Annotated in this window: 214 protein-coding genes, 1 tRNA gene, 1 other RNA gene and 1 pseudogene (2 of these 217 cut by a window edge); 70 read left to right on the top strand and 147 right to left on the bottom strand. The window is 60.8% G+C overall.

Annotation, left to right across the window (positions count from 1 at the left end):
• Positions 1 to 197, top strand: partial view of an L-aspartate oxidase gene (gene nadB, locus KZO25_RS02865; RefSeq protein ID WP_223135776.1) — the 3' portion only. 1,393 nt of this gene lie to the left of the window's left edge; only the last 197 of its 1,590 coding nucleotides appear in the window; its start codon lies off the left edge, out of view; it ends in the stop codon at positions 195 to 197.
• 30 nt (positions 198 to 227) lie between these two features.
• Here nadB and KZO25_RS02860 read toward each other — a convergent pair whose 3' ends face one another.
• Positions 228 to 626 carry a hypothetical protein gene (locus KZO25_RS02860; protein ID WP_223135775.1) on the bottom strand — a complete coding sequence of 133 codons (399 nt, stop codon included), beginning with the start codon at positions 624 to 626 and terminating at the stop codon, positions 228 to 230.
• On the bottom strand, positions 586 to 906 hold the full coding sequence (locus KZO25_RS02855; protein ID WP_223135774.1) for a succinate dehydrogenase assembly factor 2: 321 nt from the start codon (positions 904 to 906) through the stop codon (positions 586 to 588). The genes KZO25_RS02860 and KZO25_RS02855 overlap by 41 nt, the downstream gene beginning before the upstream one ends.
• Positions 907 to 1,104: 198 nt before the next feature.
• Between KZO25_RS02855 and KZO25_RS02850 the strand changes: the two genes are divergently transcribed.
• From KZO25_RS02850 to lapB, 3 genes are read left to right on the top strand one after another with little or no spacing between them, the layout of a single operon-like run.
• Positions 1,105 to 1,401, top strand: coding sequence for an integration host factor subunit beta (locus KZO25_RS02850; RefSeq protein ID WP_043514416.1), 297 nt, complete (start codon positions 1,105 to 1,107; stop codon positions 1,399 to 1,401).
• Positions 1,402 to 1,427: 26 nt separating this feature from the next.
• Positions 1,428 to 1,733 carry a lipopolysaccharide assembly protein LapA domain-containing protein gene (locus KZO25_RS02845; protein ID WP_066445646.1) on the top strand — a complete coding sequence of 102 codons (306 nt, stop codon included), beginning with the start codon at positions 1,428 to 1,430 and terminating at the stop codon, positions 1,731 to 1,733.
• Positions 1,734 to 2,921 (top strand): lipopolysaccharide assembly protein LapB, encoded by a 1,188-nt coding sequence (lapB, locus tag KZO25_RS02840; RefSeq protein ID WP_223135773.1) that lies wholly within the window; start codon positions 1,734 to 1,736, stop codon positions 2,919 to 2,921.
• An 18-nt stretch (positions 2,922 to 2,939) separates the two neighbouring features.
• Here lapB and pyrF read toward each other — a convergent pair whose 3' ends face one another.
• Positions 2,940 to 3,638 (bottom strand): orotidine-5'-phosphate decarboxylase, encoded by a 699-nt coding sequence (gene pyrF / locus KZO25_RS02835; RefSeq protein ID WP_066445636.1) that lies wholly within the window; start codon positions 3,636 to 3,638, stop codon positions 2,940 to 2,942.
• Positions 3,639 to 3,791: 153 nt separating this feature from the next.
• On the opposite strand from pyrF, the pseudogene cfa reads away from it, so the two are divergent.
• Both cfa and KZO25_RS02825 read left to right on the top strand, forming a co-directional pair.
• Positions 3,792 to 4,942 (top strand): annotated as a pseudogene (gene cfa, locus KZO25_RS02830) (cyclopropane fatty acyl phospholipid synthase).
• Between the two features lie 212 nt (positions 4,943 to 5,154).
• Positions 5,155 to 6,063, top strand: coding sequence for a GGDEF domain-containing protein (locus KZO25_RS02825; protein WP_223135772.1), 909 nt, complete (start codon positions 5,155 to 5,157; stop codon positions 6,061 to 6,063).
• Positions 6,064 to 6,071: 8 nt separating this feature from the next.
• Here KZO25_RS02825 and KZO25_RS02820 read toward each other — a convergent pair whose 3' ends face one another.
• Positions 6,072 to 6,686, bottom strand: coding sequence for a hypothetical protein (locus KZO25_RS02820; RefSeq protein WP_223135771.1), 615 nt, complete (start codon positions 6,684 to 6,686; stop codon positions 6,072 to 6,074).
• A 137-nt stretch (positions 6,687 to 6,823) separates the two neighbouring features.
• On the opposite strand from KZO25_RS02820, the gene KZO25_RS02815 reads away from it, so the two are divergent.
• Together KZO25_RS02815 and KZO25_RS02810 are read left to right on the top strand one after the other, a co-directional pair.
• A complete protein-coding gene (locus KZO25_RS02815) occupies positions 6,824 to 7,162 on the top strand; it encodes a 4a-hydroxytetrahydrobiopterin dehydratase (RefSeq protein ID WP_223135770.1) in 339 nt (112 codons plus the stop codon).
• Positions 7,163 to 8,350, top strand: coding sequence for an aromatic amino acid transaminase (locus KZO25_RS02810; RefSeq protein ID WP_223135769.1), 1,188 nt, complete (start codon positions 7,163 to 7,165; stop codon positions 8,348 to 8,350).
• Positions 8,351 to 8,460: 110 nt separating this feature from the next.
• On the opposite strand, the gene KZO25_RS02805 is transcribed toward KZO25_RS02810, so the two are convergent.
• Entirely contained in the window at positions 8,461 to 9,207 is a 747-nt protein-coding gene (locus KZO25_RS02805) for a Crp/Fnr family transcriptional regulator (protein ID WP_223135768.1), read from the bottom strand.
• Positions 9,208 to 9,527: 320 nt separating this feature from the next.
• Between KZO25_RS02805 and KZO25_RS02800 the strand changes: the two genes are divergently transcribed.
• Positions 9,528 to 11,048: an NCS2 family permease gene (locus tag KZO25_RS02800; RefSeq protein WP_223135767.1), complete on the top strand. Its 1,521-nt coding sequence runs from the start codon at positions 9,528 to 9,530 to the stop codon at positions 11,046 to 11,048.
• Between the two features lie 324 nt (positions 11,049 to 11,372).
• Here KZO25_RS02800 and KZO25_RS02795 read toward each other — a convergent pair whose 3' ends face one another.
• The 23 genes from KZO25_RS02795 to leuC form a co-directional block, all read right to left on the bottom strand.
• Positions 11,373 to 11,840 (bottom strand): Spy/CpxP family protein refolding chaperone, encoded by a 468-nt coding sequence (locus KZO25_RS02795; protein WP_083517459.1) that lies wholly within the window; start codon positions 11,838 to 11,840, stop codon positions 11,373 to 11,375.
• Positions 11,841 to 11,915: 75 nt separating this feature from the next.
• A complete protein-coding gene (locus tag KZO25_RS02790) occupies positions 11,916 to 13,334 on the bottom strand; it encodes an MATE family efflux transporter (RefSeq protein ID WP_223135766.1) in 1,419 nt (472 codons plus the stop codon).
• Positions 13,335 to 13,476: 142 nt separating this feature from the next.
• A complete protein-coding gene (locus tag KZO25_RS02785) occupies positions 13,477 to 14,073 on the bottom strand; it encodes a YceI family protein (protein WP_223135765.1) in 597 nt (198 codons plus the stop codon).
• Positions 14,074 to 14,115: 42 nt separating this feature from the next.
• Positions 14,116 to 14,670: a cytochrome b gene (locus KZO25_RS02780; protein WP_066446574.1), complete on the bottom strand. Its 555-nt coding sequence runs from the start codon at positions 14,668 to 14,670 to the stop codon at positions 14,116 to 14,118.
• 187 nt (positions 14,671 to 14,857) lie between these two features.
• Positions 14,858 to 16,054 (bottom strand): O-succinylhomoserine sulfhydrylase, encoded by a 1,197-nt coding sequence (locus KZO25_RS02775; protein WP_223135764.1) that lies wholly within the window; start codon positions 16,052 to 16,054, stop codon positions 14,858 to 14,860.
• Between the two features lie 72 nt (positions 16,055 to 16,126).
• Complete coding sequence (purF, locus tag KZO25_RS02770) at positions 16,127 to 17,650, bottom strand: amidophosphoribosyltransferase (RefSeq protein WP_223135763.1); 1,524 nt, start codon at positions 17,648 to 17,650, stop codon at positions 16,127 to 16,129.
• Between the two features lie 160 nt (positions 17,651 to 17,810).
• Positions 17,811 to 18,383 carry a CvpA family protein gene (locus KZO25_RS02765; RefSeq protein WP_066446561.1) on the bottom strand — a complete coding sequence of 191 codons (573 nt, stop codon included), beginning with the start codon at positions 18,381 to 18,383 and terminating at the stop codon, positions 17,811 to 17,813.
• 16 nt (positions 18,384 to 18,399) lie between these two features.
• Positions 18,400 to 19,092 (bottom strand): SPOR domain-containing protein, encoded by a 693-nt coding sequence (locus KZO25_RS02760; RefSeq protein WP_066446559.1) that lies wholly within the window; start codon positions 19,090 to 19,092, stop codon positions 18,400 to 18,402.
• Positions 19,093 to 19,121: 29 nt separating this feature from the next.
• A complete protein-coding gene (gene folC, locus KZO25_RS02755; protein WP_410505370.1) occupies positions 19,122 to 20,336 on the bottom strand; it encodes a bifunctional tetrahydrofolate synthase/dihydrofolate synthase in 1,215 nt (404 codons plus the stop codon).
• A 73-nt stretch (positions 20,337 to 20,409) separates the two neighbouring features.
• A complete protein-coding gene (gene accD / locus KZO25_RS02750) occupies positions 20,410 to 21,441 on the bottom strand; it encodes an acetyl-CoA carboxylase, carboxyltransferase subunit beta (protein WP_223135761.1) in 1,032 nt (343 codons plus the stop codon).
• A 72-nt stretch (positions 21,442 to 21,513) separates the two neighbouring features.
• The gene (gene trpA, locus KZO25_RS02745; protein ID WP_223135760.1) at positions 21,514 to 22,323 is read right to left on the bottom strand and encodes a tryptophan synthase subunit alpha; all 810 of its coding nucleotides are present in this window, start codon (positions 22,321 to 22,323) and stop codon (positions 21,514 to 21,516) included.
• Positions 22,324 to 22,332: 9 nt separating this feature from the next.
• Positions 22,333 to 23,547: a tryptophan synthase subunit beta gene (gene trpB / locus KZO25_RS02740; protein ID WP_144439624.1), complete on the bottom strand. Its 1,215-nt coding sequence runs from the start codon at positions 23,545 to 23,547 to the stop codon at positions 22,333 to 22,335.
• A 63-nt stretch (positions 23,548 to 23,610) separates the two neighbouring features.
• The gene (locus KZO25_RS02735; RefSeq protein ID WP_223135759.1) at positions 23,611 to 24,276 is read right to left on the bottom strand and encodes a phosphoribosylanthranilate isomerase; all 666 of its coding nucleotides are present in this window, start codon (positions 24,274 to 24,276) and stop codon (positions 23,611 to 23,613) included.
• Positions 24,277 to 24,279: 3 nt separating this feature from the next.
• The gene (locus KZO25_RS02730; RefSeq protein WP_223135758.1) at positions 24,280 to 25,281 is read right to left on the bottom strand and encodes a hypothetical protein; all 1,002 of its coding nucleotides are present in this window, start codon (positions 25,279 to 25,281) and stop codon (positions 24,280 to 24,282) included.
• A gap of 133 nt (positions 25,282 to 25,414) precedes the next feature.
• A complete protein-coding gene (locus tag KZO25_RS02725; RefSeq protein WP_223135757.1) occupies positions 25,415 to 26,638 on the bottom strand; it encodes a PqqD family protein in 1,224 nt (407 codons plus the stop codon).
• A 26-nt stretch (positions 26,639 to 26,664) separates the two neighbouring features.
• On the bottom strand, positions 26,665 to 26,844 hold the full coding sequence (locus tag KZO25_RS20205) for a lasso RiPP family leader peptide-containing protein (protein WP_223135756.1): 180 nt from the start codon (positions 26,842 to 26,844) through the stop codon (positions 26,665 to 26,667).
• Between the two features lie 208 nt (positions 26,845 to 27,052).
• Positions 27,053 to 28,777, bottom strand: a complete 1,725-nt coding sequence (locus KZO25_RS02715) for an asparagine synthetase B family protein (RefSeq protein WP_223135755.1) — start codon at positions 28,775 to 28,777, stop codon at positions 27,053 to 27,055.
• Between the two features lie 399 nt (positions 28,778 to 29,176).
• Complete coding sequence (truA, locus tag KZO25_RS02710) at positions 29,177 to 30,142, bottom strand: tRNA pseudouridine(38-40) synthase TruA (RefSeq protein WP_223135754.1); 966 nt, start codon at positions 30,140 to 30,142, stop codon at positions 29,177 to 29,179.
• Positions 30,143 to 30,149: 7 nt separating this feature from the next.
• Positions 30,150 to 32,828: a FimV family protein gene (locus KZO25_RS02705; RefSeq protein ID WP_223135753.1), complete on the bottom strand. Its 2,679-nt coding sequence runs from the start codon at positions 32,826 to 32,828 to the stop codon at positions 30,150 to 30,152.
• A 224-nt stretch (positions 32,829 to 33,052) separates the two neighbouring features.
• Positions 33,053 to 34,165, bottom strand: a complete 1,113-nt coding sequence (asd, locus tag KZO25_RS02700; protein WP_223135752.1) for an aspartate-semialdehyde dehydrogenase — start codon at positions 34,163 to 34,165, stop codon at positions 33,053 to 33,055.
• 144 nt (positions 34,166 to 34,309) lie between these two features.
• Positions 34,310 to 35,389 (bottom strand): 3-isopropylmalate dehydrogenase, encoded by a 1,080-nt coding sequence (gene leuB / locus KZO25_RS02695; RefSeq protein WP_223135751.1) that lies wholly within the window; start codon positions 35,387 to 35,389, stop codon positions 34,310 to 34,312.
• A 290-nt stretch (positions 35,390 to 35,679) separates the two neighbouring features.
• A complete protein-coding gene (leuD, locus tag KZO25_RS02690) occupies positions 35,680 to 36,333 on the bottom strand; it encodes a 3-isopropylmalate dehydratase small subunit (protein ID WP_223135750.1) in 654 nt (217 codons plus the stop codon).
• Between the two features lie 3 nt (positions 36,334 to 36,336).
• Complete coding sequence (leuC, locus tag KZO25_RS02685) at positions 36,337 to 37,782, bottom strand: 3-isopropylmalate dehydratase large subunit (protein WP_223135749.1); 1,446 nt, start codon at positions 37,780 to 37,782, stop codon at positions 36,337 to 36,339.
• A 327-nt stretch (positions 37,783 to 38,109) separates the two neighbouring features.
• Here leuC and KZO25_RS02680 point away from each other — a divergent pair, with 327 nt between their 5' ends.
• Both KZO25_RS02680 and KZO25_RS02675 read left to right on the top strand, forming a co-directional pair.
• Positions 38,110 to 38,997 carry a LysR family transcriptional regulator gene (locus KZO25_RS02680; RefSeq protein ID WP_223135748.1) on the top strand — a complete coding sequence of 296 codons (888 nt, stop codon included), beginning with the start codon at positions 38,110 to 38,112 and terminating at the stop codon, positions 38,995 to 38,997.
• A 68-nt stretch (positions 38,998 to 39,065) separates the two neighbouring features.
• Positions 39,066 to 40,436: a hypothetical protein gene (locus KZO25_RS02675; protein WP_223135829.1), complete on the top strand. Its 1,371-nt coding sequence runs from the start codon at positions 39,066 to 39,068 to the stop codon at positions 40,434 to 40,436.
• On the opposite strand, the gene KZO25_RS02670 is transcribed toward KZO25_RS02675, so the two are convergent.
• The 4 genes from KZO25_RS02670 to KZO25_RS02655 are packed head-to-tail and all read right to left on the bottom strand — an operon-like array spanning position 40,418 to position 45,364.
• On the bottom strand, positions 40,418 to 40,933 hold the full coding sequence (locus KZO25_RS02670) for a zinc ribbon-containing protein (protein WP_223135747.1): 516 nt from the start codon (positions 40,931 to 40,933) through the stop codon (positions 40,418 to 40,420). The two genes, KZO25_RS02675 and KZO25_RS02670, sit on opposite strands and share 19 nt — an antisense overlap.
• Entirely contained in the window at positions 40,930 to 42,285 is a 1,356-nt protein-coding gene (locus tag KZO25_RS02665; protein ID WP_223135746.1) for an O-antigen ligase family protein, read from the bottom strand. Before KZO25_RS02665 ends, KZO25_RS02670 begins: the two co-directional genes overlap by 4 nt.
• Positions 42,286 to 42,309: 24 nt before the next feature.
• The gene (locus tag KZO25_RS02660; protein WP_223135745.1) at positions 42,310 to 44,139 is read right to left on the bottom strand and encodes an ABC transporter ATP-binding protein; all 1,830 of its coding nucleotides are present in this window, start codon (positions 44,137 to 44,139) and stop codon (positions 42,310 to 42,312) included.
• A gap of 22 nt (positions 44,140 to 44,161) precedes the next feature.
• Positions 44,162 to 45,364, bottom strand: a complete 1,203-nt coding sequence (locus KZO25_RS02655) for a nucleotidyltransferase family protein (RefSeq protein ID WP_223135744.1) — start codon at positions 45,362 to 45,364, stop codon at positions 44,162 to 44,164.
• A gap of 675 nt (positions 45,365 to 46,039) precedes the next feature.
• On the opposite strand from KZO25_RS02655, the gene KZO25_RS02650 reads away from it, so the two are divergent.
• The 5 genes from KZO25_RS02650 (at position 46,040) to KZO25_RS02630 (ending at position 51,654) form a co-directional block, all read left to right on the top strand.
• Positions 46,040 to 46,843: an AAA family ATPase gene (locus KZO25_RS02650; RefSeq protein WP_262488794.1), complete on the top strand. Its 804-nt coding sequence runs from the start codon at positions 46,040 to 46,042 to the stop codon at positions 46,841 to 46,843.
• Between the two features lie 301 nt (positions 46,844 to 47,144).
• On the top strand, positions 47,145 to 48,509 hold the full coding sequence (locus tag KZO25_RS02645) for a cobaltochelatase CobT-related protein (RefSeq protein WP_223135742.1): 1,365 nt from the start codon (positions 47,145 to 47,147) through the stop codon (positions 48,507 to 48,509).
• Positions 48,506 to 50,443: an asparagine synthetase B family protein gene (locus tag KZO25_RS02640; protein ID WP_223135741.1), complete on the top strand. Its 1,938-nt coding sequence runs from the start codon at positions 48,506 to 48,508 to the stop codon at positions 50,441 to 50,443. Before KZO25_RS02645 ends, KZO25_RS02640 begins: the two co-directional genes overlap by 4 nt.
• Positions 50,444 to 50,888: 445 nt before the next feature.
• On the top strand, positions 50,889 to 51,128 hold the full coding sequence (locus tag KZO25_RS02635; RefSeq protein ID WP_223135740.1) for a PqqD family peptide modification chaperone: 240 nt from the start codon (positions 50,889 to 50,891) through the stop codon (positions 51,126 to 51,128).
• 82 nt (positions 51,129 to 51,210) lie between these two features.
• Positions 51,211 to 51,654 carry a lasso peptide biosynthesis B2 protein gene (locus KZO25_RS02630; protein WP_316935413.1) on the top strand — a complete coding sequence of 148 codons (444 nt, stop codon included), beginning with the start codon at positions 51,211 to 51,213 and terminating at the stop codon, positions 51,652 to 51,654.
• 809 nt (positions 51,655 to 52,463) lie between these two features.
• Here KZO25_RS02630 and KZO25_RS02625 read toward each other — a convergent pair.
• From KZO25_RS02625 to KZO25_RS02480, 30 genes are all read right to left on the bottom strand, one after another.
• Entirely contained in the window at positions 52,464 to 53,519 is a 1,056-nt protein-coding gene (locus KZO25_RS02625) for a sugar-transfer associated ATP-grasp domain-containing protein (RefSeq protein WP_223135738.1), read from the bottom strand.
• 61 nt (positions 53,520 to 53,580) lie between these two features.
• Positions 53,581 to 54,552: a hypothetical protein gene (locus tag KZO25_RS02620; RefSeq protein WP_223135737.1), complete on the bottom strand. Its 972-nt coding sequence runs from the start codon at positions 54,550 to 54,552 to the stop codon at positions 53,581 to 53,583.
• 412 nt (positions 54,553 to 54,964) lie between these two features.
• Positions 54,965 to 55,996, bottom strand: a complete 1,032-nt coding sequence (locus tag KZO25_RS02615; protein ID WP_223135736.1) for a hypothetical protein — start codon at positions 55,994 to 55,996, stop codon at positions 54,965 to 54,967.
• Between the two features lie 35 nt (positions 55,997 to 56,031).
• A complete protein-coding gene (gene tviB / locus KZO25_RS02610; RefSeq protein ID WP_223135735.1) occupies positions 56,032 to 57,309 on the bottom strand; it encodes a Vi polysaccharide biosynthesis UDP-N-acetylglucosamine C-6 dehydrogenase TviB in 1,278 nt (425 codons plus the stop codon).
• Entirely contained in the window at positions 57,303 to 58,376 is a 1,074-nt protein-coding gene (galE, locus tag KZO25_RS02605) for a UDP-glucose 4-epimerase GalE (protein ID WP_223135734.1), read from the bottom strand. The genes tviB and galE overlap by 7 nt, the downstream gene beginning before the upstream one ends.
• Positions 58,363 to 59,346 (bottom strand): D-2-hydroxyacid dehydrogenase, encoded by a 984-nt coding sequence (locus KZO25_RS02600; RefSeq protein WP_223135733.1) that lies wholly within the window; start codon positions 59,344 to 59,346, stop codon positions 58,363 to 58,365. Before KZO25_RS02600 ends, galE begins: the two co-directional genes overlap by 14 nt.
• The gene (locus KZO25_RS02595; RefSeq protein ID WP_223135732.1) at positions 59,346 to 60,179 is read right to left on the bottom strand and encodes an aldolase/citrate lyase family protein; all 834 of its coding nucleotides are present in this window, start codon (positions 60,177 to 60,179) and stop codon (positions 59,346 to 59,348) included. The genes KZO25_RS02600 and KZO25_RS02595 overlap by 1 nt, the downstream gene beginning before the upstream one ends.
• Positions 60,176 to 60,844, bottom strand: a complete 669-nt coding sequence (locus tag KZO25_RS02590; RefSeq protein ID WP_262488793.1) for a sugar transferase — start codon at positions 60,842 to 60,844, stop codon at positions 60,176 to 60,178. The genes KZO25_RS02595 and KZO25_RS02590 overlap by 4 nt, the downstream gene beginning before the upstream one ends.
• A complete protein-coding gene (locus KZO25_RS02585; protein ID WP_223135731.1) occupies positions 60,841 to 61,953 on the bottom strand; it encodes a glycosyltransferase family 4 protein in 1,113 nt (370 codons plus the stop codon). Before KZO25_RS02585 ends, KZO25_RS02590 begins: the two co-directional genes overlap by 4 nt.
• A gap of 3 nt (positions 61,954 to 61,956) precedes the next feature.
• On the bottom strand, positions 61,957 to 63,198 hold the full coding sequence (locus tag KZO25_RS02580) for an ArnT family glycosyltransferase (RefSeq protein WP_223135730.1): 1,242 nt from the start codon (positions 63,196 to 63,198) through the stop codon (positions 61,957 to 61,959).
• Between the two features lie 26 nt (positions 63,199 to 63,224).
• Positions 63,225 to 64,304 (bottom strand): glycosyltransferase family 4 protein, encoded by a 1,080-nt coding sequence (locus KZO25_RS02575; protein WP_223135729.1) that lies wholly within the window; start codon positions 64,302 to 64,304, stop codon positions 63,225 to 63,227.
• Positions 64,305 to 64,307: 3 nt separating this feature from the next.
• On the bottom strand, positions 64,308 to 64,952 hold the full coding sequence (locus KZO25_RS02570; RefSeq protein WP_223135728.1) for a sulfotransferase family 2 domain-containing protein: 645 nt from the start codon (positions 64,950 to 64,952) through the stop codon (positions 64,308 to 64,310).
• Positions 64,942 to 66,087 (bottom strand): glycosyltransferase, encoded by a 1,146-nt coding sequence (locus tag KZO25_RS02565; protein ID WP_223135727.1) that lies wholly within the window; start codon positions 66,085 to 66,087, stop codon positions 64,942 to 64,944. Before KZO25_RS02565 ends, KZO25_RS02570 begins: the two co-directional genes overlap by 11 nt.
• Positions 66,084 to 67,004, bottom strand: coding sequence for a glycosyltransferase family A protein (locus tag KZO25_RS02560; RefSeq protein ID WP_223135726.1), 921 nt, complete (start codon positions 67,002 to 67,004; stop codon positions 66,084 to 66,086). The genes KZO25_RS02565 and KZO25_RS02560 overlap by 4 nt, the downstream gene beginning before the upstream one ends.
• Before the next feature lie 241 nt (positions 67,005 to 67,245).
• Entirely contained in the window at positions 67,246 to 69,177 is a 1,932-nt protein-coding gene (gene cysN, locus KZO25_RS02555) for a sulfate adenylyltransferase subunit CysN (protein ID WP_223135725.1), read from the bottom strand.
• On the bottom strand, positions 69,177 to 70,085 hold the full coding sequence (cysD, locus tag KZO25_RS02550; RefSeq protein WP_223135827.1) for a sulfate adenylyltransferase subunit CysD: 909 nt from the start codon (positions 70,083 to 70,085) through the stop codon (positions 69,177 to 69,179). Before cysD ends, cysN begins: the two co-directional genes overlap by 1 nt.
• 106 nt (positions 70,086 to 70,191) lie before the next feature.
• Positions 70,192 to 71,214 carry a glycosyltransferase gene (locus KZO25_RS02545; RefSeq protein WP_223135724.1) on the bottom strand — a complete coding sequence of 341 codons (1,023 nt, stop codon included), beginning with the start codon at positions 71,212 to 71,214 and terminating at the stop codon, positions 70,192 to 70,194.
• The gene (locus tag KZO25_RS02540; RefSeq protein ID WP_223135723.1) at positions 71,207 to 72,667 is read right to left on the bottom strand and encodes a lipopolysaccharide biosynthesis protein; all 1,461 of its coding nucleotides are present in this window, start codon (positions 72,665 to 72,667) and stop codon (positions 71,207 to 71,209) included. Before KZO25_RS02540 ends, KZO25_RS02545 begins: the two co-directional genes overlap by 8 nt.
• 34 nt (positions 72,668 to 72,701) lie before the next feature.
• Positions 72,702 to 73,205 carry a GNAT family N-acetyltransferase gene (locus KZO25_RS02535; RefSeq protein WP_223135722.1) on the bottom strand — a complete coding sequence of 168 codons (504 nt, stop codon included), beginning with the start codon at positions 73,203 to 73,205 and terminating at the stop codon, positions 72,702 to 72,704.
• 25 nt (positions 73,206 to 73,230) lie between these two features.
• The gene (locus tag KZO25_RS02530) at positions 73,231 to 74,403 is read right to left on the bottom strand and encodes an acetyl-CoA carboxylase biotin carboxylase subunit family protein (protein WP_223135721.1); all 1,173 of its coding nucleotides are present in this window, start codon (positions 74,401 to 74,403) and stop codon (positions 73,231 to 73,233) included.
• A complete protein-coding gene (locus KZO25_RS02525) occupies positions 74,396 to 75,595 on the bottom strand; it encodes an acetyl-CoA carboxylase biotin carboxylase subunit family protein (RefSeq protein WP_223135720.1) in 1,200 nt (399 codons plus the stop codon). Before KZO25_RS02525 ends, KZO25_RS02530 begins: the two co-directional genes overlap by 8 nt.
• Positions 75,588 to 76,667 carry a DegT/DnrJ/EryC1/StrS family aminotransferase gene (locus KZO25_RS02520; protein ID WP_223135719.1) on the bottom strand — a complete coding sequence of 360 codons (1,080 nt, stop codon included), beginning with the start codon at positions 76,665 to 76,667 and terminating at the stop codon, positions 75,588 to 75,590. The genes KZO25_RS02525 and KZO25_RS02520 overlap by 8 nt, the downstream gene beginning before the upstream one ends.
• The gene (rfbA, locus tag KZO25_RS02515; RefSeq protein ID WP_223135718.1) at positions 76,664 to 77,530 is read right to left on the bottom strand and encodes a glucose-1-phosphate thymidylyltransferase RfbA; all 867 of its coding nucleotides are present in this window, start codon (positions 77,528 to 77,530) and stop codon (positions 76,664 to 76,666) included. The genes KZO25_RS02520 and rfbA overlap by 4 nt, the downstream gene beginning before the upstream one ends.
• An 8-nt stretch (positions 77,531 to 77,538) precedes the next feature.
• Positions 77,539 to 78,357 carry a hypothetical protein gene (locus tag KZO25_RS02510; RefSeq protein ID WP_223135717.1) on the bottom strand — a complete coding sequence of 273 codons (819 nt, stop codon included), beginning with the start codon at positions 78,355 to 78,357 and terminating at the stop codon, positions 77,539 to 77,541.
• 15 nt (positions 78,358 to 78,372) lie between these two features.
• Entirely contained in the window at positions 78,373 to 79,446 is a 1,074-nt protein-coding gene (rfbB, locus tag KZO25_RS02505) for a dTDP-glucose 4,6-dehydratase (RefSeq protein WP_223135716.1), read from the bottom strand.
• Positions 79,447 to 79,664: 218 nt separating this feature from the next.
• Entirely contained in the window at positions 79,665 to 80,687 is a 1,023-nt protein-coding gene (locus KZO25_RS02500; RefSeq protein ID WP_223135715.1) for an NAD-dependent epimerase, read from the bottom strand.
• Positions 80,688 to 80,710: 23 nt separating this feature from the next.
• Positions 80,711 to 82,909, bottom strand: coding sequence for a polysaccharide biosynthesis tyrosine autokinase (locus tag KZO25_RS02495; RefSeq protein WP_223135714.1), 2,199 nt, complete (start codon positions 82,907 to 82,909; stop codon positions 80,711 to 80,713).
• Between the two features lie 45 nt (positions 82,910 to 82,954).
• Positions 82,955 to 83,392, bottom strand: a complete 438-nt coding sequence (locus tag KZO25_RS02490; RefSeq protein ID WP_223135713.1) for a low molecular weight protein-tyrosine-phosphatase — start codon at positions 83,390 to 83,392, stop codon at positions 82,955 to 82,957.
• A gap of 2 nt (positions 83,393 to 83,394) precedes the next feature.
• On the bottom strand, positions 83,395 to 84,513 hold the full coding sequence (locus tag KZO25_RS02485) for a polysaccharide export protein (RefSeq protein ID WP_223135712.1): 1,119 nt from the start codon (positions 84,511 to 84,513) through the stop codon (positions 83,395 to 83,397).
• A gap of 361 nt (positions 84,514 to 84,874) precedes the next feature.
• Positions 84,875 to 87,013 (bottom strand): polysaccharide biosynthesis protein, encoded by a 2,139-nt coding sequence (locus tag KZO25_RS02480; protein WP_223135711.1) that lies wholly within the window; start codon positions 87,011 to 87,013, stop codon positions 84,875 to 84,877.
• A 779-nt stretch (positions 87,014 to 87,792) separates the two neighbouring features.
• Here KZO25_RS02480 and leuS point away from each other — a divergent pair.
• The 8 genes from leuS (at position 87,793) to KZO25_RS02440 (ending at position 95,685) form a co-directional block, all read left to right on the top strand.
• Positions 87,793 to 90,402, top strand: coding sequence for a leucine--tRNA ligase (leuS, locus tag KZO25_RS02475; protein ID WP_223135710.1), 2,610 nt, complete (start codon positions 87,793 to 87,795; stop codon positions 90,400 to 90,402).
• Positions 90,403 to 90,421: 19 nt separating this feature from the next.
• The gene (gene lptE / locus KZO25_RS02470) at positions 90,422 to 90,907 is read left to right on the top strand and encodes an LPS assembly lipoprotein LptE (protein ID WP_223135709.1); all 486 of its coding nucleotides are present in this window, start codon (positions 90,422 to 90,424) and stop codon (positions 90,905 to 90,907) included.
• A gap of 10 nt (positions 90,908 to 90,917) precedes the next feature.
• Entirely contained in the window at positions 90,918 to 91,976 is a 1,059-nt protein-coding gene (gene holA / locus KZO25_RS02465) for a DNA polymerase III subunit delta (protein ID WP_223135708.1), read from the top strand.
• Positions 91,977 to 92,067: 91 nt separating this feature from the next.
• Entirely contained in the window at positions 92,068 to 92,595 is a 528-nt protein-coding gene (locus KZO25_RS02460; protein WP_223135707.1) for a hypothetical protein, read from the top strand.
• Entirely contained in the window at positions 92,592 to 93,713 is a 1,122-nt protein-coding gene (locus KZO25_RS02455; protein WP_066445711.1) for a sensor domain-containing diguanylate cyclase, read from the top strand. Before KZO25_RS02460 ends, KZO25_RS02455 begins: the two co-directional genes overlap by 4 nt.
• Before the next feature lie 158 nt (positions 93,714 to 93,871).
• On the top strand, positions 93,872 to 94,267 hold the full coding sequence (locus tag KZO25_RS02450; RefSeq protein WP_223135706.1) for a PA2779 family protein: 396 nt from the start codon (positions 93,872 to 93,874) through the stop codon (positions 94,265 to 94,267).
• 11 nt (positions 94,268 to 94,278) lie between these two features.
• A complete protein-coding gene (locus KZO25_RS02445) occupies positions 94,279 to 95,226 on the top strand; it encodes a PA2778 family cysteine peptidase (RefSeq protein ID WP_066445705.1) in 948 nt (315 codons plus the stop codon).
• Between the two features lie 30 nt (positions 95,227 to 95,256).
• Positions 95,257 to 95,685, top strand: coding sequence for a DUF488 domain-containing protein (locus KZO25_RS02440; RefSeq protein WP_223135705.1), 429 nt, complete (start codon positions 95,257 to 95,259; stop codon positions 95,683 to 95,685).
• A 49-nt stretch (positions 95,686 to 95,734) separates the two neighbouring features.
• Here the strand turns inward: KZO25_RS02440 and sthA are convergent, their stop codons facing one another.
• The 10 genes from sthA to KZO25_RS02390 form a co-directional block, all read right to left on the bottom strand.
• Positions 95,735 to 97,126 (bottom strand): Si-specific NAD(P)(+) transhydrogenase, encoded by a 1,392-nt coding sequence (gene sthA, locus KZO25_RS02435; protein WP_223135704.1) that lies wholly within the window; start codon positions 97,124 to 97,126, stop codon positions 95,735 to 95,737.
• Between the two features lie 47 nt (positions 97,127 to 97,173).
• Positions 97,174 to 97,431 (bottom strand): (Na+)-NQR maturation NqrM, encoded by a 258-nt coding sequence (gene nqrM, locus KZO25_RS02430; RefSeq protein WP_066445697.1) that lies wholly within the window; start codon positions 97,429 to 97,431, stop codon positions 97,174 to 97,176.
• Positions 97,432 to 97,462: 31 nt separating this feature from the next.
• Positions 97,463 to 98,254, bottom strand: a complete 792-nt coding sequence (locus tag KZO25_RS02425) for an FAD:protein FMN transferase (RefSeq protein WP_223135703.1) — start codon at positions 98,252 to 98,254, stop codon at positions 97,463 to 97,465.
• Positions 98,251 to 99,483: an NADH:ubiquinone reductase (Na(+)-transporting) subunit F gene (gene nqrF, locus KZO25_RS02420; protein ID WP_223135702.1), complete on the bottom strand. Its 1,233-nt coding sequence runs from the start codon at positions 99,481 to 99,483 to the stop codon at positions 98,251 to 98,253. The genes KZO25_RS02425 and nqrF overlap by 4 nt, the downstream gene beginning before the upstream one ends.
• A 71-nt stretch (positions 99,484 to 99,554) precedes the next feature.
• Positions 99,555 to 100,172 (bottom strand): NADH:ubiquinone reductase (Na(+)-transporting) subunit E, encoded by a 618-nt coding sequence (nqrE, locus tag KZO25_RS02415; RefSeq protein WP_066445691.1) that lies wholly within the window; start codon positions 100,170 to 100,172, stop codon positions 99,555 to 99,557.
• A 1-nt stretch (position 100,173) separates the two neighbouring features.
• Positions 100,174 to 100,842: an NADH:ubiquinone reductase (Na(+)-transporting) subunit D gene (locus KZO25_RS02410; protein WP_066445683.1), complete on the bottom strand. Its 669-nt coding sequence runs from the start codon at positions 100,840 to 100,842 to the stop codon at positions 100,174 to 100,176.
• A gap of 2 nt (positions 100,843 to 100,844) precedes the next feature.
• Positions 100,845 to 101,660 (bottom strand): Na(+)-translocating NADH-quinone reductase subunit C, encoded by an 816-nt coding sequence (locus tag KZO25_RS02405; protein WP_066445674.1) that lies wholly within the window; start codon positions 101,658 to 101,660, stop codon positions 100,845 to 100,847.
• A complete protein-coding gene (locus KZO25_RS02400) occupies positions 101,660 to 102,886 on the bottom strand; it encodes an NADH:ubiquinone reductase (Na(+)-transporting) subunit B (RefSeq protein ID WP_066445669.1) in 1,227 nt (408 codons plus the stop codon). Before KZO25_RS02400 ends, KZO25_RS02405 begins: the two co-directional genes overlap by 1 nt.
• A complete protein-coding gene (locus tag KZO25_RS02395) occupies positions 102,886 to 104,235 on the bottom strand; it encodes a Na(+)-translocating NADH-quinone reductase subunit A (protein ID WP_066445666.1) in 1,350 nt (449 codons plus the stop codon). The genes KZO25_RS02400 and KZO25_RS02395 overlap by 1 nt, the downstream gene beginning before the upstream one ends.
• A 375-nt stretch (positions 104,236 to 104,610) precedes the next feature.
• Positions 104,611 to 106,074 (bottom strand): glyceraldehyde-3-phosphate dehydrogenase, encoded by a 1,464-nt coding sequence (locus tag KZO25_RS02390; RefSeq protein WP_223135701.1) that lies wholly within the window; start codon positions 106,072 to 106,074, stop codon positions 104,611 to 104,613.
• Between the two features lie 242 nt (positions 106,075 to 106,316).
• On the opposite strand from KZO25_RS02390, the gene mfd reads away from it, so the two are divergent.
• The gene (mfd, locus tag KZO25_RS02385; RefSeq protein ID WP_223135700.1) at positions 106,317 to 109,766 is read left to right on the top strand and encodes a transcription-repair coupling factor; all 3,450 of its coding nucleotides are present in this window, start codon (positions 106,317 to 106,319) and stop codon (positions 109,764 to 109,766) included.
• Between the two features lie 209 nt (positions 109,767 to 109,975).
• A complete protein-coding gene (locus KZO25_RS02380) occupies positions 109,976 to 111,052 on the top strand; it encodes a L,D-transpeptidase family protein (RefSeq protein ID WP_223135826.1) in 1,077 nt (358 codons plus the stop codon).
• A gap of 109 nt (positions 111,053 to 111,161) precedes the next feature.
• On the opposite strand, the gene KZO25_RS02375 is transcribed toward KZO25_RS02380, so the two are convergent.
• The 11 genes from KZO25_RS02375 to KZO25_RS02325 all read right to left on the bottom strand — a co-directional run bounded on the left by KZO25_RS02375 (position 111,162) and on the right by KZO25_RS02325 (position 124,256).
• A complete protein-coding gene (locus tag KZO25_RS02375; protein WP_043518089.1) occupies positions 111,162 to 111,425 on the bottom strand; it encodes an Lpp/OprI family alanine-zipper lipoprotein in 264 nt (87 codons plus the stop codon).
• 191 nt (positions 111,426 to 111,616) lie between these two features.
• Positions 111,617 to 112,231, bottom strand: coding sequence for a murein L,D-transpeptidase family protein (locus KZO25_RS02370; protein ID WP_066446467.1), 615 nt, complete (start codon positions 112,229 to 112,231; stop codon positions 111,617 to 111,619).
• Between the two features lie 229 nt (positions 112,232 to 112,460).
• The gene (locus KZO25_RS02365; protein ID WP_223135699.1) at positions 112,461 to 113,702 is read right to left on the bottom strand and encodes a GspE/PulE family protein; all 1,242 of its coding nucleotides are present in this window, start codon (positions 113,700 to 113,702) and stop codon (positions 112,461 to 112,463) included.
• Positions 113,703 to 113,840: 138 nt separating this feature from the next.
• Positions 113,841 to 115,433 (bottom strand): ABC-F family ATPase, encoded by a 1,593-nt coding sequence (locus tag KZO25_RS02360; protein ID WP_223135698.1) that lies wholly within the window; start codon positions 115,431 to 115,433, stop codon positions 113,841 to 113,843.
• A gap of 313 nt (positions 115,434 to 115,746) precedes the next feature.
• Positions 115,747 to 116,178 (bottom strand): hypothetical protein, encoded by a 432-nt coding sequence (locus KZO25_RS02355; RefSeq protein WP_223135697.1) that lies wholly within the window; start codon positions 116,176 to 116,178, stop codon positions 115,747 to 115,749.
• Positions 116,179 to 116,198: 20 nt separating this feature from the next.
• Positions 116,199 to 116,699, bottom strand: a complete 501-nt coding sequence (locus tag KZO25_RS02350; RefSeq protein WP_262488791.1) for a 2-hydroxyacyl-CoA dehydratase — start codon at positions 116,697 to 116,699, stop codon at positions 116,199 to 116,201.
• Between the two features lie 75 nt (positions 116,700 to 116,774).
• Positions 116,775 to 117,260, bottom strand: a complete 486-nt coding sequence (locus KZO25_RS02345) for an NYN domain-containing protein (RefSeq protein WP_316935380.1) — start codon at positions 117,258 to 117,260, stop codon at positions 116,775 to 116,777.
• The gene (locus tag KZO25_RS02340) at positions 117,254 to 117,721 is read right to left on the bottom strand and encodes a DUF6586 family protein (protein WP_223135696.1); all 468 of its coding nucleotides are present in this window, start codon (positions 117,719 to 117,721) and stop codon (positions 117,254 to 117,256) included. Before KZO25_RS02340 ends, KZO25_RS02345 begins: the two co-directional genes overlap by 7 nt.
• Positions 117,718 to 120,345, bottom strand: a complete 2,628-nt coding sequence (gene topA, locus KZO25_RS02335; RefSeq protein ID WP_223135695.1) for a type I DNA topoisomerase — start codon at positions 120,343 to 120,345, stop codon at positions 117,718 to 117,720. The genes KZO25_RS02340 and topA overlap by 4 nt, the downstream gene beginning before the upstream one ends.
• 287 nt (positions 120,346 to 120,632) lie before the next feature.
• A complete protein-coding gene (locus KZO25_RS02330) occupies positions 120,633 to 123,158 on the bottom strand; it encodes a DUF3141 domain-containing protein (protein WP_223135694.1) in 2,526 nt (841 codons plus the stop codon).
• A gap of 171 nt (positions 123,159 to 123,329) precedes the next feature.
• Positions 123,330 to 124,256, bottom strand: a complete 927-nt coding sequence (locus tag KZO25_RS02325) for a hypothetical protein (RefSeq protein ID WP_223135693.1) — start codon at positions 124,254 to 124,256, stop codon at positions 123,330 to 123,332.
• 116 nt (positions 124,257 to 124,372) lie between these two features.
• On the opposite strand from KZO25_RS02325, the gene KZO25_RS02320 reads away from it, so the two are divergent.
• Both KZO25_RS02320 and lipA read left to right on the top strand, forming a co-directional pair.
• Complete coding sequence (locus KZO25_RS02320) at positions 124,373 to 125,362, top strand: LysR family transcriptional regulator (protein WP_223135692.1); 990 nt, start codon at positions 124,373 to 124,375, stop codon at positions 125,360 to 125,362.
• 183 nt (positions 125,363 to 125,545) lie between these two features.
• Entirely contained in the window at positions 125,546 to 126,601 is a 1,056-nt protein-coding gene (gene lipA, locus KZO25_RS02315; RefSeq protein ID WP_066446440.1) for a lipoyl synthase, read from the top strand.
• On the opposite strand, the gene lipB is transcribed toward lipA, so the two are convergent.
• From lipB to KZO25_RS02260, 11 genes are all read right to left on the bottom strand, one after another.
• Positions 126,588 to 127,220, bottom strand: a complete 633-nt coding sequence (gene lipB / locus KZO25_RS02310) for a lipoyl(octanoyl) transferase LipB (RefSeq protein ID WP_223135691.1) — start codon at positions 127,218 to 127,220, stop codon at positions 126,588 to 126,590. The two genes, lipA and lipB, sit on opposite strands and share 14 nt — an antisense overlap.
• Positions 127,220 to 127,540 (bottom strand): YbeD family protein, encoded by a 321-nt coding sequence (locus tag KZO25_RS02305; RefSeq protein WP_066446436.1) that lies wholly within the window; start codon positions 127,538 to 127,540, stop codon positions 127,220 to 127,222. The genes lipB and KZO25_RS02305 overlap by 1 nt, the downstream gene beginning before the upstream one ends.
• An 84-nt stretch (positions 127,541 to 127,624) precedes the next feature.
• Positions 127,625 to 128,782 carry a D-alanyl-D-alanine carboxypeptidase family protein gene (locus tag KZO25_RS02300; protein WP_262488818.1) on the bottom strand — a complete coding sequence of 386 codons (1,158 nt, stop codon included), beginning with the start codon at positions 128,780 to 128,782 and terminating at the stop codon, positions 127,625 to 127,627.
• 94 nt (positions 128,783 to 128,876) lie between these two features.
• On the bottom strand, positions 128,877 to 129,881 hold the full coding sequence (locus KZO25_RS02295) for a septal ring lytic transglycosylase RlpA family protein (RefSeq protein WP_223135689.1): 1,005 nt from the start codon (positions 129,879 to 129,881) through the stop codon (positions 128,877 to 128,879).
• Positions 129,878 to 130,939, bottom strand: a complete 1,062-nt coding sequence (gene mltB, locus KZO25_RS02290) for a lytic murein transglycosylase B (RefSeq protein ID WP_223135688.1) — start codon at positions 130,937 to 130,939, stop codon at positions 129,878 to 129,880. The genes KZO25_RS02295 and mltB overlap by 4 nt, the downstream gene beginning before the upstream one ends.
• 56 nt (positions 130,940 to 130,995) lie before the next feature.
• Positions 130,996 to 132,156: a rod shape-determining protein RodA gene (gene rodA, locus KZO25_RS02285; RefSeq protein WP_066446427.1), complete on the bottom strand. Its 1,161-nt coding sequence runs from the start codon at positions 132,154 to 132,156 to the stop codon at positions 130,996 to 130,998.
• 3 nt (positions 132,157 to 132,159) lie between these two features.
• Positions 132,160 to 134,067 (bottom strand): penicillin-binding protein 2, encoded by a 1,908-nt coding sequence (mrdA, locus tag KZO25_RS02280; RefSeq protein ID WP_066446425.1) that lies wholly within the window; start codon positions 134,065 to 134,067, stop codon positions 132,160 to 132,162.
• 41 nt (positions 134,068 to 134,108) lie between these two features.
• Positions 134,109 to 134,576, bottom strand: coding sequence for a 23S rRNA (pseudouridine(1915)-N(3))-methyltransferase RlmH (rlmH, locus tag KZO25_RS02275; protein WP_066446423.1), 468 nt, complete (start codon positions 134,574 to 134,576; stop codon positions 134,109 to 134,111).
• Positions 134,573 to 134,935, bottom strand: coding sequence for a ribosome silencing factor (gene rsfS, locus KZO25_RS02270; protein ID WP_066446420.1), 363 nt, complete (start codon positions 134,933 to 134,935; stop codon positions 134,573 to 134,575). Before rsfS ends, rlmH begins: the two co-directional genes overlap by 4 nt.
• Before the next feature lie 73 nt (positions 134,936 to 135,008).
• Entirely contained in the window at positions 135,009 to 135,650 is a 642-nt protein-coding gene (gene nadD / locus KZO25_RS02265) for a nicotinate-nucleotide adenylyltransferase (protein ID WP_223135687.1), read from the bottom strand.
• Positions 135,651 to 135,694: 44 nt separating this feature from the next.
• Positions 135,695 to 136,999, bottom strand: coding sequence for a glutamate-5-semialdehyde dehydrogenase (locus KZO25_RS02260; RefSeq protein ID WP_223135686.1), 1,305 nt, complete (start codon positions 136,997 to 136,999; stop codon positions 135,695 to 135,697).
• Between the two features lie 95 nt (positions 137,000 to 137,094).
• Between KZO25_RS02260 and KZO25_RS02255 the strand changes: the two genes are divergently transcribed.
• From KZO25_RS02255 to KZO25_RS02245, 3 genes are read left to right on the top strand one after another with little or no spacing between them, the layout of a single operon-like run.
• Positions 137,095 to 137,967 (top strand): hypothetical protein, encoded by an 873-nt coding sequence (locus KZO25_RS02255; RefSeq protein WP_223135685.1) that lies wholly within the window; start codon positions 137,095 to 137,097, stop codon positions 137,965 to 137,967.
• Complete coding sequence (locus tag KZO25_RS02250) at positions 137,957 to 138,892, top strand: diguanylate cyclase domain-containing protein (RefSeq protein ID WP_223135684.1); 936 nt, start codon at positions 137,957 to 137,959, stop codon at positions 138,890 to 138,892. The genes KZO25_RS02255 and KZO25_RS02250 overlap by 11 nt, the downstream gene beginning before the upstream one ends.
• Before the next feature lie 31 nt (positions 138,893 to 138,923).
• Complete coding sequence (locus KZO25_RS02245) at positions 138,924 to 140,327, top strand: bifunctional DedA family/phosphatase PAP2 family protein (protein WP_223135683.1); 1,404 nt, start codon at positions 138,924 to 138,926, stop codon at positions 140,325 to 140,327.
• Positions 140,328 to 140,345: 18 nt separating this feature from the next.
• Here KZO25_RS02245 and KZO25_RS02240 read toward each other — a convergent pair whose 3' ends face one another.
• Genes KZO25_RS02240 through mpl form a run of 3 tightly spaced genes read right to left on the bottom strand, consistent with a single transcriptional unit; the run spans position 140,346 to position 143,000 of the window.
• A complete protein-coding gene (locus KZO25_RS02240; protein ID WP_066446402.1) occupies positions 140,346 to 140,969 on the bottom strand; it encodes a LysE family translocator in 624 nt (207 codons plus the stop codon).
• Positions 140,966 to 141,628, bottom strand: coding sequence for a flavin prenyltransferase UbiX (locus tag KZO25_RS02235; RefSeq protein WP_223135682.1), 663 nt, complete (start codon positions 141,626 to 141,628; stop codon positions 140,966 to 140,968). Before KZO25_RS02235 ends, KZO25_RS02240 begins: the two co-directional genes overlap by 4 nt.
• Entirely contained in the window at positions 141,621 to 143,000 is a 1,380-nt protein-coding gene (mpl, locus tag KZO25_RS02230) for a UDP-N-acetylmuramate:L-alanyl-gamma-D-glutamyl-meso-diaminopimelate ligase (RefSeq protein WP_223135681.1), read from the bottom strand. The genes KZO25_RS02235 and mpl overlap by 8 nt, the downstream gene beginning before the upstream one ends.
• A 190-nt stretch (positions 143,001 to 143,190) precedes the next feature.
• Here mpl and KZO25_RS02225 point away from each other — a divergent pair, with 190 nt between their 5' ends.
• Complete coding sequence (locus KZO25_RS02225; RefSeq protein ID WP_223135680.1) at positions 143,191 to 144,450, top strand: 6-phosphofructokinase; 1,260 nt, start codon at positions 143,191 to 143,193, stop codon at positions 144,448 to 144,450.
• A gap of 90 nt (positions 144,451 to 144,540) precedes the next feature.
• On the opposite strand, the gene KZO25_RS02220 is transcribed toward KZO25_RS02225, so the two are convergent.
• Positions 144,541 to 146,193, bottom strand: a complete 1,653-nt coding sequence (locus KZO25_RS02220) for a protein kinase domain-containing protein (protein WP_410505369.1) — start codon at positions 146,191 to 146,193, stop codon at positions 144,541 to 144,543.
• Positions 146,194 to 146,522: 329 nt separating this feature from the next.
• Between KZO25_RS02220 and ppa the strand changes: the two genes are divergently transcribed.
• From ppa to purH, 8 genes are all read left to right on the top strand, one after another.
• Complete coding sequence (ppa, locus tag KZO25_RS02215) at positions 146,523 to 147,053, top strand: inorganic diphosphatase (protein ID WP_066446386.1); 531 nt, start codon at positions 146,523 to 146,525, stop codon at positions 147,051 to 147,053.
• A 324-nt stretch (positions 147,054 to 147,377) separates the two neighbouring features.
• Positions 147,378 to 149,249, top strand: a complete 1,872-nt coding sequence (gene dsbD, locus KZO25_RS02210; protein WP_223135678.1) for a protein-disulfide reductase DsbD — start codon at positions 147,378 to 147,380, stop codon at positions 149,247 to 149,249.
• 237 nt (positions 149,250 to 149,486) lie between these two features.
• Positions 149,487 to 149,951: an acetyl-CoA carboxylase biotin carboxyl carrier protein gene (accB, locus tag KZO25_RS02205; protein ID WP_066446383.1), complete on the top strand. Its 465-nt coding sequence runs from the start codon at positions 149,487 to 149,489 to the stop codon at positions 149,949 to 149,951.
• A 29-nt stretch (positions 149,952 to 149,980) separates the two neighbouring features.
• Positions 149,981 to 151,321, top strand: coding sequence for an acetyl-CoA carboxylase biotin carboxylase subunit (gene accC, locus KZO25_RS02200; protein WP_223135677.1), 1,341 nt, complete (start codon positions 149,981 to 149,983; stop codon positions 151,319 to 151,321).
• 66 nt (positions 151,322 to 151,387) lie between these two features.
• Complete coding sequence (gene prmA / locus KZO25_RS02195; protein ID WP_223135676.1) at positions 151,388 to 152,311, top strand: 50S ribosomal protein L11 methyltransferase; 924 nt, start codon at positions 151,388 to 151,390, stop codon at positions 152,309 to 152,311.
• 100 nt (positions 152,312 to 152,411) lie between these two features.
• Positions 152,412 to 153,455, top strand: a complete 1,044-nt coding sequence (dusB, locus tag KZO25_RS02190) for a tRNA dihydrouridine synthase DusB (protein WP_223135675.1) — start codon at positions 152,412 to 152,414, stop codon at positions 153,453 to 153,455.
• Complete coding sequence (gene fis / locus KZO25_RS02185; RefSeq protein WP_144439617.1) at positions 153,452 to 153,787, top strand: DNA-binding transcriptional regulator Fis; 336 nt, start codon at positions 153,452 to 153,454, stop codon at positions 153,785 to 153,787. Before dusB ends, fis begins: the two co-directional genes overlap by 4 nt.
• A 67-nt stretch (positions 153,788 to 153,854) precedes the next feature.
• A complete protein-coding gene (gene purH / locus KZO25_RS02180; protein ID WP_223135674.1) occupies positions 153,855 to 155,438 on the top strand; it encodes a bifunctional phosphoribosylaminoimidazolecarboxamide formyltransferase/IMP cyclohydrolase in 1,584 nt (527 codons plus the stop codon).
• Between the two features lie 323 nt (positions 155,439 to 155,761).
• Here purH and KZO25_RS02175 read toward each other — a convergent pair whose 3' ends face one another.
• From KZO25_RS02175 to folE, 4 genes are all read right to left on the bottom strand, one after another.
• Positions 155,762 to 157,219 (bottom strand): NAD-dependent succinate-semialdehyde dehydrogenase, encoded by a 1,458-nt coding sequence (locus tag KZO25_RS02175; RefSeq protein WP_223135673.1) that lies wholly within the window; start codon positions 157,217 to 157,219, stop codon positions 155,762 to 155,764.
• A gap of 64 nt (positions 157,220 to 157,283) precedes the next feature.
• On the bottom strand, positions 157,284 to 157,589 hold the full coding sequence (locus tag KZO25_RS02170) for a DUF4190 domain-containing protein (RefSeq protein ID WP_066446340.1): 306 nt from the start codon (positions 157,587 to 157,589) through the stop codon (positions 157,284 to 157,286).
• A 132-nt stretch (positions 157,590 to 157,721) separates the two neighbouring features.
• Positions 157,722 to 158,132 carry a dihydroneopterin triphosphate 2'-epimerase gene (gene folX, locus KZO25_RS02165; RefSeq protein WP_066446338.1) on the bottom strand — a complete coding sequence of 137 codons (411 nt, stop codon included), beginning with the start codon at positions 158,130 to 158,132 and terminating at the stop codon, positions 157,722 to 157,724.
• A 65-nt stretch (positions 158,133 to 158,197) separates the two neighbouring features.
• Positions 158,198 to 158,755, bottom strand: a complete 558-nt coding sequence (folE, locus tag KZO25_RS02160) for a GTP cyclohydrolase I FolE (protein WP_066446337.1) — start codon at positions 158,753 to 158,755, stop codon at positions 158,198 to 158,200.
• A gap of 262 nt (positions 158,756 to 159,017) precedes the next feature.
• Between folE and KZO25_RS02155 the strand changes: the two genes are divergently transcribed.
• Positions 159,018 to 159,572 (top strand): hypothetical protein, encoded by a 555-nt coding sequence (locus KZO25_RS02155; RefSeq protein WP_223135672.1) that lies wholly within the window; start codon positions 159,018 to 159,020, stop codon positions 159,570 to 159,572.
• Positions 159,573 to 159,643: 71 nt separating this feature from the next.
• Here the strand turns inward: KZO25_RS02155 and KZO25_RS02150 are convergent, their stop codons facing one another.
• Positions 159,644 to 160,627, bottom strand: a complete 984-nt coding sequence (locus KZO25_RS02150) for a serine/threonine protein kinase (protein WP_223135671.1) — start codon at positions 160,625 to 160,627, stop codon at positions 159,644 to 159,646.
• 45 nt (positions 160,628 to 160,672) lie between these two features.
• Complete coding sequence (locus tag KZO25_RS02145) at positions 160,673 to 161,458, bottom strand: ComF family protein (protein WP_262488790.1); 786 nt, start codon at positions 161,456 to 161,458, stop codon at positions 160,673 to 160,675.
• 126 nt (positions 161,459 to 161,584) lie between these two features.
• Here KZO25_RS02145 and bioB point away from each other — a divergent pair, with 126 nt between their 5' ends.
• The 7 genes from bioB to bioA all read left to right on the top strand — a co-directional run bounded on the left by bioB (position 161,585) and on the right by bioA (position 167,652).
• Entirely contained in the window at positions 161,585 to 162,694 is a 1,110-nt protein-coding gene (bioB, locus tag KZO25_RS02140) for a biotin synthase BioB (protein ID WP_066446329.1), read from the top strand.
• Between the two features lie 113 nt (positions 162,695 to 162,807).
• Positions 162,808 to 163,863, top strand: a complete 1,056-nt coding sequence (gene bioF, locus KZO25_RS02135; RefSeq protein ID WP_223135670.1) for an 8-amino-7-oxononanoate synthase — start codon at positions 162,808 to 162,810, stop codon at positions 163,861 to 163,863.
• Complete coding sequence (locus tag KZO25_RS02130) at positions 163,860 to 164,612, top strand: alpha/beta fold hydrolase (protein ID WP_223135669.1); 753 nt, start codon at positions 163,860 to 163,862, stop codon at positions 164,610 to 164,612. Before bioF ends, KZO25_RS02130 begins: the two co-directional genes overlap by 4 nt.
• Positions 164,609 to 165,403: a methyltransferase domain-containing protein gene (locus tag KZO25_RS02125; RefSeq protein ID WP_066444691.1), complete on the top strand. Its 795-nt coding sequence runs from the start codon at positions 164,609 to 164,611 to the stop codon at positions 165,401 to 165,403. Before KZO25_RS02130 ends, KZO25_RS02125 begins: the two co-directional genes overlap by 4 nt.
• A gap of 5 nt (positions 165,404 to 165,408) precedes the next feature.
• Positions 165,409 to 166,110: a dethiobiotin synthase gene (gene bioD / locus KZO25_RS02120; RefSeq protein WP_223135668.1), complete on the top strand. Its 702-nt coding sequence runs from the start codon at positions 165,409 to 165,411 to the stop codon at positions 166,108 to 166,110.
• A gap of 44 nt (positions 166,111 to 166,154) precedes the next feature.
• Positions 166,155 to 166,239, top strand: a tRNA-Leu gene (locus tag KZO25_RS02115).
• Positions 166,240 to 166,386: 147 nt separating this feature from the next.
• Complete coding sequence (bioA, locus tag KZO25_RS02110) at positions 166,387 to 167,652, top strand: adenosylmethionine--8-amino-7-oxononanoate transaminase (protein ID WP_223135667.1); 1,266 nt, start codon at positions 166,387 to 166,389, stop codon at positions 167,650 to 167,652.
• A 70-nt stretch (positions 167,653 to 167,722) separates the two neighbouring features.
• On the opposite strand, the gene lpxC is transcribed toward bioA, so the two are convergent.
• The 17 genes from lpxC to rsmI form a co-directional block, all read right to left on the bottom strand.
• A complete protein-coding gene (gene lpxC, locus KZO25_RS02105; RefSeq protein ID WP_066444683.1) occupies positions 167,723 to 168,634 on the bottom strand; it encodes a UDP-3-O-acyl-N-acetylglucosamine deacetylase in 912 nt (303 codons plus the stop codon).
• A 112-nt stretch (positions 168,635 to 168,746) separates the two neighbouring features.
• Positions 168,747 to 169,916 carry a cell division protein FtsZ gene (gene ftsZ / locus KZO25_RS02100; RefSeq protein WP_066444681.1) on the bottom strand — a complete coding sequence of 390 codons (1,170 nt, stop codon included), beginning with the start codon at positions 169,914 to 169,916 and terminating at the stop codon, positions 168,747 to 168,749.
• Between the two features lie 34 nt (positions 169,917 to 169,950).
• Complete coding sequence (ftsA, locus tag KZO25_RS02095) at positions 169,951 to 171,234, bottom strand: cell division protein FtsA (RefSeq protein ID WP_066444670.1); 1,284 nt, start codon at positions 171,232 to 171,234, stop codon at positions 169,951 to 169,953.
• A gap of 198 nt (positions 171,235 to 171,432) precedes the next feature.
• A complete protein-coding gene (locus KZO25_RS02090) occupies positions 171,433 to 172,158 on the bottom strand; it encodes a cell division protein FtsQ/DivIB (RefSeq protein WP_066444666.1) in 726 nt (241 codons plus the stop codon).
• Entirely contained in the window at positions 172,155 to 173,084 is a 930-nt protein-coding gene (locus KZO25_RS02085; RefSeq protein WP_223135666.1) for a D-alanine--D-alanine ligase, read from the bottom strand. The genes KZO25_RS02090 and KZO25_RS02085 overlap by 4 nt, the downstream gene beginning before the upstream one ends.
• Entirely contained in the window at positions 173,081 to 174,493 is a 1,413-nt protein-coding gene (gene murC, locus KZO25_RS02080; protein ID WP_223135822.1) for a UDP-N-acetylmuramate--L-alanine ligase, read from the bottom strand. Before murC ends, KZO25_RS02085 begins: the two co-directional genes overlap by 4 nt.
• Before the next feature lie 58 nt (positions 174,494 to 174,551).
• Positions 174,552 to 175,607, bottom strand: a complete 1,056-nt coding sequence (gene murG, locus KZO25_RS02075; protein WP_262488789.1) for an undecaprenyldiphospho-muramoylpentapeptide beta-N-acetylglucosaminyltransferase — start codon at positions 175,605 to 175,607, stop codon at positions 174,552 to 174,554.
• A gap of 29 nt (positions 175,608 to 175,636) precedes the next feature.
• Positions 175,637 to 176,857, bottom strand: coding sequence for a putative lipid II flippase FtsW (gene ftsW / locus KZO25_RS02070; RefSeq protein ID WP_223135664.1), 1,221 nt, complete (start codon positions 176,855 to 176,857; stop codon positions 175,637 to 175,639).
• A complete protein-coding gene (gene murD, locus KZO25_RS02065; protein WP_223135663.1) occupies positions 176,854 to 178,233 on the bottom strand; it encodes a UDP-N-acetylmuramoyl-L-alanine--D-glutamate ligase in 1,380 nt (459 codons plus the stop codon). Before murD ends, ftsW begins: the two co-directional genes overlap by 4 nt.
• A gap of 52 nt (positions 178,234 to 178,285) precedes the next feature.
• A complete protein-coding gene (mraY, locus tag KZO25_RS02060) occupies positions 178,286 to 179,368 on the bottom strand; it encodes a phospho-N-acetylmuramoyl-pentapeptide-transferase (RefSeq protein ID WP_066444653.1) in 1,083 nt (360 codons plus the stop codon).
• 9 nt (positions 179,369 to 179,377) lie between these two features.
• Entirely contained in the window at positions 179,378 to 180,745 is a 1,368-nt protein-coding gene (locus KZO25_RS02055; protein WP_223135662.1) for a UDP-N-acetylmuramoyl-tripeptide--D-alanyl-D-alanine ligase, read from the bottom strand.
• A complete protein-coding gene (locus KZO25_RS02050; protein WP_223135821.1) occupies positions 180,738 to 182,252 on the bottom strand; it encodes a UDP-N-acetylmuramoyl-L-alanyl-D-glutamate--2,6-diaminopimelate ligase in 1,515 nt (504 codons plus the stop codon). Before KZO25_RS02050 ends, KZO25_RS02055 begins: the two co-directional genes overlap by 8 nt.
• 31 nt (positions 182,253 to 182,283) lie before the next feature.
• Complete coding sequence (locus KZO25_RS02045) at positions 182,284 to 183,993, bottom strand: peptidoglycan D,D-transpeptidase FtsI family protein (RefSeq protein ID WP_066444646.1); 1,710 nt, start codon at positions 183,991 to 183,993, stop codon at positions 182,284 to 182,286.
• The gene (gene ftsL, locus KZO25_RS02040; RefSeq protein WP_083517389.1) at positions 183,990 to 184,319 is read right to left on the bottom strand and encodes a cell division protein FtsL; all 330 of its coding nucleotides are present in this window, start codon (positions 184,317 to 184,319) and stop codon (positions 183,990 to 183,992) included. Before ftsL ends, KZO25_RS02045 begins: the two co-directional genes overlap by 4 nt.
• Positions 184,320 to 184,327: 8 nt before the next feature.
• On the bottom strand, positions 184,328 to 185,284 hold the full coding sequence (gene rsmH, locus KZO25_RS02035; protein WP_223135661.1) for a 16S rRNA (cytosine(1402)-N(4))-methyltransferase RsmH: 957 nt from the start codon (positions 185,282 to 185,284) through the stop codon (positions 184,328 to 184,330).
• A gap of 102 nt (positions 185,285 to 185,386) precedes the next feature.
• Positions 185,387 to 185,751: RNase P RNA component class A (gene rnpB, locus KZO25_RS02030), an RNA gene on the bottom strand.
• Between the two features lie 72 nt (positions 185,752 to 185,823).
• Positions 185,824 to 186,681: a 16S rRNA (cytidine(1402)-2'-O)-methyltransferase gene (gene rsmI / locus KZO25_RS02025; RefSeq protein WP_223135660.1), complete on the bottom strand. Its 858-nt coding sequence runs from the start codon at positions 186,679 to 186,681 to the stop codon at positions 185,824 to 185,826.
• Between the two features lie 37 nt (positions 186,682 to 186,718).
• On the opposite strand from rsmI, the gene KZO25_RS02020 reads away from it, so the two are divergent.
• From KZO25_RS02020 to KZO25_RS02005, 4 genes are read left to right on the top strand one after another with little or no spacing between them, the layout of a single operon-like run.
• A complete protein-coding gene (locus KZO25_RS02020) occupies positions 186,719 to 188,518 on the top strand; it encodes a penicillin-binding protein activator (RefSeq protein WP_066444639.1) in 1,800 nt (599 codons plus the stop codon).
• Positions 188,502 to 188,870 carry a YraN family protein gene (locus tag KZO25_RS02015; protein WP_066444636.1) on the top strand — a complete coding sequence of 123 codons (369 nt, stop codon included), beginning with the start codon at positions 188,502 to 188,504 and terminating at the stop codon, positions 188,868 to 188,870. The genes KZO25_RS02020 and KZO25_RS02015 overlap by 17 nt, the downstream gene beginning before the upstream one ends.
• 38 nt (positions 188,871 to 188,908) lie before the next feature.
• The gene (locus tag KZO25_RS02010) at positions 188,909 to 189,502 is read left to right on the top strand and encodes a phosphoheptose isomerase (RefSeq protein WP_043517869.1); all 594 of its coding nucleotides are present in this window, start codon (positions 188,909 to 188,911) and stop codon (positions 189,500 to 189,502) included.
• 5 nt (positions 189,503 to 189,507) lie between these two features.
• Complete coding sequence (locus tag KZO25_RS02005; protein WP_066444633.1) at positions 189,508 to 190,086, top strand: BON domain-containing protein; 579 nt, start codon at positions 189,508 to 189,510, stop codon at positions 190,084 to 190,086.
• A 139-nt stretch (positions 190,087 to 190,225) separates the two neighbouring features.
• Here the strand turns inward: KZO25_RS02005 and KZO25_RS02000 are convergent, their stop codons facing one another.
• The 8 genes from KZO25_RS02000 to zapE all read right to left on the bottom strand — a co-directional run bounded on the left by KZO25_RS02000 (position 190,226) and on the right by zapE (position 196,522).
• Positions 190,226 to 190,687, bottom strand: coding sequence for a ClpXP protease specificity-enhancing factor (locus KZO25_RS02000; protein WP_223135659.1), 462 nt, complete (start codon positions 190,685 to 190,687; stop codon positions 190,226 to 190,228).
• Between the two features lie 50 nt (positions 190,688 to 190,737).
• Positions 190,738 to 191,364 carry a stringent starvation protein SspA gene (gene sspA, locus KZO25_RS01995; protein WP_066444624.1) on the bottom strand — a complete coding sequence of 209 codons (627 nt, stop codon included), beginning with the start codon at positions 191,362 to 191,364 and terminating at the stop codon, positions 190,738 to 190,740.
• A gap of 139 nt (positions 191,365 to 191,503) precedes the next feature.
• Entirely contained in the window at positions 191,504 to 192,271 is a 768-nt protein-coding gene (locus KZO25_RS01990) for a cytochrome c1 (protein ID WP_066444622.1), read from the bottom strand.
• The gene (locus tag KZO25_RS01985) at positions 192,271 to 193,536 is read right to left on the bottom strand and encodes a cytochrome b (protein WP_066444620.1); all 1,266 of its coding nucleotides are present in this window, start codon (positions 193,534 to 193,536) and stop codon (positions 192,271 to 192,273) included. Before KZO25_RS01985 ends, KZO25_RS01990 begins: the two co-directional genes overlap by 1 nt.
• A complete protein-coding gene (gene petA, locus KZO25_RS01980) occupies positions 193,536 to 194,129 on the bottom strand; it encodes a ubiquinol-cytochrome c reductase iron-sulfur subunit (RefSeq protein WP_066444618.1) in 594 nt (197 codons plus the stop codon). Before petA ends, KZO25_RS01985 begins: the two co-directional genes overlap by 1 nt.
• Before the next feature lie 216 nt (positions 194,130 to 194,345).
• Positions 194,346 to 194,735 (bottom strand): 30S ribosomal protein S9, encoded by a 390-nt coding sequence (rpsI, locus tag KZO25_RS01975; protein WP_043516861.1) that lies wholly within the window; start codon positions 194,733 to 194,735, stop codon positions 194,346 to 194,348.
• A 13-nt stretch (positions 194,736 to 194,748) separates the two neighbouring features.
• The gene (gene rplM / locus KZO25_RS01970; protein ID WP_223135658.1) at positions 194,749 to 195,177 is read right to left on the bottom strand and encodes a 50S ribosomal protein L13; all 429 of its coding nucleotides are present in this window, start codon (positions 195,175 to 195,177) and stop codon (positions 194,749 to 194,751) included.
• Positions 195,178 to 195,337: 160 nt separating this feature from the next.
• Positions 195,338 to 196,522, bottom strand: coding sequence for a cell division protein ZapE (gene zapE / locus KZO25_RS01965; protein ID WP_223135657.1), 1,185 nt, complete (start codon positions 196,520 to 196,522; stop codon positions 195,338 to 195,340).
• 203 nt (positions 196,523 to 196,725) lie between these two features.
• Here zapE and KZO25_RS01960 point away from each other — a divergent pair, with 203 nt between their 5' ends.
• A complete protein-coding gene (locus tag KZO25_RS01960) occupies positions 196,726 to 197,175 on the top strand; it encodes a ZapG family protein (RefSeq protein WP_223135656.1) in 450 nt (149 codons plus the stop codon).
• A 32-nt stretch (positions 197,176 to 197,207) separates the two neighbouring features.
• Here the strand turns inward: KZO25_RS01960 and KZO25_RS01955 are convergent, their stop codons facing one another.
• On the bottom strand, positions 197,208 to 197,969 hold the full coding sequence (locus tag KZO25_RS01955; protein WP_223135655.1) for a Nif3-like dinuclear metal center hexameric protein: 762 nt from the start codon (positions 197,967 to 197,969) through the stop codon (positions 197,208 to 197,210).
• A 102-nt stretch (positions 197,970 to 198,071) separates the two neighbouring features.
• Here KZO25_RS01955 and KZO25_RS01950 point away from each other — a divergent pair, with 102 nt between their 5' ends.
• On the top strand, positions 198,072 to 199,289 hold the full coding sequence (locus KZO25_RS01950) for a Do family serine endopeptidase (protein WP_066446232.1): 1,218 nt from the start codon (positions 198,072 to 198,074) through the stop codon (positions 199,287 to 199,289).
• Between the two features lie 102 nt (positions 199,290 to 199,391).
• On the opposite strand, the gene hisD is transcribed toward KZO25_RS01950, so the two are convergent.
• The 9 genes from hisD to KZO25_RS01905 form a co-directional block, all read right to left on the bottom strand.
• Positions 199,392 to 200,714: a histidinol dehydrogenase gene (hisD, locus tag KZO25_RS01945; protein ID WP_223135654.1), complete on the bottom strand. Its 1,323-nt coding sequence runs from the start codon at positions 200,712 to 200,714 to the stop codon at positions 199,392 to 199,394.
• Between the two features lie 66 nt (positions 200,715 to 200,780).
• On the bottom strand, positions 200,781 to 201,443 hold the full coding sequence (gene hisG, locus KZO25_RS01940) for an ATP phosphoribosyltransferase (protein WP_066446271.1): 663 nt from the start codon (positions 201,441 to 201,443) through the stop codon (positions 200,781 to 200,783).
• Positions 201,444 to 201,485: 42 nt separating this feature from the next.
• Positions 201,486 to 202,748, bottom strand: a complete 1,263-nt coding sequence (gene murA / locus KZO25_RS01935) for a UDP-N-acetylglucosamine 1-carboxyvinyltransferase (protein WP_066446268.1) — start codon at positions 202,746 to 202,748, stop codon at positions 201,486 to 201,488.
• Between the two features lie 13 nt (positions 202,749 to 202,761).
• Entirely contained in the window at positions 202,762 to 203,031 is a 270-nt protein-coding gene (locus KZO25_RS01930; RefSeq protein WP_066446267.1) for a BolA family protein, read from the bottom strand.
• A gap of 125 nt (positions 203,032 to 203,156) precedes the next feature.
• Positions 203,157 to 203,495, bottom strand: coding sequence for a lipid asymmetry maintenance protein MlaB (locus KZO25_RS01925; RefSeq protein ID WP_066446265.1), 339 nt, complete (start codon positions 203,493 to 203,495; stop codon positions 203,157 to 203,159).
• The gene (locus KZO25_RS01920) at positions 203,492 to 204,169 is read right to left on the bottom strand and encodes a phospholipid-binding protein MlaC (RefSeq protein WP_262488788.1); all 678 of its coding nucleotides are present in this window, start codon (positions 204,167 to 204,169) and stop codon (positions 203,492 to 203,494) included. Before KZO25_RS01920 ends, KZO25_RS01925 begins: the two co-directional genes overlap by 4 nt.
• A gap of 50 nt (positions 204,170 to 204,219) precedes the next feature.
• Complete coding sequence (gene mlaD / locus KZO25_RS01915; protein WP_223135653.1) at positions 204,220 to 204,684, bottom strand: outer membrane lipid asymmetry maintenance protein MlaD; 465 nt, start codon at positions 204,682 to 204,684, stop codon at positions 204,220 to 204,222.
• Between the two features lie 37 nt (positions 204,685 to 204,721).
• The gene (gene mlaE, locus KZO25_RS01910; protein WP_066446223.1) at positions 204,722 to 205,504 is read right to left on the bottom strand and encodes a lipid asymmetry maintenance ABC transporter permease subunit MlaE; all 783 of its coding nucleotides are present in this window, start codon (positions 205,502 to 205,504) and stop codon (positions 204,722 to 204,724) included.
• Positions 205,501 to 206,313 carry an ABC transporter ATP-binding protein gene (locus tag KZO25_RS01905; protein ID WP_223135652.1) on the bottom strand — a complete coding sequence of 271 codons (813 nt, stop codon included), beginning with the start codon at positions 206,311 to 206,313 and terminating at the stop codon, positions 205,501 to 205,503. Before KZO25_RS01905 ends, mlaE begins: the two co-directional genes overlap by 4 nt.
• 143 nt (positions 206,314 to 206,456) lie before the next feature.
• On the opposite strand from KZO25_RS01905, the gene KZO25_RS01900 reads away from it, so the two are divergent.
• The 11 genes from KZO25_RS01900 (at position 206,457) to KZO25_RS01850 (ending at position 214,691) form a co-directional block, all read left to right on the top strand.
• On the top strand, positions 206,457 to 207,404 hold the full coding sequence (locus KZO25_RS01900) for a calcium/sodium antiporter (RefSeq protein WP_223135651.1): 948 nt from the start codon (positions 206,457 to 206,459) through the stop codon (positions 207,402 to 207,404).
• Positions 207,405 to 207,436: 32 nt separating this feature from the next.
• Positions 207,437 to 208,447 (top strand): KpsF/GutQ family sugar-phosphate isomerase, encoded by a 1,011-nt coding sequence (locus tag KZO25_RS01895; RefSeq protein ID WP_066446215.1) that lies wholly within the window; start codon positions 207,437 to 207,439, stop codon positions 208,445 to 208,447.
• 91 nt (positions 208,448 to 208,538) lie between these two features.
• Positions 208,539 to 209,096 carry a KdsC family phosphatase gene (locus tag KZO25_RS01890; RefSeq protein ID WP_066446211.1) on the top strand — a complete coding sequence of 186 codons (558 nt, stop codon included), beginning with the start codon at positions 208,539 to 208,541 and terminating at the stop codon, positions 209,094 to 209,096.
• Positions 209,097 to 209,100: 4 nt separating this feature from the next.
• Positions 209,101 to 209,724, top strand: coding sequence for an LPS export ABC transporter periplasmic protein LptC (gene lptC / locus KZO25_RS01885; RefSeq protein WP_262488787.1), 624 nt, complete (start codon positions 209,101 to 209,103; stop codon positions 209,722 to 209,724).
• Positions 209,721 to 210,248 carry a lipopolysaccharide transport periplasmic protein LptA gene (lptA, locus tag KZO25_RS01880; protein WP_223135650.1) on the top strand — a complete coding sequence of 176 codons (528 nt, stop codon included), beginning with the start codon at positions 209,721 to 209,723 and terminating at the stop codon, positions 210,246 to 210,248. The genes lptC and lptA overlap by 4 nt, the downstream gene beginning before the upstream one ends.
• Positions 210,249 to 210,255: 7 nt before the next feature.
• The gene (lptB, locus tag KZO25_RS01875; protein ID WP_066446194.1) at positions 210,256 to 210,981 is read left to right on the top strand and encodes an LPS export ABC transporter ATP-binding protein; all 726 of its coding nucleotides are present in this window, start codon (positions 210,256 to 210,258) and stop codon (positions 210,979 to 210,981) included.
• A 159-nt stretch (positions 210,982 to 211,140) separates the two neighbouring features.
• Complete coding sequence (locus KZO25_RS01870) at positions 211,141 to 212,559, top strand: RNA polymerase factor sigma-54 (RefSeq protein ID WP_223135649.1); 1,419 nt, start codon at positions 211,141 to 211,143, stop codon at positions 212,557 to 212,559.
• Between the two features lie 109 nt (positions 212,560 to 212,668).
• Positions 212,669 to 212,977 carry a ribosome hibernation-promoting factor, HPF/YfiA family gene (hpf, locus tag KZO25_RS01865; RefSeq protein WP_043514205.1) on the top strand — a complete coding sequence of 103 codons (309 nt, stop codon included), beginning with the start codon at positions 212,669 to 212,671 and terminating at the stop codon, positions 212,975 to 212,977.
• A gap of 5 nt (positions 212,978 to 212,982) precedes the next feature.
• On the top strand, positions 212,983 to 213,459 hold the full coding sequence (gene ptsN / locus KZO25_RS01860; protein ID WP_066446187.1) for a PTS IIA-like nitrogen regulatory protein PtsN: 477 nt from the start codon (positions 212,983 to 212,985) through the stop codon (positions 213,457 to 213,459).
• A gap of 39 nt (positions 213,460 to 213,498) precedes the next feature.
• Positions 213,499 to 214,419, top strand: coding sequence for an RNase adapter RapZ (gene rapZ / locus KZO25_RS01855; RefSeq protein ID WP_066446184.1), 921 nt, complete (start codon positions 213,499 to 213,501; stop codon positions 214,417 to 214,419).
• Between the two features lie 2 nt (positions 214,420 to 214,421).
• Positions 214,422 to 214,691 (top strand): HPr family phosphocarrier protein, encoded by a 270-nt coding sequence (locus tag KZO25_RS01850; RefSeq protein WP_223135648.1) that lies wholly within the window; start codon positions 214,422 to 214,424, stop codon positions 214,689 to 214,691.
• Positions 214,692 to 214,736: 45 nt separating this feature from the next.
• On the opposite strand, the gene pmbA is transcribed toward KZO25_RS01850, so the two are convergent.
• Positions 214,737 to 216,077 (bottom strand): metalloprotease PmbA, encoded by a 1,341-nt coding sequence (pmbA, locus tag KZO25_RS01845; RefSeq protein WP_223135647.1) that lies wholly within the window; start codon positions 216,075 to 216,077, stop codon positions 214,737 to 214,739.
• Between the two features lie 150 nt (positions 216,078 to 216,227).
• On the opposite strand from pmbA, the gene yjgA reads away from it, so the two are divergent.
• Positions 216,228 to 216,734 (top strand): ribosome biogenesis factor YjgA, encoded by a 507-nt coding sequence (gene yjgA, locus KZO25_RS01840; protein WP_223135646.1) that lies wholly within the window; start codon positions 216,228 to 216,230, stop codon positions 216,732 to 216,734.
• Between the two features lie 162 nt (positions 216,735 to 216,896).
• Here the strand turns inward: yjgA and tldD are convergent, their stop codons facing one another.
• From tldD to KZO25_RS01805, 7 genes are all read right to left on the bottom strand, one after another.
• Positions 216,897 to 218,351 (bottom strand): metalloprotease TldD, encoded by a 1,455-nt coding sequence (gene tldD, locus KZO25_RS01835; RefSeq protein WP_066449774.1) that lies wholly within the window; start codon positions 218,349 to 218,351, stop codon positions 216,897 to 216,899.
• Positions 218,348 to 222,175 (bottom strand): YhdP family protein, encoded by a 3,828-nt coding sequence (locus KZO25_RS01830; protein ID WP_223135645.1) that lies wholly within the window; start codon positions 222,173 to 222,175, stop codon positions 218,348 to 218,350. The genes tldD and KZO25_RS01830 overlap by 4 nt, the downstream gene beginning before the upstream one ends.
• 7 nt (positions 222,176 to 222,182) lie before the next feature.
• Positions 222,183 to 223,646, bottom strand: a complete 1,464-nt coding sequence (rng, locus tag KZO25_RS01825) for a ribonuclease G (protein ID WP_066449777.1) — start codon at positions 223,644 to 223,646, stop codon at positions 222,183 to 222,185.
• Positions 223,647 to 223,710: 64 nt separating this feature from the next.
• A complete protein-coding gene (locus KZO25_RS01820) occupies positions 223,711 to 224,310 on the bottom strand; it encodes a Maf family protein (RefSeq protein ID WP_066449779.1) in 600 nt (199 codons plus the stop codon).
• 17 nt (positions 224,311 to 224,327) lie between these two features.
• Positions 224,328 to 224,819, bottom strand: a complete 492-nt coding sequence (gene mreD / locus KZO25_RS01815) for a rod shape-determining protein MreD (RefSeq protein WP_066449781.1) — start codon at positions 224,817 to 224,819, stop codon at positions 224,328 to 224,330.
• Entirely contained in the window at positions 224,819 to 225,727 is a 909-nt protein-coding gene (gene mreC / locus KZO25_RS01810; protein WP_223135644.1) for a rod shape-determining protein MreC, read from the bottom strand. The genes mreD and mreC overlap by 1 nt, the downstream gene beginning before the upstream one ends.
• 234 nt (positions 225,728 to 225,961) lie before the next feature.
• Positions 225,962 to 226,999 carry a rod shape-determining protein gene (locus KZO25_RS01805; RefSeq protein ID WP_043514225.1) on the bottom strand — a complete coding sequence of 346 codons (1,038 nt, stop codon included), beginning with the start codon at positions 226,997 to 226,999 and terminating at the stop codon, positions 225,962 to 225,964.
• A gap of 181 nt (positions 227,000 to 227,180) precedes the next feature.
• Here KZO25_RS01805 and gatC point away from each other — a divergent pair, with 181 nt between their 5' ends.
• From gatC to KZO25_RS01785, 4 genes are all read left to right on the top strand, one after another.
• Entirely contained in the window at positions 227,181 to 227,468 is a 288-nt protein-coding gene (gene gatC, locus KZO25_RS01800) for an Asp-tRNA(Asn)/Glu-tRNA(Gln) amidotransferase subunit GatC (RefSeq protein WP_223135643.1), read from the top strand.
• A gap of 54 nt (positions 227,469 to 227,522) precedes the next feature.
• Positions 227,523 to 228,983 carry an Asp-tRNA(Asn)/Glu-tRNA(Gln) amidotransferase subunit GatA gene (gene gatA, locus KZO25_RS01795; RefSeq protein ID WP_223135642.1) on the top strand — a complete coding sequence of 487 codons (1,461 nt, stop codon included), beginning with the start codon at positions 227,523 to 227,525 and terminating at the stop codon, positions 228,981 to 228,983.
• Positions 228,983 to 230,437 (top strand): Asp-tRNA(Asn)/Glu-tRNA(Gln) amidotransferase subunit GatB, encoded by a 1,455-nt coding sequence (gene gatB, locus KZO25_RS01790; protein ID WP_066449790.1) that lies wholly within the window; start codon positions 228,983 to 228,985, stop codon positions 230,435 to 230,437. The genes gatA and gatB overlap by 1 nt, the downstream gene beginning before the upstream one ends.
• Before the next feature lie 69 nt (positions 230,438 to 230,506).
• Positions 230,507 to 230,686, top strand: the beginning of a protein-coding gene (locus KZO25_RS01785; protein WP_223135641.1) for a cupin domain-containing protein. Its footprint extends 372 nt past the window's final position; 180 of the gene's 552 nt are visible here — the first part of the coding sequence; the start codon lies at positions 230,507 to 230,509; the stop codon falls past the right edge of the window.

Here is a 230,686-nt window from a genome sequence, read left to right as displayed (position 1 = left end):
CCGAGTCAGTACCGAGCGCGCCTCTTGCCAGCCTGTGGCATGCGCTGAGGCTGGCCAGAATGAGCGTGAACGCTGCCAGAAACCGCCGCGAGTCTCGCGGCCTGCACTTCAATCCCGACTGTCCACAACCAGCCCGGCACCCACGGCCTTCCCGCCTGCATCTCAGCGATCTGGAGCAGGCAGAAAGAGACGGCTAAGCAGCTGTAAGCAATCAAGGCTGGAAGCGGTCAAGCAGAGAGAACCAGCCAGCGGCGCAGTTGGCGAAGCGCTTCCGGGGAACTGCTGTCCGGCCATAACCAGAGGCTGCGCCCATCGATTTCGAGCGCTATCAGCCAGGGACCCAGATAGCGGCAGCGCAGTGCGACATCATGACGCTCGACGCCCGCCTCGGGCCACCAGTTCCAACGACAGCCGCTTTTTCCCTCAGGCACGATCCGCAGCTCTCCGCAGGCATGACCCTGCTCGAGCCGCCAAGCCACCAGCAACATCCAGGCAAGGCCCAGCCCTGCCAACCAGGCATTACCAAACCCCACCAGCATAGCCATCAGCATCAGTGCCAATAGCGCATGAACCCAGCGCGCCAGCCTAGACGGGACGACGCGGATCGTTATCGGCGTTCTCGGCATGTTCCTGAATCAGCCGCACGATTCGATGAAAGGCGGGATCTTCCGGCTGCTCGCGCCGCATCAGCCAGGCGAACAGATCCTGATCCTCGCCTTCGATCAGCAGCCGGTAGGCCTTCTGGTCCTCGGCGTCCAGGTGATCGAAACAGTGCTCGAGAAAGGGAATCAACAGCAGGTCCAGCTCCCACATGCCGCGACGGGAGTGCCAGTAGAGCTGCTTGCGCAGGGCCGCCGCTTCAGGGGTTGTCACTTGATCATCCGTATTCGTCGTGTCGCTCAACATCGGCCTCGACTGTGCAGGTAAGTGGATTGCCAGTATACCGGAGCCATCAAAACGGGACAGCCTAGCGAGACGGTTTCGACACACTCCTTGACCATGGTCGTAGTGCGTTGTTTTATCTCGGTTTGCACAGTATGCTGATCAAAGAAGAATAAAGCCACCCAGGTCCAACCGGATCCGGGAACTGCTTGGAGATCACCGATGACTAAATCCGAATTGATCGAGCAGATTGCAATGCATCAACCGGAGCTTTCGATCAAGGAAGTCGAATCTGCGGTTCGCCTGATCCTCGATGACATCACCGACACCCTGGCAGAGGGCGGGCGCGTGGAAATTCGCGGGTTCGGCAGCTTTTCGCTGCACTACCGCGAGCCACGAGTCGGCCGCAACCCCAAGACTGGCGAGCCAGTCGCGCTCGAGGGCAAGTTCGTGCCACACTTTAAACCGGGCAAGGAGCTTCGCGAGCAGGTCAATGCCAGCCGCGCCCTCGGCTACTAACCGAATTCATCACAAGGGATACCCACATGCGTTGGCTAAAAGGCCTTATCCTGGCCCTCATTCTGCTGGCGGTGCTACTGGTTGGCATTCTGTTCGCCGTGAACAACCAGCAGACCGTGCCGCTCAATCTTATCTGGATGGAACTGCCAGCCGTGTCGCTATCGGTCTGGCTGCTGGCTGCCCTGGTCTGTGGCGTAATACTAGGCATGCTGGCCATGACCGGCGTATGGCTGAGACTGCGTACGGCGCTATCCCGTGCCCAGCGACAGAATCGGCAACAGCGCAAGGAGCTCGACCGGCTGCGTGTGCAGGAGCTCAAGGAACTGCCCTAAATGCCCGATGTCCTGCTGCTGGCCCTGTTGGTGGCAGCCGTTGCCATAGGCTGGTGGCTTGGCCGGCGTGAAAGGCGCGGCTACCGCGACGATGACACGCCGGCGTCACTGTCTCGGGATTACTTCGTTGGCCTGAACTATCTGCTCAACGAGGAGCCGGATCGCGCCATCGAGACTTTTGTCGGCGCACTCGAAGTCAACAGCGATACGATCGATACCCATATCACCCTGGGCAACCTCTTCCGCACCCGGGGTGAAGCCGATCGCGCCGTCAAGATTCACCAGAACCTGCTGGCCAGGCCGACCCTCACGTCCGCGCAGAGCGACCAGGTCCAGCTCGAGCTCTCGCGTGACTTTTTCAACCTGGGCCTCCTCGACCGAGCCGAGCGCTTGCTTCAGCAGTTGGTTAGAGAATCCAGCCACGACGAGATTCGTCATGCCGCCAAGCGCCTACTGGCCGACCTTTTCGATCGCGAAGGCGAGTGGCAGGCCGCCTTCGACGTGGCCCACCCTACACTGACCCGCCAGCATAACGAACTCCGCCGTGCCGCTGCCCACTGGGTCTGCGAACTGGCTGAACAGGAGCGCCAATCCGCAAGCCCCGGGCTGGCCCGCAAGCATTTGCGACAGGCCTTGTCCGTCGACGCGAAGTGCGTTCGTGCCAACTTGCTGCTGGCGGCCATGGCACATGATACCGGCCATTACCGGGATGCCATCCGCCTGTTGATGCGCATACCCGACCAGGACCTGGATTTCATTCCCACGATGCTGGAACCCTTGCGCAACGCCTATCAACTGCTGGGTGATGAGGATGGGCTAGTAGCCCGCCTGGAAGGCCTGCTGGACCGCGCCCACTTTACCAGTTTGATCATCATGCTTGCCGAGACGCAGCGAAGGCGACTCGGCAACCAGGCCGCCATCGACCTGGTCAGCGAACTGCTCAATCGCTCGCCAAGCCTGGGGGCGCTCGACTACCTGCTCGATCTCTACCAGCACCAGCAACAGGAGCGGGATACGCCCGATAGCCGTATCCAGCTGCTCAAGCAACACACCCACACCCTGCTCCAGGCACGTCCGCGACACCGCTGCGGACGCTGTGGTTTCGACGGCGAGCCACTACATTGGCAATGTCCCCGCTGTCGCAGTTGGGGCACTACTCGCCCCATTACAGGCATCGAGGGAGAGTAACTCGCCACCCTGCACGGATCACGCAACCAGCTCTTGCTCAATGGCCTCCAGGGCCGCCATGGGATCCTTGGCCCGGGTTACTGGCCGACCAATGACAAGATGCGTACTGCCTGCGGCCATGGCCTCGCGTGGTGTCATGATTCGCCGCTGATCATCCGCTGCAGCGAAGCTCGGGCGAATACCGGGAGTCACCTTGAGAAAGCGGTCTCCACACAATTCGCGCAGACGAGCCGACTCCTGAGCCGAGCAGACGACCCCATCCATCCCGCTATCCATGGCCAGCCGCGCCAGCCTTTCGACCTGTTCGCCAGGCGCCTGAGTGACGCCTACCTCCTGAAGGTCCGTTGTTTCCATGCTGGTCAAGACCGTCACCGCAATCAGATGTGTGGTCAAACCATGGCGCTCGAGCCGCTCTCGGGCGGCCTCCATCATACGTCGCCCGCCCCCGGCATGGACATTGACCATCCAGACTCCCTGCTCGGCAGCCGCCTGCACGGCGCCAGCCACGGTATTGGGAATGTCGTGGAACTTGAGATCCAGAAAGACCTGAAAGCCTCGTCCATGCAGCGCCTCGACCACATCCGGGCCACTACGGGTAAACAACTCCTTGCCCACCTTGACCCGACAACGTGTTGGATCGAGTCGGTCGGCCAGGCACAAGGCTGCATCAAGCGAGGGTTGATCCAGGGCGATGATCAGCGGCGAGTCACTAGACACAATAGGGGCTCCAGTCGGCGTCTTGGTTGAATGCAGGGAGTATATCAGCCCTATGACTAACCGTTCCCCAACGCCTGGACTATGCTCAAATCCAAGGAGGAAAAGAGACAGGATAAAGGCCTGCGGTCTTGCCTGAAGGCCCTGGAGGAGAATATGACCAGCGACCCTCGAATCGGCCCCATCACCCTGCCCCATAGCCGGTCCCGGCGAGTGCTCGAATCACTGCTGGAAGACACCGGCATCACGTTGAATGGCGATGCTCCCTGGGACCCAAGGATATACCACCCTGACTTTTGCTCCCGAATACTCCGCCAAGGCTCACTGGGTCTTGGCGAGTCCTACATGGATGGCTGGTGGGAGTGTGAACGCCTCGACGAACTGGCCCAGCGACTGTTGCTTCATGGCCTCGGGGAACGTGCCCGCCCCCCTCCGACCGGCTGATGTATCGCCTTCAGGCCGGCCTGCTGAACCTTCAGAGCAAGGCGCGCGCCCATATGGTCGGAGAAGCCCACTATGATCTGGGCAATGATCTCTTCGAGCGCATGCTCGATCCCACCATGTGTTACTCCTGCGGCTACTGGAAGGAAGCCGACTCCCTGCACGAAGCGCAGTTGGCCAAGCTGGAGCTGGCCTGTCACAAGCTCGAACTGCAGCCCGGCATGCGGGTGCTTGATATCGGCTGCGGATGGGGGAGCTTCGCGAGGCATGCAGCCATGAACTATGGCGTTTCCGTCACCGGGATCACCATATCCCGGGAACAAGCCGACCTGGCCCAGCTACGCTGCGCAGGCCTGCCCGTGGAGGTTCATCTCGCGGATTATCGCGATCTCCAGGGCAGGTACGACCGCATCGTTTCAATCGGCATGTTCGAGCACGTGGGGCATCGTAACTATCGTGCCTATTTCGAGACCGTCGGGAGGGTGCTGGCGGATGAAGGACTCTTCCTGCTCCATACCATCGGCTCGAACAGCTCGCATATCACCATCGACCCCTGGATCGATCGCTATATCTTTCCCAATGGCGTCCTGCCCTCTGCCTGCCAGGTGGCAGATGCCAGCGAAGAACTCTTGCTGATGGAGGATTGGCAAAACTTCGGGCCAGACTATGACTCGACCCTGATGGCCTGGCTGAAGAACCTCGAGCATTACTGGCCAGAGCTTGCCAAGCGCTACAGCGAGCGCACGCACCGAATGTTCCGTTACTATCTCTCTGTATGCGCAGGCGCCTTCCGTGCCAGGGACCTGCAGCTATGGCAGATCGTATTCTCACGCGACCGTACCTGTCGTTATGACGCCCCGCGGTGAGGCAGACGGCGAATGGCCCTCTTACAACCCCTGTCGTCAATTTCCTACAGCAACAGCCAGATGATTTACTCATCGTTACAACGTATATTAGGCATTCAAAAACGGCTCAGCCTTTGATACCAGCGCTTTCCAGCGCCTCGGTTTTCCTTGTGTATTGAGCCCACACAAAATAATGACAGACCTGCACGCAGCAGGGACTACAGGACGCCCGCATGACCGAAGAGAACGCCATGTCGGGTGGGGGGCTGGAGCTGCCTGGCAACGTTCGCGACTTTACCGAACGACTGCCCGGCGTCATCTTCCAGTTTCATCGTGGCCTAGATGGCCACATGCACTTCCCCTACCTCGCCGGGAACGGTACCAGCCTGCCCGGTATCGACCGTGATGCTCTGGGCCAGGACGCACGGCACATGCTCGACCGTCTCTATGACGACGACTATCCCAAGCTGATGGCTGCTATCGAACGCTCGGCGCGTTGGCGCGTTCCCATCGCAACCAAGTTTCGCATTCGTCTGGCCCATGGTCGAACCCGTTGGGTAGCACTTCGCGCTCAGCCAGAGGATGCCCAGGCGGGAGTACTCTGGCATGGCCTGATGATCGATATCACCGAGCAGATGGTGGAAGAAGCACGCCTGCGCCGACTGTCGGATACCGACGATCTGACCGGGCTGGCCAACCGCCGCAAGCTGATGGCCCGACTCGCCGAAGAGATCTCGAGATGCAACCGGCATGGCTCACCCCTGTCTCTTATGCTCATCGATCTCGACCACTTCAAACGCGTCAATGATACCTGGGGGCACCTCCAGGGTGATCAGGTACTGATCGAGCTCGCCAGGCTTTGCCGTAAGCTGCTGCGCGAAGAAGACACCATCGCTCGGCTCGGCGGCGAGGAGTTCGCCGTGGTCCTGCCGGCCACCCCCCTTGTCCGTAGCCTCCCGCTTGCCGAGCGGCTACGACATCGCATCGGCGAACACCCCTTTGGCATCGAGCCCGGTCAGATCACCGTCAGCATTGGCCTGGCCGAATACCGTCCAGGCGAGCCTCGCGACGTTCTCATTGAACGCGCCGATCGCTGCCTGTATGCGGCCAAACACCAGGGGCGCAATCGGGTAGAGAGCTGACCTGGATCTCAACGGCGCTTTTCACGTTGCTGGAAAAAACGCATCAGGCCATGCACCGGCAAATACAGCACCAGTGGCCAAACCAGCATCAACAACGCCAAATAGACGGGTAAAGGCAGGATATCCTGTTGCATGCCGAAAGGACCCTGTACCCAATTGATGTTTCGTTCGGCCTCGGTGAACAGAAAGGTGAGAGGAATCACCACCCAGGTAAGCAGCGTCTGCCAGATCAAGGCGCGGCTTTCATAGCCGAGCCGCAGGATGGCAAAGCCCGCCACGAAAGGCAGCACCAGATGATAGAGCGACAGCACGCGCGCCAGTGGCGGGTGTTCCGGGTCGAACATATACTCGGTACCGCCGATCGGATGGAAACCGGCCAGCCATGCCACTCCCACGTCCAGAGCCCAGAACAGCCCGACCAGCAGCACGGCGAGCCACTGCATGGAGAGCAGCAGTCTGTTCTCCATCCAGAGGCCGATAAGGATGAGAAAGCTGGCGAGATTGCATAGCCAGAAGTAGTTCTGCGCCCCAAGCATGACAGCATAGGCCGGGGCCCAGAACAGAATCCAGACGGTAAAGAGCAGCTTCAGCCATAGCGGCAACTGCCGAGCGTGCCCAGGCATAGCGCCCTCCCTTCAAACTTGCCCTGGAAGCATTTTTTCAAGAATCGCCCTACAAACATAGTCCCTTGATTTATTGACAGGTAGACCGCTCCATCCGAAGGTAGTCGTGGCCCTATCACTCGCTCGAGGAGGACGCCATGGCCCGACTCTCTCGGCAGCCTTGCGAAGCCTGCCGCCGCAACGCCCCCACCGTCAGTGAGGCTGAGATCCTGTTGTTCAAGCCAGAGGTTCCCGAGTGGCGGATCCTCGAGCGCAATGGCATCATGCAGCTTGAGCGGGTCTTTACCTTCACCGACTTCCAACAGGCGCTGGCTTTCACCAACCGCGTCGGTAACATTGCCGAGGCGGCCGGTCATCACCCGGCTCTGCTGACCGAATGGGGAAGGGTTACCGTGACCTGGTGGTCGCACAAGATTCAAGGCCTGCACCGCAACGATTTCATACTTGCCGCCAGAACCGACGAGGTAGCGAATTAAATGTTCGAACATATTGAGCGGGTCCCCGGGGATGCCATCCTCGGCTTGATCGAAGCCTTCAAGAAGGACACCAACCCCCAGAAGGTTGATCTCGGCGTCGGTGTCTACAAGGACGCCCAGGGCAACACCCCGGTCATGCGCGCCGTCAAGGAAGCCGAGGCCCTGCTGCTCAAGAACGAGACCACCAAGACCTATATTGGCTCCCATGGCGCCCCCAGCTATGGCGAAGTGGTACTGCCCATGGTGCTGGGAGAAGGCTCCCCGGTACTGGAGGCGAAGCGTGCCAGCGCGACTCAGTCGCCGGGTGGCACCGGTGCCCTGCGCCTGGCGGCGGACTTCATTGCCCACCAGTTGCCCGGCAAGGATATCTGGGTCAGCGATCCGACCTGGCCGAATCACCTGGGCATCTTCCCCGCTGCGGGCCTGACGCTGCACAAGTATCCCTACGTGGATGCCGACAACCGCCTGGACTTCGACGGCATGCTCGGAGCCCTGAAGACGATTCCCGAAGGCGATGTGGTGCTGCTGCATGCCTGCTGCCACAATCCCACCGGCTTTGATCTCTCCCGCGAACAGTGGCAGCAGGTCCTGGAGGTCGTCCGCGAGCGCAGCCTGCTGCCGTTGATCGACTTCGCCTACCAGGGCTTCGGTGAGGGTCTCGACGAGGATGCCTATGGCGTTCGCCTGATGGCCGAGAATCTCGATGAGGTGATCATCACCAGCTCCTGCTCAAAGAACTTCGGTATCTACTGCGAGCGCACCGGCTGCCTGATCATGGTGGCGAAGAACGCCGAGCAGATGGAGAACGTGCGCTCCCAGGTAGCCATCGTGGCCCGGGAGAACTACTCCAACCCTCCGGCCCATGGCGGCGCCATCGTCAGCGAGATCCTCCACTCCGCTGAGCTGACCGCCGTGTGGCGCGAAGAGCTGACCGAAATGCGCGATCGCATCAATACGCTGCGTCGCGACTTCGTCGAAGCCCTCAAGCCCTACGGTCTCGATCAGAAGTATGCCTGTGTGGCGGAACAACGAGGCATGTTCTCCTATACCGGCCTGACCCCGGAACAGGTGGACCGCCTACGGGACGAGTTCGGCATCTACATGGTGCGTTCGGGCCGCGCCAACGTGGCAGGTTTCTCTCACGAGAATCTCCCCTACCTGGCCAAGGCAATCGCCGCGGTCAACTGATTCCGCAGCATGTCCGTCGCGCAGCCGGGTTGGAAGCCCGGTGCGCGACTCATGCGAGGCTGACCTCGAACGCAGGGCCAGCCGCCTCGAAGTCAGAGGGCGTCGCGGCTCTAGCTGTTGTGGCTGTTGAAAAGCGGCCGCATGTTGTCGATGAGATAGCGATCGTCGAAGTCGGCCATTTCCTTCAATGCCTTCAGGTCCGGAATCGTCACGACGTGTCGTTCACGAAAGACAAGCCCTTCATCGCTGAGGGCTGTCAGGGTGCGGCTTACGTGAACCGGACTGAGGCCAAGCAGGTCCGCCAGCAGTTCCTGGGATAGTGGCAGACGAAAGCTATCGTGCCCATTGGCCTGCGTCTGCTTCAGGCGCTGGTATGTCTCGAGCAGGAAATGTGCCAGCTTCTGCTTGGCATTGCGCCGCGCCAGGTTGACCAGTCGCTCCGTGATCAATACCTGCTGGCGACTGGAAATCGCAAACATGATAGTGGTCAGCGTCATCGATTGGCGAAAAAGGTCAAGGACATGCTGGTGAGGGAAATAGCAGACCACGCCATCCTCGGCCATCTTTACGCTGGCGAGACGCTGAGAGAAAGCGAATTCCCGAAGACCGATGATATCACCTGGCATGTACAGCTCGAGGATCTGACGGGAGCCGTTTTCCATGAGGCGATAGGAATAGGCCCAGCCACGACTCAAGGTACAGAATTCGTTCGCGCTATCCCGCTCCCCCCAAAGCCGAGTTCCCGCCTTGACTTTTGTCGGGCTTCTTTCGAGCTCGAGCAAAAGCTCCTCGTCTTTACGGGACAGGTCATAGTAGTAGCTGAAGTGACGAACGATACAGCTGTCCAAGTGCTCCACCTTCACACCCCCCTCATTTCAAAATAATGGGCAGACGGCAACTGCAAGCCCAAGGAGCCTGGATTCATGGGACCGAAACGTCTAACCCCTTCGGCAGCCAGAGCACGCAGAGAGTTCAGCACACCATGAATGCACTTTCTCTTTAGTAAACCGTAGCTTTTGTAACATCTATCATACCCCGAGTCCCGCCAAGTCGCGCTTATTTCAACACGCACTGCCTGCGCATCATGGTTGCGCCTAAAGCAGACTTGACCAAACAGTCAAAAAAGAGCCAGACTGGCCTGGCCTTGTATACAACCCCATAACACAAGAGGCTCACCATGGCGGCAACCCCTGTGCACTATCCGTGGTACAAGAAGGAGGATACCGACGCCTTCTTTGCCCTGTTCCAGAACAATATTGCCAACTTTGTCATCATCGCCATCACCATGCTGGGCATGGGCTTTCCCTCATCTATCGTCTTCGGCCAGGTGCTTCCAGGCGCCGCCGTTGCGGTCATGGTGGGCAACTTCTACTACGCATGGACGGCAGCCCGCTTGGCACGCAAGGAGAATCGCGCCGATGTGACAGCGCTCTCCTATGGCATTTCGACCCCGGTGATGTTCGTCTTCCTCTTCGGTGTACTGCTTCCAGCCAAGCAGTTGACCGGGGACGCCGAGCTGGCCTGGAAGGTAGCAGTAGCGGCCTGTTTCATTAGCGGCGCCATCGAAGCGATGGTCAGCCTGGTAGGTCGCTGGGTGCAGTACCATCTGCCTCGCGCCGCCATGCTCGGTGCCGTGGCCGGGGTCGCACTGACCTTCATCGCCGGCGAGATGCTATTCAAGACGCTGGAGATGCCGATCATCGGCCTCTTGGTCCTGGCCATCATCATCATCGGCCTGGTTGCCAGGGTATCGATGCCGTTTCGGATTCCGACGTCACTCTTTGCCATCGTGATAGGCACTGCCATGGCCTATCTTATCGGCGATGCCGGTGGCGAGCGCTTTAGCGATGCCTTCACTCACCTGGGATTCTATCCGCTGCTGCCCAACCTGGCCTGGCTCGAAGGCCTGGGTCTCTTGTTCACCGGCATGCTGGCAGTACTCACGGTGGTCTTGCCGATCACGCTCTACAACGCCATTGAAACCATGAACAACGTCGAGGCCATGGAAGCCGCCGGCGACAAGTACGACGTTCGTGAATGCCAGGCCGTGGACGGCGCCGGTACCATGATCGGCGCGATGTTCGGCGGCGTCTTTCCTACCACGGTATACATCGCCACAGTCGGCGCCAAGTGGATGGGAGCTGGTCGTGGCTACAGCATCCTCAACGGTGCCGTCTATGCCATTGCCACCATGTTCGGCCTGATCGCGGCCTTGGCCGCCATCATCCCCGTGTCGGTGGTGGCGCCGATCCTGGTATTCGTCGGCATGTCGATGATCGCCACCGCCTTTCAGAGCAACGATACGCGCTACTACCCTGCCGTCGCGCTGGCCATGCTGCCCTACTTCGCCAACTACGTCATGACGCGCTTCAATCGTGGTGCCGGCGAGGTGGTTGCCGATATTTCTGGAGGCATCGTCGCCATGGGCCAGGGCGCCATGTTCATGGCCATCTTCATCGGTGCAATGACCGTATCGGTGATCGACCACCAGTTCCGACGTGCGGCCGTGTTTGCCGCCATCGCGGCGGGGTTCTCCTTCGTGGGCCTGATGCACGCACCGGAGCTGGCCTTCAACGCCGCCTCCGACTTCACCCTGGGCTATCTGGGGATGGGCGTCCTCTTTCTCTACTTTGCCTGGCAGCAGGAGCGCCTTGCTGCTCCACGACCGGCACCCACTCCGCCTCCTGCTACCGACTAGGCTGTCACCCACCCAACCAACGAAATGGCCCTGCCGGGTAAATCCGGCAGGGCCATTGTTTTGTGGCCAATCAGCAACATCACCCACCTGGTGTGAGCAGTTCAGATCGTGACCGCCTTGGGGTCGTTCAGGACGCGTAGACATGATTAAAGACCGCGGTCATTTGGCGCCAATAGCCTGTCATGGAGACAACGGGGTAGGAAGGGCAAAGTAGGGGGAAGAAAGAGGGAGGACATGTGCCTATGGCAGGACGCCACCAGGCTCTCGGCCCGGCGGCGCCCATAGATGACCTTTCAGCGGCATACCGCCGACGGTCAGGAGATATTATTGCGCGGGGGGAGCCTGCTGCTGCTGCATCTGCTCCTGCATCTGGTTCATCTGCTGCTGCTGCTGTGCCATCACCTCTTCAAGCTGGTTACGCTGCTCTTCGGTAAAGACAGCCTCCACTCTGGCCTGCAGAAGGGTCGTTTCTGCAGCAAGCTCGCCGGTCAGCTCACCCAACCTGGTTGCATCCTGACGAATCGCGGTTTCATCAAAATTGGGATCGATATGGTCGCCCAGTGCAGTCTGCAGAGCCTGTGCCTCCTGCTCCTTGGGCTGCAAACGCTGCTGAGCGTCGTCGAGAAGCCCCCGAATCTCCTGCTGCTGGCCTTCGTCCAGGTCCAGCAGTTCGTTGAGCTGATCAACCTGGTCACCTTGCTGCGGCGGAGCCTGCATGGACTGCTGTGCCATGGCCGGTGATGCCATGCCCAGTGTCACAAGGGCCGTTGCTACAAGCTTGACTACTTTCATTTATCACTCCGATTCGTCATGGACAGGTCTGTGGCTGAATGGCCACCCACCCTACCCTGACACGGAAAAACTCAACTAGTTCGGCCCGTTGCAGCTGGTGCCCGAGATTGGCCGATGTGGACCGTGACCTTCCTGGCAACGTGCGCGCCGCTGGGGACGGTCCAGGATCCGCCGAAGCATGCGCCACGCAGCCAATCCAGCCAGCAGGTTGCCGGTCGCTGCGCCCAGCGCAAGCCCGGTCAGGCTCCCCAGTTGCGCCCCCAGCCATAGGCAAGGCAGGTAGAAGATAAAGAGCCGCGCACAGGAGAGCAGCATGGCTCGTAGCGGCCAGCCCAGGGCGTTGCCCGCGGAAACCACCAGCATGCAGATGCCGAGCAGGGCGTAGCTTGGCAGCAGAAAGCGAATCAAGGTTGCCAGATCATCGCGCACCTCCGGATTGCCGGAGAGCACCAGCGCTACCCAGGGTGCTGCCCCCGCCATCACCACGCCGAGCCCAAGTTGCCAGAGCATGACGACCTTGAGCGCCAGCTTCATGAGCCGATGTATCTGGTCCCAGTCACCGGCGCCGTAGCAGCGCCCCAGCCAGGGAGGCAGGGACATGGTCATGGCCAGCACGACCATCAGTGACACTGTCTCGAGACGGCTGGCCAACCCCCAGGCCGCTACCGTGGTTTCGCCGAGTCCCGCCACCACCGAGATTGCCAGCATGGCTGCCAGAGGGGGCATCAACTGGCTGATCATGGCGGGGCCAGCAATACCGGCAAAGGGGCGTGCCGAGCGAGCAAGCTCCCCTCCCAGTCCACGACGCGACAGCCAATCGGTCCGCAACAGGCGACGCCCCAGCACCAGCAGGCCACAGGCGAATGCCAGCGTTGTTGCCCAGGCGGCGCCGGGAAGTCCCAGTCCTTCCCAGGGGCCGATACCAAAGATCAACAATGGGTCGAGTACCAGATTGACAAGGCTGGTGATGACCATCAGCTTGCCGGGCAATCGCGTATCGCCATGGGCGCGAAACAGGCTGTAGCCAAAGTAGAGCGCGGCACCCAACCAGGCAGCCAGCAGCTGTGGTGCCCAGTAGGCACGTATCAACCCACGTGTTGCGGTGTCGGCTCCCAGAAGAGCGAACACCGGCTCCTGCACCCACCAGAGCAGCAGCGCCAGCAACGCGATAAGGACGGTACCTGCCACCAGCACCAGCGAACCCAGTCGCCGGGCACGTTCCTGCTCACCCGCCCCAAGCGTACGGGAGATCATGGCAGCAATCGCGATGCCCAGCCCTACCTGCACACCGATGACCAAAAACGATAGCGGAAAGGTGAAGGATTGGGCAGCCAGAGGGGCAGTACCCAGCCGAGCGATAAAGGCACTGTCCACCAGTTGGAAGCCGAGCAGCGCCAGCACGCCGATGGCCATGGGCCAGGTCTGGCGCCACAGGGTCAAGCCGAGGGAGGGGGACGTGGCAGACTGGGGCGTTGCCGACAGCCGATTATCCATTAGATATCACTACAAGTATAAACTCTTCATGTCACTGTGCGCTCCAATGGAACGTCTACTCGGAACGTGGCGTGGTCCCCTTACGGACGCACCCCCGGCTTGAGCCGAGGGTGCATCAATCAGGCGGGTAATCTACATGGGCTTACTGACGCACGCCCTCGAAGGTGACGTAGAGTTCAAGCTCTTCCATCACTTCCGGGAAATCGCTCATGTCGATACCGTAGTCGGCCAACGTCAACATGGTGCTTCCCTCGAAGCCGGCGCGGTAGCTGCCCCAGGGGTCCTCACCTTCGCCGACCAGCGTGACCGGCATCTCGATCTCGCGGGTTTCCCCCTTGAGGGTAAAGTCGCCGGTGATCACTCCCTCGTTATCGCCTGTCGGCTCGAAGCCGGTGGAGACGAACGTGGCCGTCGGGTAGTCGCCGGCACTCAGGAAGTCATCGCTCAGGAAGTGACGGTCGCGCTCGGCATGGTTGCTGTTCAGGCTGTTGACCTGGACTTCCATTTCGACACTCGTGGCATCGGGGTTCTCGGGGTCATAGTGGAACTGCCCTTCGAACGCCTCGAAGTTGCCCAGAATGTAGGAGTAGCCGAGGTGGTTGATCTTGAACTGGATGAAGGCGTGCTGGCCTTCGGTGTCGATCACGTAGTCGTCGGCCTGAGCCTGGCTGAAGCCGACGAAGGAAGCGGCGCCCAGGGCGGTGACAAGCGCGGTTTTCTTGAACGTGTTGGTCAGCATACAGGTGGTTCTCCTTGTGATGGTACGCCAGTGGCGCATCGGTCACCGGCGCCGCGAACGCGCCGGATTCAACATACGGGTCAGGGTATCGTGGCGATCGAGGTAGTGGTGCTTGAATGCCGCCAGGGCATGGCCAGCGGCCAGCAACATCAAGGCCAACGCACTGTACCAGTGGACCTCACCCGCGATACTGGCCTGGTTAGGCAGGTGGCTGATCAATGCCGGCACTTCGAACCAGTCAAAGACACTGATCCCACGCCCTCTCGCAGTGGAGATCAGGTAGCCACTGACCATGACCAGCAGCATCAGTACATAGAGGGCAGTATGGCCCAGATGTGCGGCGATTCGCTCAAGCCGGCTGCCTTGAGCGGCAGGCGTCGGCTGAATGAAGCGCCAGCACAGTCTCAGCAGCGTGGCGAACAGCAGCAGCATGCCAATGGAGCGGTGCCACCAGGGCGCGAGGTTATACCAGGCATCGAAATAGCCCAGGCCCGTCATCCACCAGCCAAGAACGAAGAGCCCGACGATGACCAGGGCACTGAGCCAGTGTAGGAATATGCTGACCAGGCCCCAGCCTGAGCGGGTATTACGCCACATATCGCCCTCGCGGAATGAAGACTATAACGAGACGAAGCTTACCGCAGCGCAGTATGAGCATCTGCTGAAAAAAGCCGAATGCAACGTTCAAAAAAATGACGCTATTGGTAAAACAGCCGGCTACAGCAGATGCCCAAGCCCTTGGGGATGCCCGCAAGACCACGCCAAACGCCGACCGTTCGACAGCTCAAGCCAGGGCGTCGAGCCCCCGCGCCAGGTCGATGCGGATATCGTCCAGGGATTCCAGCCCCACTGCCACTCGAATCAAACCCTCTGTGATGCCTGCAGCGGCTTTCTGGTCATCCGAGAGGCGACCATGGGTCGTGGTGGCCGGATGGGTGATGGTGGTCTTGACGTCACCCAGGTTGCCCGTAATAGAGAGCATTCGCGTGGCATCGATGACCGTCCAGGCACCTTCACGCCCGCCCTTCACCTCGAAGCCGAGCACCGCGCCGAAGCCCTGCTGTTGACGCGATGCCAGCGCATGCTGGGGATGGTGCTCAAGGCCGCTATAGTGGACCCGCTCAACCGCCGGATGGCTCTCCAGCCACTGCGCCAGCGCCAGCGCACTATCGCAATGGGCACGCATGCGCAGGCTCAAGGTTTCAAGCCCCTTGGTAAAGATCCAGGCGTTGAAGGGGCTCAGGCAGGGGCCGCAGGTGCGTACCACACCGAAGACCTCCTCCAGCTCCTGGTTGCGCCCGACCACCGCACCCCCTACCGCCCTGCCCTGGCCATCCAGGTACTTGGTGGCCGAGTGGATGACCAGGTCGGCCCCCAGCGCCAGCGGACGCTGTAGAGCGGGCGTCAGGAAGCAGTTGTCGATGGCCAGCAGCGCATCATGCCGATGGGCGATCTCCCCCAGCGCCGCAATGTCGACCACCTCCGACAGCGGATTGGAGGGCGTCTCGGCGAACAGCAGCCGGGTATTCGGCGTGATGGCCGCTTCCCAGGCCGCGAGGTCCGACAACTCCACATAGCGTGTGGTGATGCCCAGCTTGCCGAAATACTTGTCGAACAGGCTGACTGTCGAACCGAACAGCGAGCGTGAGGCGACGATCTCGTCCCCCGCCGACAGCAGCGCCATGACCGTGGCCAGAATGGCCGACATGCCGGAACTGGTGGCCACGCAGCGCTCGCCCCCTTCCATGACCGCAAGACGCCGCTCGAAGGTATGCACCGTGGGATTGGTGAAGCGCGAGTAGACGTTGCCGGCCTCTTCACCACCGAATTTCCGCGCGGCCTCCGCGGCACTGCCATAAACGAAGCTCGAAGTGGGGAAGATCGGCTCGCTGTGCTCCTGCTCGAAAGTGCGCTGGTGCCCAGTGCGAATCGCCTGTGTCTCCAGCGCCCAGGCCGCTTCCGGTGTCGGGTCGTCGTGCATGTTCAGTCCCTTTCTTCGTGGCTACGGTGGTGGAGAGCTCTTGGCCAGATTGATGGATAGCGGTAACCGCAATCAATCGTCGATGTCGTCGTCCTGGTTGTGCATTCCCACCAGCGCATGACCGCCCGTGCTCTGCTGCTGCTTGGCCGCGTCGTTGCGCGATGCCTCGAGCGCCGACAGGTAGCCGGCATCGATATCGCCGGTGATGTAGCGCCCGTCGAAGACCGAGCAATCGAAGGTGGCCAGCTCCGGGTTCACTTCACGGCAGGCCGCCTTGAGGTCGTCCAGGTCCTGATAGAAGATCCTGTCGGCTCCGATCAGCTCACCCACCTCCGCTTCACTGCGACCATGGGCAATCAGCTCCGTGGCGGCCGGCATGTCGATCCCGTAGACGTTAGGATAGCGCACCGGCGGTGCCGCCGAGGCGAAGTACACCTTGTTGGCACCGGCCTCCCGGGCCATCTGGATGATCTGCTTGCAGGTGGTGCCACGCACGATGGAGTCATCCACCAGCAGGACGTTCTTGCCCTCGAACTCGATATCGATGGCGTTGAGCTTCTGGCGCACCGATTTCTTGCGCTGGGTCTGCCCGGGCATGATGAAGGTCCGGCCGATATAGCGGTTCTTCATGAAGCCTTCGCGGTAGGTCACGCCCAGATGCTGGGCCAGCTCGAGCGCCGAGGTGCGCGACGTATCGGGAATCGGGATGACCACATCGATGTCGTGCTCCGGCCATTCGCTGCGAATGCGGTCGCCGAGCTTGCGGCCCATCTGCATGCGGGTGCCGTAGACATAGGCCCCGTCGAGTATGGAGTCCGGGCGGGCCAGGTAGACGTGTTCGAAGATGCAGGGCGAGAGACTGGGCCGGTCGGCGCAGGATTGCGTGTGGATATTGCCTTCCATGTCGACGAAGATCGCCTCGCCGGGCGCCAGGTCGCGATGCAGTTCGAAGCCACCCACGTCGAGCGCCACCGACTCCGAGGCGATCATCACTTCCTGGCCGTTGCCCTCGTCGCGGGTACCGAACACCACCGGACGAATGCCGTTGGGGTCACGGAAAGCCACCAGGCCAAAGCCGTTGATGATCGCCACGGCCGCATAGCCACCCCGGCAGCGCCGATAGACACGACGCACGGCATCGAAGATGTCGCCTGGCTCAAGGTGCGGTCCCTGCTTGCCCAGCTCATGGGCGAAGACATTGAGCAGCACCTCGGAGTCGGAGCTGGTATTGATGTGGCGCAGATCGGAGGAGAACAGCTCCTGCTTGAGCTGATCCGAGTTGGTCAGGTTGCCGTTGTGCGCCAGGGAAATACCGTAGGGCGAGTTGACGTAGAAGGGCTGGGACTCCGCCTCGCTGGACGAACCTGCCGTGGGGTAACGCACATGGCCGATGCCCACGTTGCCCTTCAGTCGCGCCATGTGGCGAGTGTGGAAGACATCGCGTACCAGACCATTGCTCTTGCGGAGCAGGAAGCGACCTTCGCTCCAAGTCATCATGCCGGCGGCATCCTGTCCGCGATGCTGTAGCACTGTCAGGGCGTCATAGATCGCCTGGTTGACGGTCTGCTTGGCCAGAAGGCCCACGATACCGCACATTCCACCTTACCTCGCTGCCATGGGGGCCGGACTCGGCCGGCTTGTCGTTCGCTTTTCGTATGCTGCGTCGGGGTCAATCATCGCGAATCGGCGGGTCAAAGCCGACGTAAAACACATGCTTCGAACAGGTGCTTCAGAACTTGTATTCCATAACGCGCCGTCAGAGCGTGCGCTCTTCGGGCACCTCGGGTTCCGTGGCTTCGCGGCCTTCCGGAAACGACAGGTTTCGCCAGGATTCAGGCGTCTCGGGCACGCGATCCTCCCAGGCCTCGAGCTGGCTGACCGCCCAATCACGCAGTTGCTCGAAGGCGGGCCTGAGTTCAGCCTCTTGCCAGGCCTGAAGCTGCGCCAACGGTGTCAGCGTAATCAGAATAGTGGCGATGATCAGTATCGCCGCTCCCCGCGCCACGCCGAAGCAGGCGCCGGCCACGCGATTGAAGAATCCCATGCCCACCCACTCCACTGCCGCATGCACCATGCGGATGACGATGCCACAGAGCAGGATCACCCCGAGAATCACCAGTACGAAGGCCAGCACCAGACGACCATCGGCGTTGTCGATGAAACCCGCCAGCAGGTCGGCCACCGGCTCGGCCAGCAGCCGTGCCGCAAGCAGGGCGATGATCCAGGCGGCGAGTCCGAGGCCTTCGCGAATCAGGCCGCGCATGAAGCCGGCCAGGGTCGACACCGCCAGTACACCGAGGAATATCCAGTCGATCCAGGTCAGTAGCATGGGCTCACTCTTTACGTCACTCCCTTACCCGCACCAGCAGTCCCTGAAGGTTGGCCTGCTCCTTCAGCTCCGCCATGGCGCTTTCGCCGGACTCGGATGAATCAAAGGGACCCACATACACCGTCGTCATGTTGTTATCCCGCCGACGGTTGTAGACCGTGAAGCCCTGCTCCTCCAGTTGGGCCTGTAGCCGCTCGGCATTGCCCGGCTCACCGAAGCTGCCAACCTGCACCGCCCACTCACCGGCAGGAGTGGCAGGAGTAGTAGTCGGTGCAGGATCGGCCTGTTGGCTCTCCATTCGTTCGGATGCCGCCCGAGCCAGGTCGGCAATGGGGTCTTCGGCCGGCGCTTCCCGAACCGGGGGCTCGTCGGCCTGTTGCGCAGTGTCCGGCTGAATCACATCTGCAGGCGGCACCTCGACAACGGCCGTTTCCTCCACCGGTTCTACGGCAGGTTCAATATCCACAGGCTCAGGCGGCGAGCCGACCTCGCCCGCCGCCTGGGGCCCACGTATCTCCCCCAGGCTGCTCGGCGGCTGCGGGTCGGGCACATCGCGACGCTCGACCGGTACCGGCTGTTCGATGCTCATGACCGGCTGCGGGCGCTCGTCGCGAGGCGCCGGATCGTCAAACAGCATCGGTACGAAGATCACCGCCAGGGCGATCAAAATGATCGCCCCGCTCACTCGTTCACGCATTCCGTACTTCATCTCGACCTCCTGCCCAGGCTAAGCCTCACCTACGCCTGCATCCATGCCAGAATGGCGCCTACGGTAAAGAAAGAGCCGCAGACCAGTACTCGGTCCTCAGGGGAGAGCCGACTGCTCAGCCACTCGGCACCCGCCTCCGGCGATGTCGCCTGGAAGGCCACCGCTGCGCCACTGCCGCTCACGTGTCTGGCCAACTCCTCAGCCGTGCGGGCGCGGGCGCCCTCCAGGGTCACCGTCACCCACGCATCCGCCACTGTCGACAGGGCGCCGATCACGCCTTCGGCGTCCTTGTCGCCCAGCATGCCCAGCAGTATCCAGGTTCGGCCAGTGCAGGGCATGGCCTGCAGCCGCCCTGCCAGATAGGCGGCCGCGTGGGGATTATGCCCGACGTCCAGACACCACTGTCCCAGCCACTGCATCCGCCCCGGTAGCCTGACCTCGGCAAACGCCAGGCGACAGGCGGCAGCATCCAGAATCACATCGGCCAGTGCTAGCGCCTGAAGAGCCGTTGCTGCATTGTCCAGCGGCAGGCCAGGATCAGGCAAGTCATCGAGCGAGACGTTATCGGCGGGGAGTCCACAGCCATGCCAGCACCACTGGGATGGCCCGGTCTCATGCCACTGGAAGTCTTCGCCGATAGCCAAGACTGGGGTTCCACGCGCTGTAGCCGTCTCGCGCACGCTGCCAGGCAGATCCCGACTGCCCAGGACCGCTGGGCTGCCGGCGCGAAAGATACCCGCCTTCTCACGGCCAATGCCATCGAGATCGTCGCCCAGATAGGCCGAGTGATCCCGGGCAATGGTGGTAACCACTGCCACGTCGGCATCGATGATGTTCACCGCATCCAGGCGACCGCCCAGGCCAACCTCGAGGATCGCCAGGTCCGGCTGGATGCCGGCGATGGCCCACAGTGCTCCCAGGGTGCCTACCTCGAAGTAGCTCAGGCTGACAGGATCGCCGTCAAGGCGTGCCGCCTCCACCGCCTCGAAACCGGCAATCAGCATGGCGTCGCTGGCCTCCACCCCATTCAGGCGCAGACGCTCGTTGTAGCGCAGCAAATGTGGTGACGTGTAGCTGGCGGTGGAGAGGCCATGCGCTCGGGCAAGCGACTCGAGCATGGCCACCGTGGAGCCCTTGCCGTTGGTACCCGCCACGGTAATGACGCGTCGAGCCGGGGGTGTATCGAGCAGGCCCATACGACGACCGACCTCGGCCACCCTGTCGAGACCGAGGTCAATGCCCATGGGATGCGCAGCCTCGAGCCGAGCCAGCCAGGCATCGAGGCGCCGGGATGTAAAGGGCTGCGTCACGACCGGATCAACGCGGAGGCTCGGAACGATCGGCTTCGCTGTCGGGCTCAACCGGCTGGGAAGAGATATCCTGGTCGTCGACCGGCTCGGAAGCGTCCAGCGGCTCGAATTCCGCTTCATCAATCTGTTCAGCCATATCGACGAGATCCGGTTCGGCCAGCATCTCCTCGTCAATGCCGCTGGCGGGCTGATGGGTCAGCTTGCGCAGCACCCCGCCCAGCCTGTTTCGCATGTCGCCGCGCGATACGATCATGTCCACGGTGCCGTGCTCGAGCAGGAATTCGCTGCGCTGGAAACCCTCGGGCAGTTTCTCGCGGACAGTCTGCTCGATGACGCGCGGCCCAGCGAAACCGATCAGGGCGTTGGGCTCGGCCACGTTGAGATCGCCAAGCATGGCCAGCGATGCCGAGACACCGCCGAACACCGGGTCCGTCAGCACGGAGATATAGGGGACGCCTGCCTCACGTAGCCGCTCCAGCGCAGCCGAGGTCTTGGCCATCTGCATGAGCGAAAACAGCGCCTCCTGCATGCGCGCACCGCCCGAGGCGGAGAAGCAGATCAGCGGAATGCGCTCCTCCAGGGCCAGTGTCGCAGCACGCACAAATTTCTCCCCCACAACGGCGCCCATCGAGCCCCCCATGAAGGTGAACTCGAAGGCCACCACGACCACAGGAAGACCATCGAGACTGCCGCGCATGGCAATCAGCGCATCCTTCTCGCCGGTCTCCTTCTGGGCGGCGCTAAGGCGATCCTTGTACTTCTTCGAGTCGCGGAACTTGAGCCGATCCACCGGCTCCAGATCCGTCGATATCTCCTCTCGCCCCTCCTTGTCGAGAAACCAGTCGATGCGCTTGCGCGCAGTCAGCCGCATGTGATGATTACATTTGGGGCAGACGTTGTGGTGCTTCTCCAGCTCGGGCAGGTAAAGCACCGCTTCGCATTTAGGGCATTTGCGCCACAAGCCATCGGGCACGCTGGCCCGGCGATCCTTGCGCTGTATACGGCCCATGGAAGGTACAATCTTGTCAAGCCAGCTCATGAAAGGCTTCCGTATGCTGTCGCGCCCGGCGTGGCCGGGCGTCGTGTATCGAATCGATTGGCGGTGTCAGCGTCAGCTAAGGGCATCCAGCGCCGAACGCATGTCACTCAATACCGCCTTTAGCTCACCGGCAATAACGCCGGGGTTTTCGGCATTGGCGGCAATACGGCTGACCAGAGCACTGCCAACGATCACGCCATCGGCCACCTTGCCGACCTCGGCGGCCGAGGCCCCGTCGCGAATGCCGAAGCCTACGCAGAGCGGAAGGTCGGTCAGTTCACGCAGCGGGGCCAGATGGGCGGCCACGTCCTCTGCATTGAGCGATGCGGCACCGGTCACACCCTTGAGGGCCACATAGTAGAGGTAGCCTTCGCCATGGCCGCATATTGTAGCGGCCCGCTCATGGGAAGTGGTAGGGGCAACGAGAAAGATCGAGGCGAGCCCGCGCGCCTTGAGGATAGGACCCAGCACATCGGCTTCCTCGGGGGGCATGTCGACGGTGAGTACCCCGTCGACACCCGCCGCGGCTGCCTGGTCGGCAAAGGCGTCCAGGCCGATCCGTTCAACCGGATTCAGGTAGCCCATAAGCACAACCGGTGTACCCGTGTCGGTCTGGCGGAACTCGCGTACCATCTCGAACAGATGGGTCAGGCGCACGCCGTGCTTGAGCGCGCGCTCACAGGCCTTCTGGATCACCGGGCCATCGGCCATGGGGTCGGAAAACGGCACCCCCAGCTCGATGATGTCGGCGCCCGCCTCCACCAGCGCATGCATGAACCCGACGGTATACTCCGGGGCCGGGTCGCCGGCGGTGATGAAGGGAATCAGCGCCCGGCGGCCATCGGCCTTGAGCGCGGCGAAGCGTTGGTCGATACGGTTCATTTGAGCCCCTTAGAATTCGATGCCGTCGAGTTTGGCAACCGTCATGATGTCCTTGTCGCCGCGGCCGGAAAGGTTGACGACGATATTCTGGTCGGGACGCATGGTCGGCGCCAGCACCTTGGCATAGGCCAGGGCGTGGGCGGACTCCAGGGCCGGCATGATGCCCTCGACCCGGGTCAACTCGCGAAACGCCTCGAGCACGTCTTTATCGTTGGCCGCCACGTAGTTGACCCGCCCGACGTCCTTCCACAGCGCATGCTCGGGGCCGACGCCGGGATAGTCCAGGCCCGCCGAGATCGAGTGGGTGTCGGAAACCTGGCCACCCTCGTCGGACATCAGGTAGGTACGGTTGCCGTGCAGCACGCCACGGGGGGCGTTGGAGGCGAGCGGCGCCGCATGGCGGCCGGTCTCGACGCCATCGCCGCCGGCCTCGACGCCATACATCACCACGTCATCGTCTTCCACGAAGGGATAGAACAGGCCCATGGCGTTGGAGCCGCCGCCGACGCAGGCAACCAGCGCATCGGGCAGCCTGCCGAACTCCTCGAGCGACTGACGACGCGCCTCACGACCGACCACGGCGTTGAAGTCGCGCACCAGCATGGGATAGGGGTGCGGGCCGGCCACGGTGCCGATGATGTAGAAGGTGTCGTCGACGTTGGTGACCCAGTCGCGCAGCGCCTCGTTCATGGCATCCTTGAGCGTGCGGGTCCCGGACTCCACCGGAATCACGTTGGCCCCCAGCAGGTGCATGCGATAGACGTTGAGCTTCTGGCGCTGCACGTCCTCGGCGCCCATGTAGACGTCACATTTCAGCCCGAGGCGAGCGGCTACGGTGGCTGTGGCCACGCCGTGCTGCCCGGCGCCGGTCTCGGCGATCACCCGCGGCTTGCCACTCTTCTTGGCCAAGAGAGCCTGGCCAATGGTGTTGTTCACCTTGTGGGCGCCGGTGTGGTTGAGGTCTTCCCGCTTGAGCCAGATCTGCGCCCCGCCAAGCTGCTTCGACCATCGCTCGGCATGATAGAGCGGTGACGGACGACCCACGTAATGGGCCAGGTCATAGTCGAATTCGGCCTGGAATTCGGGATCGTCGCGAAGGCTCAGGTAGGCCTTCTCAAGATCGTCCAGGGCGAAGCTCAGGGTCTCCGAAACGAACCGGCCACCATAGGCGCCGAAATGGCCACGGGCATCCGGCAGTCGGGTCAGGTCACTGAACTTGCTCACGAAAGACACCTCACAGGGTCGCCAGTAGGAACAGGGGAAGTACAACGAAGATACGGTCGACGCTCAACGGCACCCGCCATCGGCACCATGCACCGCCGCCGCAAAGGCCTTCAGCAGTTCGGGGGCCTTGCAGCCGCGAGCCGCCTCGACGCCACCGGAAACATCCACCGCAAAGGGGCGCACGCTGTCAATGGCTTGGGCCACATTGGCAGGCGTCAGACCTCCCGCGAGAATAACAGGTTTTGCCAGGCTTGCGGGGATTCGCGACCAGTCGAAGGTCTCCCCGGTGCCGCCCGGCACGCCCGGTCGATAGGCGTCCAGTAACAGCGCCTGGGCACCGGAATAGGCCGCTGCGGCCGCATGCAGGTCGAGACCGTCACGCATGCGCAGCGCCTTGACCCAGGGGCGTTCGAAGCCGGCGCAATAGGCAGGGGTTTCATTGCCGTGGAACTGCAGCAGGTCCAGATACCGGCTGACGCGCATGATCAGCTCAGGTGATTGGTCAACGAATAGCCCGACGCGAGTGACAAAGGCGGGCACCCGGTCGACGAGAGCCGCCAGGCGGGCATCGTCGACGCAGCGGCTGCTGCCAGGCCAGAATACGAAGCCCAGGGCATCGGCACCGGCGGCCACGGCATCGTCCACGTCCTGCTCACGGGTCAGCCCGCAGAATTTGATCCGGGTACGAGCCTTAACCCTGGAATTAACGTGATGATCAGACGGAGACATCAACTACCTCAAAGCGCTCTCCCAGCGGCTGGCGCTTGCGAGAACGACATCCTCATTTTTATGCCGATTGACAGAGGCATCGGCCGCTGGCTTGGCCAGATCGGCCTCTATGGCCCGATGCACGGCAGGCAGGTATTCATATCCGCTAGGGTAACATAAGCGTTTGACCGGTACAGACTGGGTGATGCGTGCCAAAAGGTGGAACCGGCTGGCCTTCAGGCCTTGTTTGGCACTCGAATGCGCCTGGCCGAGCAGGCGGCAATGGGCATGGGCGTCGAGAAGTTGTACCAGGAAGGCGTGCCTGACCAGCTGTATCATGGCCTCGCCGGCAGCCACCGGTTCTATTCGCACCCGCTCCGCTCCCCCTGCCGGCTTGCCGGGCAGACCGCGCTCCAACAGATAAATACAGGCTACCGGCAGGGTCGTCGACTGGACCTCCCCGACTCGACTGGCCGGCACGCTAAGCTTGGCAAAGGACGGATGCACCAGCGGAAAGTCATCAAAGTCGCCAACGAAGCGTTCGACCTGCTCCGGTGTGAGCTTCATCTGAGGGAAGCCGTGACGACAATACACGGTGCCTTCATGCGCCGTCAGGGCGGAAATATCGTCGGCCAGCAGCGGAAACCCTTCCTTCACCAGTGAAGCCACCATGGTGCTCTTGCCACCGGTTCGATCCGCGGCAAAAAGCACCGCTTTTTCACCATGCACCACCGCCCCGGCATGCAGCGCCGCCAAGCCCGAGAGCTCAAGGTAATAGGCCATCACATGTCCCAGCAGACAGATCTCTACCATGAACTCGAGCGAGGGATCGTGAAGTTCGCAGTGGATCTTGCCGGGACACAGCCAAAAATCAGCGATCCGAGGGAAGCGCATTACTATACCGGTCGGCAAGGCATAGCCCTGCACACTGCTCTCCCCGAAGCGGTTCTTCTCGGCGCTCTGGAATAAGCAGGTAACGGGCTCAAACGTCTGGGGCTCTGCTACCTGCACAAGCTGAAACTGCAAATCGTGCGCTCTACCCGGCGGAGCCGGGGTCATGGGCGTACGAAAGCGGTAGTCAGTCTCCAGACAGAAACCGAATAAAACATGTCGACAAGGAGGCATGGCACCACGCTCCTTCGTGAGTAATCCCGATGGGTTAACGAAGTTCCAGCAATCCATTTCGTTCGAGTTCCGCCACAAAAGCGGACAGGTCCTGACGCAGGGAAGACGGATCGATGTCGTACCGCTCCAACATCCCCGCCTCGGCCCCTTCCAAGGTGCCGTGTTCTAACACACAGCGCCACATATCGGCTGCCGAACCTTCCAAACGAAAACAGGGGGCAGTGTCGTCCGGATCGTGAGGAAACCTTGCCACTGCGATGGCGTCTTCGACATCAAACCACAGTACACGCGGAGCCTCCTGGATAGCCTGGCCACGCGGAGCATTCAGAATTGCCCGCTCCGGTGCCAGGGCCCGCAAACGTAGTTGCTTGGCTTCTTGTTGTCGGCTCAAGGAGAGAGACGGTGGCAGGAGGCTCCAACTGGCACGATAGCAGCCTGCCTCTTTGTCCCAATACTTGGACTGCGGCTCGCACCAGGCAAAGGCGACATTCTCGGCGATGCCCAGCCAGTAAGCGCCCTTTCCGGCTTTCTCCCTGCGCTCCTCGAGCCACTGCGAATAAGCCTTGCCATATCGCTCGGGCGCAACATCGCGAAGATCCACAGCATTGAGGCACGCCTCCACGCCAGGTTCTGCGCGCTGGATGGCCTCGCACAGCCCTGCAGGCGCAAAGAATGGGCAGAAGATGGTCGAGCCAAGACCACGACTGGTCACAAACTGGTTGAATCGCAGCCCTGACAGGGCACAGTCGTCGACCACCACCCAAGTTTGCGATTTACCATCATCCAGAGGATCACCAGGTACGCCGATCTGATCATGACGCAGACCGAGGAAATAGGAGAGCATACCAAGAACGATCCAGCCGCCGCGTGGAATGGCCGTGAAGCGAAAACCGTCCAGCCCCGCTTGCCCGAAGCGGCCACGCAGCGTCGCGGCGAGAGCCCCGGCTGCCGCTTCAGCCTCGGCATAGCCGACATAGCGGTGGCAATGGATCACATCGTTTAGCTCTGCGGAGAGATTTTCCAACAACATCTTCTGGTGGGGGGTGAAGCGACCGAATGCGGCCAGCAATGGCACGGGCCTGGCACGAGCCACCAGGCGCACGTCACCAAACTCGCTCCAGAGCTCGTTGGCTTCCAGACTCGTGAAAAGTGCCTCGAGGGCCGACTGCAAATCAGGGCATTGCGTGAATGACAATAAAGGCTCGACGCCTTGGTGGGCGTCGAGTAACAGGAATGCATCTACCTGATGCATAGTCATGTTAGCGATGATTTATAAATAAACCGTTACGCGCGCCCGGGGGGATTGATACTGCCACCATCTCGACCTTGAGCTTGGCCGGGCAGCGTATCGTTACCGGCATTTGTTTGACCGACTTGGGTAATATCGGCCACGGTTCCCCACTGGTTAAGCTTTGGAGCGCTGTAGTCGCGACGCTCAACTGTCCTGGCTTCTGTATTCGCCATATTCCTATCCTCTACCTGTGCACGATTTGTTCGTAGCCACATAACTGGTAGCGCTCATGTCCAAGCCCGCAGGTTTTGGATGCCACTACCATTGTCTGTAAGGCTATGTGTGTCAGGCAAGGAGCTCAATATGAGAAAGGCATGGTTTATTGCGCCGCCAGGCATGGAAAAATTCCAACCTCTAACGCCGCCATTTACATCAGGAAACTCATCCCCAGTAGCGACGCAGCCACAGTTCCAGCGACAGCGTGGACCAGAGTTCAAAAACCGACTCCTCACCCCGCACGAAGCGCTCAAAGCGTCTCCGGAGTGCCGGCTCATCAATATAGCCGAGCTCGGCACAGCGGCTATTGGTCATCAGGTCCAGTACCTTGTCATGTGCCTTGTCCCGCAGGGCGTCAATGTAGAGAGCCGCGGGTACAACCTTGCCAATCGCACGAATGGCGTCATCGGGCATGATGCCGGCCATGGCGCGGCGCGCGATTCGCTTCGGTTCCCGGACGGTTGCGACCAAGTGCTGCGGGCAGGCCAGAATGAAATCGGCCAGTCGCCTGTCGCTCCAGGGGTCGGCCAGGCCCAAGCCATGCCTTGCCGACACGCGTTCTGCGAAGCCAATCCCTCGTACAACCAGTGGTGACGCGATATGAATATAGCGGTCTCGAGCCGCTTGATGAGGCCAGTCTAGCGAGGTCACATAGTGCGGTTCTGCCGCCGGCAATCCCATTCTGTCAAGGAAGCCACGAGAAACGTGCTCTTCTGCATGCCGTGACGGCGCCGCCTGAAGTCTCTGCACAATCGCCTCGCCGTCTTTCTTGCCGCGAAGCGAGTCCAGCCACGTGGCAGGATGGTGACCTTTCAGCATGTCAAGCATCATGGGACGAAGTAGAAACTGGGTCACTGTTTCGCGGCGGCCGAGGGCGTTAATTTTTGCCAACCGAGCAAGATTACGACGCGCCTCGCCAAAGCGACCACTCATCAGGATCCCGGGCACATCGTCGACGCTACCGCCGCAGATCACATCACCGCGGAATCCGTAGAGCATGATGCTCGCGCCATCCGCGGCCGCTGCCGAGAGTGAATTTTCGAAGAACGGCTGATACATCGAAAAGAACGGGTCGTCTTCATGGGGCCGATTGAGTTCATCGTCCACCAGGGGGTAGGTCTGCTCGGCAGGGACCTCTGTAACCGGGATCCGGAAGTGGTCAGCAATGCGGTAGATGGTTTCGCTTTCGTCGCACTCGGCGAGGCTTTCAGGAAACACCCAGCTGTAGGCACGCATTGACGGAAGATTCTCGCCTTGCTGGCGAAGCCAACCCGCTACGGCAGCCACGCTGGTAGAGTCGACGCCCCCGCTCAGGCTGATGCCCACAGGGTCTCGCGCGCGAAGACGGGCGCGAACCGATGTTGTCAGCAGCTCTTGCAGGTGTGCCGCATAATCACGCTCATCTCGATAGCGGATTCGCGCCTCTGGGTCGGGCTTCCAAAAGGTCCGGCTGCGCTTGACCGCCGATATATCGATGACCACTTCCTCGGCGGGGCGGACTTCATCGATGCCCGCATAGAACACCTCGCCCGGTGGCGTCTGCATTCCGCAGAGGTGCCAGGCGACGGCCCGCTCGTTGAGACAGCGAGGCACCCCGGGCACGGAGAGAATCTGCTGAACCTCGCTGGCAAAGAGGATGCGGTTCTCTTCAACCCGATAGTAGAGCGGTCTCAGACCCATGGCATCTCTGGCCAGGTGGAGTCGTCGATGCCTGCCATCCCAGAGCGCGTAGGCAAAGTCTCCCAGTAGGCGAGAGGGCCCCTCCTCCCCTGACTGCACCAGCGTGCTTAACATCAGCTCGACGTCCGTTGCACTCTTGCCGCCGAAGTGGTTGGAGCCAGCAGCACACTCATCACGGTTGTCCAGCCGAGCATCTGCCAGAAGCAGCAACCCTTGACGGTCTTCACGTGCAAGGTGACAAGCTCCCGTGCCATCAGGAGTGACGTCGAGGGAAAGGCAGGCCAACCCCACAGGACCATCGCAATGATACTCGATGCCATTGGGGCCTCGATATGCTGCCCGCTTTGCCATCTGCTCAAGCTGATCTCGCTCGACCGGCCTTCCATTAAGATGGATGATTCCACATATGCCACTCATGATGACCAGCACCCTCACAGTAAGCCTGCTTCCTGAAATCCCTTTAAACCTGCCAGCTCACTCCTGCTCGATGACAAACAGGCACCAGCCACTTCCAAGCTTTCCAGGGACGCACTCGTCAACCTAACGCCATTGACGAAATGTAGCAGAAACAAACATGGGCTTATGTCGACTTGCTGCGAAGATCACCACTTACTGCCGAAAGCTACCTTCTTCCAACGTAGCCTTTTCCAAAGCAGCCTCTTCCAACGTCGCCTCCGTCACCGGCCTTCCACGCCGGAACTGTACCATTGGGCAGTCGGGCAGTTCACGCTCACCGGTCCACTCGCCCAGAAACGCCAACAGGTTGGGCCCCAGTGGCTCCCGGGGTAGCTCCCAGACGTCGTCATAGAGCGAATCGACGAAGTGCAGGCCACAGGCCGGGGCCGTAACGTCGGAGAGCGAACGGTCCTTGAGTACCATCAGCTCCGCCAAGTAGTCGTCATTGCGGTCTCCGCGCCCCACCGTGACCAGGGCGCCAACAATATTACGAACCATATGGTGGAGAAAGGCGTTGCCCTGGACGTCGACGACCACCAGGGGGCCATGCCGATGCACCTCGATGAAATGCAACTTGCGCCACGGCGTCTTGGATTGGCAGCCCGCCGCCCTGAAACTGGAGAAGTCATGCTCACCCACCAGCGGCTGGGCCGCGCGATGCATCGCCTCGGCGTCCAGCGGGTCGCGACACCAGGTGACGTTGGCCCTTTCGAGTACCGGCCGACTAGGCTGATTGAGGATGATGTAGCGGTAACGCCGTGCCAGCGCCTTGAAGCGCGCATGAAAGTCATCGGGCACTTCACGCACCCAGCGCACCGCAATGTCCCGCGACAGGTTGGCATTCACGCCAAACACCCACGCTTTCTGGGAGCGCGGTACCGGCGGGTCGAAGTGAACGATCTGGCGGGTGGCATGTACGCCGGAGTCCGTGCGGCCACTGGAGTGTACCGTTACCGGCTGGCTGGCCACCTTCGCCAGCGCCCGCTCCAGTTCGGCCTGCACCGAGGGAGCATTCTTGAGGCGCTGCCAACCGCAGTAGGCGCTACCGTCATATTCCACCCCCAGGGCCAGGCGGCCGCTGAGGGGGGTTCGTTCGTCGAGACGTCGAAAGAGGGTCATTCGGCCATCAGAGTCGATAGTGTGTGATCAGTTCCTTGGCCTGGGTCTGTATCCTGGGGTCGGCAGCGCTATCTCGCAGGCGCTGAAGCAGGGCGTATGCCCTATCGGTTTCCCCGACGCCGAGCAGACGTCGTGCCTCTTCCAGCTCATCGAACCCGGCCACGGAGTCGCTTGCTCCCTCATTATCCCGCTCCAGCGGCGGAAAGGCCACCTCCTCCACTTCCCATTCGTCCTCTTCAGGCCGTGGCCGCTCGCCAAGCGACGCCTCACCGAGGAATTGAGCATTCTCCGGTGCATCCCTGCTGCCGTCGCCGTCGACCACGTCGGCCACCTCTCCCTTTCCAGCCCCGGTGGTGGGAAAATCGATGCTGGGCTGCATCGGCGTTTCCTCGCGCCTTCCTGGCTCCGGATCCAGTGCAGGTGGTTGATAGTCGATCATGTCCCAATCCATCGTCGAGCTTTCACCGGCATGAGCACTATCAGCAGCAGGCGTTAAGATCGCCCGCTTGTCCGTGTCGTCCAATGGCGGAGGTTCAGGCTCACCACTCTGCGCCTCGGCATCATCGCTATCCGAAGGCTTTACCGCTTCGAAGCGTGGCAGCTGCGTCTCGGCCTCGCCGCCCTTCTCGACCTCGTCGACCTCATCGTCCTTCTCGACCTCGTCGCGCTTCTCGACCTCACCGCCGTGCGGCTCGAGCAGGGAGTCGAATTCCTGTGGCGGCAATTCTCTGGCGGCGACAAACTCGGCTGGCACCCTGCCCCGTTCATCGTCGCCACCGGACGCTGCCGCACGATGAGCGGCCATGAGTCGACTGGCTTCCGCCACCATGGAAGGATCGCCCCCTTCGGCAAGACGCTCCGCCTCGCGCTCGGCCGATGGCCAGTCCCCCTGCTCCACATGGACGGTGAGTAGCTTCAAGCGCAGGTCATCCCGCTCTGGCTCACGCGCAAGCCCTGCCAGTAGGCTCTCTCTGGCCTGGTCGTAGCGGCCATAGGCCATGAAAATGTCCGCCTCGCTGATCGCTTCGGCTTGCGGCATCGGCGCAGGCCGCTCCACAGCCTCGTCGGCGCTGGCAACGGACATGCCCGTCACGACAGGAGGAGTCGTGGAAGAGGCCGGCGGCATACTCACGGACTCAGTCGGTGCGCCATAAGTCACGTTGGGCATGTTGGCGAAACTCTTTGTCGACGCTGTTTCGCGGCTGCGGCGACGGCGTATCAGCAGCCACAGGCCCAGCAGGGCTGCCAGCCCCGCTCCGCCCAGCATCAGTTGGCGATCCAGACCATCCTGGTAGACCGCTCCCCACCAGGGGGTCTCAGCCTCGAAAGACTGCCCGCCTGGCGGCACCATGCCGCCTCCACCAGGGGCATCGACACCCTGACCCCCGGCGACCAGTGCGGCCAACTGGTCGCGCATGGCATTGACCTCGCTGCGCAGGTCACCCAGCTCTTCCTGCAGTGCATCACGCTCTGCCTGCACCGCCTCAAGCTCGCTTCGACTCTCCAGCCAGCGACGTTCCAGGCTTTCCAGCCGCTGCGATTCGCTTTGGGGGGCGAGCGCCTCTGCATCGAGGGATGCCAGTACATCCGGGTCGAGCCGCGACTCAGGCGACTGCCCTGCCTCGCTCAGGCCGCTCGCATCCGTTTCCCCGCCGCCTGCCCCATCCTCGGCTGGTTGGTTCGGGGATCCGGCGGCCTCGGCAGCCAACTCGGCATCGCTGAGCAGGGTCAGGCGGGGCTCCGCAGTCTCCTCAACGCCAGCCACCAACCCATTGGCAGACTCGCCGCTTCCGGATGCCGGCTCCGGCTCGCCAGCCGTGTCAGCAAGTTCTGCAGCCTGAGCAGCCGCTGGGGCGGCAATGGCAACCTCGGCCGTTCCGAGGGGTACCCGTGCGGGGGAGCCGCTGCCACGGCTTGCCCAGGCCTGGTTCATGGCCTGCACCACATCGCCGGCCTGCTGGGAAGAGCGGGCCACGATGGCGTCGCGTGATGGCACGACCAGGGTATGCCCCGCCCGCATGGCGTTGATGTTGCCGGAGGGGAAGACATCCGGATTGGCCTCGACCAGCGCGACCATCATCTGGTCCATGCTGATACCGCTGTCGGGCCGCAGCCGACCGGCGACGGCCCAGAGCGTGTCGCCGCTGCTCACCCAGGCCGGATCCCCCGACTGCGTGTCTCGCGACTGAGTCACGGGCTGCGCCGGCGCTTCCTGCACAGGTTCGGTGGTGGAACGCTCAGCCGTTGAGGAAGGTTGCCGGGGCGGCAGCCCAACCAGGACCGGCAATTGGTCGTAATCGGGCGGATCCAGTAAAAGCGTGACCTCCCGAAGCTGGCGGCCCCCAGGCCACTCGAAGCTCAGCATCAAGTCCAGCCAGGGTTCACGTACGGCACGCTCGGTGATGAGATCCACCATCAGTTGCCCATCTCGAACGCGCACGGAAGTGCGCACGCTGGCGGCCAACGGCGAGCGGATCAGACCTGCGGATTCGAACTCACGCGGTTCTGCCACCGACACTCTCAACAATTCCGGCTCCAGCCCGGAGGTATCGGTCAATGGGATCGTGGCACGCAATGGCGCATTGAGCGAAGAGCTTACCGCGGCCTCTCCGACCCCAAGTGCCAGCGCCTGGAGGCTCGAGGCCGAAAGCGATAGCAGCATGGCAATTGTCAGCTTGCGTCTCATAGGTTCCCTTGCGCCGCTGTCGTCACCGACGTGCAGCAGTTCGTTTGATTTTTCTCAGGCAATGACTAAGCCAATACGAAATTTGTATCACATTCTCCCTGGTCTGTGCTTGCCCAGACCCATGGGGACTCGTCTTTACGTGTTTTTCCCCAATCGGCATTCTGAGATGAAAACGGGGCGCTTCCCGAAAGAAGCGCCCCGCCATCGCTAGTTAAAGCGTTGGATCACTTTTCGCGCAGAATCTTAAGCATGCGCTTGAGTGGCTCGGCAGCTCCCCAAAGAAGCTGATCGCCGGCAGTGAAGGCGGAGAGGTACTCTCCCCCCATCTGCATCTTGCGCAGACGGCCAACCGGAACGGTCAAGGTACCGGTGACAGCCGAGGGCGTCAGCCCGGCGATAGTGGCTTCCTTATCGTTGGGGATTACCTTGACCCATTCATTGTGCTTGGCCAGGCGATCCTCAATCTCATCTATCGGCACATCTTTCTTCAACTTGATGGTGAAGGCCTGACTGTGCGAGCGCATGGCACCGATACGCACGCAAAGCCCATCGATGGGGATCGGATTGTCCTGCAGGCCGAGGATCTTGTTGGTCTCCACGGTGCCCTTCCACTCCTCCTTGCTCTGGCCGTTATCGCGCTTGACGTCGATCCAGGGCAACAAACTGCCGGCAAGAGGAGCGGTGAAGTTATCGGTGGGGAAATCACCGCTGCGCATGGCTGCTGTGACCTTGCGATCGATGTCGAGAATCGCACTGGCCGGGTCGTCCAGTTCAGTGGCCACGCTGTCGCGCAGTGCCCCCATCTGGTTGAGCAGCTCGCGCATGTGCTTGGCGCCGGAGCCGGAAGCGGCCTGATAAGTCATGGAGGTCATCCACTCGATCAGGTCGGCCTCGAACAACCCGCCCAGGCTCATCAGCATCAGGCTGACGGTACAGTTGCCGCCAACGAAGGTCCTGGCGCCACGGGAGAGCTGATCATCGATCACCTTGCGATTGACCGGATCGAGGATGATCGTGGCCTCGTCCTCCATGCGCAGGGTGCTGGCAGCATCGATCCAATAGCCTTTCCAGCCGCCGCCACGCAGATCCCCGTAGACCTGCTGGGTGTAATCACCGCCCTGGCAGGTAATCACGACATCCAGCGCCTTGAGCTCCTCGATGTCGGTGGCATCCTTTAGCGGAGGAACGTCCACGCCGATGTCCGGGCCGGGCTTGCCGACCTGGGAGGTGGTGAAGAAGATCGGCTCGATGCCATCGAAGTCCCCATCCTCCTGCATGCGCTGCATGAGCACTGAACCCACCATGCCACGCCAACCGACGAAACCGACTTTCAACATGTGAAGTCCTCCTGAAAAGTATGAACCAGCCATTATACAGAATTGCGCCGGGTCTTTTTAGCCGCGCCTGTCGCGAGACAGGCTTGCCGGGGCGTCCGCCCCAGGCAACTACGAGGATAGCGGGCATAGCCACCGGCCTGCGTATCAAATTGCGTCGAAGGCCCTCAGCACGGCGTCACCCATTTCACTGGTGGAGACGGTACGCGTACCCTCGGAGGCAATATCAGCGGTTCTCAGGCCGTCGTCCAGCACCTTGCCCACGGCCGCTTCGATACGCTCGGCCAGCGCAGGCTCCCCTAGGGAATAGCGCAGCAGCATCGCCACCGAGAGAATGGTGGCGAGCGGATTGGCTACGTTCTGGCCGGCGATGTCCGGCGCACTGCCGTGGCAAGGTTCATACATGCCCTGGCCGCTTTCGTTGAGCGAAGCCGAGGGCAGCATGCCGATGGAGCCGGTCAGCATGGCCGCGGCATCCGACAGGATATCGCCGAACATGTTGCCGGTTACCATCACGTCGAACTGCTTGGGCGCGCGCACCAGCTGCATGGCCGCGTTGTCCACGTACATGTGCGAGAGCTCGACATCGGGATACTCCGGCGCCAGGCGCTCCATGACCTCGCGCCACAGGATAGTGACCTCGAGTACATTGGCCTTGTCGACGCTGCACAGGCGCTTGCCGCGTTTCTGTGCCATTTCGAAGGCGACCCGACCGATGCGCTCGATCTCGCTCTCGGAATAGATATAGGTATTGAAGCCGACCCGCTCGCCGTTGCGCACCTCGATGCCGCGGGGCTGGCCGAAGTAGATCCCCCCGGTGAGCTCGCGGACGATCATGATGTCGAGGCCGGCCACCAGCTCGGGCTTGAGGCTGGAGGCGGAGGCGAGCTGCGGATAGGTGATGGCCGGGCGCAGGTTACCGAACAGGCCGAGGTTCTTGCGCAGGCCGAGCAGGCCCTTCTCGGGGCGCTTGGTGAGATCCTCGAGCTTGTCCCACTTGGGGCCACCCACGGCGCCGAGCAGGATGGCATCGGCGGCCTTGGCCTTGTCCAGCGTAACGGCGGGCAGGGGCTCGCCGTGTTGGTCGTAGGCGCTGCCACCGACCAGACCTTCTTCCACCTCGACGTCGAGGCCGCGGGCCTGGCAGGCGGCCAGGATGCGGCTCGCTTGAGCGGTAATCTCGGGGCCGATGCCGTCACCCGGCAGTACCAGAATCTTGCGTGTCATTCTTTCGCTTCCTTAAGTAGCTACTAGCAGTCGCCAAGCGGTGCGCCGGGGGCAGGCCGAAGAGGAGGTCTTTTGCCATGGATGGCAAAAGTAGCGCCCAGGGATGGGTTCACAGCGCCTCCTCGAGGTCTGCCGCCGGATCAGCCCCGCGGGGCGCCGGGGGCAAGCCGGAGAGGAGGTCTTTTGCCATGGATGGCAAAAGTAGCGCCCTGGGATGGGTTCACAGCGCCTCCTCGCAGGCCTGCCGCCGGATCAGCCCCGCGCCTCCAGCGGATTCAGCATGTAAAGAGTCAGGCCTGAACAGTATCGCGGAACAGCCAGGGCCGCTCGGCGCGATGGCGCTGTTCGAAAGCGCGGATGGCATCCTCGTCCTTGAGAGTCAGTCCGATATCATCGAGCCCCTCGAGCAGGCAGTGCTTGCGGAAGTCATCGACCTCGAATTCGAGGATCTCGCCGGAGGGCGTGATCACCCGCTGGTTCTCCAGATCGACGTCGAGGCGATAGCCTTCGTTAGCTTCCACCTCGGCGAAGAGGCGATCGATCGTCTCCTCTGCCAGCGTGACCAGCAGCAGGCCGTTCTTGAAGGCGTTGTTGTAGAAGATGTCGGCGAAGCTCGGCGCGATCACCACACGAAAGCCAAAGTCCTCCAGCGCCCAGGGAGCGTGCTCACGGGAGCTGCCGCAGCCGAAGTTGCGCCGCGTCAGCAGGACGCTAGCGCCCTGGTAGCGCGCCTGGTTGAGCACGAAATCGGGATTCAACGGACGCTGCGAGCAGTCCTGGCCGGGCTGCCCCTCGTCGAGGTAGCGCAGCTCGTCGAAGAGGTTGACGCCGAAGCCAGTACGCTTGATCGACTTGAGGAACTGCTTCGGGATGATCAGGTCGGTGTCGACATTGGCCCGGTCCAGCGGCGCGACGAGGCCTTCGGTGCGTTCAAACTTGTTCATGGCTCAGGCCTCCTCTGCTACGGGCTGGTCGTCCAAACGACGCACATCGACAAAATGACCGGCAATGGCAGCGGCGGCGGCCATGGCCGGGCTGACCAGGTGGGTACGCCCACCGTAGCCCTGGCGACCCTCGAAGTTGCGGTTCGAGGTAGAGGCGCAGTGCTCCCCGGCGCCGAGCTTGTCGGCGTTCATCGCCAGGCACATGGAGCAGCCCGGCTCGCGCCATTCGAAACCGGCCTCGATGAAGATCTTGTCCAGTCCCTCGGCTTCGGCCTGGCGCTTCACCAGGCCCGAGCCCGGCACCACCATGGCCAGTTGAATGGAGTCGGCCACCTTCTTGCCGCGGGCCACCTTGGCGGCCTCGCGGAGGTCCTCGATACGCGAGTTGGTGCAGGAACCGATGAAGACCTTGTCGAGCCTGATATCGCTGATCTTCTGCTTGGGCTTGAGGCCCATGTACTCCAGCGCACGGGTATAGCCACGCTTGACCGTCTCATCGTTCTGCTCGGCCGGGTCGGGCACCTCGCCGGAGATGCCGGTGACCATTTCGGGGCTGGTGCCCCAGCTGACCTGGGGTTCGATCTCGGCGGCATCGAGTTCCACCACCTTGTCGAACTCGGCGTCGCTGTCTGAAACCAGGTTGCGCCAGTCGGCCACGGCAGCGTCCCACTGCTCACCGGACGGGGCAAAGGGCCGGTTGCCGAGGTAGTCGATGGTGGTCTCGTCCACCGCGATCAATCCGACCCGGGCACCGGCCTCGATGGCCATGTTGCACACGGTCATGCGGCCTTCCATGGAAAGGTCGCGAATGGCGCTGCCGGCGAATTCGATGGCGTAACCAGTGCCTCCGGCGGTGCCGATCTTGCCGATGATGGCCAGCACCACATCCTTGGCAGTGACACCCGCGCCGAGCTCGCCCTCGACCCGAACCTGCATGTTCTTCATCTTCTGCGCCAGCAGGCACTGGGTGGCAAGCACGTGCTCCACCTCGGAGGTGCCGATGCCATGCGCAAGGGCCGCAAAGGCGCCGTGGGTGGCAGTGTGAGAGTCGCCACAGACCACGGTCATGCCCGGCAGTGTGGCGCCCTGCTCCGGCCCCACTACATGGACGATGCCCTGGCGCGGGTCGTTGATCTTGAACTCCTCGATGCCGAACTCGACGCAGTTGTCGTCCAGCGTCTGCACCTGGATCAGCGACACCGGATCCTTGATGCCGGCGTTGCCCTCGGCACGCTCCTTGAGCGTCGTCGGCACGTTGTGATCAGGCGTTGCCAGGTTGGCATCGAGCCGCCACGGCTTGCGCCCGGCCAGGCGCAGCCCCTCGAAGGCCTGAGGCGAAGTCACTTCGTGGAGCAACTGGCGGTCGATATAGATCAGTGCGGTGCCGTCGTCGCGCTCCTTCACCAGGTGCTGCGACCACAGCTTGTCGTAGAGTGTCTGGCCTGCCATATCGTTCTCCCGGGCTCTGGGCCCTTTGCCTGTCCGGTCTTGTCTTGACGGTCTGCTTCAGGTGGCCATTGCAGCAGGGCTTGCCGAGGGGCGCCGGGGACAGGTCGGAGAGGGGGTCATTTGCCATGGATGGCAAATGTAGCGTCCAGGGATGGATTCACAGCGCCCCCTCGAAGATCTTGTCGCCGGCAAAGCCCCTGCCACATAGGTTGGCCGATTGACAGCCAGTCTTGCGCGACTCGCCCATAAAAGCAATTCATGTTATTTATTCATTGGATTCCATATTGGAATTCCAATTGGAAGACATCACTTCGACAAGGGAAGCCCGTGGATACCCAGAGCCTTCAGGCCTTTCTCGCCGTGGCCGACAGCAGCAGTTTCTCCCGGGCAGGCGAGCAGTTGCACCTGACCCAGCCCGCGGTTTCCAAGCGCATCGCCACGCTGGAAGACCAGATCGGCGCCCGCCTGTTCGATCGTATCGGCCGTCGCGTCACGCTGACCGAAGCCGGTCGAATCCTGCTGCCGCGCGCCCGGCAGATCCTGGTCATGGTGGACGACAGCCGACGGGCGCTGGTCAATCTTGGTGGCAGCGTAGCTGGCAGCCTGACCATCGCCACCAGTCACCATATCGGCCTTCATCGCCTGCCGCCGCTGCTCAAGGCCTATACACAAATCCACCCGGAAGTACGCATGGACCTGCGCTTTCTCGATTCGGAGCAGGCCTACCAGGGCGTGCTCGACGGTGAACTGGAGCTTGCCGTGGTGACACTGGCGCCGCACCCCGATCCGCAGTTGCTTGTGGTGCCGGTATGGGACGACCGCATGTGCTTCGTCTGCGCCCACGACCATCCTCTGGCCGGGCGCGGCCGGCTCTCGCTCCACGAGCTATGTGCCTTCGACGCCGTGTTGCCCGGCCCCCTGACCTTCACCCGCACGCTGATCGAGTCACGTTTTGCCGCCACGGGCCTTGAACTGCCGGTAGCACTTTCCACCAACTATCTGGAAACGCTGAAGATGATGACTGCCATCGGCCTGGGCTGGAGCCTGCTGCCGGAGCGGCTGGTAGCTGGCGAACTGCATGAGCTCAAGGTGGATCACCCCGCCATTCATCGTTCCCTCGGCTATGTGGTGCATCGTAGCCGCACGCTTTCCAACGCCGCCAGGGCCATGCTGGCACTGCTGGACGAGGCGCAAGACGTGTCGAGTCGCCGATAGCAAGCCAATATTGTTAGACTGCTCACAATAGTCCTCGACTCCGCCTGGAGCCCAACGCCACCGTGTCCCTGCCCGACTCAACACCGACGTCCCTGCGTCATGCCCTGGCGGGTGTGCTGATTCTGCTTGGATTGGTGCAGCAGATCCTCGCCTTTGTCGGAATCGTCATACTGCCACATGGCGTCGGCTATGCGCTGTGGCTGGCTACCCTGTTGCTGTGGCCAGACATCCCCAGGCGCACTCGTTGGCAGGCCGGGGCATTGACCATCATAGGCCTTGGGCTGTTGATCACATCCCGCTGGCGCTACGAGGCCGCAATAGCATGGCCCACCATCACCAGCGGCAATACCCATGTGGTCGCGATGCTGGTGGGGGTAAGCTTCATCGGAATACTCGGAAATCGGAGCGGCTCGAAGCGCCCGCTCGGCCATCCGGTAACGGGGCAACGCGGCACACTCGGCACCTGGCTCGGTGTCCATCTGCTCGGCACGATCCTGAACCTATCAACGGTCTTCATGATCGGAGACCGCCTGGAACGGCGCGCCCCGCTGACCACGCCCCAGCTGCTGGCCCTCAACCGTGGACTGTCCAGCGCCGCGCTGTGGTCACCTTTCTTCGCCTCCATGGGCGTCGTGATGACCCTTGCGCCCGACATGGAGTACTCGCGGGTACTCATCATCGGACTACCCTTGGCCCTGCTGAGCGGTGTTCTCACCACACTCGAACTGTCACGACGCTTCGATCTTGCGGAGGTGGCAGGATTCTCGCTATCGCCCCGTAGCCTGCTGATGCCGGTTACCATGGCAAGCCTGGTAATGCTATGGCACTTCAAGCTGACTCCAGAGCTCGGCATCGTCAGCATCATCACCTTCTTGCTGCCGGCGGTGGCATTAGCCAGTAACCTGCCGGCCGGCCCGCGCTGGACACTTTACCGCGTTCGTCAACACACTTTGATGCGGCTGCCAGCTATGCGAGGGGAGATTGCGCTGTTCCTGTCAGCTGGGCTGCTGACCCTTGGCCTATCAACCGCTATCGCCGCGGCGACAGGCAGTGAATGGACCCTGTTCGTCCACTTCGGCGCGTGGGAGGCGATTCTCAGCTTTCTAGCCATTGTCGCCAGCGCCATTGCCGGACTGCATCCCATCATCGGTGTCTCGGTCCTGGCCTCGATGCTCGACCTGGGTGCAGACCGCCAGACCCTGTTCGCCTTCACGGCCCTGGCATCCTGGGCGGTCGGCACATCGGTAGGACCGCTCTCGGGAATCAACCTCTCCCTGCAGGGACGTTACGGCGTCAGCGGCTACCGCATGATGAAACACAACCTGGTTTACGCGCTGGTAATGAGCGGCCTGGTGATTGGGGCCATACTGCTGCTGGACCAAGTTTCACAGACCGCTCTGGCGTTTTATTCCGGACACACTTACTCGGAAACGCGATAGAAGTAGCGATGCCCACACTGGTGGCAGGGCTCGATGCGGGTCACACCTTCGAGTTCGACCACCGCATCGCAGTGAACGCAAGCCATGCGCCCCGGGGCGGCCACCTCGCCTTCGCAGTAATCGGCCCGGGCGGCTTCCAGGTCCTCCTTCAATCGTTCATTGTCGACGATGCTGCGGTCTGCAATGGAGAGCAGCGACTCCACCACCCGACGGGACAGCTGATCGAGATCGATCCCGAGCCAGGTGGCGACACTGCGGCCACCGGCGTTCAGGTAGCGGCGCATGTCAACAAGGTCACGCTCGACCCAGGCGCGCAGCAGGGCCAACTCATCCTTGGTGAACTCTTCGAGTTCCGCCTCGAACTCCACCGCCTCGTCGAGTTCATGCTGCAGGTTCTCCCAGGTCAGGTCACGGGCACCCTCCTGCATACGAGCCAGCAATCGCTCATAGCCTTCACGCAGGCGATGTTCGCGATGGGGGTCGGTACGTTCGCTCATGATCTGCTCCTTGAACGCTGGACGATTAATTCGCCCTTATCATCTGCAATATAAGGGGTTCTATGCAATGGAGGCGAACTGATTGGCAACGCTCGCAGTGTCTCTTCATACGCACGCAGCGCCACCCAACACAAGACACACAGCCCCAAATAGCCACTCAACCCCCGCAGATCACGCAGCATCGACTGGGTGAGTCCGAAGTCAAAAAATGCCACCGGCACCATCATGCCTGCTGCCGCAAGCACCTGGAGGCCGGGTTCATGACCAGCCCGGCGCAGCTTCTTCCAGAATATCCAGAGTGGAATGCCATAAAGCAACAGCAGGCTGGTAGCACCTAACAGCCCGCGTCGGGCAGCCGTATCGATGACCTCGTTGTGCAGCTGCATGTGGATAACCACCCGATCATAGACTCGCCCCTCTTCTGCCAGATCGCCCAGCGCCTTCTCCATGCGGTGCTCGCCGAAACCCAGTAGCGGTTTCTCGCTGATCAGCATTACGCCAGCGCGCCAGAGTTCCAGGCGCATCCCCAGAGAGCTACCGGCATCCCCACGCTGCCAGTAGCGCTGAGCATCATCAGCGACCTGGCCCACACGTTCGCTCACACCGCTCTGCGGCAACAAGATGGGTACCAGCATCAGCAATACCAGTCCGCCAGCGCCTAACCGCAGATGACGCAAAGGCAGGAGGTCCCGCGCAGCACGGTAGACAATCAAAAGGACAAAGGGTAACGCTACCCATCCACCTCGAGTTCCCGATAGCAACGACCCCAACAGACCGAGGAGAGCAGCCAGCATCGCCAATATCAACAAGCCCACATGCCGGGGCCTTTGACGACGCAAGCACCACAGCACCGTTAGCAGGGATAGCGAACCAAGCAGCAATGAAAGGTTGCCGAAAGGGATGGCGTTCATGCCGTTACTGGCACGCTCCACGCCCAACACGACCCGCTCGTAAAGGGCTATGGTTCCCGCTCCCAGGGCACCGCAGCAAGCTCCCCACCACAGCATACGGGGATTGGGGGGATAGCAGCGCATTCCAACCAGTATCAGCGCGGCCACAAGCGGCCATATCGGCAGAAGCTGATAACCGGCGCCATCTACCCTCGGCCAGTAGCCTGAACGCCAAACATCCAGTAGCCAAATACCGCCATAGAACACAAGTGCCAGGCATAGCCAGGCATCATCCCGGTCCAACCGCCATGGCGTTACGCCACGCCGTATTGCGAAACCCACTGCAAATACCACGAGGCTCAGAAGAGCAACGAACCAGTAAGCCTCGGGCAGCACGATCAACAAGGCGACGAAGGCAAACAGCAGCACATCGTTGGCTCGGCACACCATTCGCTCAATCATCACGCACATTCCGCCCCAGCTTGCTCAGGGAGTTTCGGCATCGACTTCCCGATAGTGATGTGCCTGTCGCTTGAACAGGCCGCAATAGATCCCTTGCTGCCTGATCAGCTCATCATGGGTGCCGGATTCGCAGATCTGCCCTTTATCCATGACATAAATATAGTCCGCCATTCTCACCGTGGAGAGACGATGGCTGATGACAAGCGCTGCACGATGATCGATTCGTTCACGGAAGTTTTCGAAGAGTTCGAACTCTGCGCCCGGATCCAGCGCACTGGTCGGTTCGTCGAGGATAATGATATTGGAACGGTGCATGAAGGCTCGTGCCAGCGCGATCTTCTGCCACTGACCGATACTCAGCTCCTGCCCTCCATCGAACATCCTGGTCAAGGGAGTATCATACTGCATCTTGAGGGTATCGATAAACGGTGCCGCACCAGCATTGATGGCAGCCTCCCTCACTGCCGGGGTGTCCTCGGGCTCTCGAATATCACCGAAGCGAATATTGTCACGTACTGTGGTCGCATAGTGCGTATAGTCCTGGAAGATAACGCTGAAAACGCGGCGATACTCCTCGATGCCAAACTCTCGTGCATCGATGCCGTCAAGTGTGATTCTACCCGATGTTGGATCATATAGCCGGCATAACAGCTTGATCAACGACGTCTTTCCCGATCCGTTCGCACCCACCAAGGCGACTATCTGACCGGGCCTGATCGTCAAATTTATATCCCTCAACACCGGGATATCAGTACCAGGATAAGAGAACCCGACGTTCTCGAAAGAGACTCCCTTGCTTGGCTTACTGGGCACTTGCACAGGTTGCTCGGGCTCGGCGATCGAGGGGCGGATATCCAGAAACTCGAACAGCAGACCAATATAGAGGTGATCCTCGTAGAGCTTGGAAAGCTGCTGGACCAGCTCCTGCCCCATTGACTGGGCACGCTGGAAAATCAACAGGAACAGCACCAGGTCGCCGACACTGTTGCGACCTTCCGCGGTCTGCCAGGCGAGAAACCCCAGTGAGCCGAAGAAAGCAACCGAGGCAATGGTGGCCACTACCAGTTCAACCATGGTTCGCCGCTTGGTGATGGCGAGCTTCTCCCTGCGAATCGTTCCCCGCAACTTGGAGTACTGGTTACGCAGATAGTCTCCCAACTGATTGAGACGCAACTCCTTGGCATTGATATCAGAGGTCATCAGCCAGTCCAGGTAGCCCGCTCGGCGTTCCATCTGAGTGCGGCGTCGCTGCCACTGATATAAGTATCGAGTGAAATAGATTCTCACCAAAAGCGCAGGTACGATGGCTATCAACAAAACTGGCAACAACAGCCAGTTGATGGTGACAATCAATACCACCACAGCTGCCAGCATCAGGCTGTTCTTGCTCAACATCATTAAGTTACTGACCACCTGAGCAGGCCGCTGATTACCTGATTGCCGCGCCCGCTCAAGAGTATCGTGGTACTTTGGACTTTCATAAAAGGCCAGGTCTGCCCTTACTGCCCGCGAATGTACTTCGCGATCAACGAAGTCGGCGACCAACATCCCCTGTGCCTCACGAGCGAGGTTTGACAGTCCCCGTGCTGTGATGAATGCAACCGTAGAGGCCCCGGTTAGCGCCACATACAGCAAGACCTGAGACAGCCCACCTTCTGAATCTGCACTCCCCAGCATTTGAGTGACGACGTCTACCAATTGCTTGAGCAGGTAGAGCACCGCTAACCCAAATGCCACTTCCAAAGCCATCAACAGGGTACTTAGCACCGTCCACTTGCGACTGCTTTGCCAGAGAATCGGCAAAATGCGGCGCAGTGAAAACAACGGTGCGAGAATCTTGTCGGTCTGGATCATGAGCAGTCGCTATCAGTCATGTTCATTTATCGGAACCACCTGAAGTCAGGCGAACGTAGGACTCTCGAAATGGGCGGGTAACACGATAGAGCCATTGCCACGCAGGTGGAAGCGGCCAACTTTGGTAATCAGCGTAGCTGGGGCGGAACAAGCGAGTCCAGCCCAGCAACCTCCAATGCAACAACTGAGTGGGTTTGGCCTGCCAGCTGAAGGAAAAATCAGGGGTAACTTTCTGCCGACGCATGCTGAGCTCGACCTGATGGCCCCCCTGCATGGCTTTCAATGCCATGACAAGCATGTCCTTGCCACGCTCAGACAGTTCCTCCTCACGCCATGGCCCGGGGGTCGCCAATACATTGAACAGCTCTAGAGAAGCTTCCACGGTAGTCCGCAAGTTACGCCGTTCTGCGCAGGCAAGCACGGCATCCAGGTCGAAACTTGGATGACGCTGGATGGCATCCATATCGACCAGCCAGTGCAGGTGCGACCAGTAGTGTTTGGTATGGTGCCAGCAAATATAGACAAACAGTTCTGCAGTCGGCATCACAGAAAAATAATTGTTAGCCATGCGCATGGGTTCCGCCAGCGTCAACAGCTGACGGGAATCGTAGATCGTGCCGATATTGTCGATCCGCTGGTGGAACTCGATTGCCACGTTTCGAGGTGAGACGAGGGTCACGACTTTCTGGACCCGCGCCACGAAGGCCAGGCTGGTGCTGTCATCCGACAACGCCGCAGGGTCCAGGGGAGTATAGCCATTCTTCAGGGCGGCACCCAGAAGCTCCGCCATCCGCTCACGCGGGATCAGCACATCAATATCCTGGCAGAAGCGCATAGCTGGCTCATCGTAATACCGCCCGGCCAGCGTCGGCCCCTTGAAGAACACATGCTGCAGTTCGAGCGGGTGCAGAATCTCCTTGGCCAGATCTCGCAAGGCGGTTGTCACGTTCAGGTTGTGTTGCAGTACGTGGAGCGAGTGCAACTTCATGAGTTCCAGTTGCTCTTCCCCCAGTGAAGGGGGCGACAGACGACGCAGGTGACGGTATACCAGAGGAAGGATAAAACGCTCTTGAGCACGCCGGGTGAAGATCTCCCAGTCATCAATGCTCTCACAAAGGGCGAGTGCTGCACGAGACTGCTCCTCGGTCAGGTGCAGCCTTGCCAGCAACATCAACAGCCGCAAACAAGGGTCCAGCTGGGCTGGAGCGATAAGTGAAACCGTCATGACGAGCACTCCATACTGAGCACGGCGCTGATAGCTGATTGAACTTGCGCCTTTTTATCAATGACTTGCCATACTGCGCAGGTCAAAATCCCTGACATGTGCCTGGCGCCACTTTCCATCAAGCATCCTGGATACGAGCACTTCTGTAAGCCATCGGAGCGTTGCACACCGCGACGGGCGCCGTTGGCTGGAAGATGAACGAGCACCATGCCGCGACAACAATAGTAACAGTCTAGTGACAAAATGATAGCCTAGCAGTCAACTGGCATTTGGGCGTGCAGTATTACCGTAACGCCCTGCACATGGGAGTATTAGAATAATAGTACTAAGTCTGAGTCTCACTAAGCTTGTTCAAAAATCCATGCAAACTAACAAAAGGACACATTTCTTCTGACAGCGTTGCCCGTTCATCAAGCCTTCTGCTAGGTTAGCTCTACAAACCATTTGAACGTGCAGAAGTGCTAGAGACAGCACTTCCGTTCTGTTCCTCAAACAGGATGCTTCCGAACGGCCATGACTGACGCCATTTCGAGTCCAGACACATTCTGCGATACCGCGCATACGTTCAAGCTTCCCTTGCCGTGGCCCGTTCCTGCTTTCAGCAAACCTGAAGAACACGCCCCGGACCCAGACCCTGCCTTTCGCTTCATGCCAGACGTCACCAAAGCGATATTGATGGGGTTCGCGCACAATCGACGTGTTTACCTGCATGGCCCTCATGGCAGTGGCAAGTCATCCCACATCGAGCAGGTAGCGGCGCGTCTTAACTGGCCCTGCATTCGCATCAACCTCGATGGTCACATCACGCGGGCCGACCTGATAGGTCGCGACATGGTCGTGATACGTGATGGCAAACAAGTCACCGAATTCGTACCGGGCATCCTCGTCTGGGCACTTGAACGGCCGGTAGCCATCGTTTTCGACGAGTACGATGCGGGTCGCCCCGATGTGATGTTCGTCATTCAGCGCCTGCTAGAGAGCCATGGCCGGCTCACGCTACTCGATCAGAACCGTGTCATCACACCGCATCCTGCATTTCGCTTGTTTGCTACAGCAAACACCGCCGGCCAGGGGGATGCCACCGGCCTCTACGCAGGCACCCAGGCGCTTAATCAGGCACAAATGGACCGTTGGCATGTGGTGGCCGAGCTTGGCTACATGCCCGCCGAACAAGAGCGTGACATCATCCAATCACGCCTGCCTTCCCTGAACGCAAAGACCATCGAACGCATGGTGACCTTTGCCGGACTCACGCGACAGGCATTCAATCAGGGCGACCTCTCGTCACTGCTCTCCTTGCGCACCCTGGTATCCTGGGGAGAAAACATCGGCCTTATCGACGACACGCAAGAGGCATTGCGACTGGCATTCGTCAATCGCTGTGACGAGACAGAGCGGCCACTTGTAGCCGAGCTTTACCAGCGCTGTTTCGATACAGAATTGCTGCGAGGCTCCCACCATGTCACCGACATCTATTGACGCCAGGCGGACTAGAGAGTTGGTGGCGGCATGGTCACGCACCTATGGTGCTGGTCATCCCCCCATACAGCAGCTAGGCACCGCCGCCCCACCCGCTCTTTCCGGCCGCAGCGAAGCCGATGCCCTGGCTGCTTGGCGGCGTTGGCATGATCCGGGCCAGGATAGTCGGTTTTCTCACTCAGAATGGTGTTGGTACGCCGTTATCGAGCGGGCTCGGGTAGAAACCCTGGCTCGACATCACCTGCCGGGAATCTCCAGCAATCTGGCGCACCCGGCCGCCACGGCACCCAGGGATAGCGCAATGGCAGCGCTCTATCATGCAGCCCGCGGTTTTTTTTCGGCAGGAGCACATACTTCTCCCATTCTCGAACAGCCCAGCATGCCACAAGCGAGAGACCAGGCATGGTTGGCCAGACTGCTCACACCGTGGCGGACTCATGATGCTCCTGCGACTACCGCAGGGGAGCACTCATTGCAGGATAGTGAGGTCATCGAGGCACTAACGATGGCTTCGCACCACCTCGAAGATAGCAACACCTTCAGCGAGATATTGACCCCCCTCGTGAAGCGTTTGACAGCGTATTACTCCGACTCGGCTCACGATTCGCTCACCCTGCACAGTGACGCTGTGAGCGAGCCACCGGAAGACGATTCCATCTCCGAGGAAGATACTGAAGGCAAGGCTATCGCTTCACAGCAGGGCATTGATGAGTTAGCGGAACGTGACGATATCAAGCAAGACTATGCGGTCTACTCACGTGCGTGGGATGAAGAGCACCCGGCAAGCTTCTGGTACCGCAGCGAGGACGCGGCCGCCCTCAAGAGCCTTGATGTCCTCGATCGCCGCCGGGTCAGACAGCTTGCCCATCGACTCCAGCGTCGTCTGATGGCAGCCCGGCTACGTCACTGGTCGTTCGATCAGGACGAAGGTCGCCTCGATAGCCGCCGCCTGGCACGGCTGATCGGTGACAACCCAAGCCGGCGTATATTTCGCACCGAAAATGAGGCACCCGTCCCTGAAGCCTGCGTTACCATCCTCGTGGACCAGTCAGGATCGATGCGTGGACAGCGTCGTCGCATGGCGGCTATTGTCATCGACTTGGCGGTACACACCCTTGAGCTTTGCCAGATACGCTGTGAAGTACTTGGTTTTACCACCCGCTTCAACGCCAACAACCCCCTTACCCTCCATTGGCAACAGAACGGCTCGCCCGACGCACCGGGCCGACTCAATGCCATTCGACATATTATCTACAAGACCGCCGAGCAGCCATGGCGCCGCGCCCGGCCACAATTGGGCCTGCTACTGCGAGATGAACTGGGTCATGAAAATATCGACGGTGAAGCCCTGTATTGGGCAGCCAAACGCTTGATCCGGCAACCTCAGCCTCGCAAGATACTGATGGTGCTCTCCGATGGCGCCCCCTATGACAAGGCCACGGCGCAGGCCAACGGCCGCGCATTTCTCGAACAACATCTACGCCATATCATCCGTGAAATAGACCATAGCCCGATCACGCTCGCGGCCGTAGGCACCGGTCAGGATGTGGCACGCTTCTATCGCCAGGCGCTGACTGTGCGTCACCCCGAGGCCATTGCCGAAACCCTCTACGAACGCTTGGGTGACCTCCTCACTCAAGCCATGCCAGATGAGTCACGTCCATGAGTGCCATAGCCGGCATTGTCCAGCTCAACGACCAACCAGTCGATCGCGATACCTTGTATCGGATGCAAGTACTGCTGACCCCATACGGCAGAGACGCTCAGCACAGCTGGCACAGGGAAAACTGCGCCCTGCTTCGCACACTGCTACGAACAACGCCGGAAGACAGCCTGGATCGCCAGCCGCTGGTCGACACCTCGGCAAATGTCGCAATGGTCTTTGAGGGCCGGCTGGACAATCGCGAGGAACTGGCCGAGGCGCTTGGGGTTGGCAGCAATGATCTTGCATTGATGGCTGATAGCTGCCTGGCACTGCGCGCCTGTCTGCACTGGGACGTCGACGCGCCAAAACACCTGCTTGGCGACTTCGCCCTTGCCTGCTGGCAGCCTGATCGCAGTCGACTCTGGCTTGCACGTGATCCTCTTGGTATGCGTCCGCTATTCTGGTACAGGCGCGACGACCTATTCGGTTTCGCCACCATGCCCAAGGCCCTGTTCGCCATACCCGGCCTAACCAAGGCAATCAATGAAGAACAGCTGCATGACTACTTGTGCCTGTTACCCATGACCGGACCCGCCTCCATGTTCAAGGAGGTGTACCGCGTGGAGCCAGGACATGTCGTGGTACTGGAAGGCGGAGAGGTCAGTGCGCATCGTTACCACCGATTCGACCCCCATCACGAGATACACCTCGATAGTGATGAAGCCTATGTCGAGGCGCTGCGCGAACACCTTGACCGCGCCGTGGCCAGCCGCCTGCGCGCCATTGGTCCAGTTGCCACCCACCTCAGCTCGGGAATGGATAGTACTACCATCACTGCCTTTGCCGCTCGGCTGCTGAGCAAAAGACAGCAGTCACTGATTGCCTATACAGCCGTTCCGCGGGAAGGGTTCAATGGTCCTGTGCCTACCGGACGGCATGCCGACGAAGGGCCTGCAGCACGTGCGGTGGCCGATCGCTTCGACAATATCGAACATGTTCTGATTCGGACCGACGGCACCTCGCCCCTGGACAACCTTCACGCAAAGACCGAAGAGCTCGATAGAGCCCCTCTCAATATCTGCAACTTAGCCTGGGCGGCGGCCATCCGTGAAGATGCCTCAAGGCGTGGTGCGAAAGTCCTGCTGTGCGCCGACAAGGGCAATCTCAGCATCTCTTACGATGGAATACACTACCTGGCATCACTATTGCGCTCAGGCCGCTGGGCAATGCTCTGGCGGGCCTACAAGGACCTCAAGCATCGCCACCCCACCATGACCTGGCGGCAGATGGTCAAAGTATGTGCTGCGCCGCTCATACCCAGAAGCCTATGGCAACTCTTTGAAAAACATCGTGGTAGAGCCTGGGAGCTCACGGGCCACTCCGCTATCAACCCAGAACTGTCTCATCGCGTAGATACGCGCAAACGCGCCAGGGAGATCGGGTTCGACCTTAGCTATCAGCCAAGCTCAAACGGGCGCCAGTATCGAATCAACACGCTCTATCTGTCCGATACCGGGGAGTACAATGCTGCCGCCAACGTAGACGGCGTGGAGTATCGTGACCCGGCAGCCGATGTTCGCCTAATAGAGTTCTGCCTAGCGGTGCCTCATGCCCAGTACCTGGGGGATGGTCAGCCCCAATGGCTGCTGAAACGCCTTATGGCCGACGTTCTGCCTCCCGAGATCCTGCACGCAAAAACCCGTGGTTTACAGGCAGCGGACTGGTATGAGCAGACAGAACGCGCCTTGCCAGAGTTACGCGCCGAACTGGAACGTTTGAAGGCTCACGGCAGTGTTGGGAATTATCTCGATCTGGCGTCTCTGGAAAAGGCGTTAAATGAGTGGCCAGAGAGTGGTTGGGAAACCCCTAGAATCGAGAGACGCTATCGCTTCAAACTGCTCAGGGGTTTATCGGTCGGGACCTTCATACGTTATGCTGATGAAGAAAATGAGTAACACGATGTAAAATTGATAGGTAGATGACTATTCAACCTGTCGCTATACTGGAGCAGTTGCCACTCATTCCGGCAACGCAACCAAAGGATGAAACATATGACTCAGATGGATCGCAAACCCTATGCAAGCCCTTCCGTTCAGGAACTGGGCGCTCTGAAAGACATCACCGAATCCGGCGGCCTTCCACTAGCTGATACTCCTGGAGGTACAGACGGTTCTGCCAACAAGCCGGGCTCCTAAGCTCCGCCTTTGTTGATGTCTGCTGAACTAGCCGCATATTGCCACCACGTGGCAATATGCGGCTTCTATACACGAATACGGCAGCGCAACCAGCCACGGCAAACAGTCAGCTTCTGATAACAGATGCTTTTCTTAATCACTCCGAGTATGAAATATGCCATCCTCTACGATTAATTCTAATACTCTTCTTAAACGAAATCCTGAGATGATCGCGGCTAATATCGACGGAGATGTCGTGATGATGGGTGTTGATCAAGGTCAGTACTATGGTATTACAGGTGTGGGATCACGAGTCTGGGAACTGCTTGAAGAACCGATCTCGATCGATGGCATCACCGAGGTGATCTGCAGTGAATATGAGACAGACCCGGAGACATGCCGCTACGACATGTCGACTTTCGTCAACGATCTTATTGAAATCGACCTGATTGAAGTCGTTGAGTAGAGGCAACGCCACCTTGCCAACTCGCACCCCGAACATTCACCCAAGGCTGATAGGCAAGCTGAAGCGGAAGACAGCCAGCTTCGTGCGGCAGCCACGCTTTGCCAAGACGTGGCTCCCCGTGCTTTGGATCCTGCTTGGCTCAAGTCGATTGGCAATCCTTGTTTTCTCGTTTCGACGCCTCGCGCCACATCTCGGCAGGCCCGTGGGTATCTCGTCGTACAGTCCTCTGCTGACACCGGCTCAGGAAGCGAAAGCGGCACAGATAGGCCAGGCCATCAGGCTGGCGGCACGTTACACACCCTGGGTTTCAAACTGCTTTCCCCAGGCGGTCACCGCACGTCTGATGCTGGGCCTCTATCGCATCCCCTACTCCCTCTACTTTGGCGTGATGCGTGACCTCGAGACACATGAGTACAAGGCACATGCTTGGGTTGCAACTGGCCGGGTGGCCGTCACGGGGGGCTCTGGTTTCGATCAGTTCACTGTGGTCGGTTGCTATCTATCGCCCCGGTTGACGTCGAAATGACGGTTTACGCAGCGTATACACACCACCTCCCCTGACCCCACTTTTCCTCACCTGTACTTTTCCCCCTGTGTGCCGACAAAGATCCAGCCTGCTGCCTGACGCCGACCGGAACCAGCCGGAAGGCTGAGGTTTTTCATATCAAGAAGCCAAGAATAAATCAGCCTTTTTAACACAGCATGATGAGTCATCAATGAAATATGTATTATAACAAAAGATATGTTCTCCACTGTTTTTTTAAACCAAGCCAGACAGCTTATAATACTTTCAGGCAGCACTTTATAAGAACCTCCTTGTTTATCTTGAATTACAAAAAAAACCGACTATGATGCTTGATGAGAGTTGAGCTTGGGACTAGGATGATGTTGCGGAATGTAATTTGATGGTGTCCTGAGCTATGACATTCATCAAAGGACAGCTGCACTAAGGAAGGTAGCAAGCCAACAGCAAAGTGATGGCTGTACTCTCATCGAAAGGAGAAGTTGCATGAACAGTAATGAAAAGGAAACTTATGTAGCACCGGCTATCGTAGCCTTAGGCTCGCCTGCCGAAATTACTCAAGCGGGAGATCTTCCCAACGCAGACACACCTCGAGGTCAGGATAACACAGCTTATAAACCAGGGTCATAAAACAAAAAATTAACTATTGCGTACTGCATAATATTATCTGCCATGGACGGCATGGTTATAGCCACGGATGCTAGTGGTTTATGCAGTACGCACATTAAACCATTTTTAATAGCACGACTACGCAGCCATACTTTAATTGTATGACTGCGTAGCCATATGACTGCCTTTATAAAACAGCATTACTATTGCCAAAGCTTCTCCCAGCCAAGGCCTAAAAAACTCGGACCCGTTGTAGCCTCAGAGAAAACGATACTATTGTGCCTCGCGTTCCACTCCATTATTTTAATTTCTTCGTTTTTATCTATTGTAACATCCCAGCCGATACAACCAAGATGGGGAAAATCTTGATGGAGGCGGCAGCATGTTGCACCGGCCTGATGAAAGCTGGGAATAACGATATTATTGAAGAAACTTCCTGTATCAGGATGTAATTCAACTTCTCCCCAGTCAGACATGAATCCGTGGGAATAAAGCGCCCCCGACGACCTGTCAACTGGCACCCTGATTTCGCTCACTGCCCTCACAAAGCGATCACCCGCCCTACCCAATCTTAGATCGGCTGCTCGTAATTCAATTTTCCCGCCTGGCGTCTTGGCCGTAGTAAGCCTTAGTGTGGCCGTGGAATCTGGCGTCAGGCCATTGAGGACGTCGTGCTGAGTGATCGGATGCTGGAAAACACCATCCGGAAAATTTGATAGAATTTCAGGCGTTACATCGCCCCTTTCGAGAATGCGTATACCTTGGCCCTGAAAAGAACGGTCGGGTTTAAAGAATACACGGTCCTCTGCGGCGAATAGAAGCTGGATCAGCGTATCTTTCTGCAATACGATATAGTCAGCATCATAGCCGATACCATCAATCAGGTAGGCGATATCGGGTAGAGCTGGCGTGTTCAGCAAGCGATTGGTGAGTGTCTTGATATTCGTCGCTTGGCCTATTTGGCCGTTCTTTGACGGCAGAACTACCCATTGATAGTAGTCGCCGGGTATCCAACCCTCCACGAATGCGCCACGAACAGCCGAATACACCTGCAGCCAAGGTGCATATTTTGCGCTGCCCAGCACCTCCCGTGCATAATCTAGCGCCTTACGTTTCTCAACGGCGCCAAGCGCTCCGTTGCGCTGCTCGATCCTGCCAAGCAGAGATTGCGCCATCTTTGTGTGCTGCGCGTGACAGCGTTCGCGCTGAATATGATGTGCAGCCCGCTTCAGCATCCCTTTTAACGTAGCCGATGCCATTAACGGTATTCTCCACACCAAACATCAACTTGCATGGCCACAATATTCCCTCTTTGCTCTCTTACTGCTTAATTTCATGCAACAGAGGCTCGATGCTGGAATTCATCTGATCGAGCGACCAAGGACGGCGAAAGCGGTAGACCCTGATCTTCCCAGCCAGTTTGATACTCTCACGCATCAACTGCTCGGCTGTATTGAACTCGGTCCCCATTTCGGGCCGGTACAGGGTGGCCATCACCGACTTGAACGCCTCCACTCCCCTGATACGCTCGAGGCTGGCCGCTTCGCCTTCCTCCGCCCGTTCCAGCATCACCAACGCCTTGAGGGGGGAGGGATGATCCTGAAATCCCTTATTCAGCATCAAGTGATACTTGTCCTCACGAGTCAAGTCGCGCACGAGACCTTCGGTCTGAATACCCAATGCCGCCAGGGCATCCTTCCAGAGCTTGACCCTTGGTGGGCCAGGGTGAAGATAGGGAATGTCTTCATGCGGCTTGATGACGGCGACGTCATCGGTCACTAGTGGCCAATTCTGGGTATAGTGCAGCCAGGCGCCAATCGTCGATTTACCCGCTCCGGAATGACCGGTGAACGCCCAGACTCCGCTTGGTGTCTTCAACGCACTGACGTGCAATGGTAGCCAATGCCGCTGATGCAGCAAGCCGCCCAAGGCACTCCCCAAAAGAAAAAGCCTGATGTCACCCGGGTCAGCCACTGGGTCGACCTCCCGTGGTACCCGACGGTCGAGTAGAATACGTTGCCCATCCTCTACGCGGTAACGGGCGACCCCTTCGATAGTGATTTGACACCGGTCATCGCCCATCTCCAGCCAACCCTTCCGGAAAGTAGCCCCTTCGAGTTTCTCAGCGACGCCAGGCGTGAGGACGACAACGTCGGGCTGCGATGTGGCCTCAGCCTTGGGGAGTTCGGGGAGTTCCAGCTGAGAGGCAATCGTCAGGCCATAGGTACGATAGAAGTAACGCTTATTACTCGGAGGTACATTGCCCCGACGCTCATTTTCGGCTTGCGTCATGTCAGTTGACGTCTGTTCAGTTCCTTGGCTAGACACTATCCGCGCTCCATCGACTCGTCTTTCGGTTTAGTACTGACGTTTACCACTCTCATTTACAAAAATTGCGGCCCCGTAGGAGCCGCAATGGTTCAGCGACAATCACCCGGCACTCAAGAGTACTCAGGCTCGTCGGAGTAACTCGGTTTCCTGGACGCCCAATAGTTGAGCTTTCGCTCCCAAAGGTAACGCTTCCAACCAAAGAACTCCGTCTTCTCAGCCATGGAACCAATAGCCATGACGGCTGGTGTTTCATACACCTTGCGACTTCCGGCAGACTGCATATTTCTAATCCTCCTAGTATTATTTTTTTCATATTTCCCAAGAGCAACAAAGTTACACTTCCCGTTACACTATAATCTCTCCTTGAGAATAGTCAAAGCCCCAACTGTTGCAACAAGGGTTCAAGAGAATGAGCCATATTTTGAAGCGCCCAGGGGCGACGATAACGATAGACCTTGATTCGGTCTGCCAGCGCCTTGCATTCACGTATCATCGCTTCCGGTGAGTGGTAGGAGCGCCCCAGCTCTGCGCGGTACAACGACTCCACAATCTGATACAGCGCCTCGGCACCCGTTATCTCGCTGAGCTGGGCTTGTTCACCTGCACTGGCTCGCTCCAGCACCACCAGGGCGGTGAGAGGCTCAGCCTTGACAAGACCGTGGTCGGATATCAGAGCAAGGTGATATTTGTCGATACGCGTCAAGTCGCGCTGTGCATCGCTCATATCAAGCTGCAAGGCAGTCAAGGTTTCCTTCCAGAGCTTGACCTTCCGTGGGCCAGCATGAAGCAGCGGCTCGGCCTCCCCGGGCTTGATGATAGCGACATCATCGGTCACCAGCGGGAAGTGATAATGATGATGCAGCCAGGCGCTCAAGGTCGACTTGCCGGCTCCGGACTCCCCGGTGAAGGCCCAGATGCCGCCTGGCGCCTTGATGGCACTGACATGCAGCGGCAGCCAGCCACGCTGATGAGCCAGCACGCCGAAGGCCGTGCCGAGAAGAAAGACCCGGATGTCTGACGGGGCAGGCGGAGCAGTCTGCTCACCCACTACTCTGCGGTCCACCACGATGCGCTGACCACCTTCGATAAGATAGCGGCCAATGCCATCAACCCACATATGACAATGCTGATCACCGATTTGCAGCCAATGATTGACCCGCCTTCCGGACCTGAGTGTGGTTTCCACTTCACCTGTCACGATCTCGATATCAGGGGACTCGCAAGGAGCTATCTCAGTCAGCTCGGGTAGTCTGATCTGCGAAACGATATCGAAGCCATAGGTGTGGTAGTAGTAGCATGCTGCAGCCGAGGCAACATTCGAACGCCGCTCGGCGCTAGTCGCCTTCACGTGGCCTGGAGGGCATGCGTGCGCCACCTGTACATCAGGAGTTGGGATTCTACTCATTCAACAGCACCTCGTGACGTTACCAGGTGACTGACCTAGAGACGCAGATCTGCCTCGCCCTTGGGAAGCAAATACTTGAGGTCGTATAGCACATGCTCCTGCTTGCCCCAGGCGCGCATGCCCTCGCTTCCCAGGTTACGAAATTCCCGGTGGGCCACGGCAAGTATGATACCGTCATAGGCGCCAGCTTCGGGTTGCTCCACCGGACGTATGCCGTATTCGTGCTCGGCCTCATCCTTGTTGACGTGCGGGTCATAGACGTCGACACGGATATCATAGTCACCCAGCTCCTTGAAGATATCGACCACCCGGGTATTGCGCAGGTCAGGGCAGTTCTCCTTGAAGGTCAGGCCCATTACCAGCACGCGCGCATTTTCGACATGAATGCGGCTCTTGATCATTTGCTTGATCAACTGCCCTGCCACATAGGCCCCCATGCCATCATTGATGCGCCGTCCGGAAAGAATCACTTCAGGGTGATAACCAACCTGTTGGGCCTTGTGCGTCAGGTAATAGGGATCCACGCCGATGCAGTGCCCCCCCACCAGTCCGGGGCGAAAAGGCAGGAAATTCCATTTCGTTCCGGCCGCCTCGAGTACCTCTTCGGTATCGAGCCCCAGGCGATTGAAGATCATTGAGAGCTCATTGATCAGGGCAATATTGACGTCGCGCTGAGTGTTCTCGATCACTTTCGCCGCTTCCGCAACGGCAATTGAGCTGGCCTTGTGGGTGCCTGCCGTAATCACGCGCCGATATAGAGCATCGACGAAATCGGCAATCTCGGGCGTGGAACCTGCCGTGACCTTCTTGATGGTGGTAACCCGGTGCTCCTTGTCACCCGGGTTGATGCGCTCGGGGCTGTAACCGGCGAAGAAATCACGGTTATAGACCAAGCCTGAAATCCGCTCGATGACCGGTATGCAGTCCTCTTCGGTCGCTCCGGGATAGACAGTGGACTCGTAGATCACGATATCGCCCTTGGCTACCACCTTCCCCAGGCTTTCGCTGGCCTTGATCAGCGGCAGCAGGTCCGGCCTCCGACTGCTGTCGATCGGGGTTGGTACGGTAATGATATAGACATTGCAGTCCCGTAGAGCCTCGAGCTCGCTCTCGAAGCTCAACTGGGTCGACTGAGCAAGCAGCTCGGGTTCCACCTCAAGGGTCTTGTCGATTCCGTCGCGCAATTCTCGGATGCGGCTGGCATTGATATCGAACCCCACCGTGGGCATGACTTTGCCGAACTCCACAGCGAGCGGCAGCCCCACATAGCCCAGGCCGATGACCCCCAGACGAACGTTATCCATGCTCAACATTGTGAAATCCCTTGTGTTGTAGAGTTGATCTCGGAGCGATACCCATGGGGGTTGTAGCGCTGCCAGCGCCAGGTGTCGGCTATCATGTCATCCAGGCCTCGCCTGGCCTGCCACCCCAGCTCCTTTTCGGCCTTGCTTGGGTCCGCCCAGAAAGCCGCCAGGTCTCCTTCGCGTCGTGGGGCAAACTGATAAGGAATCGGCCGCTCGCTGATACGTTCGAATGCTTCCACCACCTCCAGCACCGATAGACCTTGGCCGGTGCCCAGGTTGTAGACATGAGTGCCGGGCAAGGTCAGGCGACCAAGCGCACTGACATGACCTTCTGCAAGGTCCATGACGTGCAGATAATCCCTCACACAGGTGCCATCTTCGGTCGCATAGTCATTGCCGAAAACAGTCAACATGGGCCTGCGCCCCACTGCCACCTGGGCGATATAGGGCATCAAATTATTCGGAATGCCCTGCGGATCCTCCCCCAACCTGCCTGAGGGATGTGCCCCTATCGGATTGAAGTAACGCAGTAGCGCTACAGACCAACGACCATCGCTCAGCACGAGATCCTCGAGGGCTTGCTCCACCATCGACTTGGAGGTGCCATAGGGGTTTGAGGTACGGCCACGTGGCATGGTTTCCCGGTATGGAACTGGCGCATCGGACCCGTAGACCGTTGCCGAGGAGCTGAAGACGAAGCGGAAAACGCCGGCCCGCTGCATTGCTTGGCACAAGGACAATGAGCCGTTTACATTGGTGTCGTAATAGGCCAACGGCTGCGTGACACTCTCACCGACGGCTTTCAAGCCCGCGAAATGAATCACCGCATGGATGTCATGCTCATTGAACAGCTGGTCAAGGCAGGCGCGGTCGCGGATATCCCCTTCAATAAAGGTCAAGCCGCGGCCGGCAATATCTTCTACCCGGCGCAATGCCTCATGCGACGCATTGACGAGGCTATCCAGTACAACCACCTCATATCCTGCCTCGAGAAGTGCCAATGAGGTGTGCGAGCCGATATAACCCGCCCCCCCCGTCACTAGAATCGTACATTGTTGACTATCAGTATCCGGCATCAATGTTCACCGCCGTGGTAAAGGAGTTGCCTTGCTGGTAGGCACGTAGATTTTCGATAAACACACCCAGAGCTCGTTCGAGGTAGAACGGCGTGGTACCCGAGACGTGCGGTGTAATCAGCAAGTCACTGCGTTTCCATAGTGGCGAGTCGGCTGGTAACGGCTGCTGCTCGAACACATCAAGCGCAGCCCCCTTGAGCGTGCCAGCGTCCAGTGCGCTTATCACAGAATCGCTCTTTACCACTCCGCCACGCGAGATGTCGATCAGCACAGCTCCAGGCTGAAGCTGGGCCAACAGCTCACTGTTGACCACGCCATGGGTGGCCTGAGTCAGCGGCAGACACACGACCAGAAAATCCGTGCGTGCCAGTTCTGGGCCGATATCCTCGATCGCCACGACACGGTCGACGCCCGCTATCTGCCGCGGCGAGCGCTGCGTGCCCACCACATGCATATCAAATGCCTTGGCGCGCTGGGCCAGACATTGGCCAATGTGCCCAAGGCCCAGCACCGTGAGTTGACTCCCGGTCAGTTCACCCAGCCATCTGCGCTGCCACAAGGCTTGCCTTGCCTGGTCATGAAAGCAACCAAACTGCTTGGTGAAGTAGAGCATGGCGCCAATGGCGTATTCACTCATCGGTGGACCATGAACCCCACTGCTCTTGGTCATCCAGATCGAGGACTTGTCAAAATCCATCGACCAGATTTTCTCGACGCCTGCCGAGAGAAAATGCAGCCAGCGATACGACCGGAGCCTTGCCAGCGCATCGGGTAGCCATGGGAGCGTCGGTGTAATCACAACGTCAACCTCAGCATGCAGCGGCACCGCCTTTATACTGTCGGCAAAGGTGATCTCCGCTGCCGGTATCGCTGTCTGCAAGGTACGGGTCACCAGCGCTTGCTGCTGCGCCAGAACCTCGGTTTTCTGAAGATAGAGCACACGACGGATAGGCTCAGGCGGTAACGACATTATTCTCCTCCCCTGCTGCCCAAACGATAGGCACAGTCGGCAAGTTGCTGCTGATTCTCCAGTAACGCTGCATCGTCGGCACTTCGCCAGTGCGCTTCAGCCTGGCGCAGCTTGCCAATCTCGGCCGGGAAATCGAGTGTCGCGAGCAAGCCAGCGGAGGTTGCGGCCCCGGCGTGGAATGCCCGTGACAGAATGATCCATTGCGATCCCAGGCGGACGTGCTCGCCAAGCACTGTTTCGGCTGGCAGCTCGCCCTGCCCGATCCGCGCAACCCCACCAACACCCCACGTCACAGTGGCCTGATTAAGTACAGCAGCGGTGGGGTCCAGTAAGCGTGCTGCCATAGGCTCGAACAGAAAGCCCAACCCCATGCTCAACGAGAGATCATTAAGACCAATATGCACTTCGTCGCGGCCCGGCATGAGCAAACCCACCCAGTCAGGTAACCGCACCAGCGAGGCAGCCGTCTCCGCGAGAAAAGTAATCGGTACACGACTGTTGACGATATCCAGAAACTGCTCCACCTCGGTACGTGAGGAAAACATCGGTAGCATCAGGCGCTGGGCGCCATGCTCGAGGGCCGCATCCACTTCTCGGCGGGTCGACACATTAAGAGGATTGAGCCGTACCATCAGCTCTGCGTGCTGGAGCACACTGGCTACTGCGGCAATGTCTTCCAGTGAGTGAGCCGCTTTGTGGGTATCCAGATGCCCTTGGCGCTGGGCCTTGCCGAGCACCTCCTGGTCCATGAAGATGCGGGCTACACCGTGCTGTTCGATGAATGTCGCCACATCCGGACTTGAGGTAATCATCATGAAATTGAGCCGGCTCATCGCATTGCCTCTTCGACATCGCTGTCGCGAGGGGGCCGTCCATTCAACCGATCACGGTAGGTACGCCAGTTAAGCCCAGGCTCACCGTAGATTCCGCTGCCCATCACCACCACCTTGACCGTCAGCAGCAGAATCCTGAGATCGAGCATCAGGCTCTGCTGCTCGACATATTCAGCGTCGTAGGCCAACTGCTGCAGCCAGCCAAGGCTACGCCGCCCTCTTACCTGGGCAAGACCAGTCAAGCCTGGGCGAACGCTGAAACGCTTCTTATAGCTCGGTGGTACAACCTCGGTCTGCTCCATAAGCACTGGCCGAGGACCGACAATACTCATATCGCCCTTGAGGATATTGATCAGCTGCGGCAATTCGTCGAGGCTAGTGGCGCGTATGAAGCGTCCCGCACCCGTAATCCGTAGATCGTGTCCGGCGCTCACCACCTGCTCCTTATGCTGGTCGATGCTTTCCGGCTCGCGGTGCTGCATGGTACGGAACTTGAAGATGCTGAATGGCCGCTCCTGGCGCCCGGCGCGCTGCTGCATGAAGAAAACCGGACCCTTGCTATCCAGCTTGATCCATACCGCTACCAGGAGCAGCAGCGGGGACAGCACGAGCAAACCTGCGCCGCTGGCAATTACATCCAAAAGTCGCTTGATACCTTCCCTCATGCCAACTCCATTGCCTCGAGAATCACTTTGTTAACCTTGCGGACGTCATAATATCGTTCGACCAAGACCCTCGATGCCTCGCCCATTTGCGATACCAGTGCCGGCTGCTCGACAAACTTGCGCATCGCCTCAAGCAGGGGCGCACTTGAGCGGGGTGCTACCAGAAAGCCGTTCACGCCGTCTTCCACCGTTTCCCGACATCCGGGAGCGTCACTGGTAATGATAGGGCGCTTCATGCTCATCGCCTCGAGTACCGAGCGGGGTGTCCCCTCACGATAAGACGGCAGCACGAACACCGAGCACTGCGCTATCCATGGGCGAACGTCCGATACCCCACCAACGAACTCCACTCGGCCCTCTTTCTGCCAGCGCTGCAAATCGTCGGCGGAACACGAATGAGGCAAGTTGGAATCGTGCGGGCCTACTGCGATAAAACGGACCGAGGGGTGCTCGGCATGAAGCATGCCTGCAGCTTCGCAAAACTCTGCCACGCCCTTTTCCGTCAACAACCGCCCAATGAACAGGAAGGTCAACTCCCCCACAGGAAGCGGTGTGGCCGCAAAGCGCTGCATATCCACTCCCGAGCCATAGGTACGCACGGCCTTGGCTGCATCACCAAGTATCCCCCGTTCAGTAAACTCCTGAAGGTCATCGGGGTTCTGGAAAAAAACCTTGCTGTTACTAGCAAGACCGACCCGGTAGAGCAGCGACACGATCTTCTGCAACCGACGATTCCTGGAGCTATCGGTGGTAAACACATGACCCAAACCCGTAATCATCGAGTAGATGCGAGGCACGCCAGCAGTCTTGGCTGCAAGGCTCCCATAAACTACAGGTTTGATGGTATAACCGAAGACAGCCTTGGGCTTCAGCCTCCGAATCAGACGGTAAAGCGACCACAGTGTCTTGATATCGTGCATCGGATTGATGCCCGTCCGGCCCATTTCGATCGGGAAAATCTGAATACCCAGTTCCTCCACCTCGGGGAGATAGTCAGCGATAGGCACTGCAGCCGCCACGACCAATCCACGGGCCTGCATATCCTTGACCAGATCCCCACGGTTAGCGATCAGGGAACGTGCGTTTCCTGCGATGATCAGTAGATCCACAAATCAATGCCTTCTGAAACGAATGGTCAACTTATCAAAAGACGAAGCGGCAAGCAGAGTACAGATTGCCAGGAATTTCGTCCGATGCCTGATTGCCGTACCAATATTGGTCACACCGATGGCAAAAACAAATATCAAAGCCCCCGCCATGAACATCAGCGCGAGGCATTCCTCTTTTCGCCTGACATGATGCCAGCCTTTATACAGGCGCCAGGCAAGAAAAAAATACATTGCAGATGCCATGACGCCCAACAGTTGCCGAGGGCTGCGTAAATCCCAGGGAAAGGGCGAAAAGGTAAAATACGCGATTCGCATAGGAATCAACCAGGGTTGCGCATAGGGGTTGCCCTGCGCAACGAAAGCCGGGTAGGCCGAACCACCGCGGGCTTCACGCTGAAAGCGAGATTCAATCAGGTCATCCACCCCTTCAGAGTCGCCCTCACCGCCTATTGTAATGCCTTTTGCCAGATTGATACCCCCGCTACCTACGACAATGAGCATAGCCACAGCGAAAAGCGCTATGGATGAAAAGAACTTACTGGCCACCTGGCGCGTCGTGGCGCCTCCTTTTATTGAAGTAACCAGTGTTCTGAAGGCAAAGTAGCCCAAGTACAACGCGATGCCGACCATTGCCCCGATCCAGCCGGGATGTATCATCAATGCCACAGCAAACATGGAAAAGGCGGCAAATATCCAGATAGTCCCCTTTCCTGACACCCAATTCAAAAAGAAATAAACGCCAAGCAAGAATACAACAATGGAAAATTCTTCCCGCAACGCTATCACTGAGTTAAACGCCGCGAATGGAAATAGCGCCATAATATAGGAACTAATTACTGCCGGCTTTCGCCCCCACAAGCGATAAGCCATAATCCCCGTGAGAAACACTCCAACCAGACCGGCAAAAAAATTAAGCACTGGCAATACGAACTGATTATAGCCAAACGCCTTGAGAAAGACTGCCCCAATGGTACTGTACACATAGGAAGCACTATAATTAAAAGTATTTAACAGCCTATCCCAATCCAACAAAGACCATTGATACGCAGTTCGTGTAAATACAACGGCATCCCCATCAGCCCCAGGAGGTGAAAAAATTCCGTAATAGTTAAGCACCATCAACGACAAGCGAAATAAAAAGCCTAGCATTATCGGCCATAGCAGCCAGCGATGCTTCATGGACACCATCAAACAAAAAACAAATGACAGTGAAAACATCAATACAACAAAAAGGGCCGGTATCATAAATATCTCGTCATTGCGACCTTTAATTAGGCCATTGTCGCGTCTTGGTATAAAGCAATATGTTTATCTGAAGATGTTTTAATCAAATAGTCGCTTGAGTAAGAAAGTGCATTTTGGGAAAAAATATTACGCAAGGAGTCGTTCGTGACCATTTTTCTAAGCGCTGCAGCATAACTATCTTCATTCAATTCATCGACCACGATTCCATTACAGACTTTATGCACAATCTCAGCGCAGCCACCGACATTGGTCACAATTACCGGAAGTCCGCTAAGGGTAGCCTCGATCTGAGCAATCGGCAGGCCTTCCCAGGCGGAAGACATGACAAAGATATCAGCATCGTAAAGCAATTCATCAACGTTGGTAACATTACCCAGAAATTCAATTCTATCAGATACGCCATTATCTAGTGCCAGCTGCTCCAGACTCGCGCGCAATGCACCCTCTCCTGCAATTTTCAATTGGTAGTTGCAGTCGCCAAGTTGTCCAAGTGAAGATATGAGGAGGGACAAATTTTTTTGATCAGACAACCGACCGACGCTTATCAATTGCACCGCCTCACCACTAATTTTCTGAGTTCTTAATCTTTTATTTAAGCGAGTGGGAGTAACACCATTATCAATCCTTACCACTTTTTTACGTGAAACGTCTTCAAGTTTTTTTTTACATGCCAAGCAAATGCCCACGTATCTGGACACCTTCATGTCCAGAAGCTTGTAGATTAATGAACTGGCACCGAGACGAATATTATGATGCGTATAAACCACCTTTGCTCTTTTTACGAAAAGAGAAAAAATGGCCGCATAATACAAATGGCAATGAACAATGTCTGGAGAGAAACTGGACACAGCCTTATTTATACTCCTGATTCCCCGCCACGGCTTTTTACGAGCAGCAGACCCAATAAAATCGTAACTTATATTTTGCGCTTCAAGTTCTTTCAAAAAAACCGACTCGAAATTGCCGTCTCTTCCTGCCTCAGACGCTCTATCCAGGAAAAGAATGAACACCTCATGCCCAGCATTGACCATCTCTACAGAAAGATCTCTGACATAAATTTCAGCACCGCCTGCTGCCGCAGAAGATATAATGTGGAGAATTCTCATAAATTAACTCTTGTCAAAAACGTAGCCGAAGCGATCTATGTCATCCTGATAAAGGATCTTTACCAGTTTAACCATATCATCATTGACATATTCGCTACGATAGTCAGAATCATTAGACGTTGTATTTTCCCGACCAACGTTGATCTTTTTATTGAGCCTTGACTCGACATTTTTTATATCGACTTCCAGGCTCTCAACCTTCCCCACATAATCAGTCAAGAGCTCTCCATGCTTGTCAACCACAAACGTGCTTTGCGGCTGAAAAACAAAATCAATCTTATGCAACTCTTGTTTAGCTAGCCATTCGAAAAGAAACCGCTCAAAAGTTTCGAACTCAGGTATTTTATACTGCTCGGGGCGATACATCCCCATACTATTGGTCTTACCAATGCAGGCAAAGCGGTATGCCGATAGAACACGATCCCATGGATTCCTGACAAAGGAAAATACAAACGCTTTAGAAAACAGCTTTGGGAAGTGTGAACGAATCTCACTGGCAGTGTAATGTCCCAATGTACGGCCATATATTGCCTTATTTAAACTGGTACCTGCAGCCTTAGGCACATGTATATAAATGCAACCACTTTTCTTCCAGTACGAATACCGCCTATAAAGATTGATTTTGTGCTTGACGCCTTTACTGTTCATGTATCTTCCTTGAAACCAGTTGGACATACTGTGACGTTACAAATTTAATAGAAAATTTCTCAAGATGTTTTTTAAGATCGTCACTGATTTCCCTGGCTCTTGTATTACCAGATAAAGTATAGCTACCTTCTGGATAAATACGCCTGATAGCCTCTGCCATTTGTTGATAGTCACCAATGTCTACGAGGCTTCCAAAACGCCCGTTATCCAGTATCTCCCTTGGACCGCTAGGGCAGTCCGTTGAAACCACCTCCACCCCACTTCCCAACGCCTCTATCAATGCGTTTGGCAAACCTTCCCAACGAGATGAAAAAAGGAAGAGGTGATAATTTTTTATCTTCTTTTCTATATCGGGATCGAAAGATTTTAGAAAAATACGATCGGCAAGGCCACGACGTGCTATATCATTTTGCAAGTCGTCATACAGGTCACCTTCCCCATATATATCCAGATTAATATCAATATTTAGCTTGTTAATTGCATAATCAATGGCATTAATTAACATATGTTGATCTTTTGCTTTTGTCAACCTCCCTATATTAATTGCCTTGATTCTATGATTATAACCATTAGCCGTGTTTTCTGATTGCGGAAAAACACCCGGCACTTCATCAAACACAGGGTTATAAATAGTATGTACTTTATCTTTGTTTAGGTGATAAAACTCGCATAGTGAAGTGCCAGAGTCTTCCGAATTCACTAGTACAAGTGCTGCCCTCTTGCAGGAAAGGCCATGCAGAAAGGAAAGGAAATTTAACAATGGGGTCATTTTCATGTTGCGGTATTTTTCGGCCACATCAATTCTGACATTCGGTACTCGCAGGCACTTATAAGGCCAAGATAGCGCACAACCGAAAAAAGTGACTATATTTGGGATATCAGTAAATGAAAAAACAGCGTCTGGTCGATTTTCTTTGATCAATTTTTTTACAGCAAAAGCACGAGTGACAGGATTGCGGGCATCAATCTTATTCAGCTTAACATTTTCATCCAACCGGTATTCTTGCCCCTCCTTTGATGTCCAATAAATATAGCTAACATCATGCCCCTGCTGAGCAAGAGAGCTTGATAGCTTGACAGCTACTTTCTCGGCACCACCACCACCAAAGGACGAACACACGAAAAAGACCTTCATGATAAATTCTTCCTGATATTGGCAGAAATTCTTGAAACAGGAAGCGGCACGAAAAGTTTAATAATTTGCTTGACACTAGTAGAGTCCAGACATGAAAAATAGATAACACCAAGCTCTGAAAAGGTAAAATCACCAGCGCGCTTTCTCGCTGACAACCAAGAAATATTCTTTCTATTAGAAAGGATTTTCAGCGCAGTATTTACTTTACTATCCGGATTTTTATTCAAATATTCGACTACAGTCCTCTGAACAGGGTGTTGTTTTTCCACTTTTGACTTGCCATATATAACGCCGCTGTTATCCAGTACATAGCATGACGACACTACAGGTGAAACAACGACTGAATCACAGCTTAGAAGTAGCCGAAGCCAAAGGTCACTATCACCACCGCGCTTGCACTGACCTGCCGGAAATCCACCAGCGGTAATGAAAAGATCCTTTCCTATCACAACTGCATTTGTATGGAATATATCTTTACGGGAATATCTTTTTAAAGCGGCATCACACTCAAGCATTTCTTCTATGGGATGAAAAAATCCAGTTCTTTGATTTTTATAAATTTTCTCTCTAGAAAAGCTAAAAAACTCGACGCCCTGGTATTTTTTTATTAATTCACACGCTGTTTCAAGGTGATTGGAATACCAAACGTCGTCAGCGTCTAAAAACGTGATCCACTGATATTTCGCTTTTTCAACCCCAAGATTTCGTGCCGCATACCCTCCAGGGCCTGGTGTGTCCCTGTAAAATATTCTTACTTTATCCGATTTATAAGGCTCAATTAATCTAGCGCTCCTGTCACTGGAGCAGTCATCAATCAAAATTAGCTCAAAGTCATTGAATGACTGAGCCAACACTGAATCTATGGCAGCAACCACGTACTCTTCTTTATTATGGACAGGTATAATTACTGAAAACATAGAGCATTCCGAATAAAATAATAAATTAAATTAACGATCATTGCGAGACAACCTTATAAATCAATAATATCCGTTATCCGCTGGTAAATGTATTATTATTCTGTTCTTCCTGCTATTTTTGCAACACTGAAATTTTGCTTGGCGTTTGGTATTCCAGCACATTGTTCAGGATATGCATGTTGCTAAAGCGGACCAATCAATAGCGTTTTCTATTGCTCATTTAATGATTATAGATTCCAAGTCATGAAATATATTTGAGTATTCTTGCCACAAGAACCTGTTCATCATCGAGTACTGTGTTCAACACTACCTCTCCCTGTAAAGGCGGCTCATACGGACTGTCGATCCCGGTAAAATCTTTGATCTTTCCCTCTCGAGCCTTCTGATAGAGCCCCTTGGGATCCCGCTGTTCACAAATGTCCAGCGGCGTATCTACATGCACTTCGATAAAAGCATTTTCGCCGAACAGCGCTCGTACCTCGTCGCGATCCTTGCGGAATGGGGAGATGAAGGCGGTGATGACGATAATACCAGCTTCAGCAAATAGCCTTGCGACCTCGCCTACGCGGCGTATATTCTCAGCGCGGTCAGCTTCGTTCATGCCGAGATCCTTGCACAGCCCGTGTCGAACGTTGTCGCCATCAAGCAGCATGGTGTGGTAACCGCGGCGGTTGAGTTCGATTTCCAGAGCATTCGCCAGGGTCGACTTGCCGGAGCCGGATAGCCCGGTAAACCAGACACATTTGCCAGCATGGCCATTGAGCTGTTCTCGCATCGCCTGGGTGACACTGGTCCGATTCCAGACAACATCGGCCTTGCTGTCGTGAGCACGGTATTCGTAGGGTGTTTCGCTGTCGGTGGGCTGGTGGATCATCCCGGCGCCGACCGTGACGTTGGTCAGCCGGTCAATGAAGATGAAGCTACCGGTACCGGGGCTCTTGCGGTAGTCGTCCACCGGGACAGGGGCGGTGAGTTCAATGGTACAGCGCGCAATGCTGTTGAGGTCGAGATTCTCGGCATGGCGGTGCTCGAGTGTGTTGACGTCGATCTGGTAAGCGATGGCGGTGACCCTGCCCGCCATGTCGCGAGTAGCGAGTTTGAGGTCATACAGCTTTCCAGGCTCGAGAGGACTCTCATGCATCCAGACGATATCGGCATCGAAGCCTTGACACAGCGGGACCTCAGCATCGCCACCGACCAGCCAGTCACCCCGGGAGACATCGATCTCGTCCCTGAGGGTGACGGTGATCGCCTGGCCGGGATAGGCGACATCCAGATCACCATCATAGGTCACGATACGCTCAACGCTACTGAATTTACCGGACGGAAGGGCCTTGACCGCCTGGCCAGTACGCAGAATGCCGGCGGCTAGCGTCCCACAGTAGCCGCGGAAGTCGAGATTGGGACGGTTGACGTACTGTACCGGCAAGCGCAGATCGCGCAGGTTCTGATCATGTGTGATCGCAACACTTTCGAGGAGGTTGAGCAGCGTGGGACCCGGCACGCCATCGACTCGATACCAGGGGGTATGTTCGCTCTGATCAACGACATTGTCACCGTTGAGGGCCGATAACGGAATAAAGCGGATGTCCGGGGCGTGAAGCTTGTCAGCCACCGCCTGGTATGCCTCGACAATCTCGTGGTAACGCGTTTCGGAAAACTCGACCAGATCCATCTTGTTGATCGCGATCACCAGATGCTGAATGCCCAACAGATCGGCAATGAAGCTGTGCCGTCGTGTCTGGGTCTGCACGCCATAACGCGCGTCGATCAAGATTACGGCCAGGCTCGCAGTAGAGGCACCGGTCGCCATGTTGCGGGTGTACTGCTCGTGCCCCGGTGTGTCGGCGATGATGAACTTGCGCTTGTCAGTGGAGAAATAGCGATACGCAACATCGATGGTGATGCCCTGCTCGCGCTCCGACTGCAATCCATCGACCAGCAGCGCCAAGTCCACGGCATCGCCAGTGGTACCGCTGGTCTTCGAGGCCTGTGTGATTGCCGCCAGCTGATCTTCATAGATCATCTTGGCGTCATGCAGCAGTCGCCCGATCAAGGTCGACTTACCATCGTCGACGCTGCCACAGGTAATGAAGCGCAGCAGATCCTTGTTCTCATGTTCCTTGAGGTAGGACTCGATGTCGTCGGCGATGAGCGCTGACTGGTGTGACATTAGAAATACCCCTCACGCTTTTTCTTTTCCATTGAACCCGCCTGGTCATGATCGATGGCGCGACCACTGCGCTCGCTGGTGCGGGTCAACAACATCTCCTGGATGATCTCGGGCAAGGTAGCGGCCCGGGACTCCACCGCGCCAGTCAGCGGGTAGCAGCCGAGGGTGCGAAAACGCACCCATTTCTCCTCAGGCCTCTCATTAGGCTCGAGCGGAAGGCGTTCATCATCAACCATTATCTGCATGCCGTCGCGTTCCACCACAGGGCGAGGCGCGGCATAGTAAAGCGGGACGATGGGAATCTGCTCCAGGTAGATGTACTGCCAGATATCGAGCTCGGTCCAGTTGGATAGCGGGAATACGCGGATAGACTCCCCCTTGTTGACCTTGGCATTGTAGATGCTCCACAGCTCCGGACGCTGGTTCTTGGGGTCCCAGCGGTGATATTTGTCGCGAAACGAATAGACCCGCTCCTTGGCACGGCTAGCCTCTTCGTCACGCCGCGCACCGCCGAAAGCGGCATCGAAGCCGTGAAGGGAGAGCGCCTGCTTGAGCGCCTGGGTCTTCATCACGTCGGTATACTTGGCGCTGCCGTGGTCGAATGGGTTGATGTTGGCCGCACGCCCCTCCTCGTTGGTATGCACGATAAGCTCCATGCCGGATTCCACAGCCATGCGGTTGCGAAACGCAATCATCTCCCGAAACTTCCAGGTGGTATCGATGTGCATCAACGGGAAGGGTGGCGTCCCCGGATAGAAGGCCTTGCGAGCCAGGTGCAACATCACCGACGAGTCCTTGCCGATGGAGTACATCATCACCGGGTTTCGGAACTCCGCTGCAACCTCTCGGATGATGTGGATCGATTCCGCCTCGAGCTGCTTGAGGTGGGTCTGGCGTTCGGGAGTCATTTCCATAAATAAAGCCAAATAGAAGTGTTGGGGCGGTGCTACCCGCGGCATAGTCCATCAAGAAATAGCGTAATGATGAAGCTGTCTAGGCGCCTTAACAATCCAGTTATGAAGGCACCTTCTTCCTAACAGCCTTGGATAGAGCAAATGCACCAGGAACTGAGACGATTGGCAGAAATGCCAACTTATATTTAAGTGACAAGCAATGAGAGTGTTGGCGGTAAAAGTCGAGCTTCGGTTTATAGGGCACCCGATAGTCTTTTAAAACTCTTAGCACCCATGTCCGGTTTACTTCAGAAAAAACCGCGTGATACTTATAGTCGGTGAGCTTGTCCAGTTCAACATATGAGTTCACCCTAGCGCTGATGTTGGCAAGACGCTTTGTATAATCATTACGATTTTTTTGCGTCCATGAACCAGGCACGAATGCACGATACACGGACATCGGCTTATTAATATAGAAAGCCCCGCCTCGTTTAGCACCAAAAAAATGAAGATATATATCACCAGCAGTTAAATAGGGATGAGTATCACGAAAACTGGCTATTTCATCAGTAATATGTTTCCTGACAAATGTCGAAGCGGTCGGTATTTGACCATGCCTCTTTAAAACAATATCGCCTACCGGGATCAAACCGCTTTGATCAAGGTATTTTCCAATTTCACTTCTTTTACCATCGAGCATATTGATTTGATAGCCACTGTGAATACACATGTCTATACCATCGTGCTTTTCGAGGACATCAAACTGATGCTGCAGCTTATTTTTATCTATCCAAAAATCGTCTCCTTCACAAATAGCTATATACTTTCCTTTAGCACGCTTATTATTTAATCTCGCTGGACGATTACCCTGAGAATACTGATTAACCTCTTGGAAAATTGGTTTTATTATACTGGGGTATCGATGTTGGTATTCGCGAATAATATCAGCAGTGCCATCGCTAGAGGCATCATCATGAATCAAAATCTCAAATGGCACATTGGTTAGCTGAGATAAAAATCCGTCGAGCGTGTCCCGAATAAATGGCTCATGATTGAAAGCCATGCAGCAAATACTTACATAAGGATCGTCAGGACGACCTTGCCAATGGCTAAGAATTTCATCTTCGCCCCGTAGCTTAGACATATTTTCTTCCTATCCCACGAATGTTCAGGCGAGAACGAACCAATTCTTCAATTTGCTTGTACGCCTTCACCTTAAAAATTTTGGCAAGGCCAATATACAGCATCACCCCTAAAGGCGCGAAAAAGAGAAGTTTAACGAGAGGAGACCAAACCAAGTACTGCACGGAAAAATAAATTCCGGAGAAAATCACTGCCGACAATATAAATGAACTAGCACAATCCGCGAGTTGCTCTCTAACACTATAGCCAATTAGCTTATGTGAATAGTAACTATTGGGAATATATGCAAAGATTGAGAGAAAAATCTGCCCTACCAGTATACCCACCACGCCATATCGATAGCTTATAAAAAGCACAAAGAATGTGAAAAACTTCCTGAATACTGAGATACCAAGATAAATATCAGTACGCCCCTTCACCTTGAGTATATTTAAGTTAATGGCATGCAAAGGATAAAGCATGCTCGCAAGAAACATAATTTGCAAATAGATAGAGGCATCTAGCCAGCGCTCAGGAAGTGCAAACTCAAATAGAGGTTCAGCCAAAGATGCCGTTAGCAAAATACAAGGGAATAAAACAAAAGTGGTCGCTCGAAGAACTTTCCTATAGCTTTTTTTTAACCTTACATTGTCATCCTGCATAGTAGCGAGAGCAGGAAATGTTACTTTTTGAACAGCACTGACTAACTGACTCACCACCAGCTCTTTTAGACGGTAAGAAAAATAATACAAGCCAGCAACCGCAGTTCCAAAAACGCTACCAATAGTGAGTACGTATATATTTTTAGTGAAGTGGCTTAAAAGACTAGCCAGAAAAAGCTTATAGCCAAACGAGTACATTTCTTTAAATGAAGACCAGCTAAAGGTCAGCGATGGCCTCCACGACTGCAAGCGCCAAAGGAATATTGTTAGCAGCAAGCCACTTAGCATCATCTGAGCCACAAGCGCCCAGACTCCAGCTCCATTGTAGGCGAGAAAAACAGCGAAGCTGCCTGACAATATGCTTGCTGGCACTGATGCTTGAAGCTGCGCTTTAAAGTTCAACTTTCGGCTGAGTATCGCACTCTGAACAATCTGAAAAGAATTTATTATAACTAACAAACCAGCTACTCGGATGAGCAACACAAGCCGAGGCTCATCATAGAAACTGGATATCCATGGGGCCGAGATATACAAAATAGAGTAAGACAGTATGCCAACTAATATATTGGCATAAAATGCAGTGTTGTAATCAGCTTGCTGAGCATTTTTTTTCCTGATTACCGCCTGTTTTAGTCCAGAATCCATTAGGACTGAGGCAATGGTAACAAATACCGACATCATCGCCAAGAGGCCAAAATCTTCCGGAAGTAGAAGCCGAGCAAGAAGTAAGGTAACAGCAATACTGATCCCTCTCTTACTGAGTTGCTCCAGGAAATTCCATAAGACTCCAGCCATTGTACGATTTTTCAGCATTTAAGATTCCCGCATGATGAAAATTACAGTTAAATTATGACTGGCCATATTTATATGCTTCATAAATATCAGAAGGCAACTTGAAAGTTATAAATTCATTTTTCTGTAAAATAGCTTCCGCACCATACGCAACCCAGTATTTTATTGCACGTTGATTTTTTTCATGAACTTCAGTGAACAACACTTTCAAACCAAGTATATGAAAAGCAACATCACATCTAGCTAAAAACATTTCCTTAGCGAAACCTTTTACAGCTGGCTTTTTTATCCAACTAGCAGCAAATCCGGTCATGTCTTGCCAGTTTATTTTTGAAATCCTATTATATCCAATCAAACCATTTTCATTTTCATAGGCGAAGTAATAATCGATCTCTAAAGACTCTCTTTTTTTATAAGCCCTTATCCATTCTTTTTGCTTTTCAACATCCTCCTCCAAAGTTATCATATACTTCGTCAGCTCAGGACTAGATCTAAGAGATGCTATATCTTTCGCATCAGAAATATCAATAAGGCGTAACGACAGGCCGTACAATTCCACGGGTAATATTTTCATATATCACCACTTATCTTAATTCAATTTCGTAAAAGTCTCTAAAAGAACTCAGAACTCTATCCATTTGCAATTTGCTATCAAATTGCATAACCGCTAAAGCAACTCGATCGTATAATGTTTCAAAACGGCTGACCTTATCGCCTTTATCTTTAAATTTGGTTAAGCGCAAAATTAAAGGATCAAGGCTACTATCTACTATTATACCTTCATAAATTCCATCTACCTCGCTGAACAATATAGCTGTAGCATAAAACTTCGTATTGTTTTTTAAACCAAACTGGTTTCTTTCATGTAGCTCTGCATGCTTTATTCTATTTAGCGAAATATCAACATTCATTTTTGCCGATCTAAAACCGTATATTTCAGACATAACTTCATGTATAAAGTTTCCACTATGCCTAGGGTTGATTTCAATACAATACAGCTTATCGTCTCTTACTATGAACTCAAAGTTCATAGGTCCCGTGCCATAGTTTATTTTTTTAACGAAAGAGGATAGAAAGCGCTCAACCGTATGATAATCATAAGTTGATGGAAACGCTGTGGCATAAGAAACGAGGCTATTGAATGAATCATAATAGTAATCCCCCACTATCATGAAGTAAATTTCGTTATCAACTACTAAACAATCACCATTCAATCTATGGCTGTAGTTAATATATTCTTCGATTATATAATTTTCTTTTTCTGGAGTACTTCTGAAAAAAGACAGCATTGCTGTTCTACTGCTTATGTGTACAACCCCCCTACTTCCACCGCCGTTTATCGGCTTTGCTATCAGTTCATGTCCGTCTAATGCCGAAACGGCCTCTTCAGAAGCATATACTTTAGGCGATGGCATTCCGTGCTTAACAAGAAAATCCCGGAATACTTTCTTACTTGACACTGTATAATATGCAGTCCTATTAAGCCCTTTCAGTCCTAGTTCTTCTCGCAATCTAATGCCAGTAAGAATACCATGAGAGGAAACAAAGTTTACAACTGCAATAGGCTTAATCGCTTTTGAAATTTCTAAAATTTTGTCTTCATCATAAACGTCAATGTTATGCGAAAAACTGGCTATTCTGTGTCCCAGGTTGTTAGGGTTGTTATCAAAAGCATGGACTTCCAGGCCCTTTGACAATGCATACTCTATCCCCTCTGCCTGCTGCTCTCCGGCGACTAAAAAAACAACCTTATCCATAGTAGTCTGCCGTAACGTTAATCAAGTCAAATATCTCACAGGTGGCCATGTCACTAAATTCTGAACCTCCGAAATCAAACAAAAGGACCCCTATTGTTTGATTAGATCCCGTGTAAGCCTTTACTTCGTCACCTTTATCCTTAAAAAGCTTCTTAAAGAATAAACACTTCTCCAGCAAGTCACCGACTATTACCCCAGAGAACTTACCCTCTTTTTCTGCGTGCAGGACATAATGTGCTCCTGCGGCAAAAACCGTGAAGCTTGTGGGAATTTCTTGCTTGCCTAGCGCAAGATCTATGACAGACTTAGTGAAATCAAAACCGCTAAGCCGCTGCTGTATAATTGGCACAAAGTTACCACCATTTCGGGGTCCAATTTCTATAATATAGGCTTTGTCGTCGTTACCTATCCGCGCCTCAATATTGACAGGACCCTGGAGATAGCCGGCTGCCTGAACTAGCTTTTCGGTTTGTTCCACTACTGAATGCATTGCCTTTTCAGAAATATTCGCAGGCCAGCGCGTAGAAATTGGTATAAAACTATTGGTACCAGTAAAAAAATAATGATCACCCAGATAGTAGTAAATCAGCTTTCCATCTTTAACGAAGGCATCACCATGCACTTGCTTGCCGTCAATAAATTCCTCGATAATACAGCGTCCAGCGCGAGAAAATTGCAGTGCATAGTCAACTGCTTGCTTAAGAGGAGCTGTCTCTCCAGAACTCTTAGTGATACCTTTGCTTCCAGAGGAATCGACCGGCTTAACTATATAGTTCTGTGTCGACTCGATGCTGCTGGGCAACTCGCCCGCTTTAACTGTGTAGCAAATGGGTACGTTAAGACCTACCCTTCTCATCAAACCACGAAACTTATCTTTCTCCGTCAACAGCTCGACAGAAAGCAAGCTTGGACCAGGCAAACCTAACACCTCTGCCACATAAGCAACGGTAGGTACCGCGGGATCTGAACAAAAGCTGGTAATAGCATCGGCTCGACAACGTTTAGCAACTTCGAGTACCGCCTCCTTATCAGTGGTACTAGCATCGTAATATTCATCTGCCAATGCATGACCAGGATTGTCCGGCAGATAGTCACATGTGATCACATACAGGCCAAGTTCCTTGGCTTTTTCGATCAGTGGTACTTGAAACGGCGACCCACCCAGTACCAGCAGCCTTTTTTGCTCACTCATACTCTATCTCCAAAGCATTGGCCACATGGTCAGCAGGAGCCTCAGAATATATCGGAAGACATAGAATGCGAGTTGCAATGTCCTGTGATACAGGGCTATTTGCTGGACCATATAGGCTTGTACAATCAAGCGACGGAGAAAAGTAGCGACGCGGTAGTACACCCTGCTCATTTAGCCGGGCGATGATTTTTTTTACATGCGTCTCACTTTCTAGCAGCACAGGAAAGTAAGCATAGTTATTTGTTGCCCCCAACGTGCGCTTTTGAAACACCATCTTGTTGCCCAACGCAGTCATGTACTGATCCCATACTGCTTTGCGAGCCGCGAGATTCCGCTCAATTTCGTCGAGCACACACAGCCCCATGGCAGCTTGAAACTCGTTCATCTTGGCATTGATGCCGATCTCATCAATGCTTTCAGGACCAGTGATACCAAAGTTGATCATCTGCCGGGCGCGCTCCAGGTCTTCCTTGCACTTGAAAACGATGGCGCCTCCCTCCACGGTGTGAAACAGCTTGGTGGCGTGGAAACTAAGCGTGGCAGCGTCGCCATGCTTGAGCAGGCTTTCGCCTTTATAGGTCACCCCAAAGGCGTGGGAGGCATCGTAGACCACTTTTATCCCATGCAATTGAGCCACGGAGTCGATTGCTTCAACCTCACAGGCGTTACCGAATACATGTACCGGCACTACGGCACGGGTACGAGGTGTGATGGCAGCTACGATCTGCGCTGGGTCGAGACACCAGGTGTAGGGGTCAATATCCACGAAAACTGGCGACACGCCATCCCACTTCAGCGAACTAGCAGTGGCAACGAATGTAAACGGTGTGGTGATCGCCTCAGTGGGCTCTAACCGGCCGGTAATGCCCAGCGCCCGATAGGCTACCTGCAGGGCCAAAGTACCGTTGCTGACCAATAGCAGATTGTCTACACCAAGGTAAGTTTCGAGTCGGGCAGTCAGCTCCTGCACCAACGGGCCATTATTGGTCAACCACCCACGCTCATAGATACCATCTAAGTATCGGTCGAGGGCTTCTCGGCTGGGTAGGTAGGGTTTGGTTACGGGAATCATACTTCAACAACATCCAGTAAATACTGGCCATAGCCGTTCTTAGATAGCCGTTCTCCGGCTTCGATAACCGCCTCGGTGCTCAGCCAACCATTACGCCAGGCAATTTCTTCCAGACATGCGATCTTGTAACCTTGGCGCTTCTCGATGGTTTCTACGAACTGAGCAGCCTCAAGAAGGCTCTCATGCGTGCCAGTATCGAGCCATGCAAAGCCACGCCCCAGCTGCTGGACGCTTAAGTCGCCTCGCTCAAGATACGCTTGGTTCACGCTGGTAATCTCAAGCTCGCCACGATGCGAGGGCTTCACCTGTTTGGCAATCTCGATGACATCATTATCATAGAAGTAGAGACCTGTCACCGCATAGTTTGACTTGGGCTTGTCAGGTTTTTCTTCAATTGAGAGCGCACGCTTCTGTTTATCAAACTGAATTACACCAAAGCGCTCTGGGTCTTTTACCTGATAGCCAAATACCGTTGCTCCCGACTCCCTGGCTGCGGCACTCTTCAGTTTGGGGCTGAAACCTTGGCCATAAAAAATATTATCCCCCAGCACCAAACAGACATTATCTTCGCCAATAAACTCTTCGCCAATGATAAATGCCTGTGCCAACCCATCGGGGCTCGGCTGCTCTGCATAGGCTATGTTAATACCAAACTGATGGCCATCACCTAACAGACGCCGGAAGCTCTCGTTTTCTTCAGGCGTAGTGATTACCAGCACATCACGAATACCCGCCAGCATTAACACTGATAGTGGATAATAGATCATGGGTTTGTCATAAATTGGCAGCAACTGCTTGGAGACCCCCATGGTAATAGGGTAAAGGCGTGTTCCGCTACCACCAGCAAGAATAATACCTTTCATAATATTCCCTACCCCTTATTTACAGATATAACAGAAGAACAAAATTCAAGGACTTTTTCCTTATTACTATCGAGATCCATGGTGGCATCCAAGGCAAGAATGTCAACGCCATATTGCTGTAATACGGAAAGCATTTTTCTTTTACTAGTTTTCGATCTTTCAATGAACTCGGTTACTTCTTGTTCACCGGCATAATGAAACCAATCATTTGCAGCCCCAGGCTTCTGAGAGCTTCTTTTTTTCAAGTTCTTGATAATCTGAGCTGTGGGCGCGTCATAAAGGATTACTGAACGGTTGTCGAAAAAACGCTGTAGTGCATCATGTTGGTTTTTTTCCACGCCTTCATTCAACTGTTCATGGTACCAGAGAACTTCTCTGGAAAAATTGTGAGTTACGCCTTCATCAGAAAAAAGTCCCCGCGCTAACTTAGTGTGCCGAGAATACACATCTGCGGAGATTTCTCTAATAAAAAAGTCATAGAGTGACACTTTACGCTGTAGCGCCCCTTTACCTGAAAAAACATTCTCGTGCTTTTTCTTTAATAGAGCCTCAATGAATAGCGCATCTTGTTCTTGAAGAAGAGAAAAACTACTACCTTTATAGTTACTTATTTTTTTAACTTCGTTTCTAAAGAACCACCCCTCCTCCAGCACAGGCCGGAGATAGTTATAAAAATAGGTTTTCCCGACACCCGAAGGCCCAATTAGCTCGACAACATGGCCTACAGAAGGGCGTTGACGTTTATCAGCTGTTAAATCTTTTGGAACTTTACTTAGCTGAACGCCATTCGTGAGCAACAACTTGTTCAGTAGCGAAGTAAGTTGCATGTGTACCTCCTTATCTCACTTCGCGCTAAGCTCGGAGGAAGCAATACCCAACCTTTCACGCTGGTAGCTGCCATCCTGTACTCGGCGGCACCACTCCAGGTTCTTAAGATACCACTCCACGGTCTTGCGTATGCCCGTCTCGAAGGTTTCGGCAGGCTTCCAGCCCAGCTCACGCTCTATCTTGCTTGCATCAATGGCATAGCGCATGTCATGCCCGGGGCGGTCTGTCACATAGGTGATAAGAGACTGATAGGGAGAGTAGGCGGAAGGTGCCAGTTCGTCGAGCAGCGCGCACAGGGTGTGCACCACGTCGATATTACGCTTCTCGTTGTGGCCACCGATATTATAAGTCTCCCCCGGTGTCCCTTGGGTCACAACTCGATACAGCGCACGGGCATGGTCTTCCACGTACAGCCAATCGCGGATCTGCTCACCTTTGCCATAGACGGGCAGAGGCTTGCCCTCCAAGGCATTGAGGATCACCAGCGGTATCAGCTTTTCAGGAAAGTGATAGGGTCCGTAGTTATTCGAACAGTTCGTGACGATGGCAGGAAGGCCATAGGTACGCGACCAGGCGCGCACCAGGTGGTCGGAACTCGCCTTGCTTGCCGAATAGGGCGAGCTGGGGGCATAGGGGGTCTGCTCAGTGAATAGCCCTGCCGGGCCATCCAGGTCGCCGTACACCTCGTCGGTGGAGATATGATGAAAGCGAAACGAAGCTCTGCGCCCTTCATCCAGCCCCTGCCAGTAGTGCCTGGCGACCTCCAGCAGCGTGTAGGTGCCCACGATGTTCGTCTCGATAAAGGCCGCCGGCCCATCGATGGAACGATCCACGTGGCTTTCTGCCGCCAGATGCATCACGGCACCAGGCTGGTGCCTGGCGAAGACCTGCAAAAGCGCCTGCCGATCGCAGATATCCACCTGCTCGAAGGCATAGCGAGAATCGTCAGAAATAGACTGCAGCGACTCGAGATTACCCGCGTACGTCAATTTGTCGACATTCACCACCTGATCGTCAGTTTCATGAATAACATGGCGAATGACGGCTGAGCCAATGAAGCCCGCACCGCCGGTAATCAGGAGTTTCATAACGATCCTTGTTCAATAGAAAACATAAGTCTCAAAGCGGTGTAATACGACGCCCAATCGAGTAGTAGCTAAAGCGTTTATTGCGCATTTGTCTCGGCGCAAATATATTGCGCCAATCGAACACGGTAGGCTCGCCTAGCTGAGACTTGATGAGTTAAAAGTCCGGTGTTCGGAAGCTCTGCTACTAAGGCAGGCACGGTGCTAGGCCGTAGTAGCCGTCACACCTGATAGTAGTTGCGGTACCAGGCAACGAAATTCGCCACCCCCTCCTCGACAGGCGTCGCAGGCTTGTAATTCACGGCCCTTTCCAATTCGCTACTGTCGGCATAGGTATCGGGCACATCACCCGGCTGGAGCGGCAGCAAGTCTTTCATGGCCGACTTGTCGAGCGACGCCTCGATTGCTTCGATATAAGCGCTGAGCTTTACCGGATCGTTGTTGCCGATGTTGAACAGCCGGTATGGAGCATTGCTGGTCGCTGGGTCCGGGTGATGACTGTCCCAACCTCGGTTAGGCTCGGCAATCTGATCACTGGCCCGAATCACCCCCTCGACGATATCATCAACGTAGGTAAAGTCGCGAGTGTGGTGCCCATGGTTGAATACCGGTATCGCCTCGTCGGCCAGAATGTTCTTGGTGAACCTGAACAAGGCCATATCCGGCCGGCCCCAAGGCCCATATACCGTGAAGAAGCGCAACCCGGTGGTGGGCAGGCCAAAAAGGTGGCTATAACTATGCGCCATCATCTCATTGGCTTTCTTGGTCGCAGCATAGAACTGGAGGGGGTGATTGGCACCGTCATGCTCAGAGAAGGGCATGTTCGTATTAGCCCCATAAACGCTGCTGGTACTGGCATACGTCAGATGCTCTACCTTGGCGTAGCGACAGGCTTCCAGGATATTGGTAAAGGCGACCACATTGCTTTCGACGTAGCTATGGGGGTTTTCCAACGAGTAGCGAACGCCGGCCTGAGCGGCAAGATGAATCACACGATCGAATGCATGTTCAGCAAAGACGGCATTGACCGTCGCCTGATCCGCCAGGTTAGCGCGTACAAAGTGGTAGTCACTCCCCGTGCTCGCCGCCGTTTTTTCAAGTATCGCTAACCTCGCTTCCTTGATGGCAGGGTCGTAGTAGTCATTGACGCTATCGAACCCGACGACGCTGTCGCCCCGCTCCAGTAGCCGCTTGGTCGTATGAAAGCCGATGAAGCCAGCGTTACCTGTTACAAGTATTTTCATGAAATCACAACCTGGAGAATTGGCTAGCGGTAATTATAGAAGTAGTAACCATAATGGCCTGAAGCGGTCGAAGCCTTGCGCTCCATGGCATTCAGGATGGCCCCTTGCACGATGAGCCCATTGCCTTCGAGACGACGTTTGGCTGCCATGATCTCGCGCACCGGGTTGGTTTCGAACCGCGCGACAAGCAAGGTGGTATCACATTGCTTGCCGACCACGCTGGCATCGGTCACGGCCAGTACCGGTGGCGTATCCACGATGATCAGATCGAAGCGTGCGCTCAGTTCCTCCATGGCATCGGCAAAGCGCGGCTGCATCAACAGCTCGGAGGGGTTGGGCGGAGCCGTACCTCGGGTGATGATCCAGTAGTTATCCATGCCAGTGGGCTGAATAATCTCTTCCAGCGATAGCTGGCCTGCCAGATAATCGGCAAGACCGTTCTCGCTCGTCTTGCCAAAGGCATGGTGGAGATGACCTTTGCGCAGGTCGGCGTCAACGATCAAGACCCGTTTGCCCGCCTGGGCACTGACAGCGCCGAGATTGATACTGACGAAGCTCTTGCCCACACCTGGGCTGGGTCCGGTAATCATCAAGCGATTGTTCCGCCCTTCGAGCATGGCGAAGTGGAGGCTGGTCCGCAAGCCACGCAGCGCCTCGAGTGCCAGGTCAGAAGGCTCACGCTCTGCCAAGACCCCCACCACGATATCCTGAGCCGGCTTCCGGCGTTTGCGCTTGACCCGTCGTGCCAGCTTGTTTTGTGCAGTCGATAAGGGAATGGTGGCATAAACCGGCAGGCCGGCAGACTCGATCTGCTCGGGGGAATCGACGCCGCGGCGTAACAGTTCACGTAGCAGAACAACGCCGACAATCAGAATAAAGCCCAGCAGCGTTGCCAGAACGGTCGTTTTGGCCTTGTTTGGTGATACCTGACCAGCGATAACCGCTCGATCGATGATGCGAATATTGCCGATGGTGCCGGCGCGGGCGACTTGAAGCTCCTGCATCTTGTTGAGCACGTTGACATAGATTGCCTGGGTTACTTCCACATCACGTGTGCGCCGCACGACTTCCTGCTGCGCAGCCGGAAGCTCATTGACGCGAGCATTGAGCTCGGCTCGATCACGTTCGATCTGGCTCTTCTGCCGCAGTAGTGCCTGATAGCTGGGGTGACTTGGCGTATAGCGCTGAGCGAGCTCCGCTTCCTGAAACTCCAGTTCATTCAGCCGGGTGTCGAGTTCGATATAGCGCTGAATGGCCGCCTGCGCCTCACTGCTGAGGTCGACGCTATCGAGGTTGGCGCGATACTCGTTGAGATTCTGCTCCGCGCTCACCAGTTGAGCACGCAGCTCAGGTGCCTGCTGCTCGAGGAATTCCAGGCTCTGTTGAGCCTGTGCCGACTGACGCTCGACGTTCTGGGTGAGGAAGGTTTCCGCCACGGCATCAAGCGTACGCGTGATTTCATCCCTGTCCGGACCAACCATGGTCATGCGCAGCATGCCTGTCGCAGAGCCACGGCCGCCAACTTCCGCTACCTGTAAACGGCCGCCAATAGAGCGAATAGCCGAATTACGGTGCCGCTTGAGCAGTTGAAACCGCCCGCCTACGGCGGCATCGAACCCATCGATCATCAACTCGAGGTCGCCGTCCAGAAATATCTCCGGTTGGCCAATATGGCCATTCCCCACCGCCTCGCCGTTGACAAGCACACGGTAACGATCATCGAGGATGCGCTCGACCAGAATCTGCTGGCCCCGACGCCGGTCAGCCAACTCGAAGCGCGGCACATCGATACTTTCATTGCCCCAGATATGCGGCTGCCCCTCCATAAAGCCTGGGCGCGGTATATTGCGGCGCAAGACAAAGTTCCCAACAACAGGCAGCTCGACGGGCCTGATGATAATATCCTGCCCGAGCGAGTCCACTACCTGCCCGAGCACCATGCGAGACTGCAGAATCTGAAGCTCTGCCGGTGTGTTCAGCCTCTCTGCTCCGATGACATTGCCCACATCACCCAGCGGGCTTACGCTGGAGCGGCGCTCTACCTGAACAAGGGCATCCGATTGATAAATCGGCGTCGCCAACATACCGTGCACGATGCCCACCACGGCAAACAGGACGGTGACAAAAATAATCAACCATTTGTGATCGAACAGGACGCCAATCATGCGGCCCAGATCGATCGTTTCCTCGGCGGGAGCTTGAGTCACAGGTTTATCAGACATTGAGTTCTACTTCGGAAAGTTGAGAAAGATATTGGACAACACGTTTTATAGTCTCGACGCCCAACCATCGGTTGCTTGCAATAACAATTGGTGTACATGCTTGAACACTTCGTGACTCTTGCGGTATGGATCAGGTATATCTCGCCCATCACCATCCTCCAGCCATTTTCCGAGACGCATGGTCTTGCCTAGCATCTCGGGCCAGCGATTGGCAATTTCACGACGTTGCCCATCGCTCATCACCAGCACCAAGTCTGCATTGACCATCAAATCGATATCGAGCTGGCGGGCGCGATGCTCCTCGACATCAAGACCATCAGCCTTGGCCAGCTGCAATGCCTTGGGCTCTACCCCCTGCCCCACCAGGGCGCCGAGACCCGCAGAGTCGAATCGACGGTCGGGCAAACGCTTCCTGAGCATCGCCGCAGCCACGGGACTGCGGCAAATATTTCCGGTGCAGACGATGAGGACGTGATCGAACATGCTCAGAGCAACTGATCAAGATTATCGCTGGAGCGACGGATGTCACCGGGCAGACCGATGGATGGCAGCAGCAAGCTGATCACGCGGTTCCAGCGGGCCAACGGTGCCGTGGTGACATAGACGATATCGCGTGGTTCAAGCTGAAAGCCGCCGGCCAGGGCAAAGGCCGTCGCATCCTTCACATTCAGCTGGTATACCGTCGCCAACTTTTCGCTGGTCTCCGGTTGGCGTCGCAGCACGAAGATACCCGAGGCATCGGCAGAGACTTCATTGATGCCGCCTGCACGCGAAATGGCATCCGATAGCGACAGACGCTCACGGTTCATCGGCAGATTACCCGGTGAGCGCAATTGACCCATCATGGCAACGCCTTGGTTCTCGGCAGTGGGTACGTGGATAATATCGCCGTCCTGCAACAGACGATTCTGCCTCTGGTCTCCTTCACTGAGCAGGGCGTACAAGGACAAACGCTCTTCCTGACCGTCGCGAATGAAGGTGAGATCATGCCAGAAGGCGTTACTGGTAGGACCACCCACTTCACTGATGGCATCGATGAGGGTCATCGGTACATTGGTAATGGGCAAAACACCAGGGGAGCCTACCGCACCAGTAACATAGATTTTCTTGGAGTTGAACGCTGCCACGAACACATCGACCTGAGGATCTGTAAGGAATTGGGAGAGGCCGCGAGTCATCTGTAAGCGGATCTGATCGGTGTTCTTGCCCGCCACATTGATACGCCCCAGGAAGGGATAGAATATTGTGCCATCGGCGCGCACCTGATTCCCGACCTCTGCAGGGCTGCGTTCCGCCCCGGCAGGAATCGTCAGTTCAGGGTGATCGTAAACCACGATGCTCAAAACATCGCCCGGTCCCACAACATACTCGTAGTCGGCAATCTGGCTACGCAGCGTGTGTGGCATGGGGCTGACCCTTCGGTCCGCACGCTCCAGGGAGTTGATCAGCTCAGGGGTAATGGGCTCGATATCAACGAGATGACCCAACTCTGGCGCATCGCCCGTGTCATAGTCCATATGCCCGCCGGGAGCAATGACACAGCCTGTGAGTGTCAAAGCGGCGAAGAGCATGAATAGCTGCCGTGTAGCAATTAGATTACGCATTGGGCCGTTCCCCCGTTCCTTTCGATTGTCATTTGGCGCCTTTCCCTGGCAACTTCGTCCAGGCACGCTACCGCCCCGGGGTGTACGGCGCATCCCCGAGGCCTGAAGCGTTACTACGCTTAGTCGTGCATTTCTGTACTGGTTTCCCCGCTGCCAGAACCACCCCCGGAGGGCCTGGCCATGCCTTGCAATCAGATTCATAGTAAGACGCATCCAGATTCGGCCACTGCCTCGAGGCAGCATGACCAACGAGTGGCCATCCCCTGACAGCCGCTGAATTCACGTCCCTGTACCTGCTTCCCGGGCATAACGCCAACCAACGACGCTACCGATAGCCTCCTTCAGTTACCCTCAGGGTTTGCTAGTGCCCTTTGGGCGAATAGAAGGCAACACTGGCTGCCACGGCGTCGCCACGCCTGCCTCCCTCTTTCTCTGGCGAGTTCATCTCTGGCCGGCCAGATGACATTTCGTCCTGCAATGAAGAAACTTCTCTTGCCGGCAAGGCAGCATCAGGCGCACTTGGTCTGGGTGCCGTGTCGGCACTTCGCCCTTGCCGTTCAACATCGATAACATCAGACTGGGGGTGGTACTGGGTCGGCGCCTCCATCAGCACTCGCCGAATGCTGTCTGCATCCTGATTCGTACAGGCTGCGTGCAAGGATGAGAGAATCGGCTCTAATTCCTCCCAACTCAGTGAAGCTTCGTTGGCCGTCATGATCCGAGGATGACGCGTCTTGCCTACAGCTTCGGTTACGAGTAGTTCTTCATAGAGCTTCTCGCCAGGGCGCAGCCCAGTGAAAATGATAGAGATATCACCCTTTTTTTCTTCTCCTGCCAGTCCCTGACTTACCGGACACCCCTTACGCAAAGCCTGCGGGGAGGATGGATTCGACTGGGGGAAGTGTGGCTCGAGGCCAGTCAGGCGCACCATGCGTGTTGCCAACTCGACGATCCTGACCGGCTTGCCCATGTCGAGAACAAATACATCGCCTCCCCGGGCCATGCCTCCGGCCTGTATTACCAACTGAGCTGCCTCTGGAATTGTCATGAAGTAACGCGTGATTTCTGGGTGGGTGACCGTGATCGGGCCACCCATTTCGATCTGCTTGCGGAAGAGAGGTACAACAGAGCCAGACGATCCCAGCACGTTTCCGAATCTCACCATGGTGAAGCGGGTCTTTTGCTGCAAGGCGGCCATAGACTGGCAGACTAGCTCTGCCATTCGCTTACTGGCACCCATAACATTGGTAGGCCTGACCGCTTTGTCGGTAGAGATTAATACCATGTCGTCGACACCTGCAGCGATGGCTGCCTTGGCTACTGCCAGGGTGCCGAAAACGTTGTTTAGCACCCCCTCCCCGGGATTATACTCAACCATCGGCACATGCTTATAAGCTGCGGCATGGTAGATGGTGCTAACCCCAAAAGAAACCAGCAACCCTTTAATGCGCTCACCATTTTGTACTGATGCCAGTATCGGTTTGAAAACGACCTCTATCGACTCAGCTGCTGCGATGCGCTGTAGATCGTTTTCAATACGGTAAAGTGAAAATTCCGAGGCATCGACCAGCAGCAGTTTACTTGGATGCTGACGGAGAATCTGGCGACAGAGCTCACTGCCAATTGAGCCTCCAGCACCAGTAACCATGACGACCTTTCCTGCTATATTCGCCACCATGAGAGACTGGTCGGGAGGCACCGGGTCTCGCCCCAACAAGTCCTCTACCGCCACGTCGCGCAGCTCGTTGAACTTAGCTTTACCGGAAATGACATCCGCCATGTCAGGAATTGTCTGAACCGGGATGGACAGCGGCTCCAGCGACTCAATGATCTCCTGACGACGGGAGCGAGTGGCTTCCGGCACCGCTAACAACAACTTTTCGACGCCATAGCTATTGATTACACGGTTAGTGTCGTCAGGGGCGTACACTCTAAGCCCCTGAACATGAGTTCCCTGCAACTTCGGCGCATAATCGACGAACCCAACCGGCTCGTAGTCCCGGCCATGGCGCAGCGACATCACCAACTGCCTGCCTGCAGCCCCTGCACCGTAGATCAGCACCCGCGTCTTGAGGCGCTGTTGTCCGCGTTGATACAGCAGGCGCAACGATAGTCGTACACCACCGATGGTCATCAACGCTAGCATGATGTAGATAAAGGGCACGGACCGCGGTACAGGTAGATTGAACACACTGCTGACGACACCCAGCGTCAAGGCCGAACCCATGACTCCGGCCATTACGGCCTGGAACGCCTTGAGACCCATATAACGAATGATGGCACGGTAGAAACCTAGCCTCATGAAGATGATTAAACTAACCGGCACCACCACAGGTAACGCCATCCACACTGCGGGATCCGTAAGGAAACGCGTTGAGTCCAGCCGCAGCAGCATCGCAGTAAAGAAACTGGCCACAATTAGAAAAGAATCGGCCAGAAGCTGGATAGTCTGCTTATGACGCCGTGGCAGGCTAAACAGCTTTTTAAGTAGTTGTGCCATTCTCTATCCCTTTTCTTGGCCAAACCAGCCCCAGGCCCATCCTGAACCCTTTGAAGCGCCAGTCACATCAAAATAACGATTGACACATGCAATGTAACATTGAGTATCGAACAATACGACTTGAGCACAACCTTAATAATGTAATCCCCATCCCCTTACAGGAATGGTCTTTTTACCACATTTAGACAATGCCGAAAGCTGATTGCCAACCACAGTGCTACATTATGTATCGGATGTGGTTGCGCGCAACACTAACCCCTTAATACCGACACACCTTATGAATATAAAAATCAGGCACCACACCAATCTCAGTCGATCCATAGAATGGATGCCAGACTAACGTGCCGCTTTCAGCATCAGAAGCGAACAACAAGAACATTAACTCTCTAATGCCGGCACTCCCAGAAAACTGCTCACCACACCAAATTCACGAGAACTCTACATGGGGACCCCCTGATCCTGGTCAATACTTGGTCCTGTCTACTAACCACAGTTTCACACTACGTATCCGACGCTATTTAACTCAACCTTAATAGCATCAACCTAACTTGCTTAGAAAATTGGTCATCGCACCAAGCTCAGGTGATGCTTGGTCATGGGTGAGGTTTCGGCTCAGCGTGGCCGCAGGCAGGCTAGTGGGGTATGCTAGCCCGTGTCATTGTGTGCCGAGGCACAGACAATCGTAGACCATAGTCGACCAAGGCATAGCATGCTCTGGGTCAACTGCCCCATGATGACCACATTTTGTTACAGTCAACGCAAGGTGCCTGTTTAGACCGATGGACGCTCTGTACAAGCCCCAAGAGATCGAACGTGACGCCCAGAAGTTCTGGGACGAAAACCAGTGCTTCAAGGCGGTGGAGGACACCGGCCGCGAGAAGTTCTACTGCCTGTCGATGTTTCCCTACCCCAGCGGCAAGCTCCATATGGGGCATGTGCGTAACTACACCATCGGTGACGTGGTTTCTCGCTATCAGCGCATGCAGGGCAAGAATGTGATGCAGCCCATGGGCTGGGACGCCTTTGGCATGCCGGCCGAGAACGCGGCGATCCAGAATCGGGTGCCACCGGCAAAGTGGACCTATGACAACATCGACTACATGCGCAACCAGCTCCAGGCACTAGGCTTCGCCTACGACTGGAGCCGTGAGTTCGCCACCTGCGATACCGACTACTACCGCTGGGAGCAGTGGTTTTTCACCAAGCTGGTGGAAAAAGGGCTGGTCTACAAGAAAATGTCCACCGTCAACTGGGACCCAGTGGACCAGACGGTGCTGGCCAATGAACAGGTCATCGAGGGCCGCGGCTGGCGCTCCGGCGCCCTGGTCGAGCGGAAGGAGATTCCCCTGTGGTTTCTCAAGATCACCGACTATGCCGAGGAGCTGCTGGCCGATCTCGACACTATCGAGTGGCCCGAGCAGGTCAAGACCATGCAGCGCAACTGGATCGGCAAGTCGCGGGGGGTCGAACTCAGCTTCGACATCAAGGCAGCCGATGGCAGTGGTGCTGAAGCGCTCTCGGTCTACACCACCCGCCCCGACACGCTGATGGGGGTGACCTACGTGGCAGTGGCGGCCGGTCATCCGCTGGCCAAGTCGGCTGCCAGGGACAGCGTCGAGCTGGCCGCCTTCTGCGAAGAGTGCGCCCGTGGCGGAACCTCCGAAGCGGCGCTGGCCACCATGGAGAAGAAGGGCATGCCCACCGGGCATGTTGCGGTGCATCCGCTGACCGGGAGAGAAGTGCCGGTCTACGTGGCTAATTTTGTCCTCATGGAGTACGGCACCGGTGCGGTCATGGCGGTGCCCGGCCATGACCAGCGCGACTGGGAATTCGCCACCAAGTATGGCCTGCCAATTGAAGCGGTGATCGCCGAGGAGAACGGTCAGGCACCGGACCTCTCCCAAGGAGCCCTGGAAGAGTACGGCACGGTAATCAACTCCGGTGAATTCGACGGCCTCGATTTCACACAGGCCTTCGATGCCATCGCCGCCAGGCTCGAGTCCCTCGGCCGCGGCGAGGTGAAGACCAACTATCGCCTTCGCGACTGGGGCGTTGCCCGCCAGCGTTACTGGGGCGCACCGATCCCGGTAAAATACGGCCCCGAGGGCCAGACCGTGCCGCTCTCCGACGAGGAACTGCCGGTCGCCCTGCCCATGGAGGTCACCGTCGATGCCAGCGGCTCGCCGCTGAAGCGCATGCCCGAGTTCTCGGACCTGGGAGACGGCTGGGTGCGCGAGACCGACACCTTCGATACTTTCATGGAGTCCTCCTGGTACTTCGCGCGCTTCTGCTGTGCCGATAACCACGATGCCATGCTCGACGAGCGTGCCGACTACTGGCTGCCGGTGGATCTCTATATCGGCGGCATCGAGCACGCCATCCTGCATCTGCTCTATGCGCGCTTCTTCACCAAGCTGATGCGCGACCTGGGCCTGATAAAGGTCGACGAGCCCTTCCAGCGCCTGCTCACCCAGGGCATGGTGATCGCCGAGACCTTCTATCGCTCGACGCCCAACGGCGGCAAGGAATGGTTCAACCCCGCCGACGTGGAGGTCAAGCGCGATGAAAAGGGCCGCCCAATCAGCGCAGTGCTGATCGAAGACGGCCAGCCGGTGGAGATGGGCGGTATCGAGAAAATGTCGAAGTCGAAGAACAACGGCGTCGACCCGCAGTCGATGATCGACCGCTTCGGCGCCGATACCGTGCGCCTGTTCATGATGTTTGCCGCGCCGCCCGAGCAATCACTGGAGTGGTCCGATTCTGGTGTGGAAGGCGCCAGCCGCTTCCTGAAGCGACTCTGGCGAATCGTTTTTGAACACCTCGAGGCCGAGCGCCAGGAAGCCGGGCAGCTCGCCACACTCGACGTGGCCCAGCTGAATGATCCTCAGCGCGAGCTGCGCCGCAAGACCCACGAGACGATCAAGAAGGCCAGCGACGACATAGGCCGTCGCACCACCTTCAATACGGCCATCGCTGCGGTCATGGAGCTTTCCAATGCATTGGGCCGCTTTCAGTCTGACAGCAACAGCACCTCCCCCCAAGGCCTTGCCGTGGCACGGGAAGCCATCGAGGCCTGTGTACTGCTGCTCTCACCGATAACGCCGCACGCCTGTCACGCTCTTTGGCACAGCCTTGGCCATGAGGAAGCGGCCATCGACGCTTCCTGGCCACAGCTGGATGAGTCAGCCCTGGCTCGCGATACCCTGGAGCTGGTAGTACAGGTCAACGGCAAGCTGCGGGCCCGCATCGAGTCACCGGCAGACGCCGACAAGGCCGACATCGAGGCTCAGGCGCTCTCCGCGGAGAACGTTCAGCGCCACATGGAGGGAAAGACGGTCCGCAAGGTGATCGTGGTACCCGGTAAGCTGGTCAATATCGTTGTGGCGTAACGCCCCCAGGAGTCGATCAATGCAGCGACGCACCTTCCTCGGGTTATTGCTGACCGGCAGCGCCAGTCTCGGCCTCACAGGCTGTGGCTATCGTCTGAGAGGTCTCGATGCGCCCGGCCCGGCCCTCAGGGAGATCGCCATCGCCGCCAGCGAAAGCGATCTTGCCGGAATGGTGCGGGAAAGGCTGGAATCCGGCGATACCCGTGTGCATGCCCAGGCGCCACTGGTGTTGAACTTGGGTGCCGAGGCGTTCCGTGAACGCCCCCTCGGCATTCAGGGTACGGGCCCCCGCGAGGTGGAAATGGAGCTCCGGGTGCCCTACTCGGTTCAGCGGCAATCCGATGGGGCCTATCGACTGCCTCAGCGGCAGATCGAGGTCGTTACCCGCTTTACAGTCAGCGATGACAACTTGTTGGCTCAGGAGGATATCCGCGAAGAGGCACGGCAGGAGCTGCGCCGCGATGCTACCCGCCGGCTGCTGGACGAGCTGCGTTCTCTGGAATGACGAAAAAACGATGAAGGTCTTTGCCGACAAGCTTGCCGATGCGCTGGCCAAGAAACTCCCCCCGGTGGTCATCGTCGCCGGTGAGGAGCCTCTACAACACATGGAAGCCTGCGATGCCGTCAGGGCGGCGGCCCGCTCCCGCGGCATCGAAGAGCGCGATATCCTGAATGTTGAAGCCAACTTTGCCTGGGGCAGGCTGCGTGAAACTGCCGCCAGCCTGTCACTGTTCGCTTCCAGCAAGCTGATCGAGCTCAGGCTGGGCTCAAGCAGCTTGGGGCAGGAAGGCGCGAAGGCGTTGAAGGAGCACGCTGGAGAGCTCCAGGGCAGCGATGATGTGCTGCTCATCGCCATGGGCAAGCTCGACTATCGTCAGCAGAAGAGCGCCTGGTTTCAGGCGCTCGACAAGGTTGGCCTGTTCGTTCCGGTATGGCCGGTGGACCCTTCCCGTCTAGGCTACTGGCTGCGGGATCGCGCCGAGCGATACCAACTGTCCCTCGATCTCGATGCCGCCCGCATGCTGGGTGAGCGTACCGAAGGCAACCTGCTGGCCGCCGACCAGGAATTGCAGAAACTCTCCTTGCTGCTACCCAAGGGCACCCGTATCGGTCCCACCGAGATCACCGGAGGCGTCGAAAACAGCGCCCGCTACGACGTCTTCACGCTGATGGATGCCTGCCTGAAGGGAGAGCGCGAGCGGGTCTCGCGCATCATTCGCGGGCTGCGTGGCGAAGGTGTCGAGCCGCCGATCGTACTCTGGGCACTGACCCGGGAGCTGCGCACCCTGCTCTCTCTTCATCAGCATCTGTACCAGGGCCAGAGCTTCGAACACGCCTGCAAGGCCCAGAAACCCGCCATCTTCGACAAGCGTCGACCGGCCTATCAGCAGGCCATCGCGCGACTGCCTATGAAGCGGTTGCACAAGCTCCTGCTCCTGGCCCAACGCCTGGACCTGGCGATCAAGGGTGCCAGCCCTCTGCCACTGTGGGACGGCCTGCACGATCTGGCCCTGACCCTGGCCGGCGGCCGTGGCCTACTCGCGGAACTCCCCTCCTCATACCGTGTGGGTTAACGCCTCGATTTAAAGCGTTAACTCTGCGTCAGATATTCGCCCCGAAATACTGCGATCATCCCACTGAAAACCCTGCCTGGGAGCCACCCGCATGAGCCGTCCCTTACGCCTGACGCTTTCACTGGTCGCCCTGACGACCTGCTTGTTCGTGGCGCTCGCCATGGCGCCCGTCCAAGCCTCCGCTGCCGCCCCCAGTGAACTCACCCCGTCACAGGATGAGACGCCGATTCTCACGCTGCACAGCGACGGCGAGCGCCGTCCGGTCAGTCGCGCCGAAATCGAGTCATCCCCCCTCCATGAGGTGACACTTCAGCATTTCGAAGGCCCCCAGGGGAGCTTCGCGGGCGTGTGGCTGGACGACTTTCTCACCTCCCAGAACCTTGACGTTTCCGCCACGCTGCGGCTTATCGCCCACGATGACTATACGGTCTTCATCTCCCCCCAGGATCGTGAAGAGACGCGCTACCTGCTCGCCACGCGACTGGATGGTGATCCCCTGACGCTCGAGGAGTTCGGCCCCACCATGCTGATCGTACCCGCCGATGCCCAGGCCGTTGAAGCCGGCACGGCGAGCATGACGCACTGGATCTGGTCGATTCGAGACATCCAGGTCCAATGAGCCAACGCCATTACCGCGCCCTGAGCTGGCAGATGGCCTTGGGGTTCACCCTGCTGGCGGGCGTCTGTGCCCTGGCCATAGGGTTCTACATGATCAATGCTCGCCAGCACGTGGGGGCCAACTACGCGGCACTGGTCGCCGATGTGGTGCGGGCCCAGCAGCACCCTGTTTTGCTTCGCCACACGTTGGACAGACTACAGTCACCGACACCGCAGTTAGATCAGGAGCGCCTCGAGAATCTGCTGTGGCGCATACCCCAGCATATCGACGGTGTCACCTATGGCCTGGAAAGAAGCCAACTTGATTCAGGGGCCTATGCCTCGGCGCTAGACAGGCTGCGTCGTGTAGAAGAGCAGATGCCGGAGCTGCAACACCACATCGATGACGTACTGGGGGGAGCCGCCCCGGATGGACTAACGCGACTCGGCTACGTGATCGAGAACGAGCTGTCATGGGCCTATAGCGAGCTCAACGAGCTCATCCACGTCGCAGCCGCCGAGCAGCGATTAACAATGGAACGACTCACCTGGGCAATCGGTGCCCTGGTCGTACTGGTGTTGATGGTGGTCGGCGGGCTCATGCTCGCCCTGCTACGTCTGCACAGGGAACGAGAAGCCGTGAAACGTCTCAGCCTGGCCGACGAGCTGACCGGACTTGGCAACCGGCGCTATCTTCTTGAAGTCGCAGGTCGTCTTCATGAGCAGAGCCTGCGCAACAACCAGCCGCTGAGCATAGCGCTGCTCGACCTTGATCTCTTCAAAGAGCTCAATGACAGCCTGGGGCATCCAGCCGGTGATAGAGTGCTGAAGGCCTTTGCCAACGCCATCCAGGAAGAGATACGCCAGGCCGATTTTGTGGCCCGGATCGGCGGCGAGGAGTTTTGCATTCTGATGCCCGACACACCGTCGGAAGGGGCTTTTGAACTCGCTGAACGCATTCGACACCATATCGCTGGGCTCACCGAACCGACACTCGGCGCGCCGACGACACTCACCGTCAGCCTGGGCCTGGCCACGGGACAGGGGCAGGGTTCACACTTCGACTCGCTCTACTCACGCGCCGACAAGGCACTCTACAGAGCCAAGGCGAATGGGCGAAACTGCACACGTGTCGCCTGAGCCGGCCAATTTACATGATGCAAGAGCATGAAATATCACGGCCTTTCTGCTTATACTAAGAAGGCATCGTTGGAGTGCAGGACGCATCCCACTCGCCGTGACAGCGATACGGATCATTCAAGAGCCGGAAGCCCAAACCAAAAAGAAGGAAGATCGCCATGAAAAGACTCTACCGTTATCTCAGCCCGCTGCTGATCCTCGCCATGCTGCTGGGAAGTATTTCCGTCGCCACGGCCGCCCCCGTACCTGCCAGTGATCTTGTGACCACCCAGGCAGCCCTCAGTGCCGAGCGGCCCGATGCCGATCGCGAGCGCATTCACGAGATTCTCTCCCGGGCCGACGTCCAGGAACAGCTGATTGCTCAGGGTGTGGACCTTGATGAAGTGGAAGCTCGTGTAGCCGCTCTCTCCGATGAAGAGGCACGCCAAATGGCCGAGCAACTCGAGCAGCTGCCGGCGGGTGCCAGTGTCGTCGGTGCATTGCTGTTCGTCTTCGTCGTATTGCTGGTTACCGATATTCTCGGTCTCACCAACGTATTCCCCTTCACGCGTTGACAGGAAGCGTTATGACAGCTCGCCGATTCAGGCAGCTCTTGAACGCCCGCTTTGCGGGCGTTCTGCTGTCGGCCCTCTCGATGATGCTCGCTGGGTGTGCCACCAGCCCGCAGCTGGCCGATGCCACGGAAGCTTCCCTTCCCATGCGGGCGAATATCGAAGGCGTACCATTCCATGCCCAGCAGGAGTACCAGTGTGGCCCGGCCTCGCTTGCCATGGTGCTCAACAGCCAGGGTGTGGATGTGGCGGTGGACACCCTGATTCCACAGGTCTTCATCCCGGACCGGGAGGGCAGCGTTCAGCCGGAAATGCTGGCGACCACCCGCCGCCATGGCCTCATACCCTACGTACTGAACAATAGTTTCGATGCTCTTCTTATCGAGATCGCGGCTGGCCATCCGGTAGTGGTAATGCAAAACCTGGCACTTCCTGCCTGGCCCATGTGGCATTACGCCGTGGCCATCGGCTACGATCGAGAGGCCGAGGAGCTGATCCTGCACAGTGGCGAGGAACCCGAGCGCATCGAGTCCTTCCGCCGCTTCGATGCCACCTGGGCACGAAGTGATCGCTGGGCTTTCGTTGCACTGCCAGCGGGGCAGCTTCCAGAGGCGATCGGCGCATATCGTGCCCTCGATGCGATCGCCTCCTTTGAGCAGGTACAGGGGGCGCAGGCGGCACTACCCGCCTGGGAAGCCTTGGTCAGCCGCTTTCCAACGTCCGCCATGGGACACTTCGCGCTGGGCAATGCTCGCCATGGGATCGGCGACATGCCGGGTGCCATTGATGCCTTCCGCGAGGCTGTTCATCATGATGATGAATTTGCCGTGGCATGGCTCAACCTGGGGCTGTCACTGAAGAACCAAGGCAGCGACGAGGAAGCCCAGCGTGCCTTATCGAGAGCGGCGGATATTCCCGGCCAGTGGCAGGCACAGGCCCAAGAGGCATTGAAGACGTACTAGATCGTCATTGGTCACAGGAAGAATCAGATCATGAGCTACGACATTGTCCTCAAGCGCATTTATAGCCCTGCCGAGACGGAGGATGGCGCCCGTGTGCTGGTGGATCGCCTCTGGCCTCGCGGCAAGCGCCGCGAGAGCCTGGCCCTCACGGAGTGGTATCGGGACGCTTCGCCCTCCACCTTGCTCAGGCGCCAGTATCATCAGGACGAGATCAGCGAAACCGTCTTCGCTGCACGCTACCGAGGCGAGCTTCGCGATGACCCTGCCTGCCTGATGCCCCTGATGCGCCATGCCCGACGCGGGCGCTTGACGCTGCTTTCGGCTGCCCGCCATCTTGACGACTCCCACCTGCCACTGCTGCGGGATGCTCTGCTCCAGGCCCTGCAGGACGAGGATGCCGCCGATTGCGAACCGGCCTCGCCACCGTGCTTTGCCCATCAGGTTGACCCGGAGAACTGAAAACGGCGCCCTTGGGCGCCGTTTTCACTTGCGTGGACTCTGACCAGGATCAGAACACCCGATTGAGACCATTCTGCGCCGCCACCCGATAGGCCTCGGCCATGGTGGGGTAGTTGAAGGTGGTGTTGACGAAATACTTCAAGGTGTTGGCCTCGCCCTTCTGCTGCATGATCGCCTGGCCGATATGGACGATCTCCGAGGCCTGGTCACCAAAGCAGTGGATGCCGTAGATCTCCAGGGTGTCCTGGTGGAACAGGATCTTGAGCATCCCGACGGTATCCCCGGTAATCTGCGCACGGGCCGTATCCTTGAAGAAGGCCTGCGCCACTTCATAGGGCACCCGGGCCTCGGTCAGTTCCCGCTCGGTACGGCCGAAGGAGCTGATCTCCGGGATGGTGTAGATCCCCGTGGGCACCTCGTTGACGTAGCGATAGTCCCTTTCGAGCAGCTCGTCGCAGGCGTTGAGACCCTGGTCGTAGGCAGCGCTTGCCAGGCTCGGCCAGCCGATCACGTCACCGGCGGCATAGATGTGGGGGATCGCGGTGCGGTAGTGATCATCCACCTGCAGCTGACCTCGGCCATTGGCCTCCAGTCCGATATTCTCTAGCCCGAGTTCATCGGTATTGCCAGTTCGTCCGTTGGCCCAGAGGAAGGCATCGGCACGCAGCTTCTTGCCCGACTTGAGGTAGACCGTAACGCCGGACTCATCGCCCTCGACGCGCTCATACTCTTCGTGGTGACGAATCAGCACCCCGTGCTTGCGCAGGTGATAAGAGAGCGCGTCACTGATCTCATCGTCAAGAAAGGAGAGCAGGCTGTCACGGTTATTGATCAGGTCGACCTTGACGCCCAGGCCGGAGAAGATCGAGGCATATTCGCAGCCGATGACACCGGCACCGAAGATGATCAGCGTTCGGGGAGTATGCGACAGGCTGAGGATAGTGTCGGATTCGTAGATGCGCGGGTGACGGAAGTTGATATCCGCTGGCCGATAGGGGCGTGAGCCGGTGGCAATAACGATTTTCTGGGCGACAAGTTCTTCCAGCGCCTCCTGCCGATCGCGAATCAGCAGCGTATGCTCATCCTTGAAACGTGCCACACCGCTGAACAGGTCGATCCGATTTCGGGCGTAGAATCGGGTGCGCATTTCGACCTGCTGGTCGATGGTGACCCGTGAGCGTTCCATGACCCTGGGAAAAGAGAACCAGCGAGGCTCACCGATATCGCGAAACATGCGATTGGTATTGAAGGCCATGATCTGTTTGACCTGGTGGCGCAGCGCCTTGGAGGGAATCGTGCCCCAGTGGGTACAGTTGCCGCCCACCACCGGCTGCTTCTCCACGACCGCAACTCTCTTGCCGTGCTTGGCAGCATTGATAGCCGCACTCTCACCGGCGGGGCCGGTCCCGATTACCACCACGTCATAGTTATGAACTGCCATGGACTCTCGCTTCTCCTTTTCCCTAGCATATTGGTTGAGGATGGCAATCAGCGCCGGGTTGCATCGTACCCCAGGTCGGCGCCGCGGCTTTCATCACTCTTGCGACGGGCGCTGCGGCTGTTCTTGCGGTTCTCCTCCTCGCAGATCTCATCCTTGCCACCGCAAACCTCGCAGCCGTCCTTTAGGCCCAGGTTATTGAGCCCGCCGCAGGAGCCGGCTATGGGCTTGCGCCCCATGATCACGCCAATCGCCATGGCAGCCATGACGAGCAGCATGAAACCGAGAACCAAGAAGAAAATGTTCATGTCGCGCCCCTCTCAATTAGTACTCGAGCAATTAGTACTCGAGCCACGGCTCCATTGCCGCGGTGTAGAGAATTTCAACACCCTGTGGTGTCTTGACAACGAGCCGTGCGGCACTATCCATCCCCAGCACCTGGCTCATCGTCGTATTCTGCTGGTCGGCGGCCATCAGCAACAGCGCCTGACGCGATGCCTCGCTGGCAGTGTCGGCCACCACGCTGATTCCCAAGGTTCTGGGCAGAGCAGGTATTGTCACGGGGGTGGGCCTGACCTGTCGATGCACCAGTGCAGCACCTGTGAGGTTGATTCGACGCCCCGCGCCCTGCTCCGGCAGTCCCGCATGCTCGAGAGAGAGCCACCAGCCTCCTCCGGGTGGCAGCCCGCGGGTGCGAATCACACCGCCAACCTCGACCATCATGTTTTCGACATCATGATCGGTAAGCCATTCCGTAAGATGATCGACGGCAAGCGCGTGTAATAGCCGCTCCAATTCGTCGCCAAGCGATATGGGAGGCGCAAACGGTAGCCGCGCAGCGCCGGAAAAGGCGGCTGCAAGCGACCCCATGAGGGCATCTCGCTGCTGCTGGAGGTGTGCCAGCTCACTTTGTATGCCGACCGCAATACGTTCCCGCTCTTGTGCATCGAGATCGGCATACAGGGTGATATGGTAACCCGTGCCCAGGGCAGTACCCTGGTACAGCTGCTCCTGAAGCTGGCTGCGACAGGCGCTCAGTAGCGCCATGGGCAGCATCATCAGGAGGAACATGAACAGGGCTGGCCCACTATGGGCCAGCCCTGAAAATCGCCGTGAGGCGAGTGAGATCATCCGCCGAAGTCATCCAGCAGGATGTTCTCGGGCTCCACCCCCAGGTCAAGCAATAGCTTGATCACGGAGGCGTTCATCATGGGCGGCCCGCACATGTAGTACTCGCAGTCCTCAGGTGCCGGATGGTCCTTGAGGTAGTTGTCGTACAGCACGTTGTGGATGAAACCGGTCGGGCCTTCCCAGTTATCCTCGGGTAGCGGGTCGGAGAGTGCCAGGTGCCACTCGAAGTTGGGGAACTCCTCGGCCAACTGGTCGTACTCCTCGTTGTAGAACGTCTCGCGCCAGGAGCGGGCACCGTACCAGAACGAGATCTTCCGCTGGGATTTCAGGCGTTTGAGCTGATCGAAGATGTGGCTACGCATGGGCGCCATGCCGGCACCGCCGCCGACGAAGATCATTTCCGCGTCGGTCTCCTTGGCGAAGAACTCACCGAAGGGCCCCATCACCGTTACCTTGTCTCCCGGCTTGAGGCTGAAGACGTAGGTCGACATCAGGCCCGGCGGATGGCTGGTGTTGGGCGGCGGCGTGGCGATACGGATATTGAACTTGAGGATCCCCACCTCTTCCGGATAGTTCGCCATGGAGTAGGCGCGGATGACCTCCTCGTTGCTCTTGTGGGAGAGCTTGAACAGGTCGAATTTCTCCCAGTCGCCCCGATACTCCTCCTCGATATCGAAGTCGGAGAACTTGATATCGTAGGGCGGCGCCACCAGCTGAACGTAACCGCCGGCACGGAAATCGACGTTCTCGCCTTCGGGTAGCTTGAGGTTGAGCTCCTTGATGAAGGTGGCAACGTTCGGGTTGGAGATGACATCGCACTCCCACTTCTTGACGCCGAAGACCTCCTCGGGCACCTCCACCTTCATGTCCTGCTTCACCGGTACCTGGCAAGAGAGGCGCCAGCCGTCCTTCTTCTCGCGCATGGTGAAGTGAGACTCTTCGGTGGGCAGGATGGCACCGCCGCCCTCTTCTACGCGGCACTTGCACTGGGCGCAGGAGCCACCGCCGCCGCAGGCCGACGACAGGAAAATGCCGTTGGCGGCCAGGGTATCGAGCAGCTTGCCCCCGGCTTGGGTAGTCAGGGTGTGCTCGGGGTCGCCATTGACCTCGATGGTCACGTCCCCGGTGCTCACGAGCTTACTGCGAGCTGCCAGGATCACCCCCGTCAGACTGATAACGATCAGGGTGAACATGAACACACCGAGCAAGATGACAGATGTTGCAACCATGTCGGTTTCCTATTTGCTGTGAGTAACCTGATTCCCGGCGACGGATAACGTCGCCGGAAACGCGCCCTGGCTCAGAGCTGAATGCCGGAGAAGGACATGAAGCCCAGCGACATCAAACCCACGGTGATGAAGGTAATGCCCAGGCCCTGCAGGCCAGCGGGCACATCGCTGTACTTGAGCCTCTCGCGCAGACCCGCCAGAGCCGTGATCGCCAGCGCCCAGCCCACACCGGAGCCGAAACCATAGACCACGGACTCGCCGAAGTTGTAGTTGCGCTCGACCATGAACAGCACACCACCAAGGATGGCGCAGTTCACGGTGATCAGCGGCAGGAACACACCCAGGGCGTTGTAGAGCACAGGCACATACTTGTCGAGGAACATCTCGAGAATCTGAACCAGGGCGGCGATGACGCCGATATAGCTCAGCAGCCCCAGGAAAGAGAGGTCGACGTTCTCGGTACCGGCGATACCCGTCCAGGTGAGTGCCCCTTCCGCCAACAGGCCATTGTAAATGACGTTGTTGACCGGCACGGAGATGGTCAGCACCACGATGACCGCGATCCCCAGGCCGAAGGCTGCCGAGACCTTCTTGGACACCGCCAGGAAGGTACACATGCCCAGGAAGAACGCCAGGGCCAGGTTCTCGACGAAGACCGAGGCAACGAACAGACTAATATAGTGTTCCATGTTACACGGCCTCCTTGGGTTCGGTGTTGTGCTTCATCTTGAACTCGTTCTCCTCCACCTGCTCGGGGTGCGCTTCACGAATGATCCAGATCATCAGACCAATAATGAAGAACGCCGAGGGCGGCAGCAGAAGCAGGCCATTGGGCACGTACCAGCCCCCGTCCTGAACGGGCTGCAGAATGGTGAAACCGAATATGCTGCCAGAGCCGAACAGCTCGCGCACGAAGCCGACGAACATCAGTACCAGACCATAGCCCAGGCCATTGCCGACACCGTCGATGAAGGACATCTTCGGGTTGTTCTGCATGGCGAAGCCTTCGGCACGGCCCATGATGATGCAGTTGGTGATGATCAGGCCGACGAAGACAGACAGCTGCTTGGACATTTCATAGGCAAACGCCTTGAGTACCTGATCCACCACGATGACCAACGATGCGATGATGGTCATCTGCACGATGATACGGATCGAGGAGGGTATGTGATGTCGAATCAGCGATACGAACAGGTTGGAGAAGGCACAGACGAAGATGACAGCCAGGGTCATGACCAGCGAAACACTCATGCTGGTGGTGACCGCCAGCGCCGAGCAGATGCCAAGCACCTGCAGGGCGATGGGGTTGTTCTTCGTCAGCGGCGCCGTAAGTACGCTCTTGGGAGTTGCATCCGCCATGATCAGGCTCCTTCCGCTTCGAGTTCGACGTCGGCTTCCTGAGCCTCTTCCTGGTCGATTCCTGCACGGAATTTCGCCAGGTACTCACCAAAACCTTCCGGGCTCAGCCAGAACTGCAGCATGTTGGTGACGCCATTGGCCGTCAGCGTGGCGCCGGAGAGACCATCAACCTGATGCTCTCCGGTTCCTGCACCGCGGGCTACGCGAATGGCAGGCTGGACACTCTGTTCGTCAGCGTAGATCTCCTTGCCCTGCCACTGAGCCTGCCAGCGCGGGTTGTTGACCTCGGCACCCAGCCCCGGGGTCTCGCTGTGCTCGTAGTAGGTGATGCCGACGATAGTGTTGCCGTCGCCCTCAATGGACATGTAGCCGCGCATCAGCCCCCACAGGCCCTGGCCACGAATCGGTACGATGATCTGCTCGGGATCATCGGGGTCGCCGACCAGGTAGACGGTGGCGTAGTTCTCGACCCGGGACAGGCCGGCAATGTCGCGATCCCCGGAGAGAGTACGACCGGTGGCCGGATCACGGGCCGCCTGGAAGTGGTCGAAGGTCTCCGGATCAAACTGATCGGTATATTCACCGGTACGCATGTCCACCACGCGGGGCGTGATTTCGGCGAAGGCAGCCTCCACGTCAATGCCGCGTTCATAGAGGTTGGCAACGCGCAGGATATTAGTCTTGCGGTCGAGTTCCTCATTGAGCTGCTGCATGGGACGCAGCGCCACGGCAGCGGTGGAGACGATGACCGAACACACGATGCAGAGTGCGAACGCCACCGTCAGGATCTTCTTGATGGAGTTATTGCTCTGTGCCATCAGGCAGTCTCCTCGGCCGGTACACCGGTACGCTGCAAGCGGCGCTTGATGTTGGCCTGAACAAAGAAGTGATCGATCAACGGCGCGAACAGGTTGGCAAACAGGATCGCCAACATGATGCCCTCGGGGAAGGCCGGGTTGACCACACGGATCAGTACGGTCATTACCCCGATCAGCGCACCGAAGATCAGCCTTCCCTGGTTGGTCATGGAGGCGGATACCGGATCAGTGGCCATGAAGACCATGCCGAAGGCGAAGCCGCCGACCACCAGGTGCCAATACCAGGGCATGGCGAACATCGGGTTGGTGTCGGAGCCGATCAGATTGAACAACGCACTGGTCGCCACCATGCCGAGGAAGACCCCGAGCATGATTCGCCACGAAGCGATCTTGGTCCACAGCAGGATGGCGGCACCGATGAAGATGGCCAGCGTGGATGTCTCACCGATCGATCCCGGGATGAAGCCCAGGAAGGCGTCCCACCAGGTGAACTCAGTGGTCAGTGCAGCCATGCCCTCCTGGAAGGCCAGGGAGAGGGCCGTTGCACCCGTGTAACCATCGGCCGCCACCCACACCGCATCGCCGGAGATTTGAGCCGGGTACGCGAAGTAGAGGAAAGCACGGCCGGTCAGTGCCGGGTTGAGGAAGTTCTTTCCGGTGCCACCGAAAATTTCCTTGCCGATCACGATACCGAAGGTGATGCCCAGGGCGACCTGCCACAGCGGGATATCAACCGGCAGGATCAATGCGTAGAGCACCGAGGAGACGAAGAAGCCTTCGTTGACCTCGTGGCCACGCTTGACGGCGAAGAGCACTTCCCAGAACCCGCCAACCACGAAGGTCACGAGATAGATCGGCAGGAAGTAGGTCGCACCCAGCACGATATTCGACCAGAAGCTGCCCGGGTCGTGGCCGGCGGTCAGCGTCATCATGATCGCCTCGCGCCAGCCCGCCATGGAGGCGTAGCCTTCGGCAATCGCCATGTTGGACTGCCAGCCGGCATTCCACATGCCGAAGAACATGGCCGGGAAGGTACAGGCCCAGACCGTGATCATGATGCGCTTGAGATCGATACCGTCACGCACGTGGGCCGTGGTCTTGGCCACGCTCGGGGGCGCATAGAAGATGGTGTCGACCGCTTCGTACAGCGGATACATCTTCTCGTACTTGCCACCCTTGTGGAAATGCGGTTCGAGATTGTCGAGTGTCTGTCGGATACCCATCATCAGGCCTCTTTCTCGATCATGGTGAGGTTGTCACGCAGGATGGGACCGTATTCATACTTGCCTGGGCACGCATAGGTGCACAGCGCCAGGTCCTCTTCATCCAGCTCCAGGCACCCGAGCTGCATGGCCACCTCGATGTCGCCGACGATCAGGGAACGCAACAGCTGGGTCGGCAGGATATCCAGCGGCATGAGCCCCTCGTAGACCCCAACCGGCACCATGGCACGCTCGGAGCCGTTGGTCGACGTCGTGGGGGCGTAGTTGCGCAACCCCGTGAACTTCGACAGATAGATACCCATGACCGAGTGGCGATTGAACCCTGGAGACAGCCACCCCATGAACTGGCGCTTGTTGCCCTCTTCCAGCATGGTGAACTGGTTGTGGAAGCGACCCAGGTAACGCAGCGACCCTTCACAGGCAAAGCCGGAAAAGACCGAGCCGGAGATCACGCGCGTCTCATCGGGTTCGATCACTTCACCGGTCAGCAGTTCCTCGGTGCTGGCCCCGATACGGGTCCGCAGCAGTCGTGGGTTCTCGGCCCGGGGACCGCCTACCGCGACGACACGGCTCATGTCGAGCCTGCCCTCAGCGAACAGCTTGCCGAAGGCGATCACATCCTGATAGCCGATGTGCCATACCCGCTTGTGCAGGGCGACCGGCGACAGGAAGTGGATATGCGTGCCGACAAGCCCCGCGGGATGGGGGCCGGAGAAGGTCTCGACCTGAACGCCAGCGACGTTGCCCCCGGGGATTTGCGCATCCGGGGCGGTGCAGAGATAGACCTTGCCCTCGGTCAAGCGCGCAAGCACCTTGAGGCCATCCTCGAAGGCTTCAGGCTGCTCGTTGATGATCCCGGCAGGATCCGGACAGAGCGGGTGGGTATCGATTGCGGTGACGAAGATATCGGCCGGAATGCCGTCGAGGGCCGGGCTGCGCGAATAGGGGCGTGTCCGCAACGCGGTCCACATCCCCGACTCGACCAGCTGGTCGACCACGGCCTGGCGATCCAGGCTCTCGAGCTTATCGCGACCATGGGCAGTGAATGACACCGCCTCTTCGGTCTCGTCGACCTTGATGACCACCGAGAGCAGCCTGCGCTTCTCTCCGCGATTGATGGCGATGACTTCGCCGGCAGCCGGTGCCGTGAAGCGCACACCCTCGTTTTTCTTGTCGGTGAAGAGCAGTTGGCCCAGCTTCACCTTGTCCCCTTCCCGGACCTCCATGGTCGGCTTCATGCCAACATAGTCGGTACCCAGGAGTGCCACGTGGCGCACCGGCCGCGCATCTTCGATACGCGGCTCGGGCGCCCCCATGATGGGGAGATCCAGGCCTTTCTTGACTTCGATCATAGTCTCGCCCAGTTGATGGATCGGATATACGAAGGAAAGGGGTTCGAATGGATTCGAATTCTTATTAGCGTCAGTACGTTACCAGTCAGGCCCGAAGGAGCTTCGGACCACCCCGAAAAATCCACGGTATTATAAAGACAAGCGTGCTCAAAGGCCACACGACCTATGGTCGCAAACCGCCAAAGAACACACGCAGGGCGGAACGAACCCAGGGTAAAGAAGACGTTGAAAGTGCCTCATACCGAGCCGCCGCGCGGCCTGGAAAGCCTGCACCGGCACATGAAGGGGTGCCGGCGCAGATGAGGCAAAGATGACCTGCGTCATGGCATTCCCGACCGCAGGGGTCGGGAAAGGGGGACGACTCGACTCCGGCGCTCAGCCCCGGGCGCGAGGCAACTTGAGAAAATGCACGTTGGAAATGTGCTGCAGGATGCGCACCACCTGGCAGCTGTAGCCGAACTCATTGTCGTACCACACGTAAAGCACCGCGTGACGGCCGTTGGCGATGGTGGCCTTGGCATCCACGATCCCGGCATGACGGTTGCCGACGAAATCGGATGACACTACCTCCGGTGAATCCACGTAGTCGATCTGCTTCTGGTAGGCAGAGTCGATGGACATGCGACGCAGGTAGTCGTTGAGCGCGTCGGCGTCGGTTTCCTTCTCCAGGGTCAGGTTGAGGATCGCCATGGAGACATTGGGCGTAGGAACACGGATGGCGTTGCCGGTCAACTTGCCGCCGAGCTCGGGAAGCGCCTTGGCCACGGCCTTGGCGGCGCCGGTTTCGGTCAACACCATGTTGAGCGGCGCACTGCGCCCGCGCCGGTCGCCCTTGTGATAGTTGTCGATCAGGTTCTGGTCGTTGGTGTAGGCATGCACCGTCTCGACATGGCCGTGTTCGATGCCATATTCGTCGTTGAGCACCTTGAGCACCGGCACGATGGCATTGGTGGTGCAGGACGCTGCCGACAGAATCGTATCCTCGGCGTTGATGTCACCATCGTTGATGCCGAAGACGATGTTCTTGATATCGCCCTTGCCCGGCGCGGTGAGCAGCGCCTTGGCTACTCCTTTGCACTGGAGGTGCTGGCCCAGGCCATCCTCATCGCGCCAGATACCCGTATTGTCCACCACCACGGCGTTGCTGATGCCGTAGACGGTGTAGTCGACATCGGCCGGAGAGTCGGCGTAGATCACCTGGATGACATTGCCATTGGCGGTGATGGTGCGGGCCTCGACGTCGACGCTGATGGTGCCGTCAAAGGGACCATGGACGGAGTCGCGACGCAGCAGGCTTGCCCGCTTCTCGAGATCCTTGGCGATATCGCCACGGCCGCGCACGACGATGGCGCGCAGACGCAGCAGGTTGCCGCCGCCGGCTTTCTCGACCAGCACGCGCGCAAGGATCCGGCCGATGCGACCAAAGCCGTAGAGCACGACATCCTTCGACTCACCGTTGTTGCCATTGGCATCGCGCCGATCGACGATCTCGCTGAGCTCCTCACGCAGGAAGGCCTTGGCATCACCCCCGCCGCGCTGCTTGAAGGCCACGCCCAGCTTGCCCACGTCCACATGGGCGGGTCCCAGGTTGAGTTCGGTCATGGCCTGGACCAACGGGAACGTATCCTGAACGGAAAGCTCCGTCCCCTCGACCTTCCTGACGAAGCGGTGGTCCTTCAGGATGCGAATCACCGAGCGGTTGAACAGCGACCGTCCATAGAGGGTGGTGACCACATTGTTGTGACGGTATAGGCTGCCGATCAGCGGAATCATCTGCTCGGCGAGGGCCTGGTTGTCGTGCCAATCCTGAAAAACGGTGTCGAGGGGTTGCTGACTCACGTGAAGCCTCTCTGATGATCTGGAATTCATACGCATTATCACGTCAGCCATCGGGCGGAGCAATCGCAGGATGGTCGCAGGCGCTGTAGGGGGATTACAGAAATGGCGGGTTGACTACAAGGCAATCCTCGGGCTGGTATGATCCCCTGTGTCGATTTCAAGGCCCGCGCGGTCTCGATACTCGCACCCAGCCCGTTCCATCGGCCCGACCAGAGAGCCTAACGATAGTGCCTGACGACACCATGTCCCATTTCTCACTGCTCGATCCGCCACGCCCCAGGGGTCTCCGAGACACCCTCTTCTGGCACACCCCTCCCGGCAGCGGCACCGCCCTGGCCCTGGCTCACCTTGCCGAGGACGCCCCCCTGCTGGTGGTAACCGCCGATACCGCCGGCGCCCAGCGCCTCGAGAACGACCTGCGCTTCTTCTCCACCACGCCGGTGCTGCCCTTTCCCGACTGGGAAACCCTGCCCTACGACAGCTTTTCACCCCATCAGGACATCGTCTCGGCAAGGCTGCGCACCCTGCGCCGGCTGCAGGACGGCACGCACGGCATCGTCCTGGTGGCAATCAACACCCTGATGCAGCGCCTGCCGCCGGTCGAGTACATCGCCGGCCGAGTACTGACGCTGGAAGTGGGCATGCGCCTCGACCGGGAGGGCTTTCGCGAAAGCCTGTCCCGGGCCGGTTACCGGGCGGTCGAGACCGTATACGAACCCGGCGAGTACGCCCTGCGCGGCGCCCTGATCGACCTCTTTCCCATGGGCAGCGAGTCTCCGCTGCGCATCGACCTGTTCGATGACGAGATCGATACGCTGAGACACTTCGACCCGGACACCCAGCGCAGCCGGGAAAAGGTCGATGGCGTGGAACTCCTGCCGGCGCACGAATACTCGCTGGCACGCTCAGCCATTGCCTGTTTCCGCGAAGGCTTCGAGACCCTGTTCGACGTGGATCCACGCCAGTGCCCGCTCTATGTGGATGCACTCAAGGGCATACCCTCCCCCGGGCTGGAGCAGTACCTGCCGCTGTTTTTCGAGAATACCGCAACCCTGTTCGAACACTTGGCGGAGGGAACCCGTGTGGCGCTGCTGCCGGGAGTATTTGATGCTGCAGAACATCACTGGGCGGCCATAGAGAGCCGCTACGAGAATCTCGGGGTGGACCCCACACGCCCCCTGCTACCACCTCATCGCGCCTTCGTGCCGGTTGCTGAGGCGTTTGCGGCCATCAAGCAGCACCCCCGGGTCGAGATTACCGACGACCCTGACCACCGCCACGCCCTGCTGCCCGCGGCTAAGGCGCCTCCATCGGTACCCATCAACGCAAGGGCGAAGCAGCCGCTAGCCGCCCTTGAGGCGTTCCTGGCCCAGAACCCCGACACCAGGACGCTGTTCGTCGCCGAATCCCGGGGCCGTCGCGAAGCCCTGGAAGAGACGCTGGCCCCGCTGCACCTCCAGCTTCCGCATGCGGCCGATTTTCATAGCTTTCTTGACGGTGATAGCCGCCTGGCGATCACCGAAGGCGAGATCGACGCCGGCCTGTGGCTGGAGCGCCCCGACCTTGCCGTGATCAGCGAGACCGAGCTCCTCGGTGACGTGGTGCGCCAGAGCCGCCGCCGGGAAAAGGCGACCGATGCCAACGAGCTGGCCGTTCGTCACCTCTCCGAGCTGCGCCCCGGCGCCCCCGTCGTCCACCAGACCCACGGTGTCGGACGCTACCGCGGCCTGGAGACCCTGGAAGCCGGCGGCCAGGCAGCCGAGTTCGTCGCGCTGGAATACGCCGAAGGCGCCAGGCTGTATGTGCCCGTGGACAGCCTGCATCTGATCTCCCGCTACGCCGGCGCCGACGACGAATTGGCTCCGCTGCATCGGCTCGGCTCCGACCACTGGGACAAGGCACGCCGCCGTGCCGCCGAGAAGATACGCGACACGGCAGCCGAGCTGCTCGATGTCTATGCCCGCCGCGAGGCGCGCGAAGGGTTTGCCTGCACCCCACCGGACGACGAGTACAGCCGCTTCGCCGCGAGTTTCCCCTTCGAGGAGACCCCGGACCAGCGTGCCGCCATCGCCGCGGTCATCGGCGACATGACGGCCCCTCGCCCCATGGATCGGGTGGTCTGCGGCGACGTCGGCTTCGGCAAGACGGAGGTCGCCATGCGCGCCGCCTTCCTCGCCGTACAGTCTGGCCGCCAGGTGGTGGTGCTGGTGCCCACCACCCTGCTCGCCCGCCAGCACTACGAGAACTTCCGTGACCGCTTCGCCGACACCGCCGTGCAGATCGAGCTGATCTCGCGCTTCACCGCCGGCAAGGGCCAGGCCGAGTCGCTCCAGCGAATCGAGTCCGGCAAGGCCGATATCGTCATCGGCACTCACAAGCTGCTGTCTAAGTCGATGAAACTGCCCAACATGGGACTTATTATCATCGACGAGGAGCACCGCTTCGGCGTTTCACAGAAGGAGCGGCTCAAGAACCTGCGTGCAGAAGTGGACATCCTGACGCTGACCGCCACGCCCATCCCCCGCACCCTGAACATGGCCATGAGCGGGATCCGCGATCTCTCCATCATCGCCACCCCTCCCGCTCGCCGTCTGTCGGTGAAGACTTTTGTCCAGCAGCGCGACGAGTCAGTGATCAAGGAGGCGATCCTGCGCGAGATACTGCGTGGCGGCCAGGTCTACTTCCTGCACAACGAGGTCAAGACCATCGAGATCGCCGCCGAGAAGGTGCGCGAACTGGTGCCCGAAGCGCGGGTGGCAGTGGCCCATGGACAATTGCCGGAACGCGCACTCGAGCGAGTGATGTCCGACTTCTACCACAAACGCTTCAACGTGCTGATCTGTTCCACCATTATCGAGACCGGCATCGACGTGCCCAGTGCCAATACCATCGTCATCGAGCGCGCCGACCGTTTCGGCCTGGCCCAGCTCCATCAGTTGCGCGGCCGGGTCGGGCGCAGCCACCACCAGGCCTATGCCTACCTGCTCGCTCCCCCACCGCGCACCATGACCCGTGATGCGGCCAAGCGCCTGGAGGCAATCGCCGGCGCCGAGGACCTTGGGGCCGGCTTCACCCTGGCCAGCCACGACATGGAAATCCGCGGCGCCGGTGAACTACTCGGCGAAGAGCAGAGCGGCCAAATGGAGGCGATCGGCTATGGACTCTACATGCAGATGCTCGACCGAGCCGTGGCCGCCATTCGTGCCGGAAAGACGCCCAACATCGACGCCCCGCTGGACGAGGGCGTGGAAGTGAGCCTCAACCTTCCGGCACTCATCCCGAGTGATTATCTGCCCGACGTCCAGCAGCGCCTGGTGATGTACAAGCGCATTGCCAGTGCCGAGACCGAGGCCGAGCTGAAGGAGCTGCAGGTGGAGATGATCGACCGCTTCGGCCTGCTTCCGGCTCCGGTGAAAACCCTGCTGCGTCAGACCAGGCTGCGCCAGCGGGCCGAACGCCTGGGTATCGTGCGGCTCGAGGCCGGGGCCGCGAAGGGACGCCTGATCTTCGGCACTCAGACCCGGGTCGATCCCTTGATCCTGGTACAGCTTATCCAGAAATCCCCGGAGTGCTATCGTCTCGACGGGGCCGATACGCTGCGCTTCACGCTGGAAATGGAAACGGAGGAGGCTCGCTTCCACGCCATCGAGCAACTGCTGGCGGTACTCAACCGCAAGACGGATGCCGCCTGAAACCACCCCCGCACAGGTTTGTTTCATAGGAGGGACTCCCCGAGACGGCCCAGAGCGCTATAATGTCGATACGTGCTCTCAACATCGCAACCCAAGACACGAAACGGCATCACTGGCGCTCCGCCAGGATGCCTGAACCGTCGCTCCGCAGGGTACCGGGTGCTTACTGCCTCGGCTGTAGACGACTCTCCAACGAGATCATGACGTTGATGAAAAACCCGACACTGGCCAAACGAACATTGCGCGCTGCCGCACTCTTCGGCCTTGTTGCCCTGCTCTCGGCTACGGCCTACGCCAATGAGCCCGATGAGGAAAGAACACTGCCCCGCGGCCACTTCCTGCTGCCTGAAGAGGGCAACATGATCGGCACGGCCTACACCGTTACCGTCGAAGAGGGTGAAACCCTGATCGACATTGGACGTCGACACAATGTGGGCTATGACGAGATCCGCATGGCTAATCCGGATGTCAGCATCTGGGCGCCCTTTGCCGGTACCGAGGTCGTTATCCCGGCCAGATACATCCTGCCCGACGCTCCGCGTGAAGGAATCGTCATCAACCTCTCCGAACTGCGGCTCTACTACTACTCCAGTGACGATGTGGTCGAAACCTACCCCATCAGTGTGGGCCGCGACGGCTTTGCCACACCGGTTGGCGTGACGAGGACCACCGTCAAGGTCAAGGACCCTCACTGGTCCCCACCTCGCTCCATGCGAGAGGAAGCTGCCGCAAGAGGCGACCCGCCGCCTGCAGTCGTGCCGCCAGGACCCGACAACCCCCTGGGAAGGCACGCCATCCTGCTGGGGCTGCCCAGCTACCTGATCCATGGCACCAACATGCCCGATGGGGTCGGCATGCGAGCCAGCCGCGGCTGTATCCGCATGTTCCCGGAAGATATCGAATCACTGTATGAGCGAGTGCCCAGCGGGACGAAGGTCAATATCATCGACCAGCCCTTCAAGGCAGCCTGGTCTCCCGACGGCATTCTTTATGCCCAGTCCTTCCCGCAGCTCGAGGAGAACCTGGGTGACTTTGAGCCGATTCTCAACGCCATTGAAGTGGTCGCCAGGACCTTCGGTGAAGAGAAACCGCCGGTGGACTATGCCCAGCTTCGCCGCATCGTCGAGAGTCCGAATGGCCAGATGGTCTCGCTGCTGAAGGTCGCCGATGAACAGCCGGGCGAACCGCGCCCTCGCCTGGATGGCATTGAAGAAGGCCTGTTCAGCGAACTGGAGCTGACCCAGCGGGAAGGGCTGATTTACGAGCTGGAGATCGTCCAGCGGTAACGCACCCCATCGCCTCAGTATCACAACGAGAAAACCCCGCCGAAGCGGGGTTTTCTCTTACTGCAGAACCGCCACCACCCTGACGGGCGATGCCGGCACTCCAACAGAATTACTTCTGCATGGAGCGCTGGAACATACGGTTCATTTCTTCGCGGTTCTGCTCGGACATCTGCAGAGCCGCCTGGGCGTCACGCTGAGCCTGGTTGGCAGTGTTCTGAGCCTGGGTTGCGATGCTGCGAGCTTCGGCAGCGTCAGCCTGGGCTGATTCAGCAGTCTGGCGAACTTCATCCAGAGCAGCGTTGGTAGCACAACCGGCCAGAATAGCCATGGATGCTGCAGCGGCGGTGAGCTTCAGGGTGGTCTTCAGAGTCATGGTGTTCTCCTTGAGTCTTCCTTGGTACTGCACGGGTTAGTACAGCGGCGTTAATGAAGCCTGAGATCAGGCGATCCTGCAAATGCAGGATTTCTTGCAGCGACTGCTGCCAAGCACAGGAGTCAAACGCTGTTTTATAATACCTTACGGCGCTTGTCCATAGCTCGAAACGTCCCTTACGCATATTGAGCCTAGCGGATCACGACGCGAGTGCCAATCTCGATTAGCTCGGAAAGCCTTTCGATCTGCTCGTTCGTCACCGCCACACACCCCTGAGTCCAGTGGTAGCTGGCATGCACATCAGGGTCTGCCCCACCGAGGCCATGGATACCGATAAACCCACCCAGCACGGTCTGCTGCGGTGGATAGCCGTGGCGCCGATAGTACGCGAAATAATCTTCGTAATCTCGTTCGGTGTAAAGCCCTGATTCGAGTGCCATGCGTGCGTGGGCCGGCGTCGGGTAGTCAAGGCCGATGAAGATGTGCCAATCGCTCTCGTTATTGAAGCGATTGACGCGAAATTCTCCCATTGGCGTCACATTGCCGCCTTGCAACCGTTCGGGCTTGGCTCCGGCTCTGCCCAGCGACACCGGGGCAAAACGTTCGACCAGGGTATTACCGCGAAAGACAGAAAGTACGGCCCGCTCGTCTTCAACCAGCACCCAGAGCTCATCATCATGGCGAGGAACCTGGGCGCGTGCGAGCAGGGTTTCGATCAAATTGGCTCGGGCGCTGCTAGGCAACAGAAGAGCGAGTGGCGCTGACAGGGCAAGCAGGCCGAAATGGCGTCGAGAGACAGAGGTCATCGGCTCCTCACAGGAGAAGAAGAAAGCAGAAATCGGGCCTTGTGGCGATGTTATAGCCTATCCGTTGTACAGCTGTCAGTCGAAATAGTACTGCAAAAAATTGTAGCTGGCGCGGCCAGCACCATTTCCGTGGCCCACAGAAGGGCCGTCAATTAGCCCCCCGCAGCGCGCCTGGGAAACAAGTACGCATTTATTTTGTGGACAATCATCTTGAGCTATTCGCTTGCCATCAATGGGGGAGGATAGCGCCCATACGCAGCACTTCACGCAGCGTAGTCACGCCGGCCTCAGCCTTGGCCAGCCCATCGGAAAGCATCAAAACCTCCCCTCTTTCGAGCAGCGCACGGCGCAGTATTGCCTCGTCAGCATGGCGCAAAATTCGTGCATGATCCTCAGGGGTCAGCTGCCACACTTCAAATACGCCGGTGCGCCCTCGGTAGCCAATATCGTTACAGTGCGCGCAACCGGTCGCCAACCAGACCCGCTCGGGTACGGGCAGCCCAATGGCATCCAGCCAATCGATATCACCAGGCGCCGGCTCCCCCGGCATACGACAGTGCTCGCACAGTCGGCGGACCAGTCTCTGGGCTATCACCAGACCCAGGTTTGCGCTGATCTCCGCATCGGTAAGCTCGAGATGGCGCAACGAAGATATGACGCCCACTGCATCACGACTGTGCAGGGTCCCCATGAGCGACCGGCCACTGCTGGCGACATTCAAGCACGCCTGCGCAGAGGCCGGACTGCGCACCTCGCCGATCAGCACATAGTCTGGATCAAGGCGCAGTACCGAGCGCGTGCCTGACACGAAGTCCAACCCGCTGTGGCTATCCACCTGGATCTGGTTGATGCCGGGAATTTCATACTCCACCGGATCCTCCAGAGTCACCACATGGCTGTCGGTAAGGCGAAGCTGGTTGAGCAGCGTGTAGAGTGTGGTTGTCTTGCCCGCACCGGTGGGACCGGCTACCAGCAGCATGCCGCCCGTGGCATCCATCCAGCGGCGTATGCCCTGGGAGGCATGCTCGCCGATGCCCAGTTCGAGCGTATCGTGAAAGGAGCGCGGCGACGCGAGGAAGCGAATGGCAAGCTTTTCGCCAGCCACGCAGTTTACCGCTGTTACCCGCAGAAACACCTCTTCGTCAACGGAACGGGGCCAACTGAAGCTGCCCTCGGCGCTCACCAGCGTGGGAACGGGATTGAGCCCGGAGAGTACCTTGAACTGATTTACCAGACGCAGGCCAATGGCAGCATCCACTTGCACGGCATCGATGACACGACCGTCGATTCGCAATCTGATGCGATACGCCGACTGAATGGGATCAAGATGTACGTCGGTCGCTCGGGCGGCAATCGCATCATCGAGCAACGCATGTGCCTCCAATGCCTCATCCCCTGGCCCCGGTGAGCTTTCCAACAGAGGGGCCAGGGAGGGCAACAGTCGCGGATGGCGATCGGTGGTGGGGTTCATGAGCTTCTCCTGCGTGCTTGGGAGCGCGAAGTCAGGATTGACGTCACCGTGGCGTCCTGCCCAGTCAGCCTAGCCCCTGACAGCGCTTCTGCACGCCCTGGCGCCGCTCATGTCGACGAGCGCTAGCACCAGCCCTGCTCAGTTGGGCAGCCCCTGGCTCCTCAAGTAATCATCATAGCTTCCAGTGAAATCGACGATCCCGGTGTCGCTCATATCGAGGATGCGGGTGGCCAGGGAGGAGACGAACTCGCGATCATGGCTGACGAAGATGAGCGTACCGGGGTAGTGCTCCAGCGCCAGGTTGAGCGCCTCGATTGACTCCATGTCCAGGTGGTTGGTAGGTTCATCCATCAGCAGTACGTTGGGTCGGGTCAGCGTGAGCTTGCCGAAGAGCATTCGCCCCTGCTCTCCGCCCGAGATGACCTTCACCGACTTTTCGATATCATCGCTGGAAAAGAGCATTCGACCCAGGGCACCGCGGATCACCTGTTCCCCCCCATCGCTCCACTGAGCCATCCATTCGAATAGCGTCGCATCGTTGGAAAAATCGAGGGTGTGGTCCTGGGCAAAAATGCCCAGCTCCGCGCTGTCGGTCCAGCGTACCATGCCGCTTTGGGGATGGAGATCACCGGCCAGGGTCCGCAGAAGTGTTGTCTTGCCAATCCCGTTTGGACCGATGATGGCGATACGCTCGCCGGCCTCGACGGTCATGGAGAGCCCTTCGAACAGCATCGGCTCACCGGCGTACCCCTGGCTCAGGGCCTCGACGTTGACCGCGTTGCGATGGATCTTCTTGCCCTGCTCGAAGCGGATGAAGGGGCTGACGCGACTGGAGGGCTTGATGTCCTCGAGCTTGATCTTCTCGATCTGCCGCGCCCGGGAAGTCGCCTGCTTGGCCTTGGAGGCGTTGGCCGAGAAGCGGCTGACGAAGGTCTGCAGTTCGGCGATCTGCGCCTTCTTCTTGGCATTGTCGGCGTACTGGCGCTCGCGGGCCGCCGTGGCAACGGTCATGTAGTCGTCGTAGTTGCCGGGGAACAGCCTGATCTCGCCGTAGTCCAGGTCCGCCATATGCGTGCAGACACTGTTCAGGAAGTGGCGATCGTGGGAAATGATGATCATGGTGCTGCTGCGGGCCGTGAGGATGCCTTCCAGCCAGCGGATCGTATTGATATCCAGATGGTTGGTGGGCTCGTCGAGCAGCAGCACATCGGGATCGGAGAAAAGCGCCTGGGCCAGCAGCACGCGTAGCTTCCAGCCCGGCGCCACTTCGCTCATGGGGCCGGCATGCTGCTCGATGGGAATTCCGAGCCCCATCAGCAGCTCGCCGGCACGGGACTCGGCGGTATAGCCGTCGAGCTCGGCGAAACGCACCTCCAGGTCGGCCACGGCCATGCCATCCTCTTCGCTCATCTCAGGCAGCGAATAGATGCGCTCTCGCTCTGCAGCCACTTCCCAGAGTTCGCGATTGCCCATGATGACGGTATCGATGACCCGCTCGTCCTCGAAGGCGAACTGATCCTGCCGCAGCTTACCGAGGCGGAGGCCCGACTCGACCATCACCTGACCTGAGGAGGGTTCCAGGTCACCCCCCAGGATTTTCATGAAGGTCGACTTGCCGCAGCCGTTGGCTCCGATCAAACCGTAGCGGTGACCGTTGCCAAACTTGATGGAAACGTTCTCGAACAGGGGCTTGGCCCCGAACTGCATGGTGATATTGGCGGTGGAGATCACGTAGAAGGCCCAATCGTAGGGAAACGCTGAACAAATCACCGAGCGAGATGAAGCGCAAGGCGCACGGAGCACAGGAACCGGAGCATATGGGGTATATGTGAGGATCCGACGGTCCGACGCTTCGGCACCGCGCAACGCAGCGATTCGCTCGTGTAGGTATTTGGGTAGTGTTTCCGTAGTGCAAAAGAGCGCGATTGTACCGCTTATGGCCGCCGATCACATGGCAATTGCCCCCTCCGACCCTAACTATCGCCCCGCCAGAGCGGAATCCAGCGGAACGATAGCAAGGAGAGAGCTGGGGGCTGGGGCAATATCAGTCCTGCCGCTCCACGGTAAAGATGCTCTGCAGCTTGTGCTTCTTGCCGTAGATATGGACGGTGGTCTCATCGAAGGGGAAGCGGTCCCGGTATTCACTATGGTTGTTGAAACGCGGCTTGTGGGCATTGATCATGGCCGCCGCAAGTCGCTCGCGATTGGCGTGACCGGCCAGCCCGACGGCATACCAGACCTCCTCGCCCGGCTGCAGGAAGGCCTCCCACTGGTCGTGATCCTCATGGTGTTCGAGGCCGTAGCGGGCACTCCGGTGCTCGCCCACATAGAGTAGTTCCTGCACGTCCATTTCGCTGGTTTCGGGATCTTTGGCAGCCCGAAACACGCAGTAGATACCGGATTCATCCGGGGCATCATGCAGTTGATCTCGAGTCCAGTAGCCCAGCATCTTGGGAGATAATAGCTGTTCTGACATGGGGTCTTCCTCCTGGTTGCTCAGTAATCCTCGAGTCGCTGCATGTCGCGGACAATTCGCCGAACTTCAGCTTCATGCCCGGCAGCAAGGGCTTCGAAGAACGCTCTTTCGTCGCTCCCCCCGGCCAGCTCACTGCGGTGTGCATAGAGATCCTGCAGCATTCTGTGCGCGGTCAGTGCCGTCGCCAATACGCTTTGCACACTCTCACTGTCGACCCCATCTGGCAGACGTTCAAGTACAGGCGCATGGGGAAAATCGTTGGGCTCGTCGAACCAGGCCTCAAGCACGGCTGTATGATCGCTGCCGTCATCCAGGTAGCCGGCCAGATCGGACTGCTGCTTGCGCTCTCGCTCCGCCAGATAGTCCAAGGCCATGCGCACACGGTCGTCAACGCCGCTGGCTGCCAACCTCGTGTAGTTTGAGGCTAGATTGGCATGGTAGTCAGCCGCCCAATGCACCAGCTCCTTCACTTGGTGAAAGCGCATACGAATTCCCCCGTTAGCATCAACGGCAGCCGCCATCGGCCTGCCTTGATTTCATCTTAGCCAATGCACGACAGGGGCGGCTTGATGCATATCAACGAGAAGCGATATGCACTAGCGAAGCAGTGAGGAGTCGATGGCAATGAAGTCGCTGGCCGCCCGTATCAGCGAGTCAGCCGTCAAGCGTTCCACCCCGACCACGTCCACGGGGATGTCGCAGCGCTGCCGGATTCGCTCGACCAGCAGGTCGAAGTCGCCGTCGCCGGAGACGAGTACCACCCGATCCACGACGGGAGCGGCCTCCATGGCATCCAGTGCGATTCCCACGTCCCAGTCGCCCTTGGCCGAGCCGTCGCTGCGCTGGATGTAGGGCTTGAGCATCACGCAGAAGCCGATGCCACGCAGGATGTTCTGGAACTGGCGCTGCCTGGGATCGCCTCGCTCCACGGCGTAGGCGTTGGCCACGACCACGTCACGGCCGGCAGCAAAGCGGGCCCAGAAGGCGTAATAGTCGAAATGTCGGCCGAAGGCCTGACGGGTGGTGTAGTAGACGTTCTGCACATCGACAAAGATCGCGACACGCTCGGCTCGACTCACCACTCCTGGCTGGTCTCGCGCAGAGCCGCCACTTCGCGCTTGGCCTCCTTCAGGCAGGCGCGCAGCTCATCGCCCAGCGCCGCCGCGCTGCCCACGGCGATCAGGCCGGGGGCCGCTGTCGCGCCTCGACGGCGTGCCACTCCGCCGCTTTCATGCAACGCCTCGAGCCGGCTGAGCAGCCAGGCCAGCCAGCTCTCCGGGCGGGCCGCAAGTTCACGCAGCCGGTGAAGCTCTGCCACCGGCTCGCCCTGGGGATCGAGCAGCTCACGCCAGTCATGACGGGGCAGGCGGGCGTGTTCGGTGACTTCCCGCAGCAGCGACTCCAGCGCCAGCTCCGTCAGGGCCAGCGCCCCCTCCTCGGCCGCCATGCGACGCGCTTCGGCATGCTCGTCGCTGCCCGGCGGCGTATCAAGCAGCAGCTCGGCCTGATAGAGCAGCTGATTGGTGCGGGCTCGCGGGGTCATTTCCGCTTGTCCTCCACCTGCCACCTGCCGTTGTCGAAGTAGGCCTTCCAGCCGGTGGCCTTGCCCTCCTCCTCGGTCATCACGAACTGCTCCTTGGTCTTGCGCGAGAAGCGGATCTGGCTCGGCCGACCATCGGGATCCTCGACGGGAGCATCGAGCAGGTAGTGGTATTTCTCGGGCAGCGCCTCGGCATGCGCCTTGAGTTCACGCACCAGCGGCGGACGCGTTTCCCGATTCTTGGGAAACTTGCTGGCAGCCAGGAACAGCCCGCTGGCACCGTCACGCAGGACATAGTGGTCCTCCACCTTCTGACAGGCCAGCTCAGGCATGGGGATCGGATCCATCTTGGGCGGTGCCACTTCGCCGCTCTTGAGCAACTTGCGGGTGTTCTTGCACTCGCTGTTGGTACAGCCAAAGTACTTGCCGAAGCGGCCGGACTTGAGCTGCATCTCGCTGCCGCACTTGTCGCACTCAATGGTGGGGCCGTCATAGCCCTTGATGCGGAACCGACCCTGCTCGACTTCGTAGCCGTCACAGTCGGGACTGTTGCCGCAGATATGCAGCTTGCGCTGCTCGTCGATCAGGTAGCTGTCCATGGCCGTACCGCACTTGTGGCAGCGGTGCTTGGCACGCAGCGCCTCGGTCTCGGCTTCCTCGTCGGCATCGGCGGCTACCGCCTCCTCGCCGGGCAGCAGGTCGATGGTGGTCTTGCAGCGCTCCTTGGGCGGTAGGTTGTAGCCAGAGCAGCCCAGGAAGACCCCGGTGGAGGCCGTACGGATCTGCATCTTGCGCCCACAGGTGGGGCAATCGATATCCGTGGGGACCGGCTGATTCGGCCGCATCCCGTCCTCGCTCTGGGCCGCTTCCAGCTCTTCACGGAATTCCGCATAGAAGGCATCGAGCAGCTCCTGCCAGTTGCGCTCACCTTCGGCCACCTCGTCGAGGCCATCTTCCATGCGCGCCGTGAACGAGAAATCCATCAGGTCCGGGAAGGACTCCTTGAGCCGCTCGGTGACGATATCGCCAAGCTTTTCGGCATAGAAACGACGGTTCTCGAGCTTGACGTAACCGCGGTCCTGGATCGTGGAGATAATCGACGCGTAGGTGGAAGGCCGACCGATACCGCGCTTCTCGAGCTCCTTGACCAGGCTCGCCTCGGTATAGCGGGCCGCCGGCTTGGTGAAGTGCTGCCTTGGGTCCAGCGCCGCGAGGCTCATGGGCGTCCCGGTTGGCAGATCGGGCAGGGCCTGGTCTTCGTTCTTCCCCGCCGGCTTCATGACACGGGTATAGCCGTCGAACTTGAGCACACGGCCCTTGGCACGCAGCTCGTATCCTGCGGTTTCCACTGTCAGGGTACTGGACAGATACTCCGCCGGCGTCATCTGGCAGGCCACGAACTGACGCCAGATCAATTCATAGAGGCGCTCGGCATCACGCTCCATGCCGGCCAGTTCACCCGCCTTGCGCTGCACCTCCGAGGGACGGATGGCCTCGTGCGCCTCCTGGGCCCCCTCCTTGCTGGAGTAGCGATTGGGTGCTTCAGGCAAGTACCGTCTGCCGAATTCCGCATTGATGTACTCACGCACGTTCTCAACCGCATCTTTCGACAGGTTGGTGGAATCGGTACGCATATAGGTAATGTAGCCTGCCTCGTAGAGGCGCTGGGCCAGTGTCATGGTCTTCTTCACCGAGAATCCGAGGCGGCCGCTGGCGGCCTGCTGCAGGGTCGAGGTGATGAAGGGAGCATTCGGCTTCGAGCGGGTAGGCTTGTCCTCACGGGCGGTAATGGCGAGGCTCGCCTTACGCAGCGCCGCAATGCGTTCCATGGTTTCGGCTTCCGAGGTGGGCCGAAACGCCTTGCCATCCTGGCGAACCAGTTCAAAGCGCACGGGCTCACCGTCGCTCGACACCAGATCGGCGTGTACATCCCAGAATTCCTCGGGCACGAAGGCACGTATTTCACGCTCGCGCTCGACGATCAGGCGCACGGCCACCGATTGGACTCGGCCTGCGGAAAGGCCACGGGCGATCTTTGCCCATAGCAGTGGCGACAGCATGAAGCCCACCACGCGGTCCAGGAAACGACGTGCCTGCTGTGCCTCGACACGAGGTATGTTGAGGCTGCCCGGCTCGGTGAAGGCCTCCTGAATGGCGTTCTTGGTGATCTCATTGAAGACCACGCGCTTGTAGCGTGAGTCCTCGCCGCCGATAGTCTCTTTCAGGTGCCAGGCAATGGCCTCTCCCTCGCGATCAAGGTCGGTCGCGAGATAGACGGCATCGGCTTTTTCAGCAAGCTTCTGCAATTCTGCCACGACCTTTTCCTTGCCGGGCAGAATCTCGTAATGCGCCTTCCAGCCATGTTCCGGATCGATACCCATCCGGCGGATCAGTTGATCCTTGGCCCGGTGCTGCTTGTACTCGGCCTTCTCCTCGGGCGACATCTTGCGGGTAGCCGCAGCCTGGCGTGCGCGCTCCTTGGGATCTGAGGCCGTCTTGCCCGAGCCGCTGGTCGGCAGGTCGCGGATATGACCCACGCTCGACTTCACGATGAACTCGCTGCCGAGATACTTGTTGATCGTCTTGGCCTTGGCCGGCGACTCGACGATGACCAATGACTTGCCCATAGTGCTCCACTTTCTGCGCGGCGAGGACCCGATGGTCCTCCCTGACGGTTCCGGCCCGCCTGTCCGAGCGGACGATCCTCGCGGGGGTGAAAAATGCGCTTACCCTACCCCAGCAACCCGCTTTGCGCCAGTCGCGGCCCGAATGGTAGCACGGCGCAAGTACTCTGAACGTAGCAGCAAGGCAGGCCTGCTGTCGTCTACGGCAGCACCGGCCTGCCAACGCCATGGCCATAATGCGTGTGCCCCCGCCGATGGAATCGGCAGAGGCACGACACTGCAACAAGCCATCAGCGCTTGCGAGGTTTACGAGTCGCTTTCGGCTTTGGTTTCTTCTCGGCCTGCTTTGGCTCGGCCTGCTTGGACTCGGCCTGCTTTGGCTCGGCCTGCTTTGGCTCGGCCTGCTTGGACTCGGCCTTGGCCTGCTTGGACTCGGCCTTGGCCTGCTTGGACTCGGCCTTGGCCTGCTTGGACTCGGCCTTGGTCTGCTTGGGCTCCGACTTGGAGGGCGAAGTGCTGCCAAGCAGCTTCTCAACCTCGCCACGGGCAACTAGCTCAGCCCTGGCGCCACTCTCCACGTCTGCATGCAGCTTGGCCATTGCCTGGCGCTGATCGGTCGGCTCGACCCGCTCCTGGGCCTTGGCGAAGAGCTGCCGGATATGTTCGTAGCGCTTGCTTGCTTGCTCGCTGAGCCCACCGCTGGCGGCCAGCACATGGTCGATATGCTCAAGATGACCACGAATCGCCTCGACCTTCTCCCCGGACAGTAGCTCCGGAATCGCCGCAAGGGCTGCTTCCCGATCCAGCTTGAGGATGAAGAACTGGTCACGCACCAACTGCTTGAAGTCGGCCAGATTACGGCCCGGCTCGAGCTCGGCACGCGAGGCACGCAGTCGCTTGAAGTTCCGCTCATCGGTGGTGGGCGCGCCGCCCAGCACATGCATCACAGAGCGCATCACCGCTTCGTGGCTACCACCCTCGGCAACGTGATGGCGCAGCTCCTCATGACGACGCTCGATGAAACGGAGATGCTCGGGCTCGCTTCCCGGGCGACGCCGGTGTGAATGGGCGTCTCCGCCCAGTCCCACCATGGCCTGCAGCAGCGGCTGGCCATAGATCTGCAGGAATAGCTGCTCGGTGGTGTTGTCGCGTAGCTCACGCCAGGCGTCGAGCCCCCGGGTGAGCTGATCAGAAGCGATTCCTTCGAAAGTACGAAAGATATTGTCTTCACCCACCGGATGACGGTCCTGGCGCACCCAGTCGGCGAATACCGGCAGCGGGACGGAAAGCGGATTGCGGTCAGATAGCAATTTGTAGCCCAGACGAATGGGGTGCATGCGACGGATAAGCCGCGATGCTTCAGGCGTCATCACGCCCCGCACCCAAGGCTGGACAAAGAGTCGGTAAAGTCCCAGGTTAATCTCGGATATCCGCGCCACGGTGGCGAAGCGCGTGTCGTCTTCTTCCCGGTGCTGGATGACCTCCTGATTCAGGTCGTCGATAGTGCGGGGTTTGAACTCGAGCAGATAGTCCCGCTCGATCAGCTCCGCATCGCTCCGATCGGCCGCACTCGTCACCGTGGTCTCATAGAGCCCCGGGGGCAACACGTCGATGTAATCGATGTTGGCCGTGAATTCGGTGTGCTCCTTGCGGGAGACGCTGCCCGAGACGAAGATGCCCAGGTGGCCGGTGGTGTCATGCACGCAGTAGACGATGGTCTGGTTGCTTGCGATGATATCGTCCACGTCTTCATAGAGATCCCGCACCCAGCCCAGTGCCTGGGGCGGCGGCGTGATGTCATCCCCTTGCGAGCAGAAGACCACCACCGGGGAACGCACGTTGCGCAGGTCGATGCGCCGACCGTCGGAAGTGACCAGCTGCGAGGTGGAGAGACGGTTGCCGATGAAGAGGTTATCGACGATGTACTGAATCTCCTCTCCACCGAGCACCACGTGGCCGCCCCACCAACGCTCAAAGTTCAGGTACCGGTCAGCCTCGGTGTCGACATTGGCAAAGAGCTGGTACTGCTTGCCCCACCAGGTGTTCGCCGGATTGAGTCTTTCGAAGTTCTGCACCAGCATGGCGCCGTCGAACTGGCCGCTACCGATGTCGCTGGCCAGCGTGGCCATCCAACTGCCACCGGACATGCCGCCGGTATACCGCATCGGTGCCTTGCCACGCTCACCGGCCCAGTAGGAGAGCGGGGCACCGGCAATCAGAATCGGCCCGAACAGGTCGGGTTCGAGCGATGCGGCCATCATGATCTGCCACCCGGCCTGGCAGTTACCCACGACCATTGGCTTCTCTTCAGCCTCAGGGTGGAGCTCTATGACACGTCGCAGGAACGCGATTTCTGCCTCTACCACGTCCTCCACCGTCTGCCCCTCTTCGGGATAGGGCAAGAAGCCGATGAAATAGCAGGGGTGACCGGCACGCAGGGCCACGCCGATCTCACTGTCAGGCTTGAAACCACCAATCCCCGGGCCGTGTCCCGCACGGGGATCCACTACCACGAAGGGGCGGGATTGAAGGTCCAGCTCAACATCGCGCGGGGGCAGAATTCTCATCAACTCATAGTTGACCGGTCGCGGCAGCGTGCGGCCATCCATTACAACCTCGGCATCGAAACCCAGAACATTGGGGTTGGATTTCTCGATATGCTCAAGGTACTGGTTGCCGCGCTCGCGCATCACATCCATGTACAACACGCTGCGTTCGGCGGCATCACGCCAGTAACCGAACGCGGCACGGCCGAAACCGAAGGGATCGAAAAAGCTAATCGCCGCTTCAGGCGGTGTCGGCATCAGTGAGGTCATGTGCGACTCCAGGGTTCGCTGGCACCGATTGTGTCGGGCACCAGGAGGAGAAATTGATTGCTGCAATGCAACAAGCATAGTACGTCGAGGGTCCTGATGACGAGTCATTTTGTCGACTTTCTGTATCGAGAATCCATAAAATTCTGTTTTGACAGCCTTTTCCACGACACTCTATACGCCACCCCACTCCGCCAAGGCGCGCCGCTCCCTGCGGTTTGCCTCGGCGGCATCACGACCCCAGACCAGCAGCCGCGCATCAGGGGCCCCGGCGCCCTCCCCCCGGGGCCGATCGAGCCTGACACCCGGCCCACCGCTCAGGAAACCACCGGGAAACGACAAAAGATGCAAGCGTGCCTGGCCGGGACGTCCCGGCCCATGCCCCATCTGCCCTACCCTCGGACGCCTCAGCCGACCGCCCCCCATCAGACGTAGCTGTTCAACGGCAAGGTCGAGCCCGGTAAGCACTTCTGCCAGGCCCTCATAGCCGGTCAAGCCGGCACGCATGCCGGTAAAACCCAGGCGATTGCCGACCAGCGTAAAGCTCAACGTCGCCAGGCCAACCAACCCTATCGACCGGGCTCCCCTGACGGCAAGCTGGCCCAGGTAAGCGCGCTGTTCGGGCGTCAGCCTGTCACTGGGCGCCACCGCATGCCTCGGTCCGAGAATCTCATGCTCGACAAGAGCGAGCGACTGCCCTCGGGCATCGACCAGTACCGGCAGGTGGAGCGGAGGGGATGACGCCTCCAAGGGACTTAGCGGCACCCCCGCCTCTCGCATCAACTGTCGACTCGCCGCCCGGTCATGCATTGCTGCCTGGAGACTGGCGTGGGGGCCAACAAATCCCAGACCGGCCTGCCGGCTAGTTCGCGCCAAGCAACATTGTTCGCCGCTTCCTGCCTCGCCGGGATGCAGGAGATCACAGCCTAAGCGCAAGGCATGCGCCACCAGTTCGGCGCCGGCCTTGCCATCGCTACCGTGCCAGGTCAGTCCCAGCTCGGTGCATGCCTGGCCGGACCGTAGCGCCTCGAGGCCACTACCCGCCACCATGACCGTTTTCCAGGCGCTACGCTGGCTTGCACCAGTGTCGCTAGGCTTCATGACGCTGTTCCCCGTGATCGTGAACGCCCCCAACCGGGCATGACCGCTGCCCGCAGCGGTGATAGCATGAAAACGATGTTCAATGGGTGCCTGGCGCCCCTCCAGCGGATCGATCAATGACCACGCCAAGTCTGCTGAACCGCCTGACCTTCCGCCAACTCCAGGTCTTTCAGGCCGTCTATCGCCAGCACTCCTACTCCCGGGCGGCCGAGTCGCTGGGATTGACCCAACCGGCGGTCAGCGCCCAGATACGGCAGCTGGAACAGGCCCTGGGTCAGCCACTGTTCAAGTATTCCGGAAAGACACTGCATGTACTGCCTGCAGCCGATGCACTGTACGCTTCGTCCCAGGCCATTTTTGGCCAGGTGTCACGACTGCAGATGGCACTCTCGGATATGACCGGCACGATATCCGGGGAGCTCAACCTGGCGGCCGTGTCCACCGCACAATATGTTGTGCCGCATCTGATCGCACGTTTTCGCGCCCATTACCCCAATGTTCAGGTTCGCCTCCAGGTATGCAACCGGAGCCAGGCACTCCAGCGTCTGGCCGAGCGCCGCGACGACCTGGTGATCATGGCCATGGTGCCCGAAGACGATGATAGCCTGGAGTTTATGCCGATACTGGAGAACGAACTGATTCCGATAGTATGGCCCGGACATCCACTGCTGGCGGCCCACGATCCCACCCTGGAGGATCTGGCCCAGCACTATCTGCTGATGCGCGAATCGGGTTCCGGGGTTCGTACCGCCTTCGAGCAGCAGGCGGCCGACCAGGACGTAGCCCTCCCTCACACCATGGAGCTGGGCACCAACGAGGCCATCAAGCAGGGCGTGATGGCACATTTGGGCGTGGCGGTCTTGCCGCGGCTGGCCGTGAGGCTGGAGCTGAGAGCCGGTCTGCTGGCCGAACTTGAACTGCCCGGCTTTCCCCTGCGCCGCTCCTGGTGCACGGTCTACCCCCGTGACCGCTTCCCCACCCCGGTGACTGAGCTATTTCTGCGCTTCGTCCGCGAGCGTCTCGGCGAGTTCGAGGCTCACTTCAAGGCGCCTCCGAGGCCGATTCCGGACCACGGCGTGGTGTGCCTGCCAATTCCGCCCCACTGAGCGGAGACACGCGTCCCTCCGCTGTCCCCTCCCGAGGCAAATATGGTAGATTAGCGGCCTGCGACCAACGTATCAATCTGCGGGCCATACTGTGCTCGTGCCATTGGCGTCGTCCCTTCCGGGCGCGTGCGGCACATACCCAAATGGCCCCGGCAGCCGCCGAGTGGAGGGGCTCACACCCTTATGAGCGACAGCACCTCAAAACGCGTTCCCAGCGGTGAGAAATTCCGCAACGAACATGGCATGGCCGTGATCAAGGATGGCATCAAGCAGCAGCGCAAACAGGCCGAAGAGCAGCCCGAGCCGGGCAGGAAGCCGCAGTGGCTGCGCGCCCAGATCCCCGGCGGCGAGCGCTTCGAGGCGGTCAAGAAGAATGTCAGCACACACCGCCTGAGTACCGTCTGTGCCGAGTCGCACTGCCCCAACATGGGAGAGTGCTGGAGCAACGGCACGGCTACCATCATGCTGATGGGATCAGTGTGTACGCGTGCCTGCCGCTTCTGCGCCGTGGATACCGGCAACCCCAAGGGCTGGCTGGACAGCGAAGAGCCTGCCAACACCGCCAAGTCGGTCGAGCTGATGGGGCTACGCTACGTAGTGCTGACCTCGGTGGATCGCGACGACCTGCCCGATGGCGGTGCGACACACTACGCCGATTGCATCCGCGCCATCAAGGCGAACACACCCAAGGTGGTGGTGGAAGCCCTCACCCCCGATTTCGACGGCGACCTGCCGGCCATCGAGCGCGTCGTCGACTCCGGCCTGGAGGTCTTTGCCCAGAACGTCGAGACGGTGGAGCGCCTCACGCACCGGGTCCGCGATCCACGGGCCGGCTACCGCAAGACGCTCGACGTTCTGGCACATGCCAAGCGATACAAGCCGGAGGTACTGACCAAGACAAGTCTCATGCTGGGCCTGGGCGAGACCGAGGAGGAGATCCTGGCCACCCTGGACGACCTGCGCGCCATCGGCGTGGATATCGTCACCCTCGGCCAGTACCTGCGCCCCACGCGCAACCACCTGCCGGTCGAACGCTGGGTCACTCCCCATGAATTCGAGCGCTATCGCCAGTTGGGCCTGGAAAAGGGCTTTCTGGAAGTGGCCTCGGGGCCGCTGGTTCGATCCAGCTATCGGGCTGATCAGGTTTTCGAGAAGAACAATCTCGGTCTCGCGGCGCCCGCCGAGGTGCCGGGCCAGGAAGCGAACCCCAACCGCATCGACGCCGTCAACGTGGGTTAACCAGCTCCCCGTCCAGCTCGAGCGCCAGGGCATGTGCCAGGCGCTCTCCCACTGCCTCAACGCCGGGGCAGTCGACGATCAGGTCGGCAAGACGCACCATGGCCATGCCCGCGTAGCCACAGGGGTTGATGCGGTCGAAGGGGGAAAGATCCCCATCGACGTTGAGTGCCACCCCATGAAAGCTCGCCCCGCGACGAATGCGCAGCCCCAGCGAGGCGATCTTGGCCTGCCCCACGTAGACACCGGGGGCATCGGGCCGCGCTCGCGCCTCCACATCGAACTCCGCCAGCACGGCGATCACGGCATTCTCCAGGGCTGAAACCAGATCTCGCACGCCTAGCCGGGCACGTCGTACATCCAGCAGCGGGTAGAGCACCACCTGCCCGGGGCCATGATAGGTCACCTGTCCACCGCGATCGGTCTGAACCACGGGGATATCGCCCGGCATCAGCAGATGCTCGGGCTTGCCAGCCTGGCCCTGGGTAAATACCGGATCGTGTTCCACCAGCCACAGCTGGTCGGGTGTACGTTCGTCACGGGTATCAGTCAGCGTGCGCATGGCCTGCCAGACCGGCTCATAGGCACAGCGGCCCAAGCGGTGAAGCTCAAGTTCACCCATCAAACCACCATGTGGACACGCCCGGTGGCCTTGAGCTCGGCAAACAGCGCCTTGAGCTGGGCCTCACCGGTGGCGCGCATGGTCAGCCGTACCGACTGGAAGCGTGCATTGCGGCTCTCCACCACTTCCAGTGTCGTCGCATCGAACTCGCTGTCATGGCGTGACACCACCTGACAGACCATGGCAGCAAAGTCCTCGGCGGCATCCCCCACCACCTTGATCGGGTAATCACAAGGGAAAGCGATCGTCGGCGGCGCACCGGGTGGCTCTGCCTTTGTCTTTGACGCCCGACGCAGGTCGCGCAGCTTCCTGTCGCTCATGTCCTTCCTACCCTTCAGCGCATTTGCGAATGTGTTACTCGTCTATTCTACAGTGCCCAAGATCGACACCATCCAGGATGCCGACTAGCCGAACCAGCCACCGATCAGATTGCTGAAGAAGCGCCTGACCTGGTCAAACAGCTGCTTGAAAATATTGCCCTCTTCGATCGACTCGAGGGCAACCAGGGCCTGCTCGCCGACAATATCATCACCTAGGCGTACTTCCAGCGTTCCGACACGATCGCCCTGGTTGACGGGGGCACTGATGTCCTGATTAATGTCGAGACGGGCGCTGAGCTCTTGATTTCGGGCTCGGGGAACGGTCATGAAGACGTTCTCATCGACACCAACGCGCAATTCGTTTCTCTCCCCCCCCCAGATACGCGGAGTATTCAGCACGGCACCCTGCTCGTAGAGGTTCAGCGTCTCGTAGTAGCGGAAGCCATAGCTGAGCAATTTCTGCGTTTCCTGGGCCCGGGATTCTTCGGAGCTGGTGCCCATCACCACCGAAATCAGACGCATGTCGTCACGCATTGCCGAAGCCACCAAGCCATAGCCCGCCTCGGTCGTCCAGCCAGTCTTCAAGCCATCGACGGTGGGATCGCGCCACAGCAGGCGGTTACGATTGGGCTGACGAATATCACTGTAGGTGAAGTACTTTTCGGCATAGACCGCGTAGTGCTCGGGATAGTCGTTGATGATGTATTGCGAAAGCAGCGCCATGTCGCGAGCAGAGGAGTACTGCTCCGGATGCGGCAGGCCGGTGGAATTGGTGAAATTGGTATTGTGCAGCCCCAGGCGCGTGGCGTGCTGGTTCATAAGGTCGGCAAAAGGCGCCTCTCCGCCGGCCAAGTGCTCAGCCACGGCGACGCTGGCGTCGTTACCGGAGGCGATGATGATGCCGTAGAGCAGGTCGCGAATCGATACTTCGGTATCGACCTCGATAAACATCTTCGAACCACCGGTGCGCCAGGCATTCTCACTGACACGTACCATATCGTCCATGCTGATATTACCGCGATCCAGCTCCCGCTCCACCAGATAGGCCGTCATCAGCTTGGTGAGACTCGCCGGGGGCAGGCGCTCGTCGGCATTATGCTCGACCAGCACCCGGCCGCTGTTGGCATCCATGAGAAACCATGACTTGGCCGCAATCTGCGGGGGAGCGGGGATCATGGTTTGAGGCGTCGGCACCGCCTGGGCCAGCGCCTGCGCCGTCATCAGAACCAGGCTCAGCAGCATCGCCGGCAACAATAGCGGGCGGAGTTTACGGAACAGCACTCTCATTGGTTTGGATCTCATCGGAAACATCGGAAAGTGAGAAGCAAGGCGCCGATCAGTCGGCGCCATTGACGATAAACGCCTGGTCGAAACCGGCGCGCCTGAGTTCGGCGCGGGCCGGTTCGACCTGGGTAGCACTGGACAAAGGTCCAACTTGTACCCGATACATGCCGGCCGAGTCGGCCACCCGTACCGGATGCGACAGCTCGCCATCGAGCCTCGCCTTCAGCGCCTGAGCATTGTCCACCGAACCCAGGGCCGCAATCTGCAGATAGATGGCGGCCTGGTCAACGGCGGGCTCCGTCGTGCCTTGACTCGACGCAGCAACCGCCTGAGCCGAACCGCTGTCTGGTGCGGAGACGGCCTGCTGGGCCGGCTCCGCCTGGATCGTCCGAGCCTCGGCGGCTGGCGAGGATTGGACCGCCGACGAAGCTGTCCGGTTCTCGCCGTTGCGACCATTTTCTGCCAGCCATCGCTCGGGGTCGATCGCCTCCACCTTCACCCGGCCAGTGCCGCGATCCAGAATATCCAGGCGCGCAGCAGCGGCATAGGAAAGGTCGATCTCACGGTCATTGTGGAAGGGCCCCCGGTCGTTGACCCGCACGATCACTGAACGGCCGTTCTCGAGACTTGTCACCCTGGCATAGGTCGGAAGCGGAAGCGAACGGTGAGCGGCGGTCATCTTGTACATGTCGTAGATTTCGCCGTTCGAGGTGGCATAGCCATGGAATTTCTCGCCGTACCAGGAAGCGGTTCCCTGCCGGGCGTAGCCGCTGGCATCTGGTAGTACCCGGTAGGTCTTGCCCCACACCTCATAGGTCGAACGGTTGCCGCCTCGGGACAGTGGCTCGACACGGGGCACCGCATCCGGGATCTTGCTGACGTCCGGTGGGTTTTCGGGATAGGCATCGCCACTCATGGCATAGCGCCCGCCGCCGGTGGGTGCCGACGAAGGTACGCTACGCGAAGCCTCACGCTCGCCGGAGGGCGGTGAACCACCGCCACCGGCACAGCCGGCCAGCAGCGTGGCCAGTGCCAGGCCGAGATACCAGGGCTTCATTCCCCACCCCCGCCGTTGCTCGTCGGCTCGAGCGGGTGGGCCTCCAGCTCACGCGCGGCTTCGATCGCCTCGGCAAGCTCGGTCACCGCCATGGCGTAGAGGTGACTGTGATTGTACCGGGTGATGACGTAGAAATTCTCATGACCCACCCGGTAACGCCAGGCCTCTTCGGACACCTCCAGGGAGAGCGGCACCACCAGGGCATCGTCATCGAGGCCGGCCTCGACCCGGATACCCGCCTCGGCAAGCTCGGCGACGCTGGCATAGGGCCTGGCCGTGCGGTTGAAATCCACCGTCGCCGGCGGCGTGTCCGGCCCTTGGGCCTCATGATAGATCGGGCTGCCCGGCTGCCAGCCATGTACTGCAAAATAGTTGGCGACGCTGCCGATGGCGTCCACCGGGTTGGTCCACAGGTCCCGCACGCCGTCATCGTCAAAGTCCACGGCATAGGCGCGGTAGCTGGTCGGAATGAATTGCGGGTAGCCCATGGCGCCGGCGTAGGAACCCTTCAGGCTGCCCGGGTCCACGTCCTGCTCCCGGGTGATTTCGAGAAAGGCCGTCAGTTCGCCATGGAAGAAACTGCCCCGGACGGGATGATGGAAGGCCAGGGTCGACAGCGAGTCGATGACCCGATGGCGACCGGTAAAGCGTCCGTAGCTGGTCTCGACGCCGATGATGGCGGCAATCATTTCCGCCGGCACGCCATATTCGGCCTCGGCGCGGGCGAACGCATCATGATGTGCCTTGATGAAAGCCACGCCCCGCTCGATCCGCTCCGGCTGCAGGAAGATTTCCCGGTACTCGTCCCAGCGCAACCGACGCTCCGCGGCGCCTTCCATGGCGTCCAGCACACCTTGCTGGAACTCGGCACTGCGCAGGGCCGCCTCCAGCCACTCTCGCTCGATACCCCGATCGACGAGAGTATCGACAAGCTGCCTCGCTCCATCGTGTTCCGCTGGGTCGAAGTCTGCGGCACTCGACCCTGGCGCCAGCATCAACAAGGCCAATGCGGTAACGGCGGTACCGCTGGCCCTTTTCCATTTACCCACTGGCATCATTCGCTCGCCACTCCTGCTGGGGCTTGTCGTCCAAGTATGACCATCGCTCACCGTCGCTAACGCGGCAACAGGCGACGGTGGCCATGAATGGACATGAGAATACCGAAACCTGCCAGCAAGGTCACGCTGGAGGTGCCACCGTAACTGACCAGCGGCAGGGGGACGCCGACCACAGGCAGGATCCCGCTGACCATGCCGACATTGACGAAGACATAGATGAAGAACGTCAGGATAATACTGCCAGCGAGAAGCCGGCCAAAGGTGTCGTGTGCCCCTGCCGCCAGCCAGAGACCGCGGGTGACAATCATCAGGTAGAGGACCAGCACGACAAGCATGCCAACGAGCCCGAATTCCTCGCCCAAGACGGCGACGATGAAGTCCGTATGCCGCTCGGGCAGAAACTCCAGCTGGGACTGAGTGCCCTGCAGCCAGCCCTTGCCCCATACGCCGCCACTGCCGATGGCCGTGGTCGACTGAATGATGTTCCAGCCGGACCCCAGCGGATCGCTTTCAGGGTTGAGAAAGGTGAGAACCCGCTGCCGCTGATAGTTGTGCAGGTTCATCCACAGCAGCGGCAAGGCGGAGGCGGCCAATACCAGTAGGAAGGCGATGAAGCGCCAGGAGAGGCCGGCCAGAAGCACCACGAATACCGCAGCACTGGTGACCAGCAGGGACGTGCCCAGATCAGGCTGTCGCGCAATCAGCAATACCGGGACACCGATCAGCACGCCACAGACGAGCAGGTCATACCAGCGGGGAGGCAGCTCACGCCGGCTCAGCCACGCTGCCACCATCAGCGGCATGGCCAGCTTCATCAGCTCCGATGGCTGGAAACGCACCACGCCGGGAATGGTCAACCAGCGCTGCGCGCCCATGCCCATGTCACCCACCAGCTCGACCGCCACCAGCATGAGCAGGCTGGCACCGTAGACCAGCGGAGCCCAGCGCAACAAGGTGGTTGGCGTCATCTGCGCCAACACTAGCATGACAACCACCGCCACCAGGAAACGAGACCCCTGGGCGATGACGGCATCCATGTTTTGCCCGCTGGCGCTATAAAGCACGCCCAGGCCGGCCACCATCAGTATCAGCAGCATGAGCAACAGCCAGGGGTCGAGATGAGCACGCTCCCAGATGCTCTTGCGACGCGCGATTCCGCTCTCGGGTGGACGCACCGGTCGGCGGCGCAGGCTTCTGGTCAGATACGTCAACGCCATTGATCAGTTACCTGCAATCGTGCCGGTCTCATTCTCCATTGTCTCCCGCAGTTGCTCGACATCCACTTCCTCTTCATCCAGCAGCCAGGCATCGGTCATGGCCCTGGCCAGGTGCGCCGCATGGGTACTGCCCCCACCGGCATTCTCCACGATCACCGCCACGGCAATCTGCGGATCCTCCAACGGTGCAAATGCCATGAACAGCGCATGGTCCCGCAGGCGCTCTGCCAGCTCCTCGGCGTTATAGCGCTGATCCTGCCCCAGCGAAAAGACCTGGGCGGTGCCTGACTTGCCTCCCATGCGGTACTCGAGCCCAACCCCGGTACGACGGGCCGTTCCTTCGTGGCCAGTGAGTACTTTTTCCATCCCGGAGAATATCCTGTCCCACCAGTAATCATTGTCGATTGGTAGAGCGGGCGGGGTGTCCGGCAGCGCGATCTCCACGGACTCGCCCCCGATACGGCTGGCCAGGCGAGGCTTTACCCACTCGCCTCGATTGGCCAGGACGGCCGTGGCGGTGGCCAGCTGCAGCGGTGTGACCTGCCAGTAACCCTGGCCAATGCCGACCGATAGCGTTTCACCCGGGTACCACGGCTGGCCGAAACGGCCACGCTTCCAATCCCGCGAGGGCATAAGGGCGGCGCTTTCGCCGAATACATCATGCCCTACCCGCTGCCCGAAGCCGAAGGCACTCATCTGGTCATGCACCCGATCAATACCGAGTTCATGGGCGAGCGAATAGTAGTAGGTGTTATTGGAAACGGCGATGGAGCGCTCCATGTCGACACGGCCATGCCCCCAGCGCAGCCAGTTGCGATAGCGACGACTGTCGTTGGGCAATTGGTAGAAGCCGGGATCGTTGATGGTACGATCCGGCGTGATCACCCCTTCGGCCAGGCCCGCCATGGCCAGAAACGGCTTGATGGTCGAACCCGGTGGATACTGCCCACGTATGGCCCGATTGAACAGCGGCAGGTCGAGGTCTTCCTGCAACGCCCGGTAGGAGGCGAAGTCGATACCGGTAACGAATTGATTGCTGTCAAAACCCGGGGCCGAAACCATGGCCAGGATCTCCCCGGTGGCGGGGGCAATGGCCACGATGGAGCCGCGCCGGCCGTCGAGCAGCTCATAGGCCAGGGACTGAAGCTGCATGTCGATGGTGAGGGTCAGATCCTTCCCGGGCACCGGATCCGTACGCCCCAGCTCGCGCAAAACCCTCCCGCGCGCGTTGGTCTCGACCTTGCGTAACCCTGCCTGACCGTGGAGCACATCCTCGTAGAAGCGCTCGACCCCGGTCTTGCCGATGAAATGCGTCCCGGCATAGCGGCCCAGGTCCAGCGACTTCATCTCCTCAGCGTTGATGCGACCAACATAGCCCAGGGCGTGCGCCGTGATATTGGCATCGGGGTAGTAACGCAGCAATTGGGCCTCGACCTCGACGCCCGGCAGACGATGTCGGTTGACCGCAACACGCGCGATCTGGGCTTCGTCCAAATCACTCATCAGCAGAGCCGGCTGGAAAGGACGCTGACGTTGCCGTGAGCGCAGCCGAAAGGCATCGGATTCCTCTGGGGACAATTCCAGCAAGGCTTCCAAGAGGTCGAGCGTGCCGTCCAGGTCCTCGACCCGCTCACGGATCAGAGTCAGGTTGTAGGTGGGCCGGTTCTCGGCCAGCAGCACGCCATTGCGATCCTGAATCAGGCCACGGGTCGGGGGCAGAGGCTCAACTCGCACACGATTCTTTTCAGAGCGGGTACTGTAAACCTCATGCTGCACTACCTGGAGGTAGACCAAGCGACCCATCAGCAGACCGGTCAATGCCACGATCAGCAAACCGGCAAGCAGCGAACGGATTCGAAAGATACGCAGCTCCTGCTGCGGATTCTTGAGGGTGTCACGGCGATCGCGCATGCCGGCTATGACCTCGAATGACTATTTCGGGGAACCACCGTTCAACGGTGATAGGGATGCCCCACCATCAGGGTCCAGGCACGATAGAATTGCTCGGCCAGGATCACCCTGACCAGCGGGTGCGGCAGGGTGAGCGGCGATAGCGACCATCGCCGATCGGCACTGGCGGAGAGCTCCGGCAAGAGGCCATCGGGGCCTCCCACCATCAGCACCACATCACGACCTTCACGTCGCCACGCCTCGCCTTCACGGGCCAGCCTCTCGGTACTCCAGGTCTGGCCCTGGACTTCCAGCGCCACAGTGAACTCATCCCCTTTCAGACGCTCGCGAATACGCTGCGCCTCCAATGTGACTGCACGCGTCACATCGGCATTCTTGCCTCGCTGCCCCGGGGCAATTTCCTCAATCTCCAGGGCAAAATCCCGGGGCAGGCGTTTGCGGTACTCCTCCACGCCCGTATTGACCCAGGAAGGCATGCGCGTGCCCACCGCCAGCAGGCGGATTCTCATGCGCTACCATGCTCCTCTCTGGGCTCCATATCACTTGGCAGGTCGGCCCAGAGACGCTCAAGGTCATACAGTTGGCGGGTTTCGGGAAGCATCACATGCACCACCAGGTCACCGAGGTCCACCAGCACCCAGTCGGAGCCGGCCTGCCCTTCCACACCCAGAGGCGGGTGGCCACCGGCCTTAGACTGCTCGACAATGTGGTTGGCCAGCGCTGCCACATGCCGGGTGGAAGTCCCGCTAGCCACAATCATCAGGTCGGTCACGCTGGTGAGTCGCGATACGTCCAGCATGGCCACGTCCTTGGCCTTGAGGTCATCCAGTGCATCTACCACCAATGTCTTGAGCGAATCGTTGTGCATAGCCCCTCGTCAACGGGAAGTCTTGGTCGGTGCCCATTGTAGCGTCTTGCGCGGCCCCTGGCAGCGTTCAATGCTACCGATATAGTGCTCTTTCGTGAATTCGCGCCTCTACGGCCTCGGGGAGCAAATAGCGGATACTGCTGCCTGCGGCAAGCCGGCGACGCACTTCGGTGGCCGAGATCGCCATTCGCGTCGGCAGTGCCAGGCGCAAAAGGCTTCCCGAAGGGTGCTGAAACAGTGCCTCACAGCTATCGACCTCCCGCCGGGCGATCAGTTCTGCCAGGGCATCGGGCAATGGTGCCTCATGATCCGGGCGATCGATCACCACCAGATGGGCCAGCTCGAAGAGGCGATCCGGCGTTCGCCACTCCGCCAGCCGGAGGAAGGCGTCATGCCCCAGCGCCATTACCAGCCGCGCCTGGGCGCCGTACTCCTCCCGCAGGCTGGCCAGGGTATCGGCGCTGTAGGAAGGTCCGTGGCGTTCGAGCTCACGGGCATCGGCCATCAGGCCCGGTGTCCGGCCGATGCCCAGCCTCAGCAGAGCGAGACGCTCTTCAGGCGGCACCGTGGGCTTGTCACGCAGCGGCGGCATGCTGGCGGGCACCATATGCACCCGGTCGAGACTCAGGCATTCGCGCAATTCGACGGCGCTGCGCAGGTGGCCCAGGTGTACCGGGTCGAAGGTCCCGCCCAGCATGCCGATACGCTGCGGCATGGCCACACCCCCCTGGCCAGCCGAGGCTCCCGGGTCCCGTCGGTTCACCCTCTGACCTGGCCGTCGCCCAGCACCACGTACTTGCGTGTGGTAAGACCTTCAAGGCCCACCGGGCCACGGGCATGCAGCTTGTCGGTGGAGACCCCGATTTCTGCACCTAGGCCATACTCGAAGCCGTCGGCGAAGCGGGTCGAGGCATTGACCATCACCGAACTGGAATCGACTTCGGTCATGAAGCGACGAGCCAGGCCATAGTGCTCGGTGACGATGGCATCGGTATGGTGCGAGCCGTAGCGTTCGATATGCGCTATCGCCGCCTCCATGCCGTCGACCACGCGAATCGCCAGCACCGGCGCCAGGTACTCGGCTTCCCAGTCCTCCTCGCTGGCGGGGGTGGCACTGTTAAGCACACGGCACGTCCGCTCGCAGCCACGCAACTCGACCCCATGCTCTGCATAGGCGTCGGCCAGCCGGGGCAGGAGCGAGTCGGCCAGCGGCGCATCGATCAGCAGGGTCTCCATGGTGTTGCAGGTGCCGTAGCGCTGGGTCTTGGCATTGATCGCGATGGCCATGGCCTTTTCCGGATCGGCGGTGGCATCAATGTAAACGTGGCAGACACCATCCAGGTGCTTGATCACCGGCACACGCGCCTCTCGGGTGATGCGCTCGATCAGCGACTTTCCGCCGCGGGGAATGATCACATCCACGTACTCCGGCATGGCGATCAGGCGGCCCACGGCGGCGCGATCCGTCGTGGCCACAACCTGTACCGCGGCGTCGGGCAGCCCGGCCTCAAGCAGGCCCGCACTGATACAGGCGGAGATGGCAGCGTTTGACTCGCGAGCCTCCGAACCACCGCGAAGTATGCAGGCATTGCCGGACTTGAGGCACAGGCTGGCAGCCTCGAGAGTCACATTGGGGCGCGACTCGTAGATGATGCCGATCACACCCAGTGGCACCCGCATCTGGCCGACCTGGATACCACTGGGGCGCATCCGCATGCCATCGATCTCCCCCACCGGGTCGGGCAGGGCCGCGACCTGCCGGAGGCCTTCCACCATGGCGTCCAGTCGTCCATCATCAAGTGCGAGTCGATCGAGCAGGGCAGCATCGAGCCCACTGTCGCGACCACGGGCCAGGTCCCTTTCATTGGCGGCGAGTATCTCACCGCGGCGATGCTGAAGTTGATCGGCCATGGCCTGCAGGGCGCCGTTCTTGTCGGCGGTGACGGCCCGGCGCATTTGCGTGGCAGCGGCACGTGCAGCCTGACCCAGGCGCACCATGTAGCTATCGACATCGCCAATGGCCTGGTCGGCGGCGGTTTCGGTTCGAGAGACGTAAGCGGACATGCGGTATCAATATCTCCTGGACTACAGCCTCAGAGGGGGCTGTGGACGTTATACTGGCGCAACTTCGTGTCGATCACCATAGATAGTAAGGCACCATGCAAAGCAAGTACAAAGTCGGACTGATGCGCCTGAACCTCTTGGTCGCGGCACTGCTTCTGGCCCTTCTGGCCTACCGGACGGAGCTTTTTGCCAGCGCCTTGCTGCTGTGGCTGGCTGTGGCCTGGCTGACGGTGACTGCGTCCCTGCTCGAATTCAGCCACCGGCGGCCCGCCACGGTACCCTGGCAGCTGCTGCCAGGCCTCTTGCTCGCCGGCCTGCTATGGACGGACCCCGAGCGTCATGCCCTATGGATCTGGGGATGGCCGGCCCTGCTGATGCTGCCTCAGCCGAGATGGATGCTGGGCCTCACCTTCATCCTGGCAGGTCTTACCTGGTGGTCTCTCATCGGCGTACTCGGCTTCGAACAGTCCCTCTTCTCGGGCCTGCTTCTATTGACGCTGATGCTGCTCGGGCTGGCACGCAACCTTCAGCTCCAGCCGCAGCGACTCGCCTCACGCCAGCGCGTTCGCCTGGCACCCGGGCTTCCGCTCTGGACCGCGCACCAGCTGGCTACCGACCTGCGTCGCGAACGGGCGCGCTGCCGACGTGAAGGGGTGCATGGGGAATTACTGCTGCTCGGCACATCGCGCCATCAGCTTTGGCCGCTTGCCCAGGACCTGTGCCGGCAGACCCACGACTTCGAGACCTGCTATCGACTCAATCAGCGAACGCTGGCTGCCCTGCTGCTGAGCCGGGACCAGGAACAGGCCCGGTCACGTCGCAAGGCGCTACTCGACGGCTTGCGCGCCCCGGTGAAGGCACGCTTCACCACCCTCGAAGTCGCGGGCTCCCTCGACGAACAGCTGGCGAGGTTCGAGCAACAGCAAAACGCCCTTGCGATCGATCCGGAGCCCAGCCATGGACCATGAGAGCAAGTGGTCGTCGACCCGCACAGTCATTGCCTATGCCGCTGGCGCCCTGCTGCTGGGGGGCTACGCTCTGTGGCATTATCTCATGGGCGACTATGACCGCATCCTGATCCCTGCCATCCTGGCCCTGCTCATCATGGTCGCCATGCTGCTACGCCTTGCACTGACCAGCAACGCGCGCCTTTCGGCCTACCTGGTGCTGATAGCCGGTTATCTGATGCTGGCGCTGGAGCTGCCCCAACTGGATAACGCCGCCCCCTTCTGGGCCGGCCTGGCGCCGCTACTGACGCTGCTGCTGGTGCCTCTGCCCCCGGCCATACTGCTGAACATCCTGCTGGCACCGGTGTGGCTGGTTCTCGTCAACGATGGGCAGCTCAACAGCGAACTGGCCCTCGGTTACCTCGCCCTGATGGTCGTTGCGGCTCTGGCGCCCTGGGAGCAGAGCCGACAGGAGGCCCTGCTCAAGGCCACCGACCCCAGGGACCCTCAATGCAACGCCCTGGCCAAGGAGACCCTCGACGAACTCCTCGCCAGCGAGTATCAGCGCACCGAACTGCTTCACCAGCCGCTTGCCGTCCTGATCATACATCTGCCTCAGCTGGAGATGGCCAGCGAACAGTTCGGCAGCCGGGCACGTCAAGCGCTGCTGGATACTCTATGCCGAGAGACCAATCGCTGTTCCCGGCGTCATGACTTTCTGGGACGCCACAGCGCGGCTACATTCTGGCTGGTACTGCCCGATACCGGCGAAAGCGGCGCCCAGATGGTCCAACAGCGAATCGAGGAGGCCATCGACCGGACGGTGCTCGTGGACACCGGCCCACTGCGTGCGCCGACCCTGCTCTGTCAGCGCTTCGCTGGGGAGTCATGGACGCGCTTCGAGCAGCGCCTGCAGATCCTGACACGTCGCCTTACAGAGCATTGACATATGCCGACCGCTATCAAGGAGCCGATGCTTGAGCCTGACCGAGACCCTATACCTGTTCGCCCCCTCGCCGGGAATGCTGCTGTTCATTATTGGCCTCATTGCCCTGCTCGAATCCCTGGCACTGGTGGGCCTGCTGTTGCCCGGCGTGGTTCTGATCACCGCGGCCGCATCACTGGCCGGACACCAGGACATGGGCATCGCCGCTATCCTGCTGGCAGCATTCATTGGCGCGGTGATCGGAGACGGACTGAGCTTCATCCTGGGCTACACACAACGGGAACGTGTCACGCGGCTCTGGCCTTTCTCGCAGCATCCGGAGTGGCTGGCCAGAGGCGCCCGGTTCTTCCAGCGCTATGGCAGTCTCTCGGTGTTCTTCGGGCGCTTCGTCGGTCCGGTGCGCCCGGTGATACCGCTCATTGCCGGCATGCTGCAGATGTCCCCGCGCGCCTTCGTCTGGGCCAACCTGGCCTCGGCGGCTCTTTGGGCACCGGCCTATGTTCTCCCTGGCTACCTGCTCGGCCAGACCTGGCAACAGCTGCTCGGCCTGCCTCCCGGCCTGGGCGGCCTGCTGATCGCCCTGACACTCCTGGTGGTAGCGCTGGGATTCATCTTTTCCTGGCTGCGTCATCAGTTCAGCCGCAGCGGTCGGCTCTATCGCCTGCTGGCAAGCATCGCTCGGCGCCACCCGGTGATGCGACGCCTGTGGCTGACGCACAGCTGGCGTAGCCGCGGCGAGATACCGCTGGCAAGCTGGCTACTGCTGATTTTCTCGCTGGGCGGGCTCTCGGGATTGACCATCGCCGTGATACGACAGCGCGGCCCCTTCGATCTCGATCTCAAGGTACATGCCCTGTTCGACAGCCTGGCGGTGCCTGCATTGCCCGCTTTCGGCCAGCTGCTGGCGCGTGTCGGCGACATGTATGGCATTCTGGCACTGGTCATTCCCTGGGGTCTCTGGCTGCTGGCGAGGCGGCACCTGGCAGCTCTCCTTCATCTTGCCGCCGGGCTGGGCGCCATCGCCCTGCTCAATACACTGGGCAAAGCGATAATCGGCCGGCCGCGACCGGATACGCCGGACTACCTCACCGGTTCACTGGCTTACCCGAGCGCCCATGCCTCCTCCGCCGTGGTGCTCTATGGCCTGGCCGCCGCCTTCCTTGCACAGGGACTGCCGCGTCAGAAACGCTTCTGGGCCTACTGGATTGCCATTGCACTGGCACTACCGATGGCCTTCTCGCGCCTGGTCATTGGCGTACATTGGCTAAGCGACCTGATCGGCGGCGCCCTGCTGGGGTTGGTAGTCTGCGCGCTCGTCCGCCTCTCGTGGCAAAACCAGCCCCGCCCGGCGCTGACGCCATGCCCCTGGCTGGCGCTGACCGCGGCGTCTTTGGTCCTGGTGGGGGCGAGGGTGGCCTGGCTGCCACCGGTATAGACGCTGCCCGGTTACACCTCAGCCCAGCGCCAACCAAAGGCCGACGCCGACCATCAGCGTCCCGGCGATACGATTGAGCAGCCTCACATTGCCGCTCTCGCCAAGCGCACGACGCAAACCTCGCCCTCCGGCGGCATACAGTAATAGACAGATGAATTCGATCACCAGTATGAGCGTGATCAGAACGGCCAACTGGCCTGCCAGGCTGCGCGACGCATCCAGGAAGGGCGGCAGAAGTGCCACGAAGAAGGCCCAGCCCTTGGGATTGGCTACCGCCGTGATGAAGCCCTGCAGCGCCAACTGGCCGCGTGAGGCCGGGGGCAGGTCGACGTTTTCGAGGGGAATCGCCATGCGCCCCCGGGAGCGCCACATCATCACGCCCAGATAGCCCAGATAGACGCCCCCCACCCACTTGAACAGGGCAAAGAGCTCCGGCTGGCGCAGCATCAGCGCGGCGACACCGGCACCAGCGGCGGCGGCCACCAGTCCCACGCCCACCAGCTCGCCAGCCATCATCCACAGCGTGCGCTTCACTCCCTGGGTCATCCCCAGCACCATGGAAAGCGTCATGCACATGCCGGGCGTCAGCGAAACGAAAAGAAAGGTCGGGATGAAGACCGACAGGATCGACAATTTGATCAAGCGTTCTCTCCATCGCTCTCTTCACCTTGCGGCTCCCCCCAGCGGGGCATCAGCCGGTGGTCGATGCCGAGCTGATTAAGGACTCGGGCAACAATGAAATCGATCAGGTCGTCGATGCCCTGTGGCCGATGGTAGAACCCCGGCGCGGCGGGCAGGATCACAGCACCGAGCCGCGACAGCGCCAGCATGTGCTCGAGATGGATCGCCGACAGCGGAGTCTCGCGGGGTACCAGGATCAGATTGCGACGCTCCTTGAGCGCCACGTCGGCGGCCCGCTCGATCAGGTTGTTGCTCGCGCCGGTGGCCACGGCCGACAGCGTTCCGGTGGAGCAGGGGCAGATCACCATGGCAGACGACGCCCCGGAGCCGGAGGCCACCGGGGCCATCCAGTCCTCGCGCCCGAAGCAGCGAATCTGGCCCGGCGCCGCGGCGCTGCGCTCGCTCAGCGCCTGAGCCAGACGTTCGGGCCTCGCCGGCAGCTCCCGGTCGGTTTCGGTGGCGATCACCAGATGCGCCGCCTTGGAAACCATCACCCAAACCTCATGCTCAGCCGCCACCAGCGCCTCGATCAGGCGCAGCCCGTACTGAGCCCCCGAAGCGCCGGTAATGGCAACGGTGACCGGCGCCTTGAAGCCCTTATCCGACTTCGCTTCAGCCATGTGCCACCTCCAGGGCCACCAGCAGCTTTTCATGAATGCCGCCGAATCCGCCGTTGGACATCACCACGATACGGTCCAGCGGCCTGGCCTCGGCCACCAGTGCCGCGACCAGCGCATCGATATCCGAGATCAGTCGGGCCGGCTCGGGAATGGCCGCCAATATCGGTTCCAGCGACCAGTCGAGGCCGGCAGGCTGATACCAGAAGCTCTGGTCGGCAGCGGCGACGCTCGCCGCCAGCCGGTCGCTCAAGGTGCCCAGGCGCATGGTATTGGAGCGCGGCTCGATCACCGCCAGCAGCCGTCCCCGTGTCGTGGCGGCGCGCAGCCCTTCGAGGGTTGTCGCGATCGCCGTGGGGTGGTGGGCGAAATCATCGATGACCTGGATGCCGGCCACCTCGCCACGCACCTCCTGGCGCCGCCGCGGCGTCTCGAAGCGTGCCAGCGCCGCACAGCCCCGGGCCAGGTCGACGCCGCACACATGGCCCGCCGCAAGGGCCGCCAGGGCATTGCGTGCGTTATGGGTACCCGTCAAAGGCCAGTCGACCACCGCATCCTCATCGACTTCCGCCTGCTGGTGAATCACCCGAAAGCGACTCGCATCGTCGCGCTCCAGCGCGAACCGCCAGGGGTTCGAGGGCGCGGCACCCAGTCGTTCGACGGGTGTCCAGCATCCCTGCGCAAGAACACGGTCGAGGGCCGGCTCATCATCGGCCACCAGCAGCCTGCCGCGACCGGGGACGGTTCTCACCAGGTGATGGAACTGTCGTTCGATGGCGGCGAGGTCGGCAAAAATATCCGCATGGTCGAATTCCAGATTGCCGAGAATGGCGATCTCCGGGCGGTAATGCACGAACTTGGAGCGCTTGTCGAAGAAGGCCGTATCGTACTCGTCGGCCTCGACCACAAAGGGGGCGTCCGCTGCCCCGAGGCGTGCCGAGATGCCGAAGTTGCGTGGCACCCCGCCGATCAGGAAGCCCGGTTCAAGGCCGGCAGATTCCAGCAGCCAGGCCAGCAGGCTCGCCGTGGTGGTCTTGCCATGGGTGCCGGCCACGGCGATGACCCGCCGCCCCGGCAGCACATGCTCAGCCAGCCACTGGGGGCCGGACACGTAGGGCAGCCCCTGGTTCAACACCGCCTCTACCTCGAGGTTGCCGCGAGAGAGTGCATTGCCGACGATCACCAGGTCCGGCCGTGGGACGAGATTGGCCGCATCATACCCCTCACGCAGCGCGATGCCGGCCTCCTCCAGCTGGGTGCTCATGGGTGGATAGACATCGGTATCCGAACCGCTGACCTGGAAACCCAGTTCGCGAGCCAACAGCGCCAGACTGCCCATGAATGTGCCACAGATGCCGAGAATGTGAAGGTGCATCAGAATCCGACCTTATCGACAGGAAAACGGGCGCCAAGGCCCTACACAGAAGAGTCGGCAGACTATCACGGCCCGACGACACGCCTCCAGCGGCGTGCAGCCTCGCCGACTTTCGACTAGAATAATGCGCCTTTTCGTGAAGCATGAAACGGACCATTCCCCCGCACGAGATCAGGAGCACGCAAGCCCCATGGCCCAGCATAACGCCTTCTATGCCCAGTCTGGCGGTGTCACCGCCGTGATCAACGCCAGCGCCTGTGGAGTGATCGAAGCCTGCAAGCGTCACTCCGACCGCATCGGCAAGGTCTATGCCGGACACAACGGCATCATCGGCGCCCTGACCGAGGACCTGATCGACGTCAGCCAGGAGAGCGACGAAACCATCTCTGCTCTGCGTCATACGCCCGGCGGCGCCTTCGGCTCCTGTCGCTACAAGCTCAAGGATATCGAGACGCATCGTACCCAGTACGAACGCCTGATCGAGGTCTTCCGCGCCCACGACATCCGCTACTTCTTCTATAACGGCGGCGGCGACAGTGCGGACACCTGCCTCAAGGTATCCCAGCTCTCCGAAAAGCTCGGCTACCCCTTGACCGCGATTCATGTGCCCAAGACCGTCGACAACGATCTGCCGATCACCGACAACTCGCCGGGTTTCGGCAGCGTGGCCAAGTACATTGCCACCTCCACGCTCGAGGCCTCGCTGGATATCGCCTCCATGTGCGCCACCTCCACCAAGGTCTTCGTCCTCGAGGTCATGGGACGGCACGCCGGCTGGATCGCAGCCGCCGGGGCACTTGCCGGGAACGGAGAAGGCGAGCCGCCCCATCTGGTGATCTTTCCCGAGGTGGCCTTCGATCGCGCCCGGGTCATGGCCCGGGTGGAAGATGCGGTGCAGAAGTACGGCTACTGCGTGATCGTGGTATCCGAGGGCGCACGCTACGAGGATGGCACCTTCCTGGCTGATTCGGGCAATACCGACGCCTTCGGTCATCGCCAGCTGGGCGGGGTGGCACCTACTCTTGCAGGCATGGTCAAGCAGGATCTGGGCTACAAGTACCACTGGGCCGTTGCCGACTACCTGCAGCGAGCCGCACGCCACCTGGCCTCGAGGACGGATGTCGAGCAGGCCTATGCGGTCGGGCAGAAGGCGGTGGAGCTGGCCATCGAAGGCAAGAACTCGATGATGCCGGCCATCAAGCGAGTCAGCGAAACGCCCTACGAGTGGCGCATCGAAGCCGCCCCTTTGGCCGATGTGGCCAACCGCGAGAAGTTCATGCCCGCCGAGTACATCCGCGAAGATGGTTTCGGCATCACCGCGGCGTGCCGCCAGTACCTGTTGCCACTGATTCAGGGTGAGGACTATCCCCCCTACGAGAACGGCCTGCCAAAGGTCGCCCGCCTCAAGCTCGCCAAGGTCGAGCGCAAACTGGCGGAGTTCAAGCTCTGAAGAGCGTTACAGGCGCCTCAGCCGACATCAGGGTGTAGTGGGGCCCGAACGGGCTGGCCAGGCATGACCAGCCCGTGGCTTGTCATGACATCACCTCAGCAGCCAGGACAATACCAGTAACAGCAGCAGGATCCCGGCGATACCCTGCCAGAAATTGGCTGGCTCACGCAGCAGGCGAGAGGATTTCACTGCAGTCCGGCCCTTCCCGTCATGGTGACGCAACGCATAGAGAAACTCCGACATGCGCCGGAAGCGCAGCGGACGCTGCGGATCCAGCGCCCGCCGCAAGGTGTCGTCCAGTTCAAGCGTGATCTCCGGATTGAACAGCCGGGCACTGCGGTAGCTCAGCTGCTCCAGGTCGGTATGGCCGCGCAGCTGATTCGGGGCCAGCTCGTAGGGCAGCTTGTCGGTCAACAGCCAGTAGACGGTGGAAGCCAGGGAGTATTGATCGCTGCGCCGGCCGACACTGTCATCCAGCGCATACTCCGGTGCGCTGTGTTCGCTTAGCCCGAGCTGACGCGCCAGTTCGCGGGAGCGGCGATGCCCCTCCAGGTCACGCATGTGACAGGCACTGAAATCGGTCAGCACGACCTGGCCGTGGGTATCGATCAGGACATTGTCGGGGTGAATGCGCTGATGCAGCAGGTCTCGATGGTGGAGTGCCTGCACCGCCTTGCCCAGCTGAACAGCAATGTCCAGGCGCTGCGCCAGGCTGGCCTGGGGATGGCGCCTGGCCCAGTCAGACAGTGTCACCCCATCTACGTAGACCATGAGGTAGTAGAGGTAGCGTCGCGGACGGGAGGGCTCCATGACACGAGCCACGAAGGGCGACTTGACCCTCTCCACCACCCATTGCTGCAGCAGGAAGTGTTCCAGGTAGGCATTGCGGTTCGAGAGTTCAGGACTCGGGGCCTTCATCACCATCTCGCGCTCGGTGCGTGTGTCACGCACTCGATAGACCCGGGATTGTGCGGTGCGCGACAACACTTCCTGTATCTCCAGGCCATCAATGCGTTCGCCGGGCGACAATTCCGGGGGGATCGGCAGGTCACCGTAGATGCGCCCAGGGTGGTCACGGCCCTCTTCCGGTAACTGGTCGATGCGCACCAGTTGAAAGCAGAACTGATCGGCACCATAGCCCCGGGACTGGGCACGGTCACGCGCCGCGCTGGCGAGTCGTTCGCAGGCGGCATCCAGATCGCTGGCATCCTCGCGAATCAGTTGGACATAATCCGAGGGCATCAGCGTACCCCGCACCGCCTGGGTCGTGAACAGGAAGATATCGCCCTGCTTGAGGGGAAGCTGCAGGTAATCGATATCGATGCTGCCATCCAGGCCCAGCGCCCTGGAGGGATAGCGATACCCGCCCAGGTCGGTAATGTGGTCCCGCGAAAGCTGCTCGAATTCCGCCCCACGCAGGCGAAAGACCAGGGTATCTCCCATATGAAAGAGATGAGCCTCGCGAGCTCGAAACACCATGGCGGAAAGCGAAGCGACGTAGCTACCATCTTCGACGAAGGTGCTCTGGCTGTAGCACCAGCCATTCAATGCGCGCAGCACTCGTGTCGCCGATGTCTTGACGTCCCAGTGATCGGGAGTTGAAAAATAGTCGGCAAGAAAGCCTCGCACGCTGAGGTCACCCGCCTGCTTGGCGATGGCATTGCGCGAGCTGGTATCGCTGATCAGGGCGCAGGCGCCCTTCGCCGTGAGCTGCCCCGCCTCATCGGGTATACGTACTGACATGGAACTGCGGTGGCGACGCCGATCCGGGGCCACGAAAGCCTGACCGACATTCAGTGACAGCTGGGTAGGTACCAAGGCACGCTCCTCACGATTTGCCGCTTGCGCTATATTGCCGAGTGCTGCCGTCGATCGGCCGGCCTGCTACTTGCGCATGCCATCATACACGCTTGTCAGGAGCCAGGCCTGCCCACCAAAGCCCGAGCCAGCTATAAAGCCGATCCATCACCTATGTCGCATTGGTAATCCACAGCTTGGCTCCGTATAATTCGCCGCATTTCGGGCCACTCGCATTTGCGCCAAAGCATTTTCGCCAAACCAAGGAAGCGACGATGAACTTCGACAACATCCCTGCCGGCAAAGACCTCCCCAATGACGTCTATGTGGCGATCGAGATTCCTGCCCACCATGCACCGGTCAAGTACGAGATCGACAAGGAGATGGGTACACTGCTGGTGGATCGCTTCATGGCCACTCCGATGTTCTACCCGGCCAACTACGGTTTCATTCCCCACACCCTGGCCGACGATGGCGACCCCCTCGACGCCCTGGTGGTGACTCCCGTTCCGGTGCAGGCGGGCAGCATCATCCGCGCCAGGCCGGTGGGCATCCTGAACATGACCGATGAAGCCGGAGAGGATGCCAAGCTCGTCTGCGTCCCCCACGCCAAGCTGAGCACACTGTATGACGACGTGCATGAGGTCACCGACCTGCCCGAGCTGCTGCGCCAGCAGATCGCTCACTTCTTCGAGAACTACAAGGATCTCGAGAAGGGCAAATGGGTGAAAGTGGAATCCTGGGAAGGGGCCGATGCCGCCCGCAAGGCCATCGAGAAAGCCGTGGCGGCCTACGAAAAAGCCTGATCACACCCCCTGACACGGATCACCTTGCGGGCCGCCTTTGGGCGGTCCGCGCCGCTTGTGCCCTGCTATGCCCTACCCCCCCAGCTCTTTTCACCCATGGCGCAACGTCGTTGACGAATCCAGCCCTGACTCTACCCAAAGCGACAACCAGGCGGGGGTAGTGCGACAAACAAACGCAGCCGGGCAGCGGTGCTTCGGTTCTAATATGCTATCGACGTGAGTTATTCTGGCAGGAGAAATTTTCATCTCGCCCCATGGCTCGTCACCCGGGAACTCCCAACGTCGAAGCGAGTCTCAAAGGCGCCCGACCAGGCCTGGAAAAGGATGACTGCGTTGCCTATCCGCTACCCCCTTAGATGGCTGGCCCTTCTGCTGCTTGCATGTCTGCCCCTTGTGGCCCAGGCGCAGTGGTTCTCGTCCTCATCGGGGAACCAGGGCGACTTCCTGCCGGTGATGGAAGCCTTCCAGCCCAGCGCCTGGCACGACGGCGAGACGCTCTACATCGGCTTCGAGAACGCCGAAGGGTATTACCTCTACCGTCATCAGTTAGGGGTCGAAAGCCGAAACGACGGCCCCGAGCTGGGTGAGCCGGAAATACCAGCGGGCGAATTCAAGAGCGATGAGTTCCTCGGCGATGTCTACGTCTTCTACGAGAAGGTCGTGTTCGAAGCCCCCATCGAAGGTCACGCCGCCGGCCCGCTGGACATCACTGTCCGTTTCCAGGGCTGTGCCGACGCCGGACTCTGCTACCCCCCGGAGCAGGTTGACCTGCAGGCACCGGAACGCAACATGCCCGCCGCCTTCGTGGGATGGCGTGACGGCGGAGAAGGCACCGGCGACGCGGATCGCTCAACGAGCGTAGCTGGAACGCTGCAGGCGCCGCAGAGCGAGGACGGTCGCTTCAATGCCCTGATCAGCAGCGCCAGCCTACCGATGACGCTCGGCCTGTTCTTCGTTGCCGGCCTGGCGCTTACGTTCACGCCCTGCGTGCTGCCGATGGTGCCGATTCTCTCCTCGATCATCGTCGGCCAGAATCCGACCCGGCCCCGCGCCTTCGTCCTCTCGGCCAGCTATGTCGGCGGGATGTCGCTGACCTACGCCGCGGTCGGCGTACTGATGGGTCTGTTCGGTGCCGGCCTCAATCTCCAGGCCCACCTGCAGTCGCCACCGGTGCTGATCGTCTTTGCCGGCCTTTTCACCCTTTTTGCCCTGGCAATGTTCGGCACCTTCGACATGCGCCTTCCCCCTCGGCTGGCCGGGCGCATCGACGCCTTGCAGAACCGTGCCCAGAAGAGTGGCCCTGTCGGCCTGGCCGGTGCCGGCTCACTCTCGGTGCTGGTAGTTTCTCCCTGCGTCTCGGCCCCCCTGGCCGGCGCCCTGGTATTCATTTCCACCACCGGGGATGCAGTGATGGGCGGCGCCGCCCTGCTCGCACTGGGCCTGGGCATGGGTGTGCCACTGCTGCTGGTCGGCACCTTCGGCGCCACGGCACTACCGCGCACCGGCGCCTGGATGAACGGCGTCAAGATACTCTTCGGCATCCTGCTGCTCGGGGTGGCGATCTGGCTGGTGGAGCGCCTGCTGCCGCCTCCGGTCACCTTGCTGCTGTGGGCCGCCCTGGCCATCGGCAGCGCCCTGGCCCTTGGCGCGCTCTCGCTGAACCTCACTCAGGGCTGGCCACGTGTCCGCCAGGCCGCTGGCCTGCTGCTGCTCACCTGGGGTCTAGCGCTGGTGATCGGCGCCGCACGCGGGGGCCATGACCCGCTTCGTCCCCTGGCCCCACCGCTGGCCCTGACCGGCGACGCCCAGCAAGCCGCCGAGATAACCACCGTCGAAGACCTGGGATCACTGGAGGCCACCCTGCTGCGCAACGCCGAGCAGGATATGCCCACCTTCGTGCATTTCACCGCCGACTGGTGTATTTCCTGCAAGCAGATGGAACGCCAGGTCTACCCCACCCCCCAGGTGGCCGAATCGCTGTCGCAGTTCGCCCGCATCAACGTGGATGTGACCCGCACCGGCGACGCGTCCCGGGAGCTGCTGGACCATTTCGGCCTGTTCGGCCCGCCCAGCCTGATGTTCTTCGACCAGGGTGAAGAGATACGCGAGGCCCGCATCCAGGGTGAGGTACGGGCCAACGAATTTGCCTCCCACCTGGAGAGCCTCCTCGACTGGCTTGGCCAGCGCAGCAGCTGATCCCAGCCTCATCGCCCGCTCCTACCATGAATGACCGAATACCCTCCCAACCGGGATGGCGAACACCGTTCCCTCTCGCTGGACATCGTTCGCGATTTTAGGCACACTCCGCCAACAACACATATCAAGGCCGATAGCGTCGGCAATATTCGACATCTTGCCGGGATCTATCGAAAGTTGGCTTGGGTTAACAGCGTCCCGGCCACCTGTCACCTACTCACCGATCGAGACAGAGTCATGGACATCCGCAAGGTCAAGAAGCTGATCGAACTGCTCGAAGAATCCAACATCAGCGAAATCGAGATTCAGGAAGGCGAAGAGTCCGTCCGCATCAGCCGTCATCCCAATGGCGTTAGCTGGCCGCAGCCTCAAATGGCCCCCCAGTATGGTGCGCCGCAGCCCACTTCAGCCCCGGCCAGCGCTTCGCCGTCACCGGAACCGGCTGCAGAAACGGCATCTTCCTATCAGGGCCACGCCTTGACCTCACCCATGGTCGGCACCTTCTATCGCAGCCCTGCGCCGGGCTCCAAGCCCTTCGTCGAGCTCGGCTCCAGCGTCAAGAAAGGCGAGACGGTGTGTATCGTCGAAGCCATGAAGATGATGAACCAGATCGAGGCCGATCGTGACGGCGTTATCGAGGCGATCCTGGTCGAGGACGGTGAGCCCGTTGAGTTCGACCAGCCGATGCTCGTCATCTCCTGATCTTTCACCCAGAACTGGCGGACTTCATCATGCTGGACAAGGTTCTCATCGCCAACCGCGGCGAGATCGCTCTGCGTATCCTGCGTGCCTGCAAGGAGCTGGGCATCAAGACCGTGGCCGTTCACTCCAAGGCAGACCGTGAACTGATGCACGTGCGACTGGCCGACGAGGCCGTGTGTATCGGGCCGGCTTCCTCGGCACAGTCCTATTTGAACATCCCGGCGTTGATCAGCGCTGCGGAGGTCACCGATTCCAGCGCCATACACCCCGGCTACGGCTTTCTCTCCGAGAACGCCAACTTTGCCGAGCAGGTGGAACGCTCCGGTTTCGTCTTTATCGGGCCCCGGGCCGAGACCATTCGGCTGATGGGCGACAAGGTCAGCGCCATCGAGGCGATGCAGATCGCCGGCGTGCCAACGGTACCCGGCTCGGACGGCCCGCTGGGCGATGACGAAGGCGAGATCATCGCCATCGCTCGACGCATCGGTTACCCGGTGATCATCAAGGCCGCCGCCGGCGGTGGCGGTCGCGGCATGCGCGTGGTACACACCGAGGCCCACCTGCTTTCCGCCGTCAACGTGACACGCACCGAGGCGCACTCCTCCTTCGGGGACGGTACCGTCTACATGGAGAAGTTTCTCGAGAAGCCGCGCCATGTCGAGGTTCAGGTGCTGGCCGACGGCCAGGGCAACGCCATCCACCTCTTTGACCGCGACTGCTCGCTGCAGCGACGCCACCAGAAGGTACTGGAGGAAGCCCCTGCGCCCGGCATCGACCCCGAGGCCCGCGCCCGGGTACTGGAAGCGTGCCGACAGGCCTGCATCGAGATCAACTACCGCGGTGCCGGAACCTTCGAGTTTCTCTACGAGGACGGCGAATTCTTCTTCATCGAGATGAACACCCGTGTCCAGGTGGAGCATCCGGTCACCGAAATGGTGACGGGGGTCGATATCGTACGCGAGCAGCTTCGCATCGCTTCCGGCCTGCCGCTGTCCATCGCTCAGGAAGACGTCAAGATCCATGGGCACGCCTTCGAGTGCCGCATCAACGCCGAGGATGCGCGCACCTTCATGCCCTCCCCGGGCAAGGTGACGCTCTATCACCCCCCCGGCGGCCTCGGCGTGCGCATGGACTCGCATCTCTATACCGGCTATACGGTACCGCCCCACTACGACTCGCTGATCGGCAAGCTGATCACCTGGGGCGACAGCCGGGAGATCGCCCTGACGCGCATGCGCAACGGACTCGATGAACTGCTGGTGGAAGGCATCAAGACCAATATCGATCTGCACAAGGATCTGGTTCGCGACGGCTACTTCCAACAGGGCGGCGTCAACATCCACTACCTGGAGAAGAAGCTCGGCTCCTGAGACCGGCTTTCGATCCCGGCGGGGTGGCCATAGGCCACCCCGCCTGCGTTACGCACGGAGAACACCATGCCCTGGCTGCAGTTGAAGGCCCGTATCGCCCCGGAGCAGGCTGAGCTGCTCGAAGAGCTGCTGATGGCGGAGGGAGCCAGCGCCATCACCCTGCAGGATGCCCACGACGACCCTGTCTTCGAGCCCGAGCGCGGCACCACGCCGCTATGGGACGAGACCGTGTTGACCGGCCTCTACGACGATCTGGAAGGCCTGACGGCCATGCTGGAGCGCCTGGCTGGGGCCTGGGCCCAGGCCATGCCGGGTGAGCCCTGCCCGAAAATCGAACATGAACTGCTGGCCGATCGGGACTGGGAGCGGGAGTGGATGGACGACTTCCAGCCCCTGCGCATGGGGCAGCGGCTGTGGATCGTGCCGAGCTGGCACCAGCCGCCCGACCCCGATGCGGTCAACCTGCATCTCGACCCGGGGCTCGCCTTCGGCACCGGCACCCACCCCACCACCGCCCTTTGTCTGGAGTGGCTGGACGGCCTGGCCCTGACAGGCGAGCTTGATGAACGAGCCGTACTCGACATCGGCTGCGGCTCGGGCATTCTGGCCATCGCCGCGCTCAAGCTTGGCGCAGGACAGGCCATCGGCACCGATATCGATCCCCAGGCGCTACAGGCCAGCCGGGACAATGCCGCCCGCAACGCGATTGCCGATGAAGACCTCCGCCTCTGCTATCCCGAGGAACTGGCAGAGTCCGGCACGGCAACGACCTTTCCCGTGGTGATCGCCAATATTCTCGCCGGGCCGCTGATCGACATGGCAGCGACCGTTGCCGGACACGTGGCTCCGGCCGGCCGGCTGGTGCTCTCGGGCATCCTCGAGAGCCAGGCCGGCGAGGTCCTCGAGGCCTACCGGGAGCAGGGCCTGGTCATGGACGAGCCCGAGATTCGCGAGGGGTGGGTGCGCCTGAGCGGCCGCCGCCCGGCCTGAGCCGGCAAACAACATGAGCCGGCAAACAACACCTTTGGCACCTTCACCATGGGACGACGGGGGCGTATGATATGCAGCCCCCGAGTCACTAGATTGCATCATGCCCGATAGCCGCCCCCTGCCACAGATCGGTCGCCATCGCCTACCCAACCGGGTAGTCCTGGCCCCCATGGCCGGCGTCACAGACCGTCCCTTTCGACAGCTGTGCCGTCGACTCGGGGCCGGCCTCGTGGTGGGCGAGATGGTGACCTCAGACCCGGCACTGTGGCATACCCGCAAGTCTCGCCAGCGCATGGACCACCGCGGCGAGCCAGGCCCCCGCACGGTGCAGATTGCCGGTGGCGATGCGGCGATGCTCGCCGAAGCCGCCCGGCTCAATGCCGAACAGGGGGCCGAGATCATCGACATCAACATGGGCTGTCCGGCGAAGAAGGTATGCAACAAGGCCGCCGGCTCCGCACTCCTGCGCGATGAAGCCCTGGTGGCCGAGATTCTCGAGGCAGTGGTCGCCGCGGTGGACGTTCCGGTGACGCTCAAGATCCGCACTGGCTGGTGCGCCGACAGCAACAACGGGCTCCGCGTGGCCCGGCTCGCCGAATCGGCCGGTATCCAGGCGCTGGCGGTCCATGGCCGTCATCGTCAGCAGCGCTACAGCGGCCAGGCCGAGTACGACACCATCGCCGACATCAAGTCAAGGGTGAATATTCCCGTGTTCGCCAACGGTGATATCGACTCGCCGGAGAAGGCTGCCTTCGTTCTCGACTATACTGGAGCGGATGCGGTGATGGTCGGTCGCGGCGCCCAGGGCAACCCTTGGATATTCCGCGAGATTGACTATTACCTTCGCCATGGACAGGCACTGCCCCCACCCACGGAGCGCGAGCGCGCCGACGTATTGCTAGATCATCTGTCGGCCCTGCACGCCTTTTACGGGGAGACAATGGGGGTGCGCATCGCGCGCAAACACCTCGGCTGGTACCTCGCATCGGATCATCGACTCGGCGAGGGTCGGCAGCGCGAACTACGCGCTGCCTTCAATGTCCTTCAGCATCCAGCCGAGCAATATGACTTCATCGACGACCTCTTTTGCCCTGGGAGCGGCCCAGCCTCCTCCAGGGCAGCGAATGGAATCAGTGCCGCATGAATCGTGAAGCCTTCAACCGGAACCCCAACCTGTCGGAAATCGACATCGGTCCCTGCACCGAAGTGGCCGGCCTCGACACGCCGTCCTCGCCGGCAGCGTCGGTAGAACAGCCACTGCGTGAGGCCGTGGATTGCGCCATGCGACGTTACTTCGATCACCTCGATGGCGGCACTGCGACCGACCTCTATGCCATGGTGATGGCCGAGGTCGAAGCCCCGCTGATGGCTGCCGTATTGGACTATACCCAGGGCAATCAGACTCGCGCCGCCGAAATCCTCGGGCTCAACCGAGGCACGCTGCGAAAGAAGCTCAAGCAGCATGACCTGATCTGAATTGGCTGGCCCTTGGCCGCCCGGTAGTACCTACTACTTCCCCCCACCTTCAACATAGAGTCGCATCATGTCCGATATCCCCGCCTCCCGACCGGTTCGCCGCGCCCTCATCAGTGTTTCCGACAAGAGTGGCATCGTCGACTTCGCTCGGGGCCTGAGTGCACAAGGGGTCGAACTGCTCTCTACCGGCGGCACATTCCGCCTGCTTGCCGAAAGCGGTATCGCCGTGACGGAAGTCTCTGAGCACACCGGCTTTCCCGAGATCATGGATGGCCGGGTCAAGACGCTACACCCCAAGATCCATGGCGGCATCCTCGGCCGCCGCGGCCAGGACGATGCGGTCATGGCCGAACATGACATCGCCCCGATCGATATGGTTGTCGTGAATCTCTACCCCTTCGCCCAGACCGTGGCCAAGTCGGACTGCAGCCTGGATGATGCCATCGAGAACATCGATATCGGTGGCCCCACCATGGTACGTGCCTGTGCCAAGAACCATGCCCACACCACCATCGTGGTGGATGCCGGCGACTACGAGCGCGTGCTGGCCGAAATGAACGCACAGCAGGGCTGCGTATCCGGCGCCACCCGCTTCGACCTGGCCGTCAAGGCCTTCGAGCACACCGCTGGCTACGATGCCGCCATCGCCGACTACCTGGGCAGCCGGGTCCCCGGCAGCGAGGATGGCTTCCCGCGCACCTACAATCTGCAGTTCCACAAGAAGCAGTCCATGCGCTATGGCGAAAACCCGCACCAGAGCGCTGCCTTCTACGTGGAAGCCGATGCCCGCGAAGCCAGCGTAGCAACGGCCACTCAGCTGCAGGGCAAGGCGCTCTCCTTCAACAACGTGGCCGACACCGATTCCGCCTTCGAGTGCGTCAAGGCGTTCACCGAGACCGCCTGCGTGATCGTCAAGCACGCCAACCCCTGCGGCGTGGCGGTGGGCGCCAGCGCCAGCGAAGCCTATGACAAGGCCTTTGCCACCGACCCCACCAGCGCCTTCGGCGGCATCATCGCCTTCAACGTGCCACTGGACGCCGACACCGCCCGCGCCATCATCGACCGCCAGTTCGTCGAGGTAATCATCGCCCCAGGGGTTGAACAGGACGCTCTGGCCATCGTCGCCGAGAAGCAGAACGTGCGCCTGCTCGACGTCGGCGACAGCTGGCCCGGCAAGCGCGAGTACGCTCACGACTTCAAGCGCGTGACGGGGGGACTGCTGGTCCAGGACAGGGACCTGGGCATGGTCGGACGCGACGAGCTGACAGTGGTCAGCGACCGGGTGCCCAGCGAGCAGGAGATGCGCGACCTGGCCTTTGCCTGGAAGGTGGCCAAGTACGTCAAGTCCAATGCGATCGTCTACGCCAAGGCCGGCAAGACCATTGGCGTGGGCGCCGGCCAGATGAGCCGCGTCTACTCGGCCAGGATCGCCGGCATCAAGGCCGCAGACGAAGGGCTGGCGGTACCCGGCTCGGTCATGGCGAGCGATGCCTTCTTCCCGTTCCGGGACGGTATCGATGCCGCCGCTGCGGCCGGTATCACGGCGGTGATCCAGCCCGGCGGCTCGATGCGCGACCAGGAAGTGATCGACGCCGCCAATGAGGCGGGGATTGCCATGGTATTTACCGGCATGCGCCATTTTAAGCACTGAGCCTGCGGCGAGAAGCGGCAGGCTCATAGCGAGCACCGCCAACCCATCGTAATACAAGAAGCCCCCATCGACCTGAACTGCCCCCAAGTTGGACGGGCAGTCAGATTGATGGGGGCTTCGCTTGTTTGGCGGGTCACCGGTGCCTAACGTCGCGGCTATCCCGGCGACAGGACTTCGCGGAGGCGCTGTGAACCCTTCCCTGGGCGCTACTTTTTCCTTCCCTGGAAAAAGACCTCCGCTACGACCTGTCCCCGGCGCCGCTCATGTCAGTGGCCACCCGTACCATCTTGCTGCCTGGCAAAAGGGACGAACGCCGCTGTTGCTTAGCCAAGATCGATGCAGAGGTACTTGGTCTCGAGAAACTCCTCCAGCCCCTGATGGCCGCCCTCGCGACCGAGCCCGGACGCCTTGACCCCGCCGAAGGGTGCGGTGGGGTTGGAGATCAGGCCGGTGTTGATGCCGACCATGCCGTACTCCAGCGCATCGGCCACACGCCATACCCGACCCAGGTCTCGCGAATAGAAATAGGATGCCAGTCCATACTCAGTGTCATTGGCCATCCGCACGGCATCCTCTTCATCATCGAAGGGAAAGACCGCGGCAAGCGGGCCAAAGGTTTCCTCGTGGGCTACCTTCATTTTAGCTGTGGCAAAGCTGATCAGGGTCGGGGTGAAGAAATTACCTCCCAGCGGGTGCGGATTTCCCCCCAACAACAGTTGAGCGCCATGGTCCACCGCGTCATGCACGTGCTCACTTACCTTGTCCACGGCCTTGCTATCGATCAGCGGCCCGATATTGACGCCCGCATCGATGCCATCACCCACCTTGAGCTCGCTGTTCATGGCGACTGCCAGCTTTTCGCAGAAGGCATTGACCACACTGGACTGCACCAGGAAACGGTTGGTGCAGACACAAGTCTGGCCGGCATTGCGGAACTTGGCGGCCATGGCACCTTCCACGGCGGCATCCAGGTCCGCATCCTCGAAGACGATGAAAGGGGCATTGCCGCCCAGTTCCAGCGATATCTTCTGGATGTGCTGTGATGCCTGCGCCATCAGTTGACGCCCCACTTCGGTGGAGCCTGTGAAGGTGATCTTGCGCACGCTGGGAGACTCGGTCATTGCCGCCGCAATTTCGCTTGCCCGTCCGGGCACCACGTTGAACACGCCGCGTGGCACCCCGGCGCGCTCGGCCAGCAGCGCCAGGGCGGTGGCGGAAAACGGGGTCTGGCTGGCCGGCTTGACCACGATGGTACAACCGGCGGCCAACGCCGCACCGGCCTTTCGCGTGATCATGGCCGCGGGGAAATTCCAGGGCGTGATCGCGCCCACCACCCCCACAGCCTGCTTGGTCACCACGATACGCTGGTTGGTCTTGGCGGCGGGAATGGTTTCGCCGTAGATGCGTCGGGCCTCTTCGGCGAACCAGCGCAGGAAACTCGCGGCATAGGCTATCTCGCCGGCGGCCTCCTTGAGCGGCTTGCCCTGCTCATGGGTCATGATCATGGCCAGATCGTCCTGATGCTCCAGCATCAGGTCATGCCACTTCATGAGGATATCGGCCCGCTCCTGGGCGGTAAGTCCTTTCCATCCGGGGAGCGCTGCTTCTGCAGCAGCGATCGCACGCTCGGTCTCGACACGCCCCAGGCGCGGCACGTTACCGAAGGACTCTCCGGTAGCGGGGTTGACGACATCGATCTGTTCGCCGCTGTCGGCGGCGACCCAACTGCCATCGATGTAGGCAAAGGGGCAGTAAAGCTGCGTTTCCTTCAAGGCTTCCATGATCGTCTCTCCCGGCCGATAAGCGGCCAATTGTACAAGTTAAACGCGGCTTGGCAGGGCGTCCTCAGTCCAGCGCCTCAGCGCCCTGTTCCGGCACCATGTGCTGCTCGACCCCTTCCTCAAGCGGGGGCTGAACCATGGCAGTCAGTATGGCAAGTATCAGCACCAGCGCGATGGCGATCCAGCAGAAAGGGCGTCCAATGTAGCGCTCGGGGTTGCGGCGGATCTGACGCAGCCCCATGACGCCAAAGATGGCGGCGGCGATATTCACCGGGGGCATGCTGCCTGCGAGCAACAGCGAGATGATTGCCGTGACGATGGACGCCATGGCCCAGGGGGAATAGTGTCGGCGCGATGAGGATGGGGACATTTTGTCTCTGTGCAACGAGTCTTCACTCCCTGTGAGTCCGGAAATAATCCCTCTACATGCTACGCGTTCAGCCCCCGCGCACCAAATCGAGGATAATGATGCGAAGAAAGGTCGAATCACTCAGGGGGAAAATCAGCGCGGGCGACGGGGTTCTCGGCTTGCCGACAGCGTGACCGACACCGAATCGGCAAAGCGCAGCGCATGAGGCTTGTCGATCTCGACCTGTGCAGTGAGAACGGCCTCATGGGACATGATCAAGTCGAGGACCTCACGGGTCATTCGTTCCAGCAACAGAAACCGGTTCTCCTCGACCAGGGCAATGACCGCCTTGGTAATGGTGCGGTAATTCAACGCCTGCTCAATATGATTGAACGCCACGGCATTGTCCGCACGATAGCGGATCACCGCATTGATCAGCACATCCTGGCGTTTCTGTATCTCGTCGTCCTTGATCCCGATATAGGTGCGCAAACGCAGGTTCTTGATACGGATGGTCGCAAGATCGTGATCAAGGTGTTGATCATCCAGGGCGTACAGCGTCATGGCGTGGACTCCAGTGGAAGAACAGGTCGCAGCAGAAAGTAATGGATCGCCGTCGATCCGAGACGTCAGCGGCTGTTGACCAGGGTGAGAAACTCCTGTCGCGTCGGCTGGTTTTCACGGAAGGCCCCCAGCATCACCGATGAGGTCATACTCGAATTCTGCTTCTCCACGCCTCGCATCATCATGCAGAGATGCCGCGCTTCGACAACGACGGCTACCCCCCTGGCATCGGTTACCTGTTGCACCGCTTCGGCGATCTGTCGCGTCAGGTTTTCCTGGATCTGCATGCGCCGGGCAAACATGTCGACGATACGCGCAAACTTGGATAGCCCCAGCACCTTGCCATTGGGGAGGTAGGCGATATGGCACTTGCCGATGAAAGGCAGCAGGTGGTGTTCACACATCGAATAGAGCTCAATGTCCTTTACCAGCACCATCTCGTCGGTTTCGGACTCGAACACCGCTCCGTTGATGATGTCCTCAAGCGTCTGGGCATAGCCGCGATTGAGAAACTGCATGGCCTTGGCTGCCCGCTTGGGGGTATCACGCAGCCCCTCTCGCTGCGGGTCCTCACCCAGTTCGAGAATGATCTGGCGATAGTGGTTGGCAAGTTCTTCGATCATGGTCGGCCCCACGCTTACCGATGGTTGGGTGATGGCCTGGCCACCACTTAATGCACAAATGATATACAAAATTTCATCTTTGTATAACTAAAGTTTTCTTGAAACGGTGATTCTATCGCAACCGCGTCCCGATCGCAGGCCAAGAGTCACCCGCGGTACTTCCCTGCGACATTCGCCCACTGCGGCCCCTCGGAGGGCTGTGATAGAATCGCCTCATTCGAATGACTGCCCCATGCGCAGCCGTGTCCATCGAGAGCCCGTTATGATCAAGATCCCGATCCTGGCAGCCGCCGGCCTGGCCCTGCTGATTATGCCCTTTGTCGCTTCTGCCGCCACCCTGACGCTGCCCGCCGATGCAAGCGTCGCCGTTCATGTCATCGACGAACTCACTCTCGATGACGAGACACCACGCCAGGATGACATCCTGCTCAGTCCTGCCGGTGGTGACAGCGCTGCATCCCATGCGCTGCCAGAATACTGTGTACTGGTGGGTAATGCCCGGCTGGATGGCGAACGCGTCCGCATCACCGCCCAGGCCCTTACCTGTATCGAGGCAAAAGGCGAAGAGAGTGAAATTTTCAGTGGCGAGATATCGGCTGCCGCCTACGAAATGGACGGTAGCTACGGCGTGGACGCCTGCGACGACGGCCGCTGCGAGCTGACGCCGGAACACGTCTTCCAGCTCAAGCTCGCCAGCGCGCTCGACATCGAGCAACAGGACAACCCCGCGGCACGTATCAATGAACAGCGCCGCCAGGCCGAAGGCGCCGGCATCGCCAATCCGATCCCGGCCGAACGTCCCGACCCGGATCAGTAAGCCCCTGACGACTAAAGCGAACGCGCCCCCGGAGGGGCGCGTCTGCCTTCTCATGCCTCTCCAGGCGATCCTCAGGCCAGCCAGCGCGGCGACTTTTCCAACAGCAGGCGCTGCTGCTCCAGCATGCGGATATGACCGTCCCAGTAGCCGGCATCGGCCAGCCAGGGAAAGGCCGGCGGGAATGCGGGATCCTCCCAGCGTGCCACCAGCCAGGCGCTATGGCGCATCAGCCGAAAGGTTCTCAGCGGCTCAATCAACGCCAGCTCACGGCGATCGAAGTCTCGGTGCTGCTCGTAGCCCTCCATCACTTCCGACAGCTGCATCTGCCACTCGGCGTCGTGCTCCGCCGTGAGCAGCATCCAGAGGTCCTGAATTGCTGGGGCCATCAGGCAGTCATCGAAGTCCACAAGGGTAAAATCCTCGTCTCGTCCGAGCACATTGCCGATATGACAGTCGCCATGCACGCGGATCGCCTTCTCCCCAGCCCAGGCATGCGGCTGAAGGGCCTCGTGAAGGGCAGTGGTCACCCGCTCATAGGCTCGGCGCTGCTGACGCCCCAGCCAGTGGCTGCCAAGCACCCGCTCCCTCGCTTCCAGGACCATGGTATCGAGATCGAGCGTATTGCGGTGTCGAAATGACGACCGCTCGCCAACGGCATGCAGCGCGCCGATGACCTCACCCATGGCGAACAGGTGCGCGGGGTTTTCCAGCTCGGGTGCCTGCCCCGACACCTGGGGAAAGAGCGTGAAACGAAACCCCTGGTCATGATGCAGCGATTGCCCTGCCGCATCCCGCCAGGGCGCTGATACCGCCACCCCGGCCTCTTCCAGCTCGATCAGGAAGTCGTGCTCTTCCTGGATCTGGGCGTCGCTCCAACGCTCGGGGCGGTAGAACTTGACCACCCAGCGACGGCGCTCGTCGTCATGCACCAGAAACACGCGGTTCTCATAGCTGTTCAGCGCGAAGGGTTCGCCGGGCAGCCACAGGCCCAGGGACTCCACCGCCGCCACGATTCGTGACGGTTCAAGTCGGGCAAAGGGGTGCGTCGACGCCATGCTGCCTCCGATGTTCCAGTAAGGGACCACTAACGGAGTAGCATGCTACCAGAGTTGCGAAAATGGCGTACGCGCCACTGCCCAGGCCTCCACCTCTGCGGCCCCGGCGCGGCGGCATGCCTGGGCCAGGGCATCCAGCGTCGCCCCGGTGGTCATGACATCGTCCAGCAGCGCCACTCTCCCGGATAACGAGCCGATGACGTCGAAGCCATCCTTCAGGTTGCGCCGGCGCTCGCTGCGGTCGAGCCCCCGCTGGGAGGGGGTATCCTCCAGGCGCCTGGCCGACCGCAGCGGAACGCCGAGGCGCGGGGCCAGTCGCCGGGCCAGCCACTCGGCCTGGTTGAAACCCCGCTGCCGGGCCCGGTTCGGATGCAGCGGCACGGCGAGCAGTGCATCGGGGCGCGGGATGTCGGCCAGCCGGGTTTCGAGGATCGCCACCAGCACGCTGCCCGCTCGCGGCGAGGCCTGGAACTTGAAGCGCTGCATGAGGGACGCCACCTCGTCCTGGTAGCGCAGCGGCACCCAGGCCCGGCCGAAGCTCGGGGGCTGCTCTAGGCAACGCCCGCAGAGCCGCCCCGCCAGCGAACCGGCGGGCTGCGGTTCGGCGCAGCGCGGGCAGGCCGGGAGGTTCCAGGGCAACGCCTCGAAGCAGGGCTGGCACCAGGGCTGCCCGGCCTTGCCGGGCGCCAGGCAGAAGGCGCAACGCCCGGGCAGCACGCGCCTCAGGCCACCGTCCAGCCCCGACAGCACCAGCCGGGGCCAGTGCGTCCAGCCATACCCGGTGCCAGGCGCCTGCCGCTTCGCCGTCGCCTTGCTCGCCATCTTCTCCATCGCGTTCCCCACCCATTCTCGGCTTAGTCAACACTGGAGCAGCCAAGGGTTGACAGCGATGAGCCCCTACGCAATCCTACTGTCAACCATACTTACTCAACCGGTTGACCAACAGCGAGTCTGATCATGTCCTCAGCGCCTAATCCTCCCAGCCCCTCCGAGCAGACCCTAGCCGGAAATCCCGAGGTCCGCCACGACTGGTCCCTGGCCGAAATCGAGGCGCTGTTTGCCCTGCCCTTCAACGACCTGCTGTTTCGGGCGCAACAGGTACACCGCGCCCATTTCGACCCCAACGCCGTGCAGGTCTCCACCCTGCTGTCGATCAAGACCGGCGCCTGCCCCGAGGACTGCAAGTACTGCCCCCAGTCGGGACATTACAATACCGACCTCGACAAGGAAAAACTGCTGGAAATCGAGAAGGTGGTGGAACAGGCCAGAGCGGCACGCGACGCCGGAGCGAGCCGCTTCTGCATGGGGGCCGCCTGGCGCAGCCCCCGGGAGAAGGACCTCGAGGTGGTAATGGAGATGGTCAGCCGGGTCAAGTCGCTGGGGCTCGAGACCTGCATGACCCTCGGCATGGTGGACAGCGACCAGGCCAAGCGCCTGGCCGGCGCCGGGCTCGACTACTATAACCACAACCTCGATACCTCCCCGGAGTACTATGGCGAGATCATCACCACGCGTACCTACGGCGACCGGCTGGAGACGCTGGCGAGCGTGCGGGAAGCGGGCATGAAGGTCTGTTCCGGGGGGATACTGGGCATGGGCGAGGCGCCCCGTGACCGGGCGGCCCTGCTGCAGCAGTTGGTCCGCCTGGAGCCGCACCCTGAGTCGGTGCCCATCAACATGCTGGTCAAGGTACCCGGCACGCCGCTGGAGGATGTCGAGGACCTCGATCCCATCGTCTTCATCCGCGCCATCGCCGTGGCCCGCATCCTGATGCCGAGGAGCCACGTGCGACTCTCCGCCGGGCGCGAGCAGATGAGCGAGTCCACCCAGGCCCTGGCCTTCCTGGCCGGCGCCAACTCCATCTTCTACGGCGAGCGGCTGCTGACCACCGCCAACCCCCAGGCGGAGCGCGACCGCGCCCTTTTCGACAAGCTCGGCCTGCACCCGGAGCGTCGCGAGACCTGCACGGACGACTCACGCCAGCAGGAAACCCTGGAAGCGGCCATGGCCCTCAAGACGGGCCAGTCCAGGGCCGATGCCCTCGCCTACGACGCCACGCTGGCCTGAGGCGCGCCGTGATCCAGCAGTCCCCCTGGTCCAGGCGGCTCGCTGCCCGAGCACAGGAGCGCAGGCTCCAGGGGCTCTGGCGCCAGCGAGATACGCACGGGCCTGACAGCGGCATGCATGACTTCGCCGGCAACGACTATCTCGGCCTGGCCCGCGACCCTCGCCTGGCCCAGGCCCAGGCCGAAGGCGCCAGGCGCTTCGGTGCCGGTGCCGGCGCCTCGCACCTGGTCAGCGGCCACCTCGATGTCCATGAGGCCCTGGAGCAGCGACTGGCCGAGCTTACCGGCCGGCCACGGGCGCTGCTCTTCTCCACCGGCTACATGGCCAACCTGGGCACCTTGCAGGCGCTCTGCGATGGCAATACCCAGCTCTTCCAGGACCGTCTCAATCACGCCTCGCTGCTCGATGGCGCGCGCCTTGCCGGTGCCCGGTCGCGACGCTTCCACCACCGAGACCTGGATGACCTTGACCGCCTTCTTGCACGGCTGCCGTCCGACACCCTCAAGCTGGTGATCAGCGACGGGGTCTTCAGCATGGATGGCGACGTGGCCGATATCGAGGGCCTGGCCGTCGTCAGCGCCCGACACGATGCCTGGCTGATGATCGATGACGCCCATGGCCTGGGTGTCCTCGGCGACCGCGGGGAAGGGTGTGCAGGACGAGCCCAGGATGCCGCGGGGGTGCCGATCCTGGTCGGCACCCTGGGCAAGGCCCTGGGCACCGCCGGTGCCTTCGTCGCCGGCAGCCATGAACTGATCGACCACCTGATCCAGTTCGCTCGTCCCTATGTCTATACCACCGCCCAGCCCCCTGGAGTGGCCGCCGCCACCCTGAAGGCGCTGGACATTCTCGCTGCCGAACCCGAACGACGCGCCCGGCTGCTGAGCCTGGTACGCTATTTTCGCCATGAGGCCGAGCGGCTCGGGCTGCCCCTTGCCCACTCCGACACGCCGATCCAGCCCCTGCTGCTGGGCGAGAGCCTTCGCACCCTGCGCTGGGCCGCCGCGCTGCGGGAAGCCGGCTTTCTCGTCGGCGCCATTCGACCGCCCACCGTACCGCAAGGCCAGGCGCGCCTGCGTATCACCCTCAGTGCGCGACATACCCACGACACCCTCGATGCCCTGCTGGAAGCCCTGGCCGGCCTTCAACAGACGGAGCGTGCAGCATGACGAAACTGGTACTGCTCTCCGGCTGGGGCATCGATGCCCGGATCTGGCAGCCTCTTGCCCCCTACTGGCCCGATGATGTCGAGGTGACGACACCCGACTGGCCGGGCTATGCCGGTCAGGCGCTCGATGAAATGCTGGCCCCCGATGACCTGGCCGGCCTTGGTCGCCGGATGGCGGCGGCGCTTCCTGCCGATGCAATCTGGGTCGGCTGGTCGCTGGGCGGGTTGCTTGCCTGCGCTCTGCTTGCGCACCTGTCTGCACCACGCACCCTGGTCATGCTGGGAACCGGCCCCCGATTCTGCAACATGGAGGGTGTCACTCCGCAGGAACTGGGCACCTTCCGAAGAGCCTTCGCACGCAGCCCGGAAGCGACCTGGCAGCACTTCCTGCGCTGGCAGCTTCAGGGCGAACCCGACCCACGCACAGCCCGCCGACGGCTGCTGGACCTTATCGGCAGAAAGCCCAGCGCATCCCACTCGACGCTGGCCACGGGACTCACCCAACTGGCCACGCTCGATGTTGCCCCTATACTGGCCGCCCCCCCTTGCAGCGTACTGCGCATGGCAGGTCAGCAGGACCCCCTGCTCTCGCCCGCTTCGCGACACGCCGCCGACGTCACACTCAGCGCAACAGGACACTGTCCGATGCTCACCCGTCCAGACCTGCTGGCAGACCATCTGGTAGATATCGCCCAGAACGCTGGCAATGGCCGGAACGAAACCGCCGGCAGCAGGGAGGAAATGTCATGACGGTGGCCGCTCACGTCGTCATCACCCCTGTCGAAGCCGACACTTGGCGCAGCCGGGTGGCTCACGCATTCTCCCGCGCCGCTTCCCGCTATGCCATCCTGGCCGGAGCGCAGCTATCCATGGGCGAGACGCTCTGGCGCCATCTGCCCTCGCGTGCTGCAGCCATCCTCGACCTCGGCTGCGGCCCAGGGCACTGGAGCGCGCGCCTGGCCTCTCGCTACGGGCAGAATGCCCGGGTAACCGGCCTCGACCTGGCCCCCGGCATGCTCGCAAAGGCTCGCGACGACCATGGCGAGTGCATTCGGTGGCTCCAGGCCGATGCCGGCGCGCTGCCGCTGGACAATGCGACGCAGGACCTCGTCTTCTCCAACCTGGCCATTCAGTGGTGCCCCGACCTGGATGTCGTGCTGTCGGAAATTCAACGCGTACTGCGCCCAGGCGGCCGCGCTCTGATCAACACCCTGGGGCCGGGCACCCTGGGCGAAGTGGCCCATGCCTGGTCCTCCTCCGCCCTGCTCGGCTTCCGCTCCCGCGAGCACCACCTGATCGCTGCGCAACTGGCGGGCTTCGACGGCGTCCGGCTGGAGGAGAAAGTCGAGCGGTTCTTCTATCCGGACCTGGCCGCGGTAACGGCATCCATCAAGGGCGTCGGGGCTCAGACTGCTCGCCCCGACGCCTGCCTCACCCGAGCCGACCTGGCCCGAGCCCAGCGCCGCTACGAGTCCCTGCGCGAGCCCCGGGGCCTGCCGGTGAGCTACACGCGCCTGACGCTGATTCTCGACAGGAAATGAGCACAATGCCTGCCTATTTCGTCACCGGAACCGACACCGACGCCGGCAAGACGCTGGCCACCGCCGGCCTGCTGGCCCTGGCTCGTCGCCAGGGCCTCACCACCCTGGGGCTGAAGCCCGTCGCCTCGGGCTGCCGGCGCACCTCAGCAGGGCTGCGCAACGACGATGCCCTTGCCCTGCAGTCGCGCAGCGAGCCAGCCGTGCCCTATGCCGTCGTCAACCCCTTCGCCTTCGCGCCCGCCATCGCCCCTCACCTGGCGGCAAGGCGGGACGGCCGCGTCGTCACCCTGACGGCCCTGGAAAGCCATGTCGAGCCGCTGCTGGAGGGCCTCCAGGAGCTGATCCTGATCGAAGGTGCCGGTGGGTGGCGGGTTCCGCTGAACGACAGCGAGGACCTCTCGGGACTGGCCCTGCGCCTCGAGCTACCGGTGATCCTCGTCGTCGGCCTGAAGCTTGGCTGCATCAGCCATGCGCGACTGACAGCGGAGGCGATCCAAGCCGATGGCCTGCGCCTCGCCGGCTGGATAGGCAACCTGCTCGACGCCAACTTTGCCACCGATACGACCCTCTATGAAGAGAGCCTGGACACCCTCGAGCGCACCCTCCCCGGGCCCTGTCTCGGCATACTGCCACGCCTGGACGCCGTCGATGAGCAGATACGCCCCGAGTCCGCCGCCACCTGCCTCGTGCTGCCCGATGACGATTGACTTGCCGGCGGGCGTCCGTACAATGTGGACGCCTGCCCAACCCTGCGGATGTGGTGGAATTGGTAGACACGCCAGATTTAGGTTCTGGTGCCTTCGGGCGTGGGAGTTCAAGTCTCCCCATCCGCACCATTTCAATACATTGATTTCCTTCATTTCTTTTTGCTTTGCACTGCGAGGCAAGCATTTCGCGTGCCTGGTAGCCTGGCACCGTACCGCCCTGAACCCGCGCCCCTGCCCTCACTCCCTTCCTGTCCGTCGCCACCCAACGGAGGCTATTTGATGTCCCACGTCTGGCACCCCTATGCCCATCTAAAGACACAGTCGCCGGCGCCAAGGGTAATCGGCGGCGAAGGACCTCGTTTCACTCTGGAGAGCGGGGAACGGCTGCTCGACGCCACCTGCTCCTGGTGGTGCATGATCCATGGCTACGGTCACCCCCGCCTGGTGGCGGCGATACGCGAACAGGCGGGCGAGCTGTGCCATGTCATGCTCGGCGGGCTGAGCCATGAGCCAGCCGATCGGCTGGCCGGGGAGCTCGTTCGCGTCACCCCCGAGGGTCTCAACCATGTCTTCTTCTCGGACAGCGGCTCGGTGGGCATGGAAGTGGCCATGAAGATGGCGGTGCAGTATCACCAGTTGAGAGGCAAGCCCGGCAAGCACCGGCTGCTCTCCCTGATGAAGGCCTATCACGGCGACACGGCGGGCTGCATGGCGGTCTGCGACCCCGAGGAGGGCATGCACTCACTGTTCGCCGGCTACCTGCCCCGGCACCACTTCGCCCCTGCCCCCACGGCACCCTTCGACGCCGACCCGGCCTCGGTCCAGGCCGATCTCGACCGCCTCGAAGCGGTGCTGGAGCGTCATCATCAGGAGATTGCGGCCCTGCTGATGGAGCCGCTGCTGCAGGCGGCGGGTGGCCTCAACATGACCTCCCCCCACTATCTCGTTGGCGCGCAGGCGCTATGCGAGGCGTACGACGTGCTGCTGGTGTTCGACGAGGTGGCGACCGGCTTCGGCCGCACGGGCACACTGTTCGCCGCCGACCACGCCGGTATTACGCCGGACATCATGGTGCTCTCCAAGGGGCTGACCGGCGGCTACCTGGGCCATGCCGCGACGCTGGCCACGGACCGGGTGCATGACGCCTTCATCGGCGACAGCCCCGATCATGCTTTCATGCACGGCCCCACCTTCATGGGCAATCCGCTGGCCTGCCGGGTCGCGCTGGAGAGTCTCGCCATCTTCGAGGAGGAGCGCTACCTGGACCGGATCGCCGTCCTTCATCGGATCCTGCGCGAGGAGCTGGTGCTGGACACCCGCCTGCGCGCGCACCCCCTGGTTGCCGATGTCCGCGCCCTGGGAGCCACCGCCGTGATCGAAGTCCGGGATCCCGCCTCGCTGAAAGGCGTCGCGGAGTACGCCCGCCGCCAGGGCGTCTGGCTGCGACCCTTCGGACGCTGGCTCTATACCATGCCGGCCTATATCACCTCGGAAGAGGACATGCGCCATATCACCGCCGTGATGAAAGCCTGGTTCACCTGATGCACAAGCGCCGCACTCCTCACGGAGCGCGGCGCTTGTGTGATGCCTGGCCTGAAGAGACTGCCGGCTGTCAGGCCATGGCGGGCTGGGCGTAGGAGATCGGCGACAGCTCGCGCTCGTTCTCGAAGGTCACGATCTCATAGCAGTCGGGCTGAGCGAGCAGGGCACGGCAGAGCTGGTTGTTCAGCGCATGGCCCGACTTGATGCCGCGGAACTCACCGATAAGGCTATAGCCCAGCAGGTAGAGATCACCGATGGCATCAAGCACCTTGTGCTTGACGAACTCATCCTCGTAGCGCAGGCCACCCTCGTTGACGATGCGATAGTCGTCGACCACGATAGCGTTGTCGAGGCTTCCGCCCAGCGCCAGATTGTTCGCCCGCAGGTACTCTAGATCACGCATGAAGCCAAAGGTACGTGCCCGGGATACCTCCTTGACGAAGGAGGTGGTGGAGAAATCCACCACGGCAGTCTGCTTCTGGTCTTCGAAGACCGGGTGATCGAACTCGATGGCAAACGACACCTTGAAACCCTGATGGGGCAGGAAGCGCGCTTCCTTGCCCTCCTCCTGCACCAGCACTTCACGCTTGATGCGAATAAACTGCTTTGGCGCTTCCTGCTCGGCGATGCCCGCCGACTGGATCAGGAAAACAAAGGGGCCGGCACTGCCATCCATGATCGGGACTTCGGGAGCGCTAACATCCACGTAGGCATTATCAATGCCCAGACCCGCCAGGGCCGACATCAGATGCTCAACCGTGGCGACCTTGACGCCGTCCCGTGACAACGCGGTACACAGCGTCGTATCGGTAACCAGCGAGGCGCTAGCCGGAACCTGAACCTCCGGGTCGAGGTCGGTGCGCACGAACACGATACCGGTATTCACCGGTGCCGGGCGCAGCGTCAGATAGACCTTCTTGCCGGAATGGAGTCCGACGCCGGTGGCGCGGATGCTGTTTTGCAGGGTGCGTTGTCTGATCATGGGCAGTAGCCAGGCAGTTGTTAGTTATCAAACACCGTTCACTATAACACCGAACAAGTGTTTCAACAAAAAAACATCACCTGACCCTGCCAGATCGCGAAGCAAGCCGATCTCAATCGGCCTGACGGCGCAGGAAGGCCGGGATGTCGAGATAGTCATCCAGTTCCTGGGGCGTGCGGCGCTTCTCGGGCTGCGGCTTCGGGGCCTCCTGAGGCTCTGACTTGACCGCTGCACTTTGCTGACGCATGGCCGGCTGAGCGCGCTGACGATATTCGCTGCCCTCGGAGCGCTTGCTACTCTCGCGACCGGCCATTTTCTGCTGACGCCCTTCCAACCCCGCCGCCACGACGGTGACGCGCAGTTCGTCGGTCATGTCCATATCGATCGAGGTACCCACCACGATGGTAGCATCCTGGGAGGCGAACTCCTGGACTGTAGCGCCCACATCGTTGAATTCACCGATGGAGAGATCCGGGCCGGCCGTGATGTTGACCAGGATGCCGCGAGCGCCATGCAGGTCGATATCCTCGAGCAACGGGCTGCGAATCGCCTTCTCGGCGGCCTCGCGGGCGCGATTCTCGCCGGTGGCACCGCCCGTACCCATCATCGCCATCCCCATCTCGGACATGACGGTGCGCACGTCCGCGAAGTCGACGTTGATGATACCGGGGCTGGTGATCAGCTCGGCAATGCCCTGCACCGCCCCCAGCAGCACATCGTTGGCAGCACTGAAGGCCGTCAGCAGGCTGGCGTTCTTGCCCAGCACCGACAGCAGCTTCTCGTTGGGGATGGTGATCAGGGAGTCGACATGCTCGGAGAGCTCCTTCATGCCCTCCTCGGCAACCCGCATGCGCTTGGGGCCTTCGAACGGGAAGGGGCGCGTCACCACGGCCACGGTGAGAATCCCCAGTTCCTTTGCCACCTGAGCAACCACCGGCGCACCGCCGGTGCCGGTGCCGCCACCCATGCCGGCCGTAATGAAGACCATATCGGCACCACGGATCAAGTCGGCGATGCGCTCCCGATCCTCCATGGCGGCCTGACGGCCGACCTCGGGATTGGCACCCGCGCCCAGGCCCTTGGTGATCTCGCCACCGAGCTGGAGCACGGTTTTCGCCGACACCCGCTTGAGCGCCTGGGCGTCAGTATTGGCGCAGATGAATTCCACACCTTCGATATTGCTTTCGACCATGTGGTTGACGGCATTACCACCACCACCGCCCACGCCGACTACCTTGATGACCGCACTGCTCGAGGGTGCGCTATCTACCAGTTCGAACATAAGCCCCGTCTCCTGGACCGCGCCGCGGCCCTAATCAGAAATTTCCTTTCAACCAGCCCTTGATTCTTGCCAGCGCCGGAATCCCTTCCATTACTCCACGCCGGGAGACGTCATCACGCCCAGGCTGTGCCGCGACCAATTTGCCTTCGCGCCCCCGCCCGTTCCGCACCTCCTGAAGGGCGTAATGTAACAAACCAACGCCCGTCGAATAAATCGGGTTGCGAACCACATCCGCCAGGCCTCGCACGTTCAGGGGGCAGGCAATGCGTACCGGCATATGGAATATCTCCTCGGCCAGCTCTACCACGCCCTCCATCCGCGACGTTCCGCCCGTCAATACCACGCCAGCCGCCACCAGATCCTCAAAGCCACTGCGGCGCAGCTCGTCACGAATCAGTGTGAACAGCTCCTCGTAGCGTGGCTCGACCACCTCTGCCAACGCCTGGCGGGAAAGATCCCTTGCCGGACGGTCGCCGACACTGGGCACCTTGATCATTTCGTCGCTGGAGGCCAGCTGCGTCAAGGCACAGGCGTACTTGACCTTGATTTCCTCAGCGTACTGGGTCGGCGTTCTCAGCGCCATGGCAATGTCGTTGGTAACCTGGTCGCCGGCAATGGGTATCACCGCCGTATGGCGTATGGCGCCCTCGGTGAAGACGGCGATATCGGTGGTGCCACCGCCGATGTCCACCATGCAGACGCCGAGTTCCCGCTCATCCTCGGTAAGCACCGCCATGCTGGAGGCGAGCTGTTCGAGAATGATGGCATCCACCTCCAGCCCACAGCGACGAACGCACTTGTCGATATTCTGAACCGCGTTGAGTGCCGCGGTCACCAAATGGACGCGCGCCTCGAGTCGAACACCGGACATGCCCAGCGGCTCGCGAATACCACCCTGGGTGTCGATGGAAAATTCCTGGGGCAATACGTGCAGGACTCGCTGCCCTTCCGATATTGCCCTTGCCCTTGCCGAATCAATAACGCGGTCGATATCGGTCGACATGACTTCGCGATCTTTTATCGCGACCACGCCATCGGAATTCATCGAGCTGATATGACTGCCGGCGACCCCCACATAGACCGAATGGATATCGCAGCCGGCCATCAATTCGGCCTCTTCCACGGCACGCTGAATTGACTGCACCGTAGATTCGATATTGATCACGACGCCCTTCTTCATGCCCCGAGAGGGATGAGAGCCGATGCCTGCGATCTCGATACCGCCATCATCGGTTGGCTGTCCGACAATCGCCACCACCTTGGATGTTCCGATATCCAGTCCGACTACCATGCTAGATGAATTGGAAGTGACTGCCATGCGCCGGGGTATCTCCTAAAACTTGACCCGCTGAGAATTCCACTATTCTGTTTTAAATGGTCATTGCGCCCATTATAGGAACAACTAGCGTTAAACCACCAGTCCAATACGTAAAACTGCGCTCACGATACGGGTTATTTCTCGCAAAAGGAACACCGGTTTCGTTCGAATCCTGTAGCCAAGCATTCAAAAAAGGCCTCAACCTGCATCATCACTTTCCGCTGCCTCGATATCCGTTTCACCGTGCCATGCCACTGCAACACCATTGGGATAACGCAGGTCGATATAGCGTATATGCTCGGCCTGCTGACCCAACTGCCGCTGCCAGGCGGCTCCCAGACGGGCCAGGCGTGCTTCACGATCGCTGCGACCCAGCATGACCCAGACCCCATCGTCGAGCTGCAGTCGCCAGGCGCCGCGTGGCTCGAGCCTGAGCTGGCTGATGTTAAGTCCCAGCGCGTCGAAGCGCGGAACCAGCCGGTCATGATACGCCAGCACTTCAGCCCCGCTGCCGACGGGACCCGCGAGGTCGGGCAGGCCGGAAGGAGGAACCACCGGCGCAAAGGCGAAGGGCTCGCCCTCCGGGTTGAGCAGGTAGTCGTCGTTCCAGCGGGCCACCGGCACCTGCTCGACCAGCTCGAAGGCCAGCGCATAGGGCCACTCTCGAGCCACACGGACCTCCGCCAGCCAATCCACCGCCCTTGCTCGCCGGCGCAGTGCCGGAAGGTCCGCCGATAGCCAGGTCTCCCCCTGAACCAGGGGCGCCAGCTGCGAGCGCAGGTAATCGGCGTTGACATGGCTGAGGTCGCCACGAATTGAAACCCGCTCGATCGGACGGTCGAGCCAGGTCCAGAGCGCGCGGCCGCCGGCCCCTAGCAGAATCAGCAACAACAGCAATCCGGTCAGCGAGCCGCGCTTGTTCATGTTCGCCCGTTCGTCAGCGTAGCAGCCAGGATCCGACACACCAGGGTATCGAAATCGATGCCAGCGTGGGCCGCCGCCTGCGGCACCAGGCTGTGGTCGGTCATGCCCGGCGAAGTGTTGACCTCGATCAGCCAGAAGCGTCCGTCTGCATCGCGCATGACATCGACCCGCCCCCAGCCTTCCCCGCCTATGGCATCGAAGGCCTGGCGACAGAGCTCACCCAGCTCAGCCTCCTCATGGGCGGCCAGTCCGCAGGGCAGATGATAGAGCGTGTCGTTGGAAATGTACTTGGCGTCATAGTCGTAAAAGCCGCCGGGCACCTCGACGCGAATGGCCGGGAGTACCGTCTCATTCAGCAACGAGACCGTATACTCCTCTCCGGCGATAAAGCGCTCGGCCATTACCCGTGCGTCGTAGCGGGCGGCATCCCGGTAGGCGGCCACCAGGGCCTCTCGGCTGTCAACGATTCCAATACCCAGCGTCGACCCTTCATGGACAGGCTTGACGATCAGCGGCAGGCCCAGCCGTGCGATCACATCGTCCCAGTCGGCGTCCGGCTCGAGCATCAGCGACTCCGGCGTCGGCAGGCCCACCGACTGCCAGACCTGCTTGGTCAACCGCTTGTCCATGCCCAGGGCAGAGGCCAGCACGCCGCTGCCGGTATAGGGAATGCCCAGCAGTTCCAGCGCGCCCTGGAGCGTGCCATCCTCGCCGCCACGACCATGCAAGGCAATGAAGACGCGATCGGGAGCCAGCGCCTCGAGCCCGACCAGCCCGCCATCCGCGGGATCGTAACCGATGACATCGACGCCGCTTCGCTCCAGAGCCCCCAGCACCGCCGCGCCGCTCCTGAGCGACACCTCCCGCTCGGCGGACTCTCCACCGTAGAGCACCGCCACACGCCCAAAATCGCTTACCGAGATCATAGCGACACCTCATCGAGCTTGAGCCCACTCGTTGCCAGGCCCAGGGCGATGCCGCCCACGTCCCCGGCCCCCTGGGTGATCAGGATATCCCCGGGGCGGAGCACCCGCGCCAGCAGCTCGGGCAGCTCCGACTTGTGCTGCACGAAGATCGGGTCGAGGCCCCCTCGCTGACGAAGCGATCCCGCCAGTGTTCGACCATCGGCCCCGGGAATCGGGGCTTCTCCAGCACTGTAGACATCCAGCAGCAGCAGCGTGTCGACACCACTGAGCACCTTGACGAAATCCTCGTACAGATCACGGGTGCGGGTATAACGGTGGGGCTGGTAGACCATTACCAGGCGGCGCTTGGGCCAACCTGCGCGAACCGCACGTATGACCATCTCCACTTCCCGCGGATGGTGCCCATAGTCATCCACCAGCATGACCTCTCCCTCACCGCAGGGCGGGGCAAAGTGGCCATGAACCTGGAAGCGACGCCCCACGCCGGCAAAGCCGGCCAGCCCCCGCAGGATGGCGCCGTCATCGACGCCGGCATCGGTGGCCACCACAATGGCAGCCAGGGCATTGAGCGCATTGTGACGACCCGGCATCGCCAGGCGAACCGCCAACGGGGCCAGTCCATCGGGGCGCAGTGCCGTGAAACGCACCTCGCCACCCTCCTGAGCGAAGTCGACGATACGGTAGTCGGCCTCCTCGCTGAAGCCATAGGTGACAAACTGGCGGTGGACCCGATCAAGCATCCCGCGCACATGCTCATCGTCGATACACAGGATGGCCAGCCCATAGAAGGGCAGGTTGTGCAGGAATTCGATGAACGTGCTCTTCAGACGCTCGAAGTCGCCACCATAGGTACTCATATGGTCAGCATCGATATTGGTGACGATCGACACCATCGGCTGAAGATGAAGAAATGAGGCATCGGATTCGTCTGCCTCGGCCACCAGATAGTCCCCCTCCCCCAGTCGGGCATTGGTTCCGGCGCTGGTCAGCCGTCCGCCGATTACGAAGGTCGGGTCCAGCCCTCCTTCGCCAAGCAGCGTTGCCGTGAGGCTGGTGGTCGTGGTCTTGCCATGGGTCCCGGCAACCGCGATGCCGTGTCGAAAGCGCATCAGCTCGGCCAGCATCTCGGCACGCCGTACCACGGGAAGACGGTGCTCATGGGCCCACAGGATCTCGGGGTTGGACTCGTCCACCGCGGTGGAGACCACCACCACGTCGGCGCTCATCACGTTCTCGGCGGCGTGACCAATGGCGACCTGGATGCCCAGCTCCCGCAGCCTTTCCACCACCGGCGAGGCCTTGAGATCGCTGCCGCTGACCTGGTAGCCCTGGTTGGCAAGCACTTCGGCAATGCCGCACATGCCGGCACCACCAATGCCCACGAAATGGATGCGTCGGATACGGCGCATGCCAAGGCCTCGCCCATGGCGTGGCAGCGTTGCCTGACCGGGAACCGGCCTCAGGGTGCTATCGCTCAAGTGCTGTCTCCATGCAACCGGCCACCAGTCGCTCGACGGCATCGAGATATGCACATGCCCGGGAGCGATGCGCCATGGTGGCCAGGATATCGGGTTGCAGCAGTGTCATCAGGCGCTCGGCGAGAGACACTGCAGTCATGTCGTGTTGCGGCAACAGTTCGGCCGCCCCTGCTGCGACCAGGGCACGAGCATTGGCGGTCTGATGGTCATCGACCGCATGGGGCAGTGGCACGAACAGCGCCGGCTTGGCGGCGGCCGCCAGCTCGGATACGGTCAAAGCCCCGGCACGACATACCACCAGGTCGGCCCAGTCGTAGGCCGCCGCCATGTCATCGATGAAGTCGCTCACCTCGGCCTCCACTCCCTGCCTGGCATACGCCTCCCGGGTGGCCGTCACCTTGTCGCGGCCGGCCTGGTGTCGCACCACGGGCCGCTGGGCCTCCGGCAGTCGGGCCAGGCCCTCGGGTACCCGCTGGTTCAGCGCCAGGGCCCCCAGCGAACCGCCGACCACAAGCAGCCGCAGGGGCCGCCCAGACATCGTATCGGCACCCCGTGGGGCCGCGCCCAGGGCGGCGATGTCCGCACGCACCGGGTTGCCGATTACCTCGGCACGACCGGGGAATGCCGCATCGAAGGCGGCATAAACCCGTTTTGACAACCGTGCCAAGGCTCTATTGGTCAATCCCGCCACGGCATTCTGCTCATGGATGATCAGCGGTCGTCGCATCAGCCAGGCGGCTAAACCGCCAGGGCCGCTGGCAAAACCACCGAGTCCTACCACCAGTTGCGGATCGAGCCGACTCAGGATACGGCCAGCCTGCCATATGGAACGGGTGAGGTTGAAGGGGGCCAGCAGCCAGCCGACCACACCATTGCCGCGCAGCCCGGCCACCGAAATGCGGTTGAGCGGAATATCGGCTGCAGGCACCAGACGGTTCTCGATTCCGCGAGGGCTACCCAGCCAGTGGACCTCCACGCCCTTCTCCTGCAGCCCTTTTGCCAGTGACAGGGCGGGTATGACGTGCCCTCCGGTGCCCCCTGCCATGATCAAAACTCGCCTTGGCTTCGTCATGCTCACTTGCCGACCCCCTCTGCTTCCAGCGCCCGGCGCCTGACCGTTGCCTCACGATGTACCACGGGCTTCGCCCTTCGCTGCGCCAATCGCGTCTCGATATCGGCACGCAGCAGCAGCGCCACCATCATTGCGCTGATCAGCAGGCTCGAGCCGCCGTAGCTCAACAGGGGCAATGTCAAGCCCTTGGTGGGCAGCATGCCGGTGCTGACGGCAATATTGATAAAGGCCTGGGCGCCTACCACCAGCGCTATGCCGTAGCTGAGGTAGGCCGCAAACGCCATGCCGGCGAGTTCGGCACGCCGCCCCACGGCCATGGCGCGGTAGATCAACAGGGCAAAAAGCCCAACCACGCCGAGCGCACCGAACAGCCCCAGTTCCTCGGCCAGCACGGCGAATACGAAATCGGTGTGGGCCTCGGGCAGGTAGAAGAGCTTCTGTACGCTGTTGCCCAGCCCCATACCCAGCCAGTGCCCGCGGCCGTAGGCGATGAGTGCCTGGGTCAACTGGTAACCGCTGGCGAACTGGTCCGCCCAGGGATCGGAAAAACTGGTCAGGCGAGCCAGGCGATAGGGCTCGGCGATGGCGACGTAGAAGCCCAGCACCCCGACGGCGCCGAGGATCAGCACGAAACGGACCCAAGGGGCTCCGGCCATCAGCAGCATACCCATGACGCAGGCGGTCATGACCACTACGGCACCATAGTCAGGCTCGAGAATCAGCAGCACGGCAATGATGCCCATTACCAGCAGCGGCCGCAGGAAGGCGCCCCAGTAACGTCGAACCTGAGGCAGGAATCGCTCCAGGTAGCCGGCCATGTAGGCAATCAGGCACAGCTTGGCGACTTCCGACACCTGCAGGTTGAAGGGTATTCCCGGGATAGAGAGCCAGCGCCGGCTGCCGTTGACCTCGCGGCCGACGAAGAGCACCAGCACCAGCAGTACAATACTGACCAGCAGCAGAAAGGGACCGTTGGCACGCCACCAGGCCAGCGGCGAGCGCAGCGTAAAGCCGGCTGCCACCAGGGCCAGAACCACGAACAGCGCATGGCGCTGACTGAAGTACCACGGGTTTCCGGTCAACCCGGCGGCCACTTCGGTGGAGGCCGACGTCACCATCACCCAGCCAATCAGCATCAGCGCAATGGCGGCAAACGCCAGCCAGCCATCGAAGGGCTGGTCCTGGGTGGAAAGTTGCTGGCGAAGTCTGGCGAACCGGGTCACAGGGGAGCCTCCGCGGCAAGGCGACAGACCCAGCGACGAAAGACTTCTCCGCGCTCCTGATAGTTGGCGAACTGATCGAGACTGGCGCAGGCCGGCGACAGCAGTACGCAGTCTCCCGGCTCGGCGATTGCCTGCGCCCGGGCCATGGCCGCCTCAAGGTCGTCGACCAGGGTGAGACTCACGCTGCCCCGCAGCGCCTTTTCGAGGCGCTCGGCATCCAGGCCGAAGAGCATCGCTTCGCGGCCGTACCGGGCAAGGGGTTCAGCCAGCGGGCCAAAGTCGGCCCCTTTCCCCATGCCTCCTGCCAGCAGGATCAGCTTGCCCTCCAGGGTCGGTCCCAGGCCCGCTATGGCAGCAAGGGCGGCACCGACATTGGTCCCCTTGGAGTCGTTGATCCAGCGCACGCCATCAACCTCGGCGATCACCTCCCCGCGGTGCGGCAGACCGGAAAAGCGGCGCAGCACTCGGCACATGGCCGCCATCGGGAACTCCAGGCGATGCCCCATGGCCAGGGCAGCCAGCGCATTGGCGTGATTGTGCCGGCCTGCCAGGCGCATCTCGCGCACCGGCATGAGCGGCGTCTCGCCGTGCATCAGCCAGTCGCCGCCCTCATGAATGGCGATGCCCCATTCACCGTCCTGGGGCGCCTGGGTGGTAAAGCTGTCCTGTGCCGGCAGACGCTCCAGCGGTCGGGTCATGGGGTCGTCGGCATTGATCACGCCGTGCCGGGCACCCCGGAAGATACCCAGCTTGGCGTCACGATAGCCCGCCATGTCGCCATGCCGGTCAAGATGATCCTCGGAGAGATTGAGAAAGGCAGCGGTCTCGGCCCCCAGGCGCGGCGTGGTTTCCAGTTGGAAGCTGGAAAGCTCCAGTACATAGCAGTCGGCATTCGGCTCGTCATCGAGCAGGTCCAGTGCCGGCGTACCCAGGTTGCCGCCCACCGCCACGCGCCGGCCCGACTCCAGGGCCATCTCGCCGAGCAGTGTGGTGACGGTGGACTTGGCATTGGAGCCGGTGATGGCGGCGATCGGCGCACGACAGGCGCGCACGAAGAGCGCAATCTCGCCGACCACCAGGGGTTCCCCGGTAGCATCGCGCACTCGGCCGGCAAGTTCGGCGAGCCCAGGCGTGCGCGGATCCACCCCCGGGCTGAGCACCACTTCTTCCACCTCACTCAGATCCAGCGATGTCAACGGACCGCAGTGAATCTCCACCCCGGGATGGGCCGCATGAAAATCGTCGACACTCGGAGGGACGGCACGGGTGTCGGCAACCATGTAGGGCACGCCCTGCCGCGACAGGTGTCGGCATATAGCGCGACCGGACACACCGAGTCCGACCACCAGGGTCATGCCCTTCGGCACCTTCAGCATGCTCGCCTCCTGTGCGTTGCGCAGGGTTAGAAATAAAACCTGTCCTGGCGCCTCAGCGAATCTTCAGGGTGGCCAGGCCAATCAACACCAGCACTACGGTGATGATCCAGAAGCGTACGATGACACGAGGCTCCGGCCACCCCTTGAGTTCGTAGTGATGATGAAGCGGTGCCATACGGAATATTCGACGCCCAGTCAGCTTGTACGACGCCACCTGGAGGATCACCGATACCGTTTCCATGACGAAGATGCCACCCATGATGAACAGCACGATTTCCTGGCGCACGATAACTGCCACCACCCCGAGGGCCGCCCCCAGCGCCAGCGCGCCGACGTCTCCCATGAAGACCTGGGCCGGATAGGTGTTGAACCACAGGAAGCCCAGGCCGGCACCCGAAATGGTGGCGCAGAAGACCGCCAACTCGCCGGCCCCGACGATATTGGGAATCTGCAGGTAGTTGGCGAACACCGCGTTGCCGCTGGCGTAGGCAAAAACCGCCAGGCCCATGGCCACCATGACGGTGGGCATGATTGCCAGACCATCCAGGCCATCGGTGAGGTTGACCGCATTGGAGCTGCCGACGATCACCAGATAGGTCAGCACGATGTAGAAGACCCCCAGCGGGATCACGATATCCTTGAACAGCGGTACGATCAGGCTGGTTTCCACCGGATTGCCGGCGGTATAAAAGAGCACCAGTGCGGCAATCAGGCCGATGACCGACTGCCACAGATACTTCCAGCGAGCCGGTAGCCCCCTGGGATTCTTCTCGACTACCTTGCGGTAATCGTCAACCCAGCCAATGGCACCGAAGCCCAGGGTCACCACCAGCACGATCCAGACATAATGCACGGTCAGGTCCGACCACAGCAGCGTACTGACAGCAATTGCCATCAGAATCATGGCGCCGCCCATGGTCGGCGTGCCGGCCTTGGACAGGTGAGACTGGGGGCCATCATCACGCACCGCCTGGCCGATCTGACGCTCGACCAGTCGACGTATCATCCAGGGCCCCAGCCAGAGACAGAGCAGCAGGGCCGTCATGGTCCCCAGGATCATCCGTAGGGTGAGATAACTGAAAACATTGAAGGCGCTCTGGTATTGCGCCAGGAAATTAGCCAGAAAAAGCAGCATGTGTAGCGTTCACCTTGATGCGTCAGCGCGAAGTGCGGCCACGACCCGTTCCATACCGGCACTGCGCGATCCCTTGATCAGTACGCTTGCCCCGGGGGGGAGTTGACTCAGGACGTAGCGCGTCAGCGCGTCGCGGTCGTTGAAATGGCACCCACCCTCTCCGAAGGCGCTGCTGGCTGGCTGTGCCAGCGCTCCGCAGGTGCCGAGCACGTCGATTCCCAGTTCCCGCGCATAGCGGCCGACTTCGGCATGCAGTCGGTCCGACGCCGCCCCCAGCTCACCCATGGCGCCCAGCAGACACCATCGCGGCCCCGGCAATTCGGCCAGCAGCGACAGGGCTGCCTTCACCGCGCCTGGATTGGCATTATAAGTATCGTCGAGCAGCCGGCATCCGTTGATGCCGGGTTCCGCGCTCAGGCGCCCCGGCATGGGCATGACGGCCTCCAGCCTGGCCAGCAGCGGCTCGGGGTCGTGCCCCAGCGCGATGGCACCTGCCAAGGCCGCCAGTACATTGGCCACGCCATGACGCCCCAGCAGGGCGAGCTGGACCCGTCCGCATCGACGCCCATCCACGACAAGCGTGAAAGCATAGCGCCCCATGGCGTCACAGGCCAGCTCGACGGCATGCACCCGCGCCAATTGACTGAAGCCGAAGTCCAGTATCGTCCGTGGAGCGGCAAGCCGAGACCAGAGCGGGTAGTAGCGATCATCACGGTTGAGTACCGCGATGCCGTCGTCGCCCAGACCGGCGAGAATCTCCGCCTTGGCCTGGGCGATCTGCCCCATGCCGCCGAACTCGCCCACATGGGCGCCGGTGACGTTGGTGATGATCGCCACCTGGGGCTGAGCGAGCATCGTGGTCCAGGCGATTTCGCCCAGATGATTCGCACCGAGCTCCACCACCGCTTGGCGATGCGAGGCACGCAGCGCAAGCAGCGTGAGCGGCGCACCGATATCGTTGTTGAGGTTGCCACGGGTAGCCAGGGTCTCGCCGGGGTGGCCCAGCAGCTGAGAGAGAATCTCCTTGACGCTGGTCTTGCCGCTGTTACCGGTCACTGCCACCAGCGGACCACCCCAGGCCCGGCGCCGAGCCCGCCCCAGCAACCCCAGAGCCAGGCGGGTATCCGGCACCACCAGCTGCGGCAGCGGATCGTTCACCGACGCCTCGACCAGCGCCGCCGCCGCCCCGGCTTCCCGCGCCTGGGCGAGGAAGTCATGGGCGTCGAAGCGTTCGCCGCGAAGCGCCACGAACAGGGCACCGGGAACCGGACTGCGCGAATCGGTCACGATGTCATCCAGCCGCCGATCCTCCCCGGGAGGGGCCACTCCGAGCGCTCCGGCCACCTCCGCCAGTGTCGCCAGACCGGGCCTAGGCATCGCTGTCGCTCCCACGCCGCCGCAGCGCCGTCTCGGCCCGCCGCGTATCGCAGAAGTCGTGGCGAATGCCGTCGATCTCCTGATACTTTTCATGGCCCTTGCCGGCTATCAATATCACATCTTCGATGCCGGCCTCGGCCAACGCCCGGTCGATGGCTTCGCCACGCCCGGCGATGGACCAGGCCTGTCGGCGAGTATCGGCCGACAGGCCCTCCAGCACCTGGTCGCGAATGGCAGCAGAGTCCTCGCTGCGGGGGTTGTCGTCGGTTACCACCAGCCGATCCGCATGGCGCTCGGCGGCCTTTGCCATCAGCGGCCGCTTGCCACCGTCCCGATCGCCGCCACAGCCGAACAGGCACCAGAGTTGCCCCTCGCCGGGGAGGTGGTGACGCAGGGCAATCAGAGCATTTTCCAGGGCATCCGGCGTGTGTGCGTAGTCGACGATCACCGTGGGGCAGCCGGGCCGACGCACCGCCTGCATTCGCCCCGGCACCGGCACCAGTCGTGTCGCCGCTTCGAACAGCGCTGGCAGCGACTCGCCCAGACCGTAGAGCGTGGCAATGGCCAGCAGCACGTTGTCCATGTTGAAGCGACCCATCAGCGGCAGCTCCAGGGCCATCTCCCCCTCGGGTGTGGCCACCAGCGCCAGCTGACCATGCCCGGAGGGCTTCCAGTCCAGCACCCGCAGCGTCGCTGCGGCATCGTCGCCCACGGCCAGAACCCGCACTCCCGGCGCCACGCCGGCCAGCATCAGGCGTGCCAGGGGGTCGTCGGCATTGACCACGGCAAGCGACAGCTCGGGGCGCCGGAACAGCCGTGCCTTGGCTGCCGCGTAGGCCGCCATGCTGCCGTGATAGTCGAGATGATCACGACTCAGGTTGGTAAAGACCGCCGCCGCCAGTTGGCTCCCATCCAGCCGTCCTTGCTCCAGGGCATGGGAGGAGACCTCCATGGCGATGCGGTCGATGCCGTCCCGTGCCATGCTCCCCAGCGATGCCTGCAGGTCCAGTGGCCCGGGGGTGGTCAGCTCGGCTTCTGCCAGCGCGGCAGGTCGGCCGTGACCCAGAGTGCCCACGACCCCGGCATCCCGCCCCACCGCAGCACTCAGCTCGGCCAGATAGTGTGTTACCGAGCTCTTGCCGTTGGTACCGGTGACACCAATCAGCTCGAGTCCTTCCGGGACCGCGAAGAGCTCATGGCCCAGCTCGCCCAGGCGCTGCCTCAGAAAGGGCAAGGCCAGCACGCGCTGCTCCTGGGCAGAGTCGGGCAAGGCCTCTTCTGGCTCGGTATGGTAGAGCACCCAGCCGGCGCCGGCGGCCAGAGCGTCGGCAAGGAAGGCGCGTCCATCCACGCTGACGCCCGGCACGGCAACGAAGATATCTCCCTGTGACAGGCGGCGGCTGTCGAGCACCAGCCGAACCGGTTCGCCCGGTACAACGTCGGGGATCGGCAGGCCGGGCCAGCATCGCTTGAGCGCAGCCTGAAAACGGGAACCACTCACCTCCATGGAAATACCTCTGACGGGAAGCATGAAAGTCTCATCGTATGCGCTGGTCAGGCGGCACATCGAGCAGCCTCAGCGCACCGCCGGTGACACGAGAGAATACCGGAGCCGCTACGGCACCGCCAAAGAAGTCGCCGCCACGCGGGTGATCGATCATGACGATGGTGACGATTCGCGGGTCGGAAACCGGTGCAACGCCGGCGAACAGGCTGCGGTAGGCATCCTGCTCGTACCCGCTGGCCGAGGTCTTGCGCACCGTGCCCGTCTTGCCGGCCACCCGATAGCCCGGCACCGCCGCCCGGCGCCCACCGGTGCCCGGCTGCACGGATTCCTCCATGATGCGCAACAGATCATGAGCTATCCCCGGATCGATGGCAGGGGTGCCGGCAGGACTCTCATGCAGCTTGAGAATGGAGGGGGGCATGCGCACCCCACCATTGGCCAGTGCCGTATAGGCGCTGGCCAGCTGTAGGGCGGAGACCGACAGGCCATAGCCATAGGAGAGCGCGGCCCACTGGCTGCGAGACCAGCGCACCGGTGCCGGCATGTGGCCGACGGCCTCGCCGGGAAAGCCCGTATCGGTACTCTGGCCGAAGCCCAGGCGACGATACACTTCGGGGACAAGGGGCTCGTCGAGCTCGAGCACCAATTTCGACATGCCGATATTGGAGGATTTCTCGAGGATACCGGCCAGGTCCAATCGGCCATAGTTACGAATATCGCGAATGGTGAAGCGGTCCAGCATCATCCAGCCAGGCGAGGTATCAACCTCGATGTCCAGATCGAACTGCCCACTCTCCATGATCGCCGCCATGGCCAGCGGCTTCACCACCGAGCCCGGCTCGAAGACATCGACAATGGCCTGGTTGCGCAGCCCACGCGGGTCGAGGCCAGCGCGGTTGTTAGGGTTGTAGGAGGGCTGATTGGCCATGGCCAGCACCTCCCCGGTGCGGGCATCCATCATGACCACGACGCCGCCATCGGCCTCGTGCTCGGCCACCGCGGCCTTGAGTTCACGATAAGCCATGTATTGCAGTCGCTGGTCGATGGAGAGCACCAGCTCGCCCCCGGGCTGTGCCTCGCGCAGGATGGCCAGGTCGCGCACCAGCCGGCCACGGCGGTCCTTGATCACCCGCCGCTGCCCCGGCGTACCGGCCAGAAATGGCTGATAGGCGAGCTCCACACCCTCCTGCCCAAAGTCGTCGACATTGGTAACGCCCAGCAGTTGAGCGGTTACCTCGCCAGCCGGGTAGTAGCGCTTGTACTCATGCTGGGCATAGACCCCGGCCATACGAAGGCCTAATACGCGCTGGGCTGCCTCCGGGGTCAGCTGTCGCCGCAGGTACATGAACTCACGCTCACTGAAGCGCTCGAGACGTGCATCGAGGTCGTCCGGGGACATGTTGAGCGCCTGGGCAAGCATCAGCCGCTGGATACGATCCTCGGGCACCTCCTGAGGGTTGGCCCACAGGGTCACCACCGGCGTCGAGATGGCCAGCGGCTCGCCGTTACGGTCGCTGATCATGCCCCGATGGGCACTCAGGGATTCGGTGCGCAGCGTCCTGGCATCTCCCTGCCCTTGAAGGAAAGAACGATCAATGACATGCAACGTCACGATACGCCCCGCCAGAAGCAGCATGCCCACAAGGATCAGGAAGAGAATCAGATAATAGCGTGCGCCACCCATGGGCGCTGAAGGCGGGCGACGACGCGGCGACACGCCGCCACGGGCATCAGCACTCATGGCCGTATGACCTCGACTTCATTGACGTGTGGCAGGCGCATGTCCAGCCTTTCGGTGGCCAGGCGCTCGATTCTTGCCGGCGACGACCAGGCACTCTCTTCCAGCAATAGCTGCCCCCACTCGGTCTGCAGCTGGTCGCGTTCACGCTCGAGCTGCTGCAGACGACCATACTGCTCCCGCGTCAGGTGGCTGACGTTGATCACTACGGTTGCGGTGATCAGACAGGCCACAACCAGCCCTGTCACCAGTAACAGTCCGGCGCTTGGCATGCCGGTCGAGGCCCAACGGGTCAGGGCCAAGCGTGAGGGTCGCAATCCTTGCTTCATGCCGTTCCTCAAACCAGCTTGCGCGCTGCCCGCATGACCGCACTGCGAGCCCGGGGATTGGAATCGACTTCTTCGCGTGTCGGTCGCCGGGCCTTGCCCAGCGGGGCCAGGCGCCTGGCAAGCTGGTCGTCACGGATCGGGACGCCACGGGGGAGGTCTGTGTCCCCACGCACGTGCTCACGAATGAAGCGCTTGACCCGACGATCCTCAAGCGAGTGAAAGCTGATCACCACCAGGTGGCCACCGGGGGCCAAGGCCTCCAGCGCGGCCTCGAGTGCCAAATCGAGCTGCTCCAGCTCACCATTGATATGGATACGCAGCGCCTGAAAGGCCCGGGTCGCGGGATGCTTGCCCTTCTCCCAGGCCGGGTGAGCGACCTTCAGCACCTCGGCCAGGTCCGCCGTACGGCTGAAGGGACGCTCGGCACGGCGCGTCACCACGGCCCTGGCGAGCCGCTTGGCAAAGCGCTCCTCGCCGTAGATCTTGAAGACCCGGGCGATATCGGCCTCGCCGGCACGAGCCAGCCAGGCCGCCACGCTCTCGCCCCGGGTCGGATCCATGCGCATGTCCAGCGGGCCGTCCCGCAGGAAGCTGAAACCACGTTCGGGATCATCCAGCTGTGGCGAGGAGACGCCAACGTCGAGCAACACCCCGGCCAGCTTGCCATGCAGGCCATGCCGTTCGGCCAGCTCACCCAGTCGCGCAAACTCCCCCTGCTCGATGGTGAAGCGGGCATCATCGATGTCCGCCGCTTCGGCAATGGCGTGGGGGTCACGATCGATGGCCAACAGGCGCCCCTCGGGAGCCAGCCGGGCAAGAATGGCCCGGGAATGGCCGCCCCGGCCGAAAGTGCCGTCCAGGTAGGCGCCGCCGGGATCGTGAACGAGCGCCTCAACGGCGCCGTCCAGCAGTACGCTGGCATGACGAAAGCCGCGGTGGGCCGGTTCAGGTGCGGTTGACGACATGCGCTTCTCTGGATTGTCGATAGCTGAGTATACCGACCGGCCTGGGGAAACACTGCATAAATGTCTGCGCTTCCCTGGGACCGGTAACGGAAGATTGAAATCAGGGGGAGTCGGCCGATAAGCCGGGTTCTGTCGAGGACAGCCATTCATCTAGGGGCCGCGTCACCACGGCCCTCGAGCAACCTACCCGAACCCGACGCGGGCCACGCCATTGGGTTCCTATTTGGTCTTGCTCCGGGTGGGGTTTACCATGCCACGCACTGTTACCAGGCGCGCGGTGCGCTCTTACCGCACCCTTTCACCCTTACCGGCCTCCCGAAGGAGACGTAGGCGGTCTGCTCTCTGCTGCACTTTCCGTCGGCTCGCGCCGCCCAGGCGTTACCTGGCACCCTGCCCTATGGAGCCCGGACTTTCCTCCCCCGGCCGACCGCGAGGGCCGGCACGGCGGCGACTGTCTGGCCGACTCCGAGCGCAAGAATAACAGCGCGCCGGAGCCCCCTCAATGTCTTTCCTCGTCATCGGACGCAGAGCCCAATAAATCAGCGCGCATCCTTGAGCGCCAGGGCCCGGCCATACCAGACCTTCTTCGCCCCCCCCAGCAGGCGTGCCGTCACGGCTGCCGCCTGCTTGACACCAACATCCTCGGCCAGCAGCGCACCCAGCAAGGCATTGGCTTCGACATCGCCAGCCTCGGGGGCGTCGCGCGGCTCGGCACCGGCTATCATGATCACGAACTCACCCCGAGCCTGGTCCGGGTCCTGCTCCATCCGCACCAGGAGCGCCTCCGCACTGCCGTCGAGAAAGGTCTCGAAGGCCTTGGTCAGCTCTCGTGCCAATACCACTCGGCGTCCGCCCAGCACATCGGCGATATCCGCCAGGGTGTCGCGGATACGGTGCGGCGATTCGTAGAAGACCAGCGTTTCCTCGCGGGGGGCAAGCCCTTCAAGACGCAGGCGGCGGGCGCCGCCCTTTGCCGGCAGGAAACCCTGGAAGAGGAACCGATCCGTGGGCAGCCCGGCGGCTGAAAGCGCCGCCACCAGCGCGCAGGCGCCCGGCACCGGCACGATACGGCGACCACGGGCACGCAGCTCCCGCACCAGAACGAATCCGGGGTCACTGATCAAGGGCGTGCCGGCATCAGATACCAGGGCGATATTCTCGCCAGCGACCAACCGCACGTCGAGTTGAGCGACGCGCGCCGCCTCGTTATGCTCATGGAGAGAGAGCATCGGCAACGCAAGCCCCAGGTGGCGCAGCAGCCGTGCGGTGTGGCGTGTATCCTCGGCAGCAATTACCGCCACCTCGCTCAGCACCCTGGCAGCGCGTGGCGAGAGATCTTCCAGATTCCCAATTGGTGTGGCGACCACGTACAATGTTCCCTGATTCACGTCAGTCATGTCGGCTCCTGGCAAGCTACCCGGACAAGGAAGAATCATGCTGAAAATGCCCCGCGGCCTGCTGGCCACTGCGCTTCTGGCCATACTGCTGGTCGGCTGTGCGCCCCCTGGCATCGTCGATCGTGTTCCCGACGACGACCCCACCTACCTGCTCGAGCAGGCACGTCAGCAGGAACCCGAGCAGGCAGCAATAAGTCGCCTGGAAGCGGCCGATATCCTAGCACGCCAGGGTCAGCGCACCCAGGCGCTCGAAGTCGCTACCGATATCGATGATCAGCGGCTACCCGTCGAGTATCGCCTTCAATGGGCCATGCTGCTCTCCGAGCTCGGCGAGTCCGAGGGTGAGCCCTGGGCCGTCATCCAGGCCGCACAGCTGCTCGATGAAATCGAGGTGCCGCGAGACGCCGGCCTGATACTGCGCGAGCGGCATGGCCGGGCCCTGGCCCAGGTCGATGAGCATCGCGCTGCCGCGCTGATCCTGATCGGCGTACAGGCCGACACAGACCGTGAGGCGCTGAACGACCCCATCTGGGCCTCGCTCTCGCGTCTCGAGGGACCCGAGCTTGCGTCCATGCGCGACGAGACCGATGACCTGGGTCGGGGCTGGCTGGCGCTCGCCAACCTGGTGCGAGAGAGTGGTGGCGATATAGAGCGACTCTTCATGCGCCTCGATGAGTGGCGCGAACGCAATGCCCGGCACCCCGCCGCGCGAAGCGTTCCTGAAGACCTGATAGCCCTGCGCGAGCTGCGCGGCCAGGAAGTCCGGCATATTGCCGTATTCCTGCCTGAGTCGGGCCCGCTGGCCGGCGTGGCCGAAGCGATTCGGGATGGGATCCGCGCCCACCACCAGAGTGCGGCAGAACGCAACGGCGGCGTTCAGCTGTCATTCCTGGATACCAGTCGGAGCAGTATCGATGCCCTCTACGAGGAAGCACGCAACCGTGGCGCCCAGGTCGTCATCGGCCCGCTGGACAAGGACCTGGTAACGGAACTCGAGAACCGAGACCAGTTGCCGTTGCCGACCCTGGGTCTCAATTATGGCCATGGCGAGTCCAACCGGGCCCAGGGCTTCTTCCAGTACGGCCTGTCGGCCGAGGACGAAGCTCGCCAGGTGGCGAGACGGGGCCGTGACGATGGCCATCGTCGCAGCGCCATGCTGGTTCCGGACAACGAATGGGGACGGCGGGTCGGTCGCGCCTTCGAGGAGGAGTGGCGCCGCCTGGACGGCACCATCACAAATGCGGTGGCCTACGACCCCCGCGGCTCCGCCACCGAGAGTACTCGCCGCGTCCTCTCCGGAGGCCGGCCGGACATGCTATTCCTGCTGGCACTGCCAAGCTATGCACGTCAGGTCCCCCCGACCCTGGACTACTATAACGCCTCCACCCTGCCGATCTATGCCACCTCGCATCTCTTCGAGGGACGCCCACAGCCGTTGCTCGACCATGATCTGGATGACGTGAACTTCATCGACATCCCCTGGCAGATTCCCGATGCCGCCGTCGGCGGGGTGGAAGCCCTTCCTTACCTCAGCAGCTATCAGCAATTGCACGCAGACGCTGACCCCTCCGTCTTCCGCCTGATGGCCATGGGCGTGGACGCCTATGAGCTTGCACGCCGTCTGCCGCAGTTCCAGCTGATGCCGGAGAGTGAGCTCAACGGCGCCACGGGAAGACTGACCCGCGCCGCCGACGGACGCATTGAGCGGCACCTCCCCTGGGCACGGTTCCAGCGCGGCGTGCCGCAGCCGATCCTGGCCATCGACCTGCTCGGCACCGACCTGATGGAAAACGGGCTTCCTGACAGCGAGCCGTCCGCCAATGGCCAGCGGAACTGATGCAAGAGCACGAGGCGCTCATATCGAGCGCCTCGCTGCCGACTGGCTCGCTGGGCGCGGCCTGGCCCTGATCGCCAGCAACCACCAGGTGAAAGGCGGGGAGCTCGACCTGATCATGCGCGATGGTGAGACACTCGTCTTCGTCGAGGTCCGCCACCGTGCCGATACCCGACATGGTCATCCGCTGGAAACCATCACCGTCACCAAACAGCGCCGCCTGATACGCGCAGCGCGTTTTTATCTTGCACGCAACCGGCTATCATGTCCGTGCCGCTTTGACGCGCTGGCCGTGACTGGCACCCCTCCCGCTCTCGACTTCGAATGGGTGCAAGGCGCCTTCGAAGCGTTCTGACCGGCTTGCTCCAGCCCCCAGGACCAGGACCTCATAGAATGGATTTTCAGCAACGCATACTCGGCCACTTCAATGCCAGCATCGACACCAAGACCTATGCCAGCGAGGTATTGCCGCCTTTCATCGAGGTAGCCAGCCAGATGATGGTCCAGTGCCTGGTCAATGAGGGCAAGATTCTTGCCTGCGGCAATGGCGGCAGCGCCGGCGACAGTCAGCACTTCTCCTCGGAACTCCTCAACCGCTTCGAGCGGGAGCGCCCCAGCCTGCCGGCTCTGGCCCTGACTACCGACACCTCTACACTGACGTCCATTGCCAACGACTACAGCTACAACGAGGTATTCTCCAAGCAGATTCGCGCCCTGGGCCAGCCCGGCGACATCCTCCTCGCCATTTCCACCAGCGGCAACTCTGGCAACGTCATACAGGCAATACAGGCGGCCCATGACCGCGACATGACGGTCGTCGCCCTGACCGGCCGCGACGGCGGCGACATGGCATCCCTTCTCGGCCAGGACGACTGCGAGATTCGTGTCCCGGCCACCTCGACAGCACGCATCCAGGAGGTTCACCTGTTGGTGATCCACTGCCTGTGCGACCTCATCGATGAACAACTCTTCGGCAGCAGCGAGTAAACGACATGGCCCTTACGAGACTGATCCCCCTCTTCCTGACCGCCTTCCTGCTGACATTGGCGGGCTGCACCACGGTTACCGGTGTCGCCAACCCCGGCACCATCGACGAGAACTATGGCAAGCGCACCCTTGGCGCCCAGGTCGAGGACGAGAGCATCGAGACCAAGATCGCCCATAACCTGCGGCGCAACGATGCCCGCCTGGGCGATGCCCGCATCAATGTCGACAGCTACAATGCCATCGTACTGCTCACCGGCCAGGTGCCCAGCGAGGAGCTCAAGCAGAAGGCCACCGAGATCGCCCGCGACGTACGCAACGTGCGCGACGTCCACAACGAACTCTCCGTTGCCGCCAACCTACCGGCAAGCCAGCGCATGTCGGATACCTGGATCAATACCCGCATTCGCACCAGCCTGGCCACCGACGAGACCATCGACACCAGCCGACTGCGCTTCGTTACCGAGAACGCCAGCGTCTATGTCATGGGCATCGTCACCCGAGCCGAGGCAGACCGCATCGTCAACGCCATTTCACGTATCGGCGGCGTGCAGCGCATCGTCAAGGTGTTTGATTACATGGACTGACCGTCGCGACGTGTACACGAAAACGGCAGGCCCATGGGCCTGCCGTTTTCGTGTTGGCATGCTTCAACCGCCTGAATACCTTCACCTTCAAGCCAGGCGGCTTGATTCAGAGTGATAGTCGCAGGCGTATCACTACCATCTACTTGATAACCCGGAGCGACGGGCGCCCCTTGGACTTGGACTTGGCCTCTTCCTGGCCTTCCGAGTCATGGCTTTCGCTGTCGACGGCAGTCAGCTCAGGCCGCTCCTTGCCCTCTCCTTCGCCATTTTCTTCGAGTGCCTGCGGGATCACCGGCTCATGACCGAATACCATGCCCACCCCATTCTCACGCGCGTAGATGGCGATCAGCGCCGGCATGGGCACGACCACTTGCATGGGCTGCCCGCCGAAGCGGGCACTGAAGGTGATCGCATCATTCTCGATGTGCAGGTCGCGCACGGCGGTTGGGCCAACATTAAGGACAATCTGGCCGTTCTGCACGAACTGCCGCGGCACAATGACACCGGCCTGCTCGGCATCCACGACCACGTAGGGAGTGTGTTCATTGTCCAGAAGCCATTCGTAGAGACCTCTGGCAAGATAGGGACGGCTCGATAGCATCTCTGCTGCCCTCCTCCGTTTGAAGACGCCGGGCTAGCCCGGCGGCATAGTCAGTTGCGCATTTCTCGCTCGGTCTCACTCAGCGAAGCGACGAAAGCATCGCGCTCGAACAACCTCTCCATGTAAGTCACCAGCGGCTGCACCTGCTTCTCCGGCAGCTCGATGCCAAGCACCGGCAGGCGCCAGAGGATCGGAGCGATACAGCAGTCGACCAGCGAGAATTCCTCGCTCATGAAGAACGGTACGTCTTCGAAGATCGGCGAGATGCCTACCAGGCTTTCGCGCAGCTCCTTGCGGGCCTTCTCGACTTCCTTCTTAGGCCCTTGCTCGATCTGCTCGACCAGCGGACACCACTCACGCTCGATACGATGCATCCAAAGTCGGCTCTGAGCTCGTGCAACCGGGTAGACCGGGAGCAGCGGAGGGTGCGGAAAACGCTCATCCAGGTACTCCATCATGACCTTGGACTCGTACAGCACCAGGTCGCGATCGAGTAGCGTGGGCACACTGTTGTAGGGGTTGAGATCGGCGAGTTCTTCAGGACGCTGTTCGCCACCGACTTCGACAATATCCACCGCCACGCCCTTCTCGGCGAGTACGATGCGCACGCGATGACTGAAGTGATCATCGCTTCCGGAATAGAAGATCATCGACGACCGCTTGGCCACTACACCCATGAAACAATCCTCGCATCAATTCGAACCGGGATGATAACACGCACACGCATCGTCGTGCGTGCGCGTTGCAACACAAGACGCAGGGGGCGTATGGCACACCGCCATACGCCCCCTGCCTCATAGACTGACCCGCACGGGATCAGTGAATGTCGCGCCAGTACTCGCGCTTGAGCAGATAGGCCAGCACACCGAAGATGAAGATGAAGAGCAGCACCTTCGGGCCGAGGACCTGAGCCTGCAGCTTGGAAGGCTCACCCACATAGGCCAGGAAGTTGGTCAGGTCATAGACCGCTTCCTCGAACTCGTCCGGCTCCATGGAGCCCGGCCGGGTGACCTGCAGCACATCGCAGGACTGATACTTCCCGGTCAACGGGTCGAGTTCAGCGCCCTCGACAGGACGATCTGTTTCGGCACAGACCTTCTCCTGCACCCCTTGCAGGGGCTCGAGCACGTTGGGCATGGCCACCATGTCGAAGACCTCATTGTTCACCCCGTTAGGGCGACTCGGGTCCTTGTAGAAGGTCAGCAGATAGGAGTAGATCCAATCTGCACCACGCAGCCGACCATGGAGTGTCAGGTCCGGCGCTGGCGCTCCGAACCAGTTGGCTGCGTCTTCGCGTGTCATGGCGATATGCATCTGGTCATTGTAGGCCAGGTCGGAAGAGAAAATCAGATGCTCTTCCACCAGGTCCTGGGGCATGCCGAAATCCTCGGCGGCCCGGGCGAAACGCTGGTGCTCCAGGCTATGGCAGCCCATGCAGTAGTTGACGTAGAGCTGCATGCCCCGCTGCAACGACGCCTCGTCATTGAGATCCGGCGTCATCGAATAGGGAGTGTCAGGCATCGGCGCTGCCACTACCGCGAAGGGCACCAGCGCGAAGAGCAGTGCGAACAGTTGCTTTTTCATTAGCCAGTCACCCTTTCCGGTACGGGTTTGGTCTTCTCCAGTCGCGTATAGAACGGCATCAGCAGGAAGAAGGCGAAGTACAGCACCGTGCATAGCTGGGCCACCGCCGTACGCAGCGGTGTCGCCGGCAGCGCACCGAGGATACCCAGGATCACGAAGCTGATGGCAAAGAGCGCCAGCATCGACTTGGACATCCAACCCTTGTAACGCATCGAGTTCACCGGACTGCGGTCCAGCCAGGGCAGCACGAAGAGCACCGCGATGGCACCACCCATGAAGACCACACCCAGGAACTCGGCCTGCAGGCCCAGGAAGCCGATGTCGAAGGTGATCGCGCGCAGGATCGCGTAGAAGGGCGTGAAATACCACACCGGGGCAATATGATCCGGCGTCACCATCGGGTTGGCAGGCTCGAAGTTGGGCCGCTCGATGAAGTAACCACCCCCTTCGGGGAAGTAGAAGATCACCGTCGCAAAGACGAACAGGAACACCGAGACCCCGAAGATGTCCTTGACGGTGTAATAGGGGTGAAACGGTATGCCGTCCAGCGGCTTGCCTGTCTCATCCGTCTTGGCCTTGATGTCGATGCCGTCCGGGTTGTTGGAACCTACCTCATGCAGGGCGATGATATGCAGCACCACCAGCGCCAGGATCACGATGGGAAGCGCCACGACGTGCAGGGCGAAGAAACGGTTCAGGGTGATGCCGGAGATCAGGAAGTCGCCGCGAATCCACTGCGCCAGATCCGGTCCGATGAACGGGATGGTGGCAAACAGAGAGATGATCACCTGGGCACCCCAGTAGGACATCTGGCCCCAGGGCAGCAGGTAGCCCATGAAGGCCTCGGCCATCAGCAGCAGGTAGATGGCCATGCCGAAGATCCACACCAGCTCACGCGGCGCCTTGTAGGAGCCGTAGAGCAGAGCCCGGAACATGTGCAGGTAGATGACCACGAAGAAGGCGGAGGCGCCGGTGGAGTGCATGTAGCGGATCAGCCAGCCGTATTCCACGTCCCGCATGATGTACTCGACCGATGCAAACGCACCCTCGCCGGTGGGGTTGTAGCTCATGGTGAGCCACACCCCGGTGAGGATCTGGTTGACAAGTACCAGTAGCGCCAGCGAGCCGAAGAAGTACCAGAAGTTGAAGTTTCTCGGCGCGTAGTACTTGGACAGGTGGTCCTGCCACATCTGCGTGGCGGGGAAGCGATCATCCACCCAGCGCATGATACCGCTTTCCGCCTTGACACGATTTGGATTACCCATCACACAGCCTCCTCGTCTTCACCGACGATGATGATGTCATCGGTCTCAAAACGGTACGGCGGAACCTCCAGGTTGGACGGTGCCGGCACATTGCGGAATACGCGTCCCGAGAGATCGAAGTAGGAGCCGTGACAAGGACAGAAATAGCCGCCCGGCCAGGCGGTCATATCGACGTCGTCCGGTTCGGGGCGATAGAGCGGTGAGCAGCCAAGATGGGTACAGATCCCGATCAGCACCGAGATGTCCGGCCGGATCGAGCGCAGCGGACCGGTGATGTAGTCCGGCTGCTGGGGGGCTTGGGAATCGGGGTCGACCAGACGAGCGGGATCGAAATTCTCGGTACGCTCGATCATGTCGTCGGTACGCTTGACGATCCAAACGGGACGCCCGCGCCACTCAACGGTCATGCGCTGCCCCGGCTCCAGCTTGGAAATATCCGCCTGAATCGGCGCCCCCGCCGCTCGTGCCCTGGCACTCGGCTGCCAGGAAGCCACAAAGGGAACCGCCACCCCCACTGCACCCACCGCACCCACTACGGTGGTGGCACCCAGGAGGAGACGGCGCCGCCCTTTGTTCACGCCGTTATCTGCCATGTTATGGTTTCTCCCATCAGCTTACCCGTCGATCCAGCACGGAAGTGGTATCCCGCGACCACGGATATAAAAATCCGTCGTATCTTAAGGAATCCTGCCGCTTGGCACAAGCCAAAGCACGCCTGACCAAGGTGGTATTTTCTATGCAAAATTCTGTTTTCACAAAAGAAAAAACCCAGGCAATTGCCTGGGTTTTTCTGTCTTGCAAGGCCGTAATCAGCGCTTGGAGAACTGCGGGCGACGACGCGCCTTGCGCAAACCGACCTTCTTCCGCTCGACCTGACGGGCGTCACGAGTGACATAGCCGGCCGCACGCAGTGCCGGACGGAAGTCCTCGTTGTACTCCATCAGGGCACGGGTGATGCCGTGGCGAATGGCGCCGGCCTGGGAGGAACCACCACCACCCTTGACGGTGACAAAGACGTCGAACTGACCCACGGTATCGGTCAGCTCAAGCGGCTGGCGAACCACCATGCGCCCGGTGACACGCCCGAAATATTGGTCCAGCTCATGGCTGTTGACGGTGATCTTGCCGGTTCCCGGCTTGAGAAAGACACGGGCAGTGGATGTCTTGCGGCGCCCGGTACCGTAATAGTGCTGTGTCATGGCGATGACCCCCTCAGATGTTCAGTTCTTGCGGCTGCTGGGCGGCGTGCGGATGCTCGGCGCCGGCGTAGACCTTGAGCTTGGAGTACATCGCACGTCCCAGGGGGCCCTTCGGCAACATACCCTTGACAGCGGACTCGATAACACGCTCGGGAGCATGAGCGATCATCTTCTCGAAGCTCATGGAGCGCAGGCCACCCGGGTAGCCGGTGTGGCGATAGTAGGTCTTGGCATTCGCCTTGTTGCCGGTGACATGCACCTTCTCGGCGTTGATCACGACGATGTAGTCGCCGGTATCGACGTGAGGAGTGAATTCCGGCTTGTGCTTGCCGCGCAGGCGGCGAGCAATTTCGGTGGCCAGACGACCGAGCGTCTTGTCCGCAGCATCGACGACATACCAGTCGCGCTGGACGGACTGCGGCTTAGCAGTGAACGTCTTCATGGATGAAATCACCACAATATATTGATGTATTGGATCCTGCCGCCGGGGCTGCCGACATGGGATCTTCCCTATTCTTCTTGGTTGTCGCCACCAGCAGCGACGACAACGATCAAGCGAGGCGGCATTCTACACGACTCCATGGCATATGATAAGAGGCATATCACGGCTTATGCGGCAGCGCCAGGTACTCGTGTGACTGCATCTCCTGAAGTCGTGACAAGGTTCGCTGAAACTCGAATTCGAGCCGGCCATCGGCGTAAAGCGCCTCGGCAGACGTCTCGGCGGAGAGCAGCAGCTTGACACCGCGGTCGTAGAACTCGTCAACCATGTTGATAAAGCGCCGCGCCTGGTCGTCGGTTGCCGCACCCATGCGGGTCACGTTGGAAACCAGCACGGTATGGTACTCCCGCGCCAGCTCAATATAGTCGTTCTGGCTGCGCGGCCCGTCGCACAGTTCGCGAAACTCGAACCACACGACATCATCATGCAGCCGGCGCGCATGAAGCACGCGATGATTGACCTCTATGGACACATCGGTCTCGCCGTCGTGCCCGGCTATCTCACGGAAGCTGCGAGCTAGCTCGGCGTCGGCCGCGTCGTCAAGTGGCGCATGGAAGATCTCGGCACGTTCCAGCGCACGCAGTCGATAGTCGATGCCTGAATCGACATTGACCACCTGGCAGTGTCGCTTGATCAGGTCGATGGCGGGCAGGAATCGGGTTCGCTGAAGCCCGTCCTTGTATAGCTCGTCGGGAACGATATTCGACGTCGCCACGAGTACGACGCCACGCTCGAACAGCGATTCCAGAAGGTTGGCCAGGATCATCGCATCGGTGATGTCCTTGACGAAGAATTCATCAAAACAGATGACACGTGCCTCGGCGGCAAACTTGCCGGCGATCAGGCTCAAGGGATTCTTCTCGCCCTTGTAGTGCTCGAGTTCGTTATGCACACGCTGCATGAAGCGGTGGAAATGGGTACGCATCTTGTCGGGAAACGGCAGCGACTCGTGGAAGGTGTCGACCAGATAGGTCTTGCCGCGCCCCACCCCACCCCAGAGATAGAGCCCCTGAACCGATGGCAACGACGGTCCCTGAGCAGACTTGTCGCGCTTGCCGAACAGGCCTGCCACCCGCGACTTCAGGCCACGGCTCGTAGTAACCGCCCTCGGCTCGGCCCGCGGCATCGCCACCAGCTCATCGAAAAGACGCTGCAGGTGCAGGACAGCCTGCTCCTGGGCCGGATCGTACTGAAATCCCTTACGCTCGATGTCGGCACGATATCGCGCCAGTGGCGTAATACCGGGAGTCGAACGAGAGTCCACGGGGGTCGCAGTCGCACACATGGCTATTCCTTGCTGACTTGGCTCATAAATTGGCAGGCTGTGCATTATACGCTCCCAGCAACCTTTGCGCAGAACAACGCCGTGCTGACGCGGCGTTGACCGGCCGACCGCCCACACCCCTATAATGGGTCGCCAGACGACCGAGTGCGGCGCCATGGCAAGACCACGCGCTCAGCGTGCATCAGCATCAGGGGGAGAACCACGTGGAATATGGCAACATCAACTGGCTGGTCGCCATCGTCGGCCTGCTGGCCGGTCTGGGCCTCGGCGGCCTGGGCTACCATCTGTTCGGCGCCTCTGCGAGTCGCCTGCAGCATCAGCGACAGCAGCTGGCGGAGCGCGAGAGGGAGCTGAGCGAACTCAAGGAGGGTCTGGGAGAGCACTTTACCCAGGTCGGCATGATGGTCGCCAATATACAGCGCGAGATCCGCACTCTCGAACACCGGGTGACCGAAGACGCCAGCACACTCAACTGTGAGACGCCTGCCACCCGCCGTCTCGATGTGGCGACGCAAAAGACGCTCGCCCCGCAGGCCGACGAAATTCCCACACCCCGCGACTATGCCGACGGTACCGGCGGCACCCTATCGGAAGACTTCGGTCTCAAGTCCGACACCGAGACCAGAGACGCCCCGCAGCCTCCACGCTACTGACCAGGGGACGTAAGGATGCCGCCAGCCCGGCGTCACGCCGGGTTGTCGATATCGACGAAGCGGTGCTCGATGGCGAACTCCCGGACCAGCCACTCGCCCAGCGCCTGAACGCCATAGCGCTCGGTGGCGTGATGCCCGGCGGCTAGATAGTGAATACCGAGCTCGCGGGCCAGGTGAGTGGTACGCTCGGAGATCTCACCCGAGATGAAGGCGTCGGCGCCGGCCTCCCAGGCCCGGGTAATCATGTCCTGCGCCCCCCCCGTACACCAGGCCACACGCTTCACCGCTCCCACGTCAGGCGCCTCGACCAGCAGCGGCGCACGCCCCAGGCAAGCGGCCACATGGCTCGCCAACTCGGCAGCCCCACGCGCTTCCGGAAGACGACCTAGCCAGATAAGCCCTTCACCGATGTCGCCGTCGGCACAACCCTCCACCTGGAAGCCAAGCCGGCGAGCCAGCTCAGCATTGTTTCCCAGCTCGGCATGCGCATCCAGGGGCAGATGGTAGGCAAGCAAATTGATATCATTGAGCAACAGCGTGCGCAGGCGACGCTGCTTCATGCCGGTGATGGGAACCGGCTCGTTCTTCCAGAAATAGCCGTGATGGACCAGCACCAGGTCGGCCCCCCAGGTCACCGCTTCATCGAGCAGGGCCTGGCAGGCGGTCACACCGGTCATGACGCGGGCGATGGGTACACGTCCGGCCACCTGCAGCCCATTGACCGTGTAATCCTGGAACCGCTGCACATCGAGCAGTGCATCACAGCTCCTTACCAGGTCGTCGCGGGAAATCATTAGGCCCTCCGGACAGCAGTTCACTTGAATGTTAGGATAGTGCCATTGTAACGACTGCGCGGGGCGGCATCGACTGCTCCCCTCCAATCAGGAAAGTACTGCATGCGTCGTCCGCTCTTAGCCTATGCCCTTCCCGTCCTCATCGGCGTGCTGCTGGCTATCGTACTGCTTAACACCTTTCCGCAGCTCCTGGGGCCACCTCAGTCCTCTCCACCCGAGCCCCCCCCTGCTGTTGAAGCGCCCAGCGAGCTGAATCAGCCGGCATCCCGCGCCACGCCCGAGGTGCGGCAAGCCGAACCCCTGAGCCGTATGCAGGGGCCGGTCAGCTATTCGGAGGCGGTGGAGAAGGCCGCCCCGGCGGTGGTCAATATCTACTCGTCACGAGTCGTCGCTCTCGAAGAGCACCCGATGATGTCCGACCCCTTCTTCCGCCAGTTCTTCGGCGACGACGTACCCAGTCAGCAACGCTTTCTCTCCAGCCTGGGTTCCGGTGTCATCGTCAGCGAAGACGGCTATGTACTGACCAACCATCACGTGATCGATGGCGCCGACGAGATCCAGGTGGCCCTGCGGGACGGTCGTGAAACCCTGGCCCAGGTCATCGGCACCGATCCGGAAAGCGACCTGGCCGTGCTGCGCATCGACCTTGAAGACCTCCCCGTCATCACCCTGTACGACACCGAGGACGTGGCGGTGGGCGACATTGCCATGGCCATCGGTAACCCCTTCGGCGTCGGCCAGACCGTCACCATGGGCATCATCAGCGCCACGGGGCGCACCCACCTGGGCCTGAGTGCCTACGAAGATTTCATTCAGACCGATGCCGCCATCAATCCCGGCAACTCCGGGGGGGCACTGATCAATGCCGAAGGCGCCCTGGTGGGTATCAATACGGCCATTTTTTCACGCTCCGGCGGCTCTCAGGGAGTGGGTTTCGCCATTCCCACCCGTCTGGCCCATAGCATTCTCGATGACCTGGTGACCCAGGGGCGCGTGATTCGAGGCTGGCTGGGCATAGAGGCCCAGGAAATCACCCCGGAGCTGGCCGCCTCCTTCGGCCTGCAAGCCCCTCGCGGCGTCGTCATTTCCGGAGTGGTAAGGGACGGACCCGCCGCCCGGGCAGGTCTGCGTCCAGGAGACGTCCTGCTGGAAGTCGATGGTCGCCCGATTCTCGATGCACGGGTAGCCATGAGCGACATCGCCGCCATCCAGCCCGGCGCCACCCTACCGCTGACCGTCGTGCGCAGCGGCGACAAACTCAGCATCGAACTGGAAGTCGGTGAACGCCCTCCCCCTCAGTTGAGACAGCCGGAACGCTGAGGCGCAGACACCCGCACGCCACCTGCCAACACGAAAAAAGACCCTGCCCACTTTCGATGGACAGGGTCTTTCGTGTTATCGCCCCGGCAGCGGCCGACAGCGCTACTTCTGGATCCGATACTCGGCTGAACGCGCATGGGCGGTCAACGACTCGCCCCGGGCAAGAATCGACGCTATCCGCCCCAGCTTCGATGCCCCCTCCCGGGAGCAGTTGATGATGGAGGAGCGCTTCTGGAAATCGTAGACACCCAGCGGCGATGAGAAGCGCGCCGTTCCTGAAGTCGGTAACACATGATTGGGGCCGGCACAGTAGTCGCCCAGCGCCTCGGCGGTGTAGCGCCCCATGAAGATGGCGCCCGCATGGCGCACCTCCGGCAGCAGCGCTTCCGGATCGGCCATGGAGAGCTCCAGGTGCTCCGGCGCGATCCGGTTGATCAAGCGGATCGCCTCCTCCCTGTTGCGGCAGTGAATCAGTGCGCCGCGGCGCGACAGTGACTGCCGCACGATCTGCTCCCGCTCCAGGGTCGGCAGCAGCCGCTCGATTGATGCCTCCACGGCATTCAGGTGGCTGGCGTCCCAACTGACCAATAGCGCCTGGGCATCCTCGTCATGCTCCGCCTGGGAGAAGAGATCCATGGCCAACCAGTCGGGGTCGGTTCCCCCGTCGGAGACCACCAGTATCTCGGAGGGACCGGCAATCATGTCGATCCCCACCTGGCCGAATACCGCGCGCTTGGCAGTGGCGACGTAGATGTTGCCGGGGCCCACGATCTTGTCGACCCGGGGCACCGTCTCGGTGCCATAGGCCAGCGCTGCCACCGCCTGGGCGCCGCCTATGGTGAAGACATGGTTCACCCCGGCCAGGTGCGCCGCCGCCAGCACCAGTTCATTGAGCACACCGTCCGGGGTGGGCACTACCATGACGATCTCGCGCACCCCGGCAACATGGGCGGGTATGGCGTTCATCAGCACAGAGGAGGGGTAGGCCGCCTTGCCCCCGGGGACGTAGATACCGGCACGATCCAGAGCCGTGACCTGCTGCCCCAGGACGGTGCCGTCGGCTTCGGTGAAAGCCCAGGACTCCGGCTTCTGCCGGTCATGGTAAGCACGGATACGCTCCGCCGCCTTCGACAGGGCATCACGCTGCTCCTCGGGAAGACCGACGAAGGCCTCCTCTAGGCGCTCCGCACCGAGGGTCAGCTCCGCCATGCTCGACACGGCTAGCCGGTCGAAGCGATTGGAATACTCTATCAGCGCTGAGTCGCCCCGCGCCCTGACACCGGCAAGGATGTCATGGACACGACGCTGTATCTCGGCATCGGATACGCCCTCCCAGGCGAGCAGCGCGTCGAGGCGCGTCTCGAAATCGCCGTCGGCGGTTGAGAGCCGCGCAATCTCGACGGCATCGACAAGGGTTTCGCTCATGATGGCGTTCGCCTCTACAAGAATGAAAGCAGTGGTAATGCGCTCACTTGCCTTACGCCGCGGCGCTCAAGGCGAGATGGCGCTTTCGCTGGCACGCCGCTTGCCCACCGCATCGGTCAGGCGAGCAATCAACGGCTTGAGCTGTGCGTGCTTCATGGTCATGGCCGCCTTGTTGACCACCAGACGAGTACTGATCGGTGCGATCAGTTCCCGCGGCGACATGCCGTTGGCGCGCAGCGTATTACCGGTATCGACGATATCGACGATCTCGTCGGCCAGATTCATCAGCGGTGCCAGCTCCATGGCGCCATAGAGCTTGATCACCTCGGCCTGGATGCCCTGCTCCGCGTAATAGCGCCGCGCCACGTTGACGAACTTGGTGGCCACCCGGCGACGCGCACGGGCCGGCTCGGCGCCATCGATGCCGGCGGTCATCAGCTTGCACCTGGCGATCTCGAGATCCAGCGGCTCGTAGAGACCCTCGGCGCCATGCTCGAGCAGCACATCCTTGCCGGCAACACCCAGGTCGGCGGCCCCGAGCTGGACATAGGTGGGTACGTCGGTGGCGCGGATGATAACGAGCTTGACGTTCGCCAGGTTGGTGTCAAAAAGCAGCTTGCGGCTCTTGCCCAGGTCCTCTGCCGGCGTGATGCCGGCAGCGGCCAGCAGCGGCAGCGTTTCATCGAGAATACGGCCCTTGGAAAGGGCCAGAATCAATTGCTTGCTCATGGTCTCGCCTGTGGTCGGAAAAGCGCATGTCGAACGAATCGCTCAACCGGGAATTCGACGGATCCGCGCACCAAGTAGTTGGAGCTTCTCCTCGATGCATTCATAGCCGCGATCGATATGGTAGATACGATCCACCATGGTCTCCCCTTCCGCCATCATCGCCACGATCACCAGCGAGGCCGAGGCCCGCAGATCGGTGGCCATGACCGGCGCTCCGGAGAGTCGCTCGACACCGGTAATCAGCGCCGTATTGCCCTCAAGCACGATGTTGGCGCCCATGCGATTCAGTTCCTGCACATGCATGAAGCGGTTCTCGAAGATGGTCTCGACCACCCGCGAGTTACCGTCCGCCACCGCATTCAGGGCCACGAACTGGGCCTGCATATCCGTGGGAAAGGCAGGATAGGGCGCCGTACGAATATTCACCGGACGCGGCCGACGCCCCTCCATGTCCAGCTCGATCCAGCCGTCTCCCAGGGTGATCTTGGCACCGGCCTCTTCCAGCTTGGCCAGCACCGCCTCGAGAATGTCGGCACGGGTATTGCGCACCCGCACCTTGCCGCGACTGAGCGCGGCGGCCACCAGGAAGGTGCCGGTCTCGATGCGATCCGGCATGACGTCATGGTAGGCACCGTGGAGCCGCTCGACACCCTCAATCACGATGGTATCGGTACCCTGTCCGCGAATATTGGCCCCCATCTTGATCAGGCACTCTGCCAGATCAACCACCTCGGGCTCGCGGGCAGCGTTCTCCAGTATCGTGGTACCGGTGGCCAGGGTCGCAGCCATCAAGAGATTTTCGGTGCCGGTAACGGTGACGGTGTCGAAGAAGATCGTGGCCCCCTTGAGTCGTCCATCCACCCGGGCTCGGATATAGCCACCCTCGACGCGAATCTCCGCGCCCATGGCTTCCAGTCCACGAATATGCAGATCCACGGGGCGCGAGCCGATGGCACAGCCACCGGGCAGCGACACATCCGCATGACCGAAGTGCGCCAGCAGCGGGCCGAGCACGAGGATGGAGGCGCGCATCTTCTTGACCAGTTCGTAGGGAGCATGGCAATCCTTCACCTGGGCTCCATCAAGCTGGATGGTCATCTTCTCGCCCATCACCGGCTCGACGCCCATGCGCCCCAGCAGCTCCAGCGTGGTCGTGATGTCCTGCAGATGCGGCAGATTGCCGATGGTCACGGGCTCATCGCCGAGCAGCGTGGCACAGAGAATAGGCAGGGCCGCATTCTTGGCGCCGCTGGCCCAGACCTCGCCGTTGACCGGGCCATTGCCGGTAATAATCAACTTGTCCATGGAGGTTCGACCGTCAGGCGCCCTGATTCTGTGAAGCCGCATTCTCCGGCGCGCTAATCCACTGCGCCGGGGTATAGGTCTTGATGCTGACGGCATGAACGGCACCGGAGGCGATCTCTTCCGACAGGGCGCCATAAATCAACTGCTGGCGCTTGACCGGCGACAGGCCGTCGAACACATCGCCCACGGCGATGACCTGGAAATTGCACCCTTCGCCTTGAATATGAAAATCGCAGCCTTCGATACGGGCCTCTAGCAGCGCCTTGACATCACTGGGTTGCATGGAAACCGGAACTCCTGTGATCGATTCGGGGGGGCACACGACCCCAGGGGGTCGGTGCCAGAGACAGATTATGGTGACATGGTAATGAAAAGCGCCCCACTTGGCGATGCCGGGCAGGGCGTAACTCAAGAGAAGGATGTTTCAGCAACAGGCAGCAGGGCATCGAGACCGGCAACCCTTGTCAGCCTGAGCAGGGGCTGGGAGAGCCGTACCGAATCCAGCTGAATGCCGGCAGCACGCGAGCATCGGGTCCACTCCAGCAAGACGCTGAGTGCCGCACTGCTGACCTGCTCCACGCCACTCAGGTCCAGCTCCATCCGGGAGCCGGACGGCTGCTCGGCCAGCCAGCCGCTACCGGCTTCGGCAAGCTGTGCAGCCATGTCGAAATCGACATTGCCAGTCACGGCCAGCCTGGCGGGGCTGGCCTCGAGACGTACACCGCCACGGTCGAGCAGCAGGCTCAATCTCTTCCGCCTTCTTCGAGTTCGTCGGCAGCGAGTTCTGGCGACCAGTTGGCGATCACGGCATCGTAATCCCGATTATGGTCGCGCATGGCCTGGTCGAACTGGTTGCGGAACGTCAGGCCCAGATTGATGCCATTCACAATGACATTGACCACTTTCCACTGCCCGTCAGAGAGGCGCAGCGTATAGCTGACGGGATAGACGGTACCATCGACAGCAACCACCTCCATGGCCACGCTCGCCTGATCCTCGTGACGCGGTGCCCGCTGGCTGTCAAGCACGCGAAGTTCACGATAGTCGAAGGTGACCAGGCCCTTGGTATAGGTGTCGATCAGCGTCTGGCGGAAGGTATTGGCGAAGCGGGAGCGCTGCTGAGGCGTGGCGTTCTGGAAGTAGCGTCCCATCACACTCGCACCGATATAGCGAAAATCGGCAACCTCATCCAGGCTCTCATCGACCAAGGCCTTTAGCTCATTCACATTGGCCGCAAAGTAATCCTCACGCCCTTCTATCTGTCCCATCATCTCGTTGACGCTGTCGCGAATCACCTGCTCCGGGCTGCGCTCCGGCTCGGCCTGTGCCGACAGTGAGAACAGCGCCAGGCACAACCCCACCACCATCAGGCGAAGGAGAGTATGGGAGCGAGACATCAGTGTCTTGGGTTGACCTGTCATGGGGTGACCTCTTAACGAAGCGATGATTGAGTGACACAAGGCCAGGGCCTCTAGTCGCTGACCATATTGGACACGAATTGCTGAATGAGTTCTTCCAGCACCATGGCGGACTGGGTGTCGCGGATGGTATCGCCATCGACAAGGGTGTCCGGATCCCCGCCGACCGTAAGCCCGATGTACTGCTCGCCAAGCAGTCCGGCAGTGAGAATCGCAGCGGTGGTGTCTCGAGAAAGCCTGCCCTCGAGTTCGCCGTCGAGCTCCAACACCACGCGGGCATCGTACCAGTCGGTATCGAGCTCGATGGCTGTCACCCGCCCCACGGTCACACCCGCCATGGTGACTCGGGCGCGTGGCTTGAGGCTGCCGATATTGGCAAAGTTGGCCTCGAGCCGAAAGGTGTCGCCCGGGGCGGTGAAGGCCATGCCACTGACCCGCATCCCCAGGAACAGGAGCCCGAGGATACCCGCCAGCATGAACAGGCCGACCCCCAGCTCCATCGTCTTGCTGCGCTTCATTGCGTCTCTCCGAACGTCAAAACAAGTCTTCCCGTCATCAGGAAAATCCACCAAACATCAACGCGGTGAGCACGAAGTCCAGGCCGAGCACCGCCAGTGACGAGTAGACCACGGTGCGCGTGGTAGCCCGCGAAATGCCTTCCGATGTGGGCACCAGGTCATAACCCTGAAACACCGCGATCCAGGTGACCACCAGGGCGAAGACCACGCTCTTGACCATGCCGTTGCCGACATCACCAATGAAATCAACGCTGCCCTGCATATTGCCCCAGTAGGAGCCTTCAAAGACCCCGAGCCACTCGACCCCCACAAGGTAACCGCCGTAGATGCCGACCACACTGAAGCCAACGGTCAACACCGGCAGCGCCACGAAACCGGCCCACAGCCGGGGGGCCACTATCCGCCTCAGGGGGTCGACGCCGATCATCTCCATGCTGGTGAGCTGCTCGGTGGCCTTCATCAGGCCGATCTCGGCGGTCAACGCCGAGCCGGCCCGGCCGGCAAACAGCAGTGCCGCCACGACCGGTGAGAGTTCACGCAGCAGCGACAGCGCCACCATCTGACCCAGCGCCTGCTCGGCACCAAAGTCAACCAGCAGGGTGTAGCCCTGTAGCGCCAGCACCATGCCGATGAAGAGCCCGGAAACCAGCACGATGGCCAGCGACAGCACGCCGACGAAATGCACCTGCCGCAGCCACAGGTACCAGCCCTCCCGGGACGGCACACCAACGGCTGACTGGGCCAGGAACTGCCCTGCCCGGCCCAGGGCTTCGAGCACTTCGCAACCGCGCCGCCCGAAGCTCACGATTCGCCCGATCATGGGCGCCCCTCCCCATTGAGGATGTCGCTGAAGAAATCCGTCGCCGGATAATGAAAAGGGACCGGACCATCGGGCTCGCCATGGACGAACTGACTGACTCGCGGATCCTCATCCACGTCCAGTGAATCCGGCGTACCCTGGGCCATGACCCGGCCATCGGAAATCACGTAGACATAGTCGGCTATGGACAGCGTCTCCTGAATATCGTGCGACACCACGACGGCAGTCAGGCCCAGCGCATCATTGAGCCGCTTGATCAGCTGGACCAACACCCCCTTGGAAATCGGATCCTGCCCCACGAAGGGCTCATCGTAGAGAATCAGTTCGGGGTCCAGGGCAATGGCACGCGCCAGAGCGACCCGCCGGGCCATCCCCCCGGAAAGCTCCGATGGCATCAGGTCGCGCGCGCCGCGCAGCCCGACTGCCTGCAGCTTCATCAGCGCCACGTCACGGATCATCGCCTCGGGCAGATCGGTATGTACGCGCAGGGGAAAAGCCACGTTCTCGAATACGCTGAGATCGGAGAAGAGTGCACCGCTCTGGAACAGCATGCCCATGCGACGCCGCAATCGAAAAAGCGCCTTTCGGGACAGGGCATGCACATCCTCGCCGTCGATACTGACGCAACCAGCATCGGGGGCGAGCTGCCCGCCAATCAGCTTGAGCAGGGTCGTCTTGCCCGTACCGCTGGGACCCAGGATGGCGGTGATCTTGCCCCGCGGGATTTGCAGTTCCACGCCGCGGAAGATGTCCTTCTCCCCCCGGGCGAAATGCAGACCCTCCACCACCACGAAGGGGGAATCGGTCATTGCGAGACGTCCATCGAAAAAATTATCGAACATCGTATCCTAACCGGGTCGCAGGGCGCCAGCCCAACGCAGGCCGCACTTGCACCCGGGCCCGCCAGCACGTCTAATATACGCCTCCTCGATGCCTCGGCCCCGCCTTATTCATGCTGATCCCCCTGCTCATGGCCACTGTCGGCCTCATCGGTCTGGTCTGGAGCGCCGATCGTTTCGTCGGCGCTGCCGCAGCCACGGCGCGCGGCACCGGCCTGAGTCCCCTGCTGATTGGCATGACCGTGGTGGCGCTGGGGACCTCGGCCCCGGAAATGGTCGTGGCGGTATTCGCAGCACTGGATGGTATCCCCGACCTGGCCACCGGCAACGCACTTGGCTCGAATATCGCCAACATCGGCCTGGTTCTCGGCATCACGGCCTTGGTTCGACCGATCCCCGTCCCCTTCTCTCTGGTGCGGCGCGAGCTGCCGCTGCTTCTTGGCGCCACCGGACTGGCAGGCTATGCCCTGGCCAACGGCATCCTGGGACGCTTCGACGCACTGTTTCTCTCCCTCCTGCTGATCTTCAGCCTGTGGTGGCTGGTTCGTGCCGATACCCCGGACGTCGCCCCGATGGGAGATATACCCGACCTGGCGCTGCCACGGGCGCTTAGCTGGCTGGTCGGCACGCTGCTGCTGCTGGCACTCAGTTCCCGCATACTGGTCTGGGGCGCCAGTGAACTGGCCCAGGGCATGGGCGTCAGTGAGCTGATCATCGGCCTGACCGTCGTGGCCATCGGCACAAGCTTGCCGGAGCTGGCCGCCTGCGTGGCCAGCGCCCTCAAGGGGCACCATGAACTGGCGATCGGCAATGTCATCGGCTCGAACCTGTTCAACCTGCTGGCAGTGCTGCCCATTCCTGCCCTGCTCGCACCTGGGCCGATCGATGCGGCAGCGGCAAGCCGCGACTATCCGATCATGCTGCTGCTGACCCTGGCCATGTCCATGCTGCTTCTGTGGCAGCGCCAAGGCCGCATCGAGCGTCTGCCTGCCAGCCTGCTGCTGGGGTGCTATCTCGCCTATCTGGGCTGGCTGGGGCTTGTCGGCAACGGCGCTCCTTGAGTGAAACGCCACAACGGGCAACAATCATCATCATGACCATAGACGCTGCTTCTCCACATCAAGCCGATCCCGCCGACGTATCGCCATTGCGCGATAGCGCCCGTCGCACGCTTCAAATCGAACACCAGGCCATCGGCGCCCTTGCCGATCGACTGGATAGCCATTTCGATCATGCCTGTGAGCTCATGCTTGCCTGCCAGGGTCGGGTGGTCGTCACCGGCATGGGAAAATCGGGCCATATTGCCGGCAAGATCGCCGCGACCCTGGCCAGCACCGGGACTCCGGCCTTCTTCGTCCACCCCGGCGAGGCCAGCCATGGCGACCTCGGCATGATCACTCCGGGCGATGTGGTGCTGGCCCTTTCCAACTCCGGTGAAACCGGAGAAGTCACGGCGATTCTGCCACTACTCAAGCGTATGGGCACGCCGCTGGTCAGCATGACGGGGAACCCCGAGTCGACGCTGGCCCGCCATGCCGACGCTCACCTGAGTGCCGCCGTCGCCCGTGAGGCCTGTCCCCTGGACCTGGCCCCCACCGCCTCTACCACAGCGGCGCTAGCCCTGGGAGATGCCCTGGCCGTCGCCCTGCTGGAAGCCCGCGGCTTCACCGCTGAGGACTTCGCCCGCTCACACCCGGGAGGCAGCCTGGGAAAGCGGCTCCTGCTACGGGTCGCCGATCTCATGCATCAGGGTACGCGACTGCCGAGCGTCCCGATGGGCAGCCCGCTGCGGGACGCACTATTGGAGATGTCCCGACAGGGGCTCGGCTTCACCTGTGTGGTGGACGTGCAGAATCGACTGATTGGTGTCTATACCGATGGCGACTTGCGCCGCACCCTGGACCAGCATACCGACCTCAGCCAACTGAGTGTCGATGACGTCATGACTCGCCCCGGCAAGCGCATCGCCCCCGACCTGCTGGCCGCCGAGGCGGTGCGCGTCATGGAGGACAATCGGATCACGGCCCTGGCCGTGGTCGACGAAGAAGGACATCCGGTCGGTGCCCTGCACATGCACGACCTGCTGCGCAGCGGCGTGATCTGACGACCCATTTAACCCCTGACCTTTTGAACCCCTGACCTTTTGAACCCCTGACCTTTTGAACCACTGACCTTTTGAACCACAAGGAGAGCCCATGGCTCTGGCAACTCCGATCAACGACCCCCGGCTCCTCGACCGTCTACGCCAGATCCGTCTACTGGCCCTCGATGTCGATGGGGTACTGACCGACGGACGACTCTACTTCCAGGCCGACGGCGTTGAGATCAAGGCATTCCATACCCAGGACGGGCTGGGCATCAAGCTGCTGCGGCGCGCCGGCATCCAGGTTGCCCTGCTGACGGGTCGAGAATCCTCCATGGTCAGTCATCGCGCTGCCGCGCTGGGCATCGACCACGTCTTCCAGAGCTGTGAGGACAAGCTGGCCACCTTGCGCGAACTCTGCCGACGCAAGAACCTCTCTCTGGAGCAGGTCGCCTATTGCGGCGACGATCTTCCCGACCTGGCCGCCATCCAGCGGGCCGGCATTGGGATCACCGTCCCTGGAGCCCCTCCCTACATTCACGCCCTGGCCGACTGGGTCACTTTACGCAGCGGTGGCCACGGGGCCGTTCGCGAGATCTGCGATACCCTGCTCGAAGCCCAGGGACACCGAGACGCCCTGGTCGACACCTATCTTCACGTCCAGCACTGACCCCATGCTGCCCAAGCGCCTGCCCCGCCCCTCGTTTCGACTATGGCTCCTGCTGATCCTGATTGGCCTGGGAGCACTGCTGGCGTGGCTAGCGCCCTGGCAGACTCCCGCTCCCGGCCCGGTGCCCACCGACGAGGCCGGCGAACCTGACTACTACCTCGAAGAAGCCAGGCTGACGCGATTCGACGCCCAGGGCCGTGCCCACCAGCGCCTGGACAGCCCGCGCCTGGTGCATACTCCTCACGATGATGTCACCCGAGCGGTAACCCCGGTGGCCCACTTGATCGATCGAGAGGGTAGGCGCTGGATTGCCAACGGCGACGAAGGGCGACTTGGCCCCGGGGGCAATCCACTGACACTGACCGGCAACGCCCGACTGTTCGCCCCCGAGGAACGCTGGCAGCTCGACACAGAAATATTGCACTTCGACGCCAATGTCGGGCACGCCTGGAGCGACACCCCGGCACTGCTCCAGCAGCCCCCCCAACACATGCGCGGCGACCGCTTCGATGCCTGGATCCATGACAACCGGTCACGTTTGACCGACAATGTTCGCGGCCACCACCCCCCGGAGCGCGCCCAGCAGGGCCAGGCCGAAGCCATCGAACCAGAGGATGTCACGCCATGAAGCAATTCAAGTTCCCAACCGCCCGCATGCTAATCGCCCTGGCGCTGGTTGGCATGGCGTGGGGAAGCGGCCCGGTCCTGGCCCAGCAGCGAGACGCCGACCAACCTATCGAAGTCGAGGCCGACCAGCTCGATCTCGACGACACCGCCGGCACCGCCGTCTATACCGGTGACGTGGACATTCGCCAGGGGACCATGCAACTGACCGGCAACCGGGTCGAGATCCGCCGCAACCAGGCTGGCGAACTGACTCGCGCCATCGCCACCGGCGAGCGCGCCTATATCGAGCAGCAGCCCGACCCGGACGAACCCGTGGTGCGTGGCTGGGGGCGAACCATCATCTATCATGTCGCCGAGCGCCGCGTCGAACTGATCGACAGGGCCGAGCTGCATCAGCGGGGCGATACCTTCGATGGCGGCTATCTGGAGTACTTCCTCGATCGCCGCGTGGTTCAGGCTCGTGCCGAGAGCGAAGGTGTCGAAGGGCGCCAGCGGATTCGCATGACCCTGCAACCGGAGCGCTGACGTGGTAATGAAGACCCTGAGAGCCACTCACCTGGCCAAGAGCTACAAGCGTCGCCGTGTGGTACACGACATCAGCCTCTCCATCGAGCAGGGCAGCATCGTCGGCCTTCTCGGCCCCAACGGTGCCGGCAAGACCACTTCGTTCTACATGATCGTTGGCCTGGTCCGCGCCGACGCCGGTGAAGTGCATATCGACGACCTGGACCTGAGCGGGTCGGCCATGCATGAGCGAGCCCGCGCCGGCATTGGCTACCTTCCCCAGGAAGCCTCGATCTTTCGCAAGCTCTCGGTGGCGGATAACATCATGGCCATTCTCGAGACGCGCAAGGACCTGGACCGACGAGGCCGTCATGCGCGCTTGGAAGAGCTGCTGGAAGACTTTCATGTTACCCATATCCGCAACAATCTCGGCATGAGCCTGTCTGGCGGCGAACGGCGACGGGTGGAGATCGCCAGGGCGCTGGCCACCGAGCCGGCCTTCATCCTGCTCGATGAGCCTTTCGCTGGCGTGGATCCTATTTCCGTTGGTGAAATCAAAGGCATCATCCGTCAGCTCAAGGCGCGTGATATCGGCGTCCTGATCACCGACCACAACGTGCGCGAGACATTGGATATCTGCAATACCGCCTACATCGTCGGAGACGGGCAGATCATTGCGGAAGGTGATGCCAATGCCATTCTCGCCAACCGCAGGGTGCGTGAGGTCTATCTCGGCGAGGACTTCCGTCTCTAAACCTGGCGACTCGAATCAACACAACTGCCTGCTGTCAATATAAACATGCATATTCGGCACGGAAATTGCGGATGGCATGCTTATTGCACTCAAACCACTTGCAAGTCGAACCATTGGGGGCTAGGGTGGTTTTTTTCGGCAGATGAGCCCCCTATTCTCATGGCCATGAAAGCATCCTTGCAACTCCGTGTCGGCACTCAGCTGACCATGACGCCCCAACTGCAGCAGGCGATTGCGCTGCTGCAGCTCTCGACGCTCGATCTGCGTCAGGAGATCCAGCAGGCGCTGGAAACCAACCCCATGCTGGAACTCGACGACGGCTTCGGCGAACAGACCGCCGAAGCGGTCCAAGACGACGATTGGGCCAGCGAAATTCCCTCTGAACTTTCCACCGACAGCGACTGGTCTGACACCTACCCCGACCATGGCGCCAGCTCGGGCAGCGGCGAAGGACCTGATTTTGAACGCCAGGCCGCCGGGCAGAGCCTGGCCAGCCACCTGATCTGGCAGCTCGCGATGACCGATCTCAGCGAGCGCCAGCGCCAGATCGCCGAGAGCCTGATCGATGCCGTGGACGGCACCGGCTACCTGGCGCAGCCGCTGGAAGAGATTCGCGACGGGCTTCGCCAGCAGGGCCTCGAGGGCCTGCCAACCCGGGAGGTCGAGCAGGTGCTGCTGCGTCTGCAGCAATTCGAACCTACCGGTGTCTTTGCCCGGGACCTGCGTGAATGCCTGATGCTGCAGCTCGCGGCACTACCCGACGACACCCCGCTGCTCCCCCAGGCCAGGCGCCTCGTCCGCCAGTTCCTCGAAGCCCTGGCCAGCGACGATCGCCGACTGCTCAAGCGCCGCCTGGGGCTGGACGATGAGGCCCTGGAGGAGGTGATCGGTCTGATTCGCTCGCTGGACCCGCGCCCGGGCAGCGAGTTCGCCGAGGTGAGTGGCAATTACATCACCCCCGACCTGCTCGCTCGCCATGACGAGCGCGGCTGGCGTGTCGAGCTCAACGCCGACGCCCTGCCAAGACTGCGCATCCAGCCCGATTACGTGGCCCTGGTAAGGCGCGCCGACAAGAGCCAGGACAACCAGTTTCTCAAGGATCACCTTCAGGAGGCGCGCTGGCTGATGAAGAGCCTGGCCAGCCGGAACGACACCCTGCTGCGGGTCGGCCGCGAGATCATGGCCCGCCAGCTCGACTTTCTCGAGCAGGGGGAGGAGGCCATGCGGCCACTGATACTGGCTGATATTGCCCAGGCCGTGGATATGCATGAGTCGACCATCTCTCGCGTAACGACCCAGAAATTCATCCACACGCCGCGCGGCGTGTTCGAACTCAAGTTCTTCTTCTCCAGCCATGTCGGCGGCGGAGAAGGCGAAGGCGACGCCTATTCCAGCACCGCGATCCGTGCCCGGATCCGCAAGCTGGTACAGGACGAGCCGCCCCGCAAGCCGCTGTCGGACAGTCGCCTGGTCGATCTGCTGGCCGAGGACGGCATCCGCGTTGCGCGGCGAACCGTCGCCAAGTACCGGGAAGCGTTGGGCATACCCTCCTCAAGCGAGCGCAAGCGATTTCGCTGACCCCAGCCCGCTCTCTTGACCCTTCGCAGGAAACCGGAAAGGGAGGGGTTTGCAGGGCCTCAAAAAGGGTTACAATCGAGGCACCACCCGAAGGACGAAGGAGCCTGTCATGCAAGTCAATATTACCGGCCACCATGTGGAACTGACCGATGCCCTGCGTGACTACGTCAGCGAAAAACTGACCCGCGTGCAGCGCCACTACGACAACATCACCAACGTCCAGGTCACGCTTTCGGTAGAGAAGGAGCGTCAACTGGCCGCCTGCACCCTGCATGCTGCCGGCGCCGACCTTCATGCCGAGGCCACCGATCCCGACATGTACGCCGCTATTGACGCACTGACCGACAAGCTCGACCGTCAACTGGTCAAACACAAGGAAAAAGCCCAGGCCCGCGCCCAGGGCGCCGGCATTCGCTGATTGCCATGACACTGGAAACCATTCTGCCGCCGGAGCGCGCCTTGTTCGGCGTCCCCGGTGGCAGCAAGAAACGGGTGCTGGAATTCTTCAGCACCTTCATCGCACAGAACACGCCGAGCCTCGACAGCCAGGAAGTCTTTGCCCGCCTGATCGGCAGAGAACGCCTCGGTAGCACGGGCATCGGCAATGGGGTGGCCATTCCTCACGCCAGGAGCCCCCACTGTCACAGTCCGGTCGCGGCCTTCCTCCAGCTGGCGGAGCCTATCGATTTCGACGCCATCGACGGAGAGCCGGTCGACCTGGTCTTCGTACTGCTGGTCCCGGAAGAGGCGGACGATACACATCTGGCGCTACTCAGCCAGGTGGCCAGCATCATGAACGATGTCGACACTCGAGTGGCACTGCGCAAGAGCAACAGCCAACGTGAGCTCCACGAGCGGCTCATTGAAGCCATTCGACGACAGACGCCGACGCCGCTCTGACCTTCCCGGGCCGCCCGGCCAGCCAACCAGGAGACCCGCATGCAGCTCGTGATCATCAGTGGCCGTTCCGGCTCCGGCAAGTCGATCGCACTGCAGGCGCTCGAAGACCTGGGCTACTACGCCATCGACAACTTTCCAGCGATGCTGCTGGGATCGCTGGTGGAAGAACTGCCCAGCGGACCGTCCGGACAATCCTCCATTGCTGTCAGCATCGACTCACGCAACCTCCCCCATGCCCTGGAGCGCTTCCCCCGTCTGCTCGAGGAGCTGCGCGCCCGCAAGATCGATTGCCAGGTAATATACCTCACCACAGATGCAAGAATTCTGATCGAGCGATACTCGGCCACACGGCGACGCCATCCGATGACGCGTGGCAGCGACATGACGCTGGGAGAGGCAATCGAGTCGGAAGACGCCACCCTGAGCGACATTCGCAATCTGGCCGACTTGATCATCGACACTTCCCGGCTTTCGGTCCATGACCTGCGAGGCCGCATCACCGACCAGGTTGCCAGCCATCGGCCCGATCAGTTGACGCTTACCGTCGAGTCCTTCGGCTTCAAGGGAGGGGTGCCCCTTGATGCGGATATCGTCTTTGATGCCCGCTGCCTGCCAAACCCCTACTGGGACCCGCGGCTGCGTTCCGCCACCGGCCGCGAGCCCAGCATCGTTGAGTTCCTGGAGCAGTATCCGCTGGTGGGGGAGATGCTTGACGACATCATCGGCTGGATCGAGCGCTGGCTCCCCGCCTATCGCAGCAGCCACAGAAGCTATCTCACCGTCGCCATCGGCTGCACCGGTGGACAGCATCGCTCGGTATACCTTGCCGAACGGCTGGCACACCACCTGGCCCAGCTGCAGCCTGACGTTCGCCTGCGCCACCGGGAGCTCGGCATACACACGCCGGTCTCCCCCTCACCACAGGACGCTCCGGGAAAGCCTGAACGCAAGGAGTCGTAAGCGTGGCCAGCCGCAAGCTAACACTGACCAACAAGCGTGGCCTGCACGCCAGAGCGGCCACCAAGCTGGTGCAGTGCTGCCAACCCTACCAGGCACGCGTCACTGTCAGCCGTGGCGGCCAGGATGCCGACGCCTGCAATATCATGTCACTGCTGATGCTCGGCGCCCCGTGCGGCACCGAGCTGACGGTGAGCGCCGAGGGAGAGGACGCCGAACAGGTCCTCGATGCGTTGGAGACCCTGTTCGATGCCCGCTTCGAAGAGGATGCCTAAGCACCCCTCCCCCTGGACGTGACACAGCGCCCCTGATGGCCCGCCTCAGCCTCCAGCGATGGTCATCTCATCGATCAGCCAGCTGCCGGAATGGATACTGCCACGGGTGTCGATATCGCTGCCGGCCGCGGCCAGCCCCTTGAACATCGCTTCCATATTCGAAGCGATGGTGAACTCCTCCACCGGGTGCTGGATTTCCCCGTTCTCCACCCAGAAGCCGGCAGCGCCCCGGGAATAATCGCCGGTGACGCCATTGACCCCCTGCCCCATCAGCTCGGTGACGAGCACCCCGCGGCCCATGCGCGCCAGCAGTTCGTCGCGGGTTGCCAGCGGAGCGTCGATACGCAGGTTCCGCGCACCGCCGGCGTTGCCGGTGGTTTGCATGCCGAGACGCCGGGCGCTGTAGGCGGACAGCATGTAGCTGGCCAGTTGCCCATTCTCGATGAAAACGTTGTCACGGGTCTGGACCCCGTCATTGTCGAAGGGGGAGCTGGCCATGCCGCCCCTCTCCATGGGCCGCTCATAGAGGGAGAACCAGGCCGGGAAGAGCCCGTCGCCCAAGCGGTCGCAGAGAAAGGAGGCCTGCCGGTACAGCGAGCCCCCGGCGATCGCACTCATGAGATGGCCAATCAGGCCACTGGCCACCGTGGCATCGAACAGCACCGGCAGGCGCCCGGTATCAGGCCGCCGGGAGCCCATGCGGCGCAGTGTCTTCTCCGCCGCCGAACGTCCGACAGCCTCGGGTGCCAGCAGATCCCGCGGATCGCGGGCACTGGTATAGTCGTAGTCGCGCTGCATGCCCCCTTCATCCTCGGCGATCAGCATGCAGGAGAGCGAGTGGCGGCTGCCGCACTGGCTGCCCAGGAAGCCGTGGCTGTTGGCATAGACCCGCACCCCTTCCCCACTGGAGAGCGAGGCCCCTTCGGACTGGCGTATCCCCGGCTGGCTCCTGCCGGCAGCCTCGCAGGCCAAGGCCAGGTCGATGGCCTGCTCGGTGGTCAACGCCCATGGGTGGTGCACGTCCAGATCGGGGAGCTCCGTCGCCATCAGCGCGGCATCCGCCAGCCCCGCCGCGGGATCCTCGCCGGTGTAACGGGCGATGGCCACGGCCTTTTCCACGACCGCGCGTATCGACTCATCGCTGGCATCCGTCGAGGAGGCACTGCCCTTGCGTCCCCCCTGATAGACGGTCACCGCGATGCCCTGGTCGCGGGACAGCTCGACGGTTTCCACTTCGCCCTCACGCACGCTGATGCCGATTCCCTGGTCGACGCTGGCACCCACTTCGCAGGCGTCGGCGCCCAGGCGTCGTGCCAGTGCCAGTGCCTGCTCGGCACGGGACGTCAGCAGCGGCTGTTGAGCGGCGGCATCGAAAGCCTGTGTCATCTGTCTCTCCCTCATTCACCGGCCCGGCCGGCATTCGAACGTGTCAGTATCCCGCCATGCGCTGGCGGGCTGGTATACTGTGTCGCATTGATCCCACCGGGGCGATCAAGCTCACGATACTGTTGACCCTTCACACTAGTTGGTAACGGCATGTCCCAGGAAGTCCCTTCACAGCCAGACGAGCGGCCCAGCAAGTCACAGCTCAAGCGCGAGATGCACAAGCTGCAGGCGCTGGGCGAACAGATCATCGCCATGACGCCAGCGGAGCGGTCACGGTTCCCGCTCTCCGACGACCTGCTGGCGGCGGTGGAGGAGACCTCGCGCATCCGCTCCCATGAAGGGCGTCGCCGCCATATGCAGTACGTCGGCAAGCTCATGCGCGGCGAGGACCTCGACGCCATCCAGGCGGTGTTCGATTCCATCGAGCAGGAGTCCCGCCATCGCGACCTGGCCTTCCACCGCCTCGAGAAGTGGCGTGACCGCCTCATCGAGGAGGGCGACGACGCCGTCGAAACCTTCATTGCCGACTATCCCGATGTCGACCGCCAGGCCCTGCGCCAGCTGATTCGCAACGCTCGTCGCGAGCGTGAGCAGGACAAGCCCCCCACCAGCTCGCGTCGGCTGTTCCGGCTGATCCGCGATACGGCGGGGCTCTAGCAGCCCCGGCAACACCGCCGGGAGGCCTGCGGCCTCCAGTCGCGACGGGAACCGGCGCTCCTACAGCGAAGACTCATAGACAAGTCTCTCTTGGAGCGCTCGGCCTGGCGCAGCCGGCCGTCCACAACGCATCTCACCCAGCCTGCGACAAGCCGCCTATGTTCAGGAAGCAGTGCCGCCGATAGTGAGCTCGTCCAGCTTGAGCGTCGGCTGGCCCACGCCCACCGGCACCCCCTGCCCGTCCTTGCCACAGACGCCGATCCCGGTATCCAGCTCCAGGTCGTGGCCGATCATCGAGACCCGCCCCATGGCCTCCGGGCCGTTGCCGATCAGCGTCGCACCCTTGACCGGCGCGGTGATGCGGCCGTCCTCGATCAGGTAGGCTTCGCTTGCCGAGAAGACGAACTTGCCCGAGGTGATATCCACCTGCCCACCACCGAAGCTGACGGCATAGATGCCGCGCCTGACGCTCTTGATGATATCGGCCGGCTCGTCCTGGCCGGCCAGCATGTAAGTGTTGGTCATGCGCGGCATCGGCATATGGGCGAAGGATTCGCGACGGGCGTTGCCGGTGGGCGCCATCCCCATCAGCCTGGCATTGAGCTTGTCCTGCATGTAGCCGGTGAGAATGCCGTCCTCGATGAGCGGCGTATACTGCCCCGGCGTGCCCTCGTCATCCACGCTCATGGAGCCTCGCCGATCGGCCAGGGTGGCATCGTCGACCACCGTCACACCCGGGGACGCGACGCGCTCGCCCATGCGCCCGGCAAAGGCCGAGCTTCCCTTGCGATTGAAGTCGCCCTCCAGGCCATGCCCCACCGCCTCGTGCAGCAGGATGCCCGGCCAGCCTGGCCCCAGTACCACCGGCAATTGTCCCGCCGGCGCATCCACCGCATCGAGATTGACCAGTGCCTGGCGCACGGCTTCCCGGGCATAGCGCTCGGCCACGTTCTCGTCACGCAGGCGAGCCATGGCATAGCGCCCACCGCCGCCCGCGCTACCACGTTCGCGACGCCCATTCTTCACCGCGATCACGCTGACGTTGAAGCGCACCAGCGGCCGGATATCCGCCGCCAGGGTGCCGTCGCTGGCGCGTACCAGGACGACTTCGTGGACGCCGGAGAGCGACGCACTGACCTGGGAAACCGAGGGGTCGGCGGCGCGAGCCGCGCGGTCGGCTTCCTTGAGCAGGGCGATCTTCTCCTCGGCCGAAAGACCGGAGAGGGGATCGATGGCGTCGTAGCGTACGCTGGCCTGGCTGATCACCCGGGGCGCCGCGGACAGCGCAGCGCCGCTGCGCACGATGCCAGACGCCGTACGCCCCGTCTCAGCCAGGGCATCGGCCGTGATCTGGTTGGAGTAGGCGAAGCCGGTCTTCTCGCCGGCCATGGCGCGCACGCCTACGCCGCCATCGATGTTGTAGCCGGCCTCCTTCACCTCCCCATCCTCCAGCACCCAGCTCTCGTGCCAACTGCGCTGGAAATAGAGGTCGGCGTAGTCGACGCCGGGAGTGAGCACGTGCCTCAGGCCGGCATCCAGCGACTCGAGGCCGAGGCCGCCGGGACGCAGCAGGATATCGGCGGCGGTATCGAGCATGGCTTGCGGTCGTGTCGTCATTCGGCGGTTTCCAGTGTGATCTGCGGCGAGGTCCAGGGACCACGCACGCGGTAGTGAATTCGAGTGACCCGGTCGATGGCGCGGCCGAACAGGCGATCGGCGATGAACAGGGCACCGCCCACCACCGGAGCCCCGGCAATGACGGCGGCCAGGGGCAGGCTGCTGCTGACTGGCACTGTGACGCCCAGCCGCTGGTCGAGTTCCCGCCTGGCCAGGTCGACGGTACCATCGAGCGTGAAGCTGGTTGCCGGTCCGCTGATATTCACGGGTCCCTGAGTTTCCAGCACGCCTGCATACAGGGTAGCGGCACCGACCACATGATCGAAAGCCGTACCCTGCCCGGTCACGTCGGAAAAGTCCATTCGCAACCGGCGTACGAGGTTGTCGACGTTGAGAAGGCCGACCAGCCTGGCCGTGGGTGACTCCAGGTTGACGAAGCGCCCATTGCGCAGCTCCACGTCGATATTGCCACGTGAGCGGGCCAGGGCGAACTGCCACGGCGCCCCCGGCCAGGCAAGCTGGCTCCTGACTCGGGTTTCCCCGCTGCGAATGGCCACCGGCTGACCGAATGCCTCCAACGCCGAGCCCAGGTCCCGGCCGTCCAGGGAGAGCCGTGAGCGGGTCAGGCTATCGCCCGGACCGGCGGACTCCCAGATTACTTCACCATGGGCCGAGACCTGTCCCAGCGTCAGGCCCAATGGCGACACGGTCAAGCGGTCCGGCCCGCTCTGCCAGCGAGCCGTCAAGGGTCCCATCTGACGCCCCTGGTACTGAATATCGGCAATCCGCAGGCGTCCGTGAGGTAGCTGGCCGACCCAGCTTGGCAGCGGCGCGGGGTCGGTTGCCACGTCGATTTCGTCCAGCAATGCACCCACGCCCTCCTGTTGTGCCGGCATCAGACCGTCCAGGGTCAAGCGCTGCAGGGCAATATCGAGGGGGTCGGCCAGCGTGGGTCGGTAGTCAAGGTGGCCGGTCAACAGGCTGGAATCCATGTTCACACGCCATCCTCCTCCCGCCTGAGGTTGGGCCGAGGCCGTCGCCGCCCCCAGGCAACCATCCGGGCCTACCAGGCAAGCCGTCTCCAGCCTCAGCCTGCGCAACGGAGACTCGCTGGCCGCCGCTTCCCCGGCGTCCGCCAGCGAAGCCAGGACACCGCCCCACTCCCTGAAGTCGAGACGGGACTGGTAGAGATCCATATCCCAACCCTCACCGTCGGGCCAGGCCGGGGAGCTGGGCCAGCGCCCCAGCCAGGCCTGCCCCTGGCCGCCGCCCGCTCCCGGCGTGTCCCTCCAGCGCACCCGCAGATCGCCACCCAGCTCGGCTTCTACGCTTCGCCTGTCCAGGTCGGCGTCGACCCACAGGGAGCGCGTTTCTCCCGCCGCCTTTCCGAGCGGGGCCGGCAGATTAATGGCCAGGCCCTGCAGGCCGCTCTCCAGGCGAAACGTGTTGCGCTCACCTGTGCGCAGTCTTCCCTGCCAGGGCAGCCGGCCGGATAGCAGTGGCCCGAGGTCGGGCATGGCGTCAAGCTCCAACAGGCGGGCTACGTCGATGGCACCTTCGAGATCAACCCTGCCAGCGCGGGTATCGATATCCGCCGCGAGAGGGCCCCCCAGCAGGCGAGCCTCCAGCCGCCCCTGGAGCCCACCCTCCTCCTCGCCTCGCTGACGCCAGGCCAGCGGGCCGCTGACGTCGCGCAATGTGACGCCAAAGTCCCGGTGGGTCAGTTGCTCCAGCGCCACCGTGGTCTCGAGGTCCAGCGCCATGTTTTCGGGCTCGCCGAGAGGCAGGCCAAGGAGCAGCTCACCGGTGGCCCCACCGACGCCCCGCCATGGATCGACCAGCTCCATACCCTCCACCGGCATGGCCCCGAGATACCGCCGCAGCGCGTCGACATCGGCCATCAGGTCACCGCTCACCGCCAGATACTCATCGGCAAGGGTGACGCGGCCGCGACGCACTTCGACGCCGAGGCTTTCGGCATAGTGGACATCGGCCTCCAGGGTATCGATACCCAGTTGCAGCCGGCCTTCGACCTGATCAAGGGTCGGCCAGCCGGGAGCGAAAGGCAGCCGTCCACGCTCGATATCCAGGTCCAGTGCCATGCTGGGAGGTACACGCTCCCCTTCTCTGAACATCGGCAGGTGGAGCTTGAAAGAACCGTTGGGTACGAAGCCCGCCACGCCGGAATCCAGCCACTGCTCGAGTTCATCGCCGAGCACGCCGATCGGCAGCCAATCCATGAGGGGACGCTCCAGCGCGTCGGCGTCACGGAACCTCAGGTCCAGCCCCAGGCCACCGCGCAGATCGCCGCCGACGACCAGCCCGAAGCTGCCCTCCACCTCGGCCCCCTGCCAGCCCGCCTTCAGGCGGCGTCCGCTGACAAAGCTGCGCGGCCCGTCATAGGACCAGCTGACCACTCCACTGGCGTGGGACAGCGCCATGGGGTCGGCAAAAATTCGCGGTAATTCGAAAACCGGGGCGTCGACACCGACGAAGTGCACGCGACCGGAGAGGTCCCTCGCCTCGACCCAGGCGTCCAGCGGCCCGCCGCCCGGCACCTCTCCCCAGGCCGAGACGGCAACCTGATGGACCGCAGCTCGCGCCACCCAACTGCCGTTTTCACGTCCCACCCCCAGGCCCGCAACCAGCCCATGAGGATCGAGAGTCTCGATGACCCGGGTCAGCCCCTCGGGCAGCAGGACCCGCTCGCGCCATGCGGCAAGCGAAGCGAGATCGAATTCACTGGTGTTGAGCCACCATTCGCCCGCCGCATGCCTCAGATGCCAGTAGCGCGGCAGCGCCGGCCCCGGCGCTGCCGTCGGAGCCCCAAGTTCGGCCCAGTCGGTAGCCGTGGCATCACCCTCAAGCCAGGCCTGCCAGCCATCCTCGCCGCGCAACAGTTGCCCACGCGCCTTGAACGGCTCGGTCAGGATAAGATCGCCACCACGCCGCAGCGCCAGTCGCGGCACATCAAGATCCAGCCGGGCATCTGCCAGCGCTCCTCGGTGCCAGCGCCCCCATAGCCGGGCGTCCCCCTCGGCTTCCTCCAGCCGCAGGGGGTCATCGAAGGCAAGTAGCTCGACCAGTCCAATCAGCGTCTCGAGCTTCATGTCGGCCTGAAGGGCGGCACTGAAGTCGCGCAGCCCACCAGGACCCGGGAAGACGTTCAAGGCAGCCATCAAGGCAGGCTCATCCTGGCCTTCGAGATGCACCTCCCCTTCGAGATGGGCATGACGCTCGTCGCCGGTGAGCAGAAGCCGAGGGGCATGCATCTCCACCCGCTCCTGCTGGCCATGCAGGACCAGGCGAACGTCATCGGCCCAGGCACGCTGGCGCAGCAGCACCCCTATCCAGAAATCAAGGTTTTCCAGATCGAAATCGCCCTTGGGCATGAATTCAGGGGGAATGTCAGCGGGATCGGGCCAGTGCCAGCTGCCCTGCGCATCCTGGTAGAGGTGCAACGTCAGTCCACTCAGCCTGGCATCCTCCACCACCAGGAAACCGTTCCTGAGAGTAGCAGAGGTATTCAAGCGCAGACTGGCATGCTCGACTTCCAGTAGCGGCAATCCGTCGGGCCCGCGCTGACTGCGGATGGTCAACCCACCGCCCTGAATCAAGGGATCGACCCCGGCCAGGCGGGCTTCCATGCGCGCCAGGTCGACCACGGCCCCCGAACGGGCCTCCAGCAAGCGCTCGACCCGCGGCGCGAGCTCGTCAACCTGTGTCAGGGCAAGGCGCAGCACCAGCACTACCAGAGCCAGCAGCCCCAGCACGATGGCCACCAGCGTCAAGGCCCAGCGGCCTACCAGACGTATCGGATGCATCGCGGCGTCACATCAGCACGATGTCGTACTGCTCCTGGGAGTAGTGGTTCTCCACCTGAAAGCGGATGGTCTTGCCGATGAAGGTTTCCAGATCGGCCACCGCCGCGGACTCCTCGTCGAGCAGACGATCCACCACCGACTGAGAAGCCAGCACCATGTAGGTCTCCGCGCTGTAGGCGCGCTCCTCGCGCAGGATCTCGCGGAAGATCTCGTAACAGACCGTCTCGGCGGTCTTCAGCGTGCCACGCCCTCCACAGGTTGGACAGGCCTCGCACAGCGTTTGCTCCAGGCTTTCCCGGGTACGCTTGCGCGTCAGCTGAACCAGCCCCAGTTCGGTCACGCCGGTACACTTGGTCTTGGCATGGTCACGCTCCAGCGCCTTCTCCAGCACACGCAACACCTGCCGCTGGTGCTCCGTCTCCTCCATGTCGATGAAGTCGATGATGATGATGCCACCCAGGTTCCGCAGGCGCAGCTGCCGGGCGATGGCGTTGGCTGCCTCAAGGTTGGTCTTGAAGATGGTCTCTTCGAGATTGCGATGGCCCACGTAGCCACCGGTATTGACGTCAATGGTCGTCATCGCCTCGGTGGGATCGATCACCAGGTAGCCGCCGGACTTCAGCTGCACCTTGCGCCCCAGGGCCTTGATGATCTCATCCTCGACGCTGTAGAGATCGAAGATGGGACGCTCGCCGGGGTAGTACTCGATGCGAGCCGAGGAGTCGGGCATGAACTCTTCGGCGAATTCGATCAGCTTGACGTAATTCTCCCGCGAGTCGATACGCACCTTCTCTATGTCGTCACGCATCAGGTCGCGCAGGGTACGAATGAACAGGGGAAGGTCGTCGTAGATGACGCTGGGAGAGGGGGCGGAGACCTTGCGCTCGCTGACCTTGCGCCACAGTCGCAGCAGGAAATGCATGTCGGCGAAGAGCTCTTCCTGCCCCACGTTCTCGGCTGCGGTGCGAACGATGAAGCCTCCGGTGACCTCGATATCCTGCTCGAGCTGGCAGCGTTCCAGCAGTTCACGCAAGCGCTCGCGCTCGCGCTCGTCCTCGATGCGCTGGGAGACGCCGTGATGCGGGGAGTCCGGCATATAGACCAGGTAACGTGACGGCACCGACAGGTGAGTGGTCAGGCGCGCACCTTTGGAACCGATGGGATCCTTGGTGACCTGGACCACCAGGGACTGCCCTTCGCTGAGCAGCTGGCCGATGGCGACCTGCTCCTCGGAAGGGGTGCCCGGTGGCATGACCTCATGGACATGGATGAAGGCGGCACGGTCCAGGCCGATGTCGACGAAGGCTGCCTGCATGCCAGGCAGAACCCTTACCACCCGCCCCTTGTAGATGTTGCCGACGATGCCTCGTCGGCGCGTACGCTCGATGAGCGCCTCCTGAAGCACCCCGTTTTCCACCACGGCTACCCGGGTTTCCATCGGCGTCAGGTTGATCAGTACTTCGCCGCTCATGCGGAAATCCTTGTCCAGTCAGTCTTCGAAGCATTATGACATAGTGCGGTCGACAGACAGGGCGTTATCGGCCGCGACGGTTCCACAGCGGCACGCCCTGTCGCGACAGGAGCCTCGCGGTCTCGAACAGCGGCAGCCCGACCACAGCAGAATGACTGCCCTCGATGCGCTCGATGAAGATCGCGGCCAACCCCTGGATGGCATAGCCGCCGGCCTTGTCGGCGGGCTCACCGGTGGCCCAGTATGCTGCTATCTCGTGCTCGTCGATGTCGCGCATGACGACCCGCGTCGTGACACAGGCTTCCAGCATACCTGCCGGCCCGGACACCGCCACTGCTGTCAGCACCTGGTGAGCACGCCCCGAAAGCCCGCGCAGCATGGCGGCTGCATGCGGTTGGTCGCGCGGCTTGCCCAGTATGACTCCATCGCAGACCACTGCCGTGTCGGATCCCAGCACGGGGAGGGAGGTTAGCCCGGCACCGGCTAACGCCTTCTGGCGTGCCAGACGAGCAACGTAGGCATCGGCGGCCTCGCCGGCAATAGGTGTCTCGTCGATATCGACCGGGCAAACCTCGACCTCGACTTCAATAGACGACAGCAGTTCCCGCCGGCGCGGCGATGCCGATGCCAGGCACAGGACAGCAGCGGTGGGCGAATCGCTCATGCAGATGGAACTCCTAATCAGCCAGTGCCAGCAAGACGGCGCTCCATCGCCTGAAACATGGTGGTCAGCCAGGGCCAGAGCACGGCACCGATCAGCGAAGGCAGCAGAAAGGCAAGATGCATCGAGAAGGGGCCGAACAGAGTCCGCAGCCACTGCTCGACAAGCTGAACCAACCCCAGCAATACCAGGATCAACAGCGACTGCTGAAGAAGGGAGTAGGTGCGAAACCGCGGATAGACCAGCGCCGCCAGGAAGGCCAGTAGCGAGAGCGTCAGGGCATTCTGTCCCAGGGGGGCGCCCTCGATCAGGTCCAGCAGGATGCCCAGCACGAAGCCATGGAAAACCCCGACCCGGTCAGGAGCCGACATGCACCAGTAGATGAGCATCAGTCCCAGCCAGTCGGGACGCCATATCTGCCACCCTTCGGCCAGGGGCATGACCTGGAGGCTGAGTGCCAACAGCAGCGTCAGCCAGACCCAGGGCAGCGCGGTGCGAGGGGAGCTTGCCATTAGTCTGTCTCCTCCTCGCTCGCCGTGTCACCGACGGACTGTTCTGCAGGAATCTGTACGGCAGGCGCCCGTTCATCAATGAGCCGATCCGGCTCGGTATCCCAGGCCTCGTCATCCGGCACCGCCACGGGGTCGGGGGGAAACAGCAGCAGGAAGTGACGTGACCGCTGCAACAAGGCAACGGGAGCCGCGCTGACCCGGGCGAAGGGCTGGCCGGGATCATGTACCACCTCAGTGATCCGTGCCACCGGATAGCCGGCAGGGAAGCGCCCGGCGAGGCCCGACGTCACCAGCAGGTCACCCACGCGAATATCAGCGGTATCCGGCACATGCAGTACCCGGAGCACATCATACTGGCCGCTGCCCTGCAGAATGAAGCGCAACCCGTTGCGATTCACCTGCACCGGTAGTGCATGGCTGGCGTCCGCCACCATCAGCACCCGACTGGAATAAGCGGAAACCGCAGTTACCTGGCCTACCAGGCCCGAAGCATCCAGCACTGGCTGCCCCACATAGACGCCATTGCGTCGGCCACGGTCGATGACCATCTGGTGATTGAAGGGGTCGGGGTCCAGCGAGAGCAGCTCTGCGGTGATGTAGGGAGACTCCTTGCGCGCCGCTGCTCCCAACAGCTCCCGCAGGCGTACGTTCTCGGCCGTCAGGCTGGACATATGTTGCACTCGATGGGAGAGGTGCAGGATCTGCTCTCGCAAGCGCTGGTTCTCTTCCACCAGGGCACGCTGGTCCGAGAGGGCCAGGGAGCCCCAGGCCAGGACATCGCTGGGCACGGCAACCAGCCACTGGATCGGTGCCACCACGGTGGAAAGCTGGGCGCGCACCTCCTCCATTCGCGTGAGGCGATGATCGGCGAACATCAGGGCGGAGGCGACCAGCGCACACAGCAGCATGCGATAGCCCGGTACCGATCCGTGAGAAAACAGCGGCTTAATGGCGAATCTCCCCCAGGTCTCCTCATACGCCTTGCCGGTATCAGGGAAGGTCTGAAGCCGTCACCGAGCGGTCGAGTACAGGCGCATGGAGCACGGCGGGCCATGCGAGCAACTAGGCTGCATGGACCGGCTCGCAAGGTACCACCGCACGACGAAGCGCCCCGACCGCTCGGGCACTTGCGGACAAAAGGCCTAGTCGCTGGACAGCAGTTCGAAGGTATGGCGGTCGATCATCTCCAGCGCCTTGCCGCCACCCCGGGCGACGCAGGTCAGCGGATCCTCGGCGACGATGACCGGCAGCCCCGTCTCCTCGGCAATCAGCTTGTCCAGATCGCGAAGCAAGGCACCACCGCCGGTCAGCACCAGGCCACGCTCGGCAATATCGGAAGCCAGCTCGGGCGGGGACTGCTCCAATGCACTCTTGACCGCAGCGACGATGGAAGCCAGCGTCTCCTGCAGAGCATCGAGAATTTCATGGGAATTGAGGGTAAAGCTGCGCGGAATGCCCTCTGCCAGGTTGCGACCGCGCACATCGATCTCGCGCAGCTCGCCGCCGGGATAGGCGCAGCCGATCTCTTCCTTGATGCGCTCTGCGGTGGCCTCGCCGATCAGGCTGCCATAGTGGCGTCGAACATAGGCGGTAATGGCTTCGTCGAAGCGGTCGCCACCAACGCGGATGGACTCGGAGTAGACCACCCCATTGAGCGAGATAATGGCGATTTCGGTGGTACCGCCACCGATGTCCACCACCATGGAGCCCTGGGCGTCGTCCACCGGCAGACCGGCCCCGATGGCAGCGGCCATGGGCTCCTCGATCAGGAACACCTCGCGGGCACCGGCACCTTCGGCCGACTCCTTGATGGCGCGCCGTTCGACCTGGGTCGACATGCAGGGCACACAGACCAGCACGCGCGGACTGGGCGTGAGGAAGGTGCTCTGATGAACCTTGCGGATGAAGTGCTGAAGCATCTGCTCGGTGACGGTGAAATCGGCGATCACCCCGTCCTTCATCGGCCGTATGGCGGTAATATTACCCGGCGTACGACCCAGCATACGCTTGGCATCGGCGCCGACGGCGGCCACGCTGCGCATATTGCCGGACTGGCGAATGGCCACCACCGACGGCTCGTCAAGCACGATGCCGCGACCACGGACGTATATCAGTGTATTGGCCGTACCCAGATCGATCGATAGATCGCTGGAGAACAGCCCCCTCAAGCGTTTGAACATGGACGTCGTTACCTAGTGCAGACCGGGGACCCTTGTGCGGATGCAAACGGTATCATCGCCGCCCCCTCTCAGCAAGCGACATGCCACGCCCATTGCCTCGAGAAGAGTGCCCGCGGCACGTCGAATGTGGTACCTTTTCCCGCTATTCAACACCCCCAATCCGTGCGAGGACACCCAGCCCATGGCGCTTGAACACGCAGACGTGCAGCGGGCCGCCCACCTGGCCCGACTTGGCCTGAACGACGACGAGGCAGCCGGCTATGTCGACGATCTTGGTCGTATTCTTGAAATGGTCGACATGCTTCAGGCCCTCGACACCGATGGCATAGCCCCACTGGCCCACCCCCTGGATGCCACCCAGCGCCTGCGTGCCGATGAAGTCACCGAGAGCGACCAGCGCGATGAATTCCAGCGCTGCGCACCCGCCGTCGAGAACGGACTTTATCTGGTGCCCCGGGTCGTCGAATGACCGCACGCACGCTCCTTCTTCCGATAACGGCACGCCTTCATGGAGCCATGCCGCATGCATGACAAGACGCTTGTCCAACTCGCCCGGGCGCTCGACGCCGGCGAGTTCTCCAGCCGCGAGTTGACCCAGCACCTGCTGGGCCGCATCGATCGCCTCGATGGTGAACTGAACAGCTTCATCACCGTCACCTTCGACCAGGCCCTGGCCGCCGCCGACGCCGCCGATGCCATCCGGGCCAAGGGCAACGCGGGGCCGCTCACCGGCCTGCCGCTGGCCCTCAAGGACATCTTCTGCACCCGTGGCGTGAAGACCAGCTGCGGCTCGAAGATGCTCGACAGCTTCGTTTCGCCCTACGACGCCACGGTGGTCGAGAAGCTCAGGGCCGCCGGCACGGTGAGCCTGGGCAAGACCAACATGGACGAGTTCGCCATGGGCTCCTCCAACGAGAACAGCCACTACGGCCCGGTGCATAACCCCTGGGACCTCACCGCGGTTCCCGGCGGCTCCTCGGGAGGCTCCGCCGCCGCAGTCGCCGCCGGACTGGTGCCGGCGGCAATGGGCACCGATACCGGCGGCTCGATTCGCCAGCCCGCGGCCTTCTGTGGCATCACCGGTCTCAAGCCAACCTATGGGCGGGTGTCGCGCTACGGCATGATCGCCTATGCCTCCAGCCTTGACCAGGCTGGCCCCATGGCGCGCACCGCCGAGGATTGCGCACTGCTGCTGAGCGCCATCGCCGGCCATGACCTGCGCGACTCCACCTGCGTTGCCCGCGGCGTTCCCGACTACTCCGGAGAGCTCACAGCACCGCTGAGCGGCCTCAAGATCGGCCTGCCTCGCGAATACTTCGGTGACGGCCTCGACCCGGCAGTGGAGAAGGCAACCCGCGAGGCGATCGCCGTCTTCGAGTCCCTTGGCGCCAGCGTGCGCGAGGTGAGCCTCCCGCACACCCACTACGCCATCCCGGCCTACTACGTCATTGCCCCGGCCGAGGCCTCCTCGAATCTGTCACGCTTCGACGGGGTGCGCTTTGGCCATCGCTGCGACAACCCGGCCGACCTGATCGACCTCTACAAGCGCAGCCGCGCCGAGGGCTTCGGCGACGAGGTGAAGCGACGCATCCTGATCGGCACCCACACCCTCTCCGAGGGCTTCTTCGATGCGTACTACAAGAAAGCCCAGCAGGTGCGGCGGCTGATCCGCCAGGATTTCCTCGACGCCTTCGAGGAGGTTGACGTGCTGATGGGGCCTGCCTCACCCACGCCGGCCTTCGACCTGGGGGCCAACAAGGATCCGGTGTCGATGTACCTGCAGGACATCTACACCATCGCCGTCAATCTGGCCGGCATCCCCGGTATCAGCGTGCCGGCGGGCTTCGTGGCTGATCGCCCGGTGGGCCTGCAGATCCTCGGCAGCCACTTCACCGAGGCACGGCTGCTCAACGTCGCCCATCAGTTCCAGCAGGCCACCGACTGGCACCGTCGTCGTCCCGCCTTTGCCGAGGAGAACGCCTGATGCAATGGGAAACTGTGATCGGGCTGGAGGTCCACGTCCAGCTCGCCACCCGCTCGAAAATCTTTTCCGGCGCGTCCACGGCCTTCGGCGCCGAGCCCAACAGCCAGGCTTGCGCCGTGGACCTGGGCCTGCCCGGCGTGCTGCCGGTGCTCAACGAGGCTGCCGTGGCCATGGCCGTCCAGTTCGGTCTGGCGATCCACGCCGACATTCCCGAGGTCTCGGTCTTCGATCGCAAGAATTACTTCTACCCCGACCTGCCCAAGGGCTACCAGACCAGCCAGATGTATCACCCCATCGTCGGTGCCGGCGAAGTGGAGATCACCCTGGATGACGGCAGCACCAAGCGTATCCGGGTCCACCATGCCCACCTGGAAGAGGATGCCGGCAAGTCGCTGCATGAGGACTTCCACGGCATGACCGGGGTCGACCTCAACCGGGCCGGCACCCCGCTGCTGGAGATCGTCTCCGAACCGGACCTGCGCTCGGCGAAGGAGGCCGCCGCCTACCTCAAGGCGATCCACTCCATCGTCACCTATCTCGGCATCAGCGACGGCAACATGGCCGAAGGGTCGATGCGCTGCGACGTCAACGTCTCGGTGCGCCCCCGGGGCCAGGAAGCCTACGGCACCCGCGCCGAGATCAAGAACGTCAACTCCTTCCGCTTCGTCGAGCGCGCCATCGCCTTCGAGGTGGAGCGCCAGGTGGAGCTGATCGAGGATGGCGGCAAGGTGGTGCAGGAGACTCGCCTGTTCGACCCTGATCGGGACGAGACCCGCAGCATGCGCACCAAGGAGGAAGCCAACGACTATCGCTACTTCCCCTGCCCCGACCTGCTTCCCGTGGTGCTGGATCAGGCCTATGTCGATCACCTGCGCAGCAACCTGCCGGAGCTGCCCGCGGAGAAGCGCGCCCGCTTCGAGCATGAACTGGGGCTTTCCGCCTACGATGCCAGCGTGCTTTCCGCCACGCGGGAGATGGCCGACTTCTTCGAGGAGGCCAAGAACGTCTGTGGCGATGCCAAGCAGGCCGCCAACTGGGTCCAGGGCGAGCTTTCCGGCGCACTCAACCGGGAGAGCCTGCCGATCACCCACAGTCCCGTCTCGGCCCGCCAGCTCGGCGAACTGATCGCCCGGGTAATGGACGACACCATCAACGGCAAGGCCGCCAAGCAGGTCTTCCAGGCCCTGTGGAACGGCCAGGGCGCCAGGGCCGACGACATCATCGAAGCCCAGGGGCTCAAGCAGGTCACTGACAGCGGTGCCATCGAGGCAATGATCGATCAGGTGATCGAGGAAAGTCCCGCCCAGGTCGCCCAGTACCGCGATGCCGAGCCGGACAAGCGTGGCAAGATGATCGGCTACTTCGTCGGCCAGGTCATGAAGGCCTCACGGGGCACCGCCAACCCCCAGCAGGTCAATCAACTGCTGAAAGAGAAGCTGGACGCCCTCTGCTGAACCCCCACCTGGGGCATGACGCGCCGGCAGCGCGCATGCCCCAGGTGCCGCGACCACAAGGAGATCAGGATGGCGGATGACGTCGGTGCACGGCTGCGCGCCCTGCGCACCCTGCGCGGCATTTCCCAGCGCGAGCTGGCCAAGCGCTGCGGTGTCACCCACTCCAGCCTGTCGCTGATCGAGCAGGGCAAGGTCAGCCCATCGGTCAGCTCCCTGAAGAAGATCCTCGACGCCTTTCCCATCAGTGTC

The sequence above is a fragment of the Halomonas sp. ANAO-440 genome (assembly GCF_019915905.1).
GTDB classification, from domain to species: Bacteria; Pseudomonadota; Gammaproteobacteria; order Pseudomonadales; family Halomonadaceae; genus Halomonas; species Halomonas chromatireducens.
Note: the sequence above shows the minus strand (reverse complement) of the source record. Positions and strands in the feature narration are given on the sequence as shown.

Coding starts and splice junctions, on each gene's coding strand:
- KZO25_RS02860 (WP_223135775.1), bottom strand. CDS start 626: ATGCCGAGAACGCCGATAACGATCCGCGTCGTCCCGTCTAGGCTGGCG.
- KZO25_RS02855 (WP_223135774.1), bottom strand. CDS start 906: ATGTTGAGCGACACGACGAATACGGATGATCAAGTGACAACCCCTGAA.
- KZO25_RS02850 (WP_043514416.1), top strand. CDS start 1,105: ATGACTAAATCCGAATTGATCGAGCAGATTGCAATGCATCAACCGGAG.
- KZO25_RS02845 (WP_066445646.1), top strand. CDS start 1,428: ATGCGTTGGCTAAAAGGCCTTATCCTGGCCCTCATTCTGCTGGCGGTG.
- lapB (WP_223135773.1), top strand. CDS start 1,734: ATGCCCGATGTCCTGCTGCTGGCCCTGTTGGTGGCAGCCGTTGCCATA.
- KZO25_RS02825 (WP_223135772.1), top strand. CDS start 5,155: ATGACCGAAGAGAACGCCATGTCGGGTGGGGGGCTGGAGCTGCCTGGC.
- KZO25_RS02820 (WP_223135771.1), bottom strand. CDS start 6,686: ATGCCTGGGCACGCTCGGCAGTTGCCGCTATGGCTGAAGCTGCTCTTT.
- KZO25_RS02815 (WP_223135770.1), top strand. CDS start 6,824: ATGGCCCGACTCTCTCGGCAGCCTTGCGAAGCCTGCCGCCGCAACGCC.
- KZO25_RS02810 (WP_223135769.1), top strand. CDS start 7,163: ATGTTCGAACATATTGAGCGGGTCCCCGGGGATGCCATCCTCGGCTTG.
- KZO25_RS02800 (WP_223135767.1), top strand. CDS start 9,528: ATGGCGGCAACCCCTGTGCACTATCCGTGGTACAAGAAGGAGGATACC.
- KZO25_RS02795 (WP_083517459.1), bottom strand. CDS start 11,840: ATGAAAGTAGTCAAGCTTGTAGCAACGGCCCTTGTGACACTGGGCATG.
- KZO25_RS02790 (WP_223135766.1), bottom strand. CDS start 13,334: ATGGATAATCGGCTGTCGGCAACGCCCCAGTCTGCCACGTCCCCCTCC.
- KZO25_RS02785 (WP_223135765.1), bottom strand. CDS start 14,073: ATGCTGACCAACACGTTCAAGAAAACCGCGCTTGTCACCGCCCTGGGC.
- KZO25_RS02780 (WP_066446574.1), bottom strand. CDS start 14,670: ATGTGGCGTAATACCCGCTCAGGCTGGGGCCTGGTCAGCATATTCCTA.
- KZO25_RS02775 (WP_223135764.1), bottom strand. CDS start 16,054: ATGCACGACGACCCGACACCGGAAGCGGCCTGGGCGCTGGAGACACAG.
- purF (WP_223135763.1), bottom strand. CDS start 17,650: ATGTGCGGTATCGTGGGCCTTCTGGCCAAGCAGACCGTCAACCAGGCG.
- KZO25_RS02765 (WP_066446561.1), bottom strand. CDS start 18,383: ATGCTACTGACCTGGATCGACTGGATATTCCTCGGTGTACTGGCGGTG.
- KZO25_RS02760 (WP_066446559.1), bottom strand. CDS start 19,092: ATGAAGTACGGAATGCGTGAACGAGTGAGCGGGGCGATCATTTTGATC.
- folC (WP_410505370.1), bottom strand. CDS start 20,336: ATGGGCATTGACCTCGGTCTCGACAGGGTGGCCGAGGTCGGTCGTCGT.
- accD (WP_223135761.1), bottom strand. CDS start 21,441: ATGAGCTGGCTTGACAAGATTGTACCTTCCATGGGCCGTATACAGCGC.
- trpA (WP_223135760.1), bottom strand. CDS start 22,323: ATGAACCGTATCGACCAACGCTTCGCCGCGCTCAAGGCCGATGGCCGC.
- KZO25_RS02735 (WP_223135759.1), bottom strand. CDS start 24,276: ATGTCTCCGTCTGATCATCACGTTAATTCCAGGGTTAAGGCTCGTACC.
- KZO25_RS02725 (WP_223135757.1), bottom strand. CDS start 26,638: ATGACTATGCATCAGGTAGATGCATTCCTGTTACTCGACGCCCACCAA.
- KZO25_RS20205 (WP_223135756.1), bottom strand. CDS start 26,844: ATGGCGAATACAGAAGCCAGGACAGTTGAGCGTCGCGACTACAGCGCT.
- truA (WP_223135754.1), bottom strand. CDS start 30,142: ATGACCCTCTTTCGACGTCTCGACGAACGAACCCCCCTCAGCGGCCGC.
- KZO25_RS02705 (WP_223135753.1), bottom strand. CDS start 32,828: ATGAGACGCAAGCTGACAATTGCCATGCTGCTATCGCTTTCGGCCTCG.
- asd (WP_223135752.1), bottom strand. CDS start 34,165: ATGTTGAAAGTCGGTTTCGTCGGTTGGCGTGGCATGGTGGGTTCAGTG.
- leuB (WP_223135751.1), bottom strand. CDS start 35,389: ATGACACGCAAGATTCTGGTACTGCCGGGTGACGGCATCGGCCCCGAG.
- leuD (WP_223135750.1), bottom strand. CDS start 36,333: ATGAACAAGTTTGAACGCACCGAAGGCCTCGTCGCGCCGCTGGACCGG.
- leuC (WP_223135749.1), bottom strand. CDS start 37,782: ATGGCAGGCCAGACACTCTACGACAAGCTGTGGTCGCAGCACCTGGTG.
- KZO25_RS02670 (WP_223135747.1), bottom strand. CDS start 40,933: ATGAGCGAACGTACCGACCCCCATCGCGAACATCGCCTGCGTGAAGGC.
- KZO25_RS02665 (WP_223135746.1), bottom strand. CDS start 42,285: ATGATTGAGCGAATGGTGTGCCGAGCCAACGATGTGCTGCTGTTTGCC.
- KZO25_RS02660 (WP_223135745.1), bottom strand. CDS start 44,139: ATGATCCAGACCGACAAGATTCTCGCACCGTTGTTTTCACTGCGCCGC.
- KZO25_RS02655 (WP_223135744.1), bottom strand. CDS start 45,364: ATGACGGTTTCACTTATCGCTCCAGCCCAGCTGGACCCTTGTTTGCGG.
- KZO25_RS02650 (WP_262488794.1), top strand. CDS start 46,040: ATGGGGTTCGCGCACAATCGACGTGTTTACCTGCATGGCCCTCATGGC.
- KZO25_RS02645 (WP_223135742.1), top strand. CDS start 47,145: ATGGCAGCGCTCTATCATGCAGCCCGCGGTTTTTTTTCGGCAGGAGCA.
- KZO25_RS02640 (WP_223135741.1), top strand. CDS start 48,506: ATGAGTGCCATAGCCGGCATTGTCCAGCTCAACGACCAACCAGTCGAT.
- KZO25_RS02635 (WP_223135740.1), top strand. CDS start 50,889: ATGATCGCGGCTAATATCGACGGAGATGTCGTGATGATGGGTGTTGAT.
- KZO25_RS02625 (WP_223135738.1), bottom strand. CDS start 53,519: ATGGCATCGGCTACGTTAAAAGGGATGCTGAAGCGGGCTGCACATCAT.
- KZO25_RS02620 (WP_223135737.1), bottom strand. CDS start 54,552: ATGACGCAAGCCGAAAATGAGCGTCGGGGCAATGTACCTCCGAGTAAT.
- KZO25_RS02615 (WP_223135736.1), bottom strand. CDS start 55,996: ATGAGTAGAATCCCAACTCCTGATGTACAGGTGGCGCACGCATGCCCT.
- tviB (WP_223135735.1), bottom strand. CDS start 57,309: ATGTTGAGCATGGATAACGTTCGTCTGGGGGTCATCGGCCTGGGCTAT.
- galE (WP_223135734.1), bottom strand. CDS start 58,376: ATGCCGGATACTGATAGTCAACAATGTACGATTCTAGTGACGGGGGGG.
- KZO25_RS02600 (WP_223135733.1), bottom strand. CDS start 59,346: ATGTCGTTACCGCCTGAGCCTATCCGTCGTGTGCTCTATCTTCAGAAA.
- KZO25_RS02595 (WP_223135732.1), bottom strand. CDS start 60,179: ATGAGCCGGCTCAATTTCATGATGATTACCTCAAGTCCGGATGTGGCG.
- KZO25_RS02590 (WP_262488793.1), bottom strand. CDS start 60,844: ATGAGGGAAGGTATCAAGCGACTTTTGGATGTAATTGCCAGCGGCGCA.
- KZO25_RS02580 (WP_223135730.1), bottom strand. CDS start 63,198: ATGATACCGGCCCTTTTTGTTGTATTGATGTTTTCACTGTCATTTGTT.
- KZO25_RS02575 (WP_223135729.1), bottom strand. CDS start 64,304: ATGAGAATTCTCCACATTATATCTTCTGCGGCAGCAGGCGGTGCTGAA.
- KZO25_RS02570 (WP_223135728.1), bottom strand. CDS start 64,952: ATGAACAGTAAAGGCGTCAAGCACAAAATCAATCTTTATAGGCGGTAT.
- KZO25_RS02565 (WP_223135727.1), bottom strand. CDS start 66,087: ATGAAGGTCTTTTTCGTGTGTTCGTCCTTTGGTGGTGGTGGTGCCGAG.
- KZO25_RS02560 (WP_223135726.1), bottom strand. CDS start 67,004: ATGTTTTCAGTAATTATACCTGTCCATAATAAAGAAGAGTACGTGGTT.
- cysN (WP_223135725.1), bottom strand. CDS start 69,177: ATGTCACACCAGTCAGCGCTCATCGCCGACGACATCGAGTCCTACCTC.
- cysD (WP_223135827.1), bottom strand. CDS start 70,085: ATGACTCCCGAACGCCAGACCCACCTCAAGCAGCTCGAGGCGGAATCG.
- KZO25_RS02545 (WP_223135724.1), bottom strand. CDS start 71,214: ATGTCTAAGCTACGGGGCGAAGATGAAATTCTTAGCCATTGGCAAGGT.
- KZO25_RS02540 (WP_223135723.1), bottom strand. CDS start 72,667: ATGCTGAAAAATCGTACAATGGCTGGAGTCTTATGGAATTTCCTGGAG.
- KZO25_RS02530 (WP_223135721.1), bottom strand. CDS start 74,403: ATGGATAAGGTTGTTTTTTTAGTCGCCGGAGAGCAGCAGGCAGAGGGG.
- KZO25_RS02525 (WP_223135720.1), bottom strand. CDS start 75,595: ATGAGTGAGCAAAAAAGGCTGCTGGTACTGGGTGGGTCGCCGTTTCAA.
- KZO25_RS02520 (WP_223135719.1), bottom strand. CDS start 76,667: ATGATTCCCGTAACCAAACCCTACCTACCCAGCCGAGAAGCCCTCGAC.
- rfbA (WP_223135718.1), bottom strand. CDS start 77,530: ATGAAAGGTATTATTCTTGCTGGTGGTAGCGGAACACGCCTTTACCCT.
- KZO25_RS02510 (WP_223135717.1), bottom strand. CDS start 78,357: ATGCAACTTACTTCGCTACTGAACAAGTTGTTGCTCACGAATGGCGTT.
- rfbB (WP_223135716.1), bottom strand. CDS start 79,446: ATGAAACTCCTGATTACCGGCGGTGCGGGCTTCATTGGCTCAGCCGTC.
- KZO25_RS02500 (WP_223135715.1), bottom strand. CDS start 80,687: ATGAAAATACTTGTAACAGGTAACGCTGGCTTCATCGGCTTTCATACG.
- KZO25_RS02495 (WP_223135714.1), bottom strand. CDS start 82,909: ATGTCTGATAAACCTGTGACTCAAGCTCCCGCCGAGGAAACGATCGAT.
- KZO25_RS02490 (WP_223135713.1), bottom strand. CDS start 83,392: ATGTTCGATCACGTCCTCATCGTCTGCACCGGAAATATTTGCCGCAGT.
- KZO25_RS02485 (WP_223135712.1), bottom strand. CDS start 84,513: ATGCGTAATCTAATTGCTACACGGCAGCTATTCATGCTCTTCGCCGCT.
- KZO25_RS02480 (WP_223135711.1), bottom strand. CDS start 87,013: ATGGCACAACTACTTAAAAAGCTGTTTAGCCTGCCACGGCGTCATAAG.
- leuS (WP_223135710.1), top strand. CDS start 87,793: ATGGACGCTCTGTACAAGCCCCAAGAGATCGAACGTGACGCCCAGAAG.
- lptE (WP_223135709.1), top strand. CDS start 90,422: ATGCAGCGACGCACCTTCCTCGGGTTATTGCTGACCGGCAGCGCCAGT.
- holA (WP_223135708.1), top strand. CDS start 90,918: ATGAAGGTCTTTGCCGACAAGCTTGCCGATGCGCTGGCCAAGAAACTC.
- KZO25_RS02460 (WP_223135707.1), top strand. CDS start 92,068: ATGAGCCGTCCCTTACGCCTGACGCTTTCACTGGTCGCCCTGACGACC.
- KZO25_RS02455 (WP_066445711.1), top strand. CDS start 92,592: ATGAGCCAACGCCATTACCGCGCCCTGAGCTGGCAGATGGCCTTGGGG.
- KZO25_RS02450 (WP_223135706.1), top strand. CDS start 93,872: ATGAAAAGACTCTACCGTTATCTCAGCCCGCTGCTGATCCTCGCCATG.
- KZO25_RS02445 (WP_066445705.1), top strand. CDS start 94,279: ATGACAGCTCGCCGATTCAGGCAGCTCTTGAACGCCCGCTTTGCGGGC.
- KZO25_RS02440 (WP_223135705.1), top strand. CDS start 95,257: ATGAGCTACGACATTGTCCTCAAGCGCATTTATAGCCCTGCCGAGACG.
- sthA (WP_223135704.1), bottom strand. CDS start 97,126: ATGGCAGTTCATAACTATGACGTGGTGGTAATCGGGACCGGCCCCGCC.
- nqrM (WP_066445697.1), bottom strand. CDS start 97,431: ATGAACATTTTCTTCTTGGTTCTCGGTTTCATGCTGCTCGTCATGGCT.
- KZO25_RS02425 (WP_223135703.1), bottom strand. CDS start 98,254: ATGATCTCACTCGCCTCACGGCGATTTTCAGGGCTGGCCCATAGTGGG.
- nqrF (WP_223135702.1), bottom strand. CDS start 99,483: ATGGTTGCAACATCTGTCATCTTGCTCGGTGTGTTCATGTTCACCCTG.
- nqrE (WP_066445691.1), bottom strand. CDS start 100,172: ATGGAACACTATATTAGTCTGTTCGTTGCCTCGGTCTTCGTCGAGAAC.
- KZO25_RS02410 (WP_066445683.1), bottom strand. CDS start 100,842: ATGGCGGATGCAACTCCCAAGAGCGTACTTACGGCGCCGCTGACGAAG.
- KZO25_RS02405 (WP_066445674.1), bottom strand. CDS start 101,660: ATGGCACAGAGCAATAACTCCATCAAGAAGATCCTGACGGTGGCGTTC.
- KZO25_RS02400 (WP_066445669.1), bottom strand. CDS start 102,886: ATGATGGGTATCCGACAGACACTCGACAATCTCGAACCGCATTTCCAC.
- KZO25_RS02395 (WP_066445666.1), bottom strand. CDS start 104,235: ATGATCGAAGTCAAGAAAGGCCTGGATCTCCCCATCATGGGGGCGCCC.
- mfd (WP_223135700.1), top strand. CDS start 106,317: ATGTCCCATTTCTCACTGCTCGATCCGCCACGCCCCAGGGGTCTCCGA.
- KZO25_RS02380 (WP_223135826.1), top strand. CDS start 109,976: ATGAAAAACCCGACACTGGCCAAACGAACATTGCGCGCTGCCGCACTC.
- KZO25_RS02375 (WP_043518089.1), bottom strand. CDS start 111,425: ATGACTCTGAAGACCACCCTGAAGCTCACCGCCGCTGCAGCATCCATG.
- KZO25_RS02370 (WP_066446467.1), bottom strand. CDS start 112,231: ATGACCTCTGTCTCTCGACGCCATTTCGGCCTGCTTGCCCTGTCAGCG.
- KZO25_RS02365 (WP_223135699.1), bottom strand. CDS start 113,702: ATGAACCCCACCACCGATCGCCATCCGCGACTGTTGCCCTCCCTGGCC.
- KZO25_RS02355 (WP_223135697.1), bottom strand. CDS start 116,178: ATGTCAGAACAGCTATTATCTCCCAAGATGCTGGGCTACTGGACTCGA.
- KZO25_RS02350 (WP_262488791.1), bottom strand. CDS start 116,699: ATGGCGGCTGCCGTTGATGCTAACGGGGGAATTCGTATGCGCTTTCAC.
- KZO25_RS02340 (WP_223135696.1), bottom strand. CDS start 117,721: ATGACCCCGCGAGCCCGCACCAATCAGCTGCTCTATCAGGCCGAGCTG.
- topA (WP_223135695.1), bottom strand. CDS start 120,345: ATGGGCAAGTCATTGGTCATCGTCGAGTCGCCGGCCAAGGCCAAGACG.
- KZO25_RS02330 (WP_223135694.1), bottom strand. CDS start 123,158: ATGACCTCACTGATGCCGACACCGCCTGAAGCGGCGATTAGCTTTTTC.
- KZO25_RS02325 (WP_223135693.1), bottom strand. CDS start 124,256: ATGAAGCCTAGCGACACTGGTGCAAGCCAGCGTAGCGCCTGGAAAACG.
- KZO25_RS02320 (WP_223135692.1), top strand. CDS start 124,373: ATGACCACGCCAAGTCTGCTGAACCGCCTGACCTTCCGCCAACTCCAG.
- lipA (WP_066446440.1), top strand. CDS start 125,546: ATGAGCGACAGCACCTCAAAACGCGTTCCCAGCGGTGAGAAATTCCGC.
- lipB (WP_223135691.1), bottom strand. CDS start 127,220: ATGGGTGAACTTGAGCTTCACCGCTTGGGCCGCTGTGCCTATGAGCCG.
- KZO25_RS02305 (WP_066446436.1), bottom strand. CDS start 127,540: ATGAGCGACAGGAAGCTGCGCGACCTGCGTCGGGCGTCAAAGACAAAG.
- KZO25_RS02300 (WP_262488818.1), bottom strand. CDS start 128,782: ATGCTGCTGAGCCTGGTTCTGATGACGGCGCAGGCGCTGGCCCAGGCG.
- KZO25_RS02295 (WP_223135689.1), bottom strand. CDS start 129,881: ATGAAGCCCTGGTATCTCGGCCTGGCACTGGCCACGCTGCTGGCCGGC.
- mltB (WP_223135688.1), bottom strand. CDS start 130,939: ATGATGCCAGTGGGTAAATGGAAAAGGGCCAGCGGTACCGCCGTTACC.
- rodA (WP_066446427.1), bottom strand. CDS start 132,156: ATGGCGTTGACGTATCTGACCAGAAGCCTGCGCCGCCGACCGGTGCGT.
- mrdA (WP_066446425.1), bottom strand. CDS start 134,067: ATGCGCGATCGCCGTGACACCCTCAAGAATCCGCAGCAGGAGCTGCGT.
- rlmH (WP_066446423.1), bottom strand. CDS start 134,576: ATGAGAATCCGCCTGCTGGCGGTGGGCACGCGCATGCCTTCCTGGGTC.
- rsfS (WP_066446420.1), bottom strand. CDS start 134,935: ATGCACAACGATTCGCTCAAGACATTGGTGGTAGATGCACTGGATGAC.
- nadD (WP_223135687.1), bottom strand. CDS start 135,650: ATGCCGCAGCGTATCGGCATGCTGGGCGGGACCTTCGACCCGGTACAC.
- KZO25_RS02260 (WP_223135686.1), bottom strand. CDS start 136,999: ATGTCCGCTTACGTCTCTCGAACCGAAACCGCCGCCGACCAGGCCATT.
- KZO25_RS02255 (WP_223135685.1), top strand. CDS start 137,095: ATGCAAAGCAAGTACAAAGTCGGACTGATGCGCCTGAACCTCTTGGTC.
- KZO25_RS02250 (WP_223135684.1), top strand. CDS start 137,957: ATGGACCATGAGAGCAAGTGGTCGTCGACCCGCACAGTCATTGCCTAT.
- KZO25_RS02235 (WP_223135682.1), bottom strand. CDS start 141,628: ATGGCTGAAGCGAAGTCGGATAAGGGCTTCAAGGCGCCGGTCACCGTT.
- mpl (WP_223135681.1), bottom strand. CDS start 143,000: ATGCACCTTCACATTCTCGGCATCTGTGGCACATTCATGGGCAGTCTG.
- KZO25_RS02225 (WP_223135680.1), top strand. CDS start 143,191: ATGGCCCAGCATAACGCCTTCTATGCCCAGTCTGGCGGTGTCACCGCC.
- KZO25_RS02220 (WP_410505369.1), bottom strand. CDS start 146,193: ATGTCAGTACGTATACCCGATGAGGCGGGGCAGCTCACGGCGAAGGGC.
- ppa (WP_066446386.1), top strand. CDS start 146,523: ATGAACTTCGACAACATCCCTGCCGGCAAAGACCTCCCCAATGACGTC.
- dsbD (WP_223135678.1), top strand. CDS start 147,378: ATGACTGCGTTGCCTATCCGCTACCCCCTTAGATGGCTGGCCCTTCTG.
- accB (WP_066446383.1), top strand. CDS start 149,487: ATGGACATCCGCAAGGTCAAGAAGCTGATCGAACTGCTCGAAGAATCC.
- accC (WP_223135677.1), top strand. CDS start 149,981: ATGCTGGACAAGGTTCTCATCGCCAACCGCGGCGAGATCGCTCTGCGT.
- prmA (WP_223135676.1), top strand. CDS start 151,388: ATGCCCTGGCTGCAGTTGAAGGCCCGTATCGCCCCGGAGCAGGCTGAG.
- dusB (WP_223135675.1), top strand. CDS start 152,412: ATGCCCGATAGCCGCCCCCTGCCACAGATCGGTCGCCATCGCCTACCC.
- fis (WP_144439617.1), top strand. CDS start 153,452: ATGAATCGTGAAGCCTTCAACCGGAACCCCAACCTGTCGGAAATCGAC.
- purH (WP_223135674.1), top strand. CDS start 153,855: ATGTCCGATATCCCCGCCTCCCGACCGGTTCGCCGCGCCCTCATCAGT.
- KZO25_RS02175 (WP_223135673.1), bottom strand. CDS start 157,219: ATGGAAGCCTTGAAGGAAACGCAGCTTTACTGCCCCTTTGCCTACATC.
- KZO25_RS02170 (WP_066446340.1), bottom strand. CDS start 157,589: ATGTCCCCATCCTCATCGCGCCGACACTATTCCCCCTGGGCCATGGCG.
- folX (WP_066446338.1), bottom strand. CDS start 158,132: ATGACGCTGTACGCCCTGGATGATCAACACCTTGATCACGATCTTGCG.
- folE (WP_066446337.1), bottom strand. CDS start 158,755: ATGATCGAAGAACTTGCCAACCACTATCGCCAGATCATTCTCGAACTG.
- KZO25_RS02155 (WP_223135672.1), top strand. CDS start 159,018: ATGATCAAGATCCCGATCCTGGCAGCCGCCGGCCTGGCCCTGCTGATT.
- KZO25_RS02150 (WP_223135671.1), bottom strand. CDS start 160,627: ATGGCGTCGACGCACCCCTTTGCCCGACTTGAACCGTCACGAATCGTG.
- KZO25_RS02145 (WP_262488790.1), bottom strand. CDS start 161,458: ATGGAGAAGATGGCGAGCAAGGCGACGGCGAAGCGGCAGGCGCCTGGC.
- bioB (WP_066446329.1), top strand. CDS start 161,585: ATGTCCTCAGCGCCTAATCCTCCCAGCCCCTCCGAGCAGACCCTAGCC.
- bioF (WP_223135670.1), top strand. CDS start 162,808: ATGCATGACTTCGCCGGCAACGACTATCTCGGCCTGGCCCGCGACCCT.
- KZO25_RS02130 (WP_223135669.1), top strand. CDS start 163,860: ATGACGAAACTGGTACTGCTCTCCGGCTGGGGCATCGATGCCCGGATC.
- KZO25_RS02125 (WP_066444691.1), top strand. CDS start 164,609: ATGACGGTGGCCGCTCACGTCGTCATCACCCCTGTCGAAGCCGACACT.
- bioD (WP_223135668.1), top strand. CDS start 165,409: ATGCCTGCCTATTTCGTCACCGGAACCGACACCGACGCCGGCAAGACG.
- lpxC (WP_066444683.1), bottom strand. CDS start 168,634: ATGATCAGACAACGCACCCTGCAAAACAGCATCCGCGCCACCGGCGTC.
- ftsZ (WP_066444681.1), bottom strand. CDS start 169,916: ATGTTCGAACTGGTAGATAGCGCACCCTCGAGCAGTGCGGTCATCAAG.
- ftsA (WP_066444670.1), bottom strand. CDS start 171,234: ATGGCAGTCACTTCCAATTCATCTAGCATGGTAGTCGGACTGGATATC.
- KZO25_RS02090 (WP_066444666.1), bottom strand. CDS start 172,158: ATGAACAAGCGCGGCTCGCTGACCGGATTGCTGTTGTTGCTGATTCTG.
- KZO25_RS02085 (WP_223135666.1), bottom strand. CDS start 173,084: ATGATCTCGGTAAGCGATTTTGGGCGTGTGGCGGTGCTCTACGGTGGA.
- murC (WP_223135822.1), bottom strand. CDS start 174,493: ATGCGCCGTATCCGACGCATCCATTTCGTGGGCATTGGTGGTGCCGGC.
- murG (WP_262488789.1), bottom strand. CDS start 175,607: ATGGCAGGGGGCACCGGAGGGCACGTCATACCCGCCCTGTCACTGGCA.
- murD (WP_223135663.1), bottom strand. CDS start 178,233: ATGCTGAAGGTGCCGAAGGGCATGACCCTGGTGGTCGGACTCGGTGTG.
- mraY (WP_066444653.1), bottom strand. CDS start 179,368: ATGCTGCTTTTTCTGGCTAATTTCCTGGCGCAATACCAGAGCGCCTTC.
- KZO25_RS02055 (WP_223135662.1), bottom strand. CDS start 180,745: ATGCCTAGGCCCGGTCTGGCGACACTGGCGGAGGTGGCCGGAGCGCTC.
- KZO25_RS02050 (WP_223135821.1), bottom strand. CDS start 182,252: ATGGAGGTGAGTGGTTCCCGTTTTCAGGCTGCGCTCAAGCGATGCTGG.
- KZO25_RS02045 (WP_066444646.1), bottom strand. CDS start 183,993: ATGAGTGCTGATGCCCGTGGCGGCGTGTCGCCGCGTCGTCGCCCGCCT.
- ftsL (WP_083517389.1), bottom strand. CDS start 184,319: ATGAAGCAAGGATTGCGACCCTCACGCTTGGCCCTGACCCGTTGGGCC.
- rsmH (WP_223135661.1), bottom strand. CDS start 185,284: ATGTCGTCAACCGCACCTGAACCGGCCCACCGCGGCTTTCGTCATGCC.
- rsmI (WP_223135660.1), bottom strand. CDS start 186,681: ATGACTGACGTGAATCAGGGAACATTGTACGTGGTCGCCACACCAATT.
- KZO25_RS02020 (WP_066444639.1), top strand. CDS start 186,719: ATGCTGAAAATGCCCCGCGGCCTGCTGGCCACTGCGCTTCTGGCCATA.
- KZO25_RS02015 (WP_066444636.1), top strand. CDS start 188,502: ATGGCCAGCGGAACTGATGCAAGAGCACGAGGCGCTCATATCGAGCGC.
- KZO25_RS02010 (WP_043517869.1), top strand. CDS start 188,909: ATGGATTTTCAGCAACGCATACTCGGCCACTTCAATGCCAGCATCGAC.
- KZO25_RS02005 (WP_066444633.1), top strand. CDS start 189,508: ATGGCCCTTACGAGACTGATCCCCCTCTTCCTGACCGCCTTCCTGCTG.
- KZO25_RS02000 (WP_223135659.1), bottom strand. CDS start 190,687: ATGCTATCGAGCCGTCCCTATCTTGCCAGAGGTCTCTACGAATGGCTT.
- sspA (WP_066444624.1), bottom strand. CDS start 191,364: ATGGGTGTAGTGGCCAAGCGGTCGTCGATGATCTTCTATTCCGGAAGC.
- KZO25_RS01990 (WP_066444622.1), bottom strand. CDS start 192,271: ATGAAAAAGCAACTGTTCGCACTGCTCTTCGCGCTGGTGCCCTTCGCG.
- KZO25_RS01985 (WP_066444620.1), bottom strand. CDS start 193,536: ATGGGTAATCCAAATCGTGTCAAGGCGGAAAGCGGTATCATGCGCTGG.
- petA (WP_066444618.1), bottom strand. CDS start 194,129: ATGGCAGATAACGGCGTGAACAAAGGGCGGCGCCGTCTCCTCCTGGGT.
- rpsI (WP_043516861.1), bottom strand. CDS start 194,735: ATGACACAGCACTATTACGGTACCGGGCGCCGCAAGACATCCACTGCC.
- rplM (WP_223135658.1), bottom strand. CDS start 195,177: ATGAAGACGTTCACTGCTAAGCCGCAGTCCGTCCAGCGCGACTGGTAT.
- zapE (WP_223135657.1), bottom strand. CDS start 196,522: ATGTGTGCGACTGCGACCCCCGTGGACTCTCGTTCGACTCCCGGTATT.
- KZO25_RS01955 (WP_223135655.1), bottom strand. CDS start 197,969: ATGATTTCCCGCGACGACCTGGTAAGGAGCTGTGATGCACTGCTCGAT.
- KZO25_RS01950 (WP_066446232.1), top strand. CDS start 198,072: ATGCGTCGTCCGCTCTTAGCCTATGCCCTTCCCGTCCTCATCGGCGTG.
- hisD (WP_223135654.1), bottom strand. CDS start 200,714: ATGAGCGAAACCCTTGTCGATGCCGTCGAGATTGCGCGGCTCTCAACC.
- hisG (WP_066446271.1), bottom strand. CDS start 201,443: ATGAGCAAGCAATTGATTCTGGCCCTTTCCAAGGGCCGTATTCTCGAT.
- murA (WP_066446268.1), bottom strand. CDS start 202,748: ATGGACAAGTTGATTATTACCGGCAATGGCCCGGTCAACGGCGAGGTC.
- KZO25_RS01930 (WP_066446267.1), bottom strand. CDS start 203,031: ATGCAACCCAGTGATGTCAAGGCGCTGCTAGAGGCCCGTATCGAAGGC.
- KZO25_RS01920 (WP_262488788.1), bottom strand. CDS start 204,169: ATGACAGGTCAACCCAAGACACTGATGTCTCGCTCCCATACTCTCCTT.
- mlaD (WP_223135653.1), bottom strand. CDS start 204,684: ATGAAGCGCAGCAAGACGATGGAGCTGGGGGTCGGCCTGTTCATGCTG.
- mlaE (WP_066446223.1), bottom strand. CDS start 205,504: ATGATCGGGCGAATCGTGAGCTTCGGGCGGCGCGGTTGCGAAGTGCTC.
- KZO25_RS01905 (WP_223135652.1), bottom strand. CDS start 206,313: ATGACCGATTCCCCCTTCGTGGTGGTGGAGGGTCTGCATTTCGCCCGG.
- KZO25_RS01900 (WP_223135651.1), top strand. CDS start 206,457: ATGCTGATCCCCCTGCTCATGGCCACTGTCGGCCTCATCGGTCTGGTC.
- KZO25_RS01895 (WP_066446215.1), top strand. CDS start 207,437: ATGACCATAGACGCTGCTTCTCCACATCAAGCCGATCCCGCCGACGTA.
- KZO25_RS01890 (WP_066446211.1), top strand. CDS start 208,539: ATGGCTCTGGCAACTCCGATCAACGACCCCCGGCTCCTCGACCGTCTA.
- lptC (WP_262488787.1), top strand. CDS start 209,101: ATGCTGCCCAAGCGCCTGCCCCGCCCCTCGTTTCGACTATGGCTCCTG.
- lptA (WP_223135650.1), top strand. CDS start 209,721: ATGAAGCAATTCAAGTTCCCAACCGCCCGCATGCTAATCGCCCTGGCG.
- lptB (WP_066446194.1), top strand. CDS start 210,256: ATGAAGACCCTGAGAGCCACTCACCTGGCCAAGAGCTACAAGCGTCGC.
- KZO25_RS01870 (WP_223135649.1), top strand. CDS start 211,141: ATGGCCATGAAAGCATCCTTGCAACTCCGTGTCGGCACTCAGCTGACC.
- hpf (WP_043514205.1), top strand. CDS start 212,669: ATGCAAGTCAATATTACCGGCCACCATGTGGAACTGACCGATGCCCTG.
- ptsN (WP_066446187.1), top strand. CDS start 212,983: ATGACACTGGAAACCATTCTGCCGCCGGAGCGCGCCTTGTTCGGCGTC.
- rapZ (WP_066446184.1), top strand. CDS start 213,499: ATGCAGCTCGTGATCATCAGTGGCCGTTCCGGCTCCGGCAAGTCGATC.
- pmbA (WP_223135647.1), bottom strand. CDS start 216,077: ATGACACAGGCTTTCGATGCCGCCGCTCAACAGCCGCTGCTGACGTCC.
- yjgA (WP_223135646.1), top strand. CDS start 216,228: ATGTCCCAGGAAGTCCCTTCACAGCCAGACGAGCGGCCCAGCAAGTCA.
- tldD (WP_066449774.1), bottom strand. CDS start 218,351: ATGACGACACGACCGCAAGCCATGCTCGATACCGCCGCCGATATCCTG.
- KZO25_RS01830 (WP_223135645.1), bottom strand. CDS start 222,175: ATGCATCCGATACGTCTGGTAGGCCGCTGGGCCTTGACGCTGGTGGCC.
- rng (WP_066449777.1), bottom strand. CDS start 223,646: ATGAGCGGCGAAGTACTGATCAACCTGACGCCGATGGAAACCCGGGTA.
- KZO25_RS01820 (WP_066449779.1), bottom strand. CDS start 224,310: ATGAGCGATTCGCCCACCGCTGCTGTCCTGTGCCTGGCATCGGCATCG.
- mreD (WP_066449781.1), bottom strand. CDS start 224,819: ATGGCAAGCTCCCCTCGCACCGCGCTGCCCTGGGTCTGGCTGACGCTG.
- mreC (WP_223135644.1), bottom strand. CDS start 225,727: ATGCTGCTGTGTGCGCTGGTCGCCTCCGCCCTGATGTTCGCCGATCAT.
- KZO25_RS01805 (WP_043514225.1), bottom strand. CDS start 226,999: ATGTTCAAACGCTTGAGGGGGCTGTTCTCCAGCGATCTATCGATCGAT.
- gatC (WP_223135643.1), top strand. CDS start 227,181: ATGGCGCTTGAACACGCAGACGTGCAGCGGGCCGCCCACCTGGCCCGA.
- gatA (WP_223135642.1), top strand. CDS start 227,523: ATGCATGACAAGACGCTTGTCCAACTCGCCCGGGCGCTCGACGCCGGC.
- gatB (WP_066449790.1), top strand. CDS start 228,983: ATGCAATGGGAAACTGTGATCGGGCTGGAGGTCCACGTCCAGCTCGCC.